Raw genomic sequence first — 218,401 nt, 5'->3', positions numbered from 1 at the left:
GGCGGTGCTGTGGCGGAAGGTGAGCCTGGGGGTGGAGAGCGAGCATGGCGCCCGCTTTGTGGAGCGCATGCTGACCCTGGCAGGCACGGCCCGGAAGCGCGGCGTGGACCTGCTGGAGTGGCTGACTCAGGCCATGAAGGCCAGCCTCGTCGGAATCGCCGCACCGGATTTCACAGCCTGATGCGGTCCCCGTGGAATCAGAAACCCCCTCCATGCGGAGGGGGCTGAACGGCTACAATTGAGGTGGCACGTTGGCTGAATTCAAGGGAAGGTTCCCCTGGCCCCATGGCATCTGCTTGAACTTCACGACTGGTTGGGAACCATATGCTTTCAGTTCTGCACAAGTGGTCAGGACATAGTTCCATCCAAGGCAGAGGCTCCGGTGCTGGTGGGGATGTTCCAGCAGGGCGATGTGTCATGATGCTGCCGCCTTTCATCCATGGGTGGGGGCGAAAATTCAGGGACCTCGGGCTGGCAGTGGCTGGTGAAATTTTGCCAACCAGCTCGTGATCCCATCTTTTCTGCTTGCGTCTCTACTTCGCTCCTTACTTCTGTGATCCCCCCAGCCTCAGTGTTTTGATCTTCGGCTTTCGGCTGGGTGTGAGCTCCTTGAGGAGACTCTCCGCCAAACGGGCTTTTCGTATTCCCCCGATCCAGGTTCGGTGATCAGGCCAAATCCAGTGGGCGAGCATCTTCGCTTGGTGGCCGGTCACCACCCATTGATGGTTCGAAGTGCCGGGGCCGGTGCCGGGATTCTTGGGGGCCCAGATGAAGCCCAGACCTGGGAGGCCTGTGGCATGTCCCACCCGTTGCCGGAGGCTCTCGATGAGTTTGGCTGAGTTGGAGTAGATGGCCATCTGGGCGGTGTTGGAGCCGCAGCGGGTCACGGTGCCATCAGTATCGACGAGGCCTCGGAGGAAGTCCGGAAGGTAGATGTCGGGCATTCCTGGGGGGATGTCGATGGCTGTGTCTTTGTGGCCGGGCCTGCTGAGGCCCAGGCGCTGGAGCAGTGCAGGGGTGGCCACTGGCGAGGAGAGGGGGAGGGCGATGGATTGGCCCGGGTTGACCCTCTTTACCGGGTGGATCCGGCTGGGATCGGCGCCGACGGCGTGACACACGGCGACGAGGACATCTTGGTCTCGCTCATCCAGCTCGATAACCACGCGTTTGGGCTGGATGGCGCCGTCCCCGGCGATTACGCCCAAGGCGTAGGCCATCTCAGGGGACCACTGACCTCGCCAGACCTGTTCGTTCCAGTTGGCGGTCCCCTTCTGGCGGGCCGCCGGGCTTGATGTCAGGGCAGGCTTGGCGGACTTCTCGGCTACCGCGGATTCCGGGACTGAGAGACACTCCAGGCCGGGCCCTGTATAGTCCGGGAGTTTGGCCCGGAGGGCTACCAGTCCCGGAGGCTCGGGAGCCTCGAAAACCCCCCTGGGGTTGGAGGCCCCGGCGGCTGCCGCCTGCAGCTGGGCCTGGGCTCTGGCCACTGTCGACACTTCCCGGCGGGAGCACTCGCCGCAAATCCGCTGGATGCACTCGGCGTCGTCTCGGAAGGCTAGGCCCCCCCGGATGAGTTGGCGGGCGCGCTCGACGGTGATCGGCGCTTCATGGCGGCAGGTGCCTGCCAGGGCGGCTGTGCAGCGGGACTGGATCCGGGCAGTGTTCCTGAGGTGGGGAAGGGGGAGATTCGGATCCGCCTGGCGACGGCGGGCTTGGCCGTGAGCCTGTGCATGGGTGGGAACCCAGCCTTCCCGGAGGAAGCGCATGGCCTTCGAGAGAAGGCGGACCGCCACCGTCTGGTCATCGGCCAGCAGGGGGGCGTAGCGGGTCGAGCTGTTCCCCGCGGCCCCGGCCACCACGGTCACCACGGGGATGATGAGTCGGGTGGTGACCTCGGCAATCAATTGGACCTCTCCAAGGGGCCTGAGCCCCAGGGCTTCCAGCGCCGCCTGGACGGCTTCGGGTGCCGGGACAGGAAGGCACTTGAATGCACCGGCCTGGAGGATGGGGCCTGAGGGCTGGGTATCCGGGCCAAGTGGTCTGTGGGGATCACTCTTGGGAAGGTGAAGGGACATGGCAACCTCTGCCTCTGGCGGCCGGATGGCCGCGGGTTGGGTAAGAGCAGGCGTTCCGGATGCTTCCGGTCGTCTGTCTGTCCATGCCTACTGTGGCTTTCTGGGTTGGTCGCAGCTTTTCTGGAGAATTTTTGGCGGCGGGGTCCCCGATGCCCTCGGACTGGATCGGGGCCAGCCTGCTGGCGGGGAGGAAGGTCGGCGACTCCCGAGGCTCGGCAGGCCCACAGGTGGCTGGGGCGCTCCTCTGCGGGGTCATTTCCAGGCTTCATGGCCACCGTTTGACCCTAACCCTAGAACGGGCTGCTCCTGGCCTCTTCTGGCCGGTGTCAAATCTGTGTCAAACCGAGGGGATTTCAGGGGAAATTGTCAGCACTTACGAGAGTGGATGGGAGTACGGGGGTGAAGACCCCCTGATGCCGAAAGCCCCCGAAACCTTGTGGTTTCAGGGGCTTGAGTGGTGGTCCCGGAGCGATTCGAACGCCCGACCCTCAGATTCGTAGTCTGATGCTCTATCCAGCTGAGCTACGGGACCCATGCGGCGAAGTTCACGACGAACGCCGACTGATTTGTTAGTCTACCCTGATTTCCGGGAATGTCTATCCCTGAAACGCAGATGACCCGCTGGTTGGCGGGTCATCTGTAAGCATATAAAGCTCTTACCTTGAAAATTTTGCCTTGATCCTGTCCCGCAGCTTCGCCAGGGTGAAGCCGTCCAGGATGTCGAAGAACACCGGAATCACCACCAGGGTCAGGACCGTGGAGGTGATGATGCCGCCCACCACGGCCCGGGCCATGGGGGCCCGCATCTGGGCACCGGCGCCCAGGGCGAAGAAGAGCGGGAGCATGCCGCCGATCATGGCCAGGCTGGTCATGAGGATGGGGCGGAGCCGGGTCATACCGGCCTGGATGATGGCCTCCTGGCGGGGCATGTTGTGCTCGCGCATGTTCTGGAGGGCGTTGTCCACCAGCAGGATGGCGTTCTTGGTCACCAGGCCCATGAGGAGGATGAGGCCGATGTTGGTCATCATGCTCATGGGATCCCCGGTGATGAGCAGCATGCCCACCATGCCCACCATGGAGAGGGGCAGGGACACCATGATGGTGATGGGGAGCTTGAAGCTCTCGAACTGGCTGGCCAGCACAAAATAGATGAAGAAAATGGCCAGCAGGATGGCGGTGCCCATGTGCTGCCCGTTCTCCTTGTTGTGCTTGGCCGTGCCGGTGAAGGCCAGCTCCACCCCAGCCGGAAGCTTCCCGGCCTGGCGGAGCTGGGCCACCTTGGCATTCACATCGTTCACCACCTCCTGGAGGGTCTTGCCGTCCTTGTTGGCGGTGATGAGGAGCTGGGGCTGGAGGCCTCGGCGTTCGAGCTTGGCGGGTGCGACGGTGTCCTCGAAACGGGCCACGTTGTTCAGCTTTACCTGAAGGTTGTTGCCAGCCTTGTCCTTCTTGGAGGAACTTATCATCATGCCCTCCAGCTGGTCGGCCCTGGAGCGGTTGATGTCTGAAAGACGGACCGTGACGTCGTACTGTTCGCCACTGCCCGGATCCTCATACTTGGCCACGTCCAGTCCATCCACCAGGGGGCGGACGACATTGGCGATGGCCATGGGGGAAACGCCGAGGTCTGAGGCCCGCTTCCGGTCCACGGTCAGGCGGAGTTCAGGCTTGCCTTGATCCCGGCTGCTGCTTACATCCACCGCTCCCTCCACGGACTTGATGAGCTGGAGCACTGCGGGTTCCGCCTCTTCAACAGCCTTCCGGTCCGGGCTCACGATGGCCAGGCTCACGGCCTTGGAGTCGCCCAGATCGGCGACGGCGCTTACGTCGGTCTCGACGCCGGGGATGCTGCGGAATCGATCCCGCAGTTCTCGGCGGATGGTCACATGGTCCCGGCGTTTGCCCTCCGAGAGCTTGACGTAGATGGTTCCCTCGGTGATGGTGCCCTTGAGGCCGGTGCCGATGGTGGTGTAGACGTGCTCCACCTCATGGCTGTCCGTATTGTCCTTGCGGGTGCGGATGATCCGTTCGAGCTCCATGGCCTTGCGTTTGGCCGCCTCCAGGCTGGAGCCGGCTTCCAGCTTGAAGCCCACCTGCATGTCGCCCCGATCGTAGTCCGGGAAGAAATCGCTGCCCAGCAACCCGATGAGTCCCATGGCCAGGAAGAAGCTCCCGAAGCCGATGGCGAGGACGCTCTTGCGGTGCCCCAGAGCCCAGGTGATGGTCTGCTTGTAGAGGGCCTCCCACTGGTCCAGCCTGTCGTTGAACCAGTCGACGCTCTTCATGATGAATCGGCGGTGGCCGTGGTGGGACTCCTGGTAGCCCTTCTCATGTTCGGGGTCGGGCCACACGGCACTGAGCATGGGGTCCAGCGTGAAGCTCACGAAGAGTGAGACCGCCACTGCGAAGGCCACCACGATGCCGAAGCTGTAGAAGAACTTGCCCACGATGCCGCCCATGAAGGCAACGGGGATGAAGACCGCCAGGATGGACATGGTGGTGGCGATGACGGCGGGGCCGATCTCGGCGGTGCCCTCCCGGGCTGCCGTGATGTGGTCCTTGCCCATCTCCGAGTGGCGGGTGATGTTCTCGCGCACCACGATGGCGTCATCAATGAGGATGCCGATGGCCAGGGAGAGGGCCATGAGGGTCATTGTATTCAGGGTGAAGTCCAGGGCCCTCATGACGATGAAGGTGCTGATGACGGACACCGGAAGCGTGAGGCTGGTGATGATGGTGGAACGCCAGCTCTTCAGGAAGTAGAAGACGACGATGACCGCCAGCAGGCCGCCCAGGACGATGGAGAGGATGACGTCGTCCACGTTCTCATTGATGAACTTGGAGTTGTCCTTGGCCTTGACCGTCACCACTCCCAGCTTCTGCAACTCGGGCTCCATGCCCTTGATGGCGGCGTCCACAGCCTTGACCATGGCGACGGTGTTGCCGCCGATCTGCTTCTGGATCTCAAGGGCCACGGCGTCCCGGCCGTCAAGCCGCGCCAGGGTACGCTTCTCCTTGATATCGTCCACGATGGTGGCGACCTCCTGGAGTTCGATGGGTCGGCCCTTCTGGTTGCCCACTATCACATGCCTGAAGTCCTCCACTCGCTTGGCTTTGGCGTCCACCCGGACACTGATTTCCCGGGTGCTGGTGAGGAGGTTGCCGCTGGGAACGGCCTGGGTGTCCTGGGCCAGGGAGCCCGTGACCTGCTGGAGGGTAAGGCCCATGGCTTCGAGCTTCTGGGGATCGATCTGCACCAGGATGTTCCGGGTGCTGCCGCCCACGACCTCCGCCTTGCCAACGCCCGCGATGTTCTCGATGCGGCGCTTGATGTACTCGTCTGAGATGCGGGTGAGTTCCCGGTCGCTCATGCCCTTGTGGGCCTCATCGGGGCGCACCACCAAGGAAAGCACTGGAAGCTGGGCCGGGTCGAACTTCTGGATGATGGGTTCCTTGATGGTGTCCGGAAGGTCCTTGCGAACCTGGCCGACCTTGGAGCGGACATCCTCCAGGGCCTTGTCCACATCCCGCTCGATCTCGAACTCGACGGTGATGACGCCCACGCCGTCCTGGGAGGTGGAGCTGATCTCCCGGACCTTCTCGATGGGGTTGACCGCTTCTTCGATCTTGCGAACCACATCCTGTTCAACGGCGTCGGGGCTGGCGCCGGGGTAGGCCACGCTGATGGTCACCACGGGCATATCCACCTTGGGAAACTGGTCGAGCCCGAGTCCCTTGATGGAGAAGAGCCCGAGGATCACCATGGCCAGCATGGCGCAACTGGTGAGAACAGGTCTTTTGATGGATAGGTCAGATAGGAACATGGATCACTTCCCCTGGGCTGTGGCTGGGGTCTGGATGACCTGGAGGCGGGTGCCATCCACCACGAGCTTCTGGCCCTGACCGACGATCTGGACCCCCGCAGTGAGCCAGTCGGCCTCCACCGGGCGCCAGCCGTTCTGTTCTGGCCCTACGGTGAGCTTCCTGCGCACCGCGATGCCATTGATGGCCTGGAAGACCTCTGCCTCCCGCCCGGTGGCGGTCAGGATGGAGGAGGGCAGGGCCGAGCGCTGGGTTACATTCTCGCCCTCGATCAGGCCCTCGGCGAATAGTCCTCCCTTGAGAAGCCCCTGGGGATTGGGAACTTCAAGGCGGACACGGAGGGTGCGTCCATCCGCCTGGACCGAAGGACTGATCTGGGTCAGGCGTCCCTCGAAGGGGTGCTCGAAACCGGCCACCTTGAAGGATGCCTTCATGCCTATCTTGACGGTGGCGAGGGCCTCTGTGGGCAGGTCTGCCAGGATCTCCAGCTTGCGGTTGTCCACCACCTCGAAGGAGGGCTGGCCGGGGTTCAGCATCTCGCCCGGCTGGACGGAGCGCTTGGCCACCTCGCCTGCGAAGGGGGCCGTCGTGCGGGCCTTCCTGAGGCGGGTCTTGGCAAGACCCAGGTTGCTTTCGGCGGCCCTGGCCGCAGCCATGGCTGCGTTGTAGTTGGTTTCGGCCTGCTGGGCGGCCTGGCGGGTGACACTGCGCTTTTCGAGAAGGCTCTGGGCCCGATCGTTGTCCCGGCGGGTCTGCTGGGCCTGGGCCTGGGCCTGGGCCAACTGGGCCTCGGCGGCCTGGACACTCAGGAGCAGTTCGTCCTCATCCTGGGCGCAAAGTACGGTCCCGGCGGCCACTCGATCGCCTTCCTGGACCGTGACGCGGGTGACGCGGCCCGCGACCTCGGCCTTCAGTTCGGCGCGGTTCACCGCCAGGAGGTTGCCGGTGAAGGCGATGGCGCTCCTGAAGGGACGGGTTTCAACGGGCACCAGGGTGACGGGGACGAGGCCCTGGTCCTTCTGTTCGCGCTGGTGGCTGAGTTCCTTGTTCCGCTGCACCCGGTGATAGGAGATTGCGGCGATGATGGCCAGGACCGGGATGCCGACATAGAGATAGAGTTTCTTGCGTTCCATGGTTGCTCCAGAGGCTCAGAGGGGGGGCAGGCCCAGGGCCCGGCGATGGTTGAAGATGGCGCTCCAGATGCCGAGCTCGGCGCGGCGGCGCTGGCTTTCCTGCTGCCGCTCAGTGCGTTCGGCCTGGAGGAGGTCCAGGGAGGTGATGAGGCCCTGCTCGTAGGACTCCCTGCTGTTGCGGAGGGCTTCCAGTGAGGCGTCGTAGGCCTTCCTGGCCGCGTCGAAGAAGGCGAAGGCCTTCTGGAGCTCCCGTTCCGCGGTGCTCTTCTCCACAGCGATGCTGCGCTCCTTGTCCATCCGGGCCTGACGCACCTGCTCGAGCTGGGCGCGGTTCTGGGATCGACGCCCTGAGGTTCTCAGTCCATCGAAGAGGGGGATGCGCATGTTGATGTTCACCTTCCAGGTGTCGTAGGGGGTCTGGAATAGGTCATTGCTGTGGTTGGCCTGGTAGCCGTAGGAGGCGTTGAAGTCCACCTTGGGCCGCAGGTCGGCCTTGATGATCTTGTCGTTGGCCTGGTACATGGCCTCCTGCTGCTGGTACTGGGCGAGTTCGCTGCGTTCGACACCGGCGGGTGTCTTGGCATCGGGTGCGCCCAGGCCCGCCAGCTTCAGGGGGGTTTTTGGGTCGAGACCCAGTTGGCCGTTGAGGAGTTCGATGGCCCGCTTGTGGTTGGCATCGGCCTGGAGGTTCTCCGGAACAACCGCCAGATACTCGCTTTCGGCCCGGAGGCGATCCAGTTCGGTGGCTGTCTGAGCCTCCAGTTTGGACTTCACATCCGAAAGAAACTGCTCGGCGGTCCTCAAGCGGGTCTGGACCACCTCCAGCTCGGCCTGGCACATCAATACGTTGATGTAGCTCAAGGCGACCCCGTGAAGGGTGTCCAGTTCTGCTGTGGTGTAGGAGAACTGAGCTTCCCTTTCGCCCATTTTGGCCACTTCCACGGCCGTACCCAGCTTGCCCCAGTAGAAGAGGGGTTGGCTGATGGCGGCCTGGGTCGTGAAGAAGTTGCGGGGGTACACCAAGTCTTCAGGGTGCTGCAGCATGGCTCCCATGCCGCTGTTCAAGATGCTCACATCCCGGGTGCGTGTGTAGTCGGCCACCACATTGACCTGGGGGAGGGCGTCGGCTCGAGTGGTGGTGATGAGACCCCGACGCTCTTCGACCCGGGCCTTGGCGGCCTGGAGCATGGGGTTCTCCGCCTTGGCCCGGTCCAGGGCGCCCATCAGATCAAAGTTCAGGACGGGTGCGGGCGCAGAGGGCTCCGCGACCTGCGCGGGAGGCATGAACAGCATGGTCAGGCTCCTTGAGCGGGGAAGGCTTCGGGAATGCCTAGGCCCCTGAGTGAGAACTGGATGAAGTGGTCCGAGAGGGAGTCCATTTCGCTCTCGGTGTAGAAGGCCCCGCGATGCAGCGTCACCAGTTGCATGTGGGTATGGAGGTGGGTGATCTGGGCCATGGTGCTCATCGCCATCCGGAACTGCTCTTCCCCAGGGAGGTCCGGGCGGAGGACGCTGATGCAGCCATTCAAATACCGGGTCAAAGGGGTGACCATCTCCCGGACGGATTCCGCGATGGAGGGACGCATGGTCTGGATGGCCTGACTCCAGAGGGAGAAGGCTGCCTGCTCGAAGTCCGGGCCGTACAGGTTCTTCATTTCATTGGGGCAGGTGCAGGTGAGCCACACCATGAGCCGGATGAAGTCCTTGAGGCCGAGTGTGGCCTCCGCTCGGGCGCAGGGGTGCGAGGGGTCTGGCGGGGGAGGAAGCTTGTCGAACTGATCGCTGCCAATCTTGAAGACGAATTTCACCGCCTCCAGGTAAAGACCCTCCTTGCCGCCGAAGTAATACTGGATCAGCGCGCTGTTGGCATCTGCCTTCTTGGAGATTTCCCGGATGCTGGCCCCTTCGAAATTCTTCGAGGCGAAGACCTGGATGGCTGCGAGGATGAGGCGCTCTCGGGTGTGGATGGCATGTTCGGTTTCTTTGTTTTTCATAGGCCTCGATTCGAATGGGCCCCATTATCCCAACATGTTTGATTCTGTTAATCAATCGAATAATCAAAGTCTGCCCTGCTCCTTTGAGCTTGCGGTCTGCCACTGCGTCCGCTTTCATGCTAGGAACGGGGTTCCGGAGGTTTCATGCTCTTCTACACGTTCTTCTACCTGGTTTCGGCCCTGCTCCTGGTGCAGGGAACCCATCTGGCCGGGGAGCAGCGCCATCCCATGGGGGCAGTGCCTGCCGAGCTGGCTTTGCCGTCCGGGGCTGCCAGGGCCTGGGGGAAGCTCCTGGTGCTGATGGGGCTGATCGGGTTGGCCTGTGGCTTGGCGAGCCACGGTGATGCGCCACGGATTTCCAGGCAGACCCTGGCCTTCGTTGAGGGTGTCGAGTGGGTCCTGATGGGTGTCTACGGCCTCTGGCTGGTCTTCATCGCCAAGCGTATCGAGTACATCGGTGTTGCCGCCGCTTCGGCGGATCACGGGCATCACTAGACAGAAGACGCCCCCACTCCCGGGTCGGGGTGGGGGCGTGTCCTGACTGATTATTGTGCTTTAGGCCTTCTTGGCTTCGTTCTGATTGTGGTCCAGCTGCTCGATGGCCAGCATGGCGTAACCCACGATCTTGTCTGCGGCTGCCCGGGCGGCCATCGCATCATGCCGCTTGAGGGCGTCCACCAGCTTGCGATGGGCCGTGAGGCCCAGGGTCACCGCCCAGCCGAAGCGGGTGGTGTAGGCGAGGGACATGCGGAAGGGCTCGCGGATGCTGCCATAGAGGTGACGGAAGATGGGGTTGTGGGATGCCCCCACCACGGCGGCATGGAACTGGAGGTCGATGCTCACGAGACTCTCGTAATCCGCGGCGGCAATGACGGCTTCCCGCTGGGCGAGGCATTCCTCGACGGCCTTGATGTCATCCTCCGTGGCCCGCACGGCTGCAAAGCCCGCAGCTGTGGGTTCAATGGCCAGACGGACCTCGCAGAGGTCCCGGAGGAAGTTGACGTCGCAGTTGACCTCGGCGGACCAGGCCAGGATGTCTGGGTCCAGCAGGTTCCAGAATTCCCTCGGGCGGGAGCGCATTCCGGAGCGGGGGCGAACTTCGAGCATGCCCTTGTCGGCCAGCACCTTGAGGGATTCCCGGAGGATGCTGCGGCTGACTCCCAGCTGAAGACACAGCTGCTCTTCGTTTGGCAGGACGACGGGCTTGGTGGCGCCTCCGGCCTGGATCAGCTGGAGTCCGAGGGTCCGGGTCACACAGCTGTGAAGGGTTTCAGGGGGACGGATCTTGTCGAAGCTAGTTGCCATATTCCTCTGCCTGACCAAGGGGTGCGACTGCGGGAGGGCGAGCCTCCCGGACGGGGATCGCATTGCGGTGGAAGGGAACAGTTACCCCCTCCCATGAATCTTAGCCTGTTGGCCTCGGGATGTGTGAGGGGGAGCTGACATTGTTGATGATATGCTCTGTTATTCTCGCAGTTTTTGAAATCAAATAACATGATGTTTTTCATGATTCCGGAGAAAAATCCCTCCAGGCGCACCATGAATCATGTGAGATAGGCCTTCCTCTGGTTCCCGGCAAAAGCTGCTTTCTTTCCCGAGGGGGGGTACAGCCGGAAGGCTTTGGCATCGAATTCACAGAGGTGCGAGATGACTGCAGACATGAAGGACCGGATCCAGGCCTTCCTCGAAGCTGGGCCATACGCTGTCGTTGGGGCCAGCATTGATCAATCGAAATACGGGAACATGGTCCTGCGCTGCTACCAGCAGCATGGCAAAGAGGTCTACCCCATCAACGCCAGAGCTGCCGAGGTGGAGGGTCTGAAGGCCTACCCCGATCTGGCCTCAGTGCCCACCCGCCTTCGGGCCATCAGCATCATCACCCCCCCCAAGGTCACGGAGCAGGTGGTGCGGGAGGCTGCGGCAGTCGGCGTCCGGTACGTCTGGATGCAGCCGGGGGCGGAGAGCGATGAGGCTGTGAAGATCGCCGAGGAGCTGGGGCTGGAGGTCATCTCCGGCGGGCCCTGCCTTCTGGTGGTGGCGGGCTTCCACGGCGGGCACTAGCTGCCCTTGACCGCTTCCAGTAGATCCTGGTGGACGTAGAGGTTGCCAGCAATCACATTGCCGCTTTCCATCCAGGTATCGCCACCTTCCCAGTCCGTGATGAGGCCACCTGCCTCCTGCACCAGGAGGACCCCGGCGGCCATATCCCAGGGACGCAGGCCCAGCTCGAAGAAGCCGTCGTAGATGCCACAGGCCACATGGGCCAGGTCCAGGGCCGCGCTGCCTGCCCGGCGGATGCCCTTGGCCCGGTAGAAGATGGAGTTGAGGGCTTTGGCATAGGTCTGGAATCGCTCCCCCAGCTGAAAGGCGAAGCCGGTGGCGATGAAGGCCCCGTCCAGGCCCGTCTGGGCGGAGATGGTGATGCGCTCTCCGTTCCAGGTGGCTCCCTGCCCCCGGACCGCCACAAAGAGATCCTCCCGCATGGGGTCTAAGATGCAGCCCACTACGGGGCCGTTCTTGTCCCATAACCCCACCGAGATGCACCAGTGGGGAAAACCCTGGACGAAGTTAAGCGTGCCGTCCAGGGGGTCCACGATCCATCGGCGGCAGCTATCCCCGGAGGCGCCGCTCTCTTCGCCCAGGAAACCATAATTGGGGAAGCGGAGGTCCAGCTCTGCCTTGATGGCCGCCTCGCTGGCATGATCCGCTTCGCTGACGAGATCGTTGCGGGATTTCTCAGTGACCTTCGCCGGATCGAGCTTCCGGAAGAACTTCATGGCCACCCGGCCCCCCGCCTGTGCTGCGGCGATGCAGGCCTCGCGCTGAGCTTCGTACATTCGATTTCTCCAAGATCCATTGTCTCCGGGATTCCACTGGATGGGAATGAAAGGGGAGGACGGATGATAGATTCAAGATGTCTGGAGGCCCCATGGCACAAGCTGCCCTGATCCCTGCGCTACTTGGTGTGCTGCTCCTGGGGAGCGGACTGGGGGCCCAGCCTGTCGCCACAGGGCCCGTGAAACGTGTCTGGCCAGTACATGCGCCGGTATACATCCAGCCGATTGCGGTGGACTCCACCAAGCTGTTGGGACCACCTCCCAGTCCGGGCTCTCTGGCCGCTGAGGCTGATATGGAGGCCGTTCTCATGGCCCAGGCCTTCAGGACCCCGGAGCAGGAGGCCTGGGCCCAGCACATCGATAGCGATGGCATTTTCAAACACGCCCGGGAGCTCGGTCCCTGGTTCACGCCCCAAGCATTGCCGAAGTGCGAGGCCTTCTTCAGTCGCGTCCTGGGGGATGCCCACGGGGTCAGCGCGCAGGCCAAGCGCCTATACGCCCGGCCCAGGCCCCCCAGGGTGGACGCCAGGGTTCAACCCTGTGTCCAACTCCCGGGGAGCGCGTCCTATCCCAGTGGCCACTCCATGCAGGCCTTCCTGATGGCCTCGATCCTGGCGGATCTGCTTCCCGAGAAACGGGAGGTCCTCCTGGACCGGGCCCATCGGGCGGCCTGGAGCCGCATCATCGGTGGCGTCCACTTCCCCACGGACGATATTGCGGGCCGTGTGCTGGCAAAGGCCATCCTTGAGGAACTCCGCAAAAGCCCGGAATTCCTCAAGGATCTGAACGTGTGCCGCGAGGAGCTCGATCAGGCCAGGGCCAGACGCTCCAGGCCGTAGTCTCCGGTGAGCTCCTCGATCAGCTCCCGGACGGAAACCATTTCCTTCAGGCGCCAGCCGTTGCTGCCGGAGAAGAAGAGTCCGGTGTCCAGGCGGCCCTGCATGGCATCCGCCAGGCGATCGGCGATGCAGAAACCGGCCTTCTGGGCACCTGCCCCCTGGTTGCAGGGGCTGAGGCAGTTGCTGATGCAGCGCAGGGCTGGGGCGCCCCCTCCGGCGATATCCCGCTGGAGCTGGGTCATGACGCCGCGGGCGGGCATGCCCACGGGGGACTTCATGAGGCGGATGTCCTCGCGGCCAGCCTTCAGGACGGTCTCCTTGAAGGCCTGATCCGCATCGCATTCGAAGGTGCCGATGAAGCGGGTGCCCATTTGGACTGCGGAAGCCCCCATGGCAAGGAATTTCTGGATATCACTGCGGTCCCAGACCCCTCCCGCCACGATGACGGGGAAGCTTCCCCAGCGGTCGCGCTCCGCCAGGATCGAAGGGAGGATGCTTTCCAGGGAATAGGCCGGGTCGGTGCACTGCTCCACGGTGAATCCCTGGTGGCCACCGGATTCGGGGCCCTCGAGGACCACGGCATCCGGGAGTCGACCGTACTTTCGCTCCCAGGACTTGCAGATCAGCCCGAGGGCTCGGGCGGAGGAAATGATGGGCACCAGGGCCACATCCCGGTCCCCCACGATGCCGGGAAGGGTCATGGGGAGCCCTGCTCCCGAAATCACCATCTGGGCCCCGGCTTCAACGGCAGTGCGGACCACATCCTCATACCCGTTTATGGCGCACAGGACGTTCACACCGACGGCACCTCGGCCTTCGGCGGTCCGCAGGGCGTTCTGGATGATCTGGGTGAGCTGGGCGTAGCCATTCAGGTTCTCGGACCCGACAGGGCGGCCATGGCGCAAGGCTACGCCCTCCATGTTCCGATACCCCGTGCCGATGGCGGAAACGATGCCAGCGCACCCGGCCTGGGCGACGGAACCTGCCAGGCGATCCCAGGAAATTCCCACGCCCATGCCCCCCTGGATGATGGGGTAGCTGATCTCGAGGTTGCGGATCTTCAGGGTGGGCATTTCGCAATGGGCCGTGTCCAGCATCAGGCCGAAGGCCCGCTCGCCCATGGCGTGACGGAGTCGGCTGCTGAGACTTGCGGTTTCCTTCAACTGGTTGCCGGAGCGCACCTGGAGCCCGGCCAGACCAGCGTCCTCCAGGAGTCCCTGGCTGTCAGCCCCAGGAGACGGGGCGATGAAAACTGGCAAGCCCACGCTCTGCAGGGCGCGGAAGTCAGAGCCAGGCTGGGCCACCAGGGCATCGACGCCCTGGGCCTTGGCCTCGGCCGCTTCTTCCGGGGTGGTGGCCAGGGCGAAACGGGGAAGCTTCAGTTCCCGCAATCCCTCCATCAGGCCCTCGGGGGCCTTGGGGGAGTGAAGGACGAAGGAGGCCATGCGCTCTTTCAGGGTGGTCAGGATCGATTCCACATTGCCCATGACGCCCTTGAGGTCCAGGCCGACCATGCCATCCGTGGAAGTCCGCAGTTCCCGGAGCCGTGCCTTCAGTTGGGAGGCATCAGGGAACGCTGAAACCCGAACCACACCCAGTTCACCAGCCTTGGCGAAGCCAACCGCCAGGGAATCGTCGCCGCTAGGGCACCAGCCCTGTAGCAGGCGGGGAGCACTCGAACCGCTGCGAAGGCTCAACTTGGGGAATCCTGACACACTGACCTCCTGGGGGCCCGGAATGGACGCCCCGCTGCTCACATTCTGACAGATCCCCTGTAACAGTTTGTAACTTTCAATTCAGGAGTTGTTTATATACAAAAAGGCGCCCCCTGCGGGGCGCCAGTGGCGGAGAGAGGGGGATTCGAACCCCCGGTGCTGGTTTACCCAACACACTCGCTTAGCAGGCGAGCCCGATCGGCCACTCCGGCATCTCTCCAAGAATCTTCGATCCTACCGGGCTTTTGGGGTTACGGCAAGGCCTCTTCCGCGGAGAGTCGCAGGATCAGCACTCCGAGGGGGGGGAGGGTAAGGGCCAGGGACCAGGGGCGGCCCATCCATGGATGCTCCTCCGTCAGGAGTTTCCTGTCCCCGTTGCCCACATCTCCACCCCCGTAAATGTGGGCGTCGGAATTGAGGATCTCGGAGTAGCAGCCGGGTGCCGGGACCCCGATCCGGTAGTCGTGCCTCGGAACGGGGGTGAAGTTGACGATGACCACCACAAAGCTGTTGCCGGAGCGCCGCACGAAGCTGAGGACGGACTGGGAAGTGTCGTGGCAGTCGATCCACTCGAAGCCCGGCCATTCGAAATCCTGGCCGTGGAGGGCGGGTTCCTCCTGGTGGAGATGGTTCAGGTCCCGCACCAGGAGCTGGAGCCCGCGGTGCAGTGGGTAGTCCAGTACATACCAATCCAGGGCCCGATCCGCGTTCCACTCCGGTCCCTGGCCGAACTCTGTGCCCATGAAGAGGAGCTTCTTGCCGGGGTGGGCGAACATGTAGGCGTAGAGGGCCCGGAGGTTGGCGAAGCGCTGCCACTCATCCCCCGGCATCTTGTAGAGCATGGAGGCCTTCCCATGCACCACTTCGTCGTGGGAGAAGGGGAGCATGAAGTTTTCGGTGAAGGCGTAGAGCATGCTGAAGGTCAGGAAGTCCTGGCTGTAGGCGCGGTAGACCGGATCCAGCTTCATGTACCGCAGGGTGTCGTTCATCCAGCCCATGTTCCACTTGAGATCGAAGCCGAGGCCCCCCAGGTAGGTGGGGCGGCTGACCTGGGGCCAGGAGGTGGACTCCTCGGCGATGACCAGGGCTCCGGGGCACTGGTCGTGGAGCACCACGTTCATTTCCTTGAGGAAGTCGATGGCCTCCAGGTTCTCTCGGCCGCCGTAGCGGTTGGGGAGCCACTCGCCCTCCTTGCGGGAGTAGTCCAGGTAGAGCATCGAAGCTACGGCGTCCACCCGCAGGCCGTCGATGTGCATTTCCTCCAGCCAGAAGAGGGCGCTGGACAGGAGGAAGTTCTTCACCTCGTTGCGCCCGAAGTTGAAGATCAGGGTGGACCAGTCCATGTGTTCGCCCAGGCGGGGGTCCGCATGCTCGTAGAGGGCGGTGCCATCGAACTGGGCCAGGGCGTGGCGATCCTTGGGGAAATGGGCGGGTACCCAGTCCACGATCACGCCGATACCCCGGCTGTGGCAGTGGTCCACCAGGTAGCGGAAGTCCTCCGGGGAGCCGTGGCGGCTGGTGGGGGCATAGTAGCCCGTGGCCTGGTAGCCCCAGGAACCATCGAAGGGGAACTCCGTGACTGGCAGGAATTCCAGGTGGGTGAAGCCCATCCAGACCGCATAATCCGCCAGCTTGTGGGCCAGTTCCCGGTAGTTGAGGAAGCCGCCGTCATCGGTGCGCTGCCAGGAACCCAGGTGCACCTCGTAGACCGACATGGGGGCGTGCTGCCAGTCCCGGTGCTTGCGTCCTTCCATCCAATCGGCATCCTGCCAGGGGTAGGGCGAGGCGTCCTCCACGCAGGACGCGGTGCTGGGACGCAGTTCGTAGGCTCGGCCATAGGGATCGGTCTTGAGGAGGATGGCGCCGGTGTCCCGGTTCCGGACCTCGAATTTGTAGAGGGTGCCGGGACCCAGGCCCGGAATGAACAGTTCCCAGACGCCATGGCCGGGGTGGACCCGCATGGGGTGGCAGCGGCCGTCCCAATGGTTGAAGTCCCCCACCACGCTCACCCGTTCGGCGTTGGGGGCCCAGACGGAGAACAGGACGCCAGGGATGCCGTCAGCCAGATGTTCCCGGGCCCCCAGGAGGCGGTAGGCGTGCCAGTGCTTGCCTTCCCGGAAGAGGTGGAGGTCGAAGTCCGAAAGCTGGGGGCCGAAGGTGTAGGGATCGTAGACCCTGCGCTCCACGCCATCCTCGACCCAGCACAATTCGTGATGCGGTTTAAGGCCGCCGGCAAGTCCCTTCCACATGAAGAGGTCCGTGCCCTCGATGCGGGTGAGGGGCTGTCCCGTATCCGCCAGGTGTGCGGACTCGGTCCTGGGCAGGAAGGCCCGGATCACCGCCTCCGCCCCGGAGCCGTGGCGTCCCAGCACCCGGAACGGGTCGTGGTGACGCGCCTCCAGCAACTTTCTCAGGTCTTCGTTCAGAGACTTGGACTTAGGCATGGACCACCCTTGCTGGCAGGGTATCCCAACTTAGCCTTGGGGTTCCAGTTCGATGCCGTGGCTGGTGACCTCCAGGAGGTCCAGATCCGCCAAGCTCACCACCACGCCCATGGCCCTTCCTTCGAGGGTCAGGACCAGACGGCGGTTGCAGCGGGCGGCCCGCTCCAGCAGGCTGGCCGGGATGGGCTGGGTTGCGTCCACCTGGGTCATTCCGGGGTGGATCTTGATGAAATCGTTCAGGGGCATGGCGGTCACTGCGGATCCTTCTGGTGCGATGAATCAATGTTATTTTTGTATCATTCCATGATGATTTTTTCAAGGGGAGTCCCAATGAAATCATGACATTTGTTAAAATTAATCTTTGTAGTATTTCTCCTTGTAGACTGATCGGCATGCTCTGTGACTCTCCCATTGCCCTCATTGCCGGGGCTGGCCCCGGGATCGGCCGGGCCACTGCCTCTCGTTTCGCCGCAGAAGGCTTCCAGGTGGCGGTGCTGGCCAGGCCGGATACCGCAGAAGCTCTGCAGGAGGAGATCCATGGACCCAGTTCCCTGATCCTCGGGGTGGACGTGGCGGACCGCCGGGCCCTCGGGGAGGCCCTGGCTCGGGTCGAAGCCGAACTCGGCTTTCCGGAGGTTCTGGTCTGGAACGCCTCCCACGGCCATCCGGGCTGCATCACCCAGGTTGAGGACGTCGCGCTGCTGGGGGATCTGGAGGCCAACCTCCTGGCGCCCCTGGATGCGGTCCGCTGGGCGCTGCCCGCCATGCGGTCCGCCGCCCGGGGGAGCATCCTCATCACAGGTGGTGGCCTGGGCCTGGACCCCAAGCCGCCCATGGCCTCGTCCTCCCTGGGGAAGGCCCTCCAGCGCCACCTGGCCCTGCTCCTGGATGGGGAGCTCCGGGAGGCCGGAATCCATGCGGCAACGCTGACGGTCTGCGGCTTCGTCCAGCCGGGAACGCCCCTAAGCCCCGATGCTGTGGCCGGGGCGCTGTGGGATCTTCATGCCCAGGAGATGGGGAGCTGGGAGCGCGAGCGCCTCCTGAGAGGCTAAACTCTCGGACAGAGGATCTTCATGGCCCGACCCGGTTCCAACAGCGCCACCCAGACCCGCACCCGCACGAGCCTCAAGGCTCCCAGGATGTGGAAGGTGCTTCTGCACAACGACGACTACACCACCCAGGACTTCGTGGTGGGCATCCTGCGCAATGTCTTCCGCAAACCCGAGGCGGAGGCGGTGCGGATCATGCTGGATGTGCATCAAAGAGGGAAGGGCGTGGCCGGGATCTACCCATACGAGGTCGCCGAAACCAAGGTGGCCCAGGTGAAGGCCCTGGCGGAGCGGGATGAGTTCCCCCTCCTTTGCACCCTGGAAGTCGAGGAGTAGTCGTGGCCAAGAACCCCCGTATCACCGATGCCCTTCAGCGTTGCATCCAGCATGCCTTTCATCTTGCCCTGGCCTCCCGCCACGAGTACCTCACCCTGGAGCACATGCTCCTGGCCCTCCAGCACGACCCGGCGGTGGCCGAGGCCGTGAAGGCCTGCGGCGGGGATCCCGAGGCCCTCAAGACGGATCTGGGGGCCTTCCTCCGGGAGAACCTCGAAAGCCTGTCGGAGGATACGCCCCTCCTCCAGCCCGTTCCCACCCTGGCCTTCAACCGGGTGATGGAGCGGGCCATCCATCACGCCGTCTCCTCCGAGAGCATGCAGGTGGATTGCGGTTCGCTCCTCGCCGCCATGCTGCCGGAAAAGGAGAGTCAGGCTGCCTTTCTTCTGAAGCGCCAGGGGGTGAGCCGTCTGCCTCTGCTGCGCCACCTCAGTCACGGCGCCCAGCCTCCTGCGCCTGGGTCCCATCCTGCCCAGGAGGGTGAGGAAGAGGGCGGCGAGGCCCCAAAGAAGGATCCCCTCCAGGCCTATGCCGTGGATCTGGTGGCCCGGGCCAGGGAGGGCAGGATCGATCCCCTCATCGGCCGCGAGGACGAGCTGGAGCGCGTGGTGCGCGTGCTCTGCCGCCGCCGGAAGAACAACCCCCTCCTGATCGGGGAGGCCGGGGTGGGCAAGACCGCCATCGCCGAGGGGCTGGCCCTGCGCCTGGCGGAGGGGAAGGTGCCGGAGGCCATCAAGGGCGCGCCCTTCTATTCCCTGGATCTGGGCGCCCTCCTGGCGGGAACCCGCTACCGGGGCGACTTCGAGCAGCGCATCAAGGCGGTGCTGGAGGCCCTGGCCCAGAAGCCCGGCGCCCTTCTCTTCATCGATGAGATCCACACCCTGGTGGGGGCCGGGAGTGTCAGCGGGGGCAGCATGGACGCCTCCAACCTTCTGAAGCCCGCCCTGCAGAATGGTGATCTGCGCTGCATCGGCGCCACCACTTACCACGATGTGAAGAACAGCCTGGATCGGGACCGGGCCCTCTCCCGGCGCTTCCAGAAGGTGGAGGTGGGCGAGCCCAGCGAGGCCGACTGCATCGGGATCCTGAAGGGGCTTCGTTCCCATTACGAGGCCCACCACGGCATCCGCTACACCGATGAGGCCCTGGAGAGCGCGGTGCATCTCAGCGTCCGGCACCTGCGGGACCTCCAGCTCCCGGACAAGGCCATCGATGTGCTGGACGAGGTAGGGGCCACCCAGAGGCTTCTGCCGCCCCGGAAGCGCAAGAAGATCATCGGCGTTCCCGAGATCGAGGCTGTGGTGGCCCGCATGGCGCGGGTGCCGGTCCAGTCCGTCAGCAGTGATGACCGCACCAAGCTCGCCAGCCTGGAGTCTGGCCTCAAGTCCGTCCTGTTCGGCCAGGACAAGGCGGTGGAGTCCGTGGTCTCGGCCATCAAGCTCTCCCGCTCCGGCCTGCGGGGCTTTGAGCGCCCCATGGGCTCCTTCCTCTTCACCGGCCCCACGGGGGTCGGCAAGACGGAACTGGCCAAGCAGCTGGCCCAGATCATGGGGGTGCCCTTCACCCGCTTCGACATGAGCGAATACATGGAGAAGCACGCCGTGAGCCGCCTGATCGGCGCCCCTCCGGGGTACGTGGGCTTCGAGGACGGGGGGCTCCTGGTGGACGCGGTGCGCAAGTCGCCCCATGCCGTCCTGCTGCTGGATGAGATCGAAAAGGCCCACCCGGATCTCTTCGCCATCCTCCTCCAGGTCATGGACCACGCCACCCTTACGGACAACCATGGCCGCAAGGCGGACTTCCGCCATGTGGTGCTGGTGATGACCACCAACGCCGGGGCCCGGGACCTCAGCCAGCGGCGGGTGGGCTTTGCCGAAGCGGGGGCGGGGGCCAGCAGCCGTGGTGCCATCGAGCGGGCCTTCACCCCCGAGTTCCGCAACCGCCTGGATGGCATCATCCCCTTCGCTCCCCTGGGGCGGCCCGAGATCCTGCGGGTGGTGGACAAGAACCTGAAGGAGCTCCAGGTCCTCCTGGACGAGAAGAAGGTCACCCTCCAGGTGAGCGCCAAGCTGCGGGAGTGGCTGGCCGACAAGGGCTACGATCCCGCCTTCGGGGCCAGACCCATGGCCCGCCTTGTGGAGGAGCAGCTCAAGCGGCCCCTGGCGGACGAGATCCTCTTCGGGAAGCTCCAGAAGGGCGGCAAGGCCAAGCTGGACCTGAAGGAGGACAAGGTCCAGATCCGGGTCTCGTGACTGGGGTCACAGCGCTGCGACCCGGTTAGAATGGGGCATGGGACAGATACAAGACCTGAACGTTCGCGAATTCGTGCGCCTCATGGCCCCCAGGGCCCTGAAGGCGGAGTTGCCCATCACGCCGGAGATCGAGGAGATGGTCGCCCGCAGCCGGGCTACCCTCTCCCGGATCCTGCGCCAGCAGGAGAAGCGCCTGCTGGTGGTGGTGGGGCCCTGTTCCATCCATGACCCCAAGGCTGCCCTGGAATACGCCCGGCGCCTGAATGCGCTGCGGGTGGAGCTGGCGGATCGCCTCGAGATCGTCATGCGGGTCTACTTCGAGAAGCCCCGGACCACCGTGGGCTGGAAGGGCCTGATCAACGATCCCCACCTGGATGGCACCCACGATATCGAGACCGGTCTGAAGATGGCCCGCCGTCTCCTCCTGGAGATCACGGCCATGGGGATGCCCGCCGCCACGGAGTTCCTGGACCCCTACGTGCCGCAGTACATCGATGACCTCATCTCCTGGGCCGCCATCGGGGCCCGCACCACGGAATCCCAGACCCATCGCGAACTGGCCAGCGGCCTCTCCATGCCCGTGGGCTTCAAGAACGCCACGGATGGCGGCCTCCAGGTGGCTGTGGATGCCATGCTCTCGGCCCGGGCCCCCCACAGCTTCCTGGGCATCGACCAGGACGGCTTCACCGCCATCGTCCGCACCACCGGCAATCCCGTGGGCCACGTGGTGCTCCGGGGGGGGCGGAGCCGTACCAACTTCGACCCCGCCAGCATCAAGGAGGCCGAGGCCAAGCTCACCCAGGCCGGTCTGCCCACGGGGCTCATGGTGGATTGCAGCCACGCCAATTCGCGGAAGCAGTTCGCCCAGCAGGAGGACGTCTGGGGCAGCCTCATCGGTCAGCGCCTCGCCGCCCCCAGCCCCGTCATCGGCGTGATGATCGAAAGCAACCTGGAGGAGGGCGCCCAGTCCATCCCCAAGAACCTAGCCCACCTGCGCCACGGCGTCTCCGTCACCGACGCCTGCGTCTCCTGGGAGACCACCGAGCGGATGCTTCGCTGGGGCTACGAGGCGCTGGGGTAGTTCACGACAGAGACCGGTTTATACGCATTCGCAAACAAAAGAAGAAATTCCACCACCAAGCAACCCCGCGCGGCGGGGTTGCTTGGTGGTGGAAGTGGCTTTTGAAGCTTTACGATTGATGGCAAACGGGTATAAGTCAATATATTTTATTTATGATATTTATCCTGCATATCCTGTTCGAAGAATTTCAACAGGATGTCCAGGATATGCAGGATAAAAGAAGAACAATGAGCTAAAGTATGCTTCATGTTTAATGATTGTAATGTTGAACGCCTGTATTTTATGATTTAAACAACATTGCAAATCATCCGGTTCTATTCCATATTTGCAAGGATGTTTGAGCGCCATCTCACTTCTCGACTCGTGGAGGCCCTGGGCGACAGCCCGGCGGTGGCTCTGCTGGGGCCGCGGCAGTCTGGCAAGACCACCCTGGCCCTGGAGGTGGGGGGAAGACTGGGGGCCATCTACCTGGACCTGGAGTCCGAGGCCGATCGAGCGAAGCTGGCTGAACCGGAACTGTACCTGAGTGGCCACTCGGATCGGCTCGTCATCCTGGACGAAGTCCACAGGGCTCCGGGACTCTTTCCCGTGTTGCGGGGCCTCATCGACCGTGGTCGGCGGGAGGGCAGGCGCACGGGTCGCTTCCTGCTGCTGGGCTCCGCCGCCCTGGACCTCCTCAAACAATCGGGGGAGACCTTGGCGGGGCGCATCGCCTTCCTTGAATTGGGACCCTTCAGCAGTCTGGAGATCACTTCCCTTCCCCAGGATGACCTCTGGACGCGGGGGGGCTTCCCGGAAAGCCTTCTGGCGGGGGATCCGGCCCGCAGCCTGCGCTGGCGGCAGGACTTCATCCGCACCTACCTGGAGCGGGACATCCCCCAGTTCGGCCCGCGCATTGCCGCGGAGACCCTGCGCCGTTTCTGGACCATGCTGGCCCACCACCAGGGGGGCATCCTCAACTCGGCCCAGTTCGCCCGCAACCTGGGGGTGGATGTGAAGACTGCCGTTGGCTACCTGGATCTCCTGGTGGACCTGCTCCTGGTGAGGCGACTGGCACCGTGGCACGGAACTATCGGGAAGCGCTTGGTGAAGTCCCCCAAGGTCTACGTGCGGGACAGCGGCCTGGTGCATGCCCTCCTGGGGATCCCCGATGTGGAGGGGTTGCTGGCTCATCCGGTCCTGGGCGCGAGCTGGGAGGGATTCGTCATCGAGAACCTCCTTGCTGCCGCATCGAATGCCGTGACGCCATTCTTCTACCGCTCCTCCGGAGGGGCAGAGGTGGATCTCGTGCTGGCCTGGCCCGATGGCACCCTCTGGGCCATCGAGATCAAACGCAGCCTATCCCCCAAGCTGGAGCGGGGCTTTCATGCGGCTTGCGGAGACCTCGACCCTGAACGCAGATTCGTGGTCTACCCCGGTTCGGAGCGCTATCCCGTAGCGGCGGGGGTCGAAGCTGTTTCTCTCCGCGAGTTGGCTCGGATGCTTCAGGACCGCTGAACGACCAGGACACCGGGAAGATGGATTCCTCCCGGTGTCCTGGTTGTGTGTGATTTTTTATTTATCGTGAATTTCCGACCTGGGCACGAGCTGGATGCCTTCTGCCAGCAGGGCGGTCTGGGCTGCATCGAGGTTCTCGAAGCGGAAGATCATGATGGAGTCCGCCTGGCCGGGGTTGGCGTAGGCATACATGTACTCGATGTTGAGCTGGTGCTTGCTGAAGGCCTCCATCAGGCGGAAGAGGGCTCCGGGCTTGTTCTCCACGACGATGGCCAGCACATCCGTCCGGGAGCAGGTGACGGATTCGGCCTTGAGGGCCTGGTAGGCCTCCTCTGGGCGGTCGACGATGAGGCGCAGGATGCCGAAGTCCGTGACCTCGGCGATGGTGAGGGTCTGGATGTTGATGTTGGCTTTGGCGAGGATTCCGAGGATTTCCTGAAGGCGGCCAGGGCGGTTCTCGGCGAAAACGGAGAGCTGGGTGATCTTCATGTCGGCTCCTACTTGCGCTTGTCGATGACCCGCTGGGCCTTGCCCTGGCTGCGGGCGATGCTGGAGGGCTCCGCCAGGGTGACCTTGGCGGAAATTCCGAGGACGCTACGGAAACGGTTGGTGATCCGGTCCCGGAGGGCGTTCATGACCTTGAGCTCGTCGGAGAAGATGGCCTCTTCGACCTCCACCATGACCTCGATGTCATCCATGGTGCCCTTGCGGTCCACGATGATCTGGTAGTGGGGCTCCACGCCCTCGATCTCCATGAGGATGGTCTCGATCTGGGAGGGGAAGACGTTGACGCCGCGGATGATGAGCATATCGTCGGAACGGCCCGTGACCTTGTCCATCTTGATGTGGGTCCGGCCGCAGGAGCAGACGTCCCGGTAGAGGCGCGTGATGTCCCGGGACCGGTAGCGGATCACGGGGCAGGCCTCCTTGGTGAGGGAGGTGTAGACGATCTCGCCCAGGCTCCCTTCGGGCAGGACCTCGCCGGTTTCGGGATCGATGATTTCCACCAGGAAGTGGTCTTCGAAGACGTGAAGGCCCTGCTTGGCGGAGCACTCGTTGGAGACGCCGGGACCCATGACCTCCGAAAGGCCGTAGATGTCATAGGCGTCGATGCCCATGCGGGTCTCGATCTCCTTGCGCATGGCTTCAGTCCAGGGCTCGGCGCCGAAGATGGCGCGGCGGAGCTTGCTCTTCTTGAAGTCGAAGTCCGGCATCTGCTTGGCCGCGAAGTCGATCATGTTGATGGCGTAGGAGGGGGTGCAGGCCAGCATGGTGGTGCCGTAGTCCCGGATCAGCATGAGCTGGCGATCGGTATTGCCTCCGGAGATGGGCACCGCAGTGGCGCCCAGCTTCTCCACGCCGTAGTGCAGTCCCAGGCCACCGGTGAAGAGGCCGTAGCCATAGGCCACCTGGACGATGTCCTCCTCCGTGGCTCCGCAGGCCGAGAGGCAGCGGGCGATGAGGGTGGCCCAGGTGTCCAGGTCCTGCCGGGTGTAGCCCACCACCGTGGCGTTGCCGGTGGTTCCCGAGGAGGAGTGAAGGCGCACCACGTCCTTCATGGGCTTGGCGAAGAGGCCGAAGGGAGAAGCCTCCCGCATCTCGTGCTTGGTCAGGAAGGGCACCCGGCGCAGATCGTCCAGGCTCTTCAACTGGTCGGGGTGGAAGCCCGCCGCGTCAAACTTGCGCTTGTAGACCGCATTGTTCTCGTAGGCATGGCGCACGGACCACTTGAGGCGTTCCAGCTGAAGTTCCTTCAGCTTGGTGACGGGCATGGATTCAAAGTCGGGATTGAACATGGGCGGTCCTGGAAGGCTTGGCGGAGGTTTCTGGCTACTGATGCTGATTATAGGGGAAATTTCGTGGTTGCACCGGCCTGCTCCACGGGATGGCCCAACACAGGAGGAATCTGATCCGGAGCATGAAGGAGCGCCTCTCCCGTTTCACCGGGTGGTAGATCATGTCGCTCTGCTCTCCCCAGGACGTGTGGGGCGGGCGGTAGCGATGGGTCCCAGCCTTGTCGAATCTGCCCTCTTGGGATGACTGGCACGCATACCAGGCGTTCCTGTTCTCTGCCCGGGTGAAACGGCCATCCCCTCCGAAGTCCTCGACCCGGAGTCCTCCGAGGGCCAGGACGGTGGGCAGCAGCGCCTCATAATGGCCGCCCCAGCCCTCCTGGAGCCGCTGCGCGATGAGTTCGAGGCCCCGCCTTGAGATCCGGAAAATGGGATCGAAAGAGGCCAGCCGGGCCTGGGGCGGAAGTTCATCTGTGCCGGTGGACAGGGTTGCCCACCAATACCAGTCGGGTTCCTCCTCATAGGTGCGCAGGTGGCTGGCCAGGAGGTCCGAGGGGTTGCTTCGGTGGTGGGCGAAGAAGCTGGACCAGGAGCCGGAAAACCGGACGTCGTACTCGATGAACCAGATGTGGTCGTAGGCCGGGTGCGCCACCATGAACCGGCAGAAGGCCAGATGGGCGTTGCCTGGGATGACCGTCTGGTGGGGGATCTGGGGATAGCGGCTGGCAAGCTCCAGGATGTCAAAAGCCTGGACCAGCTTCCGGAAGCGGTGGGGGATCCTGGCCGGGTCCTCGCAAAGGATGAAGAGGTCGCCGAAGGCCGAGGATTCGCGCCTCAGCTTTTCGAAGGCCGCCAGGATCTCCGGTGTGAACAGGTGGGTGAAGAACACGATGGCGGTTCGGGTTCCGGTACAGGAGCGCATGGTTATCAGGGAACTCCTTTGGCTGTTTGGCGAGGTGGGGTACCTGGGCGATGGCCTGCCGGGTAGACTGGAAGGCGGCTATTGGAAAGGTATCGCACTCATGATCCGGTTTTCGAATAACGTCTCCCTTCTCCGCACCTCCGAAATCCGGGATCTGATGAGCCTGGCCACGCGCCCCGACATGATCTCCTTTGCGGGCGGCATGCCTGGGAACGAGCTCTTCCCCACGGAGGAAGTGGACGAGATCTACAACAGCCTGCCCTTGGACCTCAAACGCACCGCCTTCCAATACGGCCCCACCCCCGGCTTCCCGCCCCTCCTGGGGGTGCTCAAGGAGTTCCTGCGGGCCAAGGGCTTGCCGGTGGACACCAACGAGCTCCTGATCACCACGGGTTCCCTGCAGGCCATCAACATCCTGGCCAAGGTATTCATCGATCCTGGGGACGTGGTCGTCACCGAAAACCCCTGCTTCATCGGCGCCATCTCCGCCTTCCAGTCTTTCCAGGGTCACCTCCACGGCATCGATATCGATGCGGATGGTGTCCTTCTGGATCCCCTGAAGGCCTTTCTTGCACAGTCCCGGGAGAAGGCTCCCAAGTTCTTCTACAGCACGCCCAACTTCCACAACCCGGCTGGCATCCTCTACAGCGAGGAGCGCAAGAATGGGCTGATCGAGGTCCTCAAGGAGCACCAGCTCCCCCTCATCGAGGACGACGCTTACGGCGATCTCTACTTTGACGAGGGGGCGGCCCGGACCGCGCGGCCCATGAAGGCGACCTACGACCAGGAACTGCCCATCTGCTACACCGGTTCCTTCTCCAAGATCCTGGGGCCCGGCTTCCGCCTCGGCTGGATGCTGGCCCCTCGGGAGGTCTATGAGAAGTGCGAGCTGATCAAGCAGTCCGACGACGCCTGCTCGCCCACCTTCACCCAGGTCCTGGCCTATGAGTTCGTCCGCAGCGGCCGTATCCACCCCTACGTCGCCAAGATGCGCGGAATCTACAAGCGCCGCAAAGACACCATGGTGGCGGCCATCCACCGCTACTTCCCGGAGGAGATCAAGTGGGTCGAGCCCCGGGGCGGCTTCTACATGTGGTGCGCCTGTCCCCCCGAGCTGGATCTCATGGCGGTCCTCCGGGCCAGCATCGAGAAGGGGGCCGTCTTCGTCATCGGCAAGACCTTCGACCCGAAGGGCACCGACAACTCCCACTTCCGCCTGGCCTATTCCCACACCCCCGAGGATAAGCTGGAGCGCGGCATCCAGATCATCGGCGAGGCGCTGAAAGACGCGCTGAGGAAGTAGCTATTCCTCAGCTACCCCCACTTGGTTGCGCCCGCCGCGCTTGGCGGCATAGAGGCCCTTGTCTGCGGAGACGACCAATTCGTCGGGTTTCTTGAATGCCTCCCGGCGTTCGGCCACTCCCAGACTGAGGCTTCCCCGCCATTCGCCGTCGCCCGCTGGCACACGCGTGGCGCTGACCTTGGCCCGCAGGTTCTCGGCCAGTGCCTTGGCGCCCTCCAGGTTGGTCTGGGGGCAGAGGACCAGGAATTCGTCACCCCCAAGGCGGCAGACCACATCCTCGCTTCGGGTGTTGCTGCTCAGGGTGCGGGCCAGCTCGCGGAGCACCGCGTCCCCGGCCTCGTGGCCGTAGGTGTCGTTGACCTGCTTGAATCCATCGGCATCGATCATGATGCAGGAGAAGGGGGTGCCATGTCGCAGGGACTCCGACCAGAACTGGCGGAGCCGCTCCCTGGCGTGCCTTCGATTGGGCAGGCCCGTCAGGACATCGGTCAGGGCGGCTTGGCGCAACTGCTCATTGGCATCGGCCAGTTCCGTGGTCAGCCGCCTGGATTCCGCCATCTCAGCGGCCAGTTTGCCCATGGCCTCCTGCAGGGCTTGGGTCCGCTCATCAACCCTTGCCTCGAGGGTCCTGTTCCATTGCATCAGCTCACTATTCCTATCCATGATCTGGTCGACCATGGCATTCAATGCCTTGAGGAGGGGGTCTGCGGCCCCTTCCCGGCTGTGGACCTCCAGGGCATAGGCTTCGCTGGGTGGTGTGCCCGCATGGATGGCAGCGATCTGCTTGGCCATGCCCTGATCGCGGCCGGTGATGTGGTAGACGAGCCAGTTTCCAAGGAAGGTCAGCAGGTGATGGGCGGTGGTGGGGGTGTCGAGGATGGCCTTCTGGTCCTGGGCAAGCGCTTGGATATAGGCCTGGTGCTCGTGCTTGTGCTTTTCGAGATGGCGAGGATCGATGCCGGCTTCCTCCATCAGACTCTCTTCGTCTGAGAAATGGCGGATGGCGTAGTCCATCAGCAGGCTGAAAACCCGCTCGAGTTCTGCCCTGGGGATCTCGTCCGATCTTGAGATCATTTCGGTGAACGCATTCATCTGGTCCACAAGCCAGTGGTGCTGATCATCCACCGAGGCGATTCCCGTCGCGAAACGGCTGTCCCATCCGAAAAATTCCATGGTGGCTCCAGGGGCTCGTGTGTGCTTCGCCCACACTATCACCACCGAAGAGGGCAATCCCATGCATCCGTACGGTCACCCGGATTGATGAGTTGTCATGGGTCGGCTTATGGCATCCAGAAGGGGCCGGGGGTTCTCTTATCCCGTTGACTCCCTGGCTTCCGGGGCCTAGTCTCAATCCCATTCCTAAAATCAATCAGGGAGGCGCTATGCCGATTGTTCAGGTCAATTTGATCGAGGGAAGGACACTCGAACAGAAAAGAAGGCTCGTCGCCGAGATCACCAATGCTGTCGTGAATTGTGTGGACGCGCCGCCGGACGCCGTGAAAGTCATCCTCAACGAGATGCCCCGGGAGAACTACGCCAGCGCCGGAGTGCTGTACGCAGATAAAAAGTAGGCCGCCGTTCACGCCCCCTCCCAGAAGGCCTGCACGTCCGCCAGGATGGAGGCGGACACCGCCTCCCGGGGATCCTGGAACCATGACTCGGGGAAGCAGCGGGCGAAGGCAGGTTCCAGGAAACGGCCATCCAGGAAGGCCAGGAGGCCCCGGTCCTCGGGGCCGCGGATGACCCGGCCGGCTGCCTGGATGGCCTTGGCCATGGCCGGATAGATGTAGGCGTAGGACTCTCCCTGGCCGTAGTGGCGGTCGAAGTAGGCCTTGAGGTGCTGGCGCTCCAGGTCGAAGGGGGGGATGGGTGGCCCCACCACCACGCAGCCGATGAGGGCCTCCCCCGGGAGATCGATGCCCTCGGAAAGGGAGCCCCCGAGGACTGCGAAGACCACCTGGTTGCGCTGGTCCCGGAAAGACTGGAGAAGCTCCTCCACTTCCTGGGGCTTGGCCCGACGGGGTTGGGCCCGCAGCTCGAAGCCCGGCAGCTCCACCTGGGCCAGGGTCTGCTCCAGGAAGGCGTAGCTGGGGAAGAAGATCAGGTAGTTGCCCGGCCGCAGGGGCAGGACCCGGGCCAGGAACTGGGCGATGCGGGGCACCGAGCGTTCGCGCTGACGGTAGAGGGTGGAGATCTGGGGCACCAGCAGGATCTTGCGGTGGTCCACCGGGAAGGGGGAGGCGACCTCGACCTTCCTGGTTCGCTTCTCGGGCAGGCCCGACAGGCGCTGGTAGTAGTCGAAGGGCTTGAGGGTGGCGGAGAAGAGCACGGCCCCAGCCAGTGGGCGGAAACGTTCCGCCAGATAGGCAGAGGCATCCATGCAGGTGAACTTCAGGCAGCCCTGGTCGGCTCCCTTGCCGGGGATCCAGGTGAGCAGGTGGGTCTCATCCCGATCCTGCAGGATGCCGCAGAAATCAGCCCAGAGTCGCATCAGATTCACCAGGGGGTGGGAGGGGGGCAGGTCCTTGCCCTTGGCCGCTGCCTTGGCCAGGAGCTTCCGGATGCGGACTTCCTCTGCCAGGAAGGCTTCGGTGTCCACTTCCAACACCCGGTGATCCCCTTGGTGGGCCTTCACCAGCTGCAGGCAGCGTTCGATCTGGGCCGGTGTTCCCCGGCCCAGGCCCTTCCGCTTCCGCTTCAGTTCCTCCAGCTCATCGAGCTCCAGGGCCGGTGAGAACCAATCTGCGGCCCGTCCCGGGAGGTTGTGGGCCTCGTCCAGGAGCAGGAGGTTCCGGGCTTCGGCCTCGGGAGTGCCGAAGAAGCGCACCAGGGTGGCCGAGGGGGAGAGGGCGTAGTTGTAATCCCCGATGATGACGTCGGCGTGGCGCGCGGCATCCAGGGAGAGCTCGAAGGGACAGAGCTGGTGGCGCTCCGCCTCCTCCCGGATGGCTTCGACATCGGCGCAGCCCAGCTCCTGGAGGTGCTCCAGGGCTCCGGACTCCGCAAGGCGGTCGTAGTAGCCCAGGGCCCGGGGGCAGGCCTCGGGGGTGCAGTGCAGCTCCTCCTGGGGGCAGACCCGCTCCTTGGCCCGGAGGGTGATGGAGCGCAGGGGGTGACCCGCCTCCCGCATGCGACGCAGGAAGGCCTCCGCTACTGCGTGCTGGCTGTTGCGGGGGGTGAGGTAGAAGACCCGCAGGTTCTCCGCCAGCGCCTTCTCCAGGGCCGGGTAGAGCACGGCGGCGGTCTTCCCCAGCCCCGTGGGGGCCTGGAGGAGGAGGCGCTGCTCGGTATCCAGGCCCCGCTTTACCAGCTCCATCAGGCGCACTTGTCCTGGGCGCGGAGCCGGGAAGGGGAAGTGCAGGGCCTCTCCCGTCACCCGACGCTCGGCGGCCCGGGCCAGGGCCCGCAGGTGGGCCTGGTGGAGGCCGTCCACCTGGGCTTCTACCCATGCGGAGAATGCCTCCGGATCGAAGGGAACCTCCACCAGACTCTCGCTCTCATCCAACAGGGAAACCACCCGCAAGCGGCAGGTCGGGATCTCTTCCCCCCGCTGGACCAGGATCCACGCATACATGCGGGCCTGCTGGGCGAAGGGGTGCAGGGGGTCGGCGGCCAGGCTCCGCAATAGGCCCGGGGCCTGGTAGGTGGTCTTGATCTCCTCCAGAATGGGCGGGATGTCCGGGCTTTGCCCGGATATCCCGTGGGGAGCGCGAGGGGGACGCAGAGCGAGCGCGGCGAGTGGGCGGTCCCCCTCGTTCTGGGTGGTTCCCGGGAGCAGGACATCCAGGCGCCCCCGCACCAGGCAGGTGAAGCCGGGCCGCTCGAAGCTCCACTGGAGGTGCTCCTCGCTCCTCAGTTCCGGCTGTTCCCGCCCCAGGCGCTTCTGGATCCTGGCGTGGAGCCGCGTTCCCTGCTGGGCCGCATCCTCCTGCAGCTGGAAGGAGAGCGATGCGTCCAGGCTGCCCGTGGGCACCAGGGGGGCAATGAAGTCGCGGACGGAGAGGGGGAGGAGGTGCATGGAGGCCAGATGCCCAAGGGGGCTGGCGGAAGAATACCGAAATCCAGGCCTTCGCCCGCTAACATCGTGGTGGGGGTAATCCTCCGCTTCTTTGGATTGATCGCCATGAGAACCCTGTCCCTACTCACCTGCCTCCTCAGTGTCAGCTCCTTCCTGGCCCCCGACGCCACCGCTGGCGAGCCGAAAAAGGCCGATCCCGCCTACGTCTGGGATCTCTCCCTCCTCTACAGGGACGAGGCGGTCTACAAGGCCTCCAAGGAGCACCTTGCCGAAGGATTGACCAGGATCGCCACTCTCCAGGGACACCTGGGGGACAGCCCCCAGGCCCTGGCGGATGCCCTGGACTATGTCTACGGCCTGCGCAAGGAGCTGATCCGCCTCAACACCTATGCCCATCTGGCCCATGACGAGAACACCAAGCTGACGCCCGGACTGGAGCGGAGCCAGGAGCTGGATCTGCTGGCCACGCGCTTCTCCCAGGCCCTGAGCTTCCTGCGTCCGGAGATCCTGGCGCTGGGCGAAACCCGCATCAAGGGCTTCCTGGCCCAGGAGCCCCGCCTGGCGGTCTACCGTTTCCCCCTGGAGGAGATCCTCCGCACCGCCCCCCACACCCTGGGGGCAGAGGCCGAGGGCGTCCTGTCGGCGGTGGGGCTCATCGCGGACACCCCTTCGAGTCTCTACGGCATCCTGGCCAACGCCGATATGCCCTGGCCCAGGATCAAGCTCTCGGACGGACAGGAGATCCTGCTGGACCAGTCTGCCTACACCAAATACCGGGCCTCCCAGGTGCGGGAGGACCGCGAGGCGGTCTTCCACGCCTTCTTCGGCAAGATCAAGGAGTTCGAGCGCTCCTTCGGGGTCGCCCTCTTCTCCCAGGTCAAGACCGACTGCTTCGAGTCCCAGGTCCGCAAGTATCCCAACACCCTGGCGGCGGCCCTGTCGGACAACAACATCCCCGAGGGGGTCTACCGCACCCTCATCGCGGAAGCCAACGCCAACCTGCCCACCCTCCACCGCTACTTCAAGCTCCGGGCGAAGATGCTCGGCCTGGAGGAGCTGCGCTACTCGGACATCTACCCCGCCATCGTCAAGACCGACCGCTGTTTCCCCTACCCGGAGGCCCAGGCCCTGGTCATCGAGGCCACCAAGCCCCTGGGGGCCACCTACACCCGGGACATCAGCCAGGCCCTCCAGGCCCGCTACACCCATGTCTATCCCCAGCTCGGCAAGCGTTCCGGGGCCTACATGAGCGGCAACGTCCACGACGGCAACCCCTTCGTGCTGATGAACTACAACGATGACTACGAATCCGTCAGCACCCTGGCCCACGAGTGGGGTCACGGCGTCCACTCGGTCCTGGCCAACCGCACCCAGCCCTTCCCCACGGCGGACTACAGCATCTTCACGGCGGAGATTGCCTCCACCCTGAACGAGGCCCTGCTCCTGGACCACATGCTGAAGGTGGCGAAATCCGACGACGAGAAGCTCTACTACCTGGGCAGTGCCCTGGAGGGGCTGCGGGGCACCTTCTTCCGGCAGACGATGTTCGCGGAGTTCGAGCTGGCCATCCACGAAGAGGTGGAGAAGGGCGGTGCCCTCTCCGGCGACAAGCTCACCCGGATCTATGGCGATCTCCTGAAGCGCTACCACGGCCACGACCAGGGCATTGTGAAGATCGACGACACGGTGACGGTGGAGTGGGCCTACATCCCGCACTTCTACTACAACTACTACGTCTACCAGTACGCCACCTCCATCGCCGCCTCCCAGGCCTTCGCCCTGAAGATCCAGAAGGGCGAGCCCAAGGCCGTGGAGACCTACCTGGGGCTCCTGAAGGCTGGTGGATCGGACCATCCCTATGATCTGGTGAAGCGGGCCGGGGTGGACCTCGCGACGCCCGCGCCTTATCGCGCCCTGGTGGCCCGGATGAATGTGATAATGGATCAGATCGAAGCCATTCTGGCTAAGAGGAAGTAGGGAGTCCGTTTTGCCGCAAGCCCAGCCCGGTCGCCGCACCCTGATTGTCCTGCTGGGTGGGCTTTCGGCCATCGCTCCCTTCTGCATCGATACCTACCTGCCGGCCTTCGGCGCCATCGCTTCGGGTCTGGGCACCACGGTGCCCAGGGTGGGGCTTTCGCTTTCCTCCTACTTCCTGGGCATCTGCCTGGGGCAGCTGGCCTACGGACCCGTCCTGGACCGCTTCGGGCGGAAGCGGCCCCTGCTGTGGGGCATGGCGACCCTGGTCGTCGCCTCGCTGGGCTGCGCCCTGGCGCCCAATATCGAAGTCCTGATCGTCTGGCGCTTCATTCAGGCCGTGGCGGGGTGCGCGGGCATGGTGGCCAGCCGGGCCCTGGTCATGGACTTCTTTCCCCTGGAGGCCAGCCGCATCTTCTCATCGCTGATGCTGGTGATGGGCGTGGCGCCGATCCTGGCGCCTTCCCTGGGCGGCTGGATGGGGATCCACTTCGGCTGGCGCTCCATCTTCCACTTCCACACCCTCCTGGCGCTTGGCCTGGCCCTGGCCTCCTGGCGCATCCTCCCAGGGGACCGCCGTGACGACACAAGCTTTTCCCTCCATCCCTGGAAGGTGCTGGCGGGCTACGGAGCGCTCTTCCGGGAGCGCACCTTCCTGTCCTACAGCATGGCTGGCAACTGGGGACTGGCGGGCCTTCTGGCCTACATCGCGGGCTCCCCTTTCGTTTACATGAAGCTCTTCGGCCTCTCCGAAGCGCAGTACGCCTGGGTCTTCGGACTCAATTCGGCCGCCCTGATCCTGGGGAGCCAGATCAATATCCCCCTGGTGAAGCGGATATCCGCGGAAAGGATCACCCGCGTCAGCCTGGTGGTCCAGTTCCTCCTCGCCCTTCTGCTGGCTCTGGCGGGAGGCTGGTTCGGGCTTCCTCCCCTGCCGTGCATGGGGCTGGTGGCCCTCTACCTCCTGACCCAGGGGATCGTGGCTCCCAACGCCTCAGCCCTCTCCCTGCAACCCTTCCGGCAGCAGGCCGGCAGTGCGGCGGCCCTCTCCGGGGCGCTCCAGATGGCCTTCAGCGCCCTGGCCTCGGCGCTGGTGGTCGGTTTCCACGACGGCACCCTCCGGCCCATGGCCATCGCCATGAGCGGCTGTACGGCGGTGGGGGTCCTCTTCCTCCTGGTGGCGCCCAAAAGGCCCTAGCGTCCCCGTCGGCCGCTGGACTGCTTCCAGTGGTTCCCCTCGTGGACGTAGCAGACGTTCTCGAGGTCGGCCACCTTCTCCTGCATGAAGGCCCGGGCGTCCTGGATGGCCTGGTTGTAGATGCTGGGGCCGATCTCCTCCAGGCAGAAGCGCAGGAACAGGGTGGCCTTGAGTTCGCCCGCATCCTCGCCGAACTCCTCCCGCATGTAGCGCCGGAGGGAGGTGATCAGCTTCTGCTCGGTGTCCTTGGTCAGCTTGATTTCCATCGGACCAGGATAGCCCCTAATCCCCCACGGCCCGCTGAATGGGCTCCAGGCCGTTGCGTCGGCACCATGCTCGGAGGGCGTTGGCGGTGACATCGGCTTCGAAGCGGAACCACTTGTCCAGGCAGCCGCGCTTCTCCATCAGCTGTTTGAAGCGCCGGTAGGAATCGTGCTGCTGGAAGAAGTTGGAGACGGTTCCGTAGTCATGGGGGAGCTGCTGGGCCACGAAGTCCAGCACCGTGTAGACCCCCAGCTCCAGGTCCTGGGCTCTGGGGAGCTCCAGGAAATGTTCAGCGTTCTCCCAATCCTCCGGGCGGTCATCCTCCAGCATCTCCTCTTCGGAAGCGAAGTAGATCCGCCCCGTCTCCCGGTTGACGTAGGCACGGTGCTCGTACTCGGCGCCCAGGTTGGCGAAGTCGTAAGCGTCTAGTAGATCCATCCAGGCCACTTGGGTCATGGACCCTCCCTGCTTCGGCAGATAGGGTAGGCCCAGGGCTGGATGAACGCAAAGGGGAATCCACCTGCCGGGCTGGATTGCCGCGAAAAGGAGGTTCAGCGGGGGCCGACCACCTGCAGGATCTTCTCCCAGGCCCCGGGCCGGAGATGGCGCTGGAGGTGCTCGGCCCAGCGCTGGATACGGATCTCCAGGGGGTCCGAGGCCCTCATGGGCTGGAGGGCGAGGCCCCTGGACTGGCGCACCTGGTTGAGGAAGGCGGCTCGCCAGGCATCCTCCGCCAGGAGGCCATGGAGATAGGAGCCCACGGCGTGGCCGGAACGCCACCCCGCGTCGGCCTGGGCGCCCTGGGCCAGGGCCTCGCCCTCGCCCTGGGCCTCGGTGCGCCCCTGGTGGATCTCGTAGCCCGTGAGGGGGTGCCCCGCCTCGGGCCAGGCGCTCTGGAAGCGGCTTTCCGTGGTGAGCTTCTCGCTGCGGAAGATGGTGCGGGTGGGGAGCATCCCCAGGCCCTCCCAGGTGTTGGGCCCGCCCTCGCTACCGGCCTCATCGATGAGTTCCCGGCCCAGCATCTGGTAACCGCCGCAGATCCCCAGGACCCAGGTGCCCTTGGCGTGGGCGTCCCGCACCGCCTGGGCCATGCCCGTAGAGGCGTGATGGGCCAGATCGCCGATGGTGGCCTTGGAGCCCGGCAGGATCAGGAGGTCCTGCTCCAGGGCCAGCTTGGGGTCCGTGATCCAGGTGAGCTGGATGTCGGGTTCGGAAAGCAGGGGGTGGAGGTCCTCGGTGTTGGACACCCGGGGGGACAGGAGGGCACCGACGTGGAAGCGGCCCGCTTCGGGCTTCTGATCCACGGGGATGCGGATGGGGCGATCCTCCTCGTCCAGGCCGTGGTCCAGGTGGGGCAGCACCGCCAGCACTGGTGTGCCACAGACCTCTTCCATGAGGGGAATCCCCTCCTCGAAGAGGGCGAGATCCCCCTTGAATCGGTTCACCACCAGACCCATTACCCGGGCGCGATCCTCCGCCGGGAGGAGGTCGAGGGTGCCCTTGGCCTGGGCGTAGACGCCGCCCTTGTGGATGTCCACCACCAGGATGATGGCGGCGTTGGCGTGGCGGGCCGGTCGGAGGTTCACGTAGTCCCGGGACCACAGATTGAGCTCCACGGGGCTCCCGGCTCCCTCCATGACGATGACCTGGTGCTTCGCCGAAAGGCGATCCAGGGCTCCCATGGCGATGGCGGCCAGTTCGGAGGTGTCCTTGAAATAGTCCTTGGCCTCCCGCTGGCCCACGGCCTTCCCCAGGACGATGATCTGGGCCCCGGTGGGGCTCACGGGCTTCATGAGCACGGGGCCCATGTCCACGTGGGGATCCAGTCCGCAGGCCTTGGCCTGGAGAATCTGGGCCCTGGGCATCTCATGGCCTTCCGGGGTCACCCCGGCCTGGTTGGCCATGTTCTGGGACTTGAATGGGGCCACATCGTAGCCGGAATCCTTCAGAAGCCGACAGATACCCGCGGTAACGAGACTCTTGCCAACATCGGAGGCGGAACCAAGGACGGAGATCGCTTTTGCCATCTTTCCATCCTGATATGTTCAGGCATCCTGGAGCTATGGGAAAAATTGTCTTCGTCACCGGACCCGTTCGGAGTGGCAAGAGCCGCTTCGCCCTCGACATGGCCCTCGGCTGGGGACCCCTCGGGGTCTATGTGGCCACCTACAAGGCCGATCCATCGGATGAGGAGATGGTGGACCGGGTGCGGCGGCACCAGGCGGAGCGCCCAGACACTTGGCGGACCCTGGAGGCTCCCGGGGATGTGGCCGCGGAACTGAAGACCATGACTCCCACCCCTTCAGGGGTGATGGTGGACTGCCTGACCATGTGGCTGGGTTGGCGCATGGATGCTTCGGACGAGGCCATCCTGGAGGCGTGGAAGGGGCAGTTGGCAGCCTTCAAGGCGGCGCCCTGGCCCATCGTCATCGTGGGCAACGAGGTGGGCTGGTCCCCCGTTCCCGAGGACCCCATGACCCGCCGCTTCCGGGATCTGGCGGGCTGGCTCGCCCAGGCCACCACCAGAGTGGCCGACGAGGCCTACTTGGCTGTGGCGGGGTGCCAGATCCGGCTGAAATAGCGGAAAGAGGAATTCCACCACGAAGGCACAAAGGGCACCAAGGACCACGAAGGAAGGAGGGAAATCCTTACCCCTGCTTTTCTTGGTGTTTTCTTCGTGTCTTGGTGTCTTTGTGGTGGAATTCCTTCTTTTTCAATACTTTTCCAGAGCCTTCTTGAGCCGCACGGCGATCTCGGTTCGCAGCCATTCGGGGGCGATCACCTCGGCGGCCTCCCCGAACTGGAGGATCCAGCGTCCGGGGCCGGAGGGGTGGTTGGCCTTGAAGGTGGCGATCGCGCTCTTGCCGTCCTTGGCGGGCTTGAAGTCGAAGTCCGGGAGGGCGGGGGGGGCCTCCTTCATGGACTGCACCCAGTTGGCTCCCTCGATGCGGACCTGCACTTCGAAGGGTTCGTCCGTGCTGAGCCAGCCCCCGATCTGGTAATGGGCGGCGCGTTCGATGGCCTCGGGGTCTGGCATGACGGCGGCCTTCTGGGGCTTGGCCTGGAGGATGCGGCTCAGGCGCAGGTTCAGGGCCTTTCGTTTCCCTGGCTCCCAGGCCAGGAGGAATGCCCCGCCGGAGTAGAGATCGTGGGTGAGGGCGGCGGGTATCACTTCGTGAACCTTGGGCTTGGCTGAGGCCGCCGAGCGGTACTCCACCCACAGGGATTTCCCCGTCTCCAGGGCTTTCAGGATGGGCTCCAGGACATCTGGGGACTCCACGGGATCCTCCACCCCTCCCTGGACCCGTACGGCGCTTTGGAGGTGGTGGAAGACCCGGCGATCCCGGCTGGACATGCGTTCGCTGGCCAGCCGCTCAATGGCGTCGATCTTCTCCTGCCACAGCTGGGCCCCTCCCTGGGCGAGCATGAGGGCGGCCAGGCGCAGGGCAAGGCGGGCATCGGTGGAGATGCTCTCGTCCCAGCTCGGCCCCTTCTTCATCTGGAAGTGGATGACCGAGGGGCGGCCGGAGCGGATCCGCTCAACCTTCGCCCCCTGTTCCTCCAGGAGCTGGATGGCCCGATCCACGGTTCGCAGGCTCACGCTGCCAAGCTTACGGGCGAGCTGGTGCTTGGTGAGGCCGGAGGGGCCCGCCTCCCTCAACAGTTGGACGGCCAAGCGTAGCCGTTCGCGATCGACGAGTCCTCCGGTCTGGATGCCGACTGCCATGAATTGTCTCCGAGAGAAGTGGTTCAGCATCCTCCCTCGGGACAGTTCCTGTCAATCGTATCAATCGCCGAAGATGATTCCGAGATCCCGGGCGGTCTGGAGGGTGTCGCAGTCCAGTGGCACATTCTTCATGCGGCCGGCCACCTCCTCCAGGGGCACGTAGTTGACGTTGGGGTGGGCCAGGGCAACCATGACCCCGCTGAAACCCTCATCCAGGGCCCTCACGGCGGCTGTTCCGAAACGAAGGGCGGCCAGACGGTCGAAGGAGGTGGGGGAGCCTCCCCGGAGGAGGTGTCCCAGCACGACACAGCGGGCTTCCTTGCCGGTCAGTTCCTGGAGCTCCCGGGCGACCCGCTCTCCGATGCCTCCCAGGCGTTCAGCCTGGCCGACCTCCGCCTTGGCCACCAGGGCGTTGTTCTCCCCGTTGGCCTTGGCCCCCTCGGCCACGCAGACGATGGAATACATGCGGCCCTCATTGTCCCGGTCCCGGACCAGGGCGGCCACCTTCTCCAGGTTGTAGGGGATTTCGGGGATCAGGACCGCATGGGCGCCGCCGGAAATGCCCGCATTCAAGGCGATCCAGCCCGCATAGCGCCCCATGACCTCCACGACCATGACCCGCTGGTGGGACTCGGCGGTGGAGTGGAGTCGATCCAGGCACTCTGTGGCGAAGGAAACTGCTGAATCGAAACCGAAGGTGGTGGCCGTCTTGTCCAGGTCGTTGTCGATGGTCTTGGGCACCCCCACCACCCGGAGACCCTTCTGGCAGAGGACGTTGGCGATGGTCAGGCTCCCGTCGCCGCCGATGGAGACCAGGGCATCCAGCTCCTTCTTGGCGAAGTATTCGATAATCTCGTCCGTGCGGTCCACATCCTTGATCGTTCCATCGGGCATCCGCAGGGGGTAGTGCAGGGGGTTGCCCCGGTTGGTGGTGCCCAGGATGGTGCCGCCAAGATGGGTGATGCCGCGGACCCGCTCCTTGGTCAGGCGCAGGACTCCGCCATCTTCGTACCGCTCGGGGAAGAGGATGCCATTGAACCCATCCCGGATGCCGTAGCACTCCCACCCGCGGTTGAGGGCGGCGATCACCACGGCCCGGATGACGGCATTGAGGCCCGGCGCGTCCCCACCTCCGGTGCAGACAGCGATGCGACGGATCTTGGGTTGGGACATGGTGCCTCCGGATTACTCCTGCATTGTGGGACCACCTCCCCGGTACGCAAGTCCCCGGTTAATCTGGGGGCATGAGTGAAGAGACACCCATCCCCAGCCTCCCCCTTCCGCTGCGCAAGCAGAAGGCCATGAAGGCATGCTGGAAGCCTATCCTCGCCAACTGGATCATTCCCGGATCGGGCTACTGGATGCTGGGCCAGAAGGGGCGGGCCAAGGTCTTCTTCGGGGTCTACGCCGTCTTCTGTCTCCTGGCCTTCCTTCAATTGAACTACGGAGGGGGAGGGCTCCCCAAGGGCGGGGTCTACGTTCCGCAGCTCGCTCCCCTGGTCTGGATGCCCACCCTTGGGGCCGCCGCCACCGCCGGTGCCGGGCCCATCTACGGGCTCTTCGCTTGGCTCTTCGGCGGCACCGGCACCGAGCCCATCCGCAACCTGACCCAGGAATACGGCGCCACCTATATCATGGTCGCGGGTCTGCTGAACTGGCTCTGCCTCTTCGACCTCTTCGATCGCGCCACGGGGCGCTGGATATGGCGGCTGCCCAAGGACGAGCGGGAGGCCCTGCAGAAAACCGCCCCCAAGGATTGAGTCGGATCATCCCAAGGCCCTATATTGAGGTTCTGCATAGTACCGCCAGCGGGGTTCTGGATGGACAGGTCGGGACAGAAACAGGCTGCTGGCCCGGGTCGATGGGTTCCGTGGGCTGTCTTGGCGGGGTGCCTCTGTCTTACGGCGGCGGCGACCATCGGGAACCACTGCTATAACCGTCGTGTCCAGGAACAGCGTTTCGAATCCAGGGTCCAGGAACTGCAGGACGCCATCCAGCGTCGTCTGGGGGACTACGTCCAGAACCTGTACGCCGGACAGGCCTGGGTCGATGGGCGGGAGCCTTTCACTCATGAGGCCTGGGGCCAGATGGTCAGGACCCTGCGTCTGGATGTGAACTGTCCAGGAGCGGAGACGATGGCCTTCCTCCGCTTTTTCTCGGAAGCGGAGCGCCCGGCCTTTTTGGCCGAAGAGCGGGGTGCCGGAGGGGATGCCATTCGGATCCGTCCAGAGGGCATCCGGGATCATTACGCAGTGATTGTTCGTATCGAGCCCAGCGGGATCGAGATCCGGAAACGCCTGGGGACCGACATCCTGGCCACAGAGGTCCGGCGTGAAGTGGCCTTGAGGGCTCGGGACAGCGGAGGGGTGGCGATCTCCCGGGGGCTTCGGCTGATCACCGATTCGGGGGGCGAGGTTCCGGCCTTCCTGATGTTCAAGGCGGTCTATCGGAGGGGAGGAGTGCCGACCACGATAGAGGAGCGGCAGCGCGACCTGGTGGGTTTCATCGGCCTGTCCTCCCGTTTCCAGGAGCTGATCGCTACGTCCTTGCCTCCGGAACCCAGGGATGTGGCTGTCAGTCTCCGATCTCCTCTGGAGTTCGCTGCTGAGGGGGAGGTCTACTCCGAAGTTGGGTCGCCCCTTGGGGGCGCAGGTCTGGTGAAGGAATTGCCTTTGTCAGCCGGGGGTCAGGTCTGGAAGGTCCATTACCAGGCCCGGCCAGGCTTTGTCCATCCCCTTGAGAAGTGGGGGCCTTTGGCCAATCTCCTGGGCGGCCTTCTGGCCAGTGGGCTCCTCTTCGCCCTGACCAGTTCGCTCCTCCAGCGTCGGCAGCGGGCGGAAGCCCTTGCCCGTTCCATGACCGCATCCCTGTCCTCGACCCTGGGCTACCTGAACAACATCCTGGACTCCGCCACCCAGGTCGCCATCGTGGCTTTGGATTTGCACGGGATCGTGCGCCTCTTCAACCGGGGCGCAGAGCAGATGCTGGGGTGGTCCCCGGAGGAGGTGATCGGCCTCCACACCCCGGAGCTCTGGCATGATCCCGTGGAACTGGAGGAGACTCGCCAGCGCCTCCTCTCCCTGGGGCTGCCGTGCTCCCGGTTTGCGGACATCCTGGAAGGCTTCCCCCTCCTCTACCCCACCGGACACAGCCGGGTGACCTTCATCGCGCGGGGGGGCGAGCGCAGGACCATGGACCTCATGGTGGCGCGCGTGCAGAACCCTGAGGGCAAGGGGGTAGGCTTCATGGGCATCTCCATCGACCTTACCCAGCAGGTGGCTGCAGAGGATGCCCTCCGGTCCCAGGAGGAACAGCTCCACCAGAGCCAGAAGATGGATGCCATCGGCCAGCTGGCCGGAGGCGTGGCCCACGACTTCAACAACATGCTTGCAGGCATCCTGGGCTCGGCGGAGCTTCTGGCGGAAAATCTGCCGGAGGGTGACCCTCGCCACGGGCTGGTGCGGACCATCATCAAGGCCAGTGGGCGGGCCGCCGATCTCACCAGCAAGCTGCTGGCCTTCAGTCGCAAGGGCAAGCTGGTGTCCACGGCCCTGGACCTCCATCGCATTGTCCAGGACACGCTGGCCCTGCTGGAGCGGAGCATCGATAAGCGCATCCAGATCCGGCAGGAGCTCAAGGCCCGGAGCCCTCAGGTGGTGGGTGATCCCTCCCAATTGGAGAACGCTCTCCTCAATCTCTGCATCAATGCCCGGGACGCCATGCCGGAGGGCGGGGTGCTGACGGTCGAAACCGAGGATCTGCGGCTCCGGGAGTCGTTCTCCGATCCCTCCGGATTCCAGGTAGAGGCTGGACCCTATGTCCGGCTTTCCGTCCGGGACACCGGCCATGGCATCCCCCCCGAGATCCGGGACCGCATCTTCGAGCCCTTCTTCACCACCAAGGCCGAAGGCAAGGGTACGGGTCTCGGCCTTGCGGCGGTTTACGGCATCGTGAAGGGGCACCGGGGCGCCCTCCAGGTGGAATCCGCGCCTGGTCAGGGCAGTGCCTTCAGTATCCTCCTGCCTGTGGATGACATCCGCTGTTCCCAGCCCGCTATGGAGGAAGTCCGAGTCCAGCACCGGGGCGAAGGGACCATTCTGGTCATCGACGATGAGGACATGATTCGAAGCACGACCGCCCGTATTCTGGCCTCCATGGGTTATGAAGTCCTTCTGGCCGCCGACGGCTCGGAAGGGCTGCGCCTCTTTGAGGCCCGCCGTCCTGAAATCCAGCTCGTCCTGATGGACCTGGTCATGCCAGGTCTCACGGGCCGCGAGACCTTCCGGCGGCTCCGGGCTCTGGATCCGGAGCTCCGGGTCGTCGCGGCCTCCGGCTTCGCCGACGACCAGTCCGTGGCCGATATGGTGGCTGAGGGACTCGTCGGGTTCCTTCACAAGCCCTATGGAATGAGGGAATTGGCGGACGCGATTCATGCGGCTCTGGCCGCCCCCGACCCCTGATTTCCCTTGGAGGGGCCGCTCATGTTCTCCTAGCGCATGGACCTTCGACGCGCCCTCCCATCCGATTACAGCGGAGTCCTTGAACTGAGCGTGTCCTACCACGCCCAGAGCCTGTCCCCTGCCGAACGGAGTCGGGGATTCCTCTCCGCCCGGTTCTCCCTGGAGCAGATCACCGCCATGGCGGAGGATCTGGGTATCATCGTCGCCTGCGATCAGGGACGGGTGCTGGGCCTCCTGTGCGCCTCCCGCTTCGACTGGGGTGACACCCCCCCCATCATCCGGTCCATGTCAGCTACCTTTGATCGGGTGATCTTCCAGGGGCAGCCTCTTTCCGCCCAGCGGAAATTCCTCTACGGCCCCGTCTGCATCGATCTCCCCTTCCGGGGACAGGGCCTGTTGCGACGGATGTTCCTTCGCCTCAACCAGGAACTGGAGGGAAGCTTTGAGGTGGGTGTGGTCTTTGTTGCGGCGGACAATCCCCATTCCATGGAGGTGCACACCAAGGGCTTGGGTATGCAGCCCGTGGGAGAATTCACCCATGCCGGGCTGCGCTACCACATCCTGGCTTACTGTCCCGCTCAGAACGATATGGCGGCAGAAAAATGATCCGCCTGATCTCTTGAACGCCAAATGGTATGACTACTTCTTCGCGTTCTTGGGGGTTCCGTCTTTCTCTAGATACTTGTCGGGGTTGGCCTTGAGCAGCTTGTCGCACCCGGCGCAGCAGATGGAATACTCCCGGCCGCGCACCACGACCTTCTGGCTCTTGGCGTTCACCTTGTCCCCGCCCACGGGGCAGACGGTGTTAGTGGCGGGCTTGACGCTGGGGGCTGCCACGAGGGCGGCGGTGATGAGCATGGTCAGCATGAGGACTCCTTCAGGGGGTTAGATGCCTCTGCGACCTCATGGCGTTTCCAGAGGTAGTAGATGGCGGGGTAGACGAGCAGTTCAAGCAGGAAGCTGGTGGCCAGGCCGCCCACCATGGGGGCGGCGATGCGCTTCATGACATCGGCCCCGGTGCCGGTGCTCCACATGATGGGGAGCAGGCCCATGAAAGCGGCGAAGACCGTCATCGCCTTGGGGCGCACCCGCTTCACGGCCCCATGGATAATGGCTTCCACCAGATCGGCGGGCGTGTTCAGGCGACCCTCGCGCTTGGCCTCGTCGTGGCTGAGGTCCAGGAAGAGGAGCATGAAGACCCCGGTCTCGGCATCCAGGCCCATGAGGGCGATGAGGCCCACCCAGACTGCGATGCTCATGTTGTAGCCCAGGATCCAGAGGAGCCAGAAGGCCCCGATGGCGCTGAAGGGCACCGCCAGCATGACCACCGAGGCCTTGAATGCGCTCCTGGTGTTGGCATACAGCAGACCGAAGATCAGCACCAGGGTGATGGGCAGGATGACCTTTAGCCGCTCCTTCACCCGGATCATGTTCTCGTACTGCCCGGACCAACTGAGGCTGGTGCCCGCCGGGAGCTTCAGTTCCTTCTCCACGGCGGCCTTGGCGCGGTGGACGTAGGTGCCCACATCCACCTTGGAGGTGTCGAAGTCCACCAGGACATAGCCGATCATCTGGCCGTTCTCATCCCGGATCATGGCCGGGCCGCTGGCCCAGTTCAGGTCCGCGATCTCCTCCATGGGCACCAGGGCGCCGGTGGGGGTGGGGACGAGCACCCGCTTCAGGGCGTCCGGGGTCTCCCGGTAGTCCCGGGCGTAGCGGACGTTCACGGGGTAGCGGGCCCGGCCATCGTAGACCGTGCTCTGGTTATCGCCGCCGATGGCGGTCATCACCAGCATGTTGGCCTGTTCCACGCTGAGGCCGTAGCGGGCCAACTGCTCACGCTTCAGCACGAAGTCCAGGAAGTAGCCCTGGGCGGTCCTTTCTGCAAAGGCGCTGCGAGTGCCGGGCACCCCCTGGAGGATGCGCTCGGCCTCCACCGCCACCCGCTGGATGGTCTCCAGGTCGGCTCCGTTGATCTTGAGGCCCACGGGGGTCCGGATGCCCGTGGACAGCATGTCCTGCCGCGCCTTGATGGGCATGGTCCAGGCGTTAGGGATGGCCGGAAGGCGCACGACCTTGTCCAGGTCGGCGACGATGTCCTCCTGGGTGACGCGGTCCCGCCAGAGGGGGCGCAGGATGGCCTTGAGGAAGCCCGGCGCCCAGGAACTGAACCAGCGGGGCTTCTCCCGCCACTGGTCCTCGGGCTTGAGGACGATCACCGTCTCCATCATGGAGAAGGGGGCCGGGTCCGTGGCGGTGTCGGCGCGACCCGCCTTGCCGAAGACCCGCTCCACCTCGGGCACCGTGCGGATCAGGCGATCCTGCACCTGGAGGATGCGCTGGGCCTCTGTTTGACTCAATCCCGGCAGTGTGGAGGGCATGTAGAGCAGGGTGCCCTCGTTGAGGGGCGGCATGAACTCGCTGCCCAGGGCCAGGAAGGCCGGGATGGTTCCCATTACCAGCAGCACGGCGACGAGGATGGTGGCCTTGGCGTGCCGGACCACAAAGCGGCAGGGGGCCTCGTAAATCCGGTGGAGGAAGACGCTGATGGGATGCTTTTCTTCAGCATAGTACTTGCCCACCACCACCTGGGTGAGGCTCCAGGCCAGCCATTTCGGCTTGAACATGAAGGGCTCCACCCGGGCGAAGATCATCCGCAGGGCGGGGTCCAGGGTCAGGGCCAGGAGGGCGGCGATGGCCATGGCGAAGTTCTTGGAGAAGGCCAGGGGCTTGAAGAGCCGCCCCTCCTGGTCCAGGAGGGTGAAGATGGGCAGGAAGCTCACCGCCACCACCAGGAGGGAGAAGAAGACCGAGGGGCCCACTTCCATCAGGGCCTCGAGGCGTACCTGGTGGAAGCTTCCGGGCTTGCCCGCCTCGATCCATTTCTCGATCTTCTTGTAGGCGTTCTCCACCTCCACGATGGCCCCGTCCACCAGCACGCCGATGGAGATGGCGATGCCCGCCAGGCTCATGAGGTTGGCGTTCTGGCCGATCCCGTACATCGGGATGAAGGCCAGGGCCACGCTCACGGGGATGGTGACGATGGGGACGATGGCCGAGGGGATATGCCAGAGGAAGATCAGGATGATGATGGAGACCACGATCATCTCTTCGATGAGCTTGTGCTCCACGGTCCTGATGGCGTTGTGGATCAGTTCCGAGCGGTCATAGGTGGTGATGATCTCCACCCCGGGAGGCAGGCCCTGCTTCAATTCATCGAGCTTGGTCTTCACCCGCTCGATGACGTTCAGGGCGTTCTCCCCCTGGCGCATGACCACGATGCCGCCCACCACGTCCCCGTGGCCGTCCAGGTCCGTGAGTCCCCGGCGCATCTCGGGCCCCAGGGTGACGGTGGCCACCTCCGAAAGCCTGACCGGGGTGCCGTTCTCAGCCTTCAATACCGCCTGCTCAAGGTCCTGGGTGGTCTTTACGTAGCCTCGGCCCCGGACCATGTACTCCCGGCCGCTGTATTCCACGAGGCGTCCGCCGCCTTCGACATTGGCGGACTTCACGGCGGCGATGACGGCATCGATGGGAATGCGGTAGGAGGCCAGTTTGGTGGGATTGACCTGGACCTGGAACTGCCGGGCCTGGCCGCCCACGGTGGCCACTTCGGCCACCCCTGGCGTGCTCTGGAGGCCGTAGCGCAGGAACCAGTCCTGAAGCGATCTCAGCTCATCCGAGCTGTGCTTGCCGGAGCGGTCCACCAGGGCGTACTGGTAGACCCAGCCCACGGAGGAGGCGTCGGGGCCGAGGGACGGCTGGACCCCCTGGGGAAGATTGGTATTAATCTTTGATAAATATTCCAGCACCCGACTGCGGGCCCAGTAGATGTCGGTGCCGTCCTCGAAGATCACGTAGACGTAGGAGAAGCCGAAGTCCGAGAGGCCGCGCACCGCCTTCACCTTGGGCGCCCCCAAAAGGCTGGTGACGATGGGGTAGGTGACCTGGTCCTCGACGATATCGGGGCTGCGGTCCCACTTGGTGTAGACGATGACCTGGGTATCGCTGAGGTCCGGCAGGGCATCCATGGGGATGTTTCGCATGGTCCAGAAAGACATGCCCAGCAGCACCAGGGAGGCGGCGATGACCAGCCAGCGGTTCTCCGCCGAGAAGCGGATGATGCGCTGGAGCAGGGTCGGGTGATCGGGGTCGTAGCCGACGTGGCCACTCATGGCTGCACCGGGGGAAAAGATGCTTCCACCACGAAGGCACGAAGACACGAAGGTGCACAAAGAAAAGAAATAAAAGAAGTGAAATTAATTAAGTTAATTTCGTTTTGTTTTTCTTCGTGCTTTCTTGGTGCCCTTCGTGCCTTCGTGGTTGAATTCTGTTTTTTCATTTTCGCCCCTCCTTCATCTGGGCCAGGGCGGCCTTGAGGCGGGATTCGGAATCCACCAGGAAGTTGGCGCGGACGACCACTTCATCCCCGGCCTCCAGGCCCGAGGTGATCTCCACGCGGTCACCGGAGCTGCTGCCCGTCGTGACCACCCGGGGCTCGAACTTGCCGTCGCCCAGGGCGACGAAGGCCACCTTGGAGCTGCCGGCATCCAGCACCGCATCGAGGGGAATGACCAGTCCCTTGCGTCCCTGGCCCTTGAGAAGGACTTCCCCGAACATCTCAGGCTTCAGTTCGCCTTTGGGGTTGGGGAACTCCAGGCGTAGCTTGGCGGTGCGGGTTTTGGGGTCCATGAGGGGATCCACGAAGGCCACCCGCCCTTTGAGGACTCGGCCAGGGAGGGCCTGACCCGTGAGCTCGGCGGCCATGCCCACCTTGATTCGGCCCAGTTCGGTCTCGTAGATGTCCACCAGGACCCAGACCCGGCTCAGGTCTGTGATCTCGAAGGGGATGTCCGCCGGGGTGAGGCGGGCTCCCTCCACCACGTTCTTGGCGGTGAGCACACCGGAGATGGGGGAGCGCAGGGTCAGGGCGTGCTGGATCTCTCCGGTCTTCTCAAGACGGTCGATGGTCTCCCGGGGAACGTCCCAGAGGAGAAGCCGTCGTCGGGCGGACTCCAGCAGATCTCCGCCGCTGCCCTGGAGCGAACCGCCCGCCAGGGCCTTCTGGGTCCTGAGGGCCAGGAGATACTCCTGCTGGGCGCTGACGAACTCGGGGCTGTAGAGGCTGAAGAGAGGGGTGCCCTTGGCCACGGGCTTGCCCACGAAGTCGACGTAGAGCTTTTCCACAAAGCCCTCGACCTTGACGTTCACCTTGCGGACCCGGGTCTCGTCCACCGCCACCCGCCCCGAGGCCCGGAGCTCGCTACCCAGGGGGGCTTCAGCCACCTTCTCGGTCCGGAGGCCGATGAGCTGCTGGCGCTCGGGATCAATGGTGACCACGGCGTGGGTGTCGGTGCCGTGCCCCGCACCGGTGCTGCCCGCACCTTCTATGGGGACCAGGGCCATGCCGCAGATGGGGCAGTCGCCCGGGTGGTCCTGGATGACCTGGGGGTGCATGGGGCATTGGTACATTTGCTTGGCGGGGGCAGCGGCCGGGGCTTCATGAGCGTGGGCTTTCCCTGGGCGCATGGCGAGCCAGGTGCCACCGATGCCGATGGCCAGGGCGATGATGGCGATCAGGAGGGGATGGATTCTGCGGGGAGTGGGATCAGAGGGCATGGGTCATCTCATTTTCAAAAGAAGTCCGTCGGGTAACCCGAAGTGCAGGAGGTCCAGTTGGTTATTGTCTTTTATCGCCGTTCATCGCTGTCCATCGCTGGCGAAACCCGCTTTTGATCCTTGCTTTTCGAACGCGCTGCTTGCTTAGGCTTTGCACGTGGCGATGAGGAGCATCAAAGCAAAAATAAAATGGGCCAGCGATGAACGGCGATGGACAGCGATAAAGCAGAATCAGCCCTTCTTTCCTCTCGTTCCTCCTCCTGTGCTTCGTGGTGATCTTTTTTGCTCGGATTTGGCTGATCATTCCGCACCTCACATCGTCTTCATGGCGCTGCCGCCGCTATCGCCGCCACTGGCGGCCTTTCCTGTCCGGGAGGCCCCGCTCGATTTTGCTCCACCCCCACCCGCAGCCATGGGGGCTGCTGTCAGGGTGGTGGCTCCGATGGCGGGCGTGGGACCCGGGTTCAGTTCCTCCTGGGCGATCTGGATGGCCAGGGCCTGGGCCTGGGTCTGGAGGAGGCCGCTCTGGTCGGCGACCCAGCCCTTGAGGGACTCCAGCACCGACAGGAAGGGGGCTCGCCCAGCTTCGTACTGGGCCAGGGTGGCCCGGAAGCTCGCCTCGCTCTGGACCAGGAGGCCTGAGCGGTAGAGGCTCAGGGTCTCCAGGGCGGCGTCCATCTGGGCGGCCCGCTCCTGGATTCGCTGGCGCAGGAGAAGCTTCTGGCCTTCCAGGTCAGCCCCCTGGGCGCGGCGGCGATGCTCCTGCTCCGCCACGGCCCGGTGCTGCTTCTGCCTGGACCACACCGGCAGGGAGATGGAGACGCCAAGACCCCACATGGGATCCAGGCCCCCCCGGGGCATGAGGGCGGCGGTCATGGCGAAGTCTGGGCGGCGGTCCAGCTTGGCGAGATCCAGGCTCCGTTCCGCCTGGCTCACGCCCAGGGCTGCGGTCCGGAGCTCGGGGCTCGTCTCCTCGGCCTTGGATTGGACCTCCAGCGGGTGCAAGGGGGCTGGTGTGCCAAGCTCCTCGAAGCTCCGTTGGGTGGGGATGGGCGTGTCAGAGGCCTCGGCCCGCAGGCGGTTGAGGGCGGCCAGGGCGCTGCGTTCCTCGGATTGCAGGCTGAACCGGGCCTGGTTCAGTCGGGTCCGCTCCAGCTGGGCCCGGAGCAGGTCGGCCTGGGCGCCCTGGCCCACTTCGTAGCGGGTGCGGGCGATGGCCTCCCCCTGCTGGAGGAAGACTGCCTGGGTTTCCAGGAGGCGGAGCTGGCTGCGTACCAGGAGCAGGGAGGCGTAGGCCCGCTTCACATCGGCCTCCAGGCTGAGGCGGGTGCGGGTGCTCTGAGCCTCCAGGGCCTCGGCCCCCAGGCGGGCCACATCACCCCTCAGTCCCCGCTTGCCCGCCCAGGGCAGTCCCTGGGAGAGGGCGACCTGGTAGTAGCTGTTCTCCATGCGCCCGATCTCAAGGCGCTTGAAGCCATCGTTCTGGAGCCCCAGGGAGAGGGATGGATCCGGGAGGGCCTTGGCCTGGGGGATGCGTTCCCTTTCCGCCTCGGTCAGGGCCTGGACCTTCGTGAGCTCGGGGTTCTGGGCCAGGGCTTGCTGGAGGAGTGAGGCCAGGAGGGGATCGGGGGTGGTATCGGTGATGCTGGAGGGGGGCGACGCCAGGGCCGGGGCCGCGGGCAGCAGCCCCAGGGCCAAGGCCAAACGCCAGGGTGCGCGCATGGATGACTCCGGAAGAGATGAGGCAATATCGGTCTATCTGTCGGTGACGGACAGACCTCTTCTCAAATCCGGAAGGTGGATAGCTGGGTCAGGCGATCGGGGGGGGAAGGAGCAATGGCGCTGGGGCCTCGGATGGGGGTGCCCTCATCCATGGTGGTCCGGGGCCTTGAGGCCACGTAGGCAGGCCAGGGCAGGGGTTCCCGCCGGGCCTCGCTCTGACGAGCCTGATCCGGCGCGCTCACAGCCGGGGTGGCCGTCAAGGTCACGGTCACCTGGGTCTGGCAGGGGGATGGGCTGGGCCCCTTCGTGGGCATGCCGCATCCGCAACCCATGCCACAGCAACAGGAAGAGGCTGGCTCCGTGGCCGCCTCCAGGCGCAGCTCCGGGACCGATCCCACCAGGATCAGTGCCAGAAGGGCTAGGAGGTGGAGGATGCGCCGCACGGAAGGCCTCAGGGAAATCCTATTCCTAAGTTGGATGCTTGAATACCAGGAATTGGCTATGCCCGGGTCTTGAAATCCTTCCCCAACCATCCCTTGGCCAGGACCAGCATCACGGTGGAGCTGACCGCCACGATGCCGAAGATGAGCCACATGGGGCCGGTGGAGGTGGGACCGCTCTCTGGGCACCACTTGGCAAGGGCCGCACCGGAGTAGATGGGGACGATCATCTTGGTCAGGAACCAGGGGAACTGGGCCACGCCCATGTAGGCCCCCGTGCGCCCCTCCGGCGCGATTTCTGCAGCGTACTGGAGGAATCGGGGCTGCCACATGGCCTCGCCGATGGACATCACCACCACGAAGGTGAAGAGCCCCCAGACCGTCGGCCCCAGAGCCAGCAGGAAGGTCGGGACAGCCATGACGGCGGTGCCGTAGATCATCATGTTGTAGACCTTGGCCTTGGCCGTGGCAGCGGCCACCAGGGGGCAGAGGATGAAGATCAGGAGCGAGTTGAGGTTGGTGGCGGTCTCGAAGCGGACCCCCACCCAGGTGCCCGCGAAGGCCCGGTTCACGTACTGGGGCAGCACCAGCCAGTTGTAGGCGAAGAGGGTCTGCACCGGGATCAGGCAGAAGATGAAGAAGGAGAACTTCGCATCCGCCAGGGGGTGGTGCTTCAGCCAGTGGCGAATGGCCGCCATCCTGCCTTCGGGGGCTGCTTCTTCTCTGGGCTGTTCCGGGGCTTCCGCCCGTACGGCCTCGGTGGCCCGCGTCAGGGTCTTAGGGCTCAGCATGAAGAAGAGGAGGAGGATGCCCGCCAGGGTGAGCCAGGTATAGAACCAGAAGGCCCCCTGGATGCCGAAGCGTCCCCGGAGGGGGGACATGAAGGTGGGGAGCCAGCCCCCCAGGTTCATGACGGCGTAGAGCATGGCGTAGCCCATGCCCGCCGTGGCCGGGGTCGTGAGCTGGCGCACCGCCGCGTAGGCCACGGGCTGGTACATGCCGTAGCCGAGGACCACCAGGAGGATGCCCAGGGTGGCCAGGGCATTGAAGGACGAGAGGAGCTGTCCCGTCCCCAGTCCCAGGCCGGGGGCCCAGGAGAGGAGGGTGCGTCCGATGAACATGAAAGCCAGGGAGATGAGGAAGGTCGAGCGGATGCCCCACGTGTCCGCCCGGCCCCCGAAGAAAAGCATCGAGATGGTGATGCCCGAGGTGAGGACCCCCACCATCCAGCCCGCCTCCCTGTCACCGAGATGGCCGTACTGGTTGAAATACATGGCCAGGTAGATGAGCATCCCGAAGTAGACGAAGCCCTCCAGGAGGTAGTTGAGGTTCACCGCCCACAGGGCCCGGGAGGCGTGGGCCAGGTCGATGAAGGGCTGGACGATCTCCCGGAAGGGGGAACGGGCCGGGGTCTGTTCCTCTGAAGACACCTCAGACTCCTGGTTCGGGTTGCATCTCGATGGGGGCTGCCGGGCTGGCAGGCTTGCCGTGCATCAGTTCCAGCACCGCACTGTTGAGGGCCTTGCGGGTGCTGTTGCGCTCGTAAGCCCGTGTGATGTAGCGGACGTGGATCTCGATGCCGAGGACCGTGGACACCACGTTGATGCCAGGGACGGCAGAGAAGGTCCTCACCCGGTAGCGGGTGGTGGCCTTGTGCCACTCCTCCTGCGCCAGCTTGGCATTGGCCTCGGTTTTCTCCTCCACCAGCTTCTGGACACCATCAATGATGGGATAGGGATCCGTCCCGGGGGGGATGACCAGCTGCAGTTCGTCCCACATCCACTGGCCCGAGGTGGAGAAGTTGAAGAAGTGTCCCTCTACGGCGAAGTTGTTGACGAAGGCGACTTTCCGGCCCGTGGGGTGGCCCAGGTCGTTCCAGCTTCCGGTCTCCATGAGCACGGTTCGCAGCAGGCCCACTTCCACGACCTCGCCCCCTACGCCCTTGATCTCCACCCAATCGCCGACCCGGAGTCCATTCTTCCCCATGAGGACGAACCATCCGAAGAAGGCCACGATGAAGTCCTTGAGGGCCACTGTGAGGCCGGCGCCCGCCAGGCCCAGGATGGTGGTGACGTTGCCTGGAAGCCCGATGATCGTGAAGAGGATGACGATCAGGCCCACCATCAGGACTGCGAACTTGACCACCGCCTGGAGAGTGGCGGCCCGGAGCTTCTCCTTGGCCATGCCATGGAAGACCCGCTCGATGACCCGGTCCAGCAGGAAGATGACAATGAGGACACACACGATGGTGAGCAGGCCCTTCAGGAGGGTGTGGAGGGCGGCGCGCCGATAGGTCACCGCCAGCTGCTCCCAGCTGTCGTAGGCCTCATCCAGGGCCTGCATGTCCTGGATCCGCTTTGTGGTGATGGAAAGCTGTTGCTGGCGTGCCATGAACAGCTTGAGCGTATCGATGGCGGCCTTCTTCTCCTCCTTGGAGGTGGTCCCTTCATATTGGGTTCCCCCCTTGGCGAAGCCCGAGGCTTCTTGTTTGGCTTCGGCCCTCTTGGCAGCCTCATCCTTGACCCGCTGGGCCAGCTTCTCCCGGCGGGTGTTCAGGCGCTGGACCCGGGCCTGGGTGTCCTGGCGGGCCTGGGCCAGCTGCCTCAGCTTGTTCCTCTGGAACTTCCAGTTCCGGAGTCGGGTGAGGAGGCTCCCATTCTGGCCCTTCGTAGTCAGGGGGGCCGCCGCCTGCCCGATCACGCTGGGCTCACGTTCCATGGCATCGTAGGCCTCCTTGAGGCGCTTGATGCGGGCCTGGGAGTCCCCTCCGGCCTGGTCCAGATCCTCCCTCGCGGAATCAAGCTCGTCCTGATCCAGTTCCATCTGGGCCTTGGCTACCTCCAGCTGATCCTCCAGGGCATCCTTTTCACGCTCCTGGGCCCTGGCCAGCCTGCGGTTCAGGTCCTTGATGGCCTGCTGATCCGCCTCGACGGCATCCTCGGCCTTGGCCTTGATGGCGGCCAACTCCTTCACCTCGGGGCTTGGCTCGGTGGAGGTCTCGGCGGTTCGCCGCATCGCGGAGGTGAAGGCGAGGGTCAGTTCGTGGTTGGTCAGGCGCTCGGCCTGGCGGGCGAGTTCCTGTTCCTCGCCGGTGGCGGCCAGGCTCCCCAACTGGCGGGCCATCAGGAGCGGGGCGGTGTCCACCGTGCGCTCCTTGCGGACGGGCTTACCGTCCTTCTTGGCCTTCTTCCCCTGGAGCTTGGCGACCAGCCCCGCGGGTGGACCGGAGTCCCTGGTCCAGGCCAGTCCCCCGATGATGGCCAGGAGCAGGAGAAGCAGGATTCCGGAAATGATCCAGTTGGAGCGCTTCAACCGAGCACCACGCGGTGGACTTCGGCGGCCCCGTCCCGCTGGACTGTCCGGGCATAGCGGATGGCCGGGTAGCCGAAGGGCATGGCGTAGTAAGGGCGCCCCTGTTCCAGGCCCAGGAGGCCCTTGAGCTCCGGTGCCGTCTCCATGGCGTAGAGGGCGAAGCCTGACCAGACCGTGCCCAGACCGGCGCTCTGGGCCAGGAGGTCAAAGGTGGCCAGGGCCAAGGCCACATCCTGATGGGGGGTGGCGACATTCTTGGGGGCGGAGACCACCAGCATGTGGGGGGCGCCCCGGAATAGGATGTCGGTGCCGTTTTTGGCGAAGACTTGGTAGGCCGTGCGCAGGACGGCGAAGCGCTCGGGGATGCGGCTCTCCTGGTCGGCCTTCTCCAGGGCCCCATAGGCGGCTCTGCGGAAGCGGTCCATGGTCTCGGGCTCATCGATGAGGTGGAAGCTGAGCTGCTGGGAGTTGGTCCCGGTGGGGACATTGCCCAGGGCGGCCAGGAGGCGCTGCACCAGGGCGGGGTCGACCTTCTCGGGCTTGTAGCGCCGGATAGAACGACGGCTGCGCACCAGGCGATCCATGGCCTCCAGGTCCGGCAGGCCCTCGATGGGCAGGCTGTCCTCGGGCCGCTTGCCGTCGATGGAGAGGGCCGCCGAAGGGCAGATGGCCAGACAGTGCTGGCAGTGGATGCACTGGGATTCCTTCTCTGGCTTCACGTAAGGGACTTCCCCAGCGGCCTGGGAGATGACGCGCATGGGGCAGTCGGCGACACAGAGGCCGCAGCGGGTGCAGCGGGTGTCGTCGATATGGAACTGGAAGGTTGGCCTGGGCATGGATACTCCTCGACCCTTGATTATGGCCTCCGAATCCTCAGATGGAGATCAGTCGTTCCCGCCGCGCGTGCTGGATGCGGTCCCGGAGATTGGCGGCTTCCTCGAACTCCATGCGGGAGGCGCGTTCCCGCATCTCCTTTTCCAGCTTGGCGACGGCCTTTTCGAACTCGGCGTCGGTGAGGTAGAGCAGGGGCTCCTCGGCGGCCTTGTCCTCCTTGGGGACATTGATGAACTCCCGGGCCAGGGCCTCGCCCATGACATCGTCGAGGTTGCGCTTCACGGTCTCGGGGGTGATGCCGTTGGCTTCGTTGTAGGCCAACTGCTTGGCCCTCCGCCTCGCGGTTTCCTCGATGGCGGTGGTGAGGGAGCCGGTCATGCGGTCGGCGTAGAGGATGGCCTTGCCGTGGACGTTGCGGGCGGCCCGGCCGATGGTCTGGATGAGGGAGCGGTGGTTGCGGAGGAAGCCCTCCTTGTCGGCGTCCAGGATGGCCACCAGGGACACCTCAGGCAGGTCCAGGCCCTCCCGCAGGAGGTTGATGCCCACCAGGACATCGAAGACGCCGCGGCGCAGGTTCTTGAGGAGCTCCACCCGCTCCAGGGTGTCGATCTCGCTGTGGAGGTACTCGGCCTTGATGCCCAGCTCCTGGTAGTAGGAGGTGAGTTGTTCCGCCAGCTTCTTGGTCAGCACCGTCACCAGGACCCGCTCGCCCTTGGCCACCACTTGGCGGATCTCTTCCAGGAGGTCATCCACCTGGTTGCCCACGGGTCGCACCTCCACCAATGGGTCCACCAAGCCCGTGGGGCGCACCACCTGTTCCACCACCACCCCCCCGCACTGTTCCAGCTCGTAGCTGCCGGGGGTGGCGCTCACGAAGACCACCTGCTTCACCCGCTTCTCGAACTCCTCGAATTTGAGGGGCCGGTTGTCCAGGGCCGCCGGGAGGCGGAAGCCGAAGTCCACCAGGGTGCTCTTGCGGCTGCGGTCCCCGTTGTACATGCCGTGGAGCTGGCCTGTGGCGACGTGGCTCTCGTCCATGAAGAGCACGAAGTCCTCGGGGAAGTAGTCCAGCAGGGTGTGGGGCGGCTCCCCGGTCTTCCGGCCGTCCAGGAAGCGGCTGTAGTTCTCGATGCCCGAGCAGTAGCCCATCTCCTTCATCATCTCGATGTCGTAGATGGTGCGCTGATGGAGGCGCTGGAGCTCGACGATCTTCCCCTCGGAGCGGAACTGCTCCTCCCGGAGCTCCAGCTCCTCCTTGATCTGCCGGATGGCGATGGCCAGCTTGTCCTCTGGGGTCACGTAATGGGATTTGGGCCAGATGGTGAGGGTGTCCAGCTTCTCGATCACCACGCCCCGGAGGGGGTCGATCTTGGAGAGGCGCTCGATCTCGTCGCCCCAGAGCTCGATGCGGTAGGCCACGTCCTCGTAGGCCGGGTAGACCTCCACCACGTCCCCCCGCACCCGGAAGACCCCGGGCTCGAAGCTCATCTGGTTGCGGGCGTACTGGATGGCCACGAGGTTGCGCAGGAGGATCCCCCGGTCCAGGGTGTCCCCCACGGACATGGACACCGAGAGGTTCAGGTAGCTGCTGGGATCGCCCAGGCCGTAGATGCAGCTGACGGAGGCCACCACGATGGTGTCCCGGCGTTCCAGGAGGCAGCGGGTGGCGTTGAGGCGGAGCTTCTCCAGCTCGTCGTTGACCTGGGCGTCCTTCTCGATGAAGAGGTCTCGCTCAGGCACGTAGGCCTCGGGCTGGTAGTAGTCGTAGTAGCTGACGAAGTACTCGACGGCGTTCTCTGGGAAGAACTGCTTGAATTCGCTGAAGAGCTGGGCCGCCAGGGTCTTGTTGGGGGCGAAGATCAGGGCGGGGCGCTGGAGCCTCGCGATGGTGGAGGCCATGGCAAAAGTCTTGCCCGATCCGGTCACCCCCAGGAGGGTCTGGAAGCGCTCTCCCGCCTCGATGCCCGCCACAAGCTGGGCAATGGCCTCGGGCTGGTCCCCGGCGGGTTCGTAAGGCGAGACGAGCTTGAAGGGCAGGGCTTTGACCATCGGACTATTGTGCTCCACAAAACGAAAAACCGGCCCTTTCAGGCCGGTTTTCAGGGGGAAGGCACCCGGGCTTAGTTGGCCCAGTAGCCGCCCTCGACGGCGATGTTGGCGCCGGTCATGAAGTCGCTGGCGCTGGAGGCCAGGAAGATGCAGGGGCCGACGAAATCCTCGGGCTCGCCCAGGCGGCCAGCGGGGATGCGGCGCAGGAAGTTCTTGTAGACTTCGCTGGTGGGATCGAACATCCACTCGGTCAGCTCGGAGCGGAACACCGTGGGGTTGACGGTGTTGACGTTGATCTTGTACTTGGCGGTCCACTCACAGGCCAGGGACTGGGCCATGATGTCGATGCCGCCCTTGGCGGTGCAGTAGCCGGTGTAGCCAGCCATGCCCATCTTGGAGCGGGCAGAGGAGATCAGGATGACCTTGCCGCCCTTGCCCTGGGCGATCATCTGCTGGCCAACGTACTTGCAGAAGAGCCAAGTGCCCTGGACGTCGGAATCCATGATCTTCTTCCACTCGGCCAGATCCTGCTCGATGATCGGCTGGGCGTGGTTGTAGCCAGCGGCGGTCACCAGGACGTTGACTTCGCCGAACTTGGCGACACAGTCATTGACGACCTTGATGACATCGGCCTCGACCGCAGGGTCGCCGGTGGAGAAGCCGCACTCGATACCCTGGGCGGCCAGTTCGTCGCAGAGGGCCTTGCACTTCTCGGCGCTGCGGCCGGTCACGAAGACCTTCATGCCGGACAGGCCGTAGCCGGTGGCGACAGCCTTGCCGAAGGCGCCGGTGGCTCCGGTGAGGATGGCAACCTTGCCCTTGACATCAAACAGGTTGTTTACGAATTGCTTGTCCACCATAGGGACTCCCTCCTAAGTGTTATAAGGAAAGTTGATAACGGATAGAATGAAAACTGCTGACCATTCCGGCTGGGTACATTCTGAATTCCGCTTTGCTTGATCCTGTTTACGACGTCCCATCTTCAACCAAGCTTCCCGGGCCTGTCAAGGGGGCTGATAAAAAATCGTGATAACTCGTCATGACAAGTGAAAGCGCAATGCACGCTGGGGATTAAGGCGTTTTTAAATACGAAAAAAACGCCGACCCGAGGGTCGGCGTTGGTGACAGGTTTGGGCTCATCAGAGGCGTCGGAGGACCAGACACCCGTTGGTTCCGCCGAAGCCGAAGTTGTTGTTGAGACTGTACTCCCCATCGAAACTGCCGGGCGCATTGGGCGTCACGTCCAGGTCGCAATCGGGATCCTGCTTCACCACGTTGATGGTGGGAGGGATCTTCCCGGTGTAGGTGGCCATGGCCGCCACAATGGTTTCCAGGCCGCCGGCGGCGCCCAGGAGATGGCCGGTCATGGACTTGCTGGAACTGACCTTGACCCGCTTGGCGTGGTCGCCGAAGGTCTGCTTCAGAGCCAGACACTCGATACGGTCCCCCGCAGGCGTGGAGGTCCCGTGGGCATTGACGTAGCCGATCTGGCTGGGGTCGATGCCAGCGTCCTTGATGGCGGCGGTCATAACGCGCCGTGGTCCATCTCCGTCTTCGCTGGGGCTGGTCATGTGGTAGGCATCCCCGGACATGCCGTAGCCTGCGACCTCGGCATAGATCTTGGCGCCGCGAGCCTTGGCCATCTCCATCTCCTCCAGCACCACGATGCCGGAGCCCTCGCCCATGATGAATCCGTCACGGTCGACGTCGAAGGGACGGCTGGCGTGAAGGGGGTCATCATTGCGGGTGGAAAGGGCGCGCATGGCGCTGAATCCGCCCACGCCCAGCTCATTGATGACCGAATCCGAGCCTCCGGCAACCATGCGGTCGGCATAGCCGTGCATGATCAGGCGGGCTGCATCGCCGATGGCGTGGGTCCCGGTGGCGCAGGCGGTGGCGACGGCGCTGTTGGGGCCCTGGAGGCCATACTTGATGCTGACGTTGCCACCGGCCAGATTGATGATCAGGCTGGGGATGAAGAAGGGACTGGTGCGACGAGGGCCGCGGTAGGCCTTGGCCTCGTTCCAGATGGTGCCCAGTCCGCCAATGCCGGAACCGATGTAGACGCCGAAACGCTCCCGTTCCGCCTTGGACAGCTCCACGTCATGGAAACCTGCATCCATCATGGCTTCCTGGGTGGCGGCCATGGCGTACTGGATGAAGACATCCATCTTCTTCTGCTCTTTCTTCTCGATGGACAGGTCAGGGTTGAAGCCCTTGACCTGGCCCGCGATCTTGCAGGTGAAGTCGGTGGTGTCGAAGCGGTCGATGAGGCCGATGCCGCTACGGCCGGCCAGGAGGGATTCCCACGTCTCTCCCACGGTGTTTCCACAGGGGTTAACCGTACCCATGCCGGTGATGACCACGCGGCGGCGCTGGATGGATGTCATATGCATCATCTCCGAGGAGTGGCGGATCCCTCAGCTCTGGCAGCCTCCGGGCCTTCACTTGAGCCAGTTTTCTGGTTTGCAAGTGTCGGAAACGGCGGAAGCGCCGCAGAGCTTTGGGATCGCGGCGCTTCGATCAGATGGCTAGACCCTTAGGCCTTGGCATTCTTTTCGATGTAGGTGATGGCATCCCCCACCGTCTTGATCTTCTCCTGCTCGCTTTCGGGAATCTCGATCCCGAAGGCTTCTTCGATGGCCATGATGATCTCCACCGTATCCAGGCTGTCGGCACCCAGATCATCCACAAAGTGGCTGGTCTCGGTGATGGAATCCTCGGGCTTGGCTAACTGCTCAGCGATGATCGCGATGACCTTCTTGCGAATCTCAGCCATGTGCTCTCCTTCAAAACTTAGCGAGCCTATCACGCACCCGGGGCTCTGCCAAGCGACTAGGATGAAAGCTATGCGTCAAATGCCGGAAGTCATTGAACCCGAAGGAGGATGGACCCTGGGGTGGGGGGGGTCCCTACGGGAATTTCAGACATTTCTTGCTGTGGAGCGCTCCCTTTCCTCCCATACGGTCTCTGCCTACCTCTCCGATCTGCGCATCCTGGCTTGCTGGGCGGTGGAAAAAAAAATGGCTCCCTCCGATCTTGACCGGGACTCGATCACCCGTTTCCTGGTTTCCCAGCAAGGGGAGGGGAAGGCGGCCCGGAGCGTGGCGAGGCTCTCTTCCGCGCTGCGGCAGTTCCTCAATTTCCTCCGCATGGAAGGCGAGGGGGGGGCGGGACCGGAGGCCGTGGCGCGGCCTCCCAGGGCCCCAAGGATCCTGCCCAGGACTCTGAGCGAGAGTCAGGTGGGGGCCCTGCTGACGGCTCCGGATGTGAACACACCCCTGGGTGTCCGGGACAGGGCCTGGATGGAGCTGCTCTACGCCTCGGGGCTCCGCGTGACCGAACTGGCGGAACTCCCGGCCCTCTCTGTATTTCTCGATGAGGGCTTCCTCAAGGTCATGGGCAAGGGGCGCAAGGAGCGCCTGATCCCCTTCGGAGAGAGTGCTGAACACTGGCTTCGCACCTGGCTCCGCTTGCGTCCTGGCTTCAAGCCGGAGGGGGGAGAACTCTTCGTCGGCCGTCGGGGGGAGTCCCTGAGCCGCCAGCACCTCTGGCGTCTCCTCAAGGCCTACTCCGTGAAGGCGGGGATACCCTCGGTCCAGGTGAGTCCCCATGTGCTGCGACACGCCTTTGCAACCCACCTCCTGGACCACGGAGCTGATCTGCGGGCCGTGCAGGCCATGCTGGGGCATGCGGATATCTCCACCACCCAGATTTACACCCACGTCCACCAAGCCAGGTTGCGGGCGCTTTATGACCGGATGCACCCCAGGAGCCCGTCGAGCTGATACCGGCCCGTGCTAGGATCGTTCCCTCCTGCAGTTTTATTACAGGATGTGCATATGGAACCCGTCGTTTACATCACCGGCCACAGGAATCCCGACACGGATTCCATTTGTGCTGCCATTGCCTACGCTGAGCTGAAGAAGAAGCTCGGGGTCCAGGCTTTGGCCTGTCGCCTGGGGGAGGTCAATCGGGAGACGGCCTTCGTGCTGAACCATTTTGGCGTCAAGGCCCCGGAGAACCTGGTCACGGTCAAGACCCAGGTCTGCGATCTGGACATGGATCCGGCCAATGCCGTGAGCCCTGGTATCTCCGTGAAAGCGGCGTGGCGCATCATGCGCAAGCACAACGTCAAGACCCTTCCGGTGGTGGATGATCATCAGAAGCTCATGGGTCTGCTCACGGTGTCGGACATCACCACCCGGTACCTGGATGCCATCGACAACAACCCCATCGCTGCCAGTCAGACGCCCCTCGCCAACGTGGTGGAGACCCTCAGTGCCCAGCTGGTGTGGGGGAGCGCCAAGGACTTCAACCCCGTGGGCAAGATCGCCATCGCGGCGGCCCAGGCCGATGACATGCAACCCTTTGTGGACCCGGGGGATATCGTCATCGCCGGGAACCGCATCGACGCCCAGTTGAAGGCCATGGCCTGTGGCGCCAACTGCCTGATCCTGACCTGTGGCACCTCGGTGGCGGACGAAGTGCTCCGGGCCGCGGAGGAGCATCGCTGCGTGGTCATGACAACCCAGGCGGACACCTTCACCGCCGCGCGCCTCATCAACCTGAGCATCCCCGTGAGCTTCGTCATGTCCAACGGGAACCTGATCAGCTTCAACGTGGACGACTACGTGGATGACATCAAGGACAAGATGCTCAAGACCCGGTACCGGAGCTACCCGGTGGTGGATGACAACAATGTCATCCAGGGCTTCATCTCCCGGTACCACCTGATCTCCTACCGGAACAAGAAGGTCATCCTGGTGGACCACAATGAGAAGAGCCAGACGGTCCACGGGATCGAGGAGGCTGAAATCCTCGAGATCATTGATCACCATCGCCTGGGCGATATCCAGACCGCCAATCCCATCTATTTCAAGAACGAACCCCTGGGAAGCACCTCGACGATCATCGCCAATCTCTATTTCGAGGCCGGCATCCGTCCGACCAAGAGCATTGCGGGCATTCTCTGCGCCGCCATCATCTCCGACACCATCCAGTTCAAGTCCCCCACCAGCACCTACACGGACAAGCTCACGGCCGAGCGTCTGGCCGATATTGCTGCCATTAATATTAATGATTTTGCACTCGCGATGTTCAAGGCCGGTTCCACGCTCGTCGGCAAGACGCCCCAGGAGATCCTCACCCAGGACATCAAGGAGTTCCGCTTCACCCGCCACAAGATCGCCATCGCCCAGGTTTACACCATGGGCGATTCCGGGTTGGAGGACGTCAGGGAAGAACTGATTGAATACATGAATATGTACTGCGTCCAGGGAGGATACAACTTACTGATGCTCCTCGTGACGGATATCCTGAGCCAGGGCTCTGAGGTCCTCTTCACGGGCCAGGACCGGGATCTGGTGGGGAAGGCCTTCCGGATGGAAACCGAGGATGGCCGTGTGCATCTGGATGGTGTTGTTTCCCGCAAGAAACAGGTGGTGCCGGTCATATCCGCCGCCGCCGAGGAAGAATAACCCCCTAATCGATGCCCCGCGGGATGGACGTCCGCGCTCCCTGGGGCGATGATGAGAACGGAGATCCCAGTTATGGCCCCACGCCGGAGTACCAAGAAAACCTCGACCCCCGAGCCCGCCACAGAGAGCCCGGTGGTGGAAGCGACGCCCGTGGAAGAAACTCCCGCTCCCAAGGCCCGGAAGGCGCCTGCCAGGCCCCGAAAGTCCGCCAAGAAGGAGCTTGAGGAGGCTGTCGAGGCTGCGGTCGCTGCGCCTGTCACTGATCTGGCTCTTCCTGCCCACGCGCAGATCCTTCTTGGAGCCATTCAGGGGGGCAATGCCGTGGAGCTGCTCTTCCTGGATGCGGAGACCAATCCGCCCCGCACCTTTGAACCCAGGCAGCTCTCCTTCGAGGCCTTGAACCAGGCTTGGTTTGTCTGGGGCTGGGATCGTCGCTACAACGCCGAGCGCCACCACCGCCTGGACCTGCTGGCCGAGGTGAATGTGGTGGAGGGCGTTGGGCGTTCGGCCCAGGGCCCTTACAAGGAGGGGGTTGCCGCCAACCAGATCGGTGGTTGGCTCGGTGGCGAGCCCATCCAGGTGAAGGCCACCCTGCTCAAGCAGTGGATCTTCGCCGTGAAGCAGGCCCCGACCCCCTTCCCGGAATTCACGATCCAGGACCAGGAGGAGGGCAAGGCTCTGGTGTCCTTCACCGCCACGGACCTGCGGGCCATCGCCCGCTGGTGCATGCAGTTCGGTGATGGTCTCCAGGTGCTGGAACCCCAGCGGCTGGTGGATCGCGTCAAGCAGGTGGGCGTCCATTGGGGAGGGAAGGCTGCTCAGGCTGCTCCGGCACCCAAGGCTCCCCCTGCCCCCCGCCCGGAGAGGGCTGCGGAACCCCGCCGGTCTGAGCATCCTGCCAGGCGTGAGAACTCCGAGTCCCCTCGCAGGGAGGCTCCAGAGCCTCGCCGGGAGGCCGTCGAATCCGCTCCCCCCAAGTCCAAGCCGGGCAAGGTGGAAGTCCGTATCGAGCGGCTCTGATCCGGATGCCCCCTAAAACTCCGTCTGCGCCGGTTCTCTGTCTGGGCGTCGATCCTGGTTCTCTGGCCTGCGGTTGGGCCGTTGTGTCCCGGTTCGGTTCCCGGCTTGAACTGGTGGAGGCGGGGGTGATCCGTTCCGCTCGTGGGGCGGATTTTGACCAGCGGATCCTGGGCATCCACCTCCGTCTCTCGGAGGCCATCGAGAGGCACCACCCCCAGTTCATGGCCGTGGAATCCCCTTTTGTTGAGAAGAACGCCGCCACGGCCCTCAAACTGGGCCAGATCCGGGGGGGAATTCTTCTCACGGCAGGACTCCATCGTCTCCCGGTGGGAGACTACAACCCCATGCAGGTGAAGAAGGCTGTCAGTGGCTACGGTTGGGCCGACAAGACCCAGGTGGGGAAGATGGTGCAGGTCCTCCTGAGTCTGAAGGAGCCCCTGGCGGCGGATGCCTCCGACGCGGCGGCCGTGGCCATCGGGCATCTCCTGGCCAGCCGGTCCTAGAGTTCCTTGATGTATCCGGCGCCGCCGAGATTCCCCATCTGGTTCAGGATCCAGCTCTGGCGCATCCGGACGTAGCTACTGGGGGCGTTCGCTTTGTACCGCCTGGGGCTGGGGAGCACCGCCGCCAGGAGAGCCGCCTCACTGGGACGAAGGGCTTTTGCAGGTTTGCGGAAGAAGTGCTGGGAGGCCGCTTCGACACCGTAGATGCCATCCCCGAATTCGACACTGTTCAGATAGACCTCCAGGATCCGCTTCTTGGACCAAGTGGTCTCGATCAGCAGGGTGAAGTAGACCTCGAAGCCCTTGCGTACCCAGGAGCGGGACTCCCACAGGAAGATATTCTTGGCGGTCTGCTGGGACAGAGTGGATGCGCCCCGCTTGCGTTTGCTGCGCTCGTTGTGGGCCATGGCCTTCTCGATGGCCTTCCAGTCGAATCCGAAGTGTTCCGCGAAGTTTTGGTCCTCGGCGGCGATGACCGCCAGACCCATATTGGGGTGGATGGAATCCAGGGCCACCCAGTCATGGTGGATTTCATGGGGCTTGCCGGAGAACCATGAGCTGAGCTCCCGCTCCACCATCAGGGCCGAATAGGGTACCGGGACGGCGCGGTAGAACAGGGCCATCGCAAAGGTCAGTGCAAACCATCCGAAGATGGCGCAGATGCTGTATTTGAGAATCCGTTTCCCGAGGGGCTTCTGCCTGCCCTTGCCGCGTTTCGCTGCCAAGCTCCCTCCCCTTCGATCCATTGACCCATGGGTGCGTGGCCCGGTCAACCACACAAAAAGCGGGACACTCCGGGGAGTGTCCCGCCAGTCCATCCTGCTGTGGTGAGATCAGACAGGCTTGGTGATGACAACCAGCAGGGTGCAGGGGTTGGGGCCAGGAACTTCCATTGCCCGCTCTTCACCAGGGCCGATGTAGATGCCGTCGTTCTTCTCCAGAGTGAAGACGTCTCCGGCAGGGGTCTTGATGATCAGGGTGCCTTCCAGCACATGGTAGTACTTCTCGATCGGGCCCGCGCCCATCTCGCAGCCACCACCGGGGATGAACTGGGAGACGTTGATGGTCATGTTGTTGGTGTCCCGGCCCAGCAGAGCCTTATGGATGCCCCAGCAGCCAAAGTGTCCGGGTCCTTCGTACACATCGCCTTCGGACCATTTCATTACTTTCATGATTGCCTCCTGTGGTGGATAAAAATGTCAAAGGCCCTGAGTGGACAGAGCTCGTGTTGAATGTGAAAGGCTCAGCCTGATGGAGTTAGAGCCGCTCAAGAGTATACGTGTATGGGATTTACGCTACGCGTCAGGCTACTGCGTGTCAACTGCTTTCCCTATTCCGGGACAGGTGTCCCGCGATGGGGGGCTAAAAAACAGCCCCGGAGGAATCCAGGGCCGTTTTGTTGGCAGCTTTCGGTCTACTACTTCTTGAGGCCGAGGATCTGGCGAGCCTCGTCGGGGGTGGCGACTTCCTTGCCGAGAGCTTCGATGATCTTCTTGGTGCGCTCGACGAACTCGACATTCGACTTGGCCAGCACGCCCTTGGACAGGAAGATGTTGTCCTCCATGCCGATGCGGACGTGGCCACCCAGGGCGATGGAAGCGGCGATGATGGGCAGGTGCATCTGGCCGATGCCGAAGGCGGACCAGGTGTGGCCCTGACCCTGGGGCAGGTTGCGAAGCAGGATGCAGAGGTTCTCGACGGTGGCGGGGATGCCGTTGGCGGCGCCGAGGACGAACTGGAAGTGCTGGGGGCCCTGGAGGATGCCCTTCTTCAGGAGGTAGGTGGCGTTGTAGATCCAGCTGATGTCGAAGATCTCGATCTCAGCCTTGACGTTGCACTCACGCATGGCAACGGCGGTGGACTCGAGGAAGCGGGGGCTGTTCTCGAAGATGCCGGTGTGCTGCCAGTTCATGGTGCCGCAATCGTAGGAGGCCATCTCGGGGCGCAGTTCAACGAAGGGCTTCTGGCGGATCTCGTCGGTCAGGCCCAGGCCACCGGAGGTGGTCAGGTTCAGGACCATGTTGCTCTTGGCGGCGCGGATCAGGTCCACGGTCTCCTTGAACTTGTCGAAGTCCATGCAGGCGATGCTGTTGTCGTCGCGCACGTGGATGTGGGAGACGGAGGCACCGGCCTTCTCGCAGGCGATCACGTCATCAGCGATCTCGCGGGGGGTCAGGGGCACGTAGGGGGTGTCGGTCTTCTTGGGCCAGGCGCCGGTGTGGGCGACGGTAAGGATGACCTTGTTGGACAGATCGGACATGGTTTTTTCCTCGAAAATGGGGAGGGTTGGGTGGAATCAGTAGCAGGCTTCGATGACCAGGGCAGTGCCCAGGCCGCCGCCGATGCAGAGGGTGGCAAGACCAAGCTTACCCTTGCGACGGCGCAGTTCGTGGATCAGAGTGACAGCGATACGGGCGCCGGAGGCGCCCACGGGGTGGCCGATGGCGATGGCGCCACCGTTCACGTTGGTCTTCTCGGGGTCCAGACCCAGGTCCTTGCAGACGGCCAGGGACTGGGCGGCGAAGGCCTCGTTGGCCTCCACGAGGTCGAGGTCCTTGGCGCTGATGCCGAGCTTATCCAGGGCCTTCTTGGAGGAGGGGACGGGGCCGTAGCCCATGATCTGGGGGTCCAGACCGGCGGAGGCGTAGGAGACGATCTTGGCCAGGGGCTTGAGGCCCAGGGCATCGGCCTTCTCCTTGGACATGACCACCACGAAGGCGGCGCCATCGTTGATGCCAGAGGCATTGGCGGCGGTCACGGTGCCGTCCTTCTTGAACGCGGGCTTCAGCTTGGCCAGGGCCTCATAGGTGGCGCCGGCGCGGGGGAACTCGTCGGTGTCGAAGGCGAGGGGATCGCCCTTCTTCTGGGGGATCATGACAGGCACGATCTCGTCCTTGAACTTGCCGGCCTTGATGGCGGCCTCGGCGCGGTTCTGGCTGCGAACGGCGAACTGGTCCTGCTCCTCGCGGGTGAGGTTCCACTTGGCGGCGATGTTCTCGGCGGTGATGCCCATGTGGACGCCGCTGAAGGCATCGGTGAGGCCGTCATTCACCATGGCGTCGATCATGGTGGCGTTGCCCATGCGGTAGCCGAAGCGCGCCTTGGGAAGCACGTAGGGGCCCTGGCTCATGTTCTCGGTGCCACCGGCCACGATCACATCGGCGTCACCGGCCTTGATGATCTGGGCAGCGAGGCTGATGGCGCGCAGGCCGGAGCCGCACACCTTGTTCAGGGACATGGCGCTGACGGTCTCGGGCAGGCCGGCCTTGATGGCGACCTGACGGCCGATGTTCTGGCCGAGGCCAGCGGCGATGACGTTGCCGCAAAGAAGTTCGTCGACCAGGGCACTGTCGATACCGGCGCGCTTGATGGCTTCGGCGGCTGCGATGGCACCGAGCTCAGCGGCAGGGATGTTGGCCAGGGTGCCATTGAAGCTGCCGACGGCAGTGCGGACTGCGCTAACGATTACGACTTCTCTCATTCGAGTATTCCTTCCTTTTGGGGATGGCGTTGCACGTGCAACGAAGAAAGGAGTGGAGGTCTCCGCGAACGTTTCGTTACGTTTCGCAGTCGCCTCCACTCCTCAGTAAATCATCGGATTGCATCTACCTTACATGGCACCGTACTTGTAGGTGCGCTCGGGGACGTTGGGGACGATATCGTCCTCGTCGATCTCGGCGACGCAGCGGACCATGGAACCGTCGCCCAGGTGCCAGCGGATGGGGAAGGCCAGGAAGCGGAAGCGCTTGCCGACCACACGGTCCAGGTTGCCGCCCAGGTTCTCGACGCCGGTGATGCCGTTGCCGAGCATGAGCTTGTGGCAGGGCTCCCAGGTGCCGTAGCAGCCGATGGCTTCCAGGTGGCCGAACTTCTCGTCGTACTTGGCCTTGCCGTGGAGCTTGATGTAGGTCTCCTTGTCGAACTCGGCGTAGGCTTCCTCACCATACTTCTCGATGAACTCCTCGATCAGGGTCTTGCCGCTGTAGCCTTCCAGCTTCATGCGGGTGCCGTTGTTGCCCATGGAGGTGTGGAGGGGGTGATCCAGGGCCTGCTGGTCCATGGCGACGCACTTCACGCCGTGCTTGACGAACCAGTTGCCGGCCTCAAGGCCGCAGCCGAGGGAGTAGTGGTAGTAATCCTTGCTGTCGTCGAACTTGAGGTGCATGCCGGTGCGGAGGCAGAGCACCATGCCCTTGAGCTCCTCGGGCTTCATGCCGACGCGAGCAACGGCATCTTCCAGGTCGGCAGCGGTGATCAGCTGCCAGTCCTTGGTGCGGACGTCGAGGCAGACGGCGTCGCCGGCGTAGGCGTCGACAGCGAGCTCATGGGAGTAGAGGGCGCGGCGACCGTCGAACATGCGCTCCATGACGTGGCGGGGAGCGTCAGCATGGGTGCCGGTGTGCATGGTGCACTTGATCATCTGGGTGAGCACGCCGCCCTTGGCCATGCTGTGCATAGGGGCAATCTCGGGCTTGGCGAAGTAGGGCCAGAGGGGCATGTCGCCGAAGAAGGGGTGGCTCAGGTCAACAAAAACTTTCTTTCCCATGGTGGGACCTCCAAAAAGGGATTGGCTTTGGTGGGAATTCGATCTACTTGCCGTAGATCACTTTGATCAGGTACTCGGACAGGTTCTTCTTGGAAGCGGCCATGGTCTCGGGGGTCCACTGCTGCCAGCCGTTGCCGTTGGCTTTGAAGCCCAGCTCGCCCTTGGCGACCTTCTCCTTGAGGAGGGGGGAGGGCTCGGTGGAGCTCTCGATGTACTTCAGGATGTAGCTGTGGATCTGGAGGGTCAGGTCCAAGCCGACCATGTCCGAGTTCTCCATGGGGGAGAGCTGGGGCAGGCGCATCCCGAAGCTGCTCTTGATGGCCTCATCCACGGTGGCGGCGTCGGCGATGCCGCGCTCCACGATGGAGATGGCCTCACGCCAGAGGGCGTGCTGCAGACGGTTGGCCACGAAGCCGGGGACGTCTTTGTTCACGCGGATGGGGCGCTTCTCGATGCGGCGGAAGATCTCCATGGAGTAGTCCATGACTTCCTCGGAGGTCTCGGCGGCCTTCACCACCTCGACGAGGGGGATCAGGTAGGGGGGGTTCCAGAAGTGGGCACCCACCAGACGATCCTTGTGGGTCATCTTCTGGGCGATCTCGGTGGGGCTCATCACCGAGGTGTTGGTGGCGTAGACGCACTCGCGGCTGGTGAGGGCCTCGAGATCGCGGAACAGGTTCTGCTTGATCTCCATGTCCTCGGCCACGCACTCGATGACGAAGTCCGCATCCTTCACGGCCTCGGCCATGTTGTTGATGGGGTGGATGCGGCTCTTGATCTCATCGGCCTCGGCCTGGGTGAAGACACCCTTGTCGAGGAGGGGCTTCAGATTGGAATCGATCCGCTTGAAGACCTCGTCGGCCGGGGTGGCCCGGCTCTGGAGCATGACCTTCATGTCCTTGCAGTAGGCGAAAGCCTGCGCAAGGCCACAACCCATCAGACCAGCGCCGATGACGGCGATGTTCTTGTAGCTTCTCATTGTTACTCCTTTAAAAGAGCGGGTTGACACGACTTGTTTGAATCACAGATTCGAAGCGGTCGAGGTGCTTCGGGGCACCTCAGGACCTGCACTCGTTGAACTCTCTTCCGGTCAAAATTCCTCCATGCGCTGAGAGAGCGAATCGCATTCCAGTCTCAACGGGGATAGGTTCGAGGACCTTGGCCCTGCACTCCCCGGTAATCCAGGGAGGAGGCGGATGGTGCGGGATGGAAATCACCCTGGGAACCTTGCGCTTCAAGGCTCCTCAGGAGGGAAATTCGTTCGAGAACCATGCCCAAACCCACCAAACTTGTCCCATGCATCTGTGACAGGAGTCATCATCCCGATTTCCTGGAACACCGTCAATGGGGGCCCAGGGTGAATCAGGAACAAAAAAATGATTAAACTATGCAATTCCTGGTCTGCTCAGGGCTCTCGTGTTGTGTATTTAATAATTATCACAACCTTGCTTGTGATGCCGGTCACTCGGTGGGGTCGAGGGGCGAACGGGATCTTCAGGTGTGGCACAAGTAGAAGTTTTGCATGTGGATAAGGTCGCTTTAGACTCTGCTTTCATGCCCGGTCGTTTTTCGGTGATTCGAGGGTTATTTGGAAAAGCAATCAGCATGATCAAGGCTGCAAATCCTCTGCCCCGTGCCCCCTTGGAGGGGGTGCGACATGCCTCTCATTTGTGGTTAAGCTGTTGTTTAACAATATGATGCATCTTGTATGGTGATGCAAAAATTCGATGCCTGTCACTGGTCATATCAGGGGGGGCGAGGCGGGGAAAAGCTGCGTGATATTAATAAAACATCGCCTGTGTCTGAAAAAATTTCTAACCCCACCAAAGATTGGCCCCGGACTTGTCCGGGGCCAATCTTCGGAGACGCTGGTTTCCTGGGTACTACTGGCCGCGGGTCTTGTTGAACTCGTCCACGATGTGGTAGATGCGTTCCTTTGCGCGCAGCTTCGCCTTCTTCAGTTCGACCTCCTCGATGGATTCCCGGGCAGTCAGGCGAATCTTGTTCTGGAGGTAGTGCAACCGCTCATCCGCGGCCCGGTGTTCCTCCATCAACTTGCGGAACTCGAAATGCTCCTTCATCAGGCGTTCTTGCACGTCAGGCTGAAGATCCATGATCCCTCCTATGTGGCCCCTGGCTGGGGGGGTGCTTTTCATGCCCAAAGGGTAGTCTTGGCGCTATGGACGTCAAGTGAAGGTTCCTGTCGGTCCGCAGTGGAGGTACGATCCAGGCCATCATGAGCTTGCATGCCGAGGACTTGCTGATAACGACTCCACAGAAGGTTCGCCTTCTGGGTCCCTTGAGCCTACGCCTGGAGGCAGGGGTGAGGGCTGGCCTGATGGGGGAATCCGGTTCGGGTAAGTCCATGCTGGGGCGTGCGCTGATGGGAGTGCTCCCCCGAGGGCTGGACGTCGCGGCGAAGTCTCTGACGCTCTTCGGCCAACCCTGGGGGCAATCGTCAGATCCGATGTGGCAGCGCCTGGCATGGGTCCCCCAGGAGCCTCTGCAGGCTCTTCACCCGTTCCTGACTGTGGAGGAGCACCTTGCCCTGCTGCCAAGGGCATGCCTGGGGGAATCAGGTGCCAGGGCGAGGGCGCGGCTCCTGCCGATGCTTGAGCGGATGCGTCTGCCGATGGACCCGGGTTTCATGGGGAAGTACCCCCGCCAGATGAGCGGGGGCCAGCGGCAGAGGCTGGTGCTTGCTTTGGCCCTGGGGTGTGAGCCTGAGTTCCTGATCCTGGACGAGCCGACAACCGCCTTGGATGCCTCCCATGGCCAGGATGTCCTGGGACTGATTGAGGAGCTTCACAGAGAACGGGGGCTTGGATACCTGTGGATAAGCCACGATCTGGATCTGATCGCCTCCGCGTCGGAACAGCTCTTGGTGCTCTACGGGGGGGTGATGCTGGAGGCCGGGCCCACGGCACGGGTGCTGGATCAGCCCCGGAGTCCATACACCGCAAGGCTCCTCTCGGCTGCCCGCGGTGAACCCAGCAATGAGTCCGGTTTCCTCTCGGCTCCGGCATTGCGACCCGCTGGCTGCCCTTTCCAGGCAAGGTGTCCAGCCTGTCTTCCAGCCTGTGGGGGCTGGAGTGGCTGGCGCGGCACTCTGGAAGATGGATTCCGCTGCGAAAATCCTCTACCCGAAATCGCGCTTCAGGTCTGATATCGCCTGCCTGACGCGGGTTTCCCGGCGCCAGAGGCGGGCAACCAGGCGCATGAACCATCCGATGAGCCAGGCATTGATGGCGGTGGCCAGCCCTTGGGCGATCAGGATGGTCCAAACCTTCACGGTGCTTCCCCCCCCCCAGCGCCATGCCAGCAGGAGGACGATGGCGTGGAGGCCGAGACGGATCACGACTCCTCCCAGCACCAGCGAGGACCACTGGAAGGGACGGGTCCAAAGACAGAGCATGGCGTTCCAGAGGTGGCGCCCATAGGGGGCATCGGGCTCCGCAGCCCTGGCCAGCCGACAGATCCACCACTGAACCATCAGGGTGGAGCCCAGGCAGAGAGGAGCCAGGATGTGGCCCAGCAAGGCCAGCCAGCCTAGGCCCTGGATACCCGTGCCCCCCAGGTAGTCCAGGAGCTGGAGCAATAGCCAGGTCACGGCTCCCAGGGGTACCAGGCCGATGGCCAAGGCATCAAGGATGCCCAGGCCCCAGGGTTTCCAGCGGGCCTTGATTCCAAGCTCCTCGGTCTGGATGCGCCAGCCGAACCACAGAACCAGGTAGAGCGTGATGATCCCGAGCGTGGGCATCCAAAATCCAGTCCAGGCCTGCTGGAGTCCACCATTCTGGAGAATCTCGTGGATCTCACGGGCGGTGATGCGCTCCCCCCAATAATGGGGCAGGGCGCTGTTGCCGACCAGGCGACGCAGGTGGACCGCCCAGAGGGAAGGCACCGCTACCTGGAAGGCCACCCAGGCAAGAATGAAGGCGAGGCCGTTCCGGCGGAATCCTCCGCTCCGGGTCTCCCGGAGATAGGACCATGGGCCCCTGGGGGAGAGATCCTCGTCGGGTGCTTCCATCATGCCATTCCTCAGAGCTTGAACTTGAGGGTGGTGTCGGCCTCAAGGTTCACGTTGCGGGTGCTTGCCGGGTGACCGGCAATGCCAACCGAGTGTTTGCCCTTGGCGACCTCGATGGCGGCACTCCCGTCACTCTCGATGCTGGTGGTGATCCCATCGACCGTCACCATTCCCGAGGAGGGGAAGGTGGAGACCGTGAGACTGGCTAGGCCCGGCGTGGCAAGGCTCACCTGCTGCCCAGGGGTCACGGAAAGGCTGCGGCTCTCCCGGTAGAAGACTCTGGCATTGACCAGTTCGAGGCGGTGCGCGCCGGGAGCCAGCTTGAGGATGGCTCCCGGGCGCATCTCCCCAGCGTCTTTGCCATCAATCTTGATCCGCACCGGGAATGCGCCTGTCAGGCGCAGGCCCGCAGGAGCGCTGGGATCCTGGGGCTCGGCAGGCCTTGCGGCCTCCTGGGGCGCGCTCAGCGAGAAGGTCCGGGTGCCGGGGGTCTCGCCCTCCAGGAACTCCTGGGAGAAGGCGAGCTGGTCCTTGGTGAAGGTCAGATTGTGCTTCTTCCCCTGGTCCCAGGAAACGGTGAGGGGGGTGCGGTCCTTGAGGGGGACCGAATCCATCACGACCGTGGCTCCAGAGGGCTCGGTGCGCAGCACCTCATCGCGCACGATGGGCCTGAGCTCCAGTTCCGTGGAAATCCCCTTCTGATAGACGAACTCCTGGGGCTCGAAGCCTCGGTGCTCGATCATCAGACGCTCTCCGGGCTTGAGGGGGAGCACGATCGGCGTCTCGCCAAGCTCCTTTCCCTCCCTCAAAACCTTGGCCTGGGGTGGACGGGAAATCAGGGTGATGGTCTTACCGGTTTTCCCTCGGAAGAGGAGGAAGCCCCCGGCCGCCAGCGCAACGAGGGCCCCGGCCACGATGGGAAGGGTGCGAGACCGGTGGGGCCTGGCCACCGACGTCTCTTCCTGTGGCGTGCGTGAGGCCGGAACGCTGATTTGGATGCCCACCGGGGATGGGGTGAGCTGGCGAAGTCCCTGGAGCAGCGACAGGCGCTCCTCCGGGCCGAGCCCCGTGACCGAATCCACCAGGTCCTTGATGAAGTCCCCGCAGGTGGGGTAGCGCTCTTCCGGGCTCTTGGCCAGGACCCGGCTGAAGATGCGCTGCCAAGCGCCGGCCGCGAGGCCCAGGACCGGAGGGTCCACCTCCGTCGGGTTCTCATTGACGATGCGGTAGAGGATGGTGTTGATGGAGGAGCCCGGGAAGGGGAGGCCCCCGGAGAGGAGTTCGAAAACCAGGACGCCGAAGCTGAAGATATCGGAGCGGAGGGTGGTCTTGCCCTCCCGGATCTGCTCCGGGCTGGCGTAGGCGGGTGTGCCCAGGAAGGTGCCGGTCTGGGTGAGGTTGGCATCCTCCCGCTTGGCAATGCCGAAGTCCATGAGCTTGGGCCGACCATCCTCCGTGAGCATCACGTTCCCGGGCTTCACATCCCGGTGGATGATGCCGTGGGCGTGGGCGTGGTCCAGGGCCGAGGCGATGCCCGCCGCCAGGCTGAGCTTGGCGCCCAGGTCCATCTTCTGGCTTTCGCCGGACTTGATGAGGGCATCCAGGGGTCGGCCCGGAACGAACTCCATGGCCATGAAGGGGCCCACGTCGCTGTCGCCGACGTCATAGATGGTCACGATGCCGGGGTCGTTGAGGAGTCCCGAAACCTCGGCCTCCCGCTGGAATCGCATGAGGAAGTCCTGGCGATCGGTTTCGCTCCGGATGGCTGCGAGGCGCACCACCTTGATGGCGAGCTTGCGCTTGATCCTGGGATCCTCCGCGAGATAGACGCTCCCCATGGCGCCTGAGCCAAGCAGCTTCTTGATCTCGTAGCGCCCAACAGTTCTGGGTTCGTTCGCCTGTCCGTCCATTGATGGTCTTCCCGTGCTTCATCGGAATTCTGCAAGGAAACAGGGTTCTTGTCACGGAATTGCTCCTCGACGGGCGCTATCCTCACCCTATTGGGGGATACATGCGCATCGAATGCATCGCCGTCGGCTCCGAACTTCTCTCGACGGGGCGTCTGGATACCAATTCCGTATGGATCACTGAGCGACTTGGGCGATTGGGGCTCTCCATCCACCGGAAGACCGCCATCGGGGATGAGCCCGGGGATCTCCGCGCCCTCTTCCTGGAGGCCATCCAGCGCTCCGAACTGGTGATCTGCACCGGCGGGTTGGGGCCCACCTTCGATGACCTGACCAAGGAAACCTGGGCCGAGGTCTTCGGGGCTGAACTGGTCGAGGATCCCCAGGTCCGCCGGGACATCCTGGATTTCTATGCGGCCAGGAACCGGGTTCCCCCCGAGAGCAACTTCAAGCAGGCCCTGGTGCCCGTAGGGGCCAGGATCCTCCGCAACCCCTTCGGCACGGCCCCGGCGCTCTACTGGGAGTCCCCTCAGGGCTATCCCGGTCGCCGGGTTATTCTCCTGCCGGGGGTTCCGCTGGAGATGAAACAGATCTGGGAGGGGCAGATCGAGGCCCTTTTGGCCCCCTTGGCCCAGGCCTCTGTCCATACCCTCCGCATGGTGGTGGGTTCGGTGCCGGAGAGCACGCTGGACGAGCGCACTCGAGCTCTGCGGGAGCAGCATGGGGCCCTGGAGTGGACCATCCTGGCGGGGATATCCCACGTGGAACTGGTGGCCCGGGGGGCTGATCCAGCCCTACTGGAGGCGGCCCGGAAGGGATTCGAGGGGGAATTGGGTGAGGACCTCGTCTGTGTGGGCGAAGGGAGCATCGAGAGCACGGTGCTCGACCTGCTCCAGGCCCGAGGGGAGACCCTGGGCCTGGCGGAAAGCGTGACCGGGGGCTTCATCGCCACGCGTCTGGTTGCCGTTCCCGGGGCGAGCCAGGCCTTCCTGGGGGATGTGGTCACCTATTCCGCCAGGGCCAAGGTCCAGCTCGCAGGGGTTCCGGAACGTGTCATCCAGGTTCACGGCACGGTGTCCGAAGCCACCACCCGGGCCATGGCCGAGGGGATCCGGGATCGTCTGGGAGCGACCTGGGGGCTGGCCACCACCGGAAACGCGGGTCCCTCCCAGGATGCCCAGGGGCCCGCCGCCGTGGGGACGATCCATATCGCCCTGGCGGGACCCGCGGGAACACAAACCATTCAGTATTCCCTGCCGGGGTTCCGATCTGATATCCAGTCCAGGGCAGCGGCATGGGCCATGGACTTCCTGCGAAGGCGCCTCGTCTGACAGGTGCTACGAAATCTGGTAAAATATCCGGATGTACACACTTAACCTGCAATCGTTCATCGCCTGGTGTCTGGGCGCTTTTCTCGCTGGAAGCATTCCCTTCGGCCTCATCCTTGTGAAGCTGGCGGGTAAGGGGGATGTCCGCCAACAAGGGTCTGGGAATATTGGAGCCACCAATGTCATGAGGGCCGGGGGCAAGGCCCTGGGCATCGTCACCCTTCTGCTGGACGTGGCCAAGGGCTTTCTTCCGGTCTTCCTGGCGCGCAAGGTCGGGGTCTCCATGGTGGCCCTCTCTTGGATCGCCCTCTTCGCTGTGCTCGGGCATGTCTTCACCCCCTGGCTCCGCTTCAAGGGGGGCAAGGGCGTGGCCACGGCCCTAGGGGCATGCCTGGCCTATCACGCCCTGCTGCCTCTGCCAGCCCTGGGCAGCTTCTTTGTGGTGGTGGCCATCTCCGGCTATGTGAGCCTCGGGAGTGCGGTCGCAGCCCTGGTCCTGATTCCGACCGCCCTGGGGCTCTTCGGCCCTCGTTTTTCGGGCATCGTTGCCTTGCCTGAGGCGACGGCCCGGTACCTGATCCTGGCCTGGGTCTTGATGCCCGCCCTGGTTGTCCGCAAGCATGCCGGTAACATCCAGCGGCTCATCGACGGCACCGAGAACCGACTCTGGGGCAAGAAGAAGGAGGGCCGCTCATGAGCCATCGTCCCGACATCGCTGTCTTCGGTGCTGGCGCATGGGGCACAGCCCTGGCCATGGCCTGGGCTCGTCAGGGTGCACACGTGGTCCTCTGGGGGCACCCGGTTTCCCTGGTGGAGGAACTGGTCCAGACTCGCCGACATCCGAGGCTGGCTGATGCCGAGCTGCCCCCCTCCATTCTGCCAGTGGCATCCCCCGAGCTGGCCTTCACGGCTCCCGTCTGGGTCAGTGCCCTCCCGACTCAAATCAGCCCCCAGATCTGGAAGGGCCTGGCTTCGCAGGCTTCGGATCGACCTGAACTCCTGATCCATGTGAGCAAGGGCATCCTGCAGCAGGGGCATCAGCGCCTCTCCGAGGTCCTTGAGCCCATGCTCCAGGTTCCCGTGGGGGTCCTCTCCGGGCCCAGCTTTGCGGACGAGGTCGCCCTGGATCGTCCCACCGCCATCGTGCTGGCCTTGCCTACGAGCATTTCCGAGCACAGGGCCGTTCAGCTCCAGGCCCTGCTTTCGACTCCGCGCCTGCGCCTCTATCTGAGCCGGGATCGGGTCGGCGTGGAGCTCTGCGGTGCCCTCAAGAACACCCTGGCCATTGCCGCCGGGCTGGTGGATTCCCTGGGGCTGGGATACAACGCCCGGGCGGCGCTCGTGACCAGGGGCCTTGCGGAGATGAGCCGCCTTGTGGAGCGTCTGGGAGGGCGTCCCGAGACCGTCATGGGCCTGGCCGGGATGGGGGATCTGCTCCTCACCGCCACGGGGCCCCAGAGCCGGAACCGCCGTTTCGGCGAGATGCTGGGGCAGGGGATCACCCCCGGCGCCGCCTCGGCCTCCATGGCCGAGCAGGTGGTGGAAGGGGTCTTCACGACCCAGGCTGCCCTGGCATTGGCCGATGAAGTGGGGATCGAACTACCCATTGCCCGGGAGGTCGCCCGTCTCATCGATGGGGCGGATCCTGAAGAGGCTGTGGCTAGATTGATGAATAGATCATTGAAGTCCGAGTAGCCCCATGGCGGAACCCTCCTACAAAAGTACGAGCCTGACGGTCCTGATGAGCCCGGATATGGCCAACTTTTCCGGTCACGTCCACGGGGGGGCCATGCTGCGGCTCCTGGATCAGGTGGCCTACGCCTGCGCCTCCCGCTATTCCGGCTGCTACGTGGTGACGGTCTCAGTGGATCAGGTGAGCTTTCGGGAGCCGGTCCATGTGGGCGAACTGGTGACCTTCCTGGCCTCCGTCAACCACACCGGAAACAAGTCCATGGAAGTCGGCATCCGGGTGGAGGCGGAGAACATCCGCGCCCGCACTCGGCGTCACGTCATCACCTGCTATTTCACCATGGTGGCGGTGGACGAAGATGGAAAGCCCACCCCCGTTTCCCAGGTGCTTCTGGAGTCCCCGACCGATCACCGGCGCTGGGCGGCGGCCAAGCTGCGCCGGGAATTCCGCCGCGAGGTGGAGCGGCATGGAGAGGAGATCCGGAAGCAGGCCCAGGGGGGGTGATCCGATACCGTGTGAAGGCTCCAGGCGGGCAGTTCACGGCAGAGGCCGGTTGAATGCCCATAGCCGTGGAGGACATAACAACGGACTTCTATCGATTCCGAACAAGTCATGAATCTGTCGGCTTTATATGTATTGTTTTTTATCCTGCCCATCCTGTCTATCCTGTTGAAAATCTTTAAAACAGGATAGACAGGATGGGCAGGATAAAAGCGGAATGACGATGAATCATTTTTGCGATGGTTCAATAATATGCCGTATAATTGATTATTTTATGAGCACTGGCCGCTATTCCTCCGCGCTCTCCGTGCCTCCGCGTGAACCCCTATTCCAGGTTCGCCCCCTGTTCCCGGATCTGCTCCAGGACGCCCTTGGCCTCCATGACGGCTCGGGTCATGGGGAGGCGCTTGCACTTGCTCCCGCAGGTGTTGATCTCCCGCAGGACCTCCTGGCACCACACGTCCAGGGCCTTGCCGCCAAGGCTGGGCTTCCTGAGCCGCTGGGCGAAGTCATCCAGGTGGGCTTCCAGGCGGACCAGCTCCTCCCGGACGTCCTGGCGCTCCGCCAGGGCCCCGGCTTCGGCGATGATCCGCTCAGCGGGAAGCTGGCCCTGGAGTTGGGCATCCTTGAGGATCTGGTCCAGGCGCTGCTGGTATTGGGCCGGGAGTTCCAGGGCCTGGGCATCGGCTTCAGCAGCAAGGGTTTCCCGCAGGTCGCGAAGCCGCTTCAGGCCGTCCCCGAAGAAGCCCTTGAGGCGCTCCGCTTCCTGGGTCCGCCCCTCGTTCCACTTTGCCAGGAGCTCCTCCAGTCCATCCATCACGGCCCCTTCCAGGCGCTCGGCCAGATCGGAGGCTGGCGGCAACCAGGCTCCGGGGAGGCGGAAGAAGGCTTCGGCGGTGAGGGTGGGCAGGTTCAGCCACTCGGCGTCCTCCTGCCAGGCCTTGGCCACCGAACGCAGGAGGGGGCGGTTGAGCTGGGGCTCCAGCCCCGGCTCGTCCTGGACTTCCACGGTGATATCCACCTTGCCCCGGCTGGCGGTGTTCCGCACGGCTCCCCGGATGGCCATCTCCAGGGAATGGAGGGCCGGGTGCAGGCGCACCGAGATTTCCAGGGCTTTGTGATTGACGCTGCGCACCGAGAGCCGGAGCTGCCCCATGGCCAGGGGGCGGTGGATTTCGGCGAAGGCAGTCATGGAACGCATGGGGACTCCGGGGAAAAGTCTCACGCGGAGGCGCGGAGCCGCGGAGAAGAGGCTGCAAGGGAGGGGAGGAGAGAAGTCTTGAGATGGAGTCGTCTGAATGGGCTGCTTGCTGGTCGGCAGGGCTGGGGTCCCAATTCTACAGGGTTCTTTCTCCGCGCACTCCGCGCCTCCGCGTGATTCTCTTTATTCCTCGTTCTCGGGCCGTGCCATCAGCCAGCTCTTGCTGCGGATCCGCTCCAGTCCTTTCTCTGGATAGAGCTCCAGGCCCGCGCCGATGCCGGGTTCCAGTCCCAGGCGGGGCACGGCGGCGCGATCGAAGCCAAGGCGTGCACCCTCCTGGAGGCGCAGGGGGAGCTGGGCCACTGGGCGTACCTCGCCGGTGAGGCCCACCTCTCCCATGAAGAGGCACTTGTCGGCCAGGAGCCGTCCCGTGGCGCTGCTGACCAGGGCGGCGATCACGGCCATGTCGGCGGCGGGATCCTCCACCTCCAGGCCACCGGCCACATTCACGTAGACGTCCCGGTCGTGGAGCTGGACCCCACCGCGTCGCTCGGCCACGGCGCAGAGCATGGCCAGGCGCTGGCCGTCGATGCCCAGGGCTGTGCGCCGGGGGATGCCCATGCCTGCGGAGGCCACCAGGGCCTGTATTTCCACCACCACAGGACGGGTGCCGTTGAGGACCACAGTGGCGGCGCATCCAGGCCGGGGCTCGGTTTCCAGGAAGAAGGGGTTGCCCTCGGCGGGCACTAGGCCCCGCTCGGTCATGGCGAAGACCCCCAGTTCGAAGGCGGCGCCGAAGCGGTTCTTGAGGGCTCGCAGGAGGCGGTGGTGGTGGTGGCGGTCCCCCTCGAAGGCCAGCACTGTGTCCACCAAGTGCTCCAGCACCTTGGGGCCTGCAAGGCCTCCGTCCTTGGTGACGTGGCCCACAAGCACCAGGGGGGTGCCCGTGGCCTTGGACCACTTCGTGAGGATCTGGGCGCATCCCCGGACCTGTCCCACGCTTCCCGCGCTGCTCTCGAACTCGGGATCGAAGAGGGTCTGGATGGAGTCGATCATCAGGAGGGCCGGCTTCATGTGATCGGCGGCCTCCAGGATGGCCCTGACGTCCGTCTCGGCAAGGAGGTGGATGCCGGGGTTCTCGGCTCCCAGGCGGCGGGCCCGGAGCTTGATCTGGCGCTCGCTCTCTTCGCCTGAGGCGTAAAGGACCGTGCCGGTGGCGTTGGCGGCCCACTGGAGCAGGAGGGTGGACTTGCCGATGCCCGGTTCCCCGCCCAGGAGCACCACCATGCCCGGAACAAAACCGCCCCCCAGGACCCGGTCCAGCTCGGGAAGGCCTGTCTCCGTGCGCTGGGTTTCGCTGATCTCAACGTCCAGGAGGGAGATGGGGCCGTTGTAATGGCTCTGGGCGTAGGCGCTCCTGGAGCGGTCCAGGCCCTTCTTGAGTGAACCGCGAACCTCCTCGATGGTGCCGAAGGCGCCGCAGCCACCGCACTTCCCCATGGGCTTGGGGTAGCGCGCACCGCAGGCGGTGCATTCGAAGACGGAGGAGGGTTTGGCCATGCCTGAGTCTATCCTGGTAGTTGCTCCGTCTCTTCCAGGGGCCCTAACGATGCCGGGGAAATTCATGCAAGAACTGAAAGATCGAATCTTGTCCGAGGGCGTGGTCATTGGCGATTCGGCCCTCAAAGTGGATTCCTTCCTGAACCACCAGCTTGATCCGGCCTTCACCATGCGTATGGGGCAGGAACTGGCGGCCTGTTTTGCGGATGCGGGGATCACCAAGGTTCTGACGGTGGAGGCCTCGGGGATCGCTGTAGCCCTGGCGACGGCCTTGCCCCTGGGGGTTCCGGTGGTCTTCGCCAAGAAGAGGAAGGCCATTACCCAGGACGGGGAGACCTACACGGCTGAGGTCTTCTCCTTTACGCGGAAGGAGTCGGTCCAGATCTCGGTGACCCGCCGCTTCCTTGCTGAACGCGATGTTGTGCTCATCGTGGATGATTTCCTCGCCCACGGTGAGGCCCTCAAGGGGCTGGTGAGCATTGTGGCTCAGGCTGGCGCGCGTCTCGCCGGGGCTGGGATTGTCATCGAAAAGTGCTTTCAGGGCGGAGGGGTTGCTCTTCGATCGCAAGGGATTCGAATCGAATCCCTTGCCGCCATCGAGAGCATGGGGTACGAGGGGATCCGCTTCTTGTGATTGTGACAGTGATTGCGCATCGATCTGGTGTGGCTTTTGGGTGATTCTTGGCCTGGAATCCCCTGGCAATGGTCGCCACGGTCGCGTGGTCTTGCCTGTCTGATCCATGGCGTAGGTTGTTTGTCAAGTCGGAAATTTGGACCAATGCCCTTGTTGGAGGGTGTAACGGATGAATGGGTTTCAATAATTAGAACCTGTTGTATATCAGTGTTTGAGTGATCATATTTTTGAATTCCGCATCTTCTGTGGAAAACCTTGCGGATTACCCCCCCCGGAGGGTCCTAAACACCCCCGTTTACAGGACTTTTACACTCTGCACATGCTTCTCATCATGTTGTTTTGCCCTTTGTTTGCAGATATTTACGTTTGGCGCGATTGTTTCCTGGGCGGGTTCGGATACGCCGGGGTTTTCCACATTTTCCTTTTTGTTTCGTGTTGACATCCTCGGCCTCTCTCCAATTCGGGAAGGGGGTGGGCGAGCTGTGAAGTTCAACGTGTGACCCATGAAAAATGGGCATCGGACACTGAATGTCATCCCTTTCCTGCGCTATCCTCTGGGGATGTCCCTGTTTCGATGGCTAACAGCTCCCCTGGCCCCCTTGTACGGGGCTGTCGTGAAGGCCCGCAACCGGGGCTTTGAACGGCATCCCGAGAGGATTGCCAGGGCAGAAGCCCCCGTGGTTTCTGTCGGAAACCTCAGCACCGGAGGCACCGGCAAGACGCCGGTGACCCTGGCCTTGGCGGGGGGGCTGGCTGATCGGGGCTGGCCGAATGTCGTCCTCTCCCGGGGCTATCGTGGAAAACGGGACGTGGATCCCATGGATGTGGCTCCCGATACGAACCCGGGGGAGGCCGGGGACGAGCCGGTCCTGATGGCGCGCCGTCTGGGCCCTGGCCGTGTAGTGGTGGGGCGCAAGCGGCATGCTGCAGCCCTCAGGGCCCTTTCCTTCCCTTCGTGCCCTCGGGTGCTCCTCCTTGATGATGGCTTCCAGCATCGGGCTCTCCATCGGGATCTGGACCTTCTCCTGCTGGACGGGGTGCGGCGCTGGGGCAACGGCCGGATGCTTCCCCTGGGGGATCTGCGGGAACCCATGTCGTCCGCCGCCCGGGCGGATGCCCTGGTGGTGACCCGGGGGAGCCGGGCGGACCGAGCCGCCATCCTGGCCTGGTGGGAGTTCCATGGCTCCGGTGGTCCCGTCTTCTGGGTGGATTTCGCCATCGGGGCGCTGCGGCGCCTGGATACCGGGGAGCGGCGGATGCTTCCCGCCGAGCTCGGCCCCCTTCTGGCCTTCTGCGCCCTGGGGCATCCCGAGGCCTTCTATGCCGATCTTCTGGTGGCAGGCCTCTCCTGGGTCGGGACCCGCTCCTTCCTCGATCACCACCCCATCTCCCCCCGGGAGCTGGAAGGGCTTCAGGAAGCGGCCCGCAGCGCCGGGGCCGAGGGGCTGGTCTGCACCGAAAAGGACGCCGTGAAGTTTGGGGAAGCCCACCTCAAGCGCCTGGACATGCCCCTGTGGGTGGCGGAGCAGTCCGTCCTTGGCCTGGAGCCCCTGCAGGAATTCGTGCTGGAGAGGCTGGAAAAGCAGTTCGGCTCCCGCTAGACTGGGGACCAAGCTGCGGGCGTAGTTCAGTGGTAGAACGTCAGCTTCCCAAGCTGAATGTCGACGGTTCAATCCCGTTCGCCCGCTCCAGAAGAAAAGCCCCCGAATCCCGGGGGCTTTTTCTTGTCCTCAGCGCAGCCTGCCCAGCAGCTCGTCCAGGGATACGCTCACGATGGTCGTGGCCCGGTCGCTCATGGCATAGGGCAGCACGATCTCCCGCCCATGGAGCAGGGCGCCGCAGCTGTAGACCACATTCGGGACGTAGCCCTCCCGCTCCTGTCCCTCTGGGACCAGGAGGGGTTCCCGCAGGCGTCCAATGACACGGGTGGGATCCTGCAGGTCCAGCAGGGCGGCGCCGATGCAGTACTTCCGCAGGGGCCCCACGCCGTGGGTGATGACCAGCCATCCGGCCTCGGTCTCGATGGGGGAGCCACAGTTTCCGATTTTCACGGACTCCCAGGTTTCGGCAGGGCGGAGGAGCACCTTGGGGTCGCTCCAGTAGTGGGGGTTGTCCGAGAACATGATGAAGAGGTTCTCGTCGTCCTGGCGGGAAAGCATGGCGTAGCAGCTATCAATCCGGCGGGGGAAGAGGGCCATGCCCTTGTTGTGGGCTGCGGTGCCGTTGAGAGTCAGGACGCGGAAGTGCCGGAAATCCTGGGTCTCGATGAGCTGGGGCAGGATGGCATGGCCGTTGTAGGCGGTGTAGGTGGCGTAGTACATCGCCGTTCCGTCGTCCTCTGCGAAACGGACGAAGCGGGCGTCCTCGATCCCGTTGCTCTCGTTGTCCGAGACCGGGAAGATGCAGCGCTCGCTCAGGGCGAGCTCCGGTGGGAAATCCATCTCGTAATTGGAGTCGGCCAGCCACTGGATGCACTGGAGGGTGTTGCTGAGATCCTGGGGCAGGGGTCGGGTTTCCCGCCGGACCCGCAGCACGCTCTGGTTCAGGTCGCTGCGGGTGAAGCTCTCCCCGAGGGGTTCCATCGCCGTGGCCGAGTGGCTGTTGTCGAAGCCCATCTCGTGCAGCTTCACGATGAACAGGTTCTTCTTGTAGTTGGGGTTGGGATTGATCTCCGGCAGGGTGATGAAGCGGGAGGTTGGCTCCAGATGAATGCCACCTCCGGGCTGGATGAGGCCGGTGCGGAACTCGATGGAGGAGATGTGCCCTTCGCCGGTGGCTCGCAGGCTCAGGATGAATCTGAGGCCACCAGGTGGCACGCCATCCTGGTTCGGGTGGGGCACGATGGATGGATTGAAAAGGGCAGCGGCCTCCAGGGCGTATTCTCCGGAGAAGAGGGCGCCGATGAGGAGCTTGCGTCTGAGGGAGAGGGTGTGCTGGGTGAAGACGTGGGGCAGCACACGCTCGTAGTTGGCCAGCAGGGTCGATTCTAGGTCCAGGTGGCGCGAGGCGAAGTCCTGGTGAAGGGCTTCCAGTTCCCGGCTCACTTCCTCCTCGTCCAGGGCGAGGGCACGACCGATGATGGTTGTGATCCGGCGGCCATCGGATGGGATGAAGGGGCGCAGGATCACCCGCTCGCTCTGGGGGAGCAGGGTCAGATGGTGGCGGCGGAGCAGGAGGGGGCTCATGGGGTGCAGCCGAGGGGGGGGGTGATCATGTGCTTGGCGAAGCTCATCTCGGCGATGGAGAGGTGGAAGGCCAGGGTGGATTCCGCCCCCTGGTTCTCGTTGACCCGATCCGGGTGCAGCCCGTCGGCACAGCCGCCTGTGCTGGAGTCATAGAGGGGAAGGCCGAGATCATTACGGCCCAGGAACCACTCGAAGGCCCGTTTGGCTTCCCTGGACCAGGCCTCGTCCTGGGTGGCCCGGTAGGCTTCGAGGCACGCGGCGATCATGGCCTGGGCCTCCACCGGCTGCTGGTCGAAGTCTGCGTGGGCACCGCCCCTCGGATAGAATCCATTGCTGCCGATGGGGCGGAAATGGCCCTCCCGCGTCTTCTGTATGGAGCTCAGCCATTCCAGGGACTTCAGGCCGATCTCAAGGGCCTCCGGGTGGGGCATGCTCTGGGCACTCAGGATCAGGGCCTGACAGAACCGGGCGTTCTCGTAAGTGGCGCTGGATTCGAACCATGGCCAGTGCTCGTCGGCGCAACCCTCCCAAAGATGGATAAGCCTGCGGGTCAGTCCGGTCCGAGCATCCTTCACCGCAGCGCTGTCCGGGAAGCTGCGCAGGTACTCATGAATGCCCAGGAGGGTGAAGGCCCAGGCCCTGGGTGAGGTGAAGCTCTCCACCACAGGCAAGCCCCCCTCGAAGAGCAGGGCCGAGAGCTTGCGATGCCCCTCGTTCCGGGAACGCCCCGCGCCGGTGCCCACCGCCCAGAGGGCACGGGCATGGCTGTCTTCGCTCCCGGCTTCCTCCAGCCACTGGCGGCTGTGGCTCATGAAGTTGCGGAAGCGGCCGGTCCGGCGGTTCAGTGCCGCGGACAGGAAGGCGAGGTAGTTGGTCGCCAGGCGCTCCAGGGGTTCCGAGGGGGGGCGGCCCCCCAACTCATCCATCAGATTGCAGAGGATGAAGGCCCGGGCGTTGTCGTCGGTGCAGTAGCCTTCCTCGTAATTTGGCACATTGAATCTGGCGTGCTGGAAGATGCCGGTGTCGTCGCTCATGCGGGCGATGTGATCCAGGCGCAGGGCCGGAAGGTCGTAGGGGCGGCTCGCCAGGGTCCATTCCGCGAAGGCCTTCCGGGGCAGGGCCTGCCGGTCGGCTCCGGCGTGGGCGAAGGACTGGAGATAGCGTTGGGCAATGGCGGGCCAGATCATCTCCCGTCCCATGGCGTAGGCCCTCTTGCGGGTGTCCAGGAGACGGGCCGGGTCGTCCAGGTAGGTGCAGACGCCCTCGGCAATGGCCTGGGGGTTCCGGAATGGCACCAGGATGCCCCGTCCATCGGCCAGGAGTTCCTGGGCGTGCCAGTAGGGGGTCGAGACCACGGCCTTGCCCGCCCCGAAGACATAGGCCAGGGTGCCGGAGGTGATCTGGGCCTCGTTGAGGTAGGGCGTGAGGTAGATGTCCGTCGCCCCGATGAACTCCTTGAGATCCTCCAGGGACACGAACTGGTTGTAGAAGATCACGTGCTCCTTGACGCCGCAGTCCTCAGCCAGCCGCTCCAGGCCCAGGCGGTAACTCTCCCCTTCCCGGGCCACGAGGTGGGGGTGGGTGGCCCCCAGGACGATGTAGACCACGTCCGGGTGGCGCTTCACGATTTCCGGTAGCGCCTCGATGACATTCTCGATGCCTTTGCCCGGCCCCAGCAGGCCGAAGGTGAGCAGTACGTTTTTCCCCTCCACGCCGAACTGGGCCTTGTAGAGGCTGGAGTCAATGAAGGGCAGGTCGTGGATGCCATGGGGGATGATGTCCACCTTGGAGGCGGGTACCCCGTAGGTTTCCTGTAGGATTTCGAGTCCCTTGTGGGCCATCACCACCAGGCGGTCGCTGGATCGCACCAGCTCTTCCATCACCCTTCTCTGGTCAGGGTCGGGTTGCTGCAGCACCGTGTGCAGGGTGGTCACCACCGGCATGCGCACTTCCCGGAGCAGGGTCAGCAGATGGCTTCCTGCTGGTCCGCCGTAGATGCCGAATTCGTGCTGCACACTGAGCACCCGGGCGTTGCTGAAGTTGAGGAAGTCCGCGCCGCGCCGATAGGAATCCAGGTTCCGCTGATCCAGCTCGAAGCGCACCCGGGGGGGGTAGTCGTAGCCCTCCACCCGGTCATTGACGGCTCCCGTGAAGCAGATGGAGCCGGGGGCGGCCTGGGCCACGGCCTCGCACAGGTCATGGGTGAATGTAGCGATGCCGCAGAGCCTCGGCAGATAGCCGCCCAGGAAGGCGATGCGGTCAGGCAGGGTGGAGTCCATCATCTGGCACCTCACAATCGCTGCAACACGCGTTCGCTGCACCAGGTTGTCTGGGGCCGAGGGTAGCACGGGGATGGGGGGGCCGGTCCTGGCCTTGGTAAGGTATCCTCGCCCTATGAGTGCCCTCGATCCCATCGCCGCTGTCTCCCATCGCGCCCTGGCCCTGGAGGGCCTTCGGAGGCCCGCCTCACCCTTCCATTCCTGTCCGCCCCGGCTCCTGGTGGCCGATGTGAAGCGGCAGCGGATCGGGCTGCTGGCGGCGGGCGAGCTGCTGGGGGAGTTCCCCATTTCCACGGCGCTGGCGGGCCTGGGTTCGGAGGACGGTTCCTTCCGCACGCCCCTGGGCTGGCACCGGATTCACGCCAGGGTTGGCGAAGGGGCGACCCCCGGCACTGTATTCCGGGAGCGGCTGGACACAGGTGAGATATGGAGGGGCGAGCGTTCGGAGGCGGACCTCATCCTGACTCGGGTCCTCACCCTGGAGGGCCTGGAGGAGGGCGTCAACCGCGGTCCCGGCCTGGACACCTTGGCCCGCTATATCTACATCCATGGCACCAACCGCGAGGACCAGCTGGGCACGCCGGTGTCCCACGGATGCCTGCGCATGGCCAATGCCGATGTGATTTCGCTCTTTGATCTGGTGAGGGAAGGCGATCCTCTCCTGATCTCGGATGGCTCCGGGGATGCCCTCGGGCTGGGGCCGCTGCACTTCGCCGGGGTGGCCGGGAGCGGCATGAGTGCCCTGGCCCAGTTCCTGGCCATGAGGGGGCTGCGGGTCACCGGCAGCGACCGAAGCTTCGATCGCGGCCAGCGTCCGGAGGCCAAGGCTCAGCTGGAACGCCTGGGCATCCGCATCCTTCCCCAGGATGGCTCCGGGGTGGTCGCCGCCAGCGGTGTCGTCTACTCCACGGCTGTTGAGGAGGAAGTGCCGGACTTCGCTGAGGCCAGACGCCTGGGGGTGCCTCTCGTGCACCGCTCCGAACTCCTGGCGCACCTGGTGGGGCTCCATCGCACCATCGCCATCACGGGGACCAGTGGCAAGTCCACCACGACCGCCATGGTCTTTGAGCTCCTGCGGGGCGCGGGCAAGGAACCGTCGGTCATCACAGGGGGCGAACTGCCCAGCCTTCAGCGCGAGGGGCTCTGGGGCAATGCCTGGGCCGGAGGCTCGGATCTGCTGGTCATCGAGGCCGATGAGAGTGATGGCACGGTGGTGCGCTACCACCCCGCCGTGGGGGTGATCCTCAATCTCCAAAAGGACCACAAGGAGCCCGAGTCGGTGGCGGAGCTGTTCCGTGTCTTCCGCGCCCAGGCCCGGGAGGCTTTCGTGGTGGGAGATGATTCCAACCTGGCGGAGTTCGCCCCGGGAGCCATCATCTTCGGGCAGGGGGAGCGGGCCAAGGTGCGGGCCGAGGAGGCCAGTCTCACGGCGGAGGGCTCCAGCTTCCGGGTCAGGGACACGTGGTTCCATCTGCCCGCGCCTGGGCGGCACAATCTCGAGAACGCGCTGGCGGCCATCGCGGCCTGCCGCACCGTCGGGGTGCCCCTTCTGGACATGGTTGCGCCCCTGGAGGGCTTCCAGGGGGTGGCGCGCCGTTTCCAGGTCCTGGGCGAGCGCCGCGGGGTTCAGGTGGTGGACGACTTCGGCCACAACCCTGCCAAGGTGGCGGCTTCCATCCGTACCGCCCGGCTCCGGGCCCACCGGGTGCTGGCGGTTTACCAGCCCCATGGCTATGCTCCTACCCGCTTCCTTCGCAAGGATTTCGTCGAGACCTTCGCCACCGAGATCCGGCCCCAGGACCGCTTCTGGATGCTGGAGATCTTTTTCGCAGGGGGAAGTGCTCAGCGGGACTTCTCTTCCGGTGATCTGGTGGAGGAGATCGCCGCCAGGGGAGTGGCCGCGGAATTCGCCCCCTCCCGGGAATGGCTGGTGCAACGCCTGGCCAGCGAGGCTCGGGAAGGGGATCTGATTCTGGTCATGGGGGCCAGGGATCCTTCCCTGACGGAGCTGGCTCAGCGGATTCTCCAGGCCCTTTGAGCCCTACTGCTGGGGTGGTTCTCCCTGGGGAGGGGCGCCGCCGCCGGGATTACCAGTGGGCTGGCCGCTTTCGTCCAGGAGGGTGAGCGTTTCCGAACCCCGGGTGATCTGGCGGGCCACGTATCCCTGCGCCATGGGGGCGCCGACGACGGTGATCTCGTCTCCGGTGGCGAAGGTGAAGTTCTTGGCCTTCAGGATGAACTCGGGACCCACCATGATCTCCACACCCTTGCTCTGGGTCTGGAGGGTGAGGGTCACGATCTTGCCCGGTCCCTGGGATCGGGTGTTCACGGAGCTGACCGTGCCCTGGAGGCTCACCTCCTTGGAGGTCTCATAGGACATCCTGGGCGGGCGCTGGCCTCCACCGGCGGGTTGTGCCTGGGCTGCGATGGGGAGGGTGAGGCACAGGGCCAAGAGGGCGATTTTCATGGGGGCTCCTTTCGCCAGACGGTCTGGCAAAGGTTAGTGGGCTTTGGGGAGGCGACGTTTCTCTATCCCGCTGAACGTCGGGAATCCATGGCCACCCTGTTCAATTCATCCTTCCGGGGTCCGCTGCGGGTACCCTGGAGGGATGAGCCGTCCAACCAGCAAGTACATCCCCCAGCCCGCCAAGAAACGCACCAAGGATTTCGATCGGAAGGAGCGCCCCGCGGTCCCTACGGCCCCGCGCCCCAGGGCTGGCGAAAGCTTCGAAGCCACCTTCCTGGGTCACCCTGAAGGGCCAGGGGGATTCCTCCGCCCCGTCGGCGTCAAGAAGGGCGCTGGCATGGACCTGCTGGTGGACTGGCGGGATGCCAAGGGGGCCATCCACGGCGATCGCGTGCAGGTGGAAGTCTCCGGCGAGAGCTGGGACCACCGGCTCAGGGGTCGGGTGATCCAGATCCTCGCCCGGGGCGAGAATCCCATTCCGGCCCACCTCCAGCGTCAGGTTGCGGGTGGCCAGGTGCTCTGGCGGGCGGTGCCCCTGGAGCCGAGGTTCAGCCAGATTGTGAGCGTCCTCCCTACGGAACTGGCGGAGGACGGGGACCTAGTGACGGTGAAGCTGGACCCCAATCCCGCGCTGCCCCAGCTCCGGGGCACGGTGCTGGCCAAGCTGGGGCGTCCCACGGACCTCAAGATCGAGAACAAGCTCACAGCGGCCCTCTACAACCTGCGTACCGAGTTCTCCGCCGCGGTGATGAACGATCTGGCGCCCCTGCCCACAGAGATCCCGGAGGAATGGACCCAGGGGCGAGAGGATCTGCGCCAGACCCTCACGGTGACGGTGGATCCCCCCACAGCCAAGGACTTCGACGACGCCATCAGCCTGGAACTCCTGCCCGAGGAAGAAGGCGGCGGCTGGATCCTGGGGGTCCACATCGCCGACGTGAGCCATTACGTGAAGGAGGGGAGTTCCCTGGACCAGGAGGCCGCCACCCGGGGCACCTCGGTCTACTTCCCGGACGAGTGCATCCCGATGATCCCCGAGCGTCTGTCTGGCGAACTATGCTCCCTGCGGGAGGGCGTCGACCGCCTCACCCTCAGCGCCTGGATCACCCTGGCCCCCGATCTCGATGTCGTGGAAACCCGCTTCTCCGAGAGCGTCATCCGCAGCCGCAAGCGCCTGACCTACGATGAGGTCAAGGCCGCCTGCATCGATCTGGACAAGCGCTGGCGCACTTCCATCGGGGAGGATGTCAGCGAGATGCTGGATCAGGCCCTGGTGCTGTCCCGCCGCCTGACGGAAAAGCGGCTGGGTCGGGGGGCCATGAACCTGGAGACGGAGGAGGCGGAGTTCATCTTCGATGCCGAGGGCTACCCTGTGGATGCCCGTCGCTACGCCATCCACGGTGCCCACAAGATGATCGAGGAGTTCATGCTCATGGCCAACGAGGCCGTGGCCCGCTTCTTCACCCGCCGGAAGATCCCCACCATCTACCGCATCCACGACGAGCCAGATCCCCTCAAGCTGGAGGTCTTCAAGGGCATCGCCATGGAATTCGGGCTCATGCGTCCCTACGACGAGCCCACCCCTGAGATCCTCAATGCCCTCCTGGACAAGATCCACGGGGGTCCCCTGGAGGTGATGCTCAACACCATGCTCCTGCGGAGCCTCAAGCGGGCTGAATACAGCGCCGACAACATCGGCCACTCGGGTCTGGCCCTCCAGGACTACCTGCACTTCACCAGCCCCATCCGCCGCTACCCTGACCTCATCGTCCACCGCCTCCTGCGTCAGGCCATGCGGGGCGAGCGATACCCCGAGGGACTCTACGGGCACCTCGGCATCCTGGCCAAACGCTGCACGGACACCGAGCAGACCGCCACCGAAGCCGAGCGGGAGAACGACCGCTGGAAGACCTGCATCCTGATGAAGACCAAGATCGGCCAGCGCTTCGATGGGCGCATCCAGGGCTTCTCCCTGAAGGTGGCCTTCGTGCGCCTGGACAGTCCCTTCGTGGAGGTGGGCGTGCCTCTGGGGGCCCTGGGGGGCAACTTCGAGGTGGACATGCACCGTACCCATGCCAAGGGTATGGGGGGCCAGACGGTTCTCAGTATCGGCGACAAGGTGAAGGTCGAGATCACTGGCGTTGATGAGGACCTGCGGCGGGTGAGCGCATGGGTGGTGGAGGCCCAGGGGCAGGATGGCAAGGGCAAGCCCATGACCTTCGTGCCCAGCCTTGCAGCCCCGGCCACACTGCGCGAGGGCGACTTCGTGCCCGAGCGTCGCACCACCGGTCGCCCTGCTGCCCGGGGCGCTGATCGTGACAAGAAGCCCAGTGGGCGGCCCCCGCGCTCCGTGCGCCAGGGGGAGGGCGGCGGCCGGATCGGCCGCCCCGAGCGTTCCCCTCGGGGACCCAAGGCTCCCAAGGGGAGTGTGCGTGGGGGCGGCAAAAAACGAGGGTGAGCGCGTGAGTAAGCGAACGAAAATCCTGGGTGGGCTGGCGGTCCTGATTCTGGTGGCTGCCGGTCTGGGGCTGGCCTTTCGAAGCGGCCAGGATTCGCCCGATGCCTATTCCTGGGATGCAGCCAGCCGGGGGGATGTTCGGGAGACCATCAACGCCAGCGGCGAGATCCAGGCCAGGGTCAAGATCAACATCGGCACCAGCGTGGCGGGGGAGATCAAGGCCCTGCATGTCCAGGACGGTCAGGATGTGAAGGCCGGGGATCTCCTGGTCACCCTGGACCGGGTGCGCCTCCAGCAGCAGTTGAGTCAGGCTGAGGCTGCCGTGATGGCCTCCCGTCAGGACGAGGCCAGGCTGGGGGCGGTGCTGAGGCGCCAGGGCGAGACGACCCAGCGTCTGGAGAACCTCTTCCGGCAGGGCCTAGTCTCCGACGAGGAGTGTCGGCAGGCCCGTCTGGCCCTGGAGAGCGCTGAACTCAGTTACAAGGCCGCCCGGGCGAACGTGGCCCAGAACGTGGCCAATGCGGCGGGTATGCGGGATGGGCTCGGCAAGGCCATCATCCGCGCCCCCATTGCCGGGAGGGTGACCTCCCTCAAGGCGGAGAAGGGCGAGACGGCCATTCCGGGCATGAGCAACCTGCCGGGGGCCACTCTCATGATCATTTCGGACATGAGCGAGATCAACGCCGAGATCAACGTGAACGAGAACGAGGTGGTCCGCCTCCGCCTGGGGCAGGCTGCCCAGGTGATGGTGGAGCCCTTCCCGGGGGAGGTCTTCCAGGGGAGGGTGCTGGAGATCGCTTCGGCGGCCGAGAAAGTCGGCCAGGACGCCAACATGTACAAGGTCAAGGTGGCCTTGGACATGGGTGGAGCTAACATTCCCCGCCTTCGGCCCGGGATGAGTACCCGGGCCGTGATCCTGACATCAGAGGCCAAGGGCGTTCTCCGGGTGCCCCTCCAGTCCGTGATGGAAAGGGAAGGGAGCCTCGAGGATGCCCAGAAAAAGGGGCTCTTGAGTCCGGAGGCCCGTTCCGTTGTGTGGGTGGTCCAGAACGGTCGGGCCATGGAGCGCAATGTCGAGACCGGCGCCGCCAACACTCAGTTCTTCGAAGTGAAGGAGGGGCTGCAGGGGGATGAGAAGGTCCTCACTGGGCCCATCCGCAAGCTCAAGGAGTTGAAGGAGCGCACTTCCGTGAAGCTCAGGAAGCTTTCTGACACCCAGCAGGAACAGAAGGCCCAGAAGCGGGACCAGTGATGGACCTCCTCGAACCGACCCATGCCGCTTTGAAATCCCTGAGGGCCAACAAGCTGAGGTCCGCCCTCACCACCCTCGGGATCATCATCGGCGTGGCGGCGGTGATTGTCGTGGTGAGCCTGGTGCGGGGGCTGGAGCGGAGCGTCCTGAAACAGGTGGAGCGGGCCGGTAGCCAGACCCTCTTCGTCCGGCCCCTCATGCCCCAGGATATCCCCTTTGATGAATACCAGAAGGTGCGCAACCGGGATCTCACCCTGGATGACTTCAAGGCCCTCCAGCGGGCCGTTCCCCAGATCACCCTGGTGACGCCCCTGGCCATCACCAACTCCGAGCTGAAGGCCAACGGTCGCACTACCAGTTCGAGCCTCGTGATGACGGATGACAGCTACCTGGAGGCCAACGACATCGCCCTGAGGCTCGGCCGCAATTTCGTGCCCAGTGATCTTCGCCTGGGCAACAAGGTGGCCATCGTGGGGCCCAAGATCCTGGAGAAGCTGGCCATCAAGGGCAATCCCATCGGGCGGGTGCTCCAGACCCCCACCCAGAGTCTGGAGATCATCGGTGTGCTGGAGGAGCAGGGGACGACGATGGGGCATGATCCCGACAGCAACGTGTTGATGCCCCTGAGCACCGGCATGGCTTTGCTTTCAGAGGCCCAGCGCCGCCAACTCTTCTGCCAGGTCCGGATCGACCCTCGCACCAGCGCCGACGATGGGGCGCTACTGGTGACCGAGGCCCTTCGGCGGATCCGGGGCTTCAAGCCCAAGGAGCAGGAGGGCTTCCGTGTCTTCAGCCCCAAGGAGTTCGCCTCCATCGTGGGCACCATCACCGGCATCATCGGCACCGTGGCCGGGGGTATGGTGTCCATCGCCCTCCTGGTGGGGGGCATCGGCATCATGAACATCATGCTGGTGAGCGTGACAGAGCGGACCCGGGAGATCGGCATCCGCAAGGCCGTGGGGGCCAAGCGCCGGGATGTCCTGATGCAATTCCTCATTGAGGCGGCCCTGCTCTCCATCTTCGGCGGGGCCGTCGGCATGGTCCTGGGCTACGCCGCTGGTGCTGCCCTGGGGCAGGTCCTCCTGGGCACTGTGGGCACCATCCCGCTTTGGGCCGCCGCGGCTGCCTTTCTCGTCCCGGCGGCCATCGGCGTTACCTTCGGCCTCTACCCGGCCTGGAAGGCTTCGAGGCTGGATCCCATTGAGGCGTTGCGTTTTGAATAGATAATAACCCAGCCACAAAGACACGAAGGACCCCAAGGGGCACCAAGAAAAGCGTCGCTCGCGGAAAGTTACTGCGGCCGAGTCATGGGAATGGGCCGGGCATGGGAGGCTCCGGGGCTTTCGTGATTATTCTCAGCCAAAGTGACGATACGCTGAACGTTTGGAGGGCGCCATGCTGACACCCAAGCAGAGACAATTCCTGAAGGCCGAGGCGCACCACCTCAAGCCTGTGGTGCATATCGGCAAGGCCGGGGTCACGGATGCCCTTGCTGCCGAGCTGGACCAGATGCTGGACAGCCTGGAACTCATGAAGATCAAGCTGAACCAGAATACCTCAGAAGATGAGGAGGCGGCCGTGGAGGCCCTCAAATCCCGGGTTACCGGTCTGGAGCACGTCTGGACCATTGGTCACACGATCCTGGTTTTCCGTCCTAGCCGCACCAAGCCGACAGGTTATGCTTTACCCAATCCCTGATGTCGGACAGATGACGTAGTCCCGAGGAGGCACCGTGCCCTATGTGTCCTGGTTCGAAGGCGAGTTCCTGAGCCGCCATCGGCTGGATGGGGATTCCTCGCTGGGGCGGGATCCGGTGGCCTCCACCATGGCCAGGCCAGGGGATCCTAGTGTCTCCCGGATGCATGCCATGATCTTCCTCTCTGAGGGAAAGTGGTGGCTTCGGGATCTGGGATCCAGGAACGGGACCCTTCTCAACGGGCTTCCGGTGGGGACCCCCTTCGGCAGCCTGCTGGAGGATGGGGATGAAATCTCCCTGGGGGACTGGCGCCTGTCCTTCACCCATGGTTTTCCCGGGCTCGACGGTGTGAACTTCGTGGAAGGCGTGGGGGATCTCTTCACTGAGGTCAAACCGGAGCCCTCCCAGGGACTGGCCCTGGTCCGTGGGCTTGAACTCCTTCACAAAGCTACGGAGGCCCTGCTTCGGGAATCCAGTGCCACCGCACTCATCCGGAGCCTGTTGGACGAATCCCTGAAGCTCCTGGGGGCGGATCGGGGCTTTGTGGTGACCGCCGCTCCGGGTGCTTCCTGGCAGAGTGTCTACCGGATCGGGGATGTGGAGGACCAGGTGGGGCTCTCGCAGTCCGTCCTGGACTATGTGGGCCGCCACAAGACGGCTGTGCTCTCCAACGCCCCGACGATGGATCCGCGGTTCGGGGGATCGAGCTTGGTGGAGCTGGAGCGGGGAGCCCTCATGTGCGCCCCCATGGCGTTCGACGGGAACGTGCTCGGGATCCTCTACCTGGACCGCTCGAATACCACCCGGGGATTCTCCCGCTTTGATCTGGCCCTCTTCCAGGCCTTTGTCCGTCTGGGAGCCATCACCCTCCGCCACACCCAGCTCACCCAGAAGGCCATCGGCCATGCCGAGATCCAGGGGGAGCTTCTCCGCCTCAAGACGCTCCACGAACGTCTCGTGGCGAGGACCGGAGAGCTCCTCGGTGCCATGAACAGTTCCCTACGGTGGCTCCAGGGCTACGGCGAAGAGGGCGAGGGGCGGCGCCTGGAGGCGCTGCTCCATCAGGTGGAACGTCTCCAGGCTCTGGTGGAAATGGGGCTGCAGGAGACCTTGCTGGAGACCCCACGAGAGGTCAACCTTTCCCGTGGACTGGATGCCCTCCATGCCCAGATAGGATCTGCCTGGAGGGAGCTCCTGGCCTTGAAGGGGGCCACCCTTCAGCTTGACCCGGTGCCATTCGGCACGGTCTGGATGGCAGGTGGATTGGCCCTCCAGGCGGTCATGGGCCTGGTGGAGCCCCTCCTCATGCAGGTGGTCAGGGGGGGGCTTGTCAAGGGACGCTGGAGCGAGGATGCAGGGGACTGGATCCTTCTCCTGGAGTTCTCTGCCCTCCTGTCTCCACCGTCGCCGGACCCCTGGACCCTCCATGCACTTTCTGAAGCCGGGATTGAATGGCGGTGGAACAACCAAGTCCTGGCCATCTCTTTTGCCAAGAGCCTGGAACGTGTCTCTGAGGAATCCCAGCTTCCCCTTCTGGGCCTGGTGACCGAGGACTATGAACTCATGGGCCTCTTTGAGAGCGTTGCGGAGGCCGGGGGACTTTCCATCTATCCCCTCGAATCCGAACCGCCTAGGGTACCTTTGCCCGCCTTCGCTTATCTGGTCCTGGATGCCAAGGGTATGACAGATCCTGTCGGGGCCATCCAGACCTTCCGCCGCCATCCCTCTTTCCTGACGGTACCCATCCTGGTGGTGAGGGCCCCGGAGGAACTCTTTTCGACACTCCTCGCGGTCGGAGCCACGGATTGGCTGCCGGAGGGGTTCCGATGGGAGATGCTGCACAACCGGCTCCAGGTTCTCAAGGGTCACGAGGAGCTTCAGCGGAAGGCCTTGGCCGCAGAGCGGTTGGATTCCTTCCGGCAGATGGCCGGTTCCCTCAAACACGAGATCAACAACCCCCTCGCGGTCATATCCATGCAGGTGGAACTCCTGGAGCGGAAGTACCCCGACGAGCCCAAGTTCGCCAAGATCGGGGACATGGTGGAACGGATCCGCGGCTTGATGCAGGTGCTCCAGAAGATGAGGGAATCCTCCACCGAGGACTATCCGGGTGGAACGAGCATCCTGAAACTCAGCTGATCCCTAGAACCAGGTCAAACCAGCTTCTGTCATCAAGGCCTGCACCGGGAGGTCCTGGGGTTCGCTCGGCAGGGCTTCGCAGCGTTGGAAGTCGAAGCCCACCGCCAGGGTGGTGATCCCCTCGTTCAGGTGGGCCAGGGTCACATCGTAGAATCCGCCGCCGTAGCCCAGTCTGAATCCCTTGGCATCGAAGGCCAAGCCCGGCACCAGCAGGAGTTGGACGGGTGGGTCGAAGTGTTGGGCCAGGGCAGGTTCCATGAGGCCCCACATCCCTGGTTCCAGGGGTTCTGGTCCCCAGACCAGCCGAGGGGGTTTGGTGGAGGCCACGCGAGGGAAGAAGAAGAGCCAATCGGGGTGCCCCGCGATGAGGGGCCGCAGATCGATCTCGGAGCCGTAGGGCCAGAAGACGCCGAGATGGGTGATCCTCCGGCTTTGGCAGAAGTGGCCGATGGCCTCGCAGATGGCCTGGGAAGCCCGCTGGCGATCAGTCTCCGGAGCTCCATTGCGCAGTGCCATGTAATGCTGCCGGAGTTCCTTCTTGCTGGCCACTCAGTGCTCCGCAGGATAGGTGTTGTAAAGGTTGTCCCGTTCGATGGCCTCAAATCCTGCATCCCGGATCAGTCGGATGATCTCCTGCCGACTGAGTCCTGGCGGGGTTTTGGCTCCGGCCTGATGGGCGATCTCCTCGCACACGATGGTGCCATCGATATCGTCTGCTCCGTAGCTGAGGCCGATCTGGGCCAGGCCAGGGGTGATCATGACCCAGTAGGCCTTGATGTGGTCGATGTTGTCCAGCAGGAGGCGGGCTACGGCGATCTCCCGCAGATCCTGGGTGCCGGTGGTGGGGAGGATCCGGTGGGTGCGGGAGAGCTCGTTGTCCTCGTTCTGGTAGGCCAAGGGGATGTAAGCGAGGAATCCGCCGGTCCGATCCTGGAGTTCCCTGAGCCTCAGAAGGTGGTCCACCCGGTGCCGGGGTTCCTCGATGTGGCCGTAGAGCATGGTGCAGTTGGTGGGAAGCCCTTTGGTGTGGCACAGTTCCGCCACTCGCAGCCATGTGTCTGCATCCTTCTTTCCCACGCAGATCTGCTTGCGGACCTCGGGGTCGAAGATCTCTGCTCCTCCACCGGGGCAGCTCTCAAGGCCAGCGGCAATGCAGCGATCCAGGAACTCTCCTGCGGATATGCCCGAGTTTCGGGCGTAGAAGTCAATCTCCACCATGGTGAAGACCTTCAGGTGGATATCCGGGAAGCGGGCCTTGATCGTGCGGAATAGGGACTCGAAGTATTCGATCTTCAACCTGGGATGATGCCCCGCGGTCATGTGGAGTTCCCGCACCCCATGATTTTCCGGATTGTCCAGTTCCCGGATCACGTCTTCCACAGACATGACGTAACCTTTCGGGTCGTCCATGTGGGCCTGGAATGCGCAGAACTGGCAGTGGGTATAGCAGATGTTGGTGTAGGAGAGGCGACGACTGGTCACGAAATAGGCCCTGCGACCGTGGCGCGCAAGGCGGACGGAGTGGGCCATGGCGGCGATGCCTGTGAGATCCAGGGAGTTGTAGAGCAGCAGTCCATCTTCGAATGAAAGCCTGTCCCCCCGCTCGATCTTTTCGGCCAGGGGCAGGAGGGCGGAATCTTGGATGTAGCTGGCGAGAGGCATGGAGAGGCCCGACATTTAACACCTCGCCCTCCATTCTACGGGCTTTTTCGGGGGAACACTGTGAGTCTCTCATTCCCTGGCGAGGTCAACGGGGGTAATATCTAGAAACTCTCCTGCTTTCCGCTTGCATCGGCTGGTCCAAATTCAAGCTATTGAGCCGGAATATCGAATAGTTACCACCTGCAGAATCGGGCATCCCCATGAATCCATACGAAATCCTGGAACTGTCACCGGGCGCTTCTGCGGAGGAGATCAAGTCGGCCTATCACCGCTTAGCGAAGCAGTGGCATCCCGACAAGTTTGTGGGGCCCGCAAAGGCTGAAGCTGAATCGAAGTTCCGCCATCTGGCGGAGGCCTTCAGCATGCTGAAGGACGTTGCCAGAGGTGCCGCCTCGCCTACCCCGGTCCAGGCCTCCGTGAATCCGTCGGAATCGAGGATCGATCTGGAGGAGGCACCCGCTCCAAAGGAGCGGAATGCCGAGGACTGGTATCGGGAGGCCAAGGCTTGCATGGACCACGGGGATTTCCAGAAGGCGCTGGGTCTGGTCCACTTTGCGATCAAGATGGATGGGGGCAAGGGTGAATACCAGGCCCTCCTGGCCAGGGCTGTTGCAGAAAGCACCGGGGACAAGAAGGCTGAATCCAGGGCCTTGGAGGCCGCCATCCGCTTGAATCCCAGGGATGTGGATTCCACCATCCGCCTTGCGGAGCTCTTTCAGTCCGTGGGGATGTACGCTCGGGCGACCGCCCTATGGGAGACAGCCCGTCGCATTGCTCCGAACCACCCGGTGTTCGCCAAGGCGGTTCCGGCAAAGTCCAAGGGGTATCTCGGGGGCTCTTTGGCTGACCAGTGGGCTGAGTTGGTGGGGCGGATTCGGGGCGGGATGGCACGTATGAAGGGTGGGAGATGATCATGCGGGTGGTTGCAGCTGGACTGTCGGATGTCGGATGCATCCGCAAACACAATGAGGACAACCTGCTCGTCGATATGGAACTGGGCCTTTTCCTGGTGGCGGATGGCTTGGGGGGGCACGCCGCTGGGGAGGTGGCCAGCCGGATTGTTGTGGAAAAGGTTGAGGAGTTCATTGCACAGACTGCAGAGCGGGATCGCACTTGGCCTCTGGATTACGATGCCCGGATTCCATATGACGGCAATCGCCTGAAGGCGGCCCTGCTTCTCTCCGACCAAGCCATTCTTGATGACATCCGGGAAAATCCCGAGCGGGAGTCCATGGGGTCCACCGTTGTGGCATGCCTTGTCAAAGGGGACTGTGTGACCATGGCACACGTGGGGGATAGTCGGGCTTACTTGCTGAATCCAGATGGGATACGTCAGATAACGCGCGATCATTCCTGGGTTGCGGATCAGGTCGCGAACGGGATTCTCACTGCAGAGGAGGCTCGGAAACACCCCTTTCGAAACGTTATCACCCAGGCACTTGGCAATGGCGGCGAACTGGATGTCTCTATTCAGGAACTCCAAGTGAAAGAACTGGATCGCCTTTTGCTTTGCTCGGACGGGCTTTCTGGTATGGTGCCTGACGAAGAGATCTGGAAAATCGTCCAAAACAGTGATTCCTTAGCGATTGCCGCTGAAAAGCTTGTAAAAAAGGCCTTGGAGAATGGAGGGGAAGACAACGTGACTGTGGTGCTTGTTGGTTTCGAGTTAGACAATATTTTGGCTTGACAGTCCGCGCCTTGACGCGAACGTTTACATCGGTACAATTCATTACAAAATCCGAAAAGCGAGGCTCCCCGTGGGTCTGTTCCAAAGCAAAAAGAAACTCCTAGTTGGTCTGGACATTGGATCCGGCAGCGTCAAGCTCTGCGAGCTCCAGTCCAGCGGAAAGGCCGGTAGCCAGCGCTATAGGCTTCAGAAACTGGGGGAGATACCCATTCCCCATGACGCCATCGTCGATGGGGACATCATGGACAGCAATGCCGTCGCTGGAGCCATCCGCCAAGTTGTTGCTGAGCAGAAGATCAAAGCCAAGGAGGTGGCCATCTCCGTGGCCGGCCAGCAGGTGATGGTCAAGAAGGTGACCTTCCCCCTGATGAGCCCCGCTGAATTGGCGGAATCCGTGCGGTGGGAGGCTGAGAGCTTCTTCCCTGCCGGGCAGGGGCTCGACTCCTATGCCCTGGACTTCTCCATCCTTGAGGAGCGTCCGGCGGACGGCAATATGGATGTCGTCCTGGTGGCATGCCGGAAGGACAAACTGGAGGCTTATGTCTCCTGTGTCGCCCAGGCCGGGCTTCGTCCGGTGATTGTGGATGTCGACGTATTTGCGCTCCAGAATGCCTACGAGGCGAACTACTCGGTTTCCAGTCGTGACGAGGTGGTCGCCCTGGTCAATATCGGGTCCAGTTTCACCAACTTGACCATGCTCACCGGCAATCGGTCGACATTCTGGCGGGACATCGCCTGGGGCGGCAACCGTTTCACCGACAAGCTGGTGGAGGATTGGGGCGTTTCGCGGGAAGGGGCGGAGTTGCTGAAGCAGGGTGGAAGTGCAGAGGGAAGGACTGCCGAGGAGGTGCAACCCTCCTTGATGGCCATCTCGGATGGCTTCGCTGATGAGCTTACGCGGACTGTCGATTTCTTCCGCTCCAGCTTCAAGGTCGATCGCCTCGATCGGATTGTCGTCTCCGGGGGCGGAGCCAAGACCAGTGGCTTGCTGGAAGTTCTGGGGGATCGTTTCCGGGTGTCCGTGGAACGCATGAACCCCTTCCAGGCCCTCGAAGTGGACGAGAGAAGTGTGGATTCTTCGAGGGTCAGTGAAATTGGCTGCTCGGCTGCCGTTGCAGTCGGTGTGGCTCTCCGCCAGGTGGGTGACCGATGATCAGGATAAATCTCCTTGGAGACGCCCTGGCCCAGGGGGGGGGGAAGAAGGATTCCCCGGATCCCGCGGCCCTCTATGATCAGGGGGAACAGAAAACCTCTGGGTTCCCTGTGGCTGGTGTGCTGATCGGACTCCTCTTCGTGGCTTGCAGCGGGATCTACTACGTCTGGCTTTCCAAGAAGGTCGAATCCGCGAAGGCCACCAATGTTGAACTGGAGGCCAAGAAGCAGGAACTCCAGAAATACTATGCACTTGAGAAACAATATCGGGAACAGAAAGCGGCCCTCGCTCAGAAAAAGGAGGTCATTGTCGGCCTTCGTCTGTCTCAGCGTGCGCCTGTCTACTTCTTGACTGAACTGGCCAACTGTCTGCCGGATGGTGTCTGGTTCAAGAAAATGTCCCAGAAGGGCAACACCATCACGGTCGAGGGCGACAGCACCAGCTTTGAGGCCGTCAATCTCCTCAAGAATCGGCTGATGGAACAGAGCCGGTATTTCCGGAACGTGCAGTACCCGAAGGCTGACAAGAAGGGTTCCATCGTGGGATTCTCGCTTTCCTTTGAATTCAAGCCGCAGAGTTGAGGCCGAAGATGACACCCTATCTTCAAAAGCAAATCATCATAGGCAGTCTGGCTGGTCTATTGATCGCAGTCCTCACCTACATCCTTCTGGGGGGGGCCCGTACTGAGCTGAAGACCCTTGAAGCTTCAAATGTGACCTTGCAGGAAGAGGTTCGAAAGGGTTACGGTATCAAGTCGAACTATGAGCAACTCAAGAAAGAGGTCGACCTTCAGAGCAAGACAATCGAAGAGTTGATCAAGATCATGCCTGCCGAGACGGATATCTCCGAGATGCCATACAAGGTCAAGAAAATGGCAGATACGGCTGGCATCGACCAGGTCTCCTTCTCCAACGAGGCTCCTCAGAAGCAGCAGTACTACACCGCCTTTCCGGTCCAGTTCACCTTCCGGGCCGGGTTCCACTCCTTCGGCGAGTTCGCTTCTCAGATCAGCGGCTTTGAGAAGATCGTCTCCATTTCAGATATTGAGATGACCAGGGATAGCGGAAAATCCCTCTACCCAATCCTGGTGAAGTGCAAGGTCAGTGCCTACGTCTACACGCCCCCACCGCCACCGGCTCCGGCGGCCAAGCCTGCTGCCAAGGCTTCGGCACAACCCGCGGCCAAGGAGGAATGATTCCATGCGTCCCATCCCAAATGGACTCTTTGCTGCTGTAATCTGTTGCACCGCCCTTGGATGGGCTGCCACACCTGAGCCAGCAGTCAGCACCCCTCCCAGCGTCCCGGTTGCCCCTGGAGCTGCGGCTCCTGAGGTCGATCTTACCAAGATCGAGGCCATCCCATACAAACCTCAACAACGGCGCGATCCCTTCACTGTGCCCAGTGATGCCGAACGTGGCGGACGGGGGGACTTGGTGGATGACATCGGTGTGAAGGGGCGGATCGTCTCCGGGGGGAAGGTCATGCTGGTGGCCACCGACAGCCGGGGAAATATTCGAACCTTGCCAGTGGGCTTTCGATTCAAAGATGGCGAGATTGTTGCTATCAGCGAACGAGCTGTCACGTTTCATCAATGGGAAATAACTTCGACCAACAAGTCGATCTACCGAACTATCGTGAAAACCTTTAAGCCTGAGGAGGGGAAACCATGAGAACTCGCCTGAGTCATCTGCTCGTGGCGGGGCTGGTGGCTTGCGCCACTTGGCCGTGCGCGCTTGCCGGAGGTACCTCCGCAGAAACAAGCGCTGTGCTTCCAGCCCAGGAGGCCGCCGCCCTGCTGGGGGCGTCCCTGAACGCCTCCTCGGAGGGGGCTCCCAAGGTCCGGCTGGAGATCCCTGGCTACAAGGGGACACCTCGCTGTCAAGTGCTTGGCAAGCCCCTCCGTGTGGTGCTTGACCTTCCGGGCGTTGTGATGTCCGAGGCCATCAATCGCCAGCACGTTCGAGGACTGGTGTCCGGGGCCATCACCAAGGCCAGGATTGCTCAGTTCTCCCCCGCGCCTTCCCCGGTCACCCGGGTCGTGTTCGAGGTGGGAACCGGGACCCAGGTTGACCTGGCTCCTGACGCTTCCGGCTTGACCATCGCCTTTGCCAAGGGTCAAGGACCGACCAAAGTCAATGTTGGGGCTCCAGGTGCCGAGCAGCTGCTGCCGGTGGTGGCGGTTGTGACTCCCGCTCTGGTTGAGGCACCCGCCCAGTCCCTTCCCCAGATCGCAGTCAATGCCGTCAAGCCTGCGCCCTCTGCGCCGCTGGCTGCGCTGCCGAGCGTGGGCATGCCGTACCATGCCTTCCCGCAACTCGCTTTGAACACGACGCTGCCCACACTTGGAGCCGTCCAGGGATCAGAGCGGGGGACGGAGCGTCAGGATGCTGCCACCGGAAGGTCCGGTCGCACCCTTGGCGAAGGCGCGCAACGCTACACCGGTTCCAAGATCACCATTGATGTGAAGGGCGCCGAGCTCTCCGCCTTCCTTCGCCTGATCGCCGATCATGCCAAGATGAATCTCATCGCGGATCCGGATGTCGCCGGGCAGACCTACGAGTTCAAGTTCACGGACACTCCCTGGGATCTGGTGCTGGATACGATCCTGAAGCACGCGGGCCTTGGCAAGGAAGTCAACAACGGCATCATCCGTGTCGCCAAGGTCGAGAAGCTCCAGAAGGAGGAGGAGGATCGCAAGAAGCTGGAGGAAGCCAAGGCCCTGGCTGGCGATCTCGTCAGCGTCACCCGGCCCCTCTCCTTCGCCAAGGCGGCGGATGCCAAGGCCGTCGTGGAGAAGGTGCTCACCAAGCGCGGCAGCATCATCGTGGATGATCGGACCAATACCCTCATCCTGACGGACCTTCCCCGCAACCTGAAGCTTGTTGACGAACTGATCCTGCAGATGGATGTTGCCATCCAGCAGGTCCAGATCGAGGCGCGCATCGTGGAGGCCAGCAAGGAGTTCTCCCGCCAGTTCGGTGTCAAGTGGCCCTCCAGCAACTCCACTGCTGGCACGACGGGTGGTTCGGACTACTGGGCCTTCGGGGGGACAAATTCGAGTTCCTCCGGGACCTGGAATAGCGCCGCTGATACGAGCGTAGGCAATGGGGCTGCTTGGCGCACCACGACTTCCATCGCTGACCCTGCGGGTGAGCTATGGGTTTCCTTTGTCCGGAGCGCCTTCAGTGTGAACGTCATCCTGCAGGCGGCTGAGAAGAACGGCACTGTCAAGATCGTCTCGAACCCCAAGGTGGTGACCCAGAACAACAAGAAGGCCAAGATCCTGGCTGGGCGCAAGATTCCCTATGCAACCACCCAGAGCGGCAGCAGCAGCGGAGCCATCACGACCTCCTTCGTGGATGCCAATCTCGAACTGAGTGTCACACCGCAGATCACCAACGATGGCACCATCCTGATGGACCTGAAACTCACCAAGTCCGAGGCCGATTTCGGGAATACCGTTCAGGGCACCCCCACGATCCTCAACAAGGAACTGGAAACCCAGGTCCTGGTCAAGGACGGTGGGACGGCCATCCTGGGTGGTGTCTACACCAGCAATGTGACCAATGGAACGACGGGCATCCCCTACCTGTCCAAGATTCCCGTCCTGGGCTTCCTGTTCCGGAGCAAGACTGCCAGTGAGTCCAATGCTGAACTGCTCTTGTTCATCACTCCTCGTATTCTGAAGAACTAGGCTCTGCACAAAGCAACAAAAAGGAGGGTCCAGAACGGACCCTCCTTTTTGTTGCTTCGAGATGCTTCAGCCTTCCAGGGGAAGGGTGCGGACCAGGCGTTTGCAGGCGTTGCACAGGAGGGTGAAGGTATCAGGCCGGTCAATCTTGTAGGCTGGGTCGGACCCCTGGGAGGTCTTTTCCAGGTGACCGAAGCGGTACTCCGCAATACGAACACTCTGGGGGGCGGTGAGATCAGCGCCGCAGTTGGGGCAGGAAAGATCGGACATGGTGGGCTCCTGGGTGGGTATCCTCTAGCGGATCAAGAAATGCCATATGCCATAGGCTATCAGCCCCAGGGCGACCAAGCCTAGGGCCAAGCGCAGGAGGACTTGGCCGACTTTGTAGGCGATCCAGAGCACTAGGACCGTTGCGATCAATAGGATGGCGAGGGTGAGGGTGTTCATTCAGCACGACTCCCGTTGGGCCAAGCGTAGAATCCCTGGCCCGATTTACGCCCGAGTTCTCCCCGGGCGACTTTCTGTTTGAGAATGGTCGGCGGGGCGAAGGCTGGGTTGGCGGTTCTCTCATAGAGAGAGGTGGCGATGGCTAGACGGAGGTCCAATCCCACGCGATCACTCAGCTCCAGGGGGCCACAGGGGTGCCCGTAGCCTATCGCCATCAGGGCGTCGATGTCTGAAGGGGTGCCTTGGCCCTGTTCCACCATGCGCATCGCTTCCAGGCCCTGGACCATCGCCAGGCGGCTGGCGAGGTACCCAGGCTGATCCGGGGCAGGAATCACCTCAAGCCGGAGTTGCTTGGCCAGTCCCAGGGCTGGCCGGGTATCAGTGCCTGGCTCCGATACCAGTTCCACCACCCGGCGGTGGTGTACTGGGACGAAGAGGTGAAAACCCAGGATTGGGAGAGGGAAACCGCTCCGGGCTCGGAGTTCCGAGACGGGGATGCCCGAGGAACCAGTTGCCCAGAGAACGTCCCTGGTTGCCAGTGAACTGAGATTCGCCCAGGCTGACGCCTTGAGCTCTACGGATTCCGGAAGGGTCTCAAGGAATACATCGCTTCCCTGGAGGGCCTCTTCCAGGCTTTCACCGATCCGGAGTCGAGCCCTTGCCAGGGCGAGGGCTTCAGCCTGGATGCGTCCCTTGCGAAGAGAAACGTCCCAACGGCTCTGCACGCTTGCCAGTCCCTGGGCAGCATGGCCAGGGGTCCGACCCACCAAGCGGACCTCTAGCCCGCACTCGGCGGCCCATTGCGCCACCGCAAGGCCGAGGGTGCCAGGTCCCAGTATGGTCAGGCCCCGGTGGGGGCCCAGGAGGGTCACGACAGTTCCATGCAGTGGTTCATTATTCCTCTTTCGGCGCGGGGGCCGGGTTCCGGATAGTATGAATGCAAGCGACTCTGCTGCACTTCCGTCTGCACCGTCCCCAGGATTCCATCTTCCATGCTCATCGATTATGCCGCCATAACCCACCAGGGGCGTGTCAGGAAGAACAACGAGGATGGCTATCTGGTCAGTGCGTTGGACGGCGAGGAACCGAATATCAGCTTCGTGAGCCGTTCTCCCCAGGTCTGCAGGGCTGGGCTGCTGGCTGCGGTGGCGGATGGGATGGGCGGTGCGGCTGCCGGAGAGATCGCGAGCCGCGAAGGCCTGGCATCCATGGCGGTCACGATGTTCGGTCACTGGGGGCGCTTTCCTATGGAAAGCTCCCGAGAGGAGGATCTGCTGAAGGCCTTGTTGACCTCCGCCGAGGTTGCCAGCCATTCGGTCCTCCGCTACTCCGATTCGGACCGGAGTTCCCGGGGCATGGGGAGCACCCTGACCGCGGCGGTCATCTGGAATGGCTTCGCTTATATCGTCCATGTGGGGGACAGTCGGGCCTATATCTACCGTAGGCCGCATCTCCATCAACTCACGACGGACCACACCCTGGTCAACGAAATGGTGCTGGCTGGCTCCATCACCCCGGAGCAGGCGAAGGTCCATCCTCAGCGGAGCATGATCACCCAGGCCTTGGGCTGTCCGAGGCCCCTGGATGCCGCTCTGGTGAAGGTTCCGGTGAAACGTGGCGACCGCTTGCTCCTTTGCAGCGACGGCCTCCATGGCGAGGTGGAGGACGATGGGCTCAAATCCATCCTCGACTTCGGTTTCTCTCCCCGCCGCTCCGTGGAACTGATGGTGGAACTGGCCCTTGATCGTGGGGGGCGGGATAATGTCACGGCCCTTCTGCTTGCCTTGGATGATCCAGCCTTTCCCCTCCCGGCGCCCGGTGAAGCGGTCCAGTGGACCGAGCCTGCCCTCCAGTCCAATCCCCCGGCGCGATCCGGGATCTCCCAATGGTTCAAACGCTTCGTCGCAGGTAGGCCATGAGTCTTCTTCAAGGTTCCGTCTCTCTCAAACGCTTCCTGGTCCTGGGGCCTGTGCCTTCGGAAAAGGATCTCCAGGAAGGTCTTCACAAGGAATGCTTCCGCCCCTTCGAGGATGGTCTGGAAGAGGAACGCTTCGGATGGTGCGATTGGCGCAACCCCTTGATTCTTCCGCCGGATGAGAACTGGGTGAGCCAGGAGCGCTTCGCCCTGTTCTCCCTTCGGATCGATACCCGCAAGGTGCCTTCCTCCCTCCTGAAGGCCCATGTCGATCTCCGGATTCAGCAATTGCAGAAGGAAAAAGATCTGGCCTTCATCGGTAAGGAAGCCCGAACCTCCCTCCAGGACGAGGTGAAGGCCGAACTTCTGGCCAAAGTCCTTCCTGTCCCCAAGACCGTGGAGGTTGCGTGGGATCTGAAGGGCGGCATGCTCTGGACCACGGCGGGTTCCAGCAAGACACAGGGCGCCCTGATCGGTCTGTTCATGAAGAGCTTTGGGTGTGAACTCCAGCCTCTGGCACCCCTGCTCCTGGCAGGCCGCCTGGCACCCCAGATTTCTGTGGAAGGCCTGATGGCTTTGGATCCCCTCAACCTGGAACTGGAGGAGGCCTGATGAGCGCAAAGCCCATGGAACTGATCGAGCAGGGCCGCTTCCTGGGGGAGGAATTCCTCCTCTGGCTCTGGATGCGGGGTTTAACGGAGGGAGGCACCAGCGGCCTGGCGGGAGACCAGTCGGCCCTCTTCATGGATGATTCGGTCCAGTTGGCCACGGAGCGGGGGGATGTCAAGGAACTGAGCCTCCGGAAGGGCAATCCCGCCGAGAGCCGCGAAGCCTTTGAGGCCCTGTCCCGGGGGATGCGCCCCAACAAGGCCAAGGTGCGCCTCCTGTCCGGCGACATGGAGTGGACCTTCATGCTTAACGCCGCCTCCCTGGATGTCTCCACTATGAAACTGCCTCCCACCCAGGCCAAGGATCTGCAGGGTCGTGTGGCGGATCGGCTCTTTCTGCTGGAGGAGGGCATGGGTCATCTGGAGCGCCGCTTCGGGGCCTTCCTTACCCTCCGGGCCCAGGATTCCGGCAGTCTTGAGGGTGATCTGCGGGCTTGGGTTACTCTGGGGCTTGAGGGGGCTGTCCATTCAGGGGAAGAGGCCCCGTGGGAAGACTGATCCTCCCCTGGGCCCTGGCACTGCCCGTCCTTGCGGCTCAGGCTGATCCAAGCCCCATGGAGCTTCAGGCGCGCCTCCCCAGGGGGGCTTCGGTGGCGATGCGCCTCGTCTTCAAGAAAGGGCTCCAGGTAGAGGCCTTCCGGCTGCCTTCCTCCATGCTGGCAAGGGGGGGGAGCCACCCTGAGTGGGTGAGCTACGCTGAACTGTCGCCCGAGGGCAAGCGCTGGGCCCTGGAGGCCCTCTTCCCTGATGACAGGTGGGGCGAGGATGAGGTCCGGCACCGGATCCGGTGGCCCGAACTGGAGTCCGTCTGGCTCATCAGCGCCCTCTTCACCGGTCATGGCCAGAACTATGACAAGCTCCAGGACGCCAATCCGAAACTGCCGGAGAAGCTCCGCAAGGGGGACGACTGGCGTATCCCGAAGAGCCTGCTGTCGGTGGAGCTCGGGGGAGACCGCAAGCGGGGCACAGATCGGAGCCTGCCGGAAGACGATCTGGACGATGAGGCCAAGGTGGCGGCTTATCGTGCCCTCCTGAGCTTCGGTGAGGACAAAGCCGGGAAATATGCGGCCTATCGTCTACGCAAGGGCGAAGCCCTCTACTCCAGCGTGGTGATGCGCTATACCGATCGCGTTGACCCCAAGGATGTGAACGATCTGGCCCTGGAGATCGCAACGCGCAGCGGTATCGAGGATGTGCGCTCCATCCCGCCGGGCACCCTCATCCGAATCCCCGTCCGCCAGCTGGCCGATCCCTTCCAGCCCGAGGGGACTCGGGCTCTGCGGGAGGAACGCGAAGTCCGGGCCGAGGTGCGTCGGATGGCCAGGGTGGATGGCGGCCCCAGTCTGCGGGGGGTGCGCATCGTCCTTGACCCGGGGCACGGGGGAGTGGACGGGGGAGCCGTGGCCAACGGCGTCTGGGAGTCGGACTACGTCTACGACATCGCCATGCGGGTGCGCCGCATTCTGGAGCAGGACACGGATGCGGTTGTGAGTTCCACCCTTCGCTATCCAAGCGTGGGCTTCAAATACAGGGATGAGATCCGGACCCCCACCCGGGATGCGGAGATTCTTACGACGCCCCCCTTCGCGAACGATGGTGAAAGTCCCAGTGCCGTCAGCGTCCATCTTCGCTGGGTGCTGGCCAATGACTGGTTCGCTGCCTTCCGGCAGAAGGGGGATGCCCGGAAGACTGTCTTCCTGAGCTTCCACGCCGACAGCCTCCATCCGAGTGCCCGGGGCTCTATGGCATACGTGCCGGGGGCTTCGGTGGTTCCCCCGCGTTTCTGCCTGAATTCCACTCATGGGGTGCGGGTCGCCGAAATGAAGCGCGGTGGCCTTTTTCAGGCCACCGCAAAGGAACGCCTCCAGAGCGAGGCCCGCAGTCGTCAGTTGGCGGAGGCACTGCTGCAGGCCATGAAAGACGATAATTTATTAATACACTCGAACCGCCCCATCCGGAATATCATCCATCGTTCGGGGAAGAGCTATCTGCCTGCCGTCATTCGCCATTCCTCCGCCAGCGCCAAGGTGCTGCTGGAGGTTGTGAACCTCACCAACGAGGAGGACGCTGCCCGCTTCCAGGATCCCCGGTTCCGCGAACGCTACGCTGAGGCTGTGGTGAAGGGGATCCGGGCTTACTTCCGCCTCTGATCCGGATCCTCCGACTTGAGCATGGCCTCGTTCTCCACCCGGTGGAAGAGGGCCAGCAGGGCAAGACTCAGCCAGATATTCACAGCCGCGCTGATGAAGGACGTCAGCCAGTAGTGGGGGTGCCTGAACCGGAGCCAGAGGGTGGGCTCCGGTCCCCAGTGGACAAGGACCAGGTCGAGGCAGAAAAGCAGGCCGAGATAGATGGCGAAGATCGGCAGGATCGCAAGCAGCACCCGGCGCCATTCCTGGACCATGATACGGGTGCTCCAACGGGCAGCGTGGGCGACGGTCCCGCCCCTCAGCAGGGTGTAGATCGGCATCCAGCCGAGCAGTAGGATGACCACCAGGCCGGGGATGATGAATGCCATGAGGCCCAGGGTGGACAGGACGTACAGGAGGACCCTGGCTCCGGCGGCTGTCAGCCAGCGGGCCTCGAAGGTCTTTCGCCACTCCTGCAGGGGGTTTGCCGGATGGTGGTGGAATTCTGCATCCACATAGGCCATCAGCATTGGCAGGAGGAAGAAGTCGATGGGCAGCGTGAAGGCCATGTTGACGATGCCCGTGGGGATCAGATGGGCCGGTATGCCTGCCTTTATCTGGACATACGGTGCCAGGGTCATGAGGGCGGCCCAGAGCGCCGAGAGGCCTGTGACAAGACCGCGATGTCGGACCATCCAGCGGAAGCTGGTGGGAATGGCGGAGAGATTCTGGAGGGTAGAAATGCGCATACTAAGAGATTAGCGCGCGTTATGATCTTGGCCATGAGTCTCATGGCACCTTGTCTTTTGGTTGCGAGTCCCCTTCTCCTGGATCCCAACTTCCTGCACACCTTAGTGCTGGTGGTGGAGCACGATGAGAACGGGGCCATGGGCATCATCCTGAACCGCCCCCTCCCGCTGACCCTGAAGCAGATATGCGCCGAAAGCCATCTGGAATTCGCCGGGGAGGAGGGCAACACCGCTTGGCGGGGAGGTCCAGTGGACCCTCAGCGGGGCATCATCCTGGTGCGGGGCGGGCTGCCCTCCTCCGATGACCTTGTGCTGGACTTCACGGATTTCGTCAGCTTCCGCAAGGATCTTCTGGAGTCCCTGCTCCTGGACCCGAAGGCCAGCTATCGGCTCTTTCTTGGGTACTCAGGATGGGGCCCCGGACAGCTGGAGACCGAGATGGAAGAGGGAGCTTGGTTGAAACTGCCCCTGGACTCGAGGTGGGTGATGCGACAGGACCCCAAGGGGCTCTGGCAGGACGCCATCGAAGCGGCCGCCAAGGAGCGGGAGGACCTATGACGCTCACCACCTATCTCGGCTTTGTCGGCGCCTCGGTGCTCCTCTCCCTGGCTCCCGGGCCCGACAACATCTTCGTCCTCACCCAGGGCATCACCCGTGGGCGCAAGGCCGCCCTGGCGTCCGCCTGCGGCATGTGCAGCGGGGTCACGGTGCATACCATTGCTGCGGCCCTGGGGGCGTCCGCCATCTTCTATTCCTCGGCCCTGGCCTTCAATCTCGTCAAGTATGCCGGGGCAGCCTACCTGCTCTTCCTGGCCTACAAGACCATCCGGTCCAGTTCCTCCATCCATCTCTCTTCGGCGGCCGAAGGGGATGCCTGGGCTCTCTTCAAGCGCGGCTTCATTATGAACGTCCTCAATCCCAAGGTCGCCATGTTCTTCCTGGCCTTCCTCCCCCAGTTCATCAGCCCCGGGGCAAAGTATTTCACCCTCCAGATGATCTTCCTGGGGATCACCTTCATGGTGCAGGCCCTTGCGGTCTTCAGCCTCATTGGCATCTTCTCCGGCAGCATCGGCAACTACATCCTGTCCCGGCCCCGGATCGCCCGGCGTTTCGAGTGGCTGACGGCCGGTGTCTTCGGCGCCCTGGGTCTCCGGATGGCACTGATGGAGCGGTAAGCCACTGCCCAGAGATAACCTGAACAAACATTCACAGGAGCGGCATAAGGGGCCGTAGCGGGACAACCCGAACTGTAATGGTTATTCCGCTACGGCCCCTTATGATTAAAGGCTCAAGGGTTCGTCATCGTCCTCGTCCACCAGGGTGATGTTGCTGCCCCCTTCGAGCATGACCGCATCCTCGAAGATGTTGTGGAGCTTGGTCTGGAACCGGTCCGCCTGACGGAGCCTGGGGTCCTCCCCCAGTTCCACCCGCTCCCGGACAAGGGGCTGGATGCGGGCGGGCTCAAGCCCCAGGATGCCTCCAAGGAGCTTCTGGGGATTCATGGCCTCCCCGGTGGTGGTGCGGGTGCTGAATCGAAGTTCCGCGCCTTCCCATGCCAGATCGAGCACCAGGGGGCGCACCTCGATCCGCTTGAGCACCTTGTGGCCCTCGGCCTTGCCCACCTTGTCGATCTCGTAGGACTCGGAGGCTGCGAAGACTGCGAGGGTGGACTGGGCCTTCTCCCGCAGATCTTCGGGGCAGGTCCAGCGCCAATGGGCGGCCCGGCATAGTTCCAGCACCGGGCTGGCGTAGTTGGGGATCTCCTGGCTCTCCAGCACCCGCAGACCTTCCACATGGATCTCGGGCAGGGGGCCGCGCATGGGCTCCCGAAGGGTGATATCCGCCCATTCCGAGAGTCCCGGCACACCTGGTGGCAGGGGATGACCCAACTGGACCAGGGGGCGGGGGGTCTTGCCCAGCCCCATGGCCAGGGGGACCCCGGAGGCCATCAGCCCCTGGGCCAGGGCGGTCAGGAGCGCAGGGGGATGGAGTTGGGCCGAAGTTCCGGTTACCTCCAGCCGCAGGCGGAGGGTCCGGCGCATGGGATCCTGCTGCCACTGGTGGATCCGTCGCTTTCGCGCAAGCTCCGCTGCTGCCTCAAGGGCGGCCTTGATGGGCATCCAGGCCGACTTCCCCTTCCAGTGGGCCCTGGAGCGCTTCAGTGCCTCCTCCAGCAGTCCTGCTTCACCGAGACGGGCAATCCACGCCTGGGGGTCCCCATGGTTCTGGTCCGCCCAGGAGAGAAAGTCATGGATGAGGGGGAGGTCCGGGGGGGGGCTAGCCTTCTGCATTTCTCCAGGATACCGCTACTTCTCGAGCATCCGCTTGGCCTCGCGTCTCAGCAACTCGGCTACATTCCGGTCCTTCAGCACCAGCTTGAGGTCATATTCCGTGAAGCGCTTGAGCATGTTGAGGGAGATGGGCAGCGGGGTCCGGGGATTCATCACCAGGTTTTTCACCGTGTTGTACTTCTTCATCCACTCCCGGTTCAGGCTGATGATGCGTAGGATTTCGTCATGGACCGAACGCATCTGGGCGATATAGGCCACTTCCCCCTCGGTGATCCGTCCGTTGCGGATCACCGCCACCTGGATCAGGCGATTGGATTCCCGGATCAGCAGGGTACGCTCCTCCTTGCCGCCCTTCTGGGCCAGGAGGATCTTCTGGCTGGTGCGCAGCTTCATGATCCTCTGGGTGAGGCGCAGGGGGATCTCATGGCCCTCTTCGTCCACCACGGGCTTGATGAGGCTCTCCCGGAGCACCGCCGGGTCCAGTTCTTCGGCCAGTTCCTCGGGCTTGGGGGGGGGAAGCTCGGCCCAGGCCCTGTCCAGATTGCCGGCCTCCACCTCGTCAATGATTTCCAGGCGCTCCTGGGCGAGCTCCTGGGAGATCTGCTTCAGCACGTCCCGCCGGAACTCCTCCACCTTGCGCTTGATGCCGTAATCCGCCTCCGGATGGGCCTCCAGCAGGTCCAGGATCATCGGGCGCTCGATCCACAGCACCTGATTGTGAAGGGGAATCTCCAGGGCCTTGCCTGGCAGGCTGGGGATGACCCGCTCCATCCATTCGGCCGTGAGGTCCTCATGCAGGAGGGCTGATTCTGTGAGGCCCGACTCCCGGCGATGGATGAGGATGAGCCCAAGGGGGGCCGGGGGATCCACAGGGCCGATGATGGCACTGGCCAGCAGGCTCTCTGGTATGCCCTGGAGTGTCTCCAGGGCCTTGGGGGTCAAGGGGCCTTCCTGGAAGACTGCATGGGCCAAGGCCTGCAGAAGGTCCAGGGGGGGGAGAGGCAGGGCCCCGCCGAGCAGAGCGCCCACCATGGGCTCTGGGAGCTGCTGGTCCAGGAACTTCTGAACAATAGGGTGCATGGTCACTCCGTGCCTTCGGGGGTGGGACTGGTTTCCTCGTCGGTCTCGGGAGCGGTCGGGGGGACTTCGCTGGGGGATGGCTGAGGCAGGATGGCTTGCCCATCTCCGCCGAACTGGCCGGTCCAGGACTCGCCCACTTCGCCCGGGTGGCGGATCCGCCTGCCAGCCACCTCTACCTCCACTACGCCTGAGTTGCTGAGGGTCAGGGTGAAGGGCCCAGGTACCCGGAGCTTCCAGGGTTCCGAGACCCGCAGGGTCCGGGTCTGGTCCGTCTGGGGCCCCTGGAGACGGGCTTCACAGGTATCCAGCGTCCTGAGGCTCACCAGGACTCCCTCGGCGGTCACTCCCGCCTCGGGGATCAGTTCGCCCAGCACTGGGAAGGGAGAGGGGGAGGGCGGCGCCTGAGGGGTCCAGGGGAGATCCGCCCTGGTGGGCCTATCCTCCTGGATACCCCGCTTGATATTGGGACCCGGAAGGATGAGCCAGAGCACCAGAGCCAAGGCGGCCAGGGAGATCCCACCCATGAGAACCCTCTCCCAGAGGTCCTTCTTCGGGTCCGGAGCTTCCTGCTCCAGGCCTCCCGGGAGCTTCTCCCAGGCATCGGTGTAGATGGTGGGATCTATCCCCAGGCGTTCCATTAGCTGGCGCACCAGGGGCCGCCCCCGGCCCGGAGGCACGCCCTCCCAGTCCTCCCGCTCGATGGCGTCCAGGAGCTGGACCGGCAGGTTGAGCTGGTGGGCCAAGTCCTCCTGGCGGAGTTGCAGGAGCTCCCGCTTGCGCCGGATGGCCTCACCTACGCCCGGAGCGCTTGCTTCCCTCATGGCATCCAGCCCACGGGGGTTTCCCGAAGCACCTTCCCCAGGCTTGCGCGACGTTCCTCCCGATTGAGTCGGCGATCATCCAGGGCGCCCCGATGGGCCATGCTGTCACCCAGGGTGGACTGGAGATCGTCCGGTGTCGCGTAGGTGCGGCCCTCCAGCCAAGCCTCCGCCCGGGAGAGCGTCAGCCAATGACCGACTGCTCGGGTGGAGCAGAAAGCGCCGTCGTGGCGGATCCTGGCGATGACCCGTTCCGCGTAGTCCAGCACCGCGTCGGAAAGCTGGATGCAGCGGATGTCCCGGCGGGCCAGGGACCATTCCTCCAGGGTCAGGGCGGGCTCAAGCTCCCGCAGGCGGTCCGCACCCGCTTCGTCACGAAGGATGCGGCGTTCCGCAGCGGCGTCGGGGTAGCCGAGGTGCAGGACGCAGGAGAATCGGTCCAGCTGGGATTCGGGAAGGGGAAAGGTCCCCGCGTGATCCATGGGGTTCTGGGTGGCAATGACAAAGAATGGGCTCGGAAGGGGGTAGACTCCCCGATCCAGGGTGACCTGGCCCTCCACCATGACCTCCAGCAGGGCACTCTGGGTCTTGGGCCCGATTCTGTTCAGTTCGTCCATGAGCAGGACGTTTGTGAAGACCGGACCCTCCTGGAATCGGAAGGCCCGGAGCTCCGAATCCCAGAGATTTACGCCAAGGAGGTCCGAAGGGAGGAGATCGTTGGTTCCCTGGATGCGCTGGTAGGACCCTCCCATGATCCGGCAGAGCCCCTTGGCGAGGGTCGTCTTGCCCACCCCCGGGAGATCCTCCAGCAGAAGATGTCCTCCGGCGAGGAGGGTGGCCACGGCGCGCCGCACCTGAAACTCCTTCCCCACCACCACCTGAGAAAGGGCGGTGATGCCCCTGCGGGCCCCCTCCTGGAGGGCTGTACGGGTGGAGGCTGGGAGGGGGGGGCTGAGGGTCATGGTGTTCCGCTAGCTCCATCCTCCAGGGAGATGCGGTGTTCCCGCAAGCGCTGGGAGAGGAGGCGGTGGGTCACCCGAAGGGCCAGGGCGGTTTCCGTCAGGTTGCCGGAGTGGGATTTGATGGCGCGGCGGATCAATCGGGCCTCGGCCTGTTCCTGGATCTTCGCCAACATGGCTTCCAGGGGGCCTGGCTCGGGCCAGGCCAGTTCCATGAGCTCCTCTCCGAGGCCTTGGGCGGTGGGGAGCTTGCTCAGCAGGGCGCCGGGGCACTGAGCCAGACATCGTTCCGCCAGCCAGATCAGTTCCGCCAGATTGCCGGGCCAGGGACGGGTGAGCAGCTCCCGTTCCACGCAGAGATCGATCACCGGCGGGGCATGGCCCATACGGCGTGCAGACTGTTCAAGGACAGCCCGGAAGAGGGGGAGGACGTCCTCCCGACGCTCCCGAAGGGGGGGCAGAGCGAGGACCAGGGCTCCCAGCTTCGGGCGCAAGGGGGCCGGGATAGCCTCCAGGGAGGAGGCGCTTCCGGACCAGTGGATCCCTTCGGTGCCCAGGGCCCGCAGGAGCCCCAGGGTTCCTTCAGGGGAAAGCCCGTCCAGGTTCTGGAGGTGGATCGTCCCCCCCTTGAGCATGGCCAGCTGTTGCCCTTTGGGGCCGTCGGAGCCCAGGGATGCCGCATCCACGGGTAGGAAGGGAGCCTTCGGGTGACGGAGGGTGTGGAGGCGCCGGGCGGTTCGGGTCCGTCCCGAACCCCGTTCCCCGATGAACAGGGTGGGGGCCTCGCTCTCGGCCAGGCTCCCCAGGGCCCGATCAAGGGCCCTCATGCCGGGGGAGAGAGCCACCCATGGCTCCCGGGGATCTGGGCTCGGGGCCTCCGTGAGGGCCTGGAGGCGTTCCAGGGTGGCCTGGAACAGGTCCAGATCAAAGGGTTTTGGCAGGAAGTCATCCGCTCCGAAGGCCATGGCTTCAACGATATCGCCGGGTTCCCCGAAGGCGCTCATCAGGAGCACCCGAAGGTCCGGCCTCAGGCGTTTGGCGCGCTTGAGCAGTTCAAGGCCACTCATGGCGGGGAGGCGGAGGTCCGTCACCATGATTTCGCAGGGGGTGGCCTCCAGGATGGCCAGGGCCTCCTGGGGGTGGGCCACCGCCAGGATCTCCCAGCCAGAGCCCTCCAGGGCCTGGACCAGCAGGCGTCGGAAACTGTCCTTGTCTTCCACCAGGAGGAGATGCATGACTTCAGCTTACTACTACGCAGAGGAGAGTTTGTTTCATGTGTTGCTCGTCGAATGGACCCCTTTGAAGGTTGTTCCCGCAAGCATTGCGGAAAACTCATCCCGGGGGAGGCAAAGGTCCTTGAGAACCAGGGAGGGGGCCGGATTGCACATAAAAGTGTGCAATCCGCAGAGGCCTTGAAAACCAAGGGGGTTCTTTGTGGACAACCCTCAAAGCCCCGTGAGGGGGATGCGGCGGCCGCTGCCAAAGGCCCAGGGACTGATCTTCAGGGCGAAGGGGAGCTGGCGGCGCTTGAACTCCGAATTCCTCAGAAGCCGCAGAACCCGGGGCAGGGCCTTCCGGGCTTGATCCAGGGCGGCACCTTCCAGGATTTCCCCCAGATCTTCCGCCAGTGTGGACTCCTCCCGTCGCGCTTCCAGCAGGGCCGCCAGGATGGCGTCGAGCTGGCCATAGGGCAGGAGGCTGGCTTCATCCGTCTGGCCTGGGCGGAGTTCCGCAGTGGGCTTCCGCTCGATCACCCCCCTGGGAACGGCTTCCCCCAGCTCCCGGGCCAGGGCGAAGACCCGGGCCTTGAGGCAGTCCCCCAGGATGCCGAAGGCCCCGATGCCATCCCCATAGAGGGTGAAGTAGCCCGTGGCGGCCTCGCTCTTGTTGCCCGTATTGAGCACTGCCAGCCGTTCCGTGCCCAGCATCCGGTGGGTATGGGGCTCGGTGGTGAGGCCCATCAGGAGGAGACCCCGGGAACGGCTCTGGAGGTTCTCGTCCGTGAGGGAGAAACCCCGGTCCGGGAAGGCGTTTCTCAGGGATGCCTCGGCTCCGGCGAAGGGGCCGTCCGCCGACAGGCTCAGGAAGTGGATGCCCAGGTGCCGGGCCTGTTCTTCCGCTAGGTCCAGGCTCTCCTGGCTGGTGAAGCGGGTGGGGAGGGCAACGCCGAGCACCCGCTCAGGGCCCAGGTTCTCCGCAGCCATGGCGGCCACCACGGCGCTGTCGATGCCACCGGAGAGGCCCACCACGACGCCCTCCAGCCCCTGCTTGGAGAGGTTCTCCCGGAGGCCGAGGCCCAGGGCCTGGCGCAGCCAGCTGCCTTCGGAGGGATCTTCAGGCCAGGCCAAGCCAGGGGCCCGCGTATCCACCAGGAGGATTGCCTCCTGGAAGTCCGGGGTGCCCTGCCAGCCTCCATCGGGGTGCACGAGGCAGGAACCACCGTCGAAGGTGAGCCAGCTGTCGGAACCCACCCTGGAGGCATAGGCAATGGAGACGCCGTGCTTGGCGGCCTGCCCTATGAGGAGGCGGCGCCGCAGGGCCCGTTTGGAGGGAACGGTCCAGCCTGGGGTTGTGCCTGCGGGTGTGAAACTCCCCAGCAGGGCGGGGCTGGCGGAGGCGTTCAGGATCAGGGTGGCCCCCCGTCCCGCTAGGTCGGCGATGGGATCCACATGGTATCGGATGGAACCCGGGGCCAGTTCCGGATCGGCCCAGAGATCCTCGCAGATCGAGAGGCCGACCTGTTCCCCCAGGTGATCGACCACCGGTTGGGGGGCTGGGTCCGCATCAAAGTAGCGGGCCTCGTCGAAGATGTCGTAAACCGGCAGGATCCGCTTCCGGGCCACGGTCCGGACCTGTCCGGTCTCGCACCACCAGAGTTCGTTCCAGAGGCGTCCCGAGGGGGAAGGGCTGCAGGTACCCATGATCAGAGGGACTGGGCCTGTCAGGGCCGCCAGGCGCGCCGACTCCCTCCGGATCCGTTCGCGCAGGGCGCTCTCCCACAGGCGGTCCTCTGCCAGGTAGCCCGGCACCGCCATCTCCGGCGTCATCACCAGTTCAGCTCCCCGCTCGATGGCTGAGCGGTAGGCGGCCTCGATGGCGCGGCCATTGGTCTCGGGATCGGCGATCCGGCAGTTGATCTGGAGAAGGGCGATACGCATGGTATTTGGTCCAATCTTCACCAGATTACTGCGAGCCTGGGTGATCCGCCTTCACCGTGCGATACTTCCTTCCAGTCATGGATCTGATTCTTTCCGATATCCACTCGAATCTGCAGGCCCTGAATGTCGTGCTGAGATATGCCCGTCGCCGGGCTATCCAGCGTTTTGTGCTCCTGGGGGATGTGGTGGGCTACGGCGCCCAGCCCAATCAGGTCATGGAAAAGGTGCTGGGCATGAAACCCAGGTTCATCGTGCGAGGCAATCACGATCGGGCCTGCTCGGTGCGGGGGGCAGACCAGCACTTCAGCCTGCCCGCCAAAGGGGCGGCTCACTGGACCCGGGATCGCCTCTCCCGGGAGAACCTCCGCATCCTGCGGAACCTGCCCGCAGGGCCTCTGGCTGTCGGGGAGGATTATGTGATCTCCCACGGCTCCCCATTGGACGAAGATTCCTACCTGCTGCACCCCCAGGACGCCCTGGAGGCCTTCGATGGGTTCGAGGGGCCGCTGTGCTTTTTCGGCCATACCCATCTGCCCTGCTGTTTCGAACTGGATGAGGTCGCGCAGGTTCTCACCCCCTACCTTCTGGAGCCCGGAGAATGGTTCCAGCTCAAGAAAGACTGCCGTTATCTGGTCAATCCGGGTTCGGTGGGTCAACCCAGGGATCGGGATCCCCGTCTATCATTCATGACCTACGACACGCGGAGGAAGCGCCTCAAGCTCCATCGTTTGGAATACGATCACTCGGGAGCCGCCCGGGAGATCCTTGAGGCCCGTCTCCATCCCAATCTCGCTGAACGTCTTTTCTACGGAATATGAGGACCCCTATGGATGACAGCTCGTCTGCCACTGGAAACATGGAACTGGATGCCCTGCTCAAGGCGGCGGTTCGGGTCGCTTCCCCCGCCAGTCTGCGGGAGTCGGGGAGCCTCCGGATGCTGGGGGATCTCCAGCTGCATGCCATGGAGCATGGCCAGTGGCTGCTCTTCAAGGGGGCCAAGCGGCGGGACCAGCACCCCCCGGTCGGGGCGGTGCTGACCCTCTCGCTTCTTCTCGGAGATGAGGCCTATTCCCTGCGCACCACCATGCTGGAACCCACCTCTTCAAGGGAGGAGACGGGTCCCCTTGTCCGGGTGACCTGGCCCACTCAGATCCTGGAGCGTCATCGACGCGAGGATCTCAAGGTGGCCTCCCCGGGGCTCCGTGCCCTGGACGCCCAGGTGGGTGTGGGGGGCAGGCTCTACCCCGCCAAGCTGCTGAGCCTCACCGAGACGGGCATCGGCCTGGGCTTCCCCCAGTCCTTTCCCCTGGTGTTGAGGGCCCACCTCGACGTGCAGACCTTCCTGCCAGGCGGTATCCCGTTCGAGATCACCGGCGAGGTCCGTCACATGGAGATCCTGGAGGGCGAGAGTCTGCCCCTGAGGGTTGGCGTCGTCATGGGAAGCATGGAGGGCGTCGACCGGGAGCGTATGCGGCGCTTCATCCAGGCAAGGCGGACGATGCTCTCTGAGATGTCGCGGAAGCCAGCCGAGCGATGAAGACGCTTTCCCTGCGGGTGGATGTGGACACCCTGGATGGCACCCTCCAGGGGATTCCCAACCTGCTCCGGCTCCTGGATCGCCATGGAATGCGGGCCAGCTTCTACCTCTCCCTGGGGCCCGACAGCTCCGGGAAGGCCATCCGGCGGATCTTCCGCAAGGGCTTCTTCGCCAAGATGCGCCGCACCAACGCCGGCCAGCTATACACGTGGCGCACCATGATGTACGGGGTGCTGCTGCCCGCCCCCATCATCCACCGCCGGGCGGCCTCACAGATGCGCAGTGCACTGGAGGCTGGCCACGAGGTGGCCATCCACGCATGGGATCACGTCCAGTACCACGATCTCCTGGATCGCAAATCCCGTCAGTGGCTCTCGCACTGGTATGAATCGGCCCACGGGGCCTTCCAGGATGTCTTCGGCTTCCCCGCCAGGGGGGCGGTGAGTCCCGCCTGGCGCTGCAACGATACGACCCTCGAGCTCCAGGAAGCCTACGGCATGGACTATGCCGGGGACTGCCGGGGCACACGTCCTTTCTATCCCATTGTGAAGGGGCAGGTCCTCAAGACCCTCCAGATCCCCACCACCCTTCCCACCCTGGACGAGCTCCTGGGCCTGGAAGGCCGGGGGCCCGAGGAGGTCAACCAGGAGGTCCTCGGCCTGATCCGGGAGGACGCCCTGAACGTCTATGCTCTCCACACCGAGGTGGAAGGGGGCGCCCTTCAGGGCACTTTCGACGCCTTCCTCCGGGGCCTGAAAGAGCGGGAGGTGCGGGTCCGCACCCACGCTGACTGGCTGCCGGAACTGCTTGCCCAGGGGCCCCCCGCAGCGGCCATCACGCGCCGCGAGATTCCGGGAAGGGCCGGATGGGTGAGCTTCGGGCCCTGATCCATGGCAGAATGATCATTCCCGGGTGCCCATAGCTCAGGTGGATAGAGCAGCTGCCTTCTAAGCAGCAGGTCGCAGGTTCGAGTCCTGCTGGGCGCACCACCCTTCTGGAGCCGAGCCGTTCATGTCCCCTGACGTCCGTCGCCCCATCGATCGCCTGCTCCTCTTCTTCGCCCTCATGCTGATGGTGGTGGGGATGGTGTGGATCTATTCGGCGTCGGCCATCAAGGCCTCCCAGAACAACGCCGCTGCCACAGCCTTCCTGGTGAGGCAGATGATTGGCGGCTTCATCGGGCTCTCTCTCATGCTGGCCCTGAGTCAGGTGGATTTGACGGACCTGAGGGAGCACCCCAGGCCCCTCCAGATTCTCTACTGCGTTTCCATTCTGGGACTCCTGGCGGTCTTCGCCTTCCCGCCGGTGAATCATGCCCACCGATGGGTGCGCATCTTTGGGCAGAGCATCCAGCCCTCGGAGCTGTTCAAGCCTCTGGCAGTGCTCATCGCCTCCTGGTGGATGGTGAAGCACCGGGAGGCCTGGGGGCAGCGCCAGGACGCCATCCCCAAACTGGTGACCCTGATGGGGATCCTGATCATTCCCCTGGGGTTGATCCTCAAGGAACCCGACTTCGGCACCACCTTCCTCATTGTCTTCGTCACCATGCTGGTGGTCTTCCTGGGGGGCGCGCCCCGCTGGATCTTCGCCATCGCTGTCCCCGTTCTCGGGGCGGTGGGGGCCGCCTTCGTGGTGACCTCTCCCTACCGTCTGGCGCGGGTCACCAGCTTCCTGAACCCCGAGGCCGATCCCCTGGGCAAGGGCCACCAGACCCTCCAGAGCCTCGTAGCCGTGGGCAACGGCGGTCTGCTGGGGGTGGGGCTGGGGGCTGGTCGCCAGAAGCTCTTCTTTCTGCCGGAGGCCCATACTGACTTCATCTACGCCGTGATCGGCGAGGAAGCCGGACTGGTGGGCTCGGTCCTCGTCCTGGTCCTCTTCCTGGCGGTCCTCATCCGGGGCTATCGCATCGCGCGTCGTGTCCGGGACGCCTTCCTGCGGCTCTGTGCCATGGGCTTCACCCTGCTACTGGTGGTGCAGGCCCTCATGAACATGAGCGTGGTGCTTAGTCTGGCCCCCAACAAGGGCATCCCGCTGCCCTTTATCAGCTATGGCAGTTCCAGCCTCATCGCCTCCCTGGCCTCTCTCGGGCTCCTGCTCTCCATCAGCAAGGAGACAGGAGAGTAGTTACCCAGCGTGCGACAGGGATGCTGAGTCCGTTGCCCAGGAGCTTGTAGCGCTTGGTGCGGCTGATGGAGTCCGGGAACCTGAATTCCCGGGGAAGGCCCAGGAGTCGGGCGACTTCCTCCGGAGAGAACCTGCGGATCCCCTGGGGGGTGCGCAGGAAAGGCCCGCTTCCGACGAAGCGCTTGCCGTAGCCACCGATGAAGCAGGCGGAGGTCCGGCTCTCCGGATTCACCAGGGCCAGTCCCGGCCCGTGCTTCGCGCTTTCCTCATGGCGCAGGTAGAGGCTTTCGTCTTCCTGCGGGTCAAGGAAGGCGGCCAGAGGAAGGGGGGGCATTTCGGGCAGGGGCGGATCGGCGATGGGGTGGCGGGAGGCCACCAGATAGACCCGGGGGCGGAGATTGGGGATGCCGAACTGGGTGGGGCAGAGCTGGTATTCCCGCCAGTGCATGCCGGATGCCCGGAGCCGTTCCGCGAGGAGTTCGTGGGCATCGGAGCCCAGGAAGCCGATCACGTTCTCCAATACCAGGTGCTCGGGCGGGATGAGGCGCAGCAGGTCCATGAGGTGGAGGAATGCCTTGGAGCGGAGATCCTCCAGGCCCCGATGGTTTCCCATGCGGCAGAAGGGTTGGCAGGGGGGGCTCATGAGCCAGGTATCCGCCTTCAGCGCCTGGACCTGGCTGGGGTCCAGGCTGGCGATCTCCCGATCCCAGGGCCGATCCCCATGGTTGTGGGCATAGGTGTCGTTGGCTGCCGGGCTGATGTCGTAGGCCCGAACCACCTTGCCCTGGTCACCCAGGGCATAGCGCCATCCGCCGATGCCGGAGAAAAATTCGATGGCATTCAGCATGTAGTGATGTCTTGGTATGTGTTATTAGGGAATAATGTCACGATTAATGGCCTGTCTCCTCGGACGCCTGAATAATACGGTCGCGCCTGAGTAATATCATCCTTGGAAATTAGGCGGTGGCACGCTTTTTTCCGTATGGATGGTTTGGTCATACCAAAAAAGACGGTCAGGGCTCTGTATTCACCTGTTAACATGGTCACAACTTGGAGGATTCAGGTTCCTGATCACCGGGACCCCTTCGGGTGGATATGTATTCCGTGTGCGAATCTGCGTCCGGGCAGGCCTTCGGCCGGGACCAGAATGGACAGGATCAGAAGCGCCAGATTGAACCCGAAATGTTGATTCAGCGCCCCATACCTCATTTTGCAGGCAACGCCTGGAGGTATTCGTCTGGGACGAACGACCTGTCCGGGCCTGCCGGGACACGCTCTGCTGTCTTCGTTCCAGTGGCTGGGCTTTGCCTTGTTTTGATTTGATTTTTTAATCCTTATGGTCGTGCATTTTTCTTAAAACGGGTTATCTGCCCGCAACTACTCAGGTTGGGATCCATGGACACACAGCATTCGGAAAAAAACATCCTCGTGATCAATTGCGGGAGCTCCTCGCTCAAGTACGAGGTCTTCAAGATGCCTCAGCGCGAAAGCCTCGGCAAGGGCCTGGTGGAGCGCATCGGTGACTGCTCCGGCTTCCTGGCGCAGACCTCTCCCAGGGGAGAGATCCGCATTGAACAGCCCATTTCCGATCACGCTGTGGCCATGGGGTTGGTGGCCAAGGCTCTGGTGGACGAGGAGTCCGGCATTCTCGGTTCCCTCACTGAGATCCAGGGTGTGGGACATCGGGTGGTGCACGGGGGTGAGAAGTTCGCTTCTTCTGTGGCCATCAACGATGATGTGATGGAGGCCCTCCAGGAGAACGTGGAGCTGGCCCCCCTTCACAACCCAGCCAATATTATCGGCATTGAAGAGGTCACCCGCCTCCTGCCCCACATCGGTCAGGTTGGTGTCTTCGATACCGCCTTCCACCAGACCATGCCCCCTGCGGCCTACCTCTACGGCCTGCCCCGGGAGTTCTACGACAAGTATCGGATCCGCCGCTACGGCTTCCACGGCACCAGCCACCGTTTCGTGGCCGGCCGGGCCCTCCACCTGATGAAGCGGGTGGCCGAGAACACCAACCTGATCACCTGTCATCTGGGGAACGGCGCCTCCGTCACCGCCATCGAGAGCGGTCGATCCATCGACACCTCCATGGGCTTCACCCCCCTGGAAGGCGTGATGATGGGCACCCGCAGCGGCGATGTGGATCCCTCCATCCTGGGCTTCCTCGAGGACCGCGGCTACTCCTCCAAGGACCTGCAGAGCATCCTCAACAAGAAGAGCGGCCTGCTGGGGCTCTCCGGCGTCTCCAACGATCTCCGGGACGTGGAGAAGGCCGCCCAGGAGGGGAACGCCCACGCTGAGGAGGCCCTCGAGGTCTTCGCCCACAAGGTCCGCAAGTACATCGGCGCCTATGCCGCCGAGCTGGTCAAGGTGGACGGCCTGATCTTCACCGGCGGCATCGGCCAGTGGGGCGCCAAGATGCGCGCCCGCATCTGCCGCCGCCTGGAGCACATGGGTATCGTCATGGACTACAACCTGAACGGTCATATGGGCGGTTCGGAGGGCATCGTCTCCCACAACTACTCCCGGACGACCATCCTGGTGGTGCCCACGAACGAGGAACTCCAGATCGCCATGGACGCCTACGACATTCTGTTCCCCGGCAGCCGCGGCGACTGCCAGCGGCGGAAGAACGACGCCCACCTGTAGGACACAGCAGAAGGCCCCGGAGATTTCCGGGGCCTTCTGCTGTCAGCGGACCAGTTCGGCCAGCCACTGGCCCAGGGTTCCTTCCAGCTTGGCCTTGTAGTCCTTCAGGAGTCTCTGGTCGGCCTGGAACTCACTGACGCCAACCCCCTTGGCCTCGATGACCGTGGATTCGTACTGGGTTCCGGCCTTGTCCACCAGGGTGATCTCCAGGACGCCCCGGGCCACGATGAAATCGGCGCTGTGGTCGTATTCCCACCAGCGACGCTTCCGGATATCCCAGGCCTGCCGGTTCCCCTGGAACCTCAGGTTCAGGGTGAACTCCGCATTGCCTTCAGCCCATCCCAGTCCCTGTTTGAGGACGGCGTTGCGGACCAGGGTGGCCACATCGCCTCCCATGCCCAGATCCCTGTCGCCCCCGACGCACATGGTGAGGGAGTTCCGGAGCCGATCCAGGAGTCGGTCCACGGAAAGCTTCAGGTCCCGGACCTGGCGGCGCAGGGCAGGGTCTCCGCCTCCCGCGGAAATGAGGCCGGCCATGTCGTCCAGCTTGTCCATCTCGTTCTGGGCCCCCTTGAGGGCCTGAAGCCGTTTCAATCGCTCCCGGGGGCCGCCGCTGGTCCCTTCCTCCACCGCCAGATCATGCTTCATGGCACCGAAGCGGTTCCGCAATTCCTGCTCGGCGGCCGGGACATCGAGGTAGGCCAGGGCGTAGGCCGTGTCGCCCTTCCGGTCCACCCAGGTCTCCTCGACAACCAGTCCCGGGAGTTCCACGGCCTGGGCCTGGATCGTCGAATCCTGGTTCAGGGTCTGGGTCGAGCTTCCGGTGGCGGGGCCTCCGCCCTGGCGCTGGACCACGGAGTGGGTGGAGAGCTTGGTGCTCCCCTTGACCGAGGCCCTGAGCCTGGAGATGACCTCCACCTTGGCGTTCTGGGAGGCCTGTCGGACTGCCTGGGCTTCTGTCGGGGCCACAGGGGCCAGCCCCATGGCATAGATCCTTCCGGGGGCGCTGGGCAGCATGCTGACCCAGGGGGGCTGGATCAGGCCCTGGGCCATGACCAGGCTGGGGACGCACAGGGTGAACGCAAGGGCTTTCATTCGGTGCCTCCGGAAAGTCAGGGGGTGTGGTCTCAGGGTAGCACTACGTCTCATTCCGGCAACGGGTGAACCATGGGCCTGGAGAGGGACGACGGATCGAAAAAATCCCATCCGGGAGCAACTTGCGAGGGCTGAACCCGGAGTATAGACTGAGCCCAAGCGTACCTCATATTGACCCTGGGCCATGTGCGCCCAATCAGTCTCAAGAAGGAGAATCCCATGTTCAAGAAAGTCGCCGGGGCATTGCTCTGCGCCCTGGGAATCGTTCTACCAGGTTCCGCCGCAGGAGAGCCCAGCCTGGCGGTTCTTCCGCTGCGCGGGACCATCAATAGCAACTTCCTGGTGGATCAGGATCAGATCAACAGCGCTGTCACTTCCGCCTTTCTGAATACCCGGCGCTTCACGATGGTGGAGCGTTCCCAGCTCGGTGCGGTGCTCAATGAAGGCAAGTTCCAGAATTCCGGTTTGGTGGATGACGCCACCGCCGTGGCACTGGGCAAGCAGCTCGGCGTGAAATACGTGGTCGTGGGTTCCTGCAAGGCTGACAGCAGCCCTTCCAGGGAAGTTTCGGGAACCAAGCTCGCCCTGGGCGCTGGGCTTGCTCACTTTGGGTTCAAGAACAAGAGAGAGGTGGCTGACAGTTCCGAAACCCAGTTCTGGCAGGCCAATATCAAGGTGTCCCTGCGCATGGTGGAGGTTGCCACCGGCAAGATCGAGAATGCCTTCGAGGCATCGGGGGATGCCAGGACCATGAACAGAGCGAAATCCGCCAAGGAGGCCACAGACAAACTGGAGGCCAACCTGATGGCCAAGGTCAAGGGAACGGCGGCGGCGGCCCAGACTGGCTATGTCATCAAGGTATACTCCCCGGGCGAACTCATGATCGATCTCGGCAGCAGCCATGGTTTGGCTGCGGATTCCCGGGTCCAGGTCTGTCAGCGGGAGGACGATATCGTCCACCCCGTCACGGGCAAGACCATTCGAGGCAAGAAGGTCGTTCTGGGCACCTATCGCGTCAAGTCCCTGGATGAGGATACCTCTGTCGTGGTGGCCGAGGGCTCCGCTCCCCGCAGCATCAAGGCCGGACAGATTGTCGAAGTGGTCACCAGCTCCAGGTAGCATCCCCCCCATCCCTTCTGAAGGAGTTCCCATGAACCTCAAACTGGCACTCGTTTCCGGCGTGACGGTGATGGCCCTTGGCATCGCCTGCGGCGAAAAGGCCCCCGAGACGACCCCGGTCACCACGACCCAAGCCAAGGCTGCGCCGTCGTGGATCGATAGCCCCAATATCCCCGATGGCCTTGCCGATGTCGGCATTGCCCAGTCCAATCCCATGGGTGACAAGGCCATGCAGCGGGCTACGGCTCTGGCGGATGCCCGCGCCAAGCTGGCGGGCCAGATGAAGGTCCGGGTCCAGAACATGTTCAGCCAGCTCAACCAGCAGGTGACGACCGCCGCCTCCAATACCGCCCAGAAGGGCGGCAAGCCCATCAAGAACGATGTCATGCAGCGGGTCATCGAGAATGTCACCCGCAACATCGTTGATCAGGAGCTTCAGGGGGCCACCGCGCGTGAATGGTGGCTGGATCCCACGGATGGCAGCCTCTACTGCCATCTGGTCATGAGCAAGGAGACCATGGAAAGGGTCATGCAGCAGCAGGCCCAGAAGGAGATCCGCAACGAGATCGCCCAGGGTGAGCAGGCTCTGGAGAATGCTCTCGACAAGCTGGATGCCGCCATCGCCGCTTCCCGGTAGAACGTATCTTCAACGCAAGAAGCGCGGCCAATGGGCCGCGCTTCTTGCTGTACTGCGTTTGGCCTACTTGCCGGTGGCCGCGGCGATCATGGCCTTCATGTTCTCCAGCTTGGCGTTCGGCGGAACGGAGCATCCGGAGGAGAGGATGAATCCCTCTCCCATGTCCTTGATGAGCTTGCAGCTGTAGTTGTAGACCTCGTCAGGGGTGCCCAGGACCAGCATCGTGGCGGGCACGTCGCCCTTGATGCAGACCCGGTCCCCGATGGCCTCCTTGATCTTGTAGATGTCGGTGCCGCCGTCCGTCTCGAAGACGATCTTGCCCTTGGGGAACTCGCGGAAGTAGCTGAGATCACGTTCCCAGTTGGCATCTGCGTGGATATTGCAGACCGCGCCTTCCTCGATGATCATGTCCGCCGTCGCCTTGACGTACTTCCAGACGAAGCGCTCCCAGAACTTGGGACGGTAGAACTGGCTGGCGCCCCGGGCCGGGGAGATGAACACCACGGTGGGCTTGATGGCGCGGATCTGCTGGCGCATCTCCGCCAGCTGTTCCGCCAGTACCACGTCCGTGGCGGCTTCCACCTTCTCGGGGATGCGGTAGAGGTCCGTCATGTACTTCACCATGGAGCGGCCGCCCCCGAAATACTCGTTGACGGAGGTGGCCACCAGCTCGGAGTAGACTAGGTAACCCGCATCATTGAAGTTCTTCACGGCGCTGGGCACGCACTCCAGCTGCTTCAGGATGTCGTCGACATCGACCCCCAGCCGGTTCTTGAGGTAGTCCATCTTGAAGGAACCCCACCCCTTGTCGATGATGGTGTCGTAGTCCTCGGGGATCATCATCTCGGATTCGTCGAGCTGCCAGAGTTCGTTGGGGCCCAGTTCCCGCCCGGGAAGCTTGACCTTGGACATGAAGATGAGGGGGAACATGGCGCCTTCGGAAAAGGCGGCGTTGAAGCCGTCCACATCCCCCAGTTCCTTGATGGATCTGAGCATGACCTCATGGGAGAACTGGAAGCTCTTGCAGAAGTCGGCCAGAGTGACGCCCATGTGGGCGGCACAGAAGGAGTTGGCCTGGAGGATGACCGGTGTGCGGTCGACCTTTTCCAGGGCAAGGGCCTTCTTGAGGCGGGTCTGGCGTTCGGCGAGAAGCGTCTGGGGAGTGTTCATGGCAAGTACCTCGTGAATGGTGGGTTATGGGTGCTGGTTGGAACGGCTGTCAATGGGTTTTGGATTCTTGGGAAGCCTGATATTACACCATTAGGCGGTACGATTCGTACCGTTTTATGGCAAGACAAATGCCATTCTCCCAGATGCCTCGGATCAATGCCCCTGGTGCAGGCAATGGGGATGGAATTGGCTTATTCGGCAAATGATGGCCACATATGGCAAATGCGAGGTGCATTCGCCATATGTGGTAACCGTGACCTGTTTCCGATCTGGCCCGTCAAGCCTTCCAGTGGAGGGGCTGGCAGCAGCTCAGGAGATCCTTGATCAGCTTCTTTTCGTTGGGTTGGAAGCGTTCGGTGGGCATTGGTATGCCGAGGGCGCCCCGCTCGCCGTTCGGGCCGACGAGGGGTGCGGCAATGCCGCTGAAGCCCACGAGGTATTCCTCTCGCTCGAGGGCAAGTCCGGTGGTCCTGATCGAGCGGAGTTCCTCCATGAGTCCGTCCCAGGTGGTGATCGTATTCCTGGTCAGCCGATTCAGTTCCAGGCTGGGGCGCAGTGCTTCGAGCTCTTTTCCCGGGAGGGAGGCCAGGAGGGCCTTCCCACTTGCGGTCGCGTGCAGGGGAAGCGAGGTGCCGAGGGTGCCCACGAACTTGAGGGGATGGCTCCCCGGGATCTGGTCCACGATGACCGCCTTGCCGTGGGCCAGGACCGAGAGATCGACGTTTTCGTGGGTTTTCTTGGAGAGCTGCATCACGATCGGCCGGGCGATCTTGCTTAGATCGAAGGGGCGCATGGATGCCGCGAAGAGGGCCATGGTGGGGCCAAGGCGGTACCCACTGGTGGTGGTGGCCGCAATGACGACATTGGCATCTTCCAGGGTCTCGACAATGCGCTGGACGGTGGATCGAGGCAGCTTGACGTAGTGGGCGATTTCCCGGAGCGACAGGCCGTCCGGGTGATTGCTCAGGGCTGTCAGGACATCGATCGCCCGGGAGACGACCCGGATCTTGTTCCCCTGGGTCTCATCGGATTGGGGCGCTTCATGGGGGACTTTTTCGGTAGGCATCAATCGCATCTCGTGACGCCAGTGTAGCCTGCTCATGCCGCGCCCGGGCGGGCGCGGCATGAATCAAGGGCGCTACTTGGTGGGTACTGGGAAGAGCGCCTTCCCGGTGGCTGGCCAGAAGTCGTGGTCGGAGTGGATGACCTTGAGCTCCCATGGCTGGTTGGGATTGCCGGACTTCTGCCACTGGCCGAAGACCGCTGGGCACTGGCTGAAGTGGTTCTCGTCGAACTTGACCCGGTGGCGCATGGTGGCGAGATCGGTGGTGGCCAGGGCGGCGTTCACCTTCTCTGGGTCGACAGAGCCTGCCCGCTCGATGGCATCCACCAGGACCTGGATCCCCGCATAGCCGGGGCCGATGCTGGGATAGACAGGCCGCTTGGTCTCCTTGACCCAGCGATCAGCCAGGGATTGGGGGGTGGTTCCGCCGATGCCCGGGGCACCCTTGATGGAAGGCTCCCACCAGACCTCAGTGCCTACCCCCAGGGGCAGCTCTCCACCCCAGGCCTTCACGTCATCCAGATAGAGGGCGCCGCGCCCGATGGAGACGATCTTGGGATTGAAGCCCATGGCCTTGGCCTGCTTCCAGACGGTGCCGAAAAAGGCCGCAGGGCAGTTGCCCCAAAGAATCTCGACATTGGCTGCCTTCCAGGCCTGCACTACAGAGGAGAAGTCCGTAGTCTCCATGGCCATCAGGCCCAGGTTCTTGTCCAGTCCCACCACGTCGTAGCCGAGCTTCTGGAGGGCGGGGCCGAAGAGGGTGTACCACCCGCGTCCGTCGGGCTCGTCCGAGGCGATGATGCCAACCTTCTTGTTGGTCTGGGGGGCGTATTGATTCAATACGGCCATCCAGGTGTCCATGACCGTATAGCCCGGCTTGGCCCTGAAATCGCCCGGCTTGGCCGGGGTGTTGATGGAGAGGGTGCCTGTCGACCAGGTGTACTGCCACTTGGTGGGGGTCTCATTCCTCATGCCCATCCAGGGCTCCAGGACTCCGCAGGAGGTGATGTAGGGAACCTTGTAGCGGTCTGCCATTTGGGAGACCCCGGCGTGCATGGGAGGGGGTTCATCGCCAGTGACAATGAATTGGACGTGGTCCTGGTTGATCAGGCTCTCGGCGAGGGCACTCGCCTTGTTGGGGTCGCTTTCGTTGTCCACGGCCACCAGCTTGAGGGGGATGCGGGTATCGCCCACCTTGACGCCCCCCTGTTTGTTGATGTCATCAATGGCGGCCTGGACGCCGAAGAGGCCGCCCTGTCCAAAGGAGGCGAACATGCCGGATTGGGCCTGGACGAAGCCGATCTTGATTTCCTTGGCGGGCTTCTTGTCGCAGCCTATGCCTGCGAGGGCGAGGGCGGCTGCCAGGGCAGAGGTTAAGGGACGCAGTTTCACGAGGCTTCTCCTTGTCTGGTGGGGGCATGGCCAACTCCTGAATGGAGTCGCTGGTGATGCCCATTGTGTGGTACGGAAAGTACCGCTTTGGCAGCAAGGATGGTGCCGTATCGCAAGGCGGCCCGTGGCTTATGGTTATGGTGGTGATGAAGGCTGTTTGTTGTCGCATATCGCAAAAACAACGTGATATATGGCAAATTGACACGAATTTGCCATATATCGCGATCGCCTGCGCTCAGGGACATTGGCGCAATGATCCCTCATCTCAAGGGGTGGGTAAATCTAGTCCCGCTTCATCCACTCCATGATGCGGCCAGCCATGTAGACCATATCGACTTCGTCCATGTCCGGGGCGTGGAGCGCCAGCCCCACGATGGCTGAGGATAAGAGCCATCCGTCCCGGATATCCCCCTTGGCCATGCGATCGGCGGAAAGTCGGGCCAGGAGCTTCAGTTCCTCTCTGAGAACGGCCTTGAGTGCTGGCATCTCCCGGGCCAGCAGGTTGAATTCCAGGATGAGGCGGGCGTTGGGCAGGGCATGGCGGGCCAGCATGACCTGGAGATCCCTGGGACCTTTGATCTGTTCCAGGGCTTCGCGCTGCTCGTCCGCCATCCGCTTGAATAGCGCCACGATCAGCTTTTCCTTGCTTCCAAAGTAGTAGTGCACCAGCCCGTGGTTCACGCCCGCCATGGCGGCGATCTGCTTCACGCTGGCCTTGTGCCCTCCGAGGGTCGCGAGGCATTCGAGCCCCGCGTTCAGGAGCTTCTCCTCTACCGTCCGGTCATCCACAGGCTGGGGGGGGATGGGATGGGCTTTTTCCATGGGATCACAACTCAAAAGGCTCTCTTGCTTCGGCAGGGATATACAACCCTTCCAAAGTGTGAGGGGTGGTAGCACTCTTGTATCATGACCACGCCCTTGCATCCCCAGAACGTCATAGCCCTGGTATGGGATTTTGATAAAACGCTTATACCTGGATACATGCAGGACCCCATCTTCGAGGAATACCGGGTGGATGCCGGTCAGTTCTGGAGGGAAGTCAATGCCCTTCCTGCCTACTACCGATGCCACGGTGTCAATGTCAGCTCCGACAATTCCTATCTGAACCATCTGCTGACCTATGTCCAGCACGGGCGCATGCAGGGGCTCACCAACGCCAAGCTGCGGGAGCTGGGGGCCCAGATCAAGTTCCACCCAGGGCTCCCTGAGTTCTTCCCCTACCTCAAGGAGCAGCTGGCCAAGCTGCCGGATGCGGATCGCTTCGAGATCAGGCTGGAGCACTACATCGTCTCCACCGGGTTGCGGGAGATGATCGAGGGCAGCTCCATCCGGCCCTATGTGGACGGAATCTGGGCTTCGGAGTTCATTGAGAACCCGGCGCCCCCCCACTTCGATCCCGATGTGACCGTCGCGCTCGATGAGTCACCCGCCCAGCGCTCCCTCTTCCCGGCGGCAGGCATCTCCCAGATCGCCGTGGCCTACGACAATACGAGCAAGACCCGGGCCCTCTTCGAGATCAACAAGGGGGGGAACAAGACCATCAGCATCGACGTGAACTCCACCATGCGCGCCGAGGATCGTCGGGTCCCCTTCCATCACATGATCTACATCGCGGATGGCCCGAGCGATGTCCCGGCCTTCTCGGTCATGCGTCAGAACAGCGGCACCGCCTACGCGGTCTACGACGATACCAATGACCTGAGCCTGGAGCAGGTGGAGCGGCTCCGGAGGGATGGCCGCATCGATCACTTTGGCCCCGCCGACTACCGGACCGGCAGCCCCACCGGGAAGTGGCTCTGGCTGAGGGTCAAGCAGATCGCCCAGACCATCATCCAGGAGCGGCAGGCGGCCCTGAAGGTACGGATCGGGGTGGCCCCGACACATCTGCCGCACTGAAAAGGCTCCAAGGCACGAAGGAAAGACAAAAAATGCTTTTCTCTCTTTTTGCTTTTCTTGGAGCCTTGGAGTCTACGTGGTGAATCTTTTAGTTCACCCGGTAGTGGCACCCTCTCGATACCGGGTTCTGCAGCGCGGCCTTGAGGATGAGCCGGGCGCAGATGGCGCCATTGCGGAGTTCCAGGAGCTTGCGGGAGAGGGGGGCCTCCCGGTAGAAAGCCTCGATGCGATGGTAGAAGTAGCCCATGTCGCTGTAGGCGCGCTGGAGCCGGGCCTGGGTGCGGACGATGCCTGCATAGTTCCAGAGGGTGGCCCGGATATTGTTCCAGTCCTGTTCGATGAGCAGGGGATCGGGCTCGACGGAGCTTGTAGGGGGGCGCCACGGCTCCAGGCTGTCATCGGGAATCAGGGCGGTGTAGTGGCACTCCTGGACAGCAGCCTCTGCGGCGCGGTGGCCCCAGACAAGGCCCTCAAGCAGTGAGGTGGATGCCAGGCGGTTCGCTCCATGGAGGCCGGTGCAGGCGACCTCTCCCACGGCGAAAAGGCCGGGTAGATTGGTGCGCCCTTCGGAATCCACAGCCACGCCTCCGCAGAAATAGTGGGCGGCCGGGACCACGGGGATGGGCTGGCGCAGAGGATCCAGGCCCTCCAGGCGGCAGGCTGCCAGGATGTTGGGGAAGCGGGCCTCAAGATCCAGCTTCAGCCTCATGGGGGACAGGTCCAGGTAGGCGCAGAGGTCCCCGGTGGCGGCCATTTCCTGGAAGATGGCCCGGCTCACCACGTCCCGGGGTGCCAGTTCCATTTGATCCGGGGCGTACTTGGTCATGAAACGCTCTCCGGCGCTATTCACCAAGTGGGCTCCCTCACCCCTCAGGGCTTCTGTGAGGAGCTTCCGCGGCTTGCCGGGGATGTAGAGGGTGGTGGGGTGGAACTGGACGTACTCGCAGTTCACGATCCGCGCATTGGCCCGGTAGGCGGCCGCCAGACCATCCCCGGTGGCGGAGGGGGGGTTGGAGGTGTGCAGGTAGAGGTAGCCCAGGCCACCGGTGGCCAGCACGGTGCGCTTGGCCGTTGCCATGTGCACCGCGCCATTCGAAGTGTCCAGGAGGTAGGCTCCCCAGACCTGGATGGGGTCGTAGACCTTGCGGGGGTCCCGGCTGTGGTGGGGCACGGTGACGAGGTCCACCAGGGTCGTCTGCTCCAGGATGCGGATGCGGGGATTGGCCCGAACGGCACGGCTCAGCGACTCCTGGATGGCCCTGCCTGTGGCATCCTTGGCGTGATAGATGCGGCGGGCGGAATGGGCAGCCTCCTGGGTGGGCTCTGGCAGCCCGCCTGCGTCTATGTCGAAGGGGACTCCCACCTTGCGCCAGAGGAATTCCTTGCACAGGGCAGGGCCGCGCTGGGCCAGGAGTTCCACGGCCTCCGGACGGCAGAGACCCGCCCCTGCGGCTTCGATGTCCCGGGCCAGCAGTTCGGGAGAATCGCCCCCGTCCTCCTGGGCGAGGCCGACGATGCCGCCCTGGGCATAGGCCGTGTTGGTCTCGCCCAGGGAATCCTTGACGGCCATGACCACGTCAGCTCCCAACTCCGCCGCATGGAGAGCGGTGGTGCAGCCTGCGATACCTCCGCCCAGGACCAATACATCACAAACAATCACAGCAGCTCCCAGGTAGGGCGCGGCAGATCCCAGAGAGGAGCCAGGTCGGTGTCCCGATCCTTTCCCTCCATCCAGGCCAGCCGCGTGGAGGCGGCCTCCACAGCCGCAGTGTAGTTCAACGTGCCCCAAGGGGTTTCCAGTTCCCCGGATCGCGGTGCCAGGAGGGCCACCGCATCCTCCCAGAGCCCCACCATGCCGACGGCGTTGTGGAGCTGCTGGTGGTGGAAGCCCGCCGTCAGGAGGATGAGCCCCTGGATGTCGGCCTTGAGGTGTCCCCTGGATCTGCCCCACAGGGGTTCCAGGACGTCGTGGCACTCATGGTAGAGGGCCGAATTGAAGAGGGCGGAGGCCGCGCTGAGGGGGAAGGCTTCCCCCTCGGGGTGCCCCATGAGGGCCAGCAGGGTGACGCCCGCCCGAAGGCTGACGAGGCTCCCCATGGGGAGCCAGGAACGATGGGCTTTCCATCCCTCAGGGCCCAGCTCCGCCGTGTCCGGGCAGTTGTCGAGATCCCGCTCCCAGCAGGCCTCCGGGGACGCCAGGCCCATGGGGCCCAGCAGGCTGGCGGCCCGCTTCATCAGGACGGCGAAGGGGATCCCATCGGGGAACTCCTCCACCAGCCGGGGGGCTCCCAGGATGGTGGGCCAGGCCAGGACGGAACGCTGGGCCGGGTCCTCCATGGCGATGGTCAGGCGATCCCTCAGGAACTGCATAATCGGCAGGGGAAAGCGCGGCTGGCGCTGCCAAAAGACGGGGCGCGAATCGCAGGAAGCGGGGGCTGATGTGGCCATGCTTGGAAGGTTCAGGTGAAATTCCGCTCCGTCAAGCTGATGAATTCCAGAGAGAAGTCGTCCAGCTCGGTCTGCCACTGCTTGAGCTGTCCCTGAAAGAAGTTATAGGCCATGAGCGCCGGGATGGCCGCTACCAGTCCCAAGGCTGTGGCCACCAGGGCCTCGGAGATGGGGATGGCCACGGTGGCGAGATTGGCGCTGCCGGTGGTGCCGATGCCTCGGAACGCGTCGATGATGCCCCAGACGGTTCCGAAGAGGCCCACGAAGGGGCTGACGGCGGCGATGGTGGCCAGGATGCCGAGGTGCCGCTCCATCCGGCCCATCTCCACCACCGAGGAGCGCTGGAGGCAGCGCTCCACGGCTTCCATGCTCTTCACCTGGGCCTTGGCTCCTGCCACGCCCCTGAGCTGGTAGGTCAGTTCCGCATAGCCCGCGCTGAAGAGGCCCACGAGGGGGCTCAGCTCGAAACCTCCGGATTGCTGCTTGAATTCGCGCCAGTCCAGGCACTTCCTGAAGGCATCCCGGAATCGCTCGGTGGTGCGGCGGGATCGGGCCATGAGCATGCTCTTCTGGAGGATGATCACCCAGCTGATGACGGAAAATACGGCCAGGAGCAGCATCACAGCCTTGGCAACGGTGCCGCCATGAAGCACCACTTCCCAGAGGTTGACGCCCTGTCCTTCGAGCAGCATGGCGTAAAGCATTTGGCCTCCTCGTCCTCCATCCTACTCCAGGAGTGGTTCCAAGTCGTGGAAGTGCACCTGAATCACCTGGATTGGACGGGTTCCGGAGTTGCTGGGTAGACTTATTGGTTCCTGACTTTCATAAATTACCGGGTTCGCCCTCGTCTTCAGGTGGATGCATGCACGTTGTGGTCATAGGTTCGGGTTATGTAGGGCTCGTCGCTGCTGTCGGTTTTGCGGACGCAGGGCATCAGGTGCTGGGTGTGGACGTGGATGCGTCGAAGGTCGCCAAGCTGCGCCAGGGCATCTCTCCCATCTATGAGCCCGGTCTGGACGAGCTGCTCCACAAGCACCAGGCTTCCGGGGCCCTTCGCTTCTCCCTCGACCTGAAGGAGGGCATCCCGGCGGCGGATGCCGCATTCATCTGCGTGGGGACCCCCCAGAGCGAGGACGGCAGCGCCGATCTCCAGTACGTCCTTGCCGTGGCCGCCCAGATCGGCGACGCCATGGCCATGCGTCCCGCCGATGCCAAGCCGCTTGTGGTGGTGGACAAGAGCACCGTTCCCGTGGGGACCTCCGCGCGGGTGCATGCTGTCATCAGTGCCCTCACGGACAAGCCCTTCGAAGTGGTCTCCAACCCCGAGTTCCTGCGCGAAGGTACGGCCATCGAGGACTTCCTGCTGCCGGACCGTGTGGTGATCGGATGCCGCACCGACGAGGCGGAAGCAATCATGAAGGGCCTCTACCAGGCCCATCTGGATGCCGCCAAGGCGCGCAACCCCGAGGGTGGCAAGTGGTTCCGCATGGATCCCCCCAGCGCCGAGATGACTAAATACACGGCCAACGCCATGCTGGCACTGCGGATCAGCTTCATGAACGAGATCGCGGCCCTCTGCGAGCGGGTGGGCGCGAACGTGGAATACGTGAAGGCGGGCATCGGGAGTGATCACCGCATCGGCAAGTACTTCCTGAATCCAGGCCCCGGCTTCGGGGGAAGCTGCTTCCCCAAGGATCTCCAGGCCCTGCTCAAGGTCGGGCGCGAGAACGGTCAGGGGTTGCGCTGTCTGGAGGCCACGGTGGAGGTGAACCGCCACCAGAAGCAGGTCATCGCTCGCAAGGTCAAGGCCTTCTACGGCTGCGAATCCAGCAGTCCGGCCCCCCTTGCTGGGCGTCGCTTCGCCCTCTGGGGTCTGGCTTTCAAGGCCCACACCGACGATATCCGGGAGGCCATGGCCCTGGAGCTCATCGATAACCTGGTGTCCCTGGGGGCAGAGATGGTGGTGCACGACTTCGAGGCCATGCCCAACGTCAAGGCCCGCATCGGGGACAAGGTCACCTACGTGGAGGACCCGATGGCGGCCTGTGAGGGGGCGGATGCGCTCCTTGTCGCCACGGAATGGCCCCAGTACCAGAAGGCGGATATGGACGCGGTGGCCTCCCGGCTCAAGGCCCGGGTCATCTTCGATGGTCGCAACCTCTGGAGGCCCGAGGATATGAAGGCCGCCGGCTGGGAATATCACTCCATCGGGCGCCCCACCCTCTGAATTCCGTTAGACTGGAGCCAGACATCTTCCTCAGGTTTGTTCGGAGCCTCCCATGGGTAACCTCGGTATTACGGAAATCCTGCTGATCGCCCTTGTCCTCCTGCTTCTCTTCGGGCCCTCCAAGCTGCCCGAACTGGGCAAGTCCCTTGGGAAGGGGATCCAGGAGTTCAAGAAGGCCGGCAGGGAATTGACGGAATCCGTCAAAGACGACTCCGAGAAGAAATAGGCCGAGCCGAAATAATCCGTGGCCATTCCCGAGACGCCCCCGAACCAGATGAGCTTCTGGGAGCACCTGCAGGAACTGCGGGTGCGCCTGACGCGCGCCATCATCGCCGTGGTGGTGGCCTTTGCCGTCACCTACAGCTTCCCCTTCGGGCTCAGTCTGGGGCCCCTCAAGGGGATGCCCCCCCTGCGTTTCCTCCTCTGGCACTGGGCCCAGCTCCCCTTCCTCCAGTCCATGGCCCGGCAGATGGGCAAGCCCATGGTGGAACTCCAACCCTGGGCCTTCACGGACCTGACGGAACCCTTCTTCAGCCTGATGCGCCTCAGTTTCTGGGCCGCCATCTTCATCAGCACCCCCTTCATCTTCTACCAGCTCTGGGCCTTCATCCGCCCGGGGCTCCACGAGCGGGAGCGACGCTACGTCATCCCCTTCGTCCTGGTCACCAGCGGCATGTTCCTGGCTGGGGCGGTCTTCGCCTACTTTCAGGCGTTCAAGTTCCTTGGCGACATCCTCTTCGTGGAAGCCAAGGCCGCTGGGCTGCGGGCCAATCTCCACATCGACGCCTACCTGGACCTCTTCCTTTACACCCTGCTGATCATGGGGGTGATGTTCGAGTTGCCGGTCTTGACCTTCTTTCTGGCCCGGTTCCGGATTCTCACGGCGCGCTGGATGATCAAGTATTGGCGCCATGCCAGCATCCTCATCATCATCGCCAGCGCCTTCCTGACACCCGGGGATGTGGTGGTCACGACCGTCTTCTTCTGCGCGATCCTCTTCACCCTCTACTTTGTCTCGGTCCTGGTCGCCTGGGCTGCGGAGCCTCGTAAACCCCGGGAAGAGGCATGATCATCCCTGATATTGACGATCTGGTGCTGGAGCACGATGAGGAGGCTGGCCTGGAGGAACTGGGGCGCCGGGTTCTCTCCCGTGGCCCTTGGACCACGGTCGCTTTCCTGGTGAGGACCAGGAAGGACTGGGATTCGCCCTGGGAAGGGCCCTTCCTCTGGCTCCACCGCTACCAGAAAGTGCCCCAGGGCTGGAAGTTGGTGAGCCGCTTCCACACCACCGGCTCCGAACAGTTAGAGAACCTGATCCAGGCCCTGGGAGACTGGGAACTGCGGGGAGCCTGACCGTACCACTCCAGGAGGCCCTATGGCCGGATCATCATCTTCCTTGGTCATCAGGCCTCTCCAGGAGAGGGACATTCCGGCGGCCGACCGCATCTTCCGGGAGGCCTTTGGCACCTTCATCGGGTTGCCGGACCCGATGCAATTCACCGGGGATGCTGCGGTGGTGCGCTCCCGTTTCCAGGCCTTTCCGGAGGCGGCCTTCGGCGCATTCCTGGAGGAGCGTCTGGTGGGGAGCGTCTTCGCCACCCGCTGGGGGAGCTTCGCCTTCCTGGGACCCCTTTCCGTGGATCCGGCCCTGTGGGACCAGGGCGTCGCCCAGCGCCTCATGGAGCCGGTAATGGCCTGTTTCAAAGCCTGGGGCGTGGCCCAGGCGGGCCTCTATACCTTCCCCACCAGCGCCAAGCACCTGGGCCTGTACCACAAGTTCGGCTTCCGGCCCCACTTCCTCACCGCGGTCATGGGCCGGGAGCTTGGCGGGGAATCCGCTTCCTCGGCTGGCTTCCGGTCCTGGGGCGGGGTCGTTGAAGGAGAGCGGGAATCCCTCCTGGCTGGCTGCCGTCAGATCGCCCGCGAGGTCTACCCCGGCCTGGATCTGACGGAGGAGATCCTGCACCTGCATCGCCAGGGTTACGGTGAACTGGTCTGGACCGGGGAACCACGGGAGCCAGAGGCCTTTGCCCTCTGTCACCGGGGTCCCGGGAGCGAGGCTGGCAGTGGGGTCTGCTATGTGAAATTCGCCGCCGTCCGGCCTGGTTCGGGGGCCTCGGAGGCTTTCAAATCGCTCCTCGGGTCTGCGGAGGCCTATGCGCGCTCCCAGGGGGCGGGGATACTCCTGGCGGGGGTGAACACCGGGCGGGTTCGGGCCTACGAGACCATGCTCAGGGGGGGCTACCGGATCCAGATGACAGGGATCTCGCTCTTCGGGTTCGAAGGTGTCGGATTCAACCAGCCGGAATCCTGGGTTCTGGATGACTGGCGCTAGGGTGGTCCTGCTCCCTTTCTCCTGCTGTGCCCTTTCGGGCTGGGTTGTCGGGTGGAATAGGGAAGGGGCGATGCTTCGCCTCCATGCGACACTGGAGGGTCGGAGTCGTTATGCCCATCGCCCTCAGTCTGGTCAAGGTTTCCAAGCGCTACGGAGCGGAGCCGATCCTGGAGAATCTTTCCTTCGGTCTCCAGCAGGGTGAGAAGGTGGGGCTCATCGGGCGCAACGGAGCCGGGAAGAGCACCCTCTTCAAACTCCTGAATGGCGATGAATCACCGGATACCGGCGAGGTCGTGGTCACCCAGGGCCTTCGGATCGCCCGCCTCTCCCAGGATCCCCACTTCGCACCCGAGGCGACGGTGCGACAGGCCCTGGAGGCCGCCTTGGCGGACCACCAGGAACTCATCCAGCTTCATGCCTCCCTCCTGGAGAAGTTGCACGGGGTGGCCAGCGCCGACGAGGCCCGGCTCCATGAGGAACTGGAGCGCACCGAACACCATCTGAACCACATGGGCTGGGACATGGAGCCGCGCCTCAAGGAGGCCATGAGCGCCTGGGGCCTGATGGATCCCGAGGTGCGGGTGGAAAGCCTCTCCGGGGGGTGGCGCAAGCGCGTGGCCCTGGCCCAGGCCTGGCTCAAGGATCCCGATGTGCTGGTGCTGGACGAGCCCACCAACCACCTGGATCCCGAGCAGGTGGAGCGCCTGGAATCCTGGCTCCAGGGCTTCCAGGGCGCCCTGCTCCTCATCACCCACGACCGCCATCTTCTGGACAGCGTGGTCGAGAAGATGCTGGAGCTGGAGGGTGGCGCCCTCACGAGCTATGAAGGCAGCTACAGCGACTATCTGCTCCTCAAGGCCGACCAGGAGTTCCGGGACGCCCGACTGACGGACCACATGCAGAATCGCCTGCGCCGGGAGATGGCCTGGCTGCGGCGGGGGGCCAAGGCCCGCACCCGCAAGAGCAAACTGCGGATCCAGGATGTCCTGGACCTCAAGGATGATGTGGATGACCGGATGCGGCAGGAGACCCGGCAGTCCCTGAGCTTCCTCCGGGGAGACAACCGCAGTGATGCCCTTCTCAATGTCGAGGGGCTCCACTTCGCCTATCCCGGTAACCCCGAACTGGTGGGGGGCCTGGACCTGGTGCTCCAACGGGGCATGCGGGTGGCGATCCTCGGGCCCAACGGCTGCGGCAAGAGCACCCTCCTGAAACTCATCCTTGGCGATCTCCAGCCCAGCTCCGGCGAGGTCAATCGCCATCCCAAGCTCTCCATCTGCGCCATCTCCCAGGGGCGCGGCGAACTGGACGGTTCGAGCAGCATCCTGGACAACCTGGCGGAGCGGGCCGCCGTGGTGAAGGTGGGGGGGGCCGAGATCCTGGCCCATGTCTACCTCACCCGCTTCGGCTTCCCCGTCGAACAACAGAAGCGCTCCGCCTCCACCCTTTCGGGGGGTGAGCGCAACCGGCTGCTCCTGGCCAAGTCCATGCTCCACCCTTCGGATCTCCTGGTGCTGGACGAGCCCACCAATGACCTGGATATCCCCACCCTCCAGAACCTGGAGGAGGCCCTGATGGACTACCCCGGCACCCTGCTGCTGGTGAGCCACGACCGTTTCTTCCTGGACCAGGTGGCCACCCACACCCTGGCCTGGAATCCCGAGAACCCCATGAAGTGGGAGCTTTACGAGGGGAATCCCACTACGGTTCGCCGCCTGCGGGAGGAGCGCAAGGCGGCGGAGGTGGTTGCCAAGCCCATCGTCCAGAAGGCCGCACCCCGTTCCGAGGTCCCCAAGAACAAGAAACCAGGTTTCTCTCAGAAGGAACAGCGCCGTCTGGCTGAAGTGGAGCAGTCGCTCGCGGTCCTCAACGCACGTCTGGCTGAGCTGGATGATGCCCTCAACGCCCCGGATGCCTTTATCGCCGCCGATAGTTCCGGGCACGCGGCCCTGAAGCAACAGGCCGATCTCAGGGCTCAGGCCGAGGATCTGGAAATGGAGTGGCTGGAACTGGAAGAGAAGCGGGAGGCCTGAGCCATGCTGGTGTCGCGCCGCCTCCACTGGTTCCGGATGCTCTTCGTCCTGCAGGGCTCGGTACTTCCCCGCATCATCCCCCAGCTTGCCACCACGGCCTTCATCGCCGTGTGGGCCGTGATCGCGGCCCGGCTGCCTTGGCCCTGGCACCTTGGATTCACCGCAGCCCCCTTCGGCTTCCTGGGAGTCTCTCTCGCCATCTTCCTGGGCTTCCGCAATAGCGCCAGTTACGATCGCTGGTGGGAGGCCCGCAAGATCTGGGGTGCCCTGGTGATCCAGACTCGCAGTCTGGGACGTCAGGTTGTGGGCATGGTGGATGATCCGGCCCGGGCCCGGCGCATGGTCCACCTGATTGTGGCCTTCACCCATGCCCTCCGCCATCAGCTCCGGGGCACGGACCCTCGGGAGGCCCTGGCCCCTTGGGTGGAGACGGAGCTGCTGGAGGACACCCTGGCCACCCGATTCCGGCCAGCGGCGCTCCTGGTGGCCCTGGAAAAGGAACTCCAGGCCGCGCGGCGGAAGGGCGAGATCGAGGCAGTGCTGGTGCCCGCCCTGGAAAACACCCTTGGGACCCTCAGTGAAGTCCTGGCGGCCTGCGAGCGTATCCACAATACGCCCATCCCCTTCACCTATGCGGTCATTGTCCACCGGACGGTCTTCCTGTTCTGCTTCATGCTCCCCTTTGGCCTGGCGGGCACCGTGGGGCTCCTGACCCCCCTCATCACCGTGGCCGTGGCCTATCCCTTCCTGGCCCTGGAGGCCCTGGCCCAGGAACTGGAGGAGCCCTTCGGGGAGGCCCCCAACGCCCTGGCGCTCCTTTCCATGAGCGAGACGGTGGAGCACAGTCTGCTGGAAACGCTGGGCGAGCGGGGCCTCCAGGCCCAGGGATTCATCCATTCTGGTATTCAATTATAAATTTAAAGTTAATACGCCTTGAGCTTACAACTTCTCACAGTTGATGCTGGCGTTCGGTTAAGCCTCTATTCTGGGTATATCCTTAAAAGTCGCAGGATTGCGCCGGGACGAGTTGGGAACCCGTCTTGATATATGCTTTTACCTCGGAAATGTGAGATGAGATGAAGATAGGAACCCGTATATCGCTCTTTGCCACCGGGATGGTCGCTCTGACAACGGTAGTTGTGATGGCCATAAGCATGTTCGTCATGTATCGGTCACTGGAGGCCCAGGCCACTGCCATGCAGGAAAGCCGGATCAAGACATTGCGGGAGATAATATCCGCCAAGGGTCCGGAGTTTAGGCTTGATAAAAACAGGCTTATAGTTGGAGACTATGTCTTCAATGGAAACTTTGAAATACCGGACAAGCTGAAGGAACTATGTGGCGGAACAGCGACTATCTTCATGGGGGATACTCGCATATCGACCAATATCATTGACTCAAACGGGAAGAGGGCTATTGGCACAAGACTGCAGGGAGCGGCACTGGAAGTGGTGCTAAAGCGTGGCCATAGCTACCGGGGGGAAGCGCTGATTCTTGGTGAAAAATACTTTACGGCGTATGATCCAATTAAAGATGTGAAAAACAATGTTATAGGAATTTTGTATGTTGGCGTCAAGAAGCGTGACTATTTTGAGTCCTTTTATCATCTCTCATGGATTGTCGGGGGTGTGACCCTTGTGGCCCTTGTCCTGGCCTATGGGTGCATGTGGTGGCTTGGCCAGAAGATCAGTCGCCCCTTGGCTCGGATGGCCGAGGCCATGGGGGGCTCCGATCTGGCCATGCGGATTCAAGTGGAGTCCGAGGACGAGCTGGGGCAGGCGGCCAATGCCTTCAACAACTACAATGCCAAGCTGCATCAGGACATCCGGGAAGTGGCGGGTTTCGCCATGCGGGTGGCTTCGGGTTCCACGGAATTGGCGGCCTCTGCGGATGAAATGAGCCGGGCGGTCAACGATATTGCCAATGTCTCTGAATCCCTAAAGCTTGCGGGTGACCAGGTCATGGGTGCCATGGAGCAGCTTTCCGGCAGTGCCCGGGAGGTGGCTTCGGCCATCCACGCCAGCGATGAGGCCAGCCACGGGGCTGTCAAGGATGTGGCTCGCAGTGCCGATGCCGGTACCCACACCGTGCAAGGCATGGGCGACATCCAGGTGGTGACCGCAAAGATCGTGGCTGCGGTCAGCGTCATCCAGGACATCGCCCGGCAGACCAATCTCCTGAGTCTCAACGCTGCCATTGAGGCTGCCAAGGCAGGTCAGCACGGCAAGGGTTTCGCCGTAGTTGCGGAAGAGGTGCGGAAGCTGGCTGAGCGATCCCGTGCTTCGGCCGTGGAAATCCAGGGCATGATAGAGCAGACCCAGGGGGCTGTGGAAACCGGGGTGGCCAACGTGCAGGAGACCATGGGGGCTCTGGAGGCCATCGATGCCCGAATCAGGGACATCGCAGGGCAGATGGAGCGTGTGAGCTCTCAGGTGGAAACTCAAGCGGGGACATTTGGCGAAGTGTCTGCCCGCATGTCTGAGACGGCCCAGGGATTGGCCCAGAATGCCGCTGCTACCCACGAACTGGCGGCTACCGTCGGCGAGATCTCCCGTACCTCGGAGGATCTCTCCCAGGTGGCCGAGGGGCTCAAGGCCCTGGTTTCCGGATTCAGGCTGTAAGCTGGAATGGGGGACCGCTGGGGTCTCCCCCTCCTTGGGGTTCGAATGAAGAAGCGCGGCGTTCTGGTCATCGAGGTCTTTCCCGAGACCCTGGCTGAGGATGCGGGCATCCAGCCTGGGGACCGGCTGCTCACCATCGGCGGTGAGCCCGTGCTGGACCAGCTCAACTACCAGTACCTGGTGAGCCTCTACGACGAGACCGAGGTTGTCTGGGAACGCCCTGATGGCAGCCACGGCTCGGCCATCATGGAGAACGGCGGGGATGGCCTGGGGGTTGATCTGGCGGAGGACACCGTCAAGGTGTGCCGCCAGAACTGCGTCTTCTGCTTTGTCCAGCAGATGCCCAAGGGCTTCCGCAAGAGTCTCTACCTCAAGGACGAGGATATCCGCCTCTCCTTCCTTTACGGGCACTTCAGCACCCTCTCCTCCAGTGATGGCGCCGAACTGGACCGGGTGATCCGGGAGCACCTGTCCCCCATCCACGTTTCGGTTCACGCCACGGATCCCGAGGCCCGGGTCCGGGTGGTGGGGAATCCCAGGGAGGGGCATATCCTGCAGAAGATGGACCGCCTCATTGAGGGTGGCGTCCAGATGCACACCCAGGTGGTGGTGGCCCCGGGGTACAACGACGGCGAGGTGTGGGAAAAGACCGTGCGGGAGCTGTGGGATCGGCGGGAGGGCATCCTCAGCCTGTCCTGTGTGCCGGTGGGGCTCACGGCCCATAGGGAGGGCCTACCCCAGCTGAGCGATGTGGGTTCAGACTTCGCCCTGGAGTGGGTGAAGCGCTGGACTCCAGAGGTGCGCCGCTACGCCCAGGCCAACGATGGTGAGCCATGGCTGCTGCTGGCCGACGAGTGGTTCACCCGGGCCGGGGTGGAGGTGCCGGGCCGCAGCTTCTACTCCCGCACCTGGGCCCAGCTGGAGAACGGTGTGGGCATGATTCGCCGATTCCAGGAACACAGCCGTCGCTTCATCAAGAGCCCCAAGGCCAGGGGCTTCGCCGGAAGGCGGGCCCTGCTCCTGACCGGCGCCAGCTTCGCCCCGGTGCTCAACCGGGTGCTGGCGGAACTCAACCGTGAGGTGGGCAGCCATCTCCGGGCCGTGGCTGCGGTGAACCACAGCTTCGGGGAGATGGTGACGGTGGCGGGCCTTCTGTGCGGTCGGGATCTGGAATACGCCGCCCATGCGGACCGCAGCGCCCATGATGGGAAACCTGGCTGGGTGGATGCCGTGGTCGTTCCAAGCGCCTCGCTGCGCCTGGGCACCGGTCCCACGGACCAGTACACCCTTCCTGGGGCCAGCTCGGGCCATGGGAATTCTCTCTTCCTGGACGACATGACCCTGGCGGACCTATCGCGCAGCCTGGCCCGGCCGATCGTGGCAGGCGGGGAGAATCTCAGCCAGTTGCTGGATCATCTGAAGGGTTTGGGCTGAAGGATCAAAAGCGTCAACGCAGAGGGCGCAGAGGAAAAGCAGCTGGCCAGGGGGTTGGCGCTATGGCCAGGTTTAGGGGGGCGAGGGCATGCAAGCGTGCCTCAGCCCCCTCGCCCCCCCTGAACTGGGCCTTTGCTTATTTGCCTGCCATCTGCTCGGCAATGGCCCGCACGCCGATGCCGAAGTGGATGTAGTAGTCGTCGCTGTCCGGCAGAGGTATCCAGTAGGACTCGATTTCCTGGCCCTGGAACTGGGCCTTGCTGATCACAGCCTGGCGCTTGTCCAGGGCTTCGTTGGCCCGGCACTGCCGACAGCTGTTCCCCTGGGCTTCGGGGTTGAGGCTGTGGCATTTGGCGCCCTGGACCATGCCAAATTTCCGCCCGAGGGCGTTGGCCGCCACGATCGAACGGTTCCTCTCCAGGAGGGATACGGGCTCCGGGAAAAACTCCCAGGTGGCCAGGAAGGTCAGGACGAGGGTGGATCTTGAGGGGGGCGCATCCTGCATGTCGTGCTCCTTGAATGGGTGAACTAATGGTTGGGGGTCTCTTCTTCCTTCTTGTGGCACCCGCAGTGTCCATGCCTGTGCCCGTGGAAGCGGCGAGGCCGGTGGCAGAGTCCGCCGAAGAGCAGACGGCCCAGGATGAACAGGCCCAAGCCCTGGCAGTAGCTGATGGTGCTCAGGTGGAAGAGCTGGGGCATCAGGTGATTCCAAAGCAGCATGACCGCCAGGCCCAGGACGGCGGCCAGTACGAGGCCCAGGGCGAGGCCGCAGGCGATGTGGCAGGCCACCCTCAGGGCCCGGGGGCGGTGTTCGGACGTGGAGCTGCAGCAGATCATGGGATTCCTCCTTGGAATTTTTTCAAACGTTGACGGAGCTTGGCCCCGGCCCGGCTCTTGCGTGCCAGGAGGGTGCCCAAGGGCTCACCAGAGGCTTCGGACAGCTCCCGGAAGCTTTGGCCATGGACTTCGGTGGCCACCCAGACCTCGCGTTCCTTGGGTTTCAAGGTCGCAAGGGCTTCTTCATAGCTGTGCCGGAATTCGGCCCTGAGCATGGCTGACTCCGGATTGGGCGATGCGTCCACGAGGGCCTCGACATCCACGGGTTCGTGGCCCCGGCGGGGTTTCCTGCGGCCCGCGTCGATGATGCGGTTGCGGATGGAACGATAGAGGTAGGCGGTCAGATGCTCGGCCTCCGCCACCAGATCCGCCCGTTCGAAGAGGGAAAATAGGACCTCGGACAGAATGTCTTCGGCATCCATGTGGGAAATGTCCCACATCTGGCGGCGGATAAAGCCCAGGAAACTGGCCTTCTCACGGATGAACAGATCCGCCAGGCGGTTGGGTGTGGAAGTCATGACGGGGGGTCGGGTCTCCAATGCGGCTCACGGGCCTGCTCACCTTGGATGACGGCGAGGGGGGTGGAATATTGCAATGATTTTTCGAAGGAGAACAAAACCCGCCGATCGGCCTGACGCTCTGGTCAAACTCAGGAAGAATCAGCCCAAAAGGCATTCCGCCTGGGAGACCCCTGCGCAGACGCTGCGCACCTCACAGCAAGAAAATGGTAGGCGCTGGGGTGGTAACATTGAAGTCGTTGTAATGAATTTTAAATGAATTACATGTTATTGATATATTTCAAGGTAGTTCATTGTCCTTCTGCTTTTATCCTGCCTATCCTGCCTATCCTGTTGAAAATATTTGAACAGGATAGGCAGGATAGGCAGGATGAACTGATTAAAAATTCGTACATACCTGCTAGCAAAGCCTAGTTTTTTCATGATTTGCTTCGCAATCGTGGAATGCTCAGCCCCGTTTCTTCAGCGAGATCGCTACCTTGGTGTCTCCCCCATCGAATCCGCCCCATTCGGGTTTGGCGGCGGTCTCCTTCTTGGCTCTCTCGGAGGCCAAGCGGACTTGGTCCAGCACGTGGACGGCCACCTGGTAGGGAGTCTCCTCGTCCACCTTGAGGAAGACCTTGCGCATGCCAGCAGGCTGGAGCTGGAGCACGGGGCAGAGCTTGGCGGCGATGTCCTGGAGTTCGATCCGGTCGCTCTGGAGGGTGAATTCGTACCCCTTGTTGTCGGCGGTGGGGCTGATGCCCAGCACCAGGGGGGGATTCCTGGGGTCCGGGGGGGTGGGCTTGTCGGTCTTGATGACCTGGGGCACCACCACGGGCAGGGCCTTGCTCAGGCCGGGGACCATCACAATGAAGACGATGAGGAGCACCAGCACGATATCGATCAGGGGCGTGACGTTGATGTCCGACTTGGCGTGGACCCCATGCTGAACCTTCTTGGGCTTCTGGGGGCTCATTTCTTCTCCTTCTCGCCCTTGTCCTCGCTGGTGACGATGGAGGCCTCGTCGGCCCCGCCTTCACGGCAGATCTGGAAGAGCTCGTTCACGTACTTGAAGGGAAGGTCGGCCTCCGCCTTGACGAAGACCCGCTTGTCCGCGAGGTAGTCCGTGGACTTCCGGATGAAGCCCACCAGGGCCTTGCGGCCCTCGGTGGAGCTCATATCCCAGCCCGTGGTCTTCTGGGACTCCTTGGCGTCCTTGTCGTCCAGCAGCACGAAGCCGGGGCCCACGACCTTGCTGAAGTCCTTGGGATCCCGCTTGGCTGGCAGCATCAGTGTGAGGTACTTGGCGCTCTTGTCGGTCTCCGCCTTGACGCTGTGCTTGGCCAGCGGCAGCTTCACGGCATCATTCACGGCCGGGGTGATCACGATGAAGATGATCAGCAGCACCAGCACGATGTCCACGAGGGGGGTGACGTTGATGTCGGCCTTCGCGCCGCCCTTCTTCCCACCTACATCCATGGCCATGGTTTTCTCCTAGGCCCGGCTCTCGCGGCGGATGAACTCGTCGATCATCTGGGAGGCGGCGTTGTTGATGGAGGTGATGACCTGGTCCTGCTTGTTGGTGAGGATGTTGTAGAACCAGACGGCGGGGATGGCGACCACGAGACCCAGGGCGGTGGTGGCCAGGGCTTCGCCGATGGAGCCGGCCAGGGCGTTGATATCCCCGGCGCCCTTGGTCTTGAGGTCCGAGAAGACCTTGATGATGCCGATCACGGTGCCCAGCAGGCCGATGAAGGGGGAGGCGGAGGCGATGGTGGCCAGGGTGCCCATGCCCTTCTTCAATAGCTCGGTGACCTCGGAGGTGCCGCGCTCGATGGCGCGCTCCACGGGGTTGATCACATCATGGTTCTCGTGGGTGGCCTGGAGCTGCTTCTCGTACTGGTAGATGTCCAGGCCATGCTTCAGCACCAGGGCGATGTGGCTCCTCTGGTGGGTGGCGGCGGCGCGCTTGGCGGCCTCGAAGTCACCCTGGCGCAGGGTGTCCATGAAGAGCTTGAGGAACTTCCGGGAGGCGGAGGCGCTGGCGGCATACATGGTGGCCCGTTCGATCACCAAGTAGATCTGGAAGAGGAGCAAGGCGATCAGCAGCAGGATGATGCACCTGTTGGGAATCGAGGCGGCGGCCCAGATGGCGGCTGGGCCGAAGGCATCGCCCTTGGCCCCTTCCACGAGGCCAAGGTTCAGGAGGGAAGCTGGGAGCAGGCTCATGGGAATCCTTTGAAGGAATGGCTGTGGCGGGTTTTAGCGGAGACGGAAGGGCATGGTCAGCGTGAAACGGCCGAACTGGGGAACCCCGTTGAGCATGGCTGGCTCGAAACGCCACTGCATGGCGTAGTTCTCGGCCGTGGGGCGGAGCTGGGGCGGTCCCTCGATAGCCGTGGCCTTGATCGGAGATCCGTTGGTGTCGATGGTGATCTGGACCACCACGGTGCCCTGGATCCTGGCGATCTTTGCGATGGGTGGGTAGGGCGGTGCAGGGGGCTGGTATTTGATCTTGATCTGGTTGAAGTCGAAGTCCACGACCTTCCCGGAGCCGCTGCCATGGGCGGGGCCGCCTGGTGCCTGGGTCCCCGCAGGGGTGCCGGTGGTGGGTCCCGCGCCGGGGGCGCCACTGCTGGGCTGGGCGTACTTGAGCCCCAGATCCTCCTTGGGGAGCTCCTTGGGGGGCGCCTCGGGCACGGTCTCCTGGTTGGTCAGGGGTGGGGGAGGAGGCGCGTCGTTCTTTTCGACCGGTCTGGGGGGTGCCACCGGGGCCGGGGCAGGGGGGGGCGGAGGAGGTGCGGGCGGCGTGTCCACCAGGTCCTTCTGCTCGCTCAAATCGATGCCCACGGTCTTCTTGATGGCTGTCTGGACTGTCTTGGAGGTGCGCGCCAGGTACCAGGCCGCTCCACCACAGGCGAGGTACATCGCGAGTGTGATCGGGAGGGTCACCATGGGGCTGGCCCGGCGGACCGAGGCGTTCCCCTCGGCAAGCGAGGCGCGATAGACCGCCGACTCCAGGTTCTCCCGGGCGCCTTGGGGAAGGATATTCTTAGTGGGGTCTGTATTCATGCGACTCCCGCAGTGAACCATAACATTGACAATATCGAAGTCGGATACGCCAAACGCCACCCCGGTTCCGGCATTAAAAACATTGGAGAACTGGGGCGATGCCCATCCTTGTAAGATGGCCATGGGGATGGCCCTTCGTCAAGGCTCGATTGTCGATGGAAACCCGCATGGGGCTTGGCTTTTCTCCTTCATGACTCTCTCCTGTTCGCTGGATTGGATTTTTGGCCCAAATGAATGAAAAATTTTTATTGAATACGGTGGCTCAGGACGGCGGATCCCGGGCAGGGCATTTCGATACGGCCCACGGCAGGGTGCTCACTCCCGCCTTCATGCCCGTGGGGACCCAGGGCACCGTCAAGGGGGTTACTCCGGCCCAGCTCTCCGAGATCGGCCCCCAGGTGATCCTGGGCAACACCTATCACCTCGGTCTCCGTCCCGGGGACGGGCTCATCGCCCGCATGGGGGGGCTTCACGCCTTCATGGGCTGGCACGGCCCGATCCTCACCGATTCCGGGGGCTTTCAGGTCTTCTCCCTGGCCTCCCTGCGCAAGATCACCGAGGAGGGGGTCAAGTTCCAGAGCCACCTCGACGGCTCCCCCCAGTTCCTGAGCCCCGAGCGCAGCATGGAGATCCAGCGGAACCTCGGTTCGGATATCGTCATGGCCTTGGACGAGTGTCCCCACGGCCAGATGGAACGTCCCAAGCTGGAGGCCTCCATGGCCCGCACCATCCGCTGGCTTGCCCGCTGCCGGGACTATCCGCTGGCGGAGCACCAGGGGCTCTTCGCCATCAACCAGGGGGGGACTCACCTCGATCTGCGCACCGCCCACTTGGACCAGATCCTTGAGATCGACGCCCGAAGGCCCTTCCAGGGCTTTGCTGTGGGCGGCCTCAGTGTCGGCGAGCCCAAGGAGGCCATGAATGCCACCCTGGCGGAGTTTGTCAGGCTCCTGCCTTCGAACCGGCCTCGGTATCTCATGGGTGTGGGGACGCCGGAGGATCTCCTCTTTGGCATCGAGTGCGGGGTGGACCTCTTCGACTGCGTGCTGCCGACCCGGGAGGCCCGCCACGGTCGTCTCCTCACCTCCCGCGGCCGCATCAACATCAAGAACGCCCGCCATCGGGAATCCGGCGAGCCCTTGGATCCGAACTGCAACTGCTACACCTGCCGCACCTTCACCCGGGCCTATCTCCACCACCTCTTCAAGGCCGGGGAGCTTCTGGCCTGCACTCTCAACAGCATCCACAACCTGAGCTACACTGTTGGACTGACCCGAGCTGCGCGACAAGCCATTCTGGAGGAACGCCTTCCCGAATTCGCGCACACAGTACGGAACGACTGGAACACCGAGGAGCCCTGAATGTACTTCGCCCTACTGACACAAGCCGGTGGCAACCCGATGATCGCCCAGCTCGGCCTCTTTGCGGCCATGGCCATCATCTTCTACTTCCTGCTGATCCGCCCCCAGAGCAAGGCTCGCAAGCAGATGGCGGAGCGCCTTTCCAAGCTGAAGGCCGGTGACGAGGTTCTGCTCTCCTCCGGTCTCTACGCCATCGTGGATCGGGTTGAGGATCAGACCCTCTACCTGAAGCTTGGCAACTCGGTGGTCAAGGCCCGCAAGACCGCTGTGGTGGCCTTCGCCAATGAACCTGCTCCCCAGCAGCAGAACTAGCCTGTTCCCTGGTTTTTTGATTCTTAAGCCTGGGCGGGAGCATTCCCGCCCATCCTTCATTTGTGGGAGCCCTTCGTGAGCAAACGGAGTCTCTTGCGCCTGATCATCACGTTGCTGGTCTGTGGCGCTTGCGCGTTCTTCTTTGTACCCCTCTCCAAGATCAAGCTGGGTCTGGATCTCAAGGGCGGTATCCACTTCGAGTTGGCGGTGCAGAGCCATGAGGCTCTGGAGGCGGACCTCCGCTTCACCCGCGACAAGGTGCAGGATCGCCTGAAGGAGAAGGGGCTGCTGGATGCCCAGGTCGTCCTGGATGGGAGTGCCCTGAAGATCACCGGGGTCTCGGCGGACCAGAAACCCACCATGGAGAAGCAGCTGGAAACCTTCCATCGCGAGTACGATGTGGCCTTCCAGGGGGATGCGGTCCGCATGACCCAGACGGCTTCCCATCAGACGGCAGTCAAGGAGGACGCCAACAAGCGTGCCCTCCAGATCATCGAGAACCGAATCAACCAGTTCGGTGTGGCTGAGCCGGAGATTACCGCCAGCGGGGCCGATGGAAGCCGCATCATTGTCGAACTGCCTGGTGTGGGCGAGGCGGAGCGGGAGCGCATCAAGGGGCTCCTGGCTACCCCAGGGCGCCTGGAGCAGCGGATCAAGGCCAAGCAGGATCCCACGGGCTACCAGGGATTCCCCTCCAAGGATTCCGCCATTGCCCATTTTGGGGGACAGCTTCCCCCAGGGACCGAACTGCTCCCCGAGCCTGTCTCCGACCGGGACCTGCGCCGTGAAGGCAAGCTGAGTGGCACCAAGTCCGCTCCCGGGACCGAGGCGTCGATCAAGGGTTGGCACCTCGTGGAAAGCAAGGTCTACGTGGATGGCGGCGATATCGTGGATGCCAACCGTGTGGTCAACAACCAGACGGACGCCAACGAGATCAACTTCACCCTGAACCGCAAGGGAGCTGACGACTTCGCCACCCTCACGGGCCTGGCCTCCGAGAGCGAGCGACTCATCTCCATCATCTTGGACGGCAAGATCGTCAGCAACCTCTCCTGCCGCGAGAAGATCCCCGGCGGCAGTGTGCGCGTGACGGGCTCCTTCACCAAGGATGACGCGGACGACTTCGCTCTCAAGCTCAAGAGCGGTGCCATGCGCGCCTCCATGAAGTTCCTGGAGGAGAAGTCCATGGGCCCCAGCCTCGGAGCCGATTCCATCCGCTCCGGCGTCCGGGCGGCCCTGCTGGGCTTCCTGGTCATCGTCGCCTTCATGGTCTTCTACTACCGCTGGTCCGGGGTGAACGCCATCGTGGCCCTTTCAGTGAACCTGATCGTGATGCTGGGCCTGATGGGCAGCTTCAACGCCGTCATCACCCTGCCGGGCATCGCAGGTTTCGCCCTGACCCTGGGCATGGCCGTGGACGCCAACATCCTCATCTTCGAGCGCATCCGCGAGGAACTGGCCAGTGGCAAGAGCGTGGCCGGAGCCATCCAGGCCGGCTTCGACCGGGTCTTCTGGACCATCGTGGACAGCCACGTGACCCAGCTCTTCGCCGCCCTGCTCCTCTTCATCTTCGGCACCGGACCCGTGAAGGGCTTCGCCGTGACCCTGACCGTGGGCGTCGTGGCTTCCCTCTTCACCAGCATCTACATCAGCCGTTTCATCTACGACTGGATCCTGGAACGTCATCCGGGCACCAAGACCCTCTCCGTGTAACAGGAACGAACGATGAGAATATTCGACAACCTGCCCCACTTTGACTTCATGAAATACAAGGTCCACGCCCTGGCGATCTCCTGGACCCTCATCGTGGTCTGCATCCTGATCGCGCAGCCCTGGAGCAGCACCCGGAGCCGGGTCAAGCTGGGCATGCAGTTCACCGGTGGCATCGACATGCAGGTGCGCTTCCACGGGGACGTGCCGCAGGATGCCGTCCGCGCCGCCCTGGCCAAGGGTGGCTTCGGGGACGCCGCCGTGGTGGCCTACGAGGGCGAAAAGGGCGTGCGGGACTACTCCATCAAGGTGAAGTCCCGGAAGGGCCAGGACGAGAACGATTCCACCCTCCAGATCAACCAGATCCGGGAGATTCTCCGCAGCCTGGACCCCGGCAGGGCCAGCGACGCCCGTCCCGATCTCAACACTGAGTCCGTGGGCGTGCTCACCACCGCATGGGTCAAGTCCAATCCCCTGGGGATCCAGGGGGACGAGGCCGCCATGCGGAAGGCCTACGAGCCCTACGTGAAGCAGCTGACCGATACCCGCGAGAAGTTCGCCCCCCTCACCAGCTTCGTGCAGCTCCCCCAGGGCCTGCCCCAGGTGCTGAAGGATCAGGTGCAGAAGGAATACCGCCTGGGCAACCTGGCCTTCCTCAAGAACGAGAGCTTTTCGCCCTCCATTTCCGGCGAGTGGACCAAGAAGACCCTCACGGCGGTGGCCTGGGCCCTCGGTGCCATCCTGGTCTACGTGATGTTCCGCTTCACCGCCAGCTTCGCCATCGGCGGCATCGTGGCCCTGCTCCACGATCTCCTGATGGCCATGGCCCTCTTCACCCTCTTCGGCTTCGAATACTCGGTGCCGGTGGTGGCCAGCTTCCTGATCCTCATGGGCTACTCCATGTCGGATACCATCGTGGTCTTTGACCGTATCCGCGAGAACAGCCACAAGCCCGAATACCGGCGGGTCACCATCACCAAGCTGGTGAACGACAGCATCAATCAGACCCTGTCCCGCACGATCCTGACTTCGCTGTCCGTGCTCTTCGTGGCCTTCTGCCTCTTCGCCTGGGGCGGCCCCGCCCTGCGGGATCTCAGCTTCCCCATCTTCATCGGCGTCATCACGGGCACCTACAGCTCCATCTATATCGCGAGCCCCGTGGTGGTCTACTGGGAGAAGTGGTTCCCCAAGCACGACAACCTCAAGCAGAAGCACGCTTGAGCCTGCGCCTACGGCGCAATCGGAATACCTTGCCGCCCGTCTTCGACGGGCGGTTTTCGCTTGTGATGGATCCCGCTGAAACCAAAGCTCAATCCGGCGTATAACAGTTCCATGACCACAACCCTCTACTACTACACCGGCACCGGCAACTCTCTGTGGGCCGCCAGGCGCTTGGCGGAACTCATCGGCGATGCCCGGGTCGAGGCCATGGTCCAGCACCCTGGTGCGGTGAGGCCGGCCCCCGGGGCCGTCGTCCTGGTCTTCCCGGTCCATGTCTGGGGTCTACCCGGGGCGGTCCTGGACTTCCTGAGCCGCCTGGAACTGCCCGCCAGTGCCTGGCTGGGGGCCCTGGCGGTGAACGCGGGGCAGGTGAGCCGGACCCTGGTGCAGCTCGACCACGCATGCGCACACAGGGGATGGCGCCTCCAGGCGGGCTGGTCCCTGGTGATGCCCTCGAACTACATTCCCTGGGGCGGACCCGGTTCTGAGCCGCTGCTGCGGCGCCGCTTCGACGAGGCTGGCGCCAAGCTTCAATCCATCGCCCCTCTCATCCGGGAAGCCCGCTCTGCTCCGGTGGAGCGGGGGCCCCTCTGGCAGCGCATCCTCTTCACGGCCATCTACCGTCTGAGCTTCAGCAAGGTGCCGACCCTGGACCGCTCTTTCTGGGTGGATGCCAAGTGCAACGGGTGCGGTCTCTGCTCCAGGGTCTGCCCCGCTAGCAATATCATCATGGTGGACGGGAAACCGACCTGGCAGCACCACTGCCAGCAATGCCTCGCCTGCATCCAATGGTGTCCCCAGGAGGCCCTCCAATACGGCAAGAAGACCCCGGCCTATCCGAGGTACCACCACCCGGAGGTGAAGGTCTCGGATCTGCCCTGCGGACTCCGGGAGGAGTGATACCGATTCGCCGTCAAACGTAACGTAACCGCACGCTGGGATGCGGCGGCAAATCATGAACTTAGCAGCCCCTGTTGATCGTTGTTTGTTCTCTTCATCCTGCTCATCCTGCATATCCTGTTCAAAGCTTTTCAACAGGATATGCAGGATGGGCAGGATAAAAGCAGAAGGACAATGAACTGCCGTGAAAATAGATCGGCAATATTAAGTGAATTTCATCATGAGCACTTCCGCGTGCCCCTTCGGGGTGAAGTTAGAACAGGAAGATCGGGAAGGAATCCGGGTTCTTGCCGAAGCAGGTGATGTCGTCGATCTTCTCGATCTTGGCGCCCCTCAGGATGGAGTAAAGGAATCGCTCCACACCGATGCCGCCGCCCATGGTGTCGGGGAACAGGGATTGGCCGTTCCCGTCCTTCATGGCCACCGTGCTCAGGAAGGGGCCGTAACCGTCCAGTTCTCCGATGTTGGTGAGGTTGCCTCCCTCGAAAACCGGCCGCTCCCGCAGGATCTTGTTGTCCAGCAGGCGCTCCACGATGGGTTCGTAGAGCCATTCCCGGATGGCGCCCGAGAGGACCTCCAGGGCGGGGGTGAACTCGCCCGTCTCCCGGTTCCTGGCCTTGGCGCAGATGTCGTAGTTGAAGATCATGTCCGAGTCGAATTCGGCCAAGGGGATCTTGCTGCCGTCCGGGCAGAGGTAGGGGTAGATGAGGTCGTAGTTCTCGCGCATGAGGCCCACAACCCAGAAGAACTGGGTGTCCACTTCCGCTCCCGCCTTGGCATCCAGGTCCGCCTTACCGTGCTTCTTCAGCATGTCGGTGTGCTTGAGGCGGGGGAATGGCTGGGTGGGCACCTCCAGGGAGACGCCCAGGGCCTCAAGCTCGGGCTCGTTGTTCCGGACGATGGCGCTCACGGCCGCGATGATCATTCGCTCGAAGAAATCGATGGCCCGTTCGAAGTCCTCCTTCAGGAGCTGCTTCACCTTGGGGACATCGTTCTTGTAGTCCTCCAGGCTGATCCCCCGGTTGCGTCGCAGCTCGATGTCGATCTGGGAGAAGTCGATCAGGTACTTGCCGCGCTGTTTGCGCTGGGGGCTCTCGATTTCCAGCCGGATGTTGGGCGAATCCACGAAGACGCCCTTGAATCGCGGGTTAAAGCAGGACATGAACTTGTGGTAGATCATGGAATGGGTGGTGACGTAGGGCATGCCCTTGTAGTGCACTGTGGGCACGTGCTCGACGTCGTGGGCCAGGGGGTCGGTGATGGGGCTGATCTGGATGCGCTCCAGGTTCAGCAGTCCCTCGCCCACCAGGAAGTTGTGGACCGCCGAGACGAAGGTGGTCCGGATGGCCATGGCCGCGTAGAGCTCGTCACTCATCCACTTGCTGACGTAGTTGTCCCTTACGAAGTCCTCCAGGGAGGAGCCGGCCTGTTCGAGCGATGCCTGGAAGTGGAATAGATCTTCTGAGATGTGGGACATGAATGGGCTCCGGGACTTGCCGTGGTAGGCTTTATTTCTGTTACTAAGGCTGTGGCTATTATTCCCTACCTGTCCCCCAAGCCAAACCTCAAAGACCCTATGGCTCCGTACAGAAAATCAGGCCCCTGGTGGGGCCCGATCGGTGGAAGGGAACTGGGCTACTTGGTGGCCCAGAACCCGTGGAGGTTGCAGTACTCCCTGGCTACCAGGGCTTGGCCATCGTCCGGGATGAGGAAGCAGGCTTCCGCGATGGTGTCGCCTTCCTTGAAGTCGTGGCGGTACACATCCTGGCCGTGAAGGACCTCCACAAAGAGGATGTAGTGCTCAGGGGTCATGGGGTGGGCCACCGAGCCGACCTTGACCTTTACCGTGTTGCCACTGCGTTCCAGCACCGGCACGTGCTTTTCGACCGCTGCATCGGTGGTGTTGGGGACCAGTTCCTGCATGACTTCGCCGCAGCATACGGGACTCGGCTTTCCGTTCCAGAGCGCCTCAACGAGGTTGCCGCACTTGGCGCACTTGTAGACCTTCTTCTTCTCGATCATGGTTCTCTCCTGTTCTTCCCCGTGGGATGACATGGGCCGATGGGACGTTACACCCGGGTTTGAAGAAGGGCAAGCCGGATCCCGCATCTGTGCCGCAGGTTTTTTTTAGGCAACCCATTGACCGGATGGCGATACGGCCGTATTGTTAGGTGGTACCGAGTAAGCGCGTTTTTGGTGCGGGTCGGGTTCAAAAAAACTGGGGGTGGAGGCCGACATGATCAACCTTCTGATGAACATCTTCAAACTCATGGTCAAGAAGTCCTTTCGCAGGATCGGCGCGATGGTGATCGGCGCAGCCTAAGGCCCCCGGTCATCCATTGAGCGCCTAGCTGAAGAGGCCGTCCACGCCCGTTTCGGGGCGTGGGCGGTTTTCTTTTGGGAATTGGAAGTGTATCGGTCAGAGGGGTGTGGAGGGGGCTTGATCGCCCTGGTATCTACTTCCCCTTTTGTAGTCGTTCATTGCACCAAGCAAAGCCTGGGCGAGGGGGAAGGATGGCCTTCACCTCGCTGGCTCACCATATGGACATCGGATGGCTGAGGGAGAGGGGGGCTATGGCACGCATACGTGCCTCCGCCTCCCTCTCCCTCCGTGGTCATATCAAGTCGCGGGAGGCTTTCCTGGGTCTTGTTGATCCGCTGCCTTCATTTGTAAAGTATTGCATAATGGGGTTATACATGGTTGTTGTGGTGTGAGATAGCTCCGCTGTCTCATGCGGATGGCGAGGGCATGCAGGGGGGCTGCTGTCAAAAGTGTCCGCAATGCGGACATAAAAGATCCGGTATGCGGACAAAAGTCCTTGCGCGGCGGGATGCCTTGTTCTAGATTCGGTGCAAGCAGTCCATCTGGCAGTACACATGTCCACCCTGTTAAGCGGGGGTACGCCCCTGAGGTCCCGAAGCGGCCCTACGATCGGAGGCTATATGGCAAATGGCAGTTAACTATTTGTCCGTTCTGAATATATGAACTAGATTCACTCCGTTTACTGCTCTCCACCTGCGGTCTCAAGGCTGGCTTCCATGCTTTGAACCGTCGTATTTCAACTTCTTCAGGGGACGGGATTGAGCCCCTGGCCATTTTTCAAGGTGCATAGATGAAGACGAATGCCGAACTGTTGACCGAACGAAAAGAGCGCATCCGCAAGGCTGTCGCCCTCGAGAAGCCGGATCGCACCCCGCTGGTGTACATGGCCGATAGCTTCTGCGCTAGGCACATGGGGGTGCCCATGGCCGACTTCTGCAGCAGCCTCAAGGCTTCCAGCAAGGTGATGCTGGATTCCACCAAGGCCCTGGGCGAGGTGGATGGTCTCGACTTCGCCTTTGTTCCAGCCCCCTTCTTCCCTTTGGGTTTTCTCACCCACATCAAAATGCCCGGCAAGGAGCTTCCGCCCGATAGCCTCTGGCAGCTGGATGAGCGGGAACTGATGACCGTGGAAGACTACGACACGATTCTCAACAAAGGGTGGCGGCCCTTTGAAGCGGATTTCCTGAGCAAGCGCCTGGGAATCGATCTGCCCGCGATCATGGAGGAGGTCATGGGCATCCCGGAAATGGTCAAGAACTTCGAGGAGGCTGGCTATGTTGTCTATTCACCTCTGGTCATCAACCTGGTCAACGAGAAGCTCAGCGGAGGACGGTCCATGCCGCGCTTCATCGGTGATCTCCGGAGGTGCCCCGACAAGGTCACGGCCGTGCTCGACCTGATACAGGAGGATGTGCTCCAGGAGGTACGCCAACAGATCAAGGCCACCAACTCCACCTACGTCTTCATCTCTCCTGCCCGGGGCGCCAGCGAGTTCTTCTCGCCCAAGCTCTGGGAAAGGTTCGTGTGGAAGTACCTCAAGCAGATCGCGGACATGATCATCGAGGAAGGCGCCGTGGTGAACTTCCACATCGACTCCAATTGGGAGCGTGATCTGGATTTCTTCAAGAGCTTCCCCAAGGGGCGCTGCGTGTTCGAGACCGATGGCGCCACGGATATCTATAAGGTCAAGGAGGCCATCGGGGATCAGATGTGCATCAAGGGGGATGTGCCCGCAGGGCTTTTGGCCCTGGGAACCCCCGACGAGGTGCACAGCTACTGCACCCGGCTGATCAAGGACATGGGGCCTGGCTTCATCCTGTCCGCCGGTTGCACCATTCCCGCCAACGCCAGGATCGAGAATGTGAAGGCCATGATCGCGGCTGTGAACTAGGCCTTTCCGCTGACGTCGATGGATTCCCATGGCTGGGCCTGAATGCCTGCAATCGCAGGACCAGTGGCACCTGCGGGTGATCCTATCTCGTCCAGCGTAACGCTTGTATCCCATGCAGGAGAAACTGGACCAAGTGCTCGCCGATCACCTGATAGCGCTCGGTGTGCAGGATGATGCTGATGGCGCCAAGCTCTCCGCCTGGGCCCTTCAGCGGTATTGCGATGCCGGTGATGCCGGTTTGGTACTCTTCCCGATCGAGCGCAACGCCCGTGGTCCTGATGGTTTCAATTTCAATGAGCAGCTTTTCCCAATCGGTGATGGTGTTCTTCGTCAGATGGACAAGTTTCATCTGAAGACGCAGGTCTTCAAGTTCCTTTTCTGACATGGTGGCCATAAGTGCCTTGCCACAGGCCGTTGCATAGAGGGGAAGTGATGATCCCATCGTTGCGACCGAGTGGAGAGGATTGACACCGGGAATCAGGTCCACAACAACGGCCATTCCATGGGTCGTAACACACAGATAGACGCTTTCGTCCGTCATGCTTGCGAGGTGCATGAGCATTGGCCGAGCAATTTTCCCGATATCGAAGGGGTAGATGTTTGCTGCGAAAAAGGCCAAGGTCGGACCTAGCCGGTACCTGCTGGTCGAAGGCGCTGTGATGACGATATTCTGCTCTTCCAGCGTGTCCATGATTCGTCGAACGGTGGACCGGGGCAGCTTAACGTAGTGGCCGATTTCGCGCAGAGACAAACCGTCGGGATGGTTGGCTATGGACATAAGTATGTCATAGGAGCGGAAAAGGACTTGGATCTTATCTCCACTCTTCCGGCCTGGATCGGGGACTTCTGCCTTCATTTCCATGGTCTGCTCAATTGCCTCTCAATGCTAATCGTACAATGCTTTTGCGATTCGACGTAAGGACTGGTGCAGCCTGGTTCTGGGGGGTGCAGGAGGGGGCCTCGGGGTTAAGACTTTTGTAGTCACCCGGCGGCGCCTCCGCCATGGAATTCGGAATGGTGGGAAAAGCAGAACCGGCCGCGGATAAATTTGGATAAACGCAAATAAAGAAGTGGTCTACAGACTTTTTTCTCTGCCTATTGACCGCTGCATGATACAGGCGTACTATTGAGTGGTACCGATCTGGTGCGATTGGGAAACGGAGGCCGACATGATCCACCTTCTGATGAGCATCCTCAAGCTGATGGTCAAGAAGTCCTTCTGCCGCATTGAGGTAATGGTGAACGGCGCGGCCTAGGGTGCTCGCGGTTCGGTCCGCTGGGTGCACGGAAAAAAACCGTCCTTGCCCCGCAAGGGGCGCGGACGGTTTCCTGTCCTGGTTGTTCCGGACCTGAGGTCCTCAGGGTCGCGGATCCAGTGTGTGGGGCAGACTGAGCAGGGGCGTTTCAGGATCTGTGGATTGGGCTTCGCTTCGCCGACAATCGTGAGCCTTGGTTAGTGTTTTCCGTGCTCCCCGTCCCAACGGCCGCTCCAGCGGTCCTTGCCATCGCCCCATTCGCCTCGGCCCCAGCCGCGGAACTTGGAGCCATCGACCATGCTTCCCTCCCGATATTCAAACATCTCTTCCCTGCCGTGGGGGCCGCGGGCGTAGATGCGCAGGGTCTTCACCTTGCCCTGATCGGGATCCACTCCGAAGGTCTCATTGCTGGCCCGGAACATCCGGTCCCGCTTGGCCCCTTCGCGCAGGCGCTGGGTGACGTCTACATGGTGGTGCCTGGTTCCGTACTGCGCGCTCAGGATGAGGAACTCGCCTTCATCTCCGCCCCAGCGCCCACTCCAGCGATCCTTGCCGCTGCCCCAGTCGCCTCGGCCCCAGCCGCGGAACTTGGATCCATCGACCATGCTCCCCTCGCGGTATTCAAACACCTCTTCCCGGCCATGGGGGCCTCGGGCGTAGATGCGCAGGGTCTTTACCTTGCCCTCGGCGGGGTCCACCCCGAAGGTTGCGTTGCTGGCCCGGAACATCCGGTCCCGCTTGGCGCCTTCCCGCAGGCGTTGGGTGACGTCCACGTGATGGCGCTCGGTGCCGTACTGGGCACTGATGATCACGAATTCGCCGGCATCGTGTTCAGGGCGCTGGGCGGATGCGGTTCCCGGCAGGAACAGCAGGAGGGCCAGCATCAGGATTGTAGTGAGTCGGGTGGGCAAGGGACCTCCTGTGCGAGTGGAGCCTGATTCTTGGGAAGGGTCTTGAGTCTACCCCACTCTACCTGGAACCGCCCACCCGGTTCCGCCTGCCTGCCCAGGACTGGCGGGATTGCTGCGCTCTAGTCGAAGCTCGGCGACGAGCCGCGAGTAGGAAGCGGGGGGTGGAGTCAGGGGGTTCACAGCCCGTATCGTTCCTCCACTGCCAGGTGGTGGGCCAAGTCCTGGTCGACCCGCTCCGCCAGGCCGCGCCAGCACATGGGGTGCTCCCAGCCCTGGGTGAGCTCCCCCAGGGTCCGGTGGAGCTCGGCGGGGGGGACGGTTTTCGGCGTGGCGACCAGCACCAGGATGCCCGGCAGGCCCTCCTCCCGGCCCGAGGGGTCCTGAACCCGGTAGTCAGTGCCGCTGACCACCCAACAGGCCCACTGTTTGTCCCAAAGGCCATCCCGCAGGACCCCGTAGGGTTCATCTCCGGGGTCCACCCCATCCAGGAGCCAGCTGCTGTCAAAGGCGCCTTCCTCAAGTTGATGGACGTGCCGATAGGTGAAGGTGAAGGTGCGCCGCTCCTCCTCGTCCTCGGGCGCCTGTTCCAGGGGACGGGCATCAAACACGATCCAGTCCTGGGCATGCTGGGGGGCCGAGGGGGCTGAGGGCTCAAGGATCCGGGCCGTGACCGGGCCTGTGCGCTGGGCAGCATAGCGGCGCTCCACGCCTTCTTCCTTGAAAGCGATATAAACCCGCTCCCAGGCTTCTTCGACAACTCCGCTCTCGCCCGTGAGCTCCATCTCAAGCTTCGTTGCGGTCTCCCGGACGGTATCCCAGGCTTCCGCCGCCGTAGCTGCGGTGAGGATCTCCCAGCATAGTCCGCGATCCAGCTCCTCCCGGCGCTCCATCTGGCTTTGGCGAAGGGTGAGAGCTTTGGGGAAGTCGCCCGCTTCCATGGCGGCCCGGGCCCAGATATCCCGGGCGTCATCGTCCTCCTCCAGGGCCAGGAGGCGCTCCGCCTCGGCACCGACCTCCTCCCACTTGGCCTGGACGAAGGCCCAGCGAGCCCGGATCCAGCAAGCCGTGGCAGGATCTGCTGGCTCCACCTGAAGGAGGAGGCGCTCGATGCCAGCGGCATTCTGGGCATCCAGGAGGATGTTGAGCAGGCGATAGGCGAGGAAGCGCCATTGGGGATGCTTGTCCAGCTGCTGCCAGAGCAGGGTCTCGGCCTCGTCTCTGTTCTCGCAGGCATGGAAGGCGTCCAGGAGCACCTGGAGCAGGTCGGGGTCCTCGGGGCGGGCGGCGTGGGCGCTCAGGAGCCAGCCCAGCTCCCTCTCCGGATCCCGCTCCTCCAGAGACTGGAGGTGCTCGACGAGGGCCTCCGGTGCCGTGGGCAGGTCCTGGGCAAGGGGCAGGGTTTCCACGGCCTCGGCCAGGGTCTTCACAATCCCAGGGGCGTCCATGGGGTGTCGGAGGTGGGGCAGGCGCCCCTCCATGGCCCTCAAGGCCGCTTCCGCCGTCCGACGGGCGCCGCGGGTGACTGCGGCGTGGCCGTGCTCCCTGGCGACGGTCAGGGCTTTGCGGTGCGCCCCCACCTTGATCAGGTGGTCCAGGGCGATCTGGAGACGGGCTCCGAGCCTCCAGGTGTTGAGGTCGGGCTGGAGCCGGGCCAGGAGGCCAGCCGTCTCGGCCCAGGTGGTGTAATCCCCGGGGGTCAAATCACTCCAGGCGGGGAGGATTTCCCGGGCTTCCTCCACTTCTCCGAGTTCCGCCAGGATACAGGCCATGTCCAGGTGCCGGGCGACCCGGTCGTCCTCGGCCATCCCGTCCTCCAGGGTGTCGATGTGGCGGTAGGCCTTCAGGGCTCCGGCCCGATCCCCTGATCGCCAGAGGGCCTCGGCCTGCTTCCACTGGTAGCGGGACTCGGCGGGTTCGCCCGCCCCCTCCATGGCCTTGGCCTGCTGGGCCAGGAAGGTGATGGCCTCCCGGGCCTGCCCTTGGTCCAGGAGGGCGTCACCGTACTCGCGGGAAAGGCAGTCGAAGCAGGGCCAGGAGGTGTCGATGCGGGCGAGGGTTTCCCGGCAGACCTCCAGGCGTTCCTGGGCCCAGCCTGGGCCGTCCAGGTTGCCATAGCATTTGGCGATGTCCTGGGTCACGCAGATCGATTGGGGGCATTGCCGGGTTTCGGGTCGGTGCGCAAAGTCCAGAAGGGCCGTGGCCTCAGACAGAGCCACCTCTCCCTCTGAGAGGTTGTTCATGCGGTTCTGCATTCCCCAGTGGCGCAGGAAGACCTCCAGCCAGGGGTTCTTGATGGCTCGGGCACCCGCCAGGGCTTCCGGCAGGGCGGCAGCGGCCCGTTCGGGGCGGTTTTCGCTCACATCGTTCGGGATCTGGTCGATGAGATCGGCGAGCCGCTCGTATCCGCTCTCACGCAGGTCATTCTGGAGGCTCTCCACCCAGGTCCACATTTCCATGGTGTTCTCCTGTCTCTCGCGTTCAGGGCTGTCCGGTCCCATTGACCAGTTGGCAGGTCGCCTGGCCGAGCTGGGCCAGGGCCTGCTTGAGGTTCAGCCTCCCCTCATCGCTTCTCGAACTCAGGAGGACCTTCAGGGCCCAGAGCGTCCGGGCGGCCTGTACCGCAGTGTTGGCGCCCTTGCGGCGGGCTTCCAGCACCGCCTGGACGGCCGGGTTGTCCAGGTTCACATAGAGTCGGGTCAAGGTGGTGCCATCGATCCGGGCGGTGAAGGCCCGGGCGAGTTTCAGGGCGGCCACGGAAATGCGTTCGTCGGCCTCATCGGCCTCCAGGCGCTGCTTCAGTTCGGCCTCACGGTCCGGGACGACCACCAGGGGCAGATCCAGCGGAGCAAAGTGGGCGGGGATCAGCAATTCGCCATCCCCCAGCTGGGCGGTCAGCCAGTCCAGGTCCTCCTGGGGCAGTTCGTCTTCGGCGAAGAGCTGGCGGTTGCCGTGCTGGGTCCCCACTTCGATGAGACGCCCGCCCCGCTGGACCACCCACTCCCGGAGGAAGGACATCACCGCGTACCGGTCCCCCCGCGCAACGGGGATCTGGAGCGCGCGGAATAGCATGTCCTCGAAGCCGTCCCCGCCTCCCAGAGCCACATGCAGATTGCCCTGGTTCATCAGGGCCCGCACTGGCAGATCCCCTTGGGAGGTCGGCACCCAGAGGGAGTCCGCCAGCAGGGAGAAAAGGCGGGGATCGCAGAGCGCTGCCCCCAGAAGGGCCTCGTTGTGGCGAGTGAGGACCCGCCGCCAAGCCGCATCATCCTGCTTGGAGAGGGTGGAGAGGCCCTCCACCAGGGCTTCCTTGAGGGCCGATCGGACTGCGTGGTAAACGTCGTCCTTCTGGATGTCCTCGCGGCTGGCGGTGGGGGTCAGACGCTTGGATTCGATGACGCCGCCCACGAACCCTGCCCACGCGGGGATCAGGTCCCGGGCGTCGTCGTCGAGGAGCATGCCCCGCACGAAGATGGAGAGGTTGCGGTTATCGCTGGTGGCGTAGCTGCTGCCGTCCTGGATCCAGAGCAGGCCGATGGCGTCGCTGGCGCCGGTGGGTTCCACGGGAAGGGTGCAGAGGGGGGCGAAGGTGTCCTCGAAGCGTTCCGCAAAGGCCATGCACTTCCGTCGGTACTGGACCGGGTGGTCCACGGGCTCGCCGGGCTCCCGGTGCCAGGGGGGCGTCAGATCATTCAGGGGGGTGGAAGCATCCTCGATGTAGATGGGATCGGGCATGAGGGCGCAGTACTTGCCCAGGATGCGCGCCAGGGCGCCGGGGCCAGCGAGGTGCTGGTAGGTCGCCCTCAGGTGCAGGACAACCTCCGTGCCCACTTCCGGGCGGGCCGCGACCTCCGCCACGTGGTAGTCCTGGCCGTTGCAGGAGCGGTAACACCAGCCTCGATGAGGTTCCTGATACGAGGAGGTGGTGAGGATGACTTCCTCGGCCAGGACGAAGGCAGAGAGGAAGCCCAGCCCGAAGAGCCCGATCAGCTCCTCACTGCCGGAGCGCTCCCGGAGGGTCCGGGTGTAGCCCACACCGATGGTTGCCAGGAATCCGTGGATCTCCCCTTCCGTCAGTCCCGCTCCCTGGTCCGTGATTCGCAGGATCCCCTTTGCCAGATCCCCGGAAATCTGGATACGCCCTCCACCGGTCCAGTCCCGATCCTCCATCCGCCTCCGCACCAGGGAATCATGGGCATTCTGCACCAGCTCCCGGAGGGCCACAGTGGGCGTGGAGTATAGGTGCTGGCCCAGCACCGTCATGAGCCCTCCCAGATCTACCTGGGTTTTGTGAGCAGAGGACATGAGTTTCAGCATGAACCGACAGAGCCCTTCCGTGGTGGCCGAGCCGGAAGGGCTGCGGTAGTTGAATCCATCATGCCACGGGGTGCGGCTGTGTCACCACCCTCCAGGGCGTTTCCGCGGGGTGCCACTCCCGTCGTGGCTGCCTCCCGGGGGAAGGTGCTGGAGATCTGGTTGTGGAACAATATTATTGATTAAAATAAAAGAGTTAGCGTTGGGCGGGGCCGTCGCGGAATCACCAGTGCCGTTCGGGTTGTTCCGCGACGGTTCTCTCCGGTTCAGCGCTCGGTCAGGGCGAGGTCGAGGCCGAGGAGGGCGAAGGTGGCGGCGAATCCGCGCTGGAGCCAGGATTGGACCCGGGGCGAGTCGAGAATGGTCTTGCGGAAGGTGTGTGCAAGGAACCCATAGACCAGGAAGACCGCCAGAGTCATGGCCATAAAGATCGCGCTCAGGCCGAACATCTGGGTCAAGGGCCCCTGCGCGCCGGGGGTGATGAACTGGGGCAGGAAGGCCAGGAAGAAGATGGAGAGCTTGGGGTTGAGGATGTTTATCAGAAAGGCCTTGAGGGCGATCTCCCGGGGTCGAACCTCGGCGAGAGTTTCCCCCAGATTGAAGCCCCCTTTGTCCCGCCACATGCCCCAGGCGAGGTAGAGGAGGTAGGCGGCTCCCGCGTATTTCAGCCCCTGGAAAGCCAGGGCACAGGTGTGGAGAAGGGCAGCCAGGCCCAATGTGCTCGCTGCTAGGTGAGGGATGATCCCCGCCGTGCAGCCCAGCGAGGCCCACACGCTCGCCCGCCGCCCCAGGCGCAGACCCACGGAAATTGTGTACAGGACACCGGTGCCCGGGATCAGGACAACGATGATGGCGGTGAGGAGGAAGTGGGGGGTGAGCATGGGGAACTCCGAGAGGGTAGGGTCAGGTGCCCTTTCACCCGTTGATCCCGATGTATCGAATTGGAATGCTTCGCGAAGCTGGGGCACCAGGTTTCACTTTACGCCCCGGCCAGTTCCCTCAGTATCTCCTGGGCCTCCAGCACCGCCTGGGATGCCGTATGAATGGGCAGCAATATCGTTCCATCGGGTGAGAAGTTCACGCCCTTCCGGCTCGTCACCCAGCCCATGAGCTTGCCGGGATCCAGGGGGGTCTGGGGGCTGAGGCGGATCTTCAGCTTGCCCTTGTCCAGGCTCACTTCGCTGACGGCGATGGCCTGGGCCAGGATCTTGACCCGCAGCAGCTCGAAGAAGAGGGCGCTCTCCTCGTCGTCCTCGGGGATATGGCCGAAGCGGTCCTCCAGTTCCAGGCGGTAGAGCTCCAGGTCCCGCTCGCTACGCAGGCGGCTGGCGCGTTTGTAGGCCACCAGCCGCTCGCTGGCCATATCGACCCAGCGGCGTGAGAGCTGGGCGTGTCCCAGCTCGACCTTGACTTCGAAGGTGCCGGAGGGCTGGCCCTGGAGTTCCTGCAGGGTCTCCTCCAGGAGCTTGAGGTAGAGCTCGAAGCCGATGTCGTGGATCTGGCCGCTCTGCTCGCCCCCCAGGAGATTGCCAGCGCCCCGCAGTTCCAGGTCCATGGCCGCCACCCGGAAGCCCGAGCCCAGTTCGGAGAAGTCCTCCAGGGCCTGGAGGCGCTTCCTGGCATCCTCGGTGATCTCGCCCTTGCCGGGGATCATCAGGTAGGCGTAGGCCGGGACATCGCTGCGGCCCACCCGGCCCCGGAGCTGGTAGAGCTGGCTGAGGCCGAAGGCGTCGGCCCGGTGGACGAGGATGGTGTTGGCGTTGGGCACATCCAGGCCGTTCTCCACGATGGTGGTGGAGACCAGCACATCCAGGCGACCCTCCATGAATCCCACCATCACCTGCTCCAGGGCCTCGTCGCTCAGCTGGGCATGGCCCACCCCCACCCGGGCGTCGGGCACCAGGGTGCGGATCCGCTCGGCGATGCTGACGATGCTCTCCACCCGGTTATGGATGACGTAGACCTGCCCGCCCCGGCGCATCTCGAACTGGATGGCGCTGGCCACCAGTTCGTCGGACCAGGGGGCCACCACGGTCTCGATGGCCAGGCGGTTCTTGGGGGGGGTCTCGATGAGGCTGATCTCCCGCAGCCCCGTGAGGCTCATGTGGAGGGTCCGGGGAATGGGGGTGGCGGACATGGCCAGCACGTCCACATTGGCCCGCATCTTCTTGAGCTTCTCCTTGTGGGCCACGCCGAAGCGCTGCTCCTCGTCGATGACCACCAGACCCAGGTCCGGGAACTTGGTGCGGCCCCCCAGGATCTGGTGGGTGCCGATGAGGATCTCCACCTTGCCGTCGGCGGCGTCCTCAAGAATCTGTTTGGTGTCCTTGGGGTCCACGAAGCGGTTGACCATTTCCACCCGCAGGGGGAACCCGGCGAAGCGCTCCTTGAAGGTTCGGAAGTGTTGGAAACAGAGGACGGTGGTGGGGCAGAGGACCACCACCTGCTTGCCGTCCAGGGCCACCTTGGCGGCGGCCCGCATGGCGACTTCCGTCTTCCCGAATCCCACATCCCCCACCAGGAGGCGGTCCATGGGGCGGTCGGACTCCAGGTCCGCCTTGATGGCGGCGGTGGCTTCGATCTGGTCCGGGGTCGGTTCGTAGGCGAAGGTGGCCTCGAACTCCGCCATCTCCGGGCCGTCTTCGCTGTAGGCGTGTCCCTTCTCCAGCTTCCGCTTGGCGTAGAGCTTGAGCAGTTCTTCGGCCATGTCCCGGATGGCCTTCTTGGCCCGTCGCTTGACCTTGGTCCAGGAGGCGCCCCCCAGTTTGTCCAGGGGGGGCACGGTGCTGCCGTCCGGCGAGACGTAGCGCTGGAGAAGGTCCGCCCGCTCCAGGTTGACGTTCAGGCGTCCGTTGTCGGCGTAGCGGAGTTGCAGAACTTCCTGCTCCATGCCCCCGGCGGTCATGGTGGCGAAGCCCGTGAACTCGCCGATGCCATGGTCCAGGTGCACCACCCGATCCCCGGGTTTGAGATCCCGCAGGTCCGAGAGGAAAGCCGCCATGCGGCTCTTCTGGGCCTTGGGCTGGATGGCCTTGCGGCCGAAGACCTCGCGCTCCGTGAGCACCAGGAGCCGCGGCTCCTTGAGGTAGACGCCGGAGGCCAGGGGCAGATGCACGGCCCGGCAGCCCGTCTGGGTTCCGTGGGAAAGGGGCAGCTCGTACTCCGCCAGGATCTCTCCGAGGCGGTCCCGCATGCCCGAGGTGGAGCCCGCCAGGAAGATCCGGTGCTCAGTGGCCACCAGTTCCCGCAGCCACTCGGCCATCTCGCCGAGGCGGCCCTGGAACTCGCGCACGGGTTGGGCCTGGAGGGGGACGGTGGCTTCGTTCTGCCACTCCGTGAGGTGAAGGGTGACCCGGCTGGGGTCCGTGGGGGCGAAGCGATCCTCGAAGTCGGGGCACACCACCCCGCCCCGGCGCAGGGTGGCCAGACCCTCCTCGATGCGGGCCTTCTCCTTCTCGCGGATGGCTTCGCTCCAGCTGGCTTCGAGTTTCAGGCGCAGGCAGGGGGGCACCCAGTGGGTGAGCTGGCCCTTGGAATGGTCTAGCAGGGGGTAGAAGAGCTCCTCGCCCGGGAAGTGGCCCTGGGAAGCCAGGCGCTCCCGGCGGAAGGCCAGGTCATCCTCGGGTTCCGGGGTCTTGGAGGCCCGGCTCTCCACGGCATTCATGAGTCCTGTGCCGCGGTTGCCCTCGAAGCGGGGGTAGAGGATGAGTTGGGGTGTGGCCTCGCCGGTGCGGCGTTGGGTGTCGGGATCGAAGGGGCTGAGCTTCTCCAGTTCGTCCCCGAAGAACTCCAGGCGCAGGGGGTTCTCCAGGTGATCGGGCCAGAGGTCCACCACCATGCCCCGGGAGCTGAACTCCCCGGGGCTGGAGGCCAGTTCGCTGCGGCGGTAGCCCAGGGCCACCAGGGTCTCCAGGAGCAGATCCCTGGGGACCTCCTCGCCCTGGTGCAGGACCAGCTTCTGCTTCTCGAACCAGGTGGGGTGGGGCAGACGTTCAAGGCCCGCCAGGGGCCCCGTCACCAGAAGCTGGACCCGGCGTTCCAGAAGCCCGATGAGGGTGCCCAGGCGCTCCTTCTGGACCATGCCCGGGGGGCTGGACTCGCCGCCCACGAAGGGGGCCATGCCCGGGAAGAAGGCCACGCCAGCTTCCGGCAGGAGCACTCCCAGATTCTGGGCCAGGGTCTGGGCTTCGGCTTCCGAGGGGGCCTCTACCCATAGGGAGCGGATGCGTCCGTTCTCGCTCACCCATCGGGCGAGGATCAGGGCCAGCCCGGCAGGGGAGGTCCAGCGCAGCCGGGCATCCGCCGCCCCGAGGGCAGCGGCGGGGACGTCCAACAGGCGCAGGAGATCATTCAGAGAGGCGCGGTCACGGCTTTCCATATCCCTCCATTAAACCCCGGATGCCGGGGGCGGGGGGGAAAGGGACTGCGGATCCGGGCAACCTGTCGCGAACGGCCACCGCAGGCCATCCCCATTGGCCCCCGGCACCATTCGCGTTTGTGAAAGCCTTGTGGAACCTCGCCAGGGAGATAGACTGTGTGTCTTCCGGCGAGGTTATCTATGCGTATTGCTTGGTTTTTTCCGGCCATGACCTCCCTGCTGGTCGCCCAGCAGAACATTCCCGTGGGGGCTCCCATCCAGCGGGTCCGCCTCCATCCGGACGAGGCCTGGGTGACCCGGGTGGCCCGGGTGAAGCTGCCGGGGGCCGGAACCCATCGGGTGCTGCTGGAGTCCCTGCCGCCTGGTCTGCGGGTGGAGGACCTCCAGGTTTCTGCCAAGGGACCCGCGGGGATGCGGCTGGGGGATCTCTCCGTGGCCAACGAACCCAGGGTGGTTACAGAGACCCCGGAGTGGAAGAAACTCGAAGCCGATCGCGAAGCCCTGCGGGCCAAGCGGGACGCCATGGAATCCGAGGGGGAGGCTTCCCAGCAGGAACTCACCTTCCTCAAGGGGCTCCAGGCCACCCATGACAAGGAGCTCTCGGCCCGCATGGCCTACAGCGTCCCCAGCGCCGAGGGCATCCTGACCCTCAGCATGGTCATCCAGCGCCGCACCGCCGAACTGCTCACGGGGGAGCGGACCCGAAAAAGGGATCTGGAGAAGCTGGCCCGGGAGGAGGCGCGGCTCGATGCGGAGCTTCGCAAACGGGCCAGCGAGCGCCGCACCGCCCCCAGCCGGGTGCTGGTGGAGCTGACCACGGCCCGGGAGGGGAGTGCCGAAGTGGAGTTGAGCTATCGCACCCGCCAGGCCCGCTGGAAGCCCCTCTACGAGGCACGTCTGGCGGAAGACCGGAAGAAGCTGGACCTTCTCCTTTTTGCGGCCATCACCCAGACCACGGGCGAATCCTGGGAGGGGGTGCGCCTGGAGATCAGCAATGCCCGTCCCAGCCTGAGCCTCAGCGTCCCTGAGTACACCGAGGGGCAGGATGTGGACTGGATGAAGGAGCGACCGAGGCCTCGTCTCCAGACCAAGAGGGGTGGTGCCCTGATGCGTGAGGAAGCCAGGATGAACGTCCAGGTCTATGCGCCCGCTCCAGCACCGATGGAAGCTGAGGACGCAGCGGTCGAGGCCACGGAATCCGGCGCATCCACCATCGAGGAGGCCTCCGGTCTGGCCGCCACCTTCCTGGTGGATGGGTACAAGGACGTACCCTCGGACGGCGAGCCTCATCGTTTCAAAGTCCTGTCCAAGGACCTGGCCCCGGTATTCTCGGTTTTCACGGCCCCCCGTCTGGATCCCACGGCTTTCCTCATGGCCAAGTTCGCGATCCCCGGCCAGATCCCCCTCTTCCCAGGGGCACCCGTGGTGCGCTTTTCGGGCACCCAGCGTCTGGGGGAGGCCCCTCTGGAACTGCCTGCGGCGGGCCAGTCCTTCTCCCTGGGCTTCGGCCCCTACAAGGCCCTGCGGGTGAACTTCCGCAAGGTGGACCACAAGCTGGAGACCGTGGGCGCCTTCACCAAGGAGCGCCAGTGGATCCTCAGGGACCGCATCGAGGTGGCCAACGAGGGGGCTGAGGCCCTGGAGGTGGTGGTGCAGGATCGCATCCTCAAGCCCATCAGCGACGAGGTGAAGATCACCCTGGGCCAGGACTTCACACCAGGCTGGACGGAGCCTGTCCCCGGCGTCCGCGCCTGGACCCTCAAGCTGGGGACCAGGGAGCAGAAGACCCTGGAACTGCCGCTGTCCGTGAGGGCCCCGAAGGATGGGGTCGTGACGGGGATGGAGTAGGGTCGGACCCTGAGGGGCACAGGGGTGTCATGATGAATCATGCTTCATGTCGTCCCCGCCCTCCTCTTCACCCTCTCCGCCCCCCAGCCCACCCTGGCGGAGCTCTTCGCCAGGCCGGACCCGGCGGCCTTCCTGGCGGCGGCCCGGCCGCTGGCGGAAAAGGGGGAGGCCGAGGCCCAGTTCCTCCTGGGCAAGGCTCATCACCAGGGCAAAGGCGTCGAGGAGGACCTGGGAGAGGCGGAACGCTGGTACCGCCTCTCCGCCGCCCAGCACCACCCCAAGGCCCTCAACAACCTGGGCCTCCTGGAGATCGGGCAGGGGGCCTACGGGGCTGCCCGGGAACACCTGCAGGAGGCCCTGGCCTTGGGGCTGAAGCTCCCCACCCTCTTCAATCTCGGTACCGCCTGCACGGAAGGGGGCTGGCGCTCCCCCGCTGAGCTGGAGGAGGGGGCTGAGTTCTTTCTCCGAGCCCGGGCCGAAGGCTACGGGACCGGCGCCCTGGACGAGGCCGTTCGGGCCCTGGTGGTGGCGGCGGTCATGCAGCAGGCCCGGGGAGAGGCGGCCCCTGATCCCCACTACCTGGAACTCCAGGCCCGGATCCTGAAGCTGGGGGAGGAGGCCCGGACCCTGAAGCTGCCCCGGAGCCTCCAGAACGTGGGTGTGATTTTCTACGAGAGCGGCCGCTTTCGTGAAGCCCTTCCCTGGGTCCGGGAGGCTGCCGATCTGGGCCAGCCCATGGCTTTGTACACCCTGGGGCTCATGGCCGAGGGGGGGCATGGGATGGCCAAGGATCCCCAGGCCGCCGAGGCCTGGTTCGAGAAGGCGGCGGTCCTGGGCCAGGAGAGCGCCCAGCATCGGGTCCGGCGCCACTGGGGCGATGCGGTGCGCTTCCAGCAGGACCCCGCCGGGCTGGAGGGGGCTCTGACCCGCATGGAGGCACTGCAGAAGGGGCAGTCTGAAGCTTGGCTGGAAGAACCCATGGAGGAGGCCCGGGACCGTCTGGCGGTGATCCGGGAGCTGGAGGTCAATGCCCGCCGGGAGCGGCCCCTGCCCCCGGGGCCCGTGGTGCTAGACCTGGCCCTCTACGATATGCCCCCGGAGGAGGGGGGCATGCCCCTCTGGAACACTGAGTGGCGGGTCTACCGCGCCAGCCCCCAGATCCCGGCGGATGGGTACCTGGACGATGAGATCATCCTGGCCCAGGGCCGCCTGGACCGGAAGGGGCGCACGGTGGTCAGCAGGGCCACCGCCCGGCGCCTCCGGGCCGCCCTGGACCGGGGCGAGACCCTGGTCTTCCAGTGGCCGGGCCAGCGGCGGCTCCTGGTCCCCATCGCCGGGCCCAAGGGGGAGATCCATCTGGGCTTCGGGCTGGCGGTGAGATACTGACCTGCAACAACGCCTTCTCCATAGGACGGCCCAGGGGCCTCCTGGATGTGTTGCGATTATCTCAATAATGCGACAATCCCCTCATGCCTCTCCCCACCCGCTTCATCGCCCGCCTTCGTCGCCTGCCCCTGCGCCTGCGCCGCGTTCTCAGTGGCGGCACAGAGGGGCTGCACCCCAGCAAGCTCAAGGGCTCGGGGTTGACCTTCGTGGAGAATCGGCCCTACGTGCCGGGGGACGACCCCAGGGCCATCAACTGGCCTCTGACGGCGAGGGTCGGGGAGCCCATCATCAAGCGCTTCGAGGCCAGCCGTGAGCTGATCCTGTGGCTGCTGGTGGATCCCCACCCCTCCATGTTCCTGGGGGATCCCGCGAGTCCCATGCGCTGGGCCCTGGAGATCGCCGGGGCGGCCATGGCCACCATGAACGCCGGGAAGGACCGCTTCGGGCTCCTGGTGCCAGGGGATGCCCGCACACCGGCCCTGCGCATCGCCCCCAGGCGGGGCAGGGTGGCGGGACTCAAGGTCGTGGAGGCCATGGCGGAGATGGGTCCCAGCCTACCCTCCCCCGAGGGGTGGGCCCAGGCCCTGGGGCACTGGGGCGAGCACGGCAAGGGGCACCGCCTCTGGATTCTCAGTAACGGGGCCGGTCTCCGGGGCTTGGCCCCCCTCATCAAGCCCCTGGCGGCCCGCCATCGCGTGGTCTGGTTCCACCCCGAGGCCCATGGGAGGGAGCGCTGGCCCGATCCCGGCCTGCCCCCCACCGTAGAGCGCCAGAACTGGGACATTCTTGAAGATCCCGTCGTGAAGCTGGGCATCTGGCTCAAGGGCGGTGGGGCATGAGCCGGGGGCGCGAAAAAAGAAAATTGTCCACAGATGCACAGGCTGGAGTGTCGGCGCGGAGCAACTGCTTTTATCCGTGTTCATCCCATTCATCTGTGGATAAAAGATTTTTCCTTCTTTTGTTTTTATCGGTGGTTTCTCTCAATGCGGCCCCCATCTGGACCGCCCCCAAGGAACTGCCCTTCGGCACCCTGGGCACGGTCGAGCTGCGGGAGGCTGACCCGTCCAGGCCCGCCCCGCCGCGCCCAGGCGATGACCGTCTTGGCCCCCTGGAGCTCCGGGGGGCCGAGCCCCTGTCCGATGGCCGGGGTTGGCGGCTCACGGTCCAGGCCCTGCAGCCGGGCACCCAGGTGGTGGCCCCCATGGATCTGGGGGATGGTCAGGTCACCCCGGAACTTCGGATCGCCGTGCCCCGCACCACGCCCTTCGGCGCTCCCTGGGTAGGGGTGGGCGGTGGCCAGGAGGACATCCTGCCCCTGGCGCCATTCCCCTGGGGATGGGCCAGCCTCCTCCTCCTCCCGGTCTTCGCCCTGCTCTGGGCGGGAATCCACTTCTGGCAACGAGGTTCCTCCAAGCGGACCATGAAGCGGGCCCAGAGCGCCTTCCGCCGACACTGGCCGCCGCCGAACTGGGAGCGTCCCGCCCTGGATCAGGCTCACCTCCTGGGGCGGGAACTCCTGGCGGCCCGCTTCGGTGAGGAGGCCCGAAGTTGGGGGACTGCGGAGTGCCATCGTCGGCACCTCACCCCCTGGGTCCACTGGGTCCAGGCCATGGACGAAGGCCGCTTCGGAGGGCACCCGTCCCAGTTCCCCTCCCTTGAGGCGTTGCTGCGATGCCTGGAGGCCAGATGATCGACCTCCGCTACCCCTGGCTGCTGATCCTCCTGATTCCGGCCCTCTGGTTCACTTGGCGCACCCCCTATCGCTGGGGCATTCCCCACAGCAGGCCCTCGGGAAGGTTCGCCAGGATCAGCTCCCATCTGGTGCCCGCCCTGCTGGCCGTCTCACTGATCGTCGCTGCTGCGGGTCCGGAGTTCCGCAGGGATATCCGGGGCCGGGCGCCGGTGGTGGACTTCGCCATGGTCCTGGACGGATCCAGCTCCATGAAGGCCCTGGACGATGGCAAGGAGGATCGCTGGACCGCAGCCCGCCGCCTCCTGCGGATCTTCATCGCCAACCGTCCCGACGACCGCTTCAGCCTCATCCTCTTCAGCGCCCACCCAGTGACCCTGAGTCCCCTCACGGCCGACCATGTGCGCCTCTGGCATACCCTGGAGCTCCTGGAACTGGACAGCCGGGACGATGGCACCGCCATCGGCAGCGCCCTCATGACCGCGGTCCGCCGCCTTTCGGACAGTCCCGCCCGTTCCCGGGTCATCCTGCTGTTGACGGACGGAGCCCAGAACCGGGGGCGGGTGAGTCCCCAGGAGGCGGCGGAGGAGGCCCGGTCCAAGGGCATCCGCATCCATACCGTGGCCATCGGCAAGGCCAGCGGCGAGAGCCTCTATCCCGTGGATGGCAGCAAACTGGCCAGCCTCAAGGTGGAGACGGATCCCGGCACCCTTCAGGCCATTGCCCATGCCACGGGCGGTGAGGCATTGGCGGCGGATGATCCCCAGGGCCTGGCCCGCAGCCTCAAGGCCATCGACCAGCTGGAGAAGACGGCCCTACCCGTGGAGCCGCCCTCCGAGGGCATCCCCATGGCCCATTGGTTCCTGGAAATGGCGGCGCTCTTGGCTCTTCCCCTGGCCTTCGACATTCTCCGCAAACGCGGAAAGCGCACTCCCGCCTGGATGGGGGAAGCATGAGTCAGCTCCCCTTCGCCTATCCGCTCTACCTTCTGCCCGCGGCCTTCCTGGCCCTCCTGGCTCTTGCCTTCGGCATCCGGGCTTGGCTTCGGCCTGGTCTTGGTGTCCGGGTCGTGGGCCAGCGGCCCCTCCTTCAGGGCCTTGGCCTCGCCCTGGTGCTGGTGGGCCTTGGGGTGGGGCTCGCGGAACCCCGCAGCGGTTCCGTGGAGGTTCCCCGCCTCACCGTTCATGTGGTGGTGGATGCCAGCCGATCCATGCTGGCCCCCATCACCGGAGAACCCGGGGCACCTTCCCGATGGGAGGTTGCCCGGCGCACCCTGGACCGGCTCTGGAGCCGATCCAATCCTGGCGTGCGCTTCAGTCTGGATATCCTCACCGGGGACGCCGTCCCCCTTCTTCCTCCTGGGGAAGACCAGACCCTCCTGCGGGATGTTCTCAAGACCGTCATTCCCGGTGACCTGGGCTCCCCCGGCACCAGCCTGGGGCGCGGCCTGCCCATGGTGGCAGCCCAGGTGGAGTCCAAGGCTCCGGCGGTGATCCTGCTGCTCGGGGATGGAGAGGAGACCTGGGAGGCTCAGACTGAGGCCATCCAGCGCGCCACGGCCCCCCTGGTCAAGGCCAGGCTGCCCCTCTACGCCATGGCTCTGGGAAATACTCAGCCCCAGAGCGTGCCCGGCGCCAAACCCGGCGAACCCAGTGAGACGAAGGCCAACCCAGAACTGATGAAGCAGCTGGCCGAAGCCACTCAGGGCCGCCTGCTGGAGCCGGGGGATGATCTGGCAGCGCGCTTCCAGCGTCTCTCCAGGGGGCACGAGGCCCTGCCGGTCGCCCGCTCCATCCTCCCTACCCACCCCGAATGGGGAGCCTGGATCTCCCTGGTGGGGCTGGCCCTCTGGCTTCTGGCGGCGGGGCGTCCCATGCGGGCCTGGCGCACACCCCTGTTGCTGTTGCTCGGATTCGGCTTGGCCCCCTCCGTTGAGGCTGCCCTGCCCATGCCCCAGAGCGTGAAGACCTGGATGGCCCAGAGCGCCCTGGATCGCGGGGATCTCGCCACTGCCCAGCGCTGGCGGCCCCGGGGCGACAAGCCCCTCCAGCGTCTGGTTGCAGCCCAGGTTGATCTCCGGAGCGGCCAGCCTAAACCCGCTCTGGAGACCCTGGCCCCGCTTCTTGGGCAGGGAGCGCCTTCCCCTATGCCCGGTTGGCGCGCACCCGCCCTCCTCATGGCGGCTCGGGCCCATGTGGCCCTGGGGCAGATTCCCGAGGCCCAGGCCCTCCTGGAACGTCTCCTGAAGGAGCAGCCGGGTCGCAGTGAGGCGGTCCAGAACCTCCAGTCCCTGCTGAAGAACAACCCTCCGCCCCCGCCGCCCAAGAATCCCCCGCCACCGCCTCCTCCCCCCAAGCCCAGCCAGGGCGCCCAGCAGGATGAACTGGAGGGGATCCGTCAGCGGATGCCCAAGAAGCCGGAACCCCAGGGAGGAGTGAAGGACCTGTAGGCCTGGATTCATGCGCATTCGCAAACAAAAAGAGAAATTCCACCACCAAGCAACCCCGCTGCGCGGGGTTGCTTGGTGGTGGAAGTGGCTTTTGAAGCTTTACGATTGATGGCAGACGGATATCAGAGCGCCGAGCCTCTTTTCAGCTGCTCTTCATCCCTCTCATCCGTGCGCATCCCAGCTTATGTCTTTTTTTGCGGAGCAAAGCCGCTACTCGGGATCTCTTTTGTTGACAGACTCACTCTTTACTTCATCGGCGCAAGCGGGAATGCCTCCAGCACTTCGTAGCGTGGGCCCTCCCTGTCCGTGATGCTCTGGTAGAGGACGAAACGGTCCACTCTCATCCTCAGGGGTTCCAGGGCTGGGCCCAGGGGGGTGAGGTCCACCGGAACCTTAGGCCGGGCCAGGGTGATGTGGGGGCGGAATGGCTTGGCGTCGAAGGGGGCTCCGGCGTCCTGGAGCGCCTTCCTCAACCTGGAGCAGAGCGCGTCCATGGCGGGCTCCGATTCCACTCCCAGCCAAAGGATCCGGGCTGCAGCGGTTCTGGGGAAGCCGCCCAGACCGGCGGTCCTGAGTTCGAAGGCCGGGCTGGCGGCAGCGCTCCTGCCGATCTTCAGCAGCTTGGGGAGCAAGTCCTCCGGCTGTTCCCCCAGGAAGGCCAGGGTCAGGTGGAGCCCCTGGGGGCGGGGCCACTTGGCAGCCATGGCCAAGGCTCGCGCCCTCCCCTGGAGTTCAGCCTGGAACGCCGCAAGGCGCTCAGGCAGGGGGATGGCATAGAAGAGGCGCACGGGGCTCAGCTCATCAGGGTGTGGTAGAGACGGGTCTCATCGGGGGTGTAGATCCGGATCCTGGCCCCTCGGTCGGCCCGGTACTTCCACTTGTATTTCCGGAGATCCAGGGGGCCCTCCAGGTCCAGTTGCACATACTTGGCCCCGAACCAGCCCTGGCCAGTGGTCACCCGCCCGGTCATGGAGGCCCGGGGGATCACCAGGAAGGGGGTGCCGAAGGTGTAGAGGGTGAGGGCCTCGCCCGTGACGCCGATGGCTACGTCCAGGTACTGGATCTGCATGGGGCGGGAAAAGGCGATTTCGAGACCGCTCTCCATGTAGCCGGAGGGCTGGTCGGGCATACGGCTGGAGCGCTTCCTGACCATCACCTGGATTCCGAAGACCAGGGCGAGGACGGCCAGGGGGAGGAGAAAGGGAAGTCCCATGGGCAGGGTGAAGCGCCAGCCGCATTCCCGTGGAATGCCTTCAAGTGCTGCCGCCAGTGTGGGCTCGGGTCGGCTCCCGTCCGGCAGCTTCAGGGTGAGCAGCATGGCATGGAATGCTCGCTGGGCCTGGGTGCTTGGGTTGGGTACATCCAGTTGGATCCAGTAGTGGTTGCCGTTCTGGGAGAAGCAGGTGATGAGGCGCAGGCCCTTGCCCCTGCTCCGTTTCTGGAGGGCATAGGCCCCCTGTCCGAAGAGGGGGATTTCCCGGTAGAACCATCGGAAGCCGCTGCTCTCATAGCGGACAGGCCCCCGGGTGTAGGCGGGCATGTCGAACCACTGGGCGTAGGCCTGGGAAAGGGGGCGCGGGTCGGCGGGTTCCCAGGCCAGGAGCAGGAGGCCCGATCTGCCGGACAGGGTGCGCCGTTCCCAGTTCTCGAAACGGCTGGAAACGGGGGCGCCAAAAGCCTCCGGCACCTCCAGCGCAGCACCCCCGAAGGCCACGGACCTCGAAGGACCCGAGGGCAGGAGGGCAGGTCGCTGGATCCAGAGGGGGATGCCCATGCCCAGTATCACGGCAACGAAGGCCGCTGCCATGATGAGGGTCTGTCGCTTCAGCACGGGCACCCCCTGGCTATCCGGCCTACTTCCCCTTCACCCAGGCCGCGAACTCCTTGGGGGGCAGGTAGCCAGCGTGGCTGCGCACGACATTCCCGTCCGCGTCCAGGATCAGGAGCATGGGAAATCCCTCGACCTGGAACCTCTCTTCGAGGTGCTTCAGTTCGGTGGGAGCGCCATTGCGCAGCTGGGTCTTGAGGGATACCGGCACGACGGTGGCCAGGGCCGCCTTGCCCTCGGGGGAGGGGAAGACATCCTTCTGGAGCTTGATGCACCACCCGCACCATTCGGTCCAGACATCGGCGAAGATCAGCTTCTTCTCCGCCTTGGCCCGCTTCTGGGCGGCGGCGAGGTCGTGCTCCCATGCCTGGGCCGAGAGGGGCAGGGCGGCGATAAGCAGGGCTGCAAGGGCTCTCATGAGGACTCCTTTACTGGTCTACACCCATTGGACGCCGGTTGCGCTCCGACTGTTTCCATCCGAAGAGTCCCAGTTCCTTGATCCGCTGGGAGGTTCCCTCGGGAACCAGCTCTTCCCAGGAGGGCTCGTCGGCCTGGATTCGGCTGAGGACGTCGTCGGGGAAGGCATCCAGGCAGTCCTCCTGGTAGCCCTCCAGGGATTCCACCAGCTGGTTGTGGAGCAGGTGGGCGTAGAGCATCTTCAGGTGTGGGGGCACGTTCATGTTATCGCCGGTGACCAGAGGGGTGCCCGGCCCCTTGCCATGGGCGGGGTACACGTAGAGCTTGAGCTGGAAGCGGAAGAGGCGTCCCAGTCCTTCGAGGATTCCCCCCTGGAGGCTGGTGTAATGCTCATCCTTCATCAGGTCGAAGAAGGTCAGGGCTCCCATGGCGATGCCTACCATCTCCTGGGTGTAGCGGCGGAAATAGCCCGCAAGCCGGTGGTTGTGGGGGAGGTTGGAGATCAGGACGGTGTGTCCCAGGAGGCTGAGGAGCTCCACCCGGTCGATGATGTCCTGGGGTTGGTGGTAGTGCTGGTCCCCCAGCAGGTTGTTGAGGCTCAGCTCCATCAGCACCACCACATCCTTGCCCTGGACCCGCTCTTCGGCCTGGAAGCGCCGGGTGGCGCAGGCCAGCATATCGGTGTGGAGGCGGGTGACCGGGTTGAAGCGCCCGCGTTCCACCAGGATGGCCTTCTTCCGCAGGACCTCGGAGGGCTGGACCACGTCGCCTTCAGGGCTGAACATCACGGCATTGGTGATGCCCAGCTGCACGAGGTAGATGGAGGTCAGACGGTTGTCGATCCCCTCGAATGCGGGGCCGCTGAGCTTGAGCATGTCGATCTCGATGCGCTCGGCGCCCAGGCGATCCACCAGGGACTCGATGAGCTGTTTGGGGTCGTCCCGGTAGTAGAAGGCGCCGTAGCAGAGGTTCACACCCACGATGGCCAGGGCTTCCTGCTGGAGCACCGCCTCCTTGTCCCACATGCGGACGTGGATGATGATCTCGCTGGGGGGGCCACCGGGTTCCGTCTGGAAGCGGATGCCCATCCATCCCTGGCAGTCGTTGTCGCCCTTGAAGTTGCGGGCTGCCACGGTGTCGGCGAAGACGAAGAAGCAGGTCCTGTCTCCCCGCTGATCCCCCAGCTGATCAACCAGAAATCCGTATTCCGTGTCCAGCATGGTGCTCAGGCGTTCCCGGCTGACATAGCGGGGTGCCTTGCCGTAGATGGTATCGCTGCAGACCATGTCGTAGGCCGAGATGGACTTGGCCACGGTGCCAGCGGCTCCGCCAGCCCGGAAGAAGGCCCGGGCCACTTCCTGGGCGGCTCCGATCTCGGCGAAGGTGCCGTACCACTGGGGGTCCAGGTTGATGGTGAGGGCCTTGCGATTCGTGGTCAGCATCTCCTGGGAGCCTTGGATGGCCTGGACGTGGGCGGAGGCTGTGGGCTGGTTCATTGGCTTTTCTTTCATGCAAAAATTTCGCGAAGATCCTGAGGACGCAGCTCCTTGCTCCGCACCCTCGGCGTCTCCGCGTGAGGCACTCTCTTAAGTCAGTAGTTGACACCTTCAACTTCGAAATAGCCCTGGGGATGCAGGCAGGCGGGGCACTTCTGGGGGGCGGCCTTGCCCTCGTGGATGTAGCCGCAGTTCCGGCACTTCCAGATCACGACGCCATCCTTCTCGAAGACCTTTCCATTCTGGAGGTTGTCCCAGAGGGCCCGATAGCGGGCCTCGTGGTGCTTTTCGACCTTGGCGATCTGGGTGAAGGCGGCGGCGATCTCAGGGAAGCCCTCCTCCTTGGCCACTTCGGCGAAGGCGGGGTAGAGGTCGGTCCACTCCTCGTGTTCACCCTCGGCGGCAGCCTGGAGGTTCTCGGAGGTGTTGCCGATCACGCCGGCGGGGAAGGCGGCGGTGATGTTCACCATCCCCCCCTCAAGGAACTTGAAGAAGCGCTTGGCATGCTCCTTCTCGTTCTCGGCGGTTTCCAGGAAAAGGGCGGAGATCTGCTCCAGGCCCTCTTTCTTGGCCACGGATGCGTAGAATGTGTAACGGTTTCGGGCCTGGGATTCCCCGGCGAAGGCCTTGAGAAGATTTTCCTCGGTGCGGGTTCCTTTGAGCGAAGCCATGACGGCCCTCCATTGAAAAAATTTGGACTGGTCGTCGGCGTCACAGGTCCCACCGGCGACAGGCTCCATGGTAACCACGTCGCGTGTCGCGGGTTGTAAAGTAGACTGAAAATATGGCACTGGAAACCGTTACTCCCATTCGTGTCCGCTACGCGGAAACCGATGCCATGGGCATCGTGCACCATGCGGTCTATCCCGTATGGATGGAGCTGGGACGTTCCGATTGGCTGAGGGAGCTGGGGCAAAGCTACTCTGAATGGGAGGCCCAGGGGGTGATGCTCACGGTGGCCGAGATCAAGGTCAAGTTCCGCGCTCCGGCCCGCTATGACGAGCTGGTGGAGGTGCACACCCGCATGAGGGAAGGGGGACGCCGCAAGGTGGTCTTCGAATACGAAATTCTCCGGGACGGTGTGCGTCTGGTGGAGGGGGAGACCGTCCACCTCGTCGCCGGTCCCGATGGCCGCAGCCGGACCATGCCAGAGCACCTGATCGAATTCGTGAAGCGCGGGATCGGGGAAGCCTGAAACCGCAAAGTGCTCTGAAAAGACCAAAGCCATTCAGCCGCGGATGAATGGGATACACGCGGATGGAGGACGCCCCAGTTATCGGCGTTGCGAAGCTTGATCTCCCCGTTCCAGGAAAAGCAAAGGCCCATTCAACCACCGATGAACAGGATGCACGCAGATCAAAGGAGTCCACCTGGGCACCTGGGACTGGTTCAACAAGGGGGAGGGAGGCGGAGGCACGTATGAGTGCCATCGCCTCCCTCCCCCTTGTTGAACGCGGGCGGCTTCGCCGTCCGCCCCCGCGTTGCGGGGCAGGCCCAGGTGCCCCGCCCGTAGACCACTTCTTTTATCTGCGTTTATCCAATTCATCCGCGGCCGGTTCTGCTTTTCCCACCGTTCCCATTCCATGGCGGAGGCCTGAACGACTCCGCCAAGCCTATCCCCGTGCATCCCCGTTTATCCCCGGCCACCCGCTTTTCTTCGTGTCCTTCCTTCACCCTTCGGGTGCTTCGTGGTCCAGCCGTGGCATTCGACCTGGAATGGTGGAAAACTGTAGGACTATGACTTCGCTGCGCCCCATCGCCCTGTTCAACACCCTGACCCGGAGGGTGGAGCCCGTGTCGCCTTTGGAGCCGGGGGCCATCAGCCTCTACACCTGCGGCCCCACGGTCTACAACTTCGCCCACATCGGGAACCTGCGGACCTTCCTCTTCCAGGACCTCCTGAAGCGCACCTTCCAGGGGGCGGGCTACGGGGTCCGTCACTGCATGAACATCACGGATGTCGAAGACAAGATCATCCGCGACTCCCAGAAGGAATTGCCGGAGGCTGCCTCCAACGAGGAGCGCCATCAGGCCATGAAAGCCCTGACGGATCGCTTCACCCAGGCTTTCTTCGAGGATCTGGCCGCCGTGGGCATCCCGCAGGAGGGCTTCGCCTACCTGCCCCGGGCCACGGCCTACATCCCCCAGATGATCACGCTCATCCAGACGCTGGAAGAGCGCGGGTTGGCATACGAGCGCGATGGCAGCGTCTACTACCGCGTGGCGGGCCTCCCCCACTACGGCTGTCTGGCCCACCTGGACCGCGAGGGAATGCAGCTCGGCACCTCGGTGGACGCCGATGAATACGACCGCGAGTCCCTCAGCGACTTCGTGCTCTGGAAGGCCACCAAGCCCGGCGAGCCATGCTGGGAGAGCCCCTGGGGTTCCGGACGTCCCGGCTGGCACATCGAATGCTCGGCCATGAGTATGGACATCTTCGGGCCCAGGCTGGATATCCACTCCGGTGGCATCGATCTGGTCTTCCCCCACCATGAAAATGAGATCGCCCAGAGCGAGGGTGCCACGGGTGAGAAGTGGGTCAACCACTGGGTCCACGGCGAGTTCCTCCTGGTGGAGGGCGAGAAGATGTCCAAGTCCCTGGGCAACTTCTATACCTTGCGGGATCTGGTGGAGAAGGGCTACGACCCCATCACCTTCCGCTACGCCATCCAGTCCAACCACTACCGCAAGCTCCTGAACTTCAGCTTCGACGGCCTCAAGGCCGCCAAGAACGCTCTGGACCGCATCCGCACCTTCCGCAAGCGCATGGAGGGGGCAGGGGATGTGGCCGGGGATGGCCCATGGAAGGAGGCCCTGGATCCCGTGGAGCGGGTGGAAAAGGCCCGCCACGCCTTCTGGGAGGCCATGGCCGACGATCTCAATACGCCCGAGGCCCTGGCGGCCATCTTCACCTTGGTGAGCGACCTCAACGCCCAGGATGACCGCATCGCCCTCATCCGGGAGGAACGGGACTTCGTGCTGGCCTTCCTGGATGAGACCAATGCCATTTTCCAGGGCTGGCCCCACGAGGAGGACAACCTGGACGCCGAGGTGGAGGCCCTCATCGAGCAGCGCAAGGCCGCCAAGGCCGCTAAGAACTGGGCCGAATCCGATCGCATCCGGGACCTGCTGAAGTCCATGGGGATCCTCCTGGAGGACCGCAAGGACGGCACGGTGGGGTGGAAAAGGGCGTGATGGATCCGCACGAAGGTCAGATCCTCTCCGGGCTCCGGGGCTCCCTGGGCTTCATCACCCTGAACCGCCCCAGGAGCCTCAACGCCCTCAGTCTGGGCATGCTCCGGGAGATCACCCGCCTGCTTCACCTCTGGCGCGAGGATGATCAGGTGAGGGGTGTGGTGGTCCGGGGGGCCTGTCCGGCGGGCCGCGGACCGGTCTTCTGCGCCGGTGGGGACATCCGCGCGCTCTACCACTGGGCCGTCGCTGGCGATCCCCGGGTGGAGGACTTCTTCAACGAGGAGTTCTCCCTGGTCCACTTCATCCACACCTACCCCAAGCCCTACCTCGCCCTGATGGACGGCATCACCATGGGGGGCGGCATGGGGATCAGCCAGGGGGCGCGGCTCCGGATCGTGACGGAGCACAGCCGACTGGCCATGCCGGAGACGAACATCGGGCTCTTCCCGGATGTGGCGGGGGGCTACTTCCTCAGCCGCCTGCCGGGCGCCATGGGGGAGTTCCTGGGGTTGACGGGCCAGATCCTGGGGCCCGGCGAGGCCATGGCCCTGGGGCTGGCGGACCTCTTCGTGCCTTCCGCGCGGCTCCCAGAGCTGGAAGAAGCCCTGGTGGCCTCCCCTGAGGCCCCCCTGGAGGTGGCGAGGGGCTTCGCTGGGGAGGCGCCCGGCGCTCCCCTTCTGGAGCACCGGGAGGCCTTCGACCGCCACTTCGGCGCTCCCAGCCTCGCGGCCATCCTGGCCTCCCTCGCCCGGGATCCCTCGCCCTTAGCCCGCCGCACCCTGGAGATCCTGCAGGTCCGCTCGCCCCTCATGCTGGCGGTGACCCTCCGGCAGCTGCGCCGGGGGCGCAGCCTGGGCCTGGCGGACAACCTCCGCATGGAGCGGGATCTCATGCGCCACTGCTTCCGCCCCCGCCCCCACGGTCTGGGCAGCGAGGCCGTGGAGGGCATCCGCGCCTTGGTGGTGGACAAGGACCGCCAGCCCGGGTGGCATCCTGCCACGGCGGCTGAGCTGAGCTCGGACATGGTCTCCGCCTTCTTCGAGAGCCCCTGGACGGAGTACGGGCACCCGCTGAGGCACCTGGGTCGGTAGCTACGGGGAAGATCATGCCGCGACAGTTTATTCCGGATTGGAATAGCTGCATTCCTAAAAGGTATTTTACAAATAGTTTCACGGGCCAAAAAATAGTCCAGACACTACGGCACAGTCAAAGGCTTTAGAGCAATCGCTGATTAATTCGATTTAATGGCGCATTGCTTCGGAATTGGTTTGGACGGGTATGCGCATGGTACGACCGCGCCTGGGCTTTGCCTGGGTGGGCCATGCCCTGGCTACGGAGGGATATGGATATCGGATAGGCCATAGATGCGTTTTTCGATCGCTTGGAGGATGGGTGGGCCACTTTCAAGCTCGCTGAGCTTTTGTCTTAATCGGGAGAAAATATGAATAAGATTTTGGGTTGTGTCATCGCCATGGGCCTCGTTTCCGGGCTTTCCGCCCAGGGTGCCCCCAAGAGTCTCGGAGGTCTGGAGTTCTCCGGCTTCCTGCGCTACCGCTACGAGTGGACCGAGAATCCCCGGCCGGTGGCCGAGGATGTCTACCTGAGCCAGGATGGCAACTACATCACAACGCCTGCGGAATCCGGCAACGCGGGCGCCAACGCCAAGAGCGAGACGCGCACCAGCCTCTGGCTCAACGTCGACAAGAAGTTCAATGGCAGGACCCGCTTCCACGCAGTGCTCCAGGGCGAGACCCTGAGCGGCCGCACCACCAAGGCTGCACTCAATATCAAGCAGGCCTACGCCGCCACCAAGTTTGGTCCCGCCGAGCTCGCCCTGGGGCGCTTCATGCCAGAGATCGGGCTGGGGACCATCGGCGGCGCGCCGGTCAGCGATGGCGCCTGGCTCTCCCTGAACACTGATCTGGTGAGCTCGAACGTCTACCTCGTCAAGTGGGGCAACCAGCTGGACGCCTACACTTCCACGATCTACAACGCAAGCACGGCCAGTTACTTCTTCGGTGACCTGAAGGTTCGCCCCATGAAAGGCCTGACCCTGTCGGTGGCCTACACGGCCGACGTGAGTTCCGAGGCCGCCGAGAAGAAATACAAGTCCTACGCCGTGGGCGCGGAGTACAAGTACGTCAGCAACAATATTCCCTGGTTCACCCTCTCTGGCGAGTATTCCAAGAACACCGCCGAGAAGGCCCGTTCTTTCACCGTCGATCTGGCCGAGGGGGCCTTCCCCGCCGCCGCCTCCACCGTCAAGAAAGATCCCACGGCTTGGTACGTCACGGCCAAGACCCTGGGCGCCCATCCCTTCCGTCCCGGCACCTTCGGACTGGCGGTGCAGTACCGCAAGGCTGATGCGGGCTTCGATATCCTGGGCAACGCCAACCCCATGGTCTGGAACAACCCCATCAACTGGAGTTCGCCCTCTCCGGCTGGCATCGCCGACAACCACAAGGGCTTCGAGCTCTCGGGCGAGGTCACGGTCTTCGAGGGGACCATCCTCAAGGCCGCCTACGGCCTCATGAAGACCACCGATCCCCTGGCCTTCAAGGACCTCGGCTCCCTGGGGACCATCGGCGGCACGGGATACCGTGTGGCCACCGACAGCCAGAAGTACCTCACGGCTCAGGTCGTCTACCTCTTCTAGTCCCAGCCACCAGACGCCGACGGCTCCGGGCTTTCCGGGGCCGTCGGCCCTTCGGCCATGGGCCGATTGATTCATGCCATCAGGAAGGAGCATGGAATGAGCACTACCATCCACGGATTGAGGCGCCATGCCTCGCTGGGCCGCATGACCCTGCTGGCCTGCCTGGGGGCGGCCCTGGCCCTGCCCGCCGCTGGGCAGGCGCCCTCTCCGGCCCCCGTCCAGGTTGCGGCCAAGCCCAATGTCGTCGTCATCGTCCTGGACGATCTGGGCTTCGCGGATCTGGGGGCCTTCGGCTCCGAGATCAGGACCCCCAACATCGACAAGCTGGCCGCCCAGGGCCTCCGATACAACAACTTCAACGTCTGCCCCGTCAGCTCCCCCACCCGGGCCTCGCTGCTCACCGGCCGGGACAACAATGCGGTGGGCATGGGAAACGTAGCCAACGTGGACCTGGGGCCCAGCCGACCCGATATGCGCGGCCGCATCTCCCACAACGCCGCCACGGTGGCCCAGGTGCTCCAGGACAGCGGCTATGGCACTTACGCCGTGGGTAAGTGGCACGCGGCGCCCCTGAACAGCTGCACCCCTGCCGGGCCCTTCGACTACTGGCCCCTGGCCAAGGGTTTCGGGCGCTACTACGGCTACCTGGATGGCGAGACCAACCAGTTCTTTCCGCAGCTGACCGAGGACAACCACTTCCTGCCGGTCCCGCAGAAGGCCGGCTACCACCTCTCCGAGGACCTGGTGGACCACGCCTGCCAGTTCCTGACGGACCACGTAGCCAACTACCCCAGCAAGCCCTTTTTTGAATACGTGGCTTTCGGCGCCTCCCACTCGCCCCATCAGGTGCCCCGGAAATACATCGACATGTACCGGGGCCAGTACGACAAGGGTTGGGATGTGCTCCGCGAGGAGCGCTTCGAACGCCAGAAGCGGATGGGGATCATCCCGGCCAACACCGTCCTCCATCCCCGGGATGCCAAGGTCAAGCCCTGGGCCCAGATGTCCGCGGACGAGCGGCGCCTGGCGGCCCGCTTCATGGAGACCTACGCGGGGTACATCACCCATGCCGACGAGCAGATCGGCCGCCTCATCGAACACCTGAAGGCCACCGGGCAGTACGAGAAGACGATGGTCGTCCTCCTCTCGGACAACGGTGCCACCAACAGCGGTGGGGAGAACGGCCTGGACAACTTCGCCAAGTGGTTCAGCTTCACCCCCCAGACCGTGGCAGAGCTGCTGCCCCGCATCGAGGAGATCGGCGGTCCCCGCATGGAGGCCCTCTATCCTCAGGGCTGGGCCATGGCGGGCAACACCCCCTTCCCCGAATACAAGGGGGATGTCTACGCGGGCGGCGTGAGGACGCCGCTGGTGATCTCCTGGCCCCAGGGCATCAAGGCCGACAGCCAAGTCCGCACCCAGTACGCCCACATCACGGACATCACGCCCACCGTGCTGGATGTGCTCCAGACGAAGATGCCCGCCACCTTCCACGGGATCGAGCAGATGCCGCTGCACGGGGTAAGTCTGGCGCCGACCTTCACGGACGCCAAGGCCAGGACGGGCCATGATGTGCAGTACTACCTCTTCGCCAGCAACCGCTCCATCTACCAGGACGGCTGGAAGGCCATCGCCACCCACCGGAAGGGCAGCAGCTTTGACCAGGACACCTGGGAGCTCTACCACGTCAGTGAGGACTACTCCGAGTCGAAGAACCTGGCCGCCCAGCAGCCGGAGCGGCTCGAGGCCCTGAAGAAGCTCTGGGCCTCAGAGGTGGCCTCCCACGGCGCGATCCTGAAGGAGGGTTCCCTGGCGGACATGGTCTTCATTCCGTCATACTCCCCCGCAGCCCGCAGCCGTTTCACCTACTCCCCCAAGATGGGGCCCATCAACACGATGGCCGCGCCCCAGCTCAACAACCGCGCCTATTCCTTCACCACCACCGTGGAGCGCCGCAGCGCCAAGGACGAGGGCGTCCTTGTGGCCATGGGCGAGCCCGCCGGTGGCTACACCCTCTACGTGAAGGACGACCGGCTGGTCTACGACTACAACTACTACGGCCAGCATTTCCGGGTGGTCTCCACCGAGAAGGTGCCCATGGGCAAGTCGACCCTCAATTACGAGTTCCAGAAGGCCGGGTTCTTCCAGGGGGTGGGGAGGCTCTTCATCAACGATCGTCCCGTGGGCGAGGTGGTGCTACCCAAGACCTTCAAGGCTGTCTGCACCTTTGACCCCTTCTGTGTCGGCCGGGACGCCGTCCTTCCCACCAGCGAGGACTACCGCGACCGAGGGGAGTTCCCCTTCAGCGGGAAGATGGGGGACCTGATCGTGGAGATCAAGCCCGAGGCCCCCAGGCCCGGCGGGCCCCAGGGAGCGGCTCCAGCCGCCCACTGAATTCCCGCTCCAGGCGGACTATATTTCCCGGTGGTCGCATATGCGGCCACCGGGTTTTGCGAATGAAGGAGATAACATGAACCCCTCCGTGCACCTGATGGCCAAGCCCTGCGGTCCTGCCTGCAACCTGGACTGCCACTACTGCTTCTACCTGGAGAAGGCGTCGCTCTTCCCGGGTCCGACGGTGATGTCCGACGAAGTGCTGGAGGCCTACATCCGGACCTATATCCAGGGGGTGGCAGCGCCGGAGGTGAGCTTCGTCTGGCAGGGGGGCGAGCCCCTCCTGGCGGGGATCGACTTCTACCGCCGGGCCCTGGCCCTCCAGGCCCGCTACGCCGGGGGGAAGACGATCACCAACGCCATTCAGACCAACGGGCTCCTGTTGGACGAGACCTGGTGCGCCTTTCTCAAGGAGGGGGGCTTCTCCCTGGGCATCAGCCTGGATGGTCCCGAGGAAGTCCATGACGCCCACCGCCGGGACCGGCAGGGGCAGGGCACCTTCGTCCGGGTCATGGCGGCCCTGGACCTGGTGAGGGCCCACGGTATTCCTTTCAATATCCTTTGCACCGTTGGGGCTGCTTCCGTCGGGAAGGGCGCCCAAATATACGAATTCTTCGTCTCCATGGGCTGCCACCACCTCCAGTTCAGTCCCGTGGTGGAGCGCCTGCCGGATGTTGCGGAGGCGGCCAAGGGCTATCGCCACGGGACCCCGGCGAGCCTGTCCGACGACGGTCCGCGTCTGGCCCCCTGGTCGGTCCCGCAGAGCCAGTACGGGATCTTCTTGACCTCGGTCTTCGATCAGTGGGTCCGTTGGGACGTGGGCAAGGTCTTCGTGCAGAACTTCGAGTGGGCCCTCGGCGCCTGGCTGGGGCTGCCTTCCACGGTCTGCGTCTTCTCGGAGCGCTGCGGGCAGTCCCTGGTGGTGGAGGCCGACGGGGAGGTTTACGCTTGCGACCACTACGTCTATCCGGAGTTCCGGCTGGGGAGCGTGAAGGCGATGAGCCTGGAGGCCCTGGCGGGGGAGGAGGCCCGGCGGGGATTCGGGGCCGCCAAGGCCCGGCTCCCCAGGACCTGCATGGCATGCGATGTCCGCTTCGCCTGCCGGGGGGAGTGCCCAAAGCATCGCTTTGTCCGGACCGCGGAAGGAGAGCCGGGCCTGAACGTCCTGTGCGAAGATTACAGAATCTACTTCCGCCACATCCACCCCGCCATGAAGGCCATGGCCCAACTGGTCCAGCTCGGCAAGCCCGCCTCCCTGGTGATGGAGGCCTTCAAGGGGCCCCTCCGCATCGAACTCTGAGAAGCCCATGTCCATGAACCTCAGCCTGACCCAGCTCCGCTACTTCCTGGCGGTGGCCGACTGTCTAAGCTATACCGAGGCGGCGCGGCGGCTCCACATCTCCCAGCCCCCCCTGAGCAAGCAGGTGGCGCTCCTGGAGGCGGAGATGGGGCTCCTGCTCTTCAGGCGGGAGCACCGGGGGGTCACCCTGACCCCGGCGGGGGCGGCCTTCGCGGCGGAGGTGCGGGCCCTCTTTGCCCACCTGGAACGCTCGGTGGCGAAGGCCCAGGAGTTGGCCCAGGGGGCAGGCGGCCAGATCCGCCTGGTCATCCCCGAGGCCATGGTGCTGGATCCCCTCCAGGGTCTGCTCCGGGATTTCATGGACGTCCACCCGGGCATCCAGTTCCAGATCATCCGCCTCAACCTGGGGAAGGCGCGGGAGGCGCTGCTGGTGGGGGCGGCGGATCTCCTCTTCACCCTCTCCTTCGAGGCGGACTCCCTCGGAGGCTGTTCCAGCCGACTCCTGGGGGTCCGCCAGGGGTGCTGGGTGATTTCCCGGCAGCACCCCCTGGCGGCCAAGACGGTCCTGGAGCCCCCTGATTTTGCCGAGCTGGACCTGATTCTCGTCTCCCGGGAGGTGAGCCCCGGGGGCTACGCCGCGGCTGTTCGGAACTGTGGGGAGCTGGGCTTCCGGCCCCGCGCCGTCGTGGAGGTCGCCAGCTTCGACGCGCTCCTGACCTACGTGGAGCTGGGGCATGGGATCGCCATCATCGGGCTCCCTCAGGCGGAGCGCAACACCGACCGCTTCAAGGCCTTCGCGTTCCCTGAGGGCAAGGGGGAGGTGGGCCTGATGCTCTTCTGGCGGGAGGAGGCGGTGCCTCCGGCGCTGCGGCTCTTCCTGGACCATCTCGGGCGGGAGGCCTGGGAGGAGCCGCCGCGCTGAAGCCCTACACGATGGACATGGCCGCCGTGTAGCCCTGCTGGACGGCTTCGCCCACCTTGGCGGCCTTGAGGCAGTCGCCGATCTCGAAGACCGGGATGGCTCCCGCAGCCTCCCGCAGCGCCTTGGCGGCTTCGGAACGGGCCCTGTAGCCCAGGCCGATGACCACGGTGTCCGCAGGGATGGTGATCTCCTGGCCCTCGGCATCCACGACCACGACACCGCTGTCCTTGATCTCCCTGCACTTGGTCCTGACCATCGAGGTGATCCCGACCCGGTCCATTTCGTCCAGGAGAGCGGTGCGGTGGATGCCGATGGCCTCGGCCACCAGGCGCTCCACCATCTCGATGACGATGACCTCGTGACCCTTCTTGACCAGTTCGAGGCCCACTTCACAACCCACCAAGCCACCGCCCACCATGACGACCCGCTTGCCGATCTGGGCATCGGGCATGAAGTAGGTGTCGAAGGCCTTGACTGCCTTTTCGATGCCCGGGATGGGGGGCATGGCGGGATCAGCGCCGATGGCGAGGATCAGGGCTTCGGGGGCGAAGTCCTTCACCATCTCGGGGGTGACCTGGGTGCTGAGCTTTACCTCGATGGGGCGTTTGCCGACTTCGCGGACCAGGAGCTCCTTGAACTGGAAGAGGTCCTGCTTGTAGAAGTCGCAGTCCGTCAGGCGCAGGGTGCCTCCCAGGCGCTCGGCGTTGTCGATCAAGGTCACCTTGTGGCCGCGGTCTGCCGCATCGATGGCCGCCTGCATGCCGCCGGGGCCACCGCCCACGATGAGGACCCTGCGGGAGCCCGTGGGCTTGGGCATGTCCTCGGGGAGCACCTTGTGGTGGGAGAAAGAGTTCACGTTGTAGGGGTTGATGGTGCAGGAGCCCAGGCCCGGGAAGTGGCGTCCCGGAGGATCGGTGCGGTGCTCGCCGGAGGGGCCGGGGTAGCAGATGCAGCAGCGGAGGCAGGCCCGGATCTCGTCACCCTTTCCGGCAGCCGCCTTGTTGGCGAAGGCGGGATCCGCGATCATCTGGCGGCCCATGGAGACAATGTCGGCCTTGCCCTCGGCGATGATCTTCTCCGCGTCCTCGGCGGTGGTGATGCCGCCCACTACGGCGACGGGGATGCTGACGGCCCTCTTTACGGCGGCGGCGTAGTCGGCATTGAGGCCGTGGGGGCGGAAGATGGTGGAGAACTCGTTGGAGCGGGCAGGGCTGTAGTAGTGACCGGCGGAGATGTGGATCAGGTCCACCAGGCCCGCGCCTTCGAGCAGCTTGCAGAAGCCCACGGTATCTTCCAGGGTGATGCCTCCGGGGAGGTTCTCCTGGCCGCTGAGACGGATCTCGATGAGGAAGTCCTGGCCGCAACGCTCACGGATGGCCTTGAGGATGGCCAGGGGGAAGCGGCCCCGATTCTCGATGCTGCCGCCGTACTCGTCGGTCCGGCTGTTGTTCCGGGGGGAGAGGAACTGGCCGATCATCCAGCCGTGGCCGCAGTGGACGAAGACGCCATCGAAGCCCGCGGCCTGCATGAAGGCGGCGGACTCTGCGAAGTCATTGGCGACCTTGGCCATGCTATCGGCGTCGAAGGCGCGGACGGGGGTGCCGTCGGGCTTGGTGTAGGCCACGGGGCCCAGGGGCTGGATGCCATCCTCCAGGAGAGGCTTCTCGATGCCGAAGTGGGAGAGTTCGGCCACGGCCACGGCGCCGTGCTTCTTGATGACCTGGGCGTTCTTCTGGAAGATGGCGAAGGCAGGGGAGCTGAAATCCTTGTAGTCCACTGCCAGCTTGATCATCTTGCCGTCGCCCGTCACGACCGGGCGCAGCGAGTCGTCGAAATTGACCGGGATCTCGCCGTTCACGACGCTGGCGCAGCCGCCCTTGGCGCGGTCCTCCTGCATGCGCAGGATCTTCTCGGTGAGGAAGGGGACTAGGGCCAGGCTGGAGAAGATGGTGGGAGCGCCTTCGATGCGGTTCCGGTAGGTGAACTTGCCGATCTTGATGGGGCTGTTGAGGTGAGGGTAGGATGTCACGTTCTGCTCCTGTGCTGTCCAAAACAGCCGTAAATAGATGAAAAAACTCGCGCTCCATCCAGGCCATGGACTCGAGGTCCAGCCCGGATCCACCGCGCGCCCGTCTCGGATCGGATATATCAGGCGATTGTTATCGAATAGGCTAACGCGGATGGTTGCCCGGAATTATCGGGATTTGCGATGGTAGCCATCGCGGATAGCAATCCGGATGCTCCCATGGATGGTAAAGGGCATGAATCGGTGATCTGGATGCCTGGTATCGGTGGAGCAGGGGACTGGTTCTGGCGTAGGCGTTCATACCTCTCCCTCACTGAACCAGTCTCAGGCGCTCAGGTGGGCTTCTTTGGATCTGCCCAGTTGCTTCACGCTCCTGGGCGATTGGCTTTACCGCTTGTTGGCACGCCTTATCCCCTGAATCCCCTTCATCCTGGCTATTCCTCTTCTTTTTGTTTTTAGCCAGGATGAACAGGATGACAAATATGAGGCGTTTTTTAGTCCATGCGCGGCCGGAGAGATCAAGCCTCACAACGCCGATAACCCGGGCGTCCCTTATTCGTGTGCATCCAATCCCTCCGCAGCCAACCGGCTTTTCTCCTCCGGGAAAGCGCGATCCTTGGCCATCGAGCTGAACGGCATTCTGGCTTGTGCATGCAGAACAGGCCCCCGAAGGGGCCTGTCGCGTGGAACGGGGGAGGTGCTATTCGGCGGTGGGCCGCAGCTCCAGGCCATCCACATCCCTGTTCCCTCGGAAGGAGAGGACCAGGGCGATCACGGCCGCCGCCAGCAGGGCGAAGGCGCAGAGCCGGAACATGAACTGGCCGTCATGGTTGTGGAAGAGCTTGCCGAGCCCCTGGAGGATGAAGGGGGAGACGGCGGTGCCAAGGCTGAGGGCGGTCTGGAAGAGGCCAGTGGCCATGGTGCTCCCGGCCTTGCCCACCGCATCCATGCTCTTCATGCAGGCGTAGGCCATGGTGAGGGAGAAGCCGAGCCCGATGACGAAGGCCCCTCCCAGGACCACCGGCAGGCTCCCGGCGATGGAAAGGGTGAAGAAACCCAGGAAGTTCAGCAGCAGGGCCACGGGGAGCACGAATCCCTTCATGCCGCGGAGACAGAGGCCGAAGGCCAGTCCGCTCAGCATGGAGCCGAGGGTCATGAACATGATGCCTGCGCCTGCGGAGGCGGCATTGCCCATGTGGCGTCCCTCGATCACAAAGGCCAGGTACCCGAAGAAGGCGAAGTAGATCACCGCGTAGAGGAAGGAGGCCCCCAGGACGAAGAAGAGCCGGGCGTTCAAGGTTGCTTTCTCCCCCTTGGCGGCCGCGACCCGGGGGGGCTCGGGCAGCTTGAGGAACACCGCCAGCATGACCACGGCGCCCAGGGCGTACATCAGGAAGGAGAAACGCCAGGATATGGTGGCCAGCACGCCCGCGAGCAGGCTGGTGACGATGTTGCCCAGGCCTACAAAGGTGCTCTGGACGCCCACCAGGCTGTTGCGCTCCTCGCCGTCAAAGAAGTCGTCGAAGAGGCCCGCGGCCATGGGGATGAAGAGGCCGGTCCCCGCGCCCAGCAGGGCCCGGCAGACCAGGATGGAATTAAAGCCGCTCAGGAACATCGGCCCCACGCCGCCCACCATGAAGAAGGCCAAGCCTGTGAGCACCAGTCCCTTCTTGCTGATCCGGGTGCTCAGGAAGCCCGAGAGGATGGCAAAGGGGATGGCCACCAGGGAGGGGATGGCCACCATGTTCATCAGGGCGGCCTGGCTCACGCCGGGGAAGGCCTTGCCGATCTCCGCCAGGGCTGCGGAAATGGTCATCCGCGCCATCAGGAGCAGGGAGATCGAAAGGATGGTCAGTTTGAGACCGAACTTGTTCTTGAACAAAAGGTGCTCCCGCGATTGCAGAAAAAAGGACTTCCATCACCAGGTCACGCGGGCACCAAGAAATCACCAAGTGCTGAGCGATCCCTCTGGGCGCACCAGCTTGCTTCTTTCTTCGTGTAACTTGGTGCCCTTGGTGTCTTGGTGGTGGAATTTACAAGCTAGGCCAGCATCTTTCCGCCGAATTCGGCGTAGATGCGGGGCAGGAAGTGCTTGAAGCGGGTGAATTCCTTCACGTTGTGCCGGGCGAGGCCCTGGACGGCGACGGAAGGCACCGCGACGCCGGGGGGCAGGGTGCACTCTGGGACGCCATTGGAGAGGCGGTAGCCCAGCCAGAAGCGGGTGCGGTGCTCCAGACCTTCGGGGGTGTCCCGGAAGATGTGGCACATCATGGCGGGGGCCGTGATGGACTCGTCGTTCTTGTCCACGGTGACGGCCCAGCCCTGGCCACCGGCGAAGGTCGCCACATTGGGCTGCTTGAAGCGGGTCATGTCGAAGCCGTAATCCTTGGGGGACAGGAAGCTGATGGTGATGTTCTCCATGCCGCAGTCGCAGTTCTCGGTGACGTGGTGGACCACGCCCCAGTTGCGCTCGGACATGGGGATGCTCTCATCGAGAATCCGTTTGCGGCCCTCGGGGCTGAGGTGGATGCCGCCGTGCTGGGGGGGGTACCAGATGCGGTAACGGAGATCCTCCAGGGGATGCCAGGCGAACCACCAGTCGACCATTTCGGCGGTCACACCGGGGTAGACGATCTTATTGGCGATGAATCCGGCACCATCGGGAAGGTTGCACCACCCGATCTCCACATCCAGGTAGCCCGGATTGAGGAGCTCGTTCATCCGGGAGGGGTGGAGGGCCTTGGCGGGGTCGCAGGGCTTTTCCATCATCGCGTAGTGGGCGGGATCGGGCTGGGGGATCTCCTCGTAGAAATACTTGGCGAAGGGGCGGGCCTTCTCCTCAGGGCTGAGGTCGGGCTGCTGGGCCTTGGCCTTGGTGGTGGGATACCAGTCTTTGAAGGTGTACTGCTTGGTCTCGGGCGTGGACATGGGGGCTCCTTGTCGTTCGATGGGCTCAGCTCAGGGGCGTATCGCGGACGATCACGATCTGCTTGGTGTAGAGGAAGAAGGACTTGGACCAGTTGGCGAACTTGGGGCCCGTGGCGTTCTGCATGGCTTCCACGTACTGGCGGAAGGCGCCCACCTGCTCCATGGTGTCGAACCAGTGGGCGACCACCAGGTCGTAGGTCGGAGGATCGACCATCTTGAAGTGCTTGCGGGCGGCGCCATCGTTGTCATTGGCGCGGCAGCGCCAGTTGGCCTGGACGCGACGGGCCTGCTCCTTGTAGTAGGGGGACTTCTCCACGGCCTCCTCGTGGGCCATGCGCCAGAACTTCTTGTAGTCCTCGGGATAGACGTCTTCGTCCCGCATGACGTACTGCAGGACCTTCATGGCGCCCACGCCCCGAACGATGCCCAGGCCGGGGTTGAAGGTGGTCAGGGGGGTGGGGACGGGGATCTCCTCCTCCTCGGCCATGACGATGATATTGGTGCTCTCGTTGGCGAAGTACTGGCCATCGGCGGAGGCGGCGGAGGGAACGGCGGGTTCCAGGGTCTCCATCATGTCGCGGAAGCTCTTGAAGGAGAGTTCCACTACGGCGTCCCGATCCACGACCTTGTTCTCGTGGTCAGCGTCGCTCAGGAGGCCCCAGGCGCCATCGATGACATGGTTCTGGACGTAGGAGTCGATCTTGAGGCGCTCCTGGCGGGCAATGGTGCCGTGGTAGAACTCGATGTAGCGCTGGTACTCGGCCCGGGTCAGGCCGGGGCGCTTGCGGGATGCGGCCATCAGTTTGATAGGCACGGTTCACCTCCTGGTAGTGGGTTGAGTGGCGGGCAGCTGTTTGACCGCGTTTAAGGGAGCAGAGAGGACTCCGCCCACCCGAGGGCGTGGGCGGAAAGGGCTGGCGATTCACCGCAATGCGAATTAAACAGGCGTTGGTGTAATTCGTTAAGCTGTTTATTCTGGCGGGGCGAATTCTTCAGTATTTATACTGAGCCTGATATGGGGTGAGTGCCGCGGTTTTTGGCCCGATCGGGACTCTCATTGAGGAACATGATGAGAGTAATTCAGCCATGAGATCACTGGAATCGAATTGATTTTCCTGTGGCGGGCAAAAAAATTGACCGTAAGCTTGCCCTGAGCCACGATGAGAAGTCATTGGAGCCCTTGGGTGGCCGGGAGGCGGGATGGACATCAGGCAGGTGAAGTGCTTTCTGGCGGTGGCCGAACACCTGAACTTCACCAAGGCCGGCAACCAGCTCTTCCTGACCCACTCCGCTGTGGGCTATCAGATCGCCGCCCTGGAGCGCGACATTGGGACCAAGCTGTTCGACCGCAACTCCCATGCGGTGCGTCTGACAGCGGCCGGTGAATACTTCCAGCCGCGCATTCGCAGGATCCTGGCGGACTACCAGGAAGCCATCGAGAAGACCCGGCAGGTCGGGATCGGCATCTCGGGCCGGGTCCGCCTGGGATTCCTGGGGGGACTCGAGGAGAAGTTCCTTCCCCTGTTCATCAAGCGATTCCGGAAGGCCCATCCGGAGGTGGAGGTTCAGCCCAGCCATTATCCCCTCGCCTCGATCCAGGAGAACCTGGCCAATGGAGGACTGGATATCGTCTTCACGCACACCTCGACCATCCGGGAACTCGCCGGGGTCTCCTTCGAGCCCCTCTTCGAGGCCCCTCTGGGCATCGTGGTGACCCGCGACCACCCCAAGGCCGCCAAGAAACGCCTGAAACTCATGGACCTGAAGAACGAGCCCTTCGTGCAGCTGTCCACCGAGATCGCCACCTCCATCGTGGAGTCCGACAACCGCCTGTTTTCCGGAGCGGGCTTCACCCCCACCGTCGTCCAGCTGGCCGGGGACTTCGGCGCGCTCTTCATGCTGGTGGAATCAGGGGTCGGCGTCACGATCCTTCCGCGGTACAAGGTGAACCTGAGCCAGCATCCCAACCTGAGGTTCATCCCGCTTCAGGACCCGGATGCGAGGATCGAGGGGTGCGTCGCCTGGAAAACCCGGACGGACAATCCCGTAGTCCCGGTATTCCTCAGGGCCCTTGGGGTCAGGTTTAAATAAATTATTTATTTTAGTGGAAAAGATGCGGTGGGGGTGGATCTTCCCGGCCAATGTGTCCTGGTCATGGGAATTTGGAAGTAAGTGGACAACAACTGTCTTCTGTTTGTTGTCCTTCCGCTTTTATCCTGGCCATCCTGCCTATCCTGTTGAGTTTTTTTGAACAGGATAGGCAGGATGGACAGGATGAAAAGATGGATTGTTTAGAGCTGCGAACCTGTTTCTCCTGAACCTGGCCAGATCGCCAAGCCTCCTGTCATCCGTTTTCCATCCCAGCTCATGTCTTTCATGCTCCACTTTGCCTGTGATCGGGTTCTTCGAGTGCCGCTCCCACTACGGCCTCGATGGCGATGGCCTTGGTCGTCATGTCGCTGTGGCCCACGCCGGGAATCAGGGTGACGGGGGTCGGGCTGCCGACTTGCCGGAAGATTTCGGCAAAGCCCTCGGGGCGGAAGACTTTGTCGGCGGCGCCCACCAGCACCTGCATGGGTTGGCGCGCGGCCCGGATGGCGCCGCGGTAGTTCCTCGGTGGGCGCAGGCTGATGGCCAGGTTGTAGGTGTAGGTGTGGGTCAGGTGGACTTTGGCGCGATCGCTGACGGCGAAGATCAGGACCGGCAGGTGGTTGAATCTCCCGATCCCCAGGGCGTTGAGCAGGTTCAGGCCCGCGATGCGCCAGGAGCCTGCGGAGACCCAGTCCCCGGTGTCCGTATGGCTTGCGGGGGTTCGCTCCCCCAGGAGGGGGGCCAGGAGCAGGTAGCGGTCGAAGAGGCGCTGGCGGCCACCGGAGGCGAAGCGCAGAGCGAAGCCTCCCCCGGCGGAGAAGCCAATGAGAATCCGCTGGCCCTGGGGCTTCTCGGCCTCCAGGAAGTCCTCCAGGTCATCCTCGGGCTGGCCTACGTAGTCGGCCTGTCCGGCTGGGCCCGAGTGGCCGTGCCCCCGGATATCCAGGGCGTGGACCTGGAAACCAGCGCCTGCCAGGGCCTGGGCCAGGGGGTGGACATTCTCGCTTCGGTTGGCGGAACCGTGGACGATGACCACCGAACGGCCATTGGGCTTGGCCGGACGGTAGGTGCGATAGGCCAGATCCCTGCCGTCCCTGGCCCGGAAATGCTGCAGCGGGGGCAGGGTGGAGACGTCCAGGCGCGGGAAGGGGTCGTAGACCCGCCGCTCCGGGGGGTGCTGTCCCGGGCCACCGAAGGCGATGGCTGCTGCGAGCGCCAGGAGAAGGGCCGCCGATAGCAGGAGGACCAGCATCCCTGACTTACTGGGCGGTGAGGGTGGGGGCTGTCTGGACCCTGGGGGTGGACTGGAATGCGTTCCGATTGAATGCGAGGAAGCCCGCCAGGAGCATCAGCAGGAGGGCCAGGAGGGCAGCTCCCCGCTTGTGGGCCGCCAGGGCCTTGGGGGCGAGCTCGGAGAGGACCAGGGCCAGGATGCCCAGGGGGAGCTTCATGTACATGGCCTTGGAGGCCAGGGGGCAGGTGCCACCCCTGAAGAGCACGACCAGCATGAGGATTCCCACCAGGGTCGCGATGCGCATGCCCCAGCGGACCTGCTTGGCCCAGAGGGCCGGGGCGAGCCCCTGGAACTCCGCCTGATCGGTCTCCAGCCCAGAGATCATCAGTGCGGCCACGGCCCCGCCCAGGGCGACGGCCAGGGCGACGAAGTGGAGCCATGTGAGCAGGTGAAGCAGGTCGAAGGTTGGCATGGGATTTCAAGCTCCTGGGATTTGTTTGACGGTGTCGGCCAAGCCCCCGGGGTTGAGCTCCGCCAGTTCCTAGCGTACCCGGAGAATGGACTTGTTCACCCTGATTACGCAGGTGATATCGATGGGGATGGGAACATGGTAGCCCTGGTTCTGGGGGCGCCAGAGGACTAAACTTCGGCCATGAGTCTCCAACGATGGCTTTCCCTTCCCCGCTGGACCCGTCGGCTTTCGATCGCAGTTGTCGCCGTCCTGGTCCTCTATGCCCTCCTGGGCTTCCTGTTGCTCCCTTTCCTGGTGAAGCGCGAGCTTCCCCCCAGGCTCTCCACCGCCCTCAAGCGGGAGGTGACCCTGCGCAAAGTGAAGGCCAACCCCTTCGCCCTCTCCCTCACCCTGGAGGGGCTGGAGGTAAAGGATCGGGATGGCCTGGCCTTCTTCGGGTGGGAGCGTCTCTACGTGAATCTCAAGCTCCGTAGCGTGCTGGGCAATCCCGCCTTCGACGACATTGATATCCTCAAGCCCCACGGCCGGGTGGTGATCGGCAAGGACGGAAAGCTGAACTTTGCCGATCTCCTGGAGACGCCCCAGGGGAAGGCTCCCGAGGCGGCTTCCGCCAAGCCCCTGGATCTGGCCATCGAGCACCTGAAGGTGGAGGGGGCCCGCTTCTCTTTCGAGGATCGCAGCTTGGCCCAGCCCTTCGCCACCACCCTGGGCCCCGTGGGTCTGGAACTGAAGCAGTTCCGCACGGTCCATGACAACCGCAATCCTTACGCCTTCCAGGGCCAGACCGGGGATGGCGAGCGTTTCGCCTGGGACGGAAGCTTCAGCCTGAACCCCCTGCGGAGCCAGGGGCGCTTTGTCCTGGAGAACCTGGACCTGCCCCACTACACACCCTACTTCGCGGATCGGGTGGCTTTCGATCTCAAGGGGGGACGGGCGGATCTCCAGGCCTACTACACCCTGGCTTGGTCCGAAGCCAAGCAGGAGGTGAAGATCGATAAGGGCGCCTTCAACCTGCGGGACCTCCAGATCGGTGAGCGGGGGGCCAAGGCCGCCTCCCTGGCCCTGCCTCTGCTTGAGCTGCGGGGGGCCCAGGCGGATCTGATGGCCTCCACGGCCGAGGTGGATTCGGTGCTGCTCAGGGGCATCAAGGTGCAGGCGCTCCGCCTGCCCAATGGGCAGATCGATCTGGTGAACCTGCTCACCCCCAAGCCCGCCAAGACGGAGGAGCCCTCCAAGCCCTTCCAGTTCCGCCTCAAGGAACTGGGGGTGGAAGGCCTCCAGGCCAGCTTCGAGGACCGGGTGCCCAAGCGCCCCGTGAAGGTGGAGGTCGCGGACCTCAGCCTGAAACTGAAGGACTTCACCCTGGAGCCGGACCACGCCTCCCAGCTCAGCCTAGCGCTGAAGCTCACGGATCAGGGGAGCCTCCAGGCCGAGGGGGAGCTGAAGCCCCTCAAGACCAGTGTGGACCTTACCCTCAAAGGGGATCGCTTCGAATTGAGCCCCTATGATCCCTACCTGGAGCCCTCCCTCCAGATGCGTCTCGTGAAGGGCCGCCTGGGCTTCGACGGGCGGGTGAAGGGCAGCTTCATCGGGAAGCCTTCGGATTCCATCAGCTACCAGGGCAATGTCTCCGTGGATGACCTGGAGACCGCCGATGCTGAGCGGCGCGAAACGTTCTACCGTCATCGCTCCCTGCGTCTCTCGGGGCTGGAATTCGTCTCCAATCCCCTTTCCATCAAGGCGAGGGGGCTGGATCTGAGGGGACCCCAGGTGCTCCTGGTGGTTGCGGCGGATGGCCGAAGCAACCTGGACCGGGCCATGGGCGCGCCCGCTGCGCCTCCTGCGCCGAGCCCGGCCAGGGCCACCGCGGCGGCCCCGGCTCCCAGGATTCTCCTCGCCAAGGTCACCCTGGGCGGGGGGCGCTTCTCCCTGCTGGATCGGAGCCTGCAGCCCAACGCTGTTCTCTCGATCACGGATCTGGAGGGCACCTATGTCGGCCTCTCCACGGAGCCCAATACCGCCTCCACGGTGGATTTCCGCGGGAAGGTGGGTGGCGTGGGGCCCATGACCCTCCAGGGGCGCGCCATGCCCCTTCGGCACGACAAGGATACCAATCTTAAATTAATAATTAATAATACGGAAATGACGGACGGCAGCCCGTACTCCGGCAAGTTCTTGGGCTACACCATCCGCAAGGGCAAGCTGGAGGTGGATACCCAGGTGAGCATCCAGCAGCGGAAGCTGGACATGCTGGCCAAGGTCAAGATGGACCAGTTCTTCCTTGGGGACAAGGTGGAGAGCCCCGACGCGGTGCATCTCCCGGTGAAGCTGGCCCTGGCCATCCTGCGGGACCGCCACGGGCTCATCAACCTGGAGCTGCCGGTGGACGGCAATCTGGATGATCCGGACTTCCACTACGGGAAGATCGTCTGGCGGGCCATCGTCAATATCTTCACCAAGCTGGCCACCTCACCCTTCAAGGCCCTGGGTGGCCTCTTCGGAGGGGGGGACAAGGATCTGAGCTTCGCGGAGTTCGAGGCTGGGAGTGCCACGCCGACCCCGGATTCCCAAAAGAAGGTCGAGATTCTCATCAAGGCCCTTCATGAACGGCCGGACCTGAACCTGGAGCTGGAAGGCGTGGCGAACCCAGCCGCGGATGGGGACGCCCTCCGCCGGGAGGCCCTGGAGGCCCGTTTGCGCCAAGTCAAGCTCAAGGCCCTGAGAGAGAAGAATCCCAGTCAGGAGGAGCAGCCCGTCGCCCCAGATGAACGCGAAAAATGGCTCAAGGCGGCCTTCCTCGCGGCCTTCCCTCCCGCCAAGGACAGCAAGGCCAAAGCGCCGGAGCCCGCCGAAATGGAACAGCGTCTGGCCGCCACCCTCACGGTGGATCCAGGACGCTACGTCCAGCTGGCGAATCAGCGGGCCAAGGCCACCCTGGCCCTCCTGCTGGCTGGGGCCCAGGTGGAACCGGGCAGGCTCTTTGAGGTCCGGGGCGGGGAGCGGGCCCAGAAGGAAGGGGGAAGCCGGGTCTATTTCGGCCTGAAGTAAGGATCGGTGAACACTTGCCGATGGGGAGGCAGACCCCTTCGGATGAGTTCCCCGTGACCTCTGCTATCCCCTTTCTTTCGGCTCTCCTCCAGCTTGCTGCGGCCATCCTGGCCCTGCGGCTCACGCGTCTGGCTCGGGGCAGCTGGGGGTGGGTATTCCTGGCTGCGGCCCTGTTGCTCATGGCGGTGCGTCGGGGGATGGCGGGGTGGGAGATCCTGGCCGCCCATCGGCTGGTGCCGATCTCAGAATGGGTCTCCCTGGCCATATCCTTCCTCATGGTGGTCGGCATGGTGGGGGTGGGGGGGCTTCTTAGGGCCGGGCGCCGCGCCGAGGCGGCCCTCATCGCCGCCGAATCCCGGGCCAGGGAGGAACAGGAGCGGATTGCCCGGCGAGAGATCCTGGCGCAGGAGATCCTGGAGCAGGGAGAGGCCGCCAGGAAGGCTGCGGAGCTGGGCTGCTGCCTGGCGCTCATGATCGAGTGCACGGATGTCTGGATCAGCGCCCTCGATATGGATGGGCGAGTCGTGATCTGGAACCGGGCCGCCGAGGACATTTCCGGGTATTCCCGGGAGGAGCTCCTGGGGCACAACGACTTCTGGGAGTGGCTCTATCCCGATTCAGGGGAGCGGGCGATATTGGCCTCCGAGGTGGATTCCCTCATTCGGCGGGGGGGGCAGCTTGCGGGGGTGGAGAGTACGCTGCGGAGGAAGGACGGAACCCATCGCAGGGTCTCCTGGTACATCTGCCCCGTGCTCGGGGTAGGGGGGGTGTTCTCGGGAACCTTCAGCATCGGTCACGATGTCACGGCGCTCCGGGGCTCCGGGGAGGATGTCCAGCGGATCCGGACCTTCCAGAACCTCATCCTGGACAACAGCGCCCTGGGCCTCGCCCTGGTGCGCAACCGGGTCCATACCTGGGCCAATCCCAGGGCTGCGGAGATTCTCGGGGTTCACCTCGGGGAGCTTGAGGGGCGGCCCACCCGGGACTCCTTCCCGGATGAGAAGAGCTACCAGGACTTCGGGACCCAGGCTTACGGTCTCCTGGCCCAGGGTGGCTATGCGGATATCCGGGTTCGCATGCGGCGCGGGAATGGCACCCCATTCTGGTGCCGCATGGTGGGCAGGGCCATGGATCCGGCGCACGTGCAGGAGGGCTCCGTGTGGATGATGGAGGACATCACTGCCCGGATGACTGTGGAATCAGCCCTTACGGAGAGTGAAGAGCGCTTCCGGGGGGCCTTCGAGGGCACCCTGGACGCCCTGCTCCTTCTGACGCCCAAGGGGATTTTTGATTGCAACTACCAAGCTCTTCGCCTCTTCGGTCTCGAAGACAAGTCGGAGATCCTCCAGCGGGGCCTGAAGGACCTGTGTCCTGTCCGCCAACCCGGAGGCGAAGCCTCGGGGGAGGCCTTGGGACACCACATCCAAAGTGCTCTGGTGGGTGAGACCGCGCGGTTCAACTGGACCTTCCGCCGCCGCGGGGCGGGGGATTTCGCGGCCGAGGTGTACATGAACTCCTTCCCCATGGGCAGACGGAAGGTGCTCCTTGCCTGTGTCCGACCGGCCCAGGTGATCGAATTGAAGAGCAGTGAGTCCAGTCAGGAGCTTGGGATGCGGGCCTTCCTGGACCTGAGTCCGGTGGCCACCATGATCGTCGATACCCAGGCCCACCGATTCGTGTACTGCAACCGCGCGGCCCTGACGATCCTGAGGTGCCGGATGGACGAGATCTACGGCCTGGGACCCGGGGACCTCTCCCCGATGTACCAGCCCGATGGCCGCCCCAGCAAGACCTTCTCTGACGAGATGAACGCCATCGCCATGCACGGTGGAAGCCACCGCTTCCGCCACGTCCACCGTAGCCCCCATCGGGAGGACTTCGCGGTGGATGTGACGCTGACGGCCCTTCAGCCCGGCTTCTCGCCCCTGCTGGTGGTGACCTGGTCGGAGCTTATCGGGTGAGCTTGCGGTACTTGATGCGGTGGGGTTCGAAGGGCTTGAGGCCCAGGACATCCTTGCGGTATTCCTCCCACTGGCTGTAGTTGCCGTCGAAGAAGTGGACCTGGCTGTCCCCCTCGAAGGCCAGGATGTGGGTGGCCAGGCGATCCAGGAACCAGCGGTCGTGGCTGATGACCACGGCGCTGCCCGCGAAGCCCTCGATGGCCTCTTCCAGGGCCCGCATGGTGTTCACGTCCAGGTCGTTGGTGGGCTCGTCGAAGAAGAGCAGGTTGGATTCACTCTTGAGGGTCAGGGCCAGGTTCAGGCGGTTCTGCTGGCCGCCCGAGAGTTCCTTCACCTTCTTCTGCTGGCTGTCGCCGGAGAAACCGAAGCGGGAGAGCCAGGCCCGGGCGTTGATCTGCTTGCCCCCCAGCTCGATCATCTCGTAGCCGCCGGAGAGGGCCTCGAAGACGGTCTTGTCGGGGTTGAGGCCCTGCCGGAGCTGATCCACATAGGCCATCTTCACGGTGTCGCCCAGGCGGATGGTGCCCGCATCGGGCTGTTCCTGGCCCGTGAGGAGCCGGACCAGGGTGGTCTTGCCGGCGCCGTTGGCACCGATGACGCCCAGGACGCCGCAGCGGGGGAGCTCGAAGTCCAGGTTCTCGAAGAGGACTTTGTCGCCGTAGGCCTTGGAGATGCCCTTGGCCTCGGCCACGATGTCGCCCAGTCGGGGGCCGCTGGGGATGTAGATCTCCAGCTCCTGCTCCTTCTGGCGGCCTTCTTCCCCGGCCAGACGCTCGTAGTTGGCGATGCGGTCCTTGCTCTTGGCGTGCTGCCCCTTGGGGGACATGCGGATCCACTCCAACTCCCGCTCCAGGGTCTTCTGGCGCTTGTTGTCGGACTTCTCTTCCTTCGCGAGTCGGGCCTGCTTCTGCTCCAGCCAGGAGGAGTAGTTGCCGCGCCAGGGGATGCCCTCGCCCCGGTCCAGCTCCAGGATCCACTCGGCCACATGGTCCAGGAAGTAGCGGTCGTGGGTGACGGCGATGACGGTGCCCGCATAGTCCTGGAGGTGCTTTTCCAGCCAGGCCACGGTTTCGGCATCCAGGTGGTTGGTGGGCTCGTCCAGCAGCAGGATGTCGGGCTTCTGGAGGAGGAGGCGGCAGAGGGCCACGCGGCGCCGTTCACCGCCGGAGAGCACGCCGATCTTGGCGTCCGGATCGGGGCAGCGCAGGGCGTCCATGGCCTGCTCCAGCTGGGTGTCCAGATCCCAGCAGTCGGCGGCGTCGATCTTGTCCTGGAGCTCACCCTGGCGGGCCAGGAGCTTGTCGTAGTCGGCGTCGGGGTCCGCGAAGGCCTCCCCGATCTCGTTGTATTCCTTGAGCCAGCCCACCTTCTCGGCGGCACCCTCCTCCACGATCTCCCGGACGGTCTTGTTCTCGTCCAGCTTGGGCTCCTGCTCCAGCATCCCGGTGGTGTAGCCCTTGCTGAGGACGGCCTCGCCGTTGAAGTCGTGGTCGACCCCCGCCATGATCCGCAGCACTGTGGACTTGCCGGAGCCATTGAGGCCCAGGACGCCGATCTTGGCCCCGTGGAAGTAAGAAAGGGAGATGTCCTTGATGACGGGCTTGCCGTTGTAATACTTCGACACCCGCATCATCGAGTAGATGATGGTCGGTTCCTCGTTGGGATTCTTGGCCATGCGGATCCTCGGAAAGCCTTATCTTACCTTGCCTGGATGAAAGGTCCTGGTTCTGACTCAACAGAAGCAAAAAAAGCATTTAGCCAGGATGAAGGGGATGAAAGGGATACAGGAACAAGGGATAAGGCTCGGTCAACCAAGGGGCGCAAGCGCCAGGGCGCCGATCATTCAGACCAGAGGCTTTTCATCCCCCTGTGTCCATCCGCTATCCTGGGATCTCGCCTCTGGGGGTCTGTGTGAATACCGTGATCATCGCCTGCAATGTGATCAAGGAAGAGCTGAACAAGGCCATGGCGGATACCGGGTGCACCCACTCGGTACAGCTGGTGGACACCCAGGAGACCCATGTCTGGCCGGACAAGCTGAAGGTTCAGCTTCAGGAGGTCTTCGATGGCCTCCAGGGCGTGGATCGCGTTCTCCTGGGCTTCGGCTATTGCGGGAACGCGCTCCTTGGGCTTCACACCCGGAACTTCGAGCTCATCTTTCCTAAGGTGGACGACTGCATCAGCCTGCTGCTGGGCTCCTGCGCCCGTCGGAAGGAAGTGGCCCAGGAGGCCCAAAGCTACTTCATGACCAAGGGCTGGGCGGACTCCCCCATGAACATCTGGGAGTCCTACCAGAAGGAGCGTCCCCGCCTGGTCGCCCGTTGGGGCGAGGAGCGGGCCGAGCGTCTGCTCCGGACGACCCTCATCCCCGAGCACTACAAGCGTCTGGTGCTCATCGATACCGGGGCCTTCAGTCTGGAGGAGGTCCAGCCCAAGACCGAGGCCATGGCCCAGGGCCTGAGCCTCCGTCACGAGGTCATTCCCGGGACCACCGGCTATCTGCGCCGTCTCCTTCAGGGCCCCTGGGAAGAGGGCTTTGTCCGGATCGGCCCGGGGAAGACGGTGCTCTTCGAACACGTAGTGGGGGAGCCGATCCGGCAGTAGCTCAGTCCGGCCCCATGGTGATGGTTCCGGCTCTCCGCTGAATCTCCTGGGCGATCCGGGGCCGCAGGAAGGGCAGGTGGCGGGCCAGCCGGACCAGGGCGGGCACCTTAATGAAGGGCTTCCCGGCTGCCCGGGCCGTGGAGGGGCGGATTCGGCCCTGGGTCACCAGATCCCGTCCCGCCGTTTCGAAGCTTTCCAGGATGGCCTCGGCCCGTTGCTTCTCCGCCGGGTCATCCCCCTGGAGGGCCTTGGTCCAGGCGGCGGCACTCCTGCGTTCGAGGTGGCCGACCTGGTCCTTGTCCTCGTAGATGCACTGGAAGCTTCCGCTCCGCTGGCACTGGTTGCAGGCCCGGCAGGGCTCGATCCGGAGCTCGGCCAGCTGGACCGGGTCCCAGGTGCCGCCCGCCCCCCGGACACCCGCCCCCATCCGCTCCAGGAGCCGGTGAGTGGCACCCCTGGAACCTCGATGGCTGCCATTGATGGCGCAGACAAGCATCTTCATCTCCCTGTGGATCGAATTCAACATGCGTTGAATCCATCCCTCTGTCAAGTCTGCTCAAATAAGCCAAGGCTCCGGTCGACGGCTCCCTGGATGGTCCGCCCCGGATGTCGAGGCGGGGCTCGGCCCGCTGCAGGGCGGGAACCCAGACCTTGTATTGGGAATGGAGGACGGCCAGCTTGCGCATGGAGAGAGTGTCCTCCGGGCCGGAAGGTAATACAATCAAGGGTTGGGCCCCATGGTTTGGGTTTGGATTGGATAAATTATTTATGAAATTCTTCATCGAGACCTGGGGCTGCCAAATGAACGACCACGACAGCGAAAAGCTGTCGGGCATGCTGGACAAGCAGGGCTTTGCCCCGGCGGCCTCCCAGGAGGAGGCGGATCTGGTGATCCTCAATACCTGTTCCATCCGGGAGAAGGCCGTCCACAAGGTCTATTCCGTGCTGGGGCGCCTGCGGGAAGAGAAACTGCAGCGGCCACTCATCGTCGGGGTGGCGGGCTGTCTGGCCCAGCAGGAGAAGGACGCCCTTTTCAAGCGGGCTCCGCACATCGACTTCGTGCTCGGTACCATGGCCATCCAGCAGTTGCCCCGGCTGGTGGAGGAGGCCCGCGCCCGCCACAAGCGGGTGATCGACACCCAGCAGTACCCGGACAATCATCTCTTCCCCCCCGAGGTCACCCAGCGCCGGGATACGGCCAAAGCCCTGGTGACCATCATCGAGGGCTGCAACCACGCCTGCACCTACTGCGTGGTGCCCACCACCCGGGGGCCCGAGCGGCACCGCCCCTATGAGGATGTTCTCGCCGAGGTCCGCCAACTGGTGAAGGACGGCTACCGGGAGGTGGAGTTCCTGGGGCAGAACGTCAACAGCTACCAGGGCGGATGCAACTTCGCGGAACTGCTGGACCGGGCCTCCGAGATCGATGGTCTGGAATGGATCCGCTTCACCACCAGCCATCCCATGAACTTCACCCGGGAGCTAGCCCAGACCCTGGTCAGCAATCCCAAGATCGCCCCCTTCCTCCACCTGCCCATCCAGAGCGGCAGCGACGCCGTGCTCCGGCGCATGGGCCGCCACTACACCGTCGATCAGTACCTGGAACGCCTGGGCTACCTGGGGGAGGGCCGCTCCCGCTTCTCCCTCTCCACGGACTTCATCGTGGGATTCCCCGGCGAGACCGATGAGGACTTCGAAGGCACCCTGCGGGTGCTGGAAACCGTGAAATACGACACCTCCTTCAGCTTCGTCTACAGCCCCCGCCCCGGCACCCCGGCCCTGAAAATGAAGGATGATCTGAGCCCCGAAATCAAGTCCGAGCGTTTGTCCCGGCTCCAGGCCCGGCAGACGGAGCTGACCCTGACCAGCAACCGGGCCCTGGTGGGCCAGACCCTGGAGGCCCGCATCGAGAGCCACGGCCCCACGGGACAGGGGCTCTGGCTGGCCCGCACGGCCCAGTGGCGCAACGTCCACCTGAAAACCGGCGAGGGCCGTCAGCTGCCCTTCGGTGAGACGGTGCGGGTGAAGATCACCGAGGCGGGGCCCCACTTCCTGAGGGCAGAGCTGGATTGAATCCAGGGCCTTCCCGCGGCACATGAAGACAGTCGTGTCTCTTTCTGCTGCAGGTTGTCCATGATGCCCATTCCCGTCAGCCCACCCCCAGCCCAGGTCCAGGTCTGCGGACCCCAGGTCCCCCGACTCAAGGGGAGGGTTGCGATTGCCGCCGCCTTCTCCTTCTTCAACGGGCGGTTGACCCTTCTCAGGGGCCAATCGCCGGTGAACGGCCTCGGTGTTGTCGCCCCTGGCTGGCTTGACCCCACACTGGGGTCCTCCAATGCCAACGCTGCGACCAGGCTCTATAGCATGGTGGGCTTCGGGTTCTAGGCTAGAACCCTTTGGTGATGCCCAGAGCTACCTGGCGTCCACCCGTATCCCTGCCAAATGCATTGGTGTAGTAAGCATCCTTGGTGGTCGCATAGGTGCAGGTTGCGCTGATGGTGCACTCCCGCATCAGTGCCTTGGATATCGCGATTCTGTAGTCGTTGTAGGAAAGGGCGTGGGAGAGCGTGGAATACTTCTGGCGCCCGGCGTGGATGGCGAGGGTGATGCCCCTGGGGAGGACGAAGCTCGCGCCTGCCTCGTAATACCGGGAGTGCTTCGCATCGGCGACCCCGGCGGCATCCCTGCTCACTGCATGGTTGTATTTCACGGTGAAGGTCTTGTAACTGATGGCTGCATAGGCTTCGGTGGTGTGAGGCTTCACCGCTTCGGTTGAGTAGGTGCCAGGGTAGTAGGCTTCGAATAAGCCTATGTCCAGGCTGAGATTCTGACTGATCCCGCCTCGGTAGCCAAGGAACGCATCCGTTTCAAGGCAGGTGCTGCTGGCCGACGCATTGCCGACGGTATCCGTGTACCAGGAAATATTGGAGGCCCAGAATCCCGCGTAGAAACCGCTCTTGTGCGAGTAGTCGAGACCTGCCTGGACAGCCGGCTTTCCATTGGTCTGGGTGATTCCGCGGAAGACATACTGGGATACGAGGCTCGCATTCCCGGAAAAGGTGTGGGCGGATGTTGCTTTCGTGTCTGCCCCGTGCGCCAGCGTGGTGGCAGCCGCGGAGATGGTGAGAAGGATCGGAATCGTCTGCTTCATCATTTCCTCTAACAGAAGTGGATCGCTTTTTTGGGTCAGTTCCTGTCCAGCACCGGTTCATCCTTCGGGCGGACGCCGGTCAGGAGCCCTGACGCGGGTCCTGTCTCCCGGATCCTAATGGCGCATACGAATGCGATGATGTTGGTAAAGCCGAAGATGAGCATGCTGTTGGCGACCCCGGAGACGTGGTTCCGCACGGGGTCAACCGCGCTGGAGAGGCTCATGAAGGCATTGGTCATCCACCCGCCACAGACCGGCGCGATGAAACCGAATGCGAAGCCGAAGGAGGTGATCAGGGAGAATGCCGCCCCGACCCGGGTGGGGTTCATGTCTTCCAGTTCGGTCGGGACGATATAGACGCCCGGTGTCCAGAGGCTGTTGCCGATACCGAAGGCCATGACGCTGGGGATGATCAGCGCTGGCGAGGTGAAGCTTCCGAGCCAGATGCCGACAATGGCGATGAACTTGACCGCTTGTGCTATGGCTATGCAGGGCTTTCTGCGTCCCGTCTTCGCCATGATGGCGCCCCCCGCTGCGCCTCCGAGAATGCCGACCGCCGAAAATGCGATGGCTGACCAAAGGCCTGCCGACAGTTCCGGCATTCCGACCGCTTCCATCAGGTAGGTGGGCAGAACGATGCTTATGTAGGCGTAACACATGAAGTCGCAGGCGAACATGGTGCAGAGGAGCTTGATGTCTCGGCGCCTCCAGAGGCTGGAGTAGAGCCTATGCTCCTTGACGCCGCTGGTGGGGACGGGGGCAGGGCCTTCACCCTTTCCCGCCCGCCTGATGAGCATCCAGGCGGCCATGACGATTAGGCTCATCAAGCCCCAGATCCCGAAGGTCCACTTCATGGAGTTCCCGAGAACACGATGCAGGGGGGCAATGCAGCTGAATCCTATGACTGCTCCCACAAACGGGAAGAGTCCGTTCACGGTGTTCATGATTTCACGGCCCCTGGGCGAGTACCACTTCATGATGGCGGATCCGATGAACGGAATCCCCAGGCCGAAGCCAATTCCGTAGAGCATGCGTCCGAGGAGGAAGATGTAGTAGTTGACTGCCACGAAATTCGTCAGCATGCCTGTGGTGAGGGCGGCCATGGTCCAGGTGAACAGCCCCTCGGTCCCGATTTTCTGCTCGATCAAGGTCCCCGCGATGCTGGCAAGTATGACCATGGGGAATATGATAGATACAGACAGGTTTAGCAATGCATCATTGTTGTTTATTCCGAAGTTCGCTCCGATGGTCATCAGCAGGGGCGATGGAGAAACTTGGTTGATGTAGGCCAGAAGTATTCCGAGTATTATAATGCCAGACATGATAATGCTTTGCTTTTGTTGTAAGCTTTTTTGGGTCATGGTGCTACCTTTTTAAAAACAAATGACACTCGATATCCAAACAAGTGGATAAAAAGAACGTGATGTGTCGGGTTAAGCTGCAGTCAGCCGGAGGGTAGTATGGGAATGGGCGATGCACCTCTCCAACCCCCATTTGGGGGGTGTCCTGATGGCGGGGGCTGGGTAGTGTAATTACACTTCCGTCTGCAATCTGATTTATGGGGGTATGCTCCCGTGGCCGCTCGTTCCAAACGTGTACGAACCTGGGCTGAAGACCCCAGTCGCATCTGCGATTTGATATACAAGCTCCACCGCTCGTCCTCCGATCCGGCGGCCTGGCCGGAGGCGTTGGAGGATCTCAGTGCGGCGGTCCGGATGCATTCCGTTTCTCTGGAGTGGTGCCGTATCGAGGGGGGGCGGCTCCATCCCTTCCGGAGCGTGGTGAACCTGGGCGGGCTGGAGTGCCATCAGCGTTACGTTTCCGAGATTACCGATTCCCTGAACCCCCGTTATGGGGCTGAACATCTTTCCAATCTCGGGCGGGTGGTGCAGGACAAGGACCTGATGGTTGATGGGGGCGAACTGCAGCGATTCCGGAGGGCTCTGTCGGGTCTGGGACTCGGTTTCTTTGTGGGAGCGCTTTGGCAGATTGCGACGGGGGAATTCCTGGCCCTGGCGATGCATCGCAAGCTGGAACTGGGGGAGCAGTGGGGGGAGGCCGAGCAGGGCGTGCTGGGTGAGGTGCTACGCCATCTCCAGCAGGCCACCTCCATTGCCCATTCCCTCCAATTGGCGAACGAACCGAGGTTTGATGCCGCCCTGATGGACCTCATACCCCAGGGGATATGCCTGTGCGGCGCTTCGGGTGAGGTGTGCCTCAGCAATCGTGCCGCGCGGGAGCTCCTGGCTTCCGGAAGGCCTCTGCGGATTGTTGACGGATGCCTCCGCGTCCCGCCCCGGGTGGACGGCGGGAAGCTCAGCGCCGCCCTGGCGCGGAGGAGTCCTTCCTACTTCTCCCTGGGGGATGAGTTCGGCGAGGGCAGCCTCCAGGTAAGCGTGCATCCCTTCGAGGGTGAGACGCTCCGCTACCTGCTCCTTATGACCCGGGCAGGGCAGGTCCCCACCCTGCCTGTCCATGCCTTCACGGATCTCTTCCATTTGACGCCAGCCGAATCCAGGCTGGTGGCTGCGCTCTGCCAGGGGCACTCCCTGTCCGATTATGCGGACATGCGGGGGCTCTCCATCGATACCGTCCGAAGCCAGGTCAAAGAGGTGTTCGGGAAGACACAAACCAGCCGCCAGGCTGAGTTGGTGAGTCTCATCCTCGGTTCGGTTATCTCACATAACTGGGGACTCGCTCGCTGATTTTAATCCTCATTCACCCCCCATATGGGGGTTGGGAAGGGTGGATATCCATTTCTAAACTGTCCGCACATCTCTCAAGGAGGACAGGCATGTTGGACCGCAATGCGGACCTCGTTGTATTCAACGAGGCCATATACACGCTCGACCCGGATAATCCTTGGGTGGAGGCTTTCGCCGTGAAGGACGGCAGATACTGTGCCGTGGGAAGCCGTTCCGAGGTGAAGGCCATGATCGGGGCCGACACCCGGGTTGTGGAAATGCGGGGGGGCATGATCATGCCCGGCATCAACGATGCCCATGCCCACCCCCTCGACGGCGGGTACGAGGATCTCTTCCTGTGCAATTTTTCCCCCACCGCGAGTTTCCACGAGATCCTCCACCACGTGGCGGAAGCGGCGAGGAAGGCCGAGCCGGGTGACTGGATCATCGGCGGGTCCTGGGGCGACCAGAACATGGAGGTCATGTCCAGCGAGGCCGGACGGCAGGCCCTGGACCGGGTAAGCAATGGCCATCCGGTTTTCCTGAGGGACATCAGCTATCACAACCGGTTTGTGAACTCCGTGGTGCTGCAGATGGTGGGGATTGACCGGAACTCGGAGGCGCCCCTCGGATGCGTCTTCGTGAAAGATCCCTCGACCGGTGAGCCCACGGGATTGCTGAAGGAGTTTGGGGCCTTCACGCCCATCGAAGCGAGGATGCCCCCCCGGCTCCGCGAGCGTCTGGACAAGGCGGCAGGTTATATTGTGGCTCGGCTGAATTCCCTGGGCGTCACAGGGATCCAGGACGCGTACGGTTCAGAGGGCATCATGCAGGTCTGGTCCGACCTGGACCGCCAACAGGGGCTCCCCCTCTGGCTTGTGGGGAGCATCCCCGCCATGCCTTTCTTTCCGGGGGATCGGGCCGGGATGGAACTCATCAGCGAGCGGGAGAAGTTCCGCACGCCCAGGGTTTTTCCGCATTTCGTCAAGTTCTTCCTGGACGGTGTGCCGCCCGCCAGGACCGCTAAGATGCTTGCGCCCTATCTGCCGGAAGGCGGGGAAGGGAATGGGGCTCCCTTCCACGGGGAAGCCTATTTCGAAGCAGACCCATTGGCTGAGGCGATGTGCCCCTACGATCAGATGGGACTGCCGATCATGATCCACACCACTGGGGATGGGGCGGTTCGCATCGCCCTGGATGCCATCGAGAAGGTGCGTAGCGCCAATGGCGATGAGGGGCCCCGGCATGTGCTCGCCCACTGTTCAATTGTGGATCCGGCAGACTACCCGCGATTCCGGAAACTTAACGTCGCTGTGAACTTGTCACCCATGCTCTGGTTCCCCACGGGGCTCTGGCTGGGCAGCTTTCCTGCGATCGGTCCAGATCGCTGCCACAACCAGTGGTTGAGGAACAAGGACTTCGTGGAGGCTGGCGCCCTGGTTTCGAGCGGTTCCGATTGGCCTGCGGGGCAGACCCATGCGAATCCCTGGATCGGCATCGAGGGGATGCTGACCCGGCGGGACCCGCTCGGCATGATTCCAGGTGAGCTTGGTTTGGATCAGGCGCTGGACCTGGAGACGGTACTTGCGATCTACACGATCAACAGTGCGAAGGCGATGGGCATTGATGAGGTTACGGGTTCCATGGTGAAGGGCAAGTCCGCGGACTTCATCGTTCTGGATAACAATCTCTTCGAAATTCCTGTCGATAAGATCCATCAAACACAGGTCAGGGGCACTTATTTCCAAGGCAAGTCCGTGTTTTCGTGTTGAATTCATAATTGGTAGGTATTTATCAACTCAAAAATAAGAGTTGTAAGGAGGATTTGAAATGGACAAGAAGTTCGTGCTGGTCATTTCTGTGGTGGTTGTGGCGGTGCTGACGGGGTATTCCGCTGGATGGGTCACCCTCTTTGGGTTCCCGCCGACTTCCCCATACTTCGGATTGAGCTGGTGCTATCTGTGGGCTGTCACGGTGTGTGTGGCCCAGCAGAGCTCCTTCAAGACCATGGTCCGGGATATTGCGAGCGCAGCCTGTGGTCTCGTGTACGGCTATCTGACCTATGTGGTCATGGGGCTTCTCATGGCTGGCGGAGTCCCCCCGAAAGCCACCTTTATCCTCGGCAATGGCATTGTCGTCTTTGTCATGTGCTTGCTGCACATGTATTTCCTAGGGAAGACGGTCTTTTCCAACATGCCGATGCTGCTCGCTACCTATGCGATCTGGTTTGTCCTGAAGTCCCCGGTTCCCGGTAGTCCGAACAACATGTGGCTGGTCGGCTGCCTGATCTTCCTGGCGGGGATGGTGTGCTCCAGTCTGATCACTGCGATCGCCTTCTCTGTATACGGGAAGCTCTTCGGCGGGCTTCCGATCCCCCCTCCTGCCGCTGACCGGGTGCCTGAATCTCACTGAAGTCTCATTACAGTGGCCTCGTTGCCGGGCGCGGCTGCTGGCTTTCAAATTCCCGGCTGATCCATGGGAGGCATCATGTCTGATCGTGTGCAGGTCATCCAGCACAAGGGGGTCAAAATTGTCGTTAGCGACTGCAGGGGTTACAAGCCCGAACAATACTGCGCCCAGATGAAAGACGTGCAGCGGGCCTTGATAGGTGGAAATATCGGTCTCCTCTTCCAGGACTTGACCGATACCGTGGCGAATGAAGAGGCCAAGAATGCCGCCAAGGCCTGTGAAGAGGCTGTTTCCAAAGCGCGGGGCAAAAAGACTTTCTCCGCAATGATCGGCGTCACGGGAATCCAGAAGATCATTGCCAATGCGGTTGAGAAAGGTCAATACTTCGCATCCAGTCGTGAGGATGCTCTGGATTGGCTGGTGGCCAGGTCCACAGAGTAGCCTCGTTTCC

189 protein-coding genes, 4 tRNA genes and 3 pseudogenes are annotated in these 218,401 nt (G+C 63.7%); 97 read left to right on the top strand and 99 right to left on the bottom strand.

Features of this window, described 5'->3' with window-relative positions:
• Window positions 1-181, top strand: a pseudogene (locus HOLFODRAFT_RS24705) (IS66 family transposase); the annotation flags it as partial.
• A gap of 364 nt (window positions 182-545) precedes the next feature.
• On the opposite strand, the gene HOLFODRAFT_RS0218490 reads toward HOLFODRAFT_RS24705, so the two are convergent.
• From HOLFODRAFT_RS0218490 to HOLFODRAFT_RS0218460, 6 genes are all read right to left on the bottom strand, one after another.
• Window positions 546-2,075, bottom strand: coding sequence for an LAGLIDADG family homing endonuclease (locus HOLFODRAFT_RS0218490; RefSeq protein WP_005034762.1), 1,530 nt, complete (start codon window positions 2,073-2,075; stop codon window positions 546-548).
• 455 nt (window positions 2,076-2,530) lie between these two features.
• A tRNA-Arg gene (locus HOLFODRAFT_RS0218480) sits at window positions 2,531-2,607 on the bottom strand.
• A gap of 124 nt (window positions 2,608-2,731) precedes the next feature.
• On the bottom strand, window positions 2,732-5,899 hold the full coding sequence (locus tag HOLFODRAFT_RS0218475; protein WP_005034765.1) for an efflux RND transporter permease subunit: 3,168 nt from the start codon (window positions 5,897-5,899) through the stop codon (window positions 2,732-2,734).
• Window positions 5,900-5,902: 3 nt separating this feature from the next.
• Window positions 5,903-7,030, bottom strand: coding sequence for an efflux RND transporter periplasmic adaptor subunit (locus HOLFODRAFT_RS0218470; protein WP_005034768.1), 1,128 nt, complete (start codon window positions 7,028-7,030; stop codon window positions 5,903-5,905).
• 15 nt (window positions 7,031-7,045) lie between these two features.
• Window positions 7,046-8,323, bottom strand: a complete 1,278-nt coding sequence (locus tag HOLFODRAFT_RS0218465; RefSeq protein ID WP_005034770.1) for a TolC family protein — start codon at window positions 8,321-8,323, stop codon at window positions 7,046-7,048.
• Between the two features lie 2 nt (window positions 8,324-8,325).
• Complete coding sequence (locus tag HOLFODRAFT_RS0218460) at window positions 8,326-9,024, bottom strand: TetR/AcrR family transcriptional regulator (protein WP_005034772.1); 699 nt, start codon at window positions 9,022-9,024, stop codon at window positions 8,326-8,328.
• Window positions 9,025-9,168: 144 nt separating this feature from the next.
• Here HOLFODRAFT_RS0218460 and HOLFODRAFT_RS0218455 point away from each other — a divergent pair, with 144 nt between their 5' ends.
• Window positions 9,169-9,519 (top strand): hypothetical protein, encoded by a 351-nt coding sequence (locus tag HOLFODRAFT_RS0218455; protein ID WP_005034774.1) that lies wholly within the window; start codon window positions 9,169-9,171, stop codon window positions 9,517-9,519.
• A gap of 60 nt (window positions 9,520-9,579) precedes the next feature.
• Here the strand turns inward: HOLFODRAFT_RS0218455 and HOLFODRAFT_RS22340 are convergent, their stop codons facing one another.
• Window positions 9,580-10,329 (bottom strand): FadR/GntR family transcriptional regulator, encoded by a 750-nt coding sequence (locus HOLFODRAFT_RS22340; RefSeq protein ID WP_005034776.1) that lies wholly within the window; start codon window positions 10,327-10,329, stop codon window positions 9,580-9,582.
• A 342-nt stretch (window positions 10,330-10,671) separates the two neighbouring features.
• Between HOLFODRAFT_RS22340 and HOLFODRAFT_RS0218445 the strand changes: the two genes are divergently transcribed.
• Window positions 10,672-11,085: a CoA-binding protein gene (locus tag HOLFODRAFT_RS0218445; RefSeq protein ID WP_005034778.1), complete on the top strand. Its 414-nt coding sequence runs from the start codon at window positions 10,672-10,674 to the stop codon at window positions 11,083-11,085.
• On the opposite strand, the gene HOLFODRAFT_RS0218440 is transcribed toward HOLFODRAFT_RS0218445, so the two are convergent.
• Window positions 11,082-11,861: an inositol monophosphatase family protein gene (locus HOLFODRAFT_RS0218440; RefSeq protein ID WP_005034779.1), complete on the bottom strand. Its 780-nt coding sequence runs from the start codon at window positions 11,859-11,861 to the stop codon at window positions 11,082-11,084. The two genes, HOLFODRAFT_RS0218445 and HOLFODRAFT_RS0218440, sit on opposite strands and share 4 nt — an antisense overlap.
• 92 nt (window positions 11,862-11,953) lie before the next feature.
• Here HOLFODRAFT_RS0218440 and HOLFODRAFT_RS22335 point away from each other — a divergent pair, with 92 nt between their 5' ends.
• On the top strand, window positions 11,954-12,700 hold the full coding sequence (locus tag HOLFODRAFT_RS22335; protein WP_005034781.1) for an acid phosphatase: 747 nt from the start codon (window positions 11,954-11,956) through the stop codon (window positions 12,698-12,700).
• Here the strand turns inward: HOLFODRAFT_RS22335 and HOLFODRAFT_RS25150 are convergent.
• From HOLFODRAFT_RS25150 to HOLFODRAFT_RS0218415, 4 genes are all read right to left on the bottom strand, one after another.
• The gene (locus tag HOLFODRAFT_RS25150) at window positions 12,670-14,415 is read right to left on the bottom strand and encodes a nitronate monooxygenase (RefSeq protein ID WP_005034782.1); all 1,746 of its coding nucleotides are present in this window, start codon (window positions 14,413-14,415) and stop codon (window positions 12,670-12,672) included. The genes HOLFODRAFT_RS22335 and HOLFODRAFT_RS25150 overlap by 31 nt on opposite strands.
• Window positions 14,416-14,542: 127 nt before the next feature.
• A tRNA-Ser gene (locus HOLFODRAFT_RS0218425) sits at window positions 14,543-14,635 on the bottom strand.
• A 31-nt stretch (window positions 14,636-14,666) separates the two neighbouring features.
• Entirely contained in the window at window positions 14,667-16,859 is a 2,193-nt protein-coding gene (glgB, locus tag HOLFODRAFT_RS0218420; RefSeq protein WP_005034784.1) for a 1,4-alpha-glucan branching protein GlgB, read from the bottom strand.
• 30 nt (window positions 16,860-16,889) lie between these two features.
• Window positions 16,890-17,114 (bottom strand): hypothetical protein, encoded by a 225-nt coding sequence (locus tag HOLFODRAFT_RS0218415; protein ID WP_005034786.1) that lies wholly within the window; start codon window positions 17,112-17,114, stop codon window positions 16,890-16,892.
• Window positions 17,115-17,251: 137 nt separating this feature from the next.
• Between HOLFODRAFT_RS0218415 and HOLFODRAFT_RS22330 the strand changes: the two genes are divergently transcribed.
• From HOLFODRAFT_RS22330 to HOLFODRAFT_RS0218385, 5 genes are all read left to right on the top strand, one after another.
• A complete protein-coding gene (locus tag HOLFODRAFT_RS22330) occupies window positions 17,252-17,911 on the top strand; it encodes an SDR family oxidoreductase (RefSeq protein WP_005034789.1) in 660 nt (219 codons plus the stop codon).
• 21 nt (window positions 17,912-17,932) lie between these two features.
• A complete protein-coding gene (locus tag HOLFODRAFT_RS0218405) occupies window positions 17,933-18,244 on the top strand; it encodes an ATP-dependent Clp protease adaptor ClpS (RefSeq protein ID WP_005034792.1) in 312 nt (103 codons plus the stop codon).
• 2 nt (window positions 18,245-18,246) lie between these two features.
• Complete coding sequence (gene clpA / locus HOLFODRAFT_RS0218400; protein ID WP_005034794.1) at window positions 18,247-20,496, top strand: ATP-dependent Clp protease ATP-binding subunit ClpA; 2,250 nt, start codon at window positions 18,247-18,249, stop codon at window positions 20,494-20,496.
• Between the two features lie 37 nt (window positions 20,497-20,533).
• The gene (locus HOLFODRAFT_RS0218395; RefSeq protein ID WP_005034796.1) at window positions 20,534-21,577 is read left to right on the top strand and encodes a 3-deoxy-7-phosphoheptulonate synthase; all 1,044 of its coding nucleotides are present in this window, start codon (window positions 20,534-20,536) and stop codon (window positions 21,575-21,577) included.
• Between the two features lie 333 nt (window positions 21,578-21,910).
• Entirely contained in the window at window positions 21,911-23,074 is a 1,164-nt protein-coding gene (locus tag HOLFODRAFT_RS0218385) for an ATP-binding protein (protein ID WP_005034798.1), read from the top strand.
• A 57-nt stretch (window positions 23,075-23,131) separates the two neighbouring features.
• On the opposite strand, the gene HOLFODRAFT_RS0218380 is transcribed toward HOLFODRAFT_RS0218385, so the two are convergent.
• The 3 genes from HOLFODRAFT_RS0218380 to HOLFODRAFT_RS23660 are packed head-to-tail and all read right to left on the bottom strand — an operon-like array spanning window position 23,132 to window position 25,789.
• A complete protein-coding gene (locus HOLFODRAFT_RS0218380) occupies window positions 23,132-23,563 on the bottom strand; it encodes an ACT domain-containing protein (protein ID WP_005034801.1) in 432 nt (143 codons plus the stop codon).
• An 8-nt stretch (window positions 23,564-23,571) separates the two neighbouring features.
• Window positions 23,572-24,870, bottom strand: a complete 1,299-nt coding sequence (locus HOLFODRAFT_RS0218375; protein ID WP_005034804.1) for a phenylacetate--CoA ligase family protein — start codon at window positions 24,868-24,870, stop codon at window positions 23,572-23,574.
• 34 nt (window positions 24,871-24,904) lie between these two features.
• On the bottom strand, window positions 24,905-25,789 hold the full coding sequence (locus HOLFODRAFT_RS23660; protein ID WP_005034806.1) for a DUF3405 domain-containing protein: 885 nt from the start codon (window positions 25,787-25,789) through the stop codon (window positions 24,905-24,907).
• Here HOLFODRAFT_RS23660 and HOLFODRAFT_RS0218365 point away from each other — a divergent pair.
• Entirely contained in the window at window positions 25,788-27,092 is a 1,305-nt protein-coding gene (locus HOLFODRAFT_RS0218365) for an aminotransferase-like domain-containing protein (RefSeq protein ID WP_211237990.1), read from the top strand. The two genes, HOLFODRAFT_RS23660 and HOLFODRAFT_RS0218365, sit on opposite strands and share 2 nt — an antisense overlap.
• Here the strand turns inward: HOLFODRAFT_RS0218365 and HOLFODRAFT_RS0218360 are convergent, their stop codons facing one another.
• Entirely contained in the window at window positions 27,093-28,265 is a 1,173-nt protein-coding gene (locus tag HOLFODRAFT_RS0218360; protein WP_005034809.1) for a GGDEF domain-containing protein, read from the bottom strand. It lies immediately after the preceding gene.
• 209 nt (window positions 28,266-28,474) lie between these two features.
• Here HOLFODRAFT_RS0218360 and HOLFODRAFT_RS0218355 point away from each other — a divergent pair, with 209 nt between their 5' ends.
• On the top strand, window positions 28,475-28,663 hold the full coding sequence (locus HOLFODRAFT_RS0218355) for a 4-oxalocrotonate tautomerase (RefSeq protein ID WP_005034811.1): 189 nt from the start codon (window positions 28,475-28,477) through the stop codon (window positions 28,661-28,663).
• An 8-nt stretch (window positions 28,664-28,671) separates the two neighbouring features.
• Here HOLFODRAFT_RS0218355 and HOLFODRAFT_RS22320 read toward each other — a convergent pair whose 3' ends face one another.
• Entirely contained in the window at window positions 28,672-31,110 is a 2,439-nt protein-coding gene (locus tag HOLFODRAFT_RS22320) for an ATP-dependent DNA helicase (protein WP_005034813.1), read from the bottom strand.
• 105 nt (window positions 31,111-31,215) lie between these two features.
• Between HOLFODRAFT_RS22320 and pepF the strand changes: the two genes are divergently transcribed.
• On the top strand, window positions 31,216-33,087 hold the full coding sequence (pepF, locus tag HOLFODRAFT_RS0218345) for an oligoendopeptidase F (RefSeq protein WP_043487318.1): 1,872 nt from the start codon (window positions 31,216-31,218) through the stop codon (window positions 33,085-33,087).
• A gap of 10 nt (window positions 33,088-33,097) precedes the next feature.
• Entirely contained in the window at window positions 33,098-34,282 is a 1,185-nt protein-coding gene (locus tag HOLFODRAFT_RS0218340; protein WP_005034817.1) for a multidrug effflux MFS transporter, read from the top strand.
• On the opposite strand, the gene HOLFODRAFT_RS0218335 is transcribed toward HOLFODRAFT_RS0218340, so the two are convergent.
• From HOLFODRAFT_RS0218335 to HOLFODRAFT_RS22315, 3 genes are all read right to left on the bottom strand, one after another.
• Window positions 34,279-34,548 (bottom strand): DUF2164 domain-containing protein, encoded by a 270-nt coding sequence (locus HOLFODRAFT_RS0218335; protein ID WP_005034819.1) that lies wholly within the window; start codon window positions 34,546-34,548, stop codon window positions 34,279-34,281. The two genes, HOLFODRAFT_RS0218340 and HOLFODRAFT_RS0218335, sit on opposite strands and share 4 nt — an antisense overlap.
• A 16-nt stretch (window positions 34,549-34,564) precedes the next feature.
• A complete protein-coding gene (locus HOLFODRAFT_RS0218330) occupies window positions 34,565-35,002 on the bottom strand; it encodes a UPF0158 family protein (protein ID WP_005034821.1) in 438 nt (145 codons plus the stop codon).
• 95 nt (window positions 35,003-35,097) lie between these two features.
• A complete protein-coding gene (locus tag HOLFODRAFT_RS22315) occupies window positions 35,098-36,573 on the bottom strand; it encodes a cobyric acid synthase (protein ID WP_005034822.1) in 1,476 nt (491 codons plus the stop codon).
• 35 nt (window positions 36,574-36,608) lie between these two features.
• Between HOLFODRAFT_RS22315 and HOLFODRAFT_RS0218320 the strand changes: the two genes are divergently transcribed.
• A complete protein-coding gene (locus tag HOLFODRAFT_RS0218320) occupies window positions 36,609-37,127 on the top strand; it encodes a bifunctional adenosylcobinamide kinase/adenosylcobinamide-phosphate guanylyltransferase (protein ID WP_005034825.1) in 519 nt (172 codons plus the stop codon).
• 132 nt (window positions 37,128-37,259) lie between these two features.
• On the opposite strand, the gene HOLFODRAFT_RS0218315 is transcribed toward HOLFODRAFT_RS0218320, so the two are convergent.
• Both HOLFODRAFT_RS0218315 and HOLFODRAFT_RS0218310 read right to left on the bottom strand, forming a co-directional pair.
• Window positions 37,260-38,273 (bottom strand): helix-turn-helix transcriptional regulator, encoded by a 1,014-nt coding sequence (locus HOLFODRAFT_RS0218315; protein WP_005034828.1) that lies wholly within the window; start codon window positions 38,271-38,273, stop codon window positions 37,260-37,262.
• A gap of 60 nt (window positions 38,274-38,333) precedes the next feature.
• Window positions 38,334-39,446, bottom strand: coding sequence for a 6-phosphofructokinase (locus HOLFODRAFT_RS0218310; protein WP_005034831.1), 1,113 nt, complete (start codon window positions 39,444-39,446; stop codon window positions 38,334-38,336).
• A 71-nt stretch (window positions 39,447-39,517) separates the two neighbouring features.
• On the opposite strand from HOLFODRAFT_RS0218310, the gene HOLFODRAFT_RS0218305 reads away from it, so the two are divergent.
• The 3 genes from HOLFODRAFT_RS0218305 to HOLFODRAFT_RS0218295 are packed head-to-tail and all read left to right on the top strand — an operon-like array spanning window position 39,518 to window position 43,339.
• A complete protein-coding gene (locus tag HOLFODRAFT_RS0218305; RefSeq protein ID WP_005034834.1) occupies window positions 39,518-40,033 on the top strand; it encodes a DUF6677 family protein in 516 nt (171 codons plus the stop codon).
• Window positions 40,034-40,093: 60 nt separating this feature from the next.
• Complete coding sequence (locus tag HOLFODRAFT_RS23655; RefSeq protein ID WP_005034836.1) at window positions 40,094-42,733, top strand: CHASE domain-containing protein; 2,640 nt, start codon at window positions 40,094-40,096, stop codon at window positions 42,731-42,733.
• 36 nt (window positions 42,734-42,769) lie between these two features.
• Window positions 42,770-43,339, top strand: a complete 570-nt coding sequence (locus tag HOLFODRAFT_RS0218295; protein ID WP_005034839.1) for a GNAT family N-acetyltransferase — start codon at window positions 42,770-42,772, stop codon at window positions 43,337-43,339.
• Between the two features lie 33 nt (window positions 43,340-43,372).
• Here the strand turns inward: HOLFODRAFT_RS0218295 and HOLFODRAFT_RS22305 are convergent, their stop codons facing one another.
• From HOLFODRAFT_RS22305 to acpP, 12 genes are all read right to left on the bottom strand, one after another.
• Complete coding sequence (locus tag HOLFODRAFT_RS22305) at window positions 43,373-43,600, bottom strand: hypothetical protein (protein ID WP_005034841.1); 228 nt, start codon at window positions 43,598-43,600, stop codon at window positions 43,373-43,375.
• Window positions 43,594-46,869 (bottom strand): efflux RND transporter permease subunit, encoded by a 3,276-nt coding sequence (locus tag HOLFODRAFT_RS0218285; RefSeq protein WP_026939473.1) that lies wholly within the window; start codon window positions 46,867-46,869, stop codon window positions 43,594-43,596. Before HOLFODRAFT_RS0218285 ends, HOLFODRAFT_RS22305 begins: the two co-directional genes overlap by 7 nt.
• Before the next feature lie 202 nt (window positions 46,870-47,071).
• On the bottom strand, window positions 47,072-48,352 hold the full coding sequence (locus HOLFODRAFT_RS0218280) for an efflux RND transporter periplasmic adaptor subunit (RefSeq protein WP_005034844.1): 1,281 nt from the start codon (window positions 48,350-48,352) through the stop codon (window positions 47,072-47,074).
• Window positions 48,353-48,664: 312 nt separating this feature from the next.
• A complete protein-coding gene (locus HOLFODRAFT_RS22300; RefSeq protein WP_005034845.1) occupies window positions 48,665-50,074 on the bottom strand; it encodes a TolC family protein in 1,410 nt (469 codons plus the stop codon).
• A 62-nt stretch (window positions 50,075-50,136) separates the two neighbouring features.
• Window positions 50,137-50,517 carry a hypothetical protein gene (locus HOLFODRAFT_RS0218270; protein WP_005034846.1) on the bottom strand — a complete coding sequence of 127 codons (381 nt, stop codon included), beginning with the start codon at window positions 50,515-50,517 and terminating at the stop codon, window positions 50,137-50,139.
• A 56-nt stretch (window positions 50,518-50,573) separates the two neighbouring features.
• A complete protein-coding gene (locus HOLFODRAFT_RS0218260) occupies window positions 50,574-51,944 on the bottom strand; it encodes an MFS transporter (RefSeq protein WP_005034847.1) in 1,371 nt (456 codons plus the stop codon).
• A gap of 1 nt (window position 51,945) precedes the next feature.
• Window positions 51,946-53,826, bottom strand: coding sequence for a mechanosensitive ion channel domain-containing protein (locus HOLFODRAFT_RS0218255; protein ID WP_005034848.1), 1,881 nt, complete (start codon window positions 53,824-53,826; stop codon window positions 51,946-51,948).
• Entirely contained in the window at window positions 53,823-54,662 is an 840-nt protein-coding gene (locus HOLFODRAFT_RS0218250) for a nitroreductase family protein (protein ID WP_005034849.1), read from the bottom strand. The genes HOLFODRAFT_RS0218255 and HOLFODRAFT_RS0218250 overlap by 4 nt, the downstream gene beginning before the upstream one ends.
• A gap of 37 nt (window positions 54,663-54,699) precedes the next feature.
• The gene (gene uvrB / locus HOLFODRAFT_RS0218245) at window positions 54,700-56,709 is read right to left on the bottom strand and encodes an excinuclease ABC subunit UvrB (protein WP_005034851.1); all 2,010 of its coding nucleotides are present in this window, start codon (window positions 56,707-56,709) and stop codon (window positions 54,700-54,702) included.
• Window positions 56,710-56,780: 71 nt separating this feature from the next.
• A complete protein-coding gene (locus HOLFODRAFT_RS0218240) occupies window positions 56,781-57,569 on the bottom strand; it encodes an SDR family NAD(P)-dependent oxidoreductase (protein ID WP_005034852.1) in 789 nt (262 codons plus the stop codon).
• A 279-nt stretch (window positions 57,570-57,848) separates the two neighbouring features.
• A complete protein-coding gene (gene fabF, locus HOLFODRAFT_RS0218235; protein WP_026939471.1) occupies window positions 57,849-59,090 on the bottom strand; it encodes a beta-ketoacyl-ACP synthase II in 1,242 nt (413 codons plus the stop codon).
• A gap of 158 nt (window positions 59,091-59,248) precedes the next feature.
• Window positions 59,249-59,488 carry an acyl carrier protein gene (gene acpP / locus HOLFODRAFT_RS0218230; RefSeq protein ID WP_005034856.1) on the bottom strand — a complete coding sequence of 80 codons (240 nt, stop codon included), beginning with the start codon at window positions 59,486-59,488 and terminating at the stop codon, window positions 59,249-59,251.
• Between acpP and HOLFODRAFT_RS0218225 the strand changes: the two genes are divergently transcribed.
• From HOLFODRAFT_RS0218225 to ruvC, 4 genes are all read left to right on the top strand, one after another.
• Window positions 59,421-60,497: a tyrosine recombinase gene (locus HOLFODRAFT_RS0218225; RefSeq protein ID WP_148300533.1), complete on the top strand. Its 1,077-nt coding sequence runs from the start codon at window positions 59,421-59,423 to the stop codon at window positions 60,495-60,497. The two genes, acpP and HOLFODRAFT_RS0218225, sit on opposite strands and share 68 nt — an antisense overlap.
• A gap of 54 nt (window positions 60,498-60,551) precedes the next feature.
• On the top strand, window positions 60,552-62,189 hold the full coding sequence (locus HOLFODRAFT_RS0218220; RefSeq protein WP_005034859.1) for a putative manganese-dependent inorganic diphosphatase: 1,638 nt from the start codon (window positions 60,552-60,554) through the stop codon (window positions 62,187-62,189).
• A gap of 72 nt (window positions 62,190-62,261) precedes the next feature.
• Window positions 62,262-63,209 (top strand): helix-turn-helix transcriptional regulator, encoded by a 948-nt coding sequence (locus HOLFODRAFT_RS0218215; RefSeq protein ID WP_005034861.1) that lies wholly within the window; start codon window positions 62,262-62,264, stop codon window positions 63,207-63,209.
• Window positions 63,210-63,214: 5 nt separating this feature from the next.
• Window positions 63,215-63,712: a crossover junction endodeoxyribonuclease RuvC gene (ruvC, locus tag HOLFODRAFT_RS0218210; protein ID WP_043487096.1), complete on the top strand. Its 498-nt coding sequence runs from the start codon at window positions 63,215-63,217 to the stop codon at window positions 63,710-63,712.
• Here the strand turns inward: ruvC and mtgA are convergent.
• The 7 genes from mtgA to HOLFODRAFT_RS0218170 all read right to left on the bottom strand — a co-directional run bounded on the left by mtgA (window position 63,709) and on the right by HOLFODRAFT_RS0218170 (window position 70,372).
• Window positions 63,709-64,437: a monofunctional biosynthetic peptidoglycan transglycosylase gene (mtgA, locus tag HOLFODRAFT_RS0218205; RefSeq protein WP_005034865.1), complete on the bottom strand. Its 729-nt coding sequence runs from the start codon at window positions 64,435-64,437 to the stop codon at window positions 63,709-63,711. The two genes, ruvC and mtgA, sit on opposite strands and share 4 nt — an antisense overlap.
• Window positions 64,438-64,545: 108 nt before the next feature.
• Window positions 64,546-64,884, bottom strand: a complete 339-nt coding sequence (locus HOLFODRAFT_RS22295; protein WP_005034867.1) for a cupin domain-containing protein — start codon at window positions 64,882-64,884, stop codon at window positions 64,546-64,548.
• A gap of 245 nt (window positions 64,885-65,129) precedes the next feature.
• On the bottom strand, window positions 65,130-65,972 hold the full coding sequence (locus HOLFODRAFT_RS0218195) for a beta-keto acid cleavage family enzyme (RefSeq protein ID WP_005034869.1): 843 nt from the start codon (window positions 65,970-65,972) through the stop codon (window positions 65,130-65,132).
• Between the two features lie 36 nt (window positions 65,973-66,008).
• Complete coding sequence (locus HOLFODRAFT_RS0218190) at window positions 66,009-67,193, bottom strand: acetyl-CoA C-acetyltransferase (RefSeq protein WP_005034871.1); 1,185 nt, start codon at window positions 67,191-67,193, stop codon at window positions 66,009-66,011.
• A gap of 129 nt (window positions 67,194-67,322) precedes the next feature.
• A complete protein-coding gene (locus tag HOLFODRAFT_RS0218185; protein ID WP_005034873.1) occupies window positions 67,323-68,258 on the bottom strand; it encodes a cyclase family protein in 936 nt (311 codons plus the stop codon).
• Between the two features lie 43 nt (window positions 68,259-68,301).
• Window positions 68,302-69,237 (bottom strand): 3-hydroxyacyl-CoA dehydrogenase family protein, encoded by a 936-nt coding sequence (locus tag HOLFODRAFT_RS0218180; RefSeq protein ID WP_005034876.1) that lies wholly within the window; start codon window positions 69,235-69,237, stop codon window positions 68,302-68,304.
• A gap of 904 nt (window positions 69,238-70,141) precedes the next feature.
• Window positions 70,142-70,372, bottom strand: a complete 231-nt coding sequence (locus tag HOLFODRAFT_RS0218170) for an HP1242/YdcH family protein (RefSeq protein WP_005034879.1) — start codon at window positions 70,370-70,372, stop codon at window positions 70,142-70,144.
• Window positions 70,373-70,494: 122 nt separating this feature from the next.
• Between HOLFODRAFT_RS0218170 and HOLFODRAFT_RS22290 the strand changes: the two genes are divergently transcribed.
• Window positions 70,495-71,424 carry an ATP-binding cassette domain-containing protein gene (locus HOLFODRAFT_RS22290; protein ID WP_052572644.1) on the top strand — a complete coding sequence of 310 codons (930 nt, stop codon included), beginning with the start codon at window positions 70,495-70,497 and terminating at the stop codon, window positions 71,422-71,424.
• Here the strand turns inward: HOLFODRAFT_RS22290 and HOLFODRAFT_RS0218160 are convergent.
• The gene (locus HOLFODRAFT_RS0218160) at window positions 71,398-72,291 is read right to left on the bottom strand and encodes a hypothetical protein (protein ID WP_005034884.1); all 894 of its coding nucleotides are present in this window, start codon (window positions 72,289-72,291) and stop codon (window positions 71,398-71,400) included. The two genes, HOLFODRAFT_RS22290 and HOLFODRAFT_RS0218160, sit on opposite strands and share 27 nt — an antisense overlap.
• An 8-nt stretch (window positions 72,292-72,299) precedes the next feature.
• Complete coding sequence (locus HOLFODRAFT_RS23650) at window positions 72,300-74,198, bottom strand: serine/threonine-protein kinase (RefSeq protein WP_005034887.1); 1,899 nt, start codon at window positions 74,196-74,198, stop codon at window positions 72,300-72,302.
• 101 nt (window positions 74,199-74,299) lie between these two features.
• Here HOLFODRAFT_RS23650 and HOLFODRAFT_RS0218150 point away from each other — a divergent pair, with 101 nt between their 5' ends.
• The 4 genes from HOLFODRAFT_RS0218150 to HOLFODRAFT_RS0218135 are packed head-to-tail and all read left to right on the top strand — an operon-like array spanning window position 74,300 to window position 77,717.
• A complete protein-coding gene (locus HOLFODRAFT_RS0218150; protein WP_005034889.1) occupies window positions 74,300-75,526 on the top strand; it encodes a CinA family nicotinamide mononucleotide deamidase-related protein in 1,227 nt (408 codons plus the stop codon).
• Window positions 75,527-75,557: 31 nt separating this feature from the next.
• On the top strand, window positions 75,558-76,220 hold the full coding sequence (gene plsY / locus HOLFODRAFT_RS0218145) for a glycerol-3-phosphate 1-O-acyltransferase PlsY (RefSeq protein WP_005034891.1): 663 nt from the start codon (window positions 75,558-75,560) through the stop codon (window positions 76,218-76,220).
• Window positions 76,217-77,218 (top strand): NAD(P)H-dependent glycerol-3-phosphate dehydrogenase, encoded by a 1,002-nt coding sequence (locus HOLFODRAFT_RS0218140; RefSeq protein ID WP_005034894.1) that lies wholly within the window; start codon window positions 76,217-76,219, stop codon window positions 77,216-77,218. The genes plsY and HOLFODRAFT_RS0218140 overlap by 4 nt, the downstream gene beginning before the upstream one ends.
• A gap of 4 nt (window positions 77,219-77,222) precedes the next feature.
• Window positions 77,223-77,717, top strand: coding sequence for an acyl-CoA thioesterase (locus HOLFODRAFT_RS0218135; RefSeq protein ID WP_005034896.1), 495 nt, complete (start codon window positions 77,223-77,225; stop codon window positions 77,715-77,717).
• Window positions 77,718-78,039: 322 nt separating this feature from the next.
• On the opposite strand, the gene HOLFODRAFT_RS0218130 is transcribed toward HOLFODRAFT_RS0218135, so the two are convergent.
• Complete coding sequence (locus tag HOLFODRAFT_RS0218130) at window positions 78,040-78,915, bottom strand: YicC family protein (protein ID WP_005034899.1); 876 nt, start codon at window positions 78,913-78,915, stop codon at window positions 78,040-78,042.
• A gap of 183 nt (window positions 78,916-79,098) precedes the next feature.
• A complete protein-coding gene (gene radA, locus HOLFODRAFT_RS0218125; RefSeq protein WP_005034901.1) occupies window positions 79,099-80,475 on the bottom strand; it encodes a DNA repair protein RadA in 1,377 nt (458 codons plus the stop codon).
• Window positions 80,476-80,539: 64 nt separating this feature from the next.
• Here radA and HOLFODRAFT_RS0218120 point away from each other — a divergent pair, with 64 nt between their 5' ends.
• From HOLFODRAFT_RS0218120 to HOLFODRAFT_RS0218110, 3 genes are all read left to right on the top strand, one after another.
• Entirely contained in the window at window positions 80,540-81,109 is a 570-nt protein-coding gene (locus HOLFODRAFT_RS0218120; RefSeq protein WP_026939465.1) for a xanthine phosphoribosyltransferase, read from the top strand.
• A gap of 503 nt (window positions 81,110-81,612) precedes the next feature.
• On the top strand, window positions 81,613-82,710 hold the full coding sequence (gene lpxK, locus HOLFODRAFT_RS22280; RefSeq protein ID WP_005034909.1) for a tetraacyldisaccharide 4'-kinase: 1,098 nt from the start codon (window positions 81,613-81,615) through the stop codon (window positions 82,708-82,710).
• Between the two features lie 15 nt (window positions 82,711-82,725).
• Window positions 82,726-82,800: transfer RNA gene (locus HOLFODRAFT_RS0218110), tRNA-Gly, on the top strand.
• 39 nt (window positions 82,801-82,839) lie between these two features.
• Here the strand turns inward: HOLFODRAFT_RS0218110 and HOLFODRAFT_RS0218105 are convergent.
• Window positions 82,840-84,294 (bottom strand): glycoside hydrolase family 130 protein, encoded by a 1,455-nt coding sequence (locus HOLFODRAFT_RS0218105; RefSeq protein WP_005034911.1) that lies wholly within the window; start codon window positions 84,292-84,294, stop codon window positions 82,840-82,842.
• Window positions 84,291-86,573, bottom strand: a complete 2,283-nt coding sequence (locus tag HOLFODRAFT_RS0218100; protein WP_005034913.1) for a glycosyltransferase family 4 protein — start codon at window positions 86,571-86,573, stop codon at window positions 84,291-84,293. The genes HOLFODRAFT_RS0218105 and HOLFODRAFT_RS0218100 overlap by 4 nt, the downstream gene beginning before the upstream one ends.
• 115 nt (window positions 86,574-86,688) lie before the next feature.
• On the opposite strand from HOLFODRAFT_RS0218100, the gene HOLFODRAFT_RS24700 reads away from it, so the two are divergent.
• Window positions 86,689-88,611: a L,D-transpeptidase family protein gene (locus HOLFODRAFT_RS24700; RefSeq protein ID WP_005034915.1), complete on the top strand. Its 1,923-nt coding sequence runs from the start codon at window positions 86,689-86,691 to the stop codon at window positions 88,609-88,611.
• 3 nt (window positions 88,612-88,614) lie between these two features.
• Here HOLFODRAFT_RS24700 and HOLFODRAFT_RS0218090 read toward each other — a convergent pair whose 3' ends face one another.
• Window positions 88,615-89,040 carry a MamS/MamX family magnetosome protein gene (locus HOLFODRAFT_RS0218090; protein ID WP_005034916.1) on the bottom strand — a complete coding sequence of 142 codons (426 nt, stop codon included), beginning with the start codon at window positions 89,038-89,040 and terminating at the stop codon, window positions 88,615-88,617.
• A gap of 142 nt (window positions 89,041-89,182) precedes the next feature.
• Here HOLFODRAFT_RS0218090 and HOLFODRAFT_RS22275 point away from each other — a divergent pair, with 142 nt between their 5' ends.
• The 5 genes from HOLFODRAFT_RS22275 (at window position 89,183) to HOLFODRAFT_RS0218065 (ending at window position 96,585) form a co-directional block, all read left to right on the top strand.
• Window positions 89,183-91,498, top strand: coding sequence for a ribonuclease R family protein (locus HOLFODRAFT_RS22275; protein ID WP_005034919.1), 2,316 nt, complete (start codon window positions 89,183-89,185; stop codon window positions 91,496-91,498).
• 4 nt (window positions 91,499-91,502) lie between these two features.
• Window positions 91,503-92,750 carry an efflux RND transporter periplasmic adaptor subunit gene (locus HOLFODRAFT_RS0218080; RefSeq protein WP_158412989.1) on the top strand — a complete coding sequence of 416 codons (1,248 nt, stop codon included), beginning with the start codon at window positions 91,503-91,505 and terminating at the stop codon, window positions 92,748-92,750.
• Window positions 92,750-93,973 carry an ABC transporter permease gene (locus HOLFODRAFT_RS0218075; protein ID WP_005034924.1) on the top strand — a complete coding sequence of 408 codons (1,224 nt, stop codon included), beginning with the start codon at window positions 92,750-92,752 and terminating at the stop codon, window positions 93,971-93,973. Before HOLFODRAFT_RS0218080 ends, HOLFODRAFT_RS0218075 begins: the two co-directional genes overlap by 1 nt.
• Before the next feature lie 172 nt (window positions 93,974-94,145).
• Window positions 94,146-94,448, top strand: coding sequence for a ribosome assembly RNA-binding protein YhbY (yhbY, locus tag HOLFODRAFT_RS0218070; protein ID WP_005034926.1), 303 nt, complete (start codon window positions 94,146-94,148; stop codon window positions 94,446-94,448).
• 34 nt (window positions 94,449-94,482) lie between these two features.
• Window positions 94,483-96,585 carry an FHA domain-containing protein gene (locus HOLFODRAFT_RS0218065; protein ID WP_005034928.1) on the top strand — a complete coding sequence of 701 codons (2,103 nt, stop codon included), beginning with the start codon at window positions 94,483-94,485 and terminating at the stop codon, window positions 96,583-96,585.
• 3 nt (window positions 96,586-96,588) lie between these two features.
• On the opposite strand, the gene HOLFODRAFT_RS22270 is transcribed toward HOLFODRAFT_RS0218065, so the two are convergent.
• Window positions 96,589-97,134, bottom strand: coding sequence for a 5-formyltetrahydrofolate cyclo-ligase (locus HOLFODRAFT_RS22270; protein ID WP_005034930.1), 546 nt, complete (start codon window positions 97,132-97,134; stop codon window positions 96,589-96,591).
• Window positions 97,135-98,262 (bottom strand): aminofutalosine synthase MqnE, encoded by a 1,128-nt coding sequence (gene mqnE, locus HOLFODRAFT_RS0218055; protein WP_005034933.1) that lies wholly within the window; start codon window positions 98,260-98,262, stop codon window positions 97,135-97,137.
• Between the two features lie 185 nt (window positions 98,263-98,447).
• Here mqnE and HOLFODRAFT_RS0218050 point away from each other — a divergent pair, with 185 nt between their 5' ends.
• The 7 genes from HOLFODRAFT_RS0218050 (at window position 98,448) to HOLFODRAFT_RS22265 (ending at window position 104,781) form a co-directional block, all read left to right on the top strand.
• The gene (locus HOLFODRAFT_RS0218050) at window positions 98,448-99,158 is read left to right on the top strand and encodes a J domain-containing protein (RefSeq protein WP_005034936.1); all 711 of its coding nucleotides are present in this window, start codon (window positions 98,448-98,450) and stop codon (window positions 99,156-99,158) included.
• A gap of 2 nt (window positions 99,159-99,160) precedes the next feature.
• Window positions 99,161-99,934 carry a Stp1/IreP family PP2C-type Ser/Thr phosphatase gene (locus HOLFODRAFT_RS0218045; protein WP_005034939.1) on the top strand — a complete coding sequence of 258 codons (774 nt, stop codon included), beginning with the start codon at window positions 99,161-99,163 and terminating at the stop codon, window positions 99,932-99,934.
• Between the two features lie 70 nt (window positions 99,935-100,004).
• A complete protein-coding gene (gene pilM / locus HOLFODRAFT_RS0218040; RefSeq protein WP_005034941.1) occupies window positions 100,005-101,087 on the top strand; it encodes a type IV pilus assembly protein PilM in 1,083 nt (360 codons plus the stop codon).
• A complete protein-coding gene (locus HOLFODRAFT_RS0218035; protein ID WP_005034943.1) occupies window positions 101,084-101,668 on the top strand; it encodes a PilN domain-containing protein in 585 nt (194 codons plus the stop codon). Before pilM ends, HOLFODRAFT_RS0218035 begins: the two co-directional genes overlap by 4 nt.
• A 59-nt stretch (window positions 101,669-101,727) precedes the next feature.
• The gene (locus HOLFODRAFT_RS0218030) at window positions 101,728-102,282 is read left to right on the top strand and encodes a type IV pilus inner membrane component PilO (RefSeq protein WP_158412988.1); all 555 of its coding nucleotides are present in this window, start codon (window positions 101,728-101,730) and stop codon (window positions 102,280-102,282) included.
• Window positions 102,283-102,286: 4 nt separating this feature from the next.
• Window positions 102,287-102,757: a hypothetical protein gene (locus HOLFODRAFT_RS0218025; RefSeq protein WP_005034949.1), complete on the top strand. Its 471-nt coding sequence runs from the start codon at window positions 102,287-102,289 to the stop codon at window positions 102,755-102,757.
• On the top strand, window positions 102,754-104,781 hold the full coding sequence (locus HOLFODRAFT_RS22265; protein ID WP_005034951.1) for a type IV pilus secretin family protein: 2,028 nt from the start codon (window positions 102,754-102,756) through the stop codon (window positions 104,779-104,781). The genes HOLFODRAFT_RS0218025 and HOLFODRAFT_RS22265 overlap by 4 nt, the downstream gene beginning before the upstream one ends.
• 66 nt (window positions 104,782-104,847) lie before the next feature.
• Here the strand turns inward: HOLFODRAFT_RS22265 and HOLFODRAFT_RS0218015 are convergent, their stop codons facing one another.
• The 3 genes from HOLFODRAFT_RS0218015 to HOLFODRAFT_RS0218005 are packed head-to-tail and all read right to left on the bottom strand — an operon-like array spanning window position 104,848 to window position 106,097.
• Window positions 104,848-105,048: a hypothetical protein gene (locus HOLFODRAFT_RS0218015; protein WP_005034953.1), complete on the bottom strand. Its 201-nt coding sequence runs from the start codon at window positions 105,046-105,048 to the stop codon at window positions 104,848-104,850.
• Between the two features lie 24 nt (window positions 105,049-105,072).
• Entirely contained in the window at window positions 105,073-105,225 is a 153-nt protein-coding gene (locus HOLFODRAFT_RS24955) for a hypothetical protein (RefSeq protein ID WP_005034956.1), read from the bottom strand.
• The gene (locus HOLFODRAFT_RS0218005; protein ID WP_005034958.1) at window positions 105,222-106,097 is read right to left on the bottom strand and encodes a 3-hydroxyacyl-CoA dehydrogenase family protein; all 876 of its coding nucleotides are present in this window, start codon (window positions 106,095-106,097) and stop codon (window positions 105,222-105,224) included. Before HOLFODRAFT_RS0218005 ends, HOLFODRAFT_RS24955 begins: the two co-directional genes overlap by 4 nt.
• 120 nt (window positions 106,098-106,217) lie before the next feature.
• Between HOLFODRAFT_RS0218005 and HOLFODRAFT_RS22260 the strand changes: the two genes are divergently transcribed.
• The 4 genes from HOLFODRAFT_RS22260 to HOLFODRAFT_RS0217985 are packed head-to-tail and all read left to right on the top strand — an operon-like array spanning window position 106,218 to window position 109,958.
• Window positions 106,218-107,144, top strand: a complete 927-nt coding sequence (locus HOLFODRAFT_RS22260) for a PP2C family protein-serine/threonine phosphatase (protein WP_005034961.1) — start codon at window positions 106,218-106,220, stop codon at window positions 107,142-107,144.
• Entirely contained in the window at window positions 107,141-107,752 is a 612-nt protein-coding gene (rdgC, locus tag HOLFODRAFT_RS0217995; protein ID WP_005034963.1) for a recombination-associated protein RdgC, read from the top strand. The genes HOLFODRAFT_RS22260 and rdgC overlap by 4 nt, the downstream gene beginning before the upstream one ends.
• On the top strand, window positions 107,752-108,306 hold the full coding sequence (locus tag HOLFODRAFT_RS0217990) for a hypothetical protein (RefSeq protein WP_005034964.1): 555 nt from the start codon (window positions 107,752-107,754) through the stop codon (window positions 108,304-108,306). The genes rdgC and HOLFODRAFT_RS0217990 overlap by 1 nt, the downstream gene beginning before the upstream one ends.
• Window positions 108,294-109,958: an N-acetylmuramoyl-L-alanine amidase family protein gene (locus tag HOLFODRAFT_RS0217985; RefSeq protein ID WP_005034966.1), complete on the top strand. Its 1,665-nt coding sequence runs from the start codon at window positions 108,294-108,296 to the stop codon at window positions 109,956-109,958. Before HOLFODRAFT_RS0217990 ends, HOLFODRAFT_RS0217985 begins: the two co-directional genes overlap by 13 nt.
• Here HOLFODRAFT_RS0217985 and HOLFODRAFT_RS0217980 read toward each other — a convergent pair.
• Window positions 109,943-110,686, bottom strand: coding sequence for a hypothetical protein (locus tag HOLFODRAFT_RS0217980; RefSeq protein WP_005034969.1), 744 nt, complete (start codon window positions 110,684-110,686; stop codon window positions 109,943-109,945). The two genes, HOLFODRAFT_RS0217985 and HOLFODRAFT_RS0217980, sit on opposite strands and share 16 nt — an antisense overlap.
• Before the next feature lie 42 nt (window positions 110,687-110,728).
• On the opposite strand from HOLFODRAFT_RS0217980, the gene HOLFODRAFT_RS24950 reads away from it, so the two are divergent.
• Both HOLFODRAFT_RS24950 and HOLFODRAFT_RS0217970 read left to right on the top strand, forming a co-directional pair.
• Window positions 110,729-111,244 (top strand): YqgE/AlgH family protein, encoded by a 516-nt coding sequence (locus HOLFODRAFT_RS24950; RefSeq protein ID WP_158412987.1) that lies wholly within the window; start codon window positions 110,729-110,731, stop codon window positions 111,242-111,244.
• A complete protein-coding gene (locus tag HOLFODRAFT_RS0217970) occupies window positions 111,241-111,861 on the top strand; it encodes a LysE family translocator (RefSeq protein ID WP_005034975.1) in 621 nt (206 codons plus the stop codon). The genes HOLFODRAFT_RS24950 and HOLFODRAFT_RS0217970 overlap by 4 nt, the downstream gene beginning before the upstream one ends.
• Window positions 111,862-111,966: 105 nt before the next feature.
• Here the strand turns inward: HOLFODRAFT_RS0217970 and HOLFODRAFT_RS0217965 are convergent, their stop codons facing one another.
• From HOLFODRAFT_RS0217965 to nadE, 6 genes are all read right to left on the bottom strand, one after another.
• On the bottom strand, window positions 111,967-112,977 hold the full coding sequence (locus HOLFODRAFT_RS0217965) for a DUF2344 domain-containing protein (RefSeq protein WP_005034977.1): 1,011 nt from the start codon (window positions 112,975-112,977) through the stop codon (window positions 111,967-111,969).
• Between the two features lie 15 nt (window positions 112,978-112,992).
• The gene (locus tag HOLFODRAFT_RS23645; RefSeq protein WP_005034979.1) at window positions 112,993-114,057 is read right to left on the bottom strand and encodes a hypothetical protein; all 1,065 of its coding nucleotides are present in this window, start codon (window positions 114,055-114,057) and stop codon (window positions 112,993-112,995) included.
• A gap of 2 nt (window positions 114,058-114,059) precedes the next feature.
• Window positions 114,060-114,878, bottom strand: coding sequence for a helix-turn-helix domain-containing protein (locus HOLFODRAFT_RS0217955; RefSeq protein WP_005034982.1), 819 nt, complete (start codon window positions 114,876-114,878; stop codon window positions 114,060-114,062).
• On the bottom strand, window positions 114,875-115,837 hold the full coding sequence (locus HOLFODRAFT_RS22245) for an AAA family ATPase (RefSeq protein WP_005034983.1): 963 nt from the start codon (window positions 115,835-115,837) through the stop codon (window positions 114,875-114,877). Before HOLFODRAFT_RS22245 ends, HOLFODRAFT_RS0217955 begins: the two co-directional genes overlap by 4 nt.
• A complete protein-coding gene (locus tag HOLFODRAFT_RS0217945) occupies window positions 115,834-117,069 on the bottom strand; it encodes a sigma-54-dependent transcriptional regulator (protein ID WP_005034986.1) in 1,236 nt (411 codons plus the stop codon). Before HOLFODRAFT_RS0217945 ends, HOLFODRAFT_RS22245 begins: the two co-directional genes overlap by 4 nt.
• Window positions 117,070-117,279: 210 nt before the next feature.
• The gene (gene nadE / locus HOLFODRAFT_RS22240) at window positions 117,280-118,992 is read right to left on the bottom strand and encodes an NAD(+) synthase (protein ID WP_005034988.1); all 1,713 of its coding nucleotides are present in this window, start codon (window positions 118,990-118,992) and stop codon (window positions 117,280-117,282) included.
• A gap of 77 nt (window positions 118,993-119,069) precedes the next feature.
• Between nadE and HOLFODRAFT_RS0217935 the strand changes: the two genes are divergently transcribed.
• The 5 genes from HOLFODRAFT_RS0217935 to ftsW all read left to right on the top strand — a co-directional run bounded on the left by HOLFODRAFT_RS0217935 (window position 119,070) and on the right by ftsW (window position 122,653).
• Window positions 119,070-119,810 (top strand): metallophosphoesterase family protein, encoded by a 741-nt coding sequence (locus HOLFODRAFT_RS0217935; RefSeq protein WP_005034990.1) that lies wholly within the window; start codon window positions 119,070-119,072, stop codon window positions 119,808-119,810.
• 38 nt (window positions 119,811-119,848) lie between these two features.
• The gene (locus HOLFODRAFT_RS24175) at window positions 119,849-120,529 is read left to right on the top strand and encodes a PilZ domain-containing protein (protein WP_148300529.1); all 681 of its coding nucleotides are present in this window, start codon (window positions 119,849-119,851) and stop codon (window positions 120,527-120,529) included.
• Window positions 120,526-121,416: a polysaccharide deacetylase family protein gene (locus HOLFODRAFT_RS0217925; protein ID WP_005034993.1), complete on the top strand. Its 891-nt coding sequence runs from the start codon at window positions 120,526-120,528 to the stop codon at window positions 121,414-121,416. Before HOLFODRAFT_RS24175 ends, HOLFODRAFT_RS0217925 begins: the two co-directional genes overlap by 4 nt.
• A gap of 25 nt (window positions 121,417-121,441) precedes the next feature.
• Window positions 121,442-121,518, top strand: a tRNA-Arg gene (locus HOLFODRAFT_RS0217920).
• A 22-nt stretch (window positions 121,519-121,540) separates the two neighbouring features.
• On the top strand, window positions 121,541-122,653 hold the full coding sequence (ftsW, locus tag HOLFODRAFT_RS0217915; RefSeq protein WP_005034995.1) for a putative lipid II flippase FtsW: 1,113 nt from the start codon (window positions 121,541-121,543) through the stop codon (window positions 122,651-122,653).
• Here the strand turns inward: ftsW and HOLFODRAFT_RS22235 are convergent.
• Window positions 122,631-123,500 carry a DNA cytosine methyltransferase gene (locus HOLFODRAFT_RS22235; RefSeq protein ID WP_005034997.1) on the bottom strand — a complete coding sequence of 290 codons (870 nt, stop codon included), beginning with the start codon at window positions 123,498-123,500 and terminating at the stop codon, window positions 122,631-122,633. The genes ftsW and HOLFODRAFT_RS22235 overlap by 23 nt on opposite strands.
• Before the next feature lie 548 nt (window positions 123,501-124,048).
• Between HOLFODRAFT_RS22235 and HOLFODRAFT_RS0217905 the strand changes: the two genes are divergently transcribed.
• Complete coding sequence (locus HOLFODRAFT_RS0217905; RefSeq protein ID WP_005034999.1) at window positions 124,049-125,308, top strand: acetate/propionate family kinase; 1,260 nt, start codon at window positions 124,049-124,051, stop codon at window positions 125,306-125,308.
• 42 nt (window positions 125,309-125,350) lie between these two features.
• Here the strand turns inward: HOLFODRAFT_RS0217905 and HOLFODRAFT_RS0217900 are convergent, their stop codons facing one another.
• The gene (locus HOLFODRAFT_RS0217900) at window positions 125,351-126,403 is read right to left on the bottom strand and encodes a hypothetical protein (protein ID WP_005035001.1); all 1,053 of its coding nucleotides are present in this window, start codon (window positions 126,401-126,403) and stop codon (window positions 125,351-125,353) included.
• 219 nt (window positions 126,404-126,622) lie between these two features.
• Between HOLFODRAFT_RS0217900 and HOLFODRAFT_RS0217895 the strand changes: the two genes are divergently transcribed.
• On the top strand, window positions 126,623-127,522 hold the full coding sequence (locus HOLFODRAFT_RS0217895) for a CsgG/HfaB family protein (RefSeq protein ID WP_005035005.1): 900 nt from the start codon (window positions 126,623-126,625) through the stop codon (window positions 127,520-127,522).
• A 31-nt stretch (window positions 127,523-127,553) separates the two neighbouring features.
• The gene (locus tag HOLFODRAFT_RS0217890; protein WP_005035007.1) at window positions 127,554-128,159 is read left to right on the top strand and encodes an LPP20 family lipoprotein; all 606 of its coding nucleotides are present in this window, start codon (window positions 127,554-127,556) and stop codon (window positions 128,157-128,159) included.
• A 63-nt stretch (window positions 128,160-128,222) separates the two neighbouring features.
• Here the strand turns inward: HOLFODRAFT_RS0217890 and HOLFODRAFT_RS0217885 are convergent, their stop codons facing one another.
• The 4 genes from HOLFODRAFT_RS0217885 to HOLFODRAFT_RS0217870 form a co-directional block, all read right to left on the bottom strand.
• Window positions 128,223-129,329, bottom strand: coding sequence for a uroporphyrinogen decarboxylase family protein (locus HOLFODRAFT_RS0217885; protein ID WP_005035010.1), 1,107 nt, complete (start codon window positions 129,327-129,329; stop codon window positions 128,223-128,225).
• A 277-nt stretch (window positions 129,330-129,606) separates the two neighbouring features.
• Window positions 129,607-130,395, bottom strand: coding sequence for an IclR family transcriptional regulator (locus tag HOLFODRAFT_RS22230; protein WP_005035013.1), 789 nt, complete (start codon window positions 130,393-130,395; stop codon window positions 129,607-129,609).
• Window positions 130,396-130,467: 72 nt separating this feature from the next.
• Entirely contained in the window at window positions 130,468-131,784 is a 1,317-nt protein-coding gene (locus tag HOLFODRAFT_RS0217875; protein WP_005035015.1) for an ABC transporter substrate-binding protein, read from the bottom strand.
• Between the two features lie 282 nt (window positions 131,785-132,066).
• Complete coding sequence (locus HOLFODRAFT_RS0217870) at window positions 132,067-132,606, bottom strand: TetR/AcrR family transcriptional regulator (RefSeq protein ID WP_005035017.1); 540 nt, start codon at window positions 132,604-132,606, stop codon at window positions 132,067-132,069.
• A gap of 159 nt (window positions 132,607-132,765) precedes the next feature.
• Here HOLFODRAFT_RS0217870 and HOLFODRAFT_RS0217865 point away from each other — a divergent pair, with 159 nt between their 5' ends.
• Window positions 132,766-133,680 (top strand): haloacid dehalogenase-like hydrolase, encoded by a 915-nt coding sequence (locus HOLFODRAFT_RS0217865; protein WP_211237989.1) that lies wholly within the window; start codon window positions 132,766-132,768, stop codon window positions 133,678-133,680.
• Window positions 133,681-133,768: 88 nt separating this feature from the next.
• Here the strand turns inward: HOLFODRAFT_RS0217865 and nadB are convergent, their stop codons facing one another.
• From nadB to HOLFODRAFT_RS0217850, 3 genes are read right to left on the bottom strand one after another with little or no spacing between them, the layout of a single operon-like run.
• Window positions 133,769-135,340 carry an L-aspartate oxidase gene (gene nadB / locus HOLFODRAFT_RS0217860; protein ID WP_005035022.1) on the bottom strand — a complete coding sequence of 524 codons (1,572 nt, stop codon included), beginning with the start codon at window positions 135,338-135,340 and terminating at the stop codon, window positions 133,769-133,771.
• Window positions 135,337-136,128 carry a DUF309 domain-containing protein gene (locus HOLFODRAFT_RS23640; protein WP_005035024.1) on the bottom strand — a complete coding sequence of 264 codons (792 nt, stop codon included), beginning with the start codon at window positions 136,126-136,128 and terminating at the stop codon, window positions 135,337-135,339. Before HOLFODRAFT_RS23640 ends, nadB begins: the two co-directional genes overlap by 4 nt.
• Window positions 136,129-136,139: 11 nt before the next feature.
• Window positions 136,140-136,832, bottom strand: a complete 693-nt coding sequence (locus HOLFODRAFT_RS0217850) for a MotA/TolQ/ExbB proton channel family protein (RefSeq protein ID WP_005035026.1) — start codon at window positions 136,830-136,832, stop codon at window positions 136,140-136,142.
• 158 nt (window positions 136,833-136,990) lie between these two features.
• Between HOLFODRAFT_RS0217850 and HOLFODRAFT_RS0217845 the strand changes: the two genes are divergently transcribed.
• The 10 genes and pseudogenes from HOLFODRAFT_RS0217845 (at window position 136,991) to HOLFODRAFT_RS22215 (ending at window position 146,778) form a co-directional block, all read left to right on the top strand.
• Window positions 136,991-138,355 (top strand): UDP-glucose dehydrogenase family protein, encoded by a 1,365-nt coding sequence (locus tag HOLFODRAFT_RS0217845; RefSeq protein ID WP_005035027.1) that lies wholly within the window; start codon window positions 136,991-136,993, stop codon window positions 138,353-138,355.
• Window positions 138,356-138,407: 52 nt separating this feature from the next.
• Window positions 138,408-138,581 carry a twin-arginine translocase TatA/TatE family subunit gene (tatA, locus tag HOLFODRAFT_RS24170; protein WP_005035031.1) on the top strand — a complete coding sequence of 58 codons (174 nt, stop codon included), beginning with the start codon at window positions 138,408-138,410 and terminating at the stop codon, window positions 138,579-138,581.
• Between the two features lie 18 nt (window positions 138,582-138,599).
• On the top strand, window positions 138,600-139,424 hold the full coding sequence (gene tatC, locus HOLFODRAFT_RS22220; protein ID WP_005035032.1) for a twin-arginine translocase subunit TatC: 825 nt from the start codon (window positions 138,600-138,602) through the stop codon (window positions 139,422-139,424).
• Window positions 139,421-139,708: a hypothetical protein gene (locus HOLFODRAFT_RS0217830; RefSeq protein WP_005035034.1), complete on the top strand. Its 288-nt coding sequence runs from the start codon at window positions 139,421-139,423 to the stop codon at window positions 139,706-139,708. Before tatC ends, HOLFODRAFT_RS0217830 begins: the two co-directional genes overlap by 4 nt.
• Window positions 139,709-139,730: 22 nt before the next feature.
• A complete protein-coding gene (locus tag HOLFODRAFT_RS0217825; protein ID WP_005035036.1) occupies window positions 139,731-140,690 on the top strand; it encodes a GNAT family N-acetyltransferase in 960 nt (319 codons plus the stop codon).
• A gap of 110 nt (window positions 140,691-140,800) precedes the next feature.
• Complete coding sequence (locus HOLFODRAFT_RS0217820) at window positions 140,801-142,723, top strand: ABC-F family ATP-binding cassette domain-containing protein (RefSeq protein ID WP_005035038.1); 1,923 nt, start codon at window positions 140,801-140,803, stop codon at window positions 142,721-142,723.
• A gap of 3 nt (window positions 142,724-142,726) precedes the next feature.
• Window positions 142,727-143,638 (top strand): bestrophin family protein, encoded by a 912-nt coding sequence (locus HOLFODRAFT_RS0217815; protein ID WP_005035039.1) that lies wholly within the window; start codon window positions 142,727-142,729, stop codon window positions 143,636-143,638.
• Window positions 143,639-143,799: 161 nt separating this feature from the next.
• A pseudogene (locus tag HOLFODRAFT_RS25870) lies at window positions 143,800-144,318 on the top strand (cache domain-containing protein); the annotation flags it as partial.
• A gap of 33 nt (window positions 144,319-144,351) precedes the next feature.
• The gene (locus HOLFODRAFT_RS25445; RefSeq protein ID WP_026939455.1) at window positions 144,352-145,344 is read left to right on the top strand and encodes a methyl-accepting chemotaxis protein; all 993 of its coding nucleotides are present in this window, start codon (window positions 144,352-144,354) and stop codon (window positions 145,342-145,344) included.
• A 45-nt stretch (window positions 145,345-145,389) separates the two neighbouring features.
• The gene (locus HOLFODRAFT_RS22215) at window positions 145,390-146,778 is read left to right on the top strand and encodes a DUF512 domain-containing protein (RefSeq protein ID WP_052572641.1); all 1,389 of its coding nucleotides are present in this window, start codon (window positions 145,390-145,392) and stop codon (window positions 146,776-146,778) included.
• Window positions 146,779-146,914: 136 nt separating this feature from the next.
• Here the strand turns inward: HOLFODRAFT_RS22215 and HOLFODRAFT_RS0217795 are convergent, their stop codons facing one another.
• From HOLFODRAFT_RS0217795 to HOLFODRAFT_RS0217760, 7 genes are all read right to left on the bottom strand, one after another.
• Window positions 146,915-147,283 carry a hypothetical protein gene (locus HOLFODRAFT_RS0217795; RefSeq protein ID WP_005035046.1) on the bottom strand — a complete coding sequence of 123 codons (369 nt, stop codon included), beginning with the start codon at window positions 147,281-147,283 and terminating at the stop codon, window positions 146,915-146,917.
• A gap of 23 nt (window positions 147,284-147,306) precedes the next feature.
• The gene (locus tag HOLFODRAFT_RS22210) at window positions 147,307-147,615 is read right to left on the bottom strand and encodes a hypothetical protein (protein ID WP_005035047.1); all 309 of its coding nucleotides are present in this window, start codon (window positions 147,613-147,615) and stop codon (window positions 147,307-147,309) included.
• Window positions 147,612-148,133: an RNA polymerase sigma factor gene (locus tag HOLFODRAFT_RS0217785; RefSeq protein ID WP_026939453.1), complete on the bottom strand. Its 522-nt coding sequence runs from the start codon at window positions 148,131-148,133 to the stop codon at window positions 147,612-147,614. The genes HOLFODRAFT_RS22210 and HOLFODRAFT_RS0217785 overlap by 4 nt, the downstream gene beginning before the upstream one ends.
• 448 nt (window positions 148,134-148,581) lie before the next feature.
• Window positions 148,582-149,091: an ExbD/TolR family protein gene (locus HOLFODRAFT_RS0217775; protein WP_005035052.1), complete on the bottom strand. Its 510-nt coding sequence runs from the start codon at window positions 149,089-149,091 to the stop codon at window positions 148,582-148,584.
• Complete coding sequence (locus HOLFODRAFT_RS23635) at window positions 149,088-149,600, bottom strand: ExbD/TolR family protein (RefSeq protein WP_005035054.1); 513 nt, start codon at window positions 149,598-149,600, stop codon at window positions 149,088-149,090. Before HOLFODRAFT_RS23635 ends, HOLFODRAFT_RS0217775 begins: the two co-directional genes overlap by 4 nt.
• A gap of 9 nt (window positions 149,601-149,609) precedes the next feature.
• Entirely contained in the window at window positions 149,610-150,344 is a 735-nt protein-coding gene (locus HOLFODRAFT_RS0217765) for a MotA/TolQ/ExbB proton channel family protein (RefSeq protein WP_005035056.1), read from the bottom strand.
• A 33-nt stretch (window positions 150,345-150,377) separates the two neighbouring features.
• On the bottom strand, window positions 150,378-151,187 hold the full coding sequence (locus tag HOLFODRAFT_RS0217760) for an energy transducer TonB (RefSeq protein WP_026939452.1): 810 nt from the start codon (window positions 151,185-151,187) through the stop codon (window positions 150,378-150,380).
• Between the two features lie 230 nt (window positions 151,188-151,417).
• Here HOLFODRAFT_RS0217760 and tgt point away from each other — a divergent pair, with 230 nt between their 5' ends.
• The 5 genes from tgt to HOLFODRAFT_RS0217735 all read left to right on the top strand — a co-directional run bounded on the left by tgt (window position 151,418) and on the right by HOLFODRAFT_RS0217735 (window position 156,691).
• Entirely contained in the window at window positions 151,418-152,548 is a 1,131-nt protein-coding gene (gene tgt / locus HOLFODRAFT_RS0217755) for a tRNA guanosine(34) transglycosylase Tgt (protein WP_005035059.1), read from the top strand.
• Complete coding sequence (gene yajC, locus HOLFODRAFT_RS22200; protein WP_005035062.1) at window positions 152,549-152,860, top strand: preprotein translocase subunit YajC; 312 nt, start codon at window positions 152,549-152,551, stop codon at window positions 152,858-152,860.
• Between the two features lie 75 nt (window positions 152,861-152,935).
• A complete protein-coding gene (gene secD / locus HOLFODRAFT_RS0217745; protein ID WP_005035064.1) occupies window positions 152,936-154,573 on the top strand; it encodes a protein translocase subunit SecD in 1,638 nt (545 codons plus the stop codon).
• Window positions 154,574-154,585: 12 nt separating this feature from the next.
• Window positions 154,586-155,791 carry a protein translocase subunit SecF gene (secF, locus tag HOLFODRAFT_RS23630; protein ID WP_005035067.1) on the top strand — a complete coding sequence of 402 codons (1,206 nt, stop codon included), beginning with the start codon at window positions 154,586-154,588 and terminating at the stop codon, window positions 155,789-155,791.
• A 111-nt stretch (window positions 155,792-155,902) separates the two neighbouring features.
• The gene (locus tag HOLFODRAFT_RS0217735; protein ID WP_005035071.1) at window positions 155,903-156,691 is read left to right on the top strand and encodes an EFR1 family ferrodoxin; all 789 of its coding nucleotides are present in this window, start codon (window positions 155,903-155,905) and stop codon (window positions 156,689-156,691) included.
• Between the two features lie 253 nt (window positions 156,692-156,944).
• Here HOLFODRAFT_RS0217735 and HOLFODRAFT_RS0217730 read toward each other — a convergent pair whose 3' ends face one another.
• Window positions 156,945-158,168 (bottom strand): amino acid--tRNA ligase-related protein, encoded by a 1,224-nt coding sequence (locus tag HOLFODRAFT_RS0217730; protein ID WP_005035073.1) that lies wholly within the window; start codon window positions 158,166-158,168, stop codon window positions 156,945-156,947.
• Window positions 158,169-158,326: 158 nt separating this feature from the next.
• Window positions 158,327-158,713: a desulfoferrodoxin family protein gene (locus HOLFODRAFT_RS0217725; protein WP_005035076.1), complete on the bottom strand. Its 387-nt coding sequence runs from the start codon at window positions 158,711-158,713 to the stop codon at window positions 158,327-158,329.
• Between the two features lie 1,091 nt (window positions 158,714-159,804).
• Here HOLFODRAFT_RS0217725 and HOLFODRAFT_RS0217710 point away from each other — a divergent pair.
• Window positions 159,805-160,905, top strand: a complete 1,101-nt coding sequence (locus HOLFODRAFT_RS0217710; RefSeq protein ID WP_005035082.1) for a uroporphyrinogen decarboxylase family protein — start codon at window positions 159,805-159,807, stop codon at window positions 160,903-160,905.
• A gap of 82 nt (window positions 160,906-160,987) precedes the next feature.
• Here HOLFODRAFT_RS0217710 and HOLFODRAFT_RS23625 read toward each other — a convergent pair whose 3' ends face one another.
• Complete coding sequence (locus tag HOLFODRAFT_RS23625; protein ID WP_005035085.1) at window positions 160,988-161,767, bottom strand: IclR family transcriptional regulator; 780 nt, start codon at window positions 161,765-161,767, stop codon at window positions 160,988-160,990.
• Window positions 161,768-162,035: 268 nt separating this feature from the next.
• Between HOLFODRAFT_RS23625 and HOLFODRAFT_RS25615 the strand changes: the two genes are divergently transcribed.
• Window positions 162,036-162,161 carry a hypothetical protein gene (locus tag HOLFODRAFT_RS25615; protein WP_280113212.1) on the top strand — a complete coding sequence of 42 codons (126 nt, stop codon included), beginning with the start codon at window positions 162,036-162,038 and terminating at the stop codon, window positions 162,159-162,161.
• Window positions 162,162-162,358: 197 nt separating this feature from the next.
• Here HOLFODRAFT_RS25615 and HOLFODRAFT_RS0217695 read toward each other — a convergent pair whose 3' ends face one another.
• The 5 genes and pseudogenes from HOLFODRAFT_RS0217695 to mfd all read right to left on the bottom strand — a co-directional run bounded on the left by HOLFODRAFT_RS0217695 (window position 162,359) and on the right by mfd (window position 171,761).
• On the bottom strand, window positions 162,359-163,072 hold the full coding sequence (locus tag HOLFODRAFT_RS0217695) for a hypothetical protein (RefSeq protein WP_005035087.1): 714 nt from the start codon (window positions 163,070-163,072) through the stop codon (window positions 162,359-162,361).
• A 176-nt stretch (window positions 163,073-163,248) separates the two neighbouring features.
• Complete coding sequence (locus HOLFODRAFT_RS0217690) at window positions 163,249-165,528, bottom strand: tetratricopeptide repeat protein (protein WP_005035089.1); 2,280 nt, start codon at window positions 165,526-165,528, stop codon at window positions 163,249-163,251.
• 53 nt (window positions 165,529-165,581) lie between these two features.
• A pseudogene (locus HOLFODRAFT_RS0217685) lies at window positions 165,582-167,386 on the bottom strand (ATP-binding protein); the annotation flags it as partial.
• A 263-nt stretch (window positions 167,387-167,649) separates the two neighbouring features.
• Window positions 167,650-168,264 carry a LysE family translocator gene (locus HOLFODRAFT_RS0217680; RefSeq protein ID WP_005035092.1) on the bottom strand — a complete coding sequence of 205 codons (615 nt, stop codon included), beginning with the start codon at window positions 168,262-168,264 and terminating at the stop codon, window positions 167,650-167,652.
• A gap of 98 nt (window positions 168,265-168,362) precedes the next feature.
• Window positions 168,363-171,761: a transcription-repair coupling factor gene (gene mfd, locus HOLFODRAFT_RS22185; protein WP_005035094.1), complete on the bottom strand. Its 3,399-nt coding sequence runs from the start codon at window positions 171,759-171,761 to the stop codon at window positions 168,363-168,365.
• Between the two features lie 207 nt (window positions 171,762-171,968).
• Here mfd and HOLFODRAFT_RS0217670 point away from each other — a divergent pair, with 207 nt between their 5' ends.
• From HOLFODRAFT_RS0217670 to HOLFODRAFT_RS0217645, 6 genes are all read left to right on the top strand, one after another.
• Complete coding sequence (locus HOLFODRAFT_RS0217670; protein WP_026939448.1) at window positions 171,969-173,609, top strand: DUF4139 domain-containing protein; 1,641 nt, start codon at window positions 171,969-171,971, stop codon at window positions 173,607-173,609.
• A 39-nt stretch (window positions 173,610-173,648) separates the two neighbouring features.
• Window positions 173,649-174,995 (top strand): tetratricopeptide repeat protein, encoded by a 1,347-nt coding sequence (locus HOLFODRAFT_RS24945; RefSeq protein ID WP_005035099.1) that lies wholly within the window; start codon window positions 173,649-173,651, stop codon window positions 174,993-174,995.
• Between the two features lie 83 nt (window positions 174,996-175,078).
• Complete coding sequence (locus tag HOLFODRAFT_RS23620) at window positions 175,079-175,834, top strand: DUF58 domain-containing protein (protein WP_005035101.1); 756 nt, start codon at window positions 175,079-175,081, stop codon at window positions 175,832-175,834.
• Between the two features lie 131 nt (window positions 175,835-175,965).
• Window positions 175,966-176,685: a hypothetical protein gene (locus HOLFODRAFT_RS0217655; RefSeq protein ID WP_026939447.1), complete on the top strand. Its 720-nt coding sequence runs from the start codon at window positions 175,966-175,968 to the stop codon at window positions 176,683-176,685.
• Window positions 176,682-177,641 (top strand): VWA domain-containing protein, encoded by a 960-nt coding sequence (locus HOLFODRAFT_RS22175; RefSeq protein WP_005035104.1) that lies wholly within the window; start codon window positions 176,682-176,684, stop codon window positions 177,639-177,641. Before HOLFODRAFT_RS0217655 ends, HOLFODRAFT_RS22175 begins: the two co-directional genes overlap by 4 nt.
• On the top strand, window positions 177,638-179,134 hold the full coding sequence (locus HOLFODRAFT_RS0217645; RefSeq protein WP_005035106.1) for a tetratricopeptide repeat protein: 1,497 nt from the start codon (window positions 177,638-177,640) through the stop codon (window positions 179,132-179,134). Before HOLFODRAFT_RS22175 ends, HOLFODRAFT_RS0217645 begins: the two co-directional genes overlap by 4 nt.
• Before the next feature lie 245 nt (window positions 179,135-179,379).
• Here the strand turns inward: HOLFODRAFT_RS0217645 and thpR are convergent, their stop codons facing one another.
• The 5 genes from thpR to rbr all read right to left on the bottom strand — a co-directional run bounded on the left by thpR (window position 179,380) and on the right by rbr (window position 183,546).
• Window positions 179,380-179,922, bottom strand: coding sequence for an RNA 2',3'-cyclic phosphodiesterase (thpR, locus tag HOLFODRAFT_RS0217640; protein WP_005035108.1), 543 nt, complete (start codon window positions 179,920-179,922; stop codon window positions 179,380-179,382).
• Window positions 179,923-179,927: 5 nt separating this feature from the next.
• Window positions 179,928-180,965, bottom strand: coding sequence for a hypothetical protein (locus HOLFODRAFT_RS0217635; RefSeq protein WP_005035110.1), 1,038 nt, complete (start codon window positions 180,963-180,965; stop codon window positions 179,928-179,930).
• 22 nt (window positions 180,966-180,987) lie between these two features.
• Window positions 180,988-181,380 carry a thioredoxin family protein gene (locus tag HOLFODRAFT_RS0217630; RefSeq protein WP_005035113.1) on the bottom strand — a complete coding sequence of 131 codons (393 nt, stop codon included), beginning with the start codon at window positions 181,378-181,380 and terminating at the stop codon, window positions 180,988-180,990.
• Window positions 181,381-181,390: 10 nt separating this feature from the next.
• Window positions 181,391-182,875, bottom strand: coding sequence for a hypothetical protein (locus HOLFODRAFT_RS0217625; RefSeq protein WP_005035115.1), 1,485 nt, complete (start codon window positions 182,873-182,875; stop codon window positions 181,391-181,393).
• A gap of 95 nt (window positions 182,876-182,970) precedes the next feature.
• Window positions 182,971-183,546, bottom strand: coding sequence for a rubrerythrin (gene rbr, locus HOLFODRAFT_RS0217620; protein ID WP_005035118.1), 576 nt, complete (start codon window positions 183,544-183,546; stop codon window positions 182,971-182,973).
• A gap of 113 nt (window positions 183,547-183,659) precedes the next feature.
• On the opposite strand from rbr, the gene HOLFODRAFT_RS0217615 reads away from it, so the two are divergent.
• From HOLFODRAFT_RS0217615 to HOLFODRAFT_RS23615, 7 genes are all read left to right on the top strand, one after another.
• Window positions 183,660-184,070: an acyl-CoA thioesterase gene (locus tag HOLFODRAFT_RS0217615; RefSeq protein WP_005035121.1), complete on the top strand. Its 411-nt coding sequence runs from the start codon at window positions 183,660-183,662 to the stop codon at window positions 184,068-184,070.
• 542 nt (window positions 184,071-184,612) lie between these two features.
• Complete coding sequence (cysS, locus tag HOLFODRAFT_RS0217610) at window positions 184,613-186,070, top strand: cysteine--tRNA ligase (protein WP_005035123.1); 1,458 nt, start codon at window positions 184,613-184,615, stop codon at window positions 186,068-186,070.
• Window positions 186,070-187,161 (top strand): enoyl-CoA hydratase/isomerase family protein, encoded by a 1,092-nt coding sequence (locus tag HOLFODRAFT_RS0217605; RefSeq protein WP_005035125.1) that lies wholly within the window; start codon window positions 186,070-186,072, stop codon window positions 187,159-187,161. Before cysS ends, HOLFODRAFT_RS0217605 begins: the two co-directional genes overlap by 1 nt.
• A 350-nt stretch (window positions 187,162-187,511) precedes the next feature.
• Window positions 187,512-188,726 carry a hypothetical protein gene (locus tag HOLFODRAFT_RS0217600; protein WP_005035128.1) on the top strand — a complete coding sequence of 405 codons (1,215 nt, stop codon included), beginning with the start codon at window positions 187,512-187,514 and terminating at the stop codon, window positions 188,724-188,726.
• A gap of 96 nt (window positions 188,727-188,822) precedes the next feature.
• Window positions 188,823-191,120, top strand: a complete 2,298-nt coding sequence (locus HOLFODRAFT_RS0217595; RefSeq protein ID WP_005035130.1) for an arylsulfatase — start codon at window positions 188,823-188,825, stop codon at window positions 191,118-191,120.
• A 76-nt stretch (window positions 191,121-191,196) separates the two neighbouring features.
• Window positions 191,197-192,420: an anaerobic sulfatase maturase gene (locus HOLFODRAFT_RS0217590; RefSeq protein ID WP_005035132.1), complete on the top strand. Its 1,224-nt coding sequence runs from the start codon at window positions 191,197-191,199 to the stop codon at window positions 192,418-192,420.
• A gap of 7 nt (window positions 192,421-192,427) precedes the next feature.
• Complete coding sequence (locus HOLFODRAFT_RS23615) at window positions 192,428-193,342, top strand: LysR family transcriptional regulator (RefSeq protein ID WP_005035134.1); 915 nt, start codon at window positions 192,428-192,430, stop codon at window positions 193,340-193,342.
• A gap of 4 nt (window positions 193,343-193,346) precedes the next feature.
• Here the strand turns inward: HOLFODRAFT_RS23615 and HOLFODRAFT_RS0217580 are convergent, their stop codons facing one another.
• The 4 genes from HOLFODRAFT_RS0217580 to HOLFODRAFT_RS0217565 form a co-directional block, all read right to left on the bottom strand.
• Window positions 193,347-195,371, bottom strand: coding sequence for an oxidoreductase (locus HOLFODRAFT_RS0217580; RefSeq protein ID WP_005035135.1), 2,025 nt, complete (start codon window positions 195,369-195,371; stop codon window positions 193,347-193,349).
• 697 nt (window positions 195,372-196,068) lie between these two features.
• Window positions 196,069-197,250 carry an MFS transporter gene (locus HOLFODRAFT_RS0217575; RefSeq protein ID WP_005035137.1) on the bottom strand — a complete coding sequence of 394 codons (1,182 nt, stop codon included), beginning with the start codon at window positions 197,248-197,250 and terminating at the stop codon, window positions 196,069-196,071.
• A 158-nt stretch (window positions 197,251-197,408) separates the two neighbouring features.
• Window positions 197,409-198,296, bottom strand: a complete 888-nt coding sequence (locus HOLFODRAFT_RS0217570) for a DAPG hydrolase family protein (protein WP_005035140.1) — start codon at window positions 198,294-198,296, stop codon at window positions 197,409-197,411.
• A 25-nt stretch (window positions 198,297-198,321) separates the two neighbouring features.
• Window positions 198,322-199,110, bottom strand: coding sequence for an EthD domain-containing protein (locus tag HOLFODRAFT_RS0217565; RefSeq protein ID WP_005035143.1), 789 nt, complete (start codon window positions 199,108-199,110; stop codon window positions 198,322-198,324).
• Between the two features lie 386 nt (window positions 199,111-199,496).
• Here HOLFODRAFT_RS0217565 and HOLFODRAFT_RS0217560 point away from each other — a divergent pair, with 386 nt between their 5' ends.
• Entirely contained in the window at window positions 199,497-200,387 is an 891-nt protein-coding gene (locus tag HOLFODRAFT_RS0217560) for a LysR family transcriptional regulator (RefSeq protein WP_005035145.1), read from the top strand.
• A 283-nt stretch (window positions 200,388-200,670) separates the two neighbouring features.
• On the opposite strand, the gene HOLFODRAFT_RS22165 is transcribed toward HOLFODRAFT_RS0217560, so the two are convergent.
• Both HOLFODRAFT_RS22165 and HOLFODRAFT_RS0217550 read right to left on the bottom strand, forming a co-directional pair.
• Window positions 200,671-201,639, bottom strand: coding sequence for an alpha/beta hydrolase (locus HOLFODRAFT_RS22165; RefSeq protein ID WP_005035148.1), 969 nt, complete (start codon window positions 201,637-201,639; stop codon window positions 200,671-200,673).
• Window positions 201,640-201,646: 7 nt separating this feature from the next.
• On the bottom strand, window positions 201,647-202,093 hold the full coding sequence (locus tag HOLFODRAFT_RS0217550) for a hypothetical protein (protein ID WP_005035150.1): 447 nt from the start codon (window positions 202,091-202,093) through the stop codon (window positions 201,647-201,649).
• A gap of 180 nt (window positions 202,094-202,273) precedes the next feature.
• Here HOLFODRAFT_RS0217550 and HOLFODRAFT_RS22160 point away from each other — a divergent pair, with 180 nt between their 5' ends.
• Together HOLFODRAFT_RS22160 and HOLFODRAFT_RS0217540 are read left to right on the top strand one after the other, a co-directional pair.
• Complete coding sequence (locus HOLFODRAFT_RS22160; RefSeq protein ID WP_005035153.1) at window positions 202,274-205,141, top strand: DUF748 domain-containing protein; 2,868 nt, start codon at window positions 202,274-202,276, stop codon at window positions 205,139-205,141.
• Window positions 205,142-205,194: 53 nt separating this feature from the next.
• Window positions 205,195-207,102: a PAS domain-containing protein gene (locus HOLFODRAFT_RS0217540; RefSeq protein WP_158412986.1), complete on the top strand. Its 1,908-nt coding sequence runs from the start codon at window positions 205,195-205,197 to the stop codon at window positions 207,100-207,102.
• Here the strand turns inward: HOLFODRAFT_RS0217540 and ettA are convergent.
• Entirely contained in the window at window positions 207,092-208,777 is a 1,686-nt protein-coding gene (gene ettA / locus HOLFODRAFT_RS0217535) for an energy-dependent translational throttle protein EttA (protein WP_005035159.1), read from the bottom strand. The two genes, HOLFODRAFT_RS0217540 and ettA, sit on opposite strands and share 11 nt — an antisense overlap.
• A 236-nt stretch (window positions 208,778-209,013) precedes the next feature.
• Between ettA and HOLFODRAFT_RS0217530 the strand changes: the two genes are divergently transcribed.
• Entirely contained in the window at window positions 209,014-209,706 is a 693-nt protein-coding gene (locus tag HOLFODRAFT_RS0217530; protein ID WP_026939444.1) for a DUF1638 domain-containing protein, read from the top strand.
• Between the two features lies 1 nt (window position 209,707).
• Here HOLFODRAFT_RS0217530 and HOLFODRAFT_RS0217525 read toward each other — a convergent pair whose 3' ends face one another.
• Window positions 209,708-210,232, bottom strand: coding sequence for a flavodoxin family protein (locus tag HOLFODRAFT_RS0217525; RefSeq protein WP_026939443.1), 525 nt, complete (start codon window positions 210,230-210,232; stop codon window positions 209,708-209,710).
• A 242-nt stretch (window positions 210,233-210,474) separates the two neighbouring features.
• Between HOLFODRAFT_RS0217525 and miaB the strand changes: the two genes are divergently transcribed.
• Together miaB and HOLFODRAFT_RS0217515 are read left to right on the top strand one after the other, a co-directional pair.
• Window positions 210,475-211,779 carry a tRNA (N6-isopentenyl adenosine(37)-C2)-methylthiotransferase MiaB gene (gene miaB / locus HOLFODRAFT_RS0217520; RefSeq protein WP_005035166.1) on the top strand — a complete coding sequence of 435 codons (1,305 nt, stop codon included), beginning with the start codon at window positions 210,475-210,477 and terminating at the stop codon, window positions 211,777-211,779.
• 60 nt (window positions 211,780-211,839) lie between these two features.
• On the top strand, window positions 211,840-212,091 hold the full coding sequence (locus HOLFODRAFT_RS0217515; protein ID WP_005035168.1) for a hypothetical protein: 252 nt from the start codon (window positions 211,840-211,842) through the stop codon (window positions 212,089-212,091).
• A 1-nt stretch (window position 212,092) separates the two neighbouring features.
• Here HOLFODRAFT_RS0217515 and HOLFODRAFT_RS22155 read toward each other — a convergent pair whose 3' ends face one another.
• Together HOLFODRAFT_RS22155 and HOLFODRAFT_RS0217505 are read right to left on the bottom strand one after the other, a co-directional pair.
• Window positions 212,093-212,857, bottom strand: coding sequence for a TorF family putative porin (locus HOLFODRAFT_RS22155; RefSeq protein ID WP_005035170.1), 765 nt, complete (start codon window positions 212,855-212,857; stop codon window positions 212,093-212,095).
• A 35-nt stretch (window positions 212,858-212,892) separates the two neighbouring features.
• Window positions 212,893-214,218, bottom strand: coding sequence for an MFS transporter (locus tag HOLFODRAFT_RS0217505; protein WP_005035171.1), 1,326 nt, complete (start codon window positions 214,216-214,218; stop codon window positions 212,893-212,895).
• Between the two features lie 354 nt (window positions 214,219-214,572).
• Here HOLFODRAFT_RS0217505 and HOLFODRAFT_RS0217500 point away from each other — a divergent pair, with 354 nt between their 5' ends.
• The 4 genes from HOLFODRAFT_RS0217500 (at window position 214,573) to HOLFODRAFT_RS0217485 (ending at window position 218,391) form a co-directional block, all read left to right on the top strand.
• Complete coding sequence (locus HOLFODRAFT_RS0217500; protein WP_026939441.1) at window positions 214,573-215,562, top strand: helix-turn-helix transcriptional regulator; 990 nt, start codon at window positions 214,573-214,575, stop codon at window positions 215,560-215,562.
• Between the two features lie 89 nt (window positions 215,563-215,651).
• Window positions 215,652-217,313 carry an amidohydrolase gene (locus HOLFODRAFT_RS0217495; RefSeq protein ID WP_005035175.1) on the top strand — a complete coding sequence of 554 codons (1,662 nt, stop codon included), beginning with the start codon at window positions 215,652-215,654 and terminating at the stop codon, window positions 217,311-217,313.
• Window positions 217,314-217,371: 58 nt separating this feature from the next.
• Window positions 217,372-217,953 (top strand): hypothetical protein, encoded by a 582-nt coding sequence (locus HOLFODRAFT_RS0217490; protein ID WP_005035176.1) that lies wholly within the window; start codon window positions 217,372-217,374, stop codon window positions 217,951-217,953.
• Window positions 217,954-218,028: 75 nt separating this feature from the next.
• Window positions 218,029-218,391, top strand: coding sequence for a hypothetical protein (locus tag HOLFODRAFT_RS0217485; protein ID WP_005035178.1), 363 nt, complete (start codon window positions 218,029-218,031; stop codon window positions 218,389-218,391).
• The last annotated feature ends 10 nt before the right edge of the window (window positions 218,392-218,401 follow it).

Source organism: Holophaga foetida DSM 6591, assembly GCF_000242615.2.
GTDB lineage: Bacteria > Acidobacteriota > Holophagae > Holophagales > Holophagaceae > Holophaga > Holophaga foetida.
The sequence above is the reverse complement of the archived record's forward strand: the minus strand, read 5'-3'. Positions and strand labels throughout refer to the sequence as shown.

Bases quoted from the DNA above. Each gene is read 5' to 3' on its own strand.
- HOLFODRAFT_RS0218490 (WP_005034762.1), bottom strand. From the start codon at position 2,075: ATGTCCCTTCACCTTCCCAAGAGTGATCCCCACAGACCACTTGGCCCG.
- HOLFODRAFT_RS0218475 (WP_005034765.1), bottom strand. From the start codon at position 5,899: ATGTTCCTATCTGACCTATCCATCAAAAGACCTGTTCTCACCAGTTGC.
- HOLFODRAFT_RS0218470 (WP_005034768.1), bottom strand. From the start codon at position 7,030: ATGGAACGCAAGAAACTCTATCTCTATGTCGGCATCCCGGTCCTGGCC.
- HOLFODRAFT_RS0218465 (WP_005034770.1), bottom strand. From the start codon at position 8,323: ATGCTGTTCATGCCTCCCGCGCAGGTCGCGGAGCCCTCTGCGCCCGCA.
- HOLFODRAFT_RS0218460 (WP_005034772.1), bottom strand. From the start codon at position 9,024: ATGAAAAACAAAGAAACCGAACATGCCATCCACACCCGAGAGCGCCTC.
- HOLFODRAFT_RS0218455 (WP_005034774.1), top strand. From the start codon at position 9,169: ATGCTCTTCTACACGTTCTTCTACCTGGTTTCGGCCCTGCTCCTGGTG.
- HOLFODRAFT_RS22340 (WP_005034776.1), bottom strand. From the start codon at position 10,329: ATGGCAACTAGCTTCGACAAGATCCGTCCCCCTGAAACCCTTCACAGC.
- HOLFODRAFT_RS0218445 (WP_005034778.1), top strand. From the start codon at position 10,672: ATGACTGCAGACATGAAGGACCGGATCCAGGCCTTCCTCGAAGCTGGG.
- HOLFODRAFT_RS0218440 (WP_005034779.1), bottom strand. From the start codon at position 11,861: ATGTACGAAGCTCAGCGCGAGGCCTGCATCGCCGCAGCACAGGCGGGG.
- HOLFODRAFT_RS22335 (WP_005034781.1), top strand. From the start codon at position 11,954: ATGGCACAAGCTGCCCTGATCCCTGCGCTACTTGGTGTGCTGCTCCTG.
- glgB (WP_005034784.1), bottom strand. From the start codon at position 16,859: ATGCCTAAGTCCAAGTCTCTGAACGAAGACCTGAGAAAGTTGCTGGAG.
- HOLFODRAFT_RS22330 (WP_005034789.1), top strand. From the start codon at position 17,252: ATGCTCTGTGACTCTCCCATTGCCCTCATTGCCGGGGCTGGCCCCGGG.
- HOLFODRAFT_RS0218405 (WP_005034792.1), top strand. From the start codon at position 17,933: ATGGCCCGACCCGGTTCCAACAGCGCCACCCAGACCCGCACCCGCACG.
- HOLFODRAFT_RS0218395 (WP_005034796.1), top strand. From the start codon at position 20,534: ATGGGACAGATACAAGACCTGAACGTTCGCGAATTCGTGCGCCTCATG.
- HOLFODRAFT_RS0218385 (WP_005034798.1), top strand. From the start codon at position 21,911: ATGTTTGAGCGCCATCTCACTTCTCGACTCGTGGAGGCCCTGGGCGAC.
- HOLFODRAFT_RS0218380 (WP_005034801.1), bottom strand. From the start codon at position 23,563: ATGAAGATCACCCAGCTCTCCGTTTTCGCCGAGAACCGCCCTGGCCGC.
- HOLFODRAFT_RS0218375 (WP_005034804.1), bottom strand. From the start codon at position 24,870: ATGTTCAATCCCGACTTTGAATCCATGCCCGTCACCAAGCTGAAGGAA.
- HOLFODRAFT_RS0218365 (WP_211237990.1), top strand. From the start codon at position 25,788: ATGGTTATCAGGGAACTCCTTTGGCTGTTTGGCGAGGTGGGGTACCTG.
- HOLFODRAFT_RS23660 (WP_005034806.1), bottom strand. From the start codon at position 25,789: ATGCGCTCCTGTACCGGAACCCGAACCGCCATCGTGTTCTTCACCCAC.
- HOLFODRAFT_RS0218360 (WP_005034809.1), bottom strand. From the start codon at position 28,265: ATGGAATTTTTCGGATGGGACAGCCGTTTCGCGACGGGAATCGCCTCG.
- HOLFODRAFT_RS0218355 (WP_005034811.1), top strand. From the start codon at position 28,475: ATGCCGATTGTTCAGGTCAATTTGATCGAGGGAAGGACACTCGAACAG.
- HOLFODRAFT_RS22320 (WP_005034813.1), bottom strand. From the start codon at position 31,110: ATGCACCTCCTCCCCCTCTCCGTCCGCGACTTCATTGCCCCCCTGGTG.
- pepF (WP_043487318.1), top strand. From the start codon at position 31,216: ATGAGAACCCTGTCCCTACTCACCTGCCTCCTCAGTGTCAGCTCCTTC.
- HOLFODRAFT_RS0218335 (WP_005034819.1), bottom strand. From the start codon at position 34,548: ATGGAAATCAAGCTGACCAAGGACACCGAGCAGAAGCTGATCACCTCC.
- HOLFODRAFT_RS0218330 (WP_005034821.1), bottom strand. From the start codon at position 35,002: ATGACCCAAGTGGCCTGGATGGATCTACTAGACGCTTACGACTTCGCC.
- HOLFODRAFT_RS22315 (WP_005034822.1), bottom strand. From the start codon at position 36,573: ATGGCAAAAGCGATCTCCGTCCTTGGTTCCGCCTCCGATGTTGGCAAG.
- HOLFODRAFT_RS0218320 (WP_005034825.1), top strand. From the start codon at position 36,609: ATGGGAAAAATTGTCTTCGTCACCGGACCCGTTCGGAGTGGCAAGAGC.
- HOLFODRAFT_RS0218315 (WP_005034828.1), bottom strand. From the start codon at position 38,273: ATGGCAGTCGGCATCCAGACCGGAGGACTCGTCGATCGCGAACGGCTA.
- HOLFODRAFT_RS0218310 (WP_005034831.1), bottom strand. From the start codon at position 39,446: ATGTCCCAACCCAAGATCCGTCGCATCGCTGTCTGCACCGGAGGTGGG.
- HOLFODRAFT_RS0218305 (WP_005034834.1), top strand. From the start codon at position 39,518: ATGAGTGAAGAGACACCCATCCCCAGCCTCCCCCTTCCGCTGCGCAAG.
- HOLFODRAFT_RS23655 (WP_005034836.1), top strand. From the start codon at position 40,094: ATGGACAGGTCGGGACAGAAACAGGCTGCTGGCCCGGGTCGATGGGTT.
- HOLFODRAFT_RS0218295 (WP_005034839.1), top strand. From the start codon at position 42,770: ATGGACCTTCGACGCGCCCTCCCATCCGATTACAGCGGAGTCCTTGAA.
- HOLFODRAFT_RS22305 (WP_005034841.1), bottom strand. From the start codon at position 43,600: ATGCTGACCATGCTCATCACCGCCGCCCTCGTGGCAGCCCCCAGCGTC.
- HOLFODRAFT_RS0218280 (WP_005034844.1), bottom strand. From the start codon at position 48,352: ATGCCCTCTGATCCCACTCCCCGCAGAATCCATCCCCTCCTGATCGCC.
- HOLFODRAFT_RS22300 (WP_005034845.1), bottom strand. From the start codon at position 50,074: ATGCGCGCACCCTGGCGTTTGGCCTTGGCCCTGGGGCTGCTGCCCGCG.
- HOLFODRAFT_RS0218250 (WP_005034849.1), bottom strand. From the start codon at position 54,662: ATGCCCAGGCCAACCTTCCAGTTCCATATCGACGACACCCGCTGCACC.
- uvrB (WP_005034851.1), bottom strand. From the start codon at position 56,709: ATGGTCAAAGCCCTGCCCTTCAAGCTCGTCTCGCCTTACGAACCCGCC.
- HOLFODRAFT_RS0218240 (WP_005034852.1), bottom strand. From the start codon at position 57,569: ATGGTGGACAAGCAATTCGTAAACAACCTGTTTGATGTCAAGGGCAAG.
- HOLFODRAFT_RS0218225 (WP_148300533.1), top strand. From the start codon at position 59,421: ATGGAATCCTCGGGCTTGGCTAACTGCTCAGCGATGATCGCGATGACC.
- acpP (WP_005034856.1), bottom strand. From the start codon at position 59,488: ATGGCTGAGATTCGCAAGAAGGTCATCGCGATCATCGCTGAGCAGTTA.
- HOLFODRAFT_RS0218220 (WP_005034859.1), top strand. From the start codon at position 60,552: ATGGAACCCGTCGTTTACATCACCGGCCACAGGAATCCCGACACGGAT.
- HOLFODRAFT_RS0218215 (WP_005034861.1), top strand. From the start codon at position 62,262: ATGGCCCCACGCCGGAGTACCAAGAAAACCTCGACCCCCGAGCCCGCC.
- ruvC (WP_043487096.1), top strand. From the start codon at position 63,215: ATGCCCCCTAAAACTCCGTCTGCGCCGGTTCTCTGTCTGGGCGTCGAT.
- HOLFODRAFT_RS22295 (WP_005034867.1), bottom strand. From the start codon at position 64,884: ATGAAAGTAATGAAATGGTCCGAAGGCGATGTGTACGAAGGACCCGGA.
- HOLFODRAFT_RS0218195 (WP_005034869.1), bottom strand. From the start codon at position 65,972: ATGTCCGATCTGTCCAACAAGGTCATCCTTACCGTCGCCCACACCGGC.
- HOLFODRAFT_RS0218190 (WP_005034871.1), bottom strand. From the start codon at position 67,193: ATGAGAGAAGTCGTAATCGTTAGCGCAGTCCGCACTGCCGTCGGCAGC.
- HOLFODRAFT_RS0218185 (WP_005034873.1), bottom strand. From the start codon at position 68,258: ATGGGAAAGAAAGTTTTTGTTGACCTGAGCCACCCCTTCTTCGGCGAC.
- HOLFODRAFT_RS0218180 (WP_005034876.1), bottom strand. From the start codon at position 69,237: ATGAGAAGCTACAAGAACATCGCCGTCATCGGCGCTGGTCTGATGGGT.
- HOLFODRAFT_RS0218170 (WP_005034879.1), bottom strand. From the start codon at position 70,372: ATGGATCTTCAGCCTGACGTGCAAGAACGCCTGATGAAGGAGCATTTC.
- HOLFODRAFT_RS22290 (WP_052572644.1), top strand. From the start codon at position 70,495: ATGAGCTTGCATGCCGAGGACTTGCTGATAACGACTCCACAGAAGGTT.
- HOLFODRAFT_RS0218160 (WP_005034884.1), bottom strand. From the start codon at position 72,291: ATGATGGAAGCACCCGACGAGGATCTCTCCCCCAGGGGCCCATGGTCC.
- HOLFODRAFT_RS23650 (WP_005034887.1), bottom strand. From the start codon at position 74,198: ATGGACGGACAGGCGAACGAACCCAGAACTGTTGGGCGCTACGAGATC.
- HOLFODRAFT_RS0218150 (WP_005034889.1), top strand. From the start codon at position 74,300: ATGCGCATCGAATGCATCGCCGTCGGCTCCGAACTTCTCTCGACGGGG.
- plsY (WP_005034891.1), top strand. From the start codon at position 75,558: ATGTACACACTTAACCTGCAATCGTTCATCGCCTGGTGTCTGGGCGCT.
- HOLFODRAFT_RS0218140 (WP_005034894.1), top strand. From the start codon at position 76,217: ATGAGCCATCGTCCCGACATCGCTGTCTTCGGTGCTGGCGCATGGGGC.
- HOLFODRAFT_RS0218135 (WP_005034896.1), top strand. From the start codon at position 77,223: ATGGCGGAACCCTCCTACAAAAGTACGAGCCTGACGGTCCTGATGAGC.
- HOLFODRAFT_RS0218130 (WP_005034899.1), bottom strand. From the start codon at position 78,915: ATGCGTTCCATGACTGCCTTCGCCGAAATCCACCGCCCCCTGGCCATG.
- radA (WP_005034901.1), bottom strand. From the start codon at position 80,475: ATGGCCAAACCCTCCTCCGTCTTCGAATGCACCGCCTGCGGTGCGCGC.
- HOLFODRAFT_RS0218120 (WP_026939465.1), top strand. From the start codon at position 80,540: ATGCAAGAACTGAAAGATCGAATCTTGTCCGAGGGCGTGGTCATTGGC.
- lpxK (WP_005034909.1), top strand. From the start codon at position 81,613: ATGAAAAATGGGCATCGGACACTGAATGTCATCCCTTTCCTGCGCTAT.
- HOLFODRAFT_RS0218105 (WP_005034911.1), bottom strand. From the start codon at position 84,294: ATGAGCCCCCTCCTGCTCCGCCGCCACCATCTGACCCTGCTCCCCCAG.
- HOLFODRAFT_RS0218100 (WP_005034913.1), bottom strand. From the start codon at position 86,573: ATGGACTCCACCCTGCCTGACCGCATCGCCTTCCTGGGCGGCTATCTG.
- HOLFODRAFT_RS24700 (WP_005034915.1), top strand. From the start codon at position 86,689: ATGAGTGCCCTCGATCCCATCGCCGCTGTCTCCCATCGCGCCCTGGCC.
- HOLFODRAFT_RS0218090 (WP_005034916.1), bottom strand. From the start codon at position 89,040: ATGAAAATCGCCCTCTTGGCCCTGTGCCTCACCCTCCCCATCGCAGCC.
- HOLFODRAFT_RS22275 (WP_005034919.1), top strand. From the start codon at position 89,183: ATGAGCCGTCCAACCAGCAAGTACATCCCCCAGCCCGCCAAGAAACGC.
- HOLFODRAFT_RS0218075 (WP_005034924.1), top strand. From the start codon at position 92,750: ATGGACCTCCTCGAACCGACCCATGCCGCTTTGAAATCCCTGAGGGCC.
- yhbY (WP_005034926.1), top strand. From the start codon at position 94,146: ATGCTGACACCCAAGCAGAGACAATTCCTGAAGGCCGAGGCGCACCAC.
- mqnE (WP_005034933.1), bottom strand. From the start codon at position 98,262: ATGTCGGGCCTCTCCATGCCTCTCGCCAGCTACATCCAAGATTCCGCC.
- HOLFODRAFT_RS0218050 (WP_005034936.1), top strand. From the start codon at position 98,448: ATGAATCCATACGAAATCCTGGAACTGTCACCGGGCGCTTCTGCGGAG.
- HOLFODRAFT_RS0218045 (WP_005034939.1), top strand. From the start codon at position 99,161: ATGCGGGTGGTTGCAGCTGGACTGTCGGATGTCGGATGCATCCGCAAA.
- HOLFODRAFT_RS0218035 (WP_005034943.1), top strand. From the start codon at position 101,084: ATGATCAGGATAAATCTCCTTGGAGACGCCCTGGCCCAGGGGGGGGGG.
- HOLFODRAFT_RS0218025 (WP_005034949.1), top strand. From the start codon at position 102,287: ATGCGTCCCATCCCAAATGGACTCTTTGCTGCTGTAATCTGTTGCACC.
- HOLFODRAFT_RS22265 (WP_005034951.1), top strand. From the start codon at position 102,754: ATGAGAACTCGCCTGAGTCATCTGCTCGTGGCGGGGCTGGTGGCTTGC.
- HOLFODRAFT_RS0218015 (WP_005034953.1), bottom strand. From the start codon at position 105,048: ATGTCCGATCTTTCCTGCCCCAACTGCGGCGCTGATCTCACCGCCCCC.
- HOLFODRAFT_RS24955 (WP_005034956.1), bottom strand. From the start codon at position 105,225: ATGAACACCCTCACCCTCGCCATCCTATTGATCGCAACGGTCCTAGTG.
- HOLFODRAFT_RS22260 (WP_005034961.1), top strand. From the start codon at position 106,218: ATGCTCATCGATTATGCCGCCATAACCCACCAGGGGCGTGTCAGGAAG.
- rdgC (WP_005034963.1), top strand. From the start codon at position 107,141: ATGAGTCTTCTTCAAGGTTCCGTCTCTCTCAAACGCTTCCTGGTCCTG.
- HOLFODRAFT_RS0217990 (WP_005034964.1), top strand. From the start codon at position 107,752: ATGAGCGCAAAGCCCATGGAACTGATCGAGCAGGGCCGCTTCCTGGGG.
- HOLFODRAFT_RS0217980 (WP_005034969.1), bottom strand. From the start codon at position 110,686: ATGCGCATTTCTACCCTCCAGAATCTCTCCGCCATTCCCACCAGCTTC.
- HOLFODRAFT_RS24950 (WP_158412987.1), top strand. From the start codon at position 110,729: ATGGCACCTTGTCTTTTGGTTGCGAGTCCCCTTCTCCTGGATCCCAAC.
- HOLFODRAFT_RS0217970 (WP_005034975.1), top strand. From the start codon at position 111,241: ATGACGCTCACCACCTATCTCGGCTTTGTCGGCGCCTCGGTGCTCCTC.
- HOLFODRAFT_RS0217965 (WP_005034977.1), bottom strand. From the start codon at position 112,977: ATGCAGAAGGCTAGCCCCCCCCCGGACCTCCCCCTCATCCATGACTTT.
- HOLFODRAFT_RS23645 (WP_005034979.1), bottom strand. From the start codon at position 114,057: ATGCACCCTATTGTTCAGAAGTTCCTGGACCAGCAGCTCCCAGAGCCC.
- HOLFODRAFT_RS0217955 (WP_005034982.1), bottom strand. From the start codon at position 114,878: ATGAGGGAAGCAAGCGCTCCGGGCGTAGGTGAGGCCATCCGGCGCAAG.
- HOLFODRAFT_RS22245 (WP_005034983.1), bottom strand. From the start codon at position 115,837: ATGACCCTCAGCCCCCCCCTCCCAGCCTCCACCCGTACAGCCCTCCAG.
- HOLFODRAFT_RS0217945 (WP_005034986.1), bottom strand. From the start codon at position 117,069: ATGCATCTCCTCCTGGTGGAAGACAAGGACAGTTTCCGACGCCTGCTG.
- nadE (WP_005034988.1), bottom strand. From the start codon at position 118,992: ATGCGTATCGCCCTTCTCCAGATCAACTGCCGGATCGCCGATCCCGAG.
- HOLFODRAFT_RS0217935 (WP_005034990.1), top strand. From the start codon at position 119,070: ATGGATCTGATTCTTTCCGATATCCACTCGAATCTGCAGGCCCTGAAT.
- HOLFODRAFT_RS24175 (WP_148300529.1), top strand. From the start codon at position 119,849: ATGGAACTGGATGCCCTGCTCAAGGCGGCGGTTCGGGTCGCTTCCCCC.
- HOLFODRAFT_RS0217925 (WP_005034993.1), top strand. From the start codon at position 120,526: ATGAAGACGCTTTCCCTGCGGGTGGATGTGGACACCCTGGATGGCACC.
- ftsW (WP_005034995.1), top strand. From the start codon at position 121,541: ATGTCCCCTGACGTCCGTCGCCCCATCGATCGCCTGCTCCTCTTCTTC.
- HOLFODRAFT_RS22235 (WP_005034997.1), bottom strand. From the start codon at position 123,500: ATGCTGAATGCCATCGAATTTTTCTCCGGCATCGGCGGATGGCGCTAT.
- HOLFODRAFT_RS0217905 (WP_005034999.1), top strand. From the start codon at position 124,049: ATGGACACACAGCATTCGGAAAAAAACATCCTCGTGATCAATTGCGGG.
- HOLFODRAFT_RS0217900 (WP_005035001.1), bottom strand. From the start codon at position 126,403: ATGAAAGCCCTTGCGTTCACCCTGTGCGTCCCCAGCCTGGTCATGGCC.
- HOLFODRAFT_RS0217895 (WP_005035005.1), top strand. From the start codon at position 126,623: ATGTTCAAGAAAGTCGCCGGGGCATTGCTCTGCGCCCTGGGAATCGTT.
- HOLFODRAFT_RS0217890 (WP_005035007.1), top strand. From the start codon at position 127,554: ATGAACCTCAAACTGGCACTCGTTTCCGGCGTGACGGTGATGGCCCTT.
- HOLFODRAFT_RS0217885 (WP_005035010.1), bottom strand. From the start codon at position 129,329: ATGAACACTCCCCAGACGCTTCTCGCCGAACGCCAGACCCGCCTCAAG.
- HOLFODRAFT_RS22230 (WP_005035013.1), bottom strand. From the start codon at position 130,395: ATGCCTACCGAAAAAGTCCCCCATGAAGCGCCCCAATCCGATGAGACC.
- HOLFODRAFT_RS0217870 (WP_005035017.1), bottom strand. From the start codon at position 132,606: ATGGAAAAAGCCCATCCCATCCCCCCCCAGCCTGTGGATGACCGGACG.
- HOLFODRAFT_RS0217865 (WP_211237989.1), top strand. From the start codon at position 132,766: ATGCAGGACCCCATCTTCGAGGAATACCGGGTGGATGCCGGTCAGTTC.
- HOLFODRAFT_RS23640 (WP_005035024.1), bottom strand. From the start codon at position 136,128: ATGGCCACATCAGCCCCCGCTTCCTGCGATTCGCGCCCCGTCTTTTGG.
- HOLFODRAFT_RS0217850 (WP_005035026.1), bottom strand. From the start codon at position 136,832: ATGCTTTACGCCATGCTGCTCGAAGGACAGGGCGTCAACCTCTGGGAA.
- HOLFODRAFT_RS0217845 (WP_005035027.1), top strand. From the start codon at position 136,991: ATGCACGTTGTGGTCATAGGTTCGGGTTATGTAGGGCTCGTCGCTGCT.
- tatA (WP_005035031.1), top strand. From the start codon at position 138,408: ATGGGTAACCTCGGTATTACGGAAATCCTGCTGATCGCCCTTGTCCTC.
- HOLFODRAFT_RS0217830 (WP_005035034.1), top strand. From the start codon at position 139,421: ATGATCATCCCTGATATTGACGATCTGGTGCTGGAGCACGATGAGGAG.
- HOLFODRAFT_RS0217825 (WP_005035036.1), top strand. From the start codon at position 139,731: ATGGCCGGATCATCATCTTCCTTGGTCATCAGGCCTCTCCAGGAGAGG.
- HOLFODRAFT_RS0217820 (WP_005035038.1), top strand. From the start codon at position 140,801: ATGCCCATCGCCCTCAGTCTGGTCAAGGTTTCCAAGCGCTACGGAGCG.
- HOLFODRAFT_RS0217815 (WP_005035039.1), top strand. From the start codon at position 142,727: ATGCTGGTGTCGCGCCGCCTCCACTGGTTCCGGATGCTCTTCGTCCTG.
- HOLFODRAFT_RS22215 (WP_052572641.1), top strand. From the start codon at position 145,390: ATGAAGAAGCGCGGCGTTCTGGTCATCGAGGTCTTTCCCGAGACCCTG.
- HOLFODRAFT_RS0217795 (WP_005035046.1), bottom strand. From the start codon at position 147,283: ATGCAGGATGCGCCCCCCTCAAGATCCACCCTCGTCCTGACCTTCCTG.
- HOLFODRAFT_RS22210 (WP_005035047.1), bottom strand. From the start codon at position 147,615: ATGATCTGCTGCAGCTCCACGTCCGAACACCGCCCCCGGGCCCTGAGG.
- HOLFODRAFT_RS0217785 (WP_026939453.1), bottom strand. From the start codon at position 148,133: ATGACTTCCACACCCAACCGCCTGGCGGATCTGTTCATCCGTGAGAAG.
- HOLFODRAFT_RS0217775 (WP_005035052.1), bottom strand. From the start codon at position 149,091: ATGAGCCCCCAGAAGCCCAAGAAGGTTCAGCATGGGGTCCACGCCAAG.
- HOLFODRAFT_RS23635 (WP_005035054.1), bottom strand. From the start codon at position 149,600: ATGGCCATGGATGTAGGTGGGAAGAAGGGCGGCGCGAAGGCCGACATC.
- HOLFODRAFT_RS0217765 (WP_005035056.1), bottom strand. From the start codon at position 150,344: ATGAGCCTGCTCCCAGCTTCCCTCCTGAACCTTGGCCTCGTGGAAGGG.
- HOLFODRAFT_RS0217760 (WP_026939452.1), bottom strand. From the start codon at position 151,187: ATGAATACAGACCCCACTAAGAATATCCTTCCCCAAGGCGCCCGGGAG.
- tgt (WP_005035059.1), top strand. From the start codon at position 151,418: ATGAATGAAAAATTTTTATTGAATACGGTGGCTCAGGACGGCGGATCC.
- yajC (WP_005035062.1), top strand. From the start codon at position 152,549: ATGTACTTCGCCCTACTGACACAAGCCGGTGGCAACCCGATGATCGCC.
- secF (WP_005035067.1), top strand. From the start codon at position 154,586: ATGAGAATATTCGACAACCTGCCCCACTTTGACTTCATGAAATACAAG.
- HOLFODRAFT_RS0217735 (WP_005035071.1), top strand. From the start codon at position 155,903: ATGACCACAACCCTCTACTACTACACCGGCACCGGCAACTCTCTGTGG.
- HOLFODRAFT_RS0217730 (WP_005035073.1), bottom strand. From the start codon at position 158,168: ATGTCCCACATCTCAGAAGATCTATTCCACTTCCAGGCATCGCTCGAA.
- HOLFODRAFT_RS0217725 (WP_005035076.1), bottom strand. From the start codon at position 158,713: ATGATCGAGAAGAAGAAGGTCTACAAGTGCGCCAAGTGCGGCAACCTC.
- HOLFODRAFT_RS0217710 (WP_005035082.1), top strand. From the start codon at position 159,805: ATGAAGACGAATGCCGAACTGTTGACCGAACGAAAAGAGCGCATCCGC.
- HOLFODRAFT_RS23625 (WP_005035085.1), bottom strand. From the start codon at position 161,767: ATGGAAATGAAGGCAGAAGTCCCCGATCCAGGCCGGAAGAGTGGAGAT.
- HOLFODRAFT_RS0217690 (WP_005035089.1), bottom strand. From the start codon at position 165,528: ATGGAAATGTGGACCTGGGTGGAGAGCCTCCAGAATGACCTGCGTGAG.
- HOLFODRAFT_RS0217680 (WP_005035092.1), bottom strand. From the start codon at position 168,264: ATGCTCACCCCCCACTTCCTCCTCACCGCCATCATCGTTGTCCTGATC.
- mfd (WP_005035094.1), bottom strand. From the start codon at position 171,761: ATGGAAAGCCGTGACCGCGCCTCTCTGAATGATCTCCTGCGCCTGTTG.
- HOLFODRAFT_RS0217670 (WP_026939448.1), top strand. From the start codon at position 171,969: ATGACCTCCCTGCTGGTCGCCCAGCAGAACATTCCCGTGGGGGCTCCC.
- HOLFODRAFT_RS24945 (WP_005035099.1), top strand. From the start codon at position 173,649: ATGCTTCATGTCGTCCCCGCCCTCCTCTTCACCCTCTCCGCCCCCCAG.
- HOLFODRAFT_RS23620 (WP_005035101.1), top strand. From the start codon at position 175,079: ATGCCTCTCCCCACCCGCTTCATCGCCCGCCTTCGTCGCCTGCCCCTG.
- HOLFODRAFT_RS22175 (WP_005035104.1), top strand. From the start codon at position 176,682: ATGATCGACCTCCGCTACCCCTGGCTGCTGATCCTCCTGATTCCGGCC.
- HOLFODRAFT_RS0217645 (WP_005035106.1), top strand. From the start codon at position 177,638: ATGAGTCAGCTCCCCTTCGCCTATCCGCTCTACCTTCTGCCCGCGGCC.
- HOLFODRAFT_RS0217630 (WP_005035113.1), bottom strand. From the start codon at position 181,380: ATGAGAGCCCTTGCAGCCCTGCTTATCGCCGCCCTGCCCCTCTCGGCC.
- HOLFODRAFT_RS0217625 (WP_005035115.1), bottom strand. From the start codon at position 182,875: ATGAACCAGCCCACAGCCTCCGCCCACGTCCAGGCCATCCAAGGCTCC.
- rbr (WP_005035118.1), bottom strand. From the start codon at position 183,546: ATGGCTTCGCTCAAAGGAACCCGCACCGAGGAAAATCTTCTCAAGGCC.
- HOLFODRAFT_RS0217615 (WP_005035121.1), top strand. From the start codon at position 183,660: ATGGCACTGGAAACCGTTACTCCCATTCGTGTCCGCTACGCGGAAACC.
- cysS (WP_005035123.1), top strand. From the start codon at position 184,613: ATGACTTCGCTGCGCCCCATCGCCCTGTTCAACACCCTGACCCGGAGG.
- HOLFODRAFT_RS0217605 (WP_005035125.1), top strand. From the start codon at position 186,070: ATGGATCCGCACGAAGGTCAGATCCTCTCCGGGCTCCGGGGCTCCCTG.
- HOLFODRAFT_RS0217600 (WP_005035128.1), top strand. From the start codon at position 187,512: ATGAATAAGATTTTGGGTTGTGTCATCGCCATGGGCCTCGTTTCCGGG.
- HOLFODRAFT_RS0217595 (WP_005035130.1), top strand. From the start codon at position 188,823: ATGAGCACTACCATCCACGGATTGAGGCGCCATGCCTCGCTGGGCCGC.
- HOLFODRAFT_RS0217590 (WP_005035132.1), top strand. From the start codon at position 191,197: ATGAACCCCTCCGTGCACCTGATGGCCAAGCCCTGCGGTCCTGCCTGC.
- HOLFODRAFT_RS23615 (WP_005035134.1), top strand. From the start codon at position 192,428: ATGTCCATGAACCTCAGCCTGACCCAGCTCCGCTACTTCCTGGCGGTG.
- HOLFODRAFT_RS0217570 (WP_005035140.1), bottom strand. From the start codon at position 198,296: ATGTCCACGCCCGAGACCAAGCAGTACACCTTCAAAGACTGGTATCCC.
- HOLFODRAFT_RS0217560 (WP_005035145.1), top strand. From the start codon at position 199,497: ATGGACATCAGGCAGGTGAAGTGCTTTCTGGCGGTGGCCGAACACCTG.
- HOLFODRAFT_RS22165 (WP_005035148.1), bottom strand. From the start codon at position 201,639: ATGCTGGTCCTCCTGCTATCGGCGGCCCTTCTCCTGGCGCTCGCAGCA.
- HOLFODRAFT_RS0217550 (WP_005035150.1), bottom strand. From the start codon at position 202,093: ATGCCAACCTTCGACCTGCTTCACCTGCTCACATGGCTCCACTTCGTC.
- HOLFODRAFT_RS22160 (WP_005035153.1), top strand. From the start codon at position 202,274: ATGAGTCTCCAACGATGGCTTTCCCTTCCCCGCTGGACCCGTCGGCTT.
- ettA (WP_005035159.1), bottom strand. From the start codon at position 208,777: ATGGCCAAGAATCCCAACGAGGAACCGACCATCATCTACTCGATGATG.
- HOLFODRAFT_RS0217525 (WP_026939443.1), bottom strand. From the start codon at position 210,232: ATGTTGAATTCGATCCACAGGGAGATGAAGATGCTTGTCTGCGCCATC.
- miaB (WP_005035166.1), top strand. From the start codon at position 210,475: ATGAAATTCTTCATCGAGACCTGGGGCTGCCAAATGAACGACCACGAC.
- HOLFODRAFT_RS0217515 (WP_005035168.1), top strand. From the start codon at position 211,840: ATGATGCCCATTCCCGTCAGCCCACCCCCAGCCCAGGTCCAGGTCTGC.
- HOLFODRAFT_RS22155 (WP_005035170.1), bottom strand. From the start codon at position 212,857: ATGAAGCAGACGATTCCGATCCTTCTCACCATCTCCGCGGCTGCCACC.
- HOLFODRAFT_RS0217505 (WP_005035171.1), bottom strand. From the start codon at position 214,218: ATGACCCAAAAAAGCTTACAACAAAAGCAAAGCATTATCATGTCTGGC.
- HOLFODRAFT_RS0217500 (WP_026939441.1), top strand. From the start codon at position 214,573: ATGCATTCCGTTTCTCTGGAGTGGTGCCGTATCGAGGGGGGGCGGCTC.
- HOLFODRAFT_RS0217495 (WP_005035175.1), top strand. From the start codon at position 215,652: ATGTTGGACCGCAATGCGGACCTCGTTGTATTCAACGAGGCCATATAC.
- HOLFODRAFT_RS0217490 (WP_005035176.1), top strand. From the start codon at position 217,372: ATGGACAAGAAGTTCGTGCTGGTCATTTCTGTGGTGGTTGTGGCGGTG.
- HOLFODRAFT_RS0217485 (WP_005035178.1), top strand. From the start codon at position 218,029: ATGTCTGATCGTGTGCAGGTCATCCAGCACAAGGGGGTCAAAATTGTC.